At 56.4% G+C, this 228,321-nt stretch carries 210 protein-coding genes, 5 tRNA genes and 1 other RNA gene (2 of these 216 only partly in view); 101 read left to right on the forward strand and 115 right to left on the reverse strand.

The window, feature by feature from the left end; all coding sequences use genetic code 11:
* A protein-coding gene (locus AC2FLJ_RS00855; protein WP_496695462.1) for a DUF2059 domain-containing protein crosses the window boundary here: on the reverse strand, positions 1-65 show its 5' end (the start). 778 nt of this gene lie to the left of the window's left edge; only the first 65 of its 843 coding nucleotides appear in the window; its start codon is at positions 63-65; its stop codon lies beyond the left edge, outside the window.
* 123 nt (positions 66-188) lie between these two features.
* Here AC2FLJ_RS00855 and AC2FLJ_RS00860 point away from each other — a divergent pair.
* Positions 189-278, forward strand: a tRNA-Ser gene (locus AC2FLJ_RS00860).
* Positions 279-534: 256 nt separating this feature from the next.
* Here AC2FLJ_RS00860 and AC2FLJ_RS00865 read toward each other — a convergent pair.
* The 7 genes from AC2FLJ_RS00865 to AC2FLJ_RS00895 all read right to left on the reverse strand — a co-directional run bounded on the left by AC2FLJ_RS00865 (position 535) and on the right by AC2FLJ_RS00895 (position 8,311).
* Positions 535-1,614 (reverse strand): tyrosine-type recombinase/integrase, encoded by a 1,080-nt coding sequence (locus AC2FLJ_RS00865; RefSeq protein WP_496704227.1) that lies wholly within the window; start codon positions 1,612-1,614, stop codon positions 535-537.
* Between the two features lie 687 nt (positions 1,615-2,301).
* Positions 2,302-2,715 (reverse strand): hypothetical protein, encoded by a 414-nt coding sequence (locus AC2FLJ_RS00870; RefSeq protein WP_496704228.1) that lies wholly within the window; start codon positions 2,713-2,715, stop codon positions 2,302-2,304.
* Positions 2,716-2,725: 10 nt separating this feature from the next.
* The gene (locus AC2FLJ_RS00875; protein WP_496704229.1) at positions 2,726-3,100 is read right to left on the reverse strand and encodes a hypothetical protein; all 375 of its coding nucleotides are present in this window, start codon (positions 3,098-3,100) and stop codon (positions 2,726-2,728) included.
* A gap of 276 nt (positions 3,101-3,376) precedes the next feature.
* On the reverse strand, positions 3,377-5,041 hold the full coding sequence (locus AC2FLJ_RS00880; protein WP_496704230.1) for a hypothetical protein: 1,665 nt from the start codon (positions 5,039-5,041) through the stop codon (positions 3,377-3,379).
* A complete protein-coding gene (locus AC2FLJ_RS00885) occupies positions 5,038-7,038 on the reverse strand; it encodes a site-specific integrase (RefSeq protein WP_496704231.1) in 2,001 nt (666 codons plus the stop codon). Before AC2FLJ_RS00885 ends, AC2FLJ_RS00880 begins: the two co-directional genes overlap by 4 nt.
* Positions 7,031-7,438 (reverse strand): helix-turn-helix domain-containing protein, encoded by a 408-nt coding sequence (locus AC2FLJ_RS00890; RefSeq protein ID WP_496704232.1) that lies wholly within the window; start codon positions 7,436-7,438, stop codon positions 7,031-7,033. The genes AC2FLJ_RS00885 and AC2FLJ_RS00890 overlap by 8 nt, the downstream gene beginning before the upstream one ends.
* A gap of 81 nt (positions 7,439-7,519) precedes the next feature.
* Entirely contained in the window at positions 7,520-8,311 is a 792-nt protein-coding gene (locus tag AC2FLJ_RS00895; protein WP_496704233.1) for a hypothetical protein, read from the reverse strand.
* 379 nt (positions 8,312-8,690) lie between these two features.
* Between AC2FLJ_RS00895 and AC2FLJ_RS00900 the strand changes: the two genes are divergently transcribed.
* The 7 genes from AC2FLJ_RS00900 to AC2FLJ_RS00930 all read left to right on the forward strand — a co-directional run bounded on the left by AC2FLJ_RS00900 (position 8,691) and on the right by AC2FLJ_RS00930 (position 25,099).
* A complete protein-coding gene (locus AC2FLJ_RS00900) occupies positions 8,691-9,080 on the forward strand; it encodes a hypothetical protein (RefSeq protein WP_496704234.1) in 390 nt (129 codons plus the stop codon).
* Positions 9,081-9,514: 434 nt separating this feature from the next.
* Positions 9,515-15,127 carry a RecQ family ATP-dependent DNA helicase gene (locus AC2FLJ_RS00905; RefSeq protein ID WP_496704235.1) on the forward strand — a complete coding sequence of 1,871 codons (5,613 nt, stop codon included), beginning with the start codon at positions 9,515-9,517 and terminating at the stop codon, positions 15,125-15,127.
* Positions 15,128-15,916: 789 nt separating this feature from the next.
* Positions 15,917-18,973, forward strand: a complete 3,057-nt coding sequence (locus AC2FLJ_RS00910; protein ID WP_496704236.1) for a BPTD_3080 family restriction endonuclease — start codon at positions 15,917-15,919, stop codon at positions 18,971-18,973.
* A complete protein-coding gene (locus AC2FLJ_RS00915) occupies positions 18,970-19,887 on the forward strand; it encodes a hypothetical protein (protein ID WP_496704237.1) in 918 nt (305 codons plus the stop codon). Before AC2FLJ_RS00910 ends, AC2FLJ_RS00915 begins: the two co-directional genes overlap by 4 nt.
* Positions 19,884-22,742, forward strand: a complete 2,859-nt coding sequence (locus AC2FLJ_RS00920; RefSeq protein ID WP_496704238.1) for a site-specific DNA-methyltransferase — start codon at positions 19,884-19,886, stop codon at positions 22,740-22,742. The genes AC2FLJ_RS00915 and AC2FLJ_RS00920 overlap by 4 nt, the downstream gene beginning before the upstream one ends.
* A gap of 3 nt (positions 22,743-22,745) precedes the next feature.
* Positions 22,746-23,096 (forward strand): hypothetical protein, encoded by a 351-nt coding sequence (locus AC2FLJ_RS00925; RefSeq protein WP_496704239.1) that lies wholly within the window; start codon positions 22,746-22,748, stop codon positions 23,094-23,096.
* The gene (locus AC2FLJ_RS00930) at positions 23,093-25,099 is read left to right on the forward strand and encodes a 3'-5' exonuclease (protein WP_496704240.1); all 2,007 of its coding nucleotides are present in this window, start codon (positions 23,093-23,095) and stop codon (positions 25,097-25,099) included. Before AC2FLJ_RS00925 ends, AC2FLJ_RS00930 begins: the two co-directional genes overlap by 4 nt.
* A gap of 397 nt (positions 25,100-25,496) precedes the next feature.
* Here the strand turns inward: AC2FLJ_RS00930 and AC2FLJ_RS00935 are convergent, their stop codons facing one another.
* From AC2FLJ_RS00935 to AC2FLJ_RS00945, 3 genes are all read right to left on the reverse strand, one after another.
* Positions 25,497-26,297 (reverse strand): TIGR02391 family protein, encoded by an 801-nt coding sequence (locus AC2FLJ_RS00935; protein WP_496704241.1) that lies wholly within the window; start codon positions 26,295-26,297, stop codon positions 25,497-25,499.
* Between the two features lie 125 nt (positions 26,298-26,422).
* A complete protein-coding gene (locus tag AC2FLJ_RS00940; RefSeq protein ID WP_496704242.1) occupies positions 26,423-32,470 on the reverse strand; it encodes a DEAD/DEAH box helicase in 6,048 nt (2,015 codons plus the stop codon).
* A 21-nt stretch (positions 32,471-32,491) separates the two neighbouring features.
* Positions 32,492-35,764, reverse strand: coding sequence for an STY4851/ECs_5259 family protein (locus tag AC2FLJ_RS00945; RefSeq protein WP_496704243.1), 3,273 nt, complete (start codon positions 35,762-35,764; stop codon positions 32,492-32,494).
* A 515-nt stretch (positions 35,765-36,279) separates the two neighbouring features.
* Between AC2FLJ_RS00945 and AC2FLJ_RS00950 the strand changes: the two genes are divergently transcribed.
* The 16 genes from AC2FLJ_RS00950 to AC2FLJ_RS01025 all read left to right on the forward strand — a co-directional run bounded on the left by AC2FLJ_RS00950 (position 36,280) and on the right by AC2FLJ_RS01025 (position 55,010).
* Positions 36,280-36,372, forward strand: a tRNA-OTHER gene (locus AC2FLJ_RS00950).
* 604 nt (positions 36,373-36,976) lie between these two features.
* A complete protein-coding gene (locus tag AC2FLJ_RS00955; protein ID WP_496704244.1) occupies positions 36,977-38,164 on the forward strand; it encodes a hydroxymethylglutaryl-CoA reductase in 1,188 nt (395 codons plus the stop codon).
* A complete protein-coding gene (locus tag AC2FLJ_RS00960) occupies positions 38,161-39,072 on the forward strand; it encodes a UbiA family prenyltransferase (RefSeq protein WP_496704245.1) in 912 nt (303 codons plus the stop codon). The genes AC2FLJ_RS00955 and AC2FLJ_RS00960 overlap by 4 nt, the downstream gene beginning before the upstream one ends.
* Positions 39,069-41,525, forward strand: a complete 2,457-nt coding sequence (locus AC2FLJ_RS00965) for a PEP/pyruvate-binding domain-containing protein (RefSeq protein ID WP_496704246.1) — start codon at positions 39,069-39,071, stop codon at positions 41,523-41,525. Before AC2FLJ_RS00960 ends, AC2FLJ_RS00965 begins: the two co-directional genes overlap by 4 nt.
* On the forward strand, positions 41,518-42,618 hold the full coding sequence (locus AC2FLJ_RS00970; RefSeq protein ID WP_496704247.1) for a BtaA family protein: 1,101 nt from the start codon (positions 41,518-41,520) through the stop codon (positions 42,616-42,618). Before AC2FLJ_RS00965 ends, AC2FLJ_RS00970 begins: the two co-directional genes overlap by 8 nt.
* On the forward strand, positions 42,615-43,946 hold the full coding sequence (locus AC2FLJ_RS00975; protein WP_496695453.1) for a hypothetical protein: 1,332 nt from the start codon (positions 42,615-42,617) through the stop codon (positions 43,944-43,946). The genes AC2FLJ_RS00970 and AC2FLJ_RS00975 overlap by 4 nt, the downstream gene beginning before the upstream one ends.
* Positions 43,943-44,788, forward strand: a complete 846-nt coding sequence (locus AC2FLJ_RS00980; RefSeq protein WP_496695451.1) for a hypothetical protein — start codon at positions 43,943-43,945, stop codon at positions 44,786-44,788. The genes AC2FLJ_RS00975 and AC2FLJ_RS00980 overlap by 4 nt, the downstream gene beginning before the upstream one ends.
* Positions 44,781-46,202 (forward strand): AMP-binding protein, encoded by a 1,422-nt coding sequence (locus AC2FLJ_RS00985; protein ID WP_496704248.1) that lies wholly within the window; start codon positions 44,781-44,783, stop codon positions 46,200-46,202. The genes AC2FLJ_RS00980 and AC2FLJ_RS00985 overlap by 8 nt, the downstream gene beginning before the upstream one ends.
* A 435-nt stretch (positions 46,203-46,637) precedes the next feature.
* Entirely contained in the window at positions 46,638-47,132 is a 495-nt protein-coding gene (locus tag AC2FLJ_RS00990; protein ID WP_109311528.1) for a hypothetical protein, read from the forward strand.
* Between the two features lie 183 nt (positions 47,133-47,315).
* On the forward strand, positions 47,316-48,344 hold the full coding sequence (locus AC2FLJ_RS00995) for an alcohol dehydrogenase catalytic domain-containing protein (RefSeq protein ID WP_496704249.1): 1,029 nt from the start codon (positions 47,316-47,318) through the stop codon (positions 48,342-48,344).
* A 75-nt stretch (positions 48,345-48,419) separates the two neighbouring features.
* Positions 48,420-49,295 (forward strand): branched-chain amino acid ABC transporter permease, encoded by an 876-nt coding sequence (locus AC2FLJ_RS01000; protein WP_058277918.1) that lies wholly within the window; start codon positions 48,420-48,422, stop codon positions 49,293-49,295.
* 3 nt (positions 49,296-49,298) lie between these two features.
* Positions 49,299-50,396, forward strand: a complete 1,098-nt coding sequence (locus tag AC2FLJ_RS01005; protein ID WP_496704250.1) for a branched-chain amino acid ABC transporter permease — start codon at positions 49,299-49,301, stop codon at positions 50,394-50,396.
* Complete coding sequence (locus AC2FLJ_RS01010; protein ID WP_282151185.1) at positions 50,393-51,157, forward strand: ABC transporter ATP-binding protein; 765 nt, start codon at positions 50,393-50,395, stop codon at positions 51,155-51,157. The genes AC2FLJ_RS01005 and AC2FLJ_RS01010 overlap by 4 nt, the downstream gene beginning before the upstream one ends.
* The gene (locus tag AC2FLJ_RS01015; protein WP_496704251.1) at positions 51,154-51,927 is read left to right on the forward strand and encodes an ABC transporter ATP-binding protein; all 774 of its coding nucleotides are present in this window, start codon (positions 51,154-51,156) and stop codon (positions 51,925-51,927) included. Before AC2FLJ_RS01010 ends, AC2FLJ_RS01015 begins: the two co-directional genes overlap by 4 nt.
* Before the next feature lie 5 nt (positions 51,928-51,932).
* Positions 51,933-53,819, forward strand: coding sequence for an AMP-dependent synthetase/ligase (locus tag AC2FLJ_RS01020; RefSeq protein ID WP_496704252.1), 1,887 nt, complete (start codon positions 51,933-51,935; stop codon positions 53,817-53,819).
* A 30-nt stretch (positions 53,820-53,849) separates the two neighbouring features.
* A complete protein-coding gene (locus tag AC2FLJ_RS01025) occupies positions 53,850-55,010 on the forward strand; it encodes an ABC transporter substrate-binding protein (RefSeq protein ID WP_496704253.1) in 1,161 nt (386 codons plus the stop codon).
* A 74-nt stretch (positions 55,011-55,084) separates the two neighbouring features.
* Here AC2FLJ_RS01025 and rpsI read toward each other — a convergent pair whose 3' ends face one another.
* The gene (gene rpsI, locus AC2FLJ_RS01030; RefSeq protein WP_109311665.1) at positions 55,085-55,570 is read right to left on the reverse strand and encodes a 30S ribosomal protein S9; all 486 of its coding nucleotides are present in this window, start codon (positions 55,568-55,570) and stop codon (positions 55,085-55,087) included.
* Between the two features lie 5 nt (positions 55,571-55,575).
* The gene (rplM, locus tag AC2FLJ_RS01035) at positions 55,576-56,034 is read right to left on the reverse strand and encodes a 50S ribosomal protein L13 (RefSeq protein ID WP_058271592.1); all 459 of its coding nucleotides are present in this window, start codon (positions 56,032-56,034) and stop codon (positions 55,576-55,578) included.
* 243 nt (positions 56,035-56,277) lie between these two features.
* Here rplM and AC2FLJ_RS01040 point away from each other — a divergent pair, with 243 nt between their 5' ends.
* Positions 56,278-56,640 (forward strand): nuclear transport factor 2 family protein, encoded by a 363-nt coding sequence (locus AC2FLJ_RS01040; protein WP_058277912.1) that lies wholly within the window; start codon positions 56,278-56,280, stop codon positions 56,638-56,640.
* A 4-nt stretch (positions 56,641-56,644) separates the two neighbouring features.
* Here AC2FLJ_RS01040 and AC2FLJ_RS01045 read toward each other — a convergent pair whose 3' ends face one another.
* Positions 56,645-58,048, reverse strand: coding sequence for an aminotransferase-like domain-containing protein (locus AC2FLJ_RS01045; protein WP_496704254.1), 1,404 nt, complete (start codon positions 58,046-58,048; stop codon positions 56,645-56,647).
* A gap of 99 nt (positions 58,049-58,147) precedes the next feature.
* Between AC2FLJ_RS01045 and AC2FLJ_RS01050 the strand changes: the two genes are divergently transcribed.
* Positions 58,148-58,375 carry a DUF1127 domain-containing protein gene (locus tag AC2FLJ_RS01050; RefSeq protein WP_058271589.1) on the forward strand — a complete coding sequence of 76 codons (228 nt, stop codon included), beginning with the start codon at positions 58,148-58,150 and terminating at the stop codon, positions 58,373-58,375.
* A gap of 59 nt (positions 58,376-58,434) precedes the next feature.
* Here the strand turns inward: AC2FLJ_RS01050 and AC2FLJ_RS01055 are convergent, their stop codons facing one another.
* Positions 58,435-58,878, reverse strand: a complete 444-nt coding sequence (locus tag AC2FLJ_RS01055) for a PaaI family thioesterase (protein ID WP_496695438.1) — start codon at positions 58,876-58,878, stop codon at positions 58,435-58,437.
* Between the two features lie 58 nt (positions 58,879-58,936).
* Between AC2FLJ_RS01055 and AC2FLJ_RS01060 the strand changes: the two genes are divergently transcribed.
* The 4 genes from AC2FLJ_RS01060 to gluQRS all read left to right on the forward strand — a co-directional run bounded on the left by AC2FLJ_RS01060 (position 58,937) and on the right by gluQRS (position 62,872).
* Positions 58,937-59,722 (forward strand): enoyl-CoA hydratase, encoded by a 786-nt coding sequence (locus AC2FLJ_RS01060; protein WP_496695436.1) that lies wholly within the window; start codon positions 58,937-58,939, stop codon positions 59,720-59,722.
* Between the two features lie 264 nt (positions 59,723-59,986).
* Complete coding sequence (trmFO, locus tag AC2FLJ_RS01065) at positions 59,987-61,327, forward strand: methylenetetrahydrofolate--tRNA-(uracil(54)-C(5))-methyltransferase (FADH(2)-oxidizing) TrmFO (protein ID WP_496704255.1); 1,341 nt, start codon at positions 59,987-59,989, stop codon at positions 61,325-61,327.
* 37 nt (positions 61,328-61,364) lie between these two features.
* Complete coding sequence (locus AC2FLJ_RS01070) at positions 61,365-61,979, forward strand: class I SAM-dependent DNA methyltransferase (RefSeq protein ID WP_058271585.1); 615 nt, start codon at positions 61,365-61,367, stop codon at positions 61,977-61,979.
* Positions 61,976-62,872, forward strand: a complete 897-nt coding sequence (gene gluQRS / locus AC2FLJ_RS01075; protein ID WP_496704256.1) for a tRNA glutamyl-Q(34) synthetase GluQRS — start codon at positions 61,976-61,978, stop codon at positions 62,870-62,872. Before AC2FLJ_RS01070 ends, gluQRS begins: the two co-directional genes overlap by 4 nt.
* Before the next feature lie 6 nt (positions 62,873-62,878).
* Here the strand turns inward: gluQRS and hisI are convergent, their stop codons facing one another.
* A complete protein-coding gene (hisI, locus tag AC2FLJ_RS01080) occupies positions 62,879-63,268 on the reverse strand; it encodes a phosphoribosyl-AMP cyclohydrolase (RefSeq protein WP_496704257.1) in 390 nt (129 codons plus the stop codon).
* A gap of 48 nt (positions 63,269-63,316) precedes the next feature.
* On the opposite strand from hisI, the gene AC2FLJ_RS01085 reads away from it, so the two are divergent.
* Both AC2FLJ_RS01085 and AC2FLJ_RS01090 read left to right on the forward strand, forming a co-directional pair.
* Positions 63,317-63,769, forward strand: coding sequence for an iron-sulfur cluster assembly scaffold protein (locus tag AC2FLJ_RS01085; RefSeq protein WP_282118465.1), 453 nt, complete (start codon positions 63,317-63,319; stop codon positions 63,767-63,769).
* A gap of 59 nt (positions 63,770-63,828) precedes the next feature.
* Positions 63,829-64,467: a MarC family protein gene (locus AC2FLJ_RS01090; RefSeq protein ID WP_058277905.1), complete on the forward strand. Its 639-nt coding sequence runs from the start codon at positions 63,829-63,831 to the stop codon at positions 64,465-64,467.
* A gap of 186 nt (positions 64,468-64,653) precedes the next feature.
* On the opposite strand, the gene AC2FLJ_RS01095 is transcribed toward AC2FLJ_RS01090, so the two are convergent.
* The 5 genes from AC2FLJ_RS01095 to sciP all read right to left on the reverse strand — a co-directional run bounded on the left by AC2FLJ_RS01095 (position 64,654) and on the right by sciP (position 70,318).
* Positions 64,654-64,776 carry a hypothetical protein gene (locus AC2FLJ_RS01095; RefSeq protein WP_255414864.1) on the reverse strand — a complete coding sequence of 41 codons (123 nt, stop codon included), beginning with the start codon at positions 64,774-64,776 and terminating at the stop codon, positions 64,654-64,656.
* Positions 64,777-64,887: 111 nt separating this feature from the next.
* Positions 64,888-66,978: an ATP-dependent DNA helicase RecG gene (recG, locus tag AC2FLJ_RS01100; protein ID WP_496704485.1), complete on the reverse strand. Its 2,091-nt coding sequence runs from the start codon at positions 66,976-66,978 to the stop codon at positions 64,888-64,890.
* Positions 66,975-69,101, reverse strand: a complete 2,127-nt coding sequence (ligA, locus tag AC2FLJ_RS01105; RefSeq protein WP_496704258.1) for an NAD-dependent DNA ligase LigA — start codon at positions 69,099-69,101, stop codon at positions 66,975-66,977. Before ligA ends, recG begins: the two co-directional genes overlap by 4 nt.
* A gap of 124 nt (positions 69,102-69,225) precedes the next feature.
* The gene (ctrA, locus tag AC2FLJ_RS01110; protein ID WP_113790658.1) at positions 69,226-69,942 is read right to left on the reverse strand and encodes a response regulator transcription factor CtrA; all 717 of its coding nucleotides are present in this window, start codon (positions 69,940-69,942) and stop codon (positions 69,226-69,228) included.
* 82 nt (positions 69,943-70,024) lie between these two features.
* Positions 70,025-70,318, reverse strand: coding sequence for a CtrA inhibitor SciP (gene sciP, locus AC2FLJ_RS01115; protein ID WP_496695424.1), 294 nt, complete (start codon positions 70,316-70,318; stop codon positions 70,025-70,027).
* 129 nt (positions 70,319-70,447) lie between these two features.
* On the opposite strand from sciP, the gene mnmA reads away from it, so the two are divergent.
* Positions 70,448-71,593, forward strand: coding sequence for a tRNA 2-thiouridine(34) synthase MnmA (mnmA, locus tag AC2FLJ_RS01120; protein WP_496695423.1), 1,146 nt, complete (start codon positions 70,448-70,450; stop codon positions 71,591-71,593).
* Between the two features lie 10 nt (positions 71,594-71,603).
* Here the strand turns inward: mnmA and AC2FLJ_RS01125 are convergent, their stop codons facing one another.
* The 18 genes from AC2FLJ_RS01125 to AC2FLJ_RS01210 form a co-directional block, all read right to left on the reverse strand.
* Positions 71,604-72,179, reverse strand: coding sequence for a hypothetical protein (locus AC2FLJ_RS01125; protein ID WP_496704259.1), 576 nt, complete (start codon positions 72,177-72,179; stop codon positions 71,604-71,606).
* Positions 72,172-73,338, reverse strand: a complete 1,167-nt coding sequence (gene lpxB / locus AC2FLJ_RS01130; RefSeq protein WP_496704260.1) for a lipid-A-disaccharide synthase — start codon at positions 73,336-73,338, stop codon at positions 72,172-72,174. The genes AC2FLJ_RS01125 and lpxB overlap by 8 nt, the downstream gene beginning before the upstream one ends.
* Positions 73,338-74,132, reverse strand: coding sequence for an LpxI family protein (locus tag AC2FLJ_RS01135; RefSeq protein WP_496704261.1), 795 nt, complete (start codon positions 74,130-74,132; stop codon positions 73,338-73,340). The genes lpxB and AC2FLJ_RS01135 overlap by 1 nt, the downstream gene beginning before the upstream one ends.
* A 3-nt stretch (positions 74,133-74,135) precedes the next feature.
* A complete protein-coding gene (gene lpxA / locus AC2FLJ_RS01140; protein ID WP_496704262.1) occupies positions 74,136-74,921 on the reverse strand; it encodes an acyl-ACP--UDP-N-acetylglucosamine O-acyltransferase in 786 nt (261 codons plus the stop codon).
* The gene (fabZ, locus tag AC2FLJ_RS01145; protein WP_472723733.1) at positions 74,918-75,391 is read right to left on the reverse strand and encodes a 3-hydroxyacyl-ACP dehydratase FabZ; all 474 of its coding nucleotides are present in this window, start codon (positions 75,389-75,391) and stop codon (positions 74,918-74,920) included. Before fabZ ends, lpxA begins: the two co-directional genes overlap by 4 nt.
* A 72-nt stretch (positions 75,392-75,463) precedes the next feature.
* Positions 75,464-75,976 carry an OmpH family outer membrane protein gene (locus tag AC2FLJ_RS01150; protein WP_496704263.1) on the reverse strand — a complete coding sequence of 171 codons (513 nt, stop codon included), beginning with the start codon at positions 75,974-75,976 and terminating at the stop codon, positions 75,464-75,466.
* Positions 75,977-76,055: 79 nt separating this feature from the next.
* Positions 76,056-78,416 carry an outer membrane protein assembly factor BamA gene (bamA, locus tag AC2FLJ_RS01155; RefSeq protein ID WP_472723732.1) on the reverse strand — a complete coding sequence of 787 codons (2,361 nt, stop codon included), beginning with the start codon at positions 78,414-78,416 and terminating at the stop codon, positions 76,056-76,058.
* 126 nt (positions 78,417-78,542) lie between these two features.
* Positions 78,543-78,671 (reverse strand): hypothetical protein, encoded by a 129-nt coding sequence (locus AC2FLJ_RS01160; protein WP_282118476.1) that lies wholly within the window; start codon positions 78,669-78,671, stop codon positions 78,543-78,545.
* Between the two features lie 89 nt (positions 78,672-78,760).
* The gene (gene rseP, locus AC2FLJ_RS01165; RefSeq protein WP_282118477.1) at positions 78,761-80,113 is read right to left on the reverse strand and encodes an RIP metalloprotease RseP; all 1,353 of its coding nucleotides are present in this window, start codon (positions 80,111-80,113) and stop codon (positions 78,761-78,763) included.
* A 4-nt stretch (positions 80,114-80,117) separates the two neighbouring features.
* Positions 80,118-81,290, reverse strand: a complete 1,173-nt coding sequence (gene dxr / locus AC2FLJ_RS01170) for a 1-deoxy-D-xylulose-5-phosphate reductoisomerase (RefSeq protein ID WP_496704264.1) — start codon at positions 81,288-81,290, stop codon at positions 80,118-80,120.
* Between the two features lie 20 nt (positions 81,291-81,310).
* Entirely contained in the window at positions 81,311-82,093 is a 783-nt protein-coding gene (locus AC2FLJ_RS01175; RefSeq protein ID WP_282168350.1) for a phosphatidate cytidylyltransferase, read from the reverse strand.
* The gene (gene uppS, locus AC2FLJ_RS01180; RefSeq protein WP_282118480.1) at positions 82,090-82,821 is read right to left on the reverse strand and encodes an undecaprenyl pyrophosphate synthase; all 732 of its coding nucleotides are present in this window, start codon (positions 82,819-82,821) and stop codon (positions 82,090-82,092) included. The genes AC2FLJ_RS01175 and uppS overlap by 4 nt, the downstream gene beginning before the upstream one ends.
* 9 nt (positions 82,822-82,830) lie before the next feature.
* Complete coding sequence (frr, locus tag AC2FLJ_RS01185; protein WP_058271567.1) at positions 82,831-83,394, reverse strand: ribosome recycling factor; 564 nt, start codon at positions 83,392-83,394, stop codon at positions 82,831-82,833.
* 185 nt (positions 83,395-83,579) lie between these two features.
* Positions 83,580-84,575, reverse strand: a complete 996-nt coding sequence (gene acuI, locus AC2FLJ_RS01190) for an acryloyl-CoA reductase (protein ID WP_472723727.1) — start codon at positions 84,573-84,575, stop codon at positions 83,580-83,582.
* 57 nt (positions 84,576-84,632) lie between these two features.
* Complete coding sequence (locus AC2FLJ_RS01195; protein WP_496695404.1) at positions 84,633-85,736, reverse strand: dimethylsulfoniopropionate demethylase; 1,104 nt, start codon at positions 85,734-85,736, stop codon at positions 84,633-84,635.
* The gene (locus AC2FLJ_RS01200) at positions 85,737-86,243 is read right to left on the reverse strand and encodes a DinB family protein (protein WP_496704265.1); all 507 of its coding nucleotides are present in this window, start codon (positions 86,241-86,243) and stop codon (positions 85,737-85,739) included.
* Positions 86,243-86,947 carry a DUF1326 domain-containing protein gene (locus tag AC2FLJ_RS01205; protein ID WP_058271563.1) on the reverse strand — a complete coding sequence of 235 codons (705 nt, stop codon included), beginning with the start codon at positions 86,945-86,947 and terminating at the stop codon, positions 86,243-86,245. Before AC2FLJ_RS01205 ends, AC2FLJ_RS01200 begins: the two co-directional genes overlap by 1 nt.
* A gap of 4 nt (positions 86,948-86,951) precedes the next feature.
* Complete coding sequence (locus tag AC2FLJ_RS01210) at positions 86,952-87,743, reverse strand: DUF2182 domain-containing protein (protein ID WP_496704266.1); 792 nt, start codon at positions 87,741-87,743, stop codon at positions 86,952-86,954.
* Between the two features lie 86 nt (positions 87,744-87,829).
* Between AC2FLJ_RS01210 and AC2FLJ_RS01215 the strand changes: the two genes are divergently transcribed.
* The 7 genes from AC2FLJ_RS01215 to AC2FLJ_RS01245 all read left to right on the forward strand — a co-directional run bounded on the left by AC2FLJ_RS01215 (position 87,830) and on the right by AC2FLJ_RS01245 (position 92,574).
* Positions 87,830-88,561, forward strand: coding sequence for a FadR/GntR family transcriptional regulator (locus AC2FLJ_RS01215; RefSeq protein ID WP_496704267.1), 732 nt, complete (start codon positions 87,830-87,832; stop codon positions 88,559-88,561).
* Positions 88,562-88,571: 10 nt separating this feature from the next.
* Positions 88,572-88,934 (forward strand): DUF4345 family protein, encoded by a 363-nt coding sequence (locus AC2FLJ_RS01220; protein WP_496704268.1) that lies wholly within the window; start codon positions 88,572-88,574, stop codon positions 88,932-88,934.
* 36 nt (positions 88,935-88,970) lie between these two features.
* Positions 88,971-89,316: a transfer-messenger RNA gene (ssrA, locus tag AC2FLJ_RS01225) on the forward strand.
* A gap of 99 nt (positions 89,317-89,415) precedes the next feature.
* Positions 89,416-89,847, forward strand: a complete 432-nt coding sequence (locus AC2FLJ_RS01230; protein WP_282168355.1) for an ester cyclase — start codon at positions 89,416-89,418, stop codon at positions 89,845-89,847.
* A gap of 126 nt (positions 89,848-89,973) precedes the next feature.
* Positions 89,974-90,786 carry a chromate resistance protein ChrB domain-containing protein gene (locus AC2FLJ_RS01235; protein WP_496704269.1) on the forward strand — a complete coding sequence of 271 codons (813 nt, stop codon included), beginning with the start codon at positions 89,974-89,976 and terminating at the stop codon, positions 90,784-90,786.
* The gene (chrA, locus tag AC2FLJ_RS01240; RefSeq protein ID WP_109311561.1) at positions 90,783-92,036 is read left to right on the forward strand and encodes a chromate efflux transporter; all 1,254 of its coding nucleotides are present in this window, start codon (positions 90,783-90,785) and stop codon (positions 92,034-92,036) included. The genes AC2FLJ_RS01235 and chrA overlap by 4 nt, the downstream gene beginning before the upstream one ends.
* A 76-nt stretch (positions 92,037-92,112) precedes the next feature.
* A complete protein-coding gene (locus AC2FLJ_RS01245) occupies positions 92,113-92,574 on the forward strand; it encodes an SspB family protein (protein WP_282118491.1) in 462 nt (153 codons plus the stop codon).
* Positions 92,575-92,607: 33 nt separating this feature from the next.
* Here AC2FLJ_RS01245 and AC2FLJ_RS01250 read toward each other — a convergent pair whose 3' ends face one another.
* Positions 92,608-93,171, reverse strand: a complete 564-nt coding sequence (locus tag AC2FLJ_RS01250; protein ID WP_348774488.1) for a hypothetical protein — start codon at positions 93,169-93,171, stop codon at positions 92,608-92,610.
* Positions 93,172-93,377: 206 nt separating this feature from the next.
* Between AC2FLJ_RS01250 and fumC the strand changes: the two genes are divergently transcribed.
* From fumC to AC2FLJ_RS01275, 5 genes are all read left to right on the forward strand, one after another.
* Complete coding sequence (gene fumC / locus AC2FLJ_RS01255) at positions 93,378-94,769, forward strand: class II fumarate hydratase (RefSeq protein WP_058271555.1); 1,392 nt, start codon at positions 93,378-93,380, stop codon at positions 94,767-94,769.
* Complete coding sequence (aroQ, locus tag AC2FLJ_RS01260; RefSeq protein WP_282151149.1) at positions 94,766-95,290, forward strand: gamma subclass chorismate mutase AroQ; 525 nt, start codon at positions 94,766-94,768, stop codon at positions 95,288-95,290. Before fumC ends, aroQ begins: the two co-directional genes overlap by 4 nt.
* Complete coding sequence (locus tag AC2FLJ_RS01265) at positions 95,287-95,463, forward strand: DUF4169 family protein (RefSeq protein WP_282151148.1); 177 nt, start codon at positions 95,287-95,289, stop codon at positions 95,461-95,463. The genes aroQ and AC2FLJ_RS01265 overlap by 4 nt, the downstream gene beginning before the upstream one ends.
* Positions 95,460-95,678, forward strand: coding sequence for a ribbon-helix-helix domain-containing protein (locus AC2FLJ_RS01270; protein ID WP_058277874.1), 219 nt, complete (start codon positions 95,460-95,462; stop codon positions 95,676-95,678). The genes AC2FLJ_RS01265 and AC2FLJ_RS01270 overlap by 4 nt, the downstream gene beginning before the upstream one ends.
* Positions 95,679-95,742: 64 nt before the next feature.
* Positions 95,743-96,345 (forward strand): DNA-3-methyladenine glycosylase I, encoded by a 603-nt coding sequence (locus AC2FLJ_RS01275; RefSeq protein WP_282151147.1) that lies wholly within the window; start codon positions 95,743-95,745, stop codon positions 96,343-96,345.
* A gap of 3 nt (positions 96,346-96,348) precedes the next feature.
* On the opposite strand, the gene AC2FLJ_RS01280 is transcribed toward AC2FLJ_RS01275, so the two are convergent.
* From AC2FLJ_RS01280 to AC2FLJ_RS01295, 4 genes are all read right to left on the reverse strand, one after another.
* A complete protein-coding gene (locus AC2FLJ_RS01280; RefSeq protein ID WP_282151146.1) occupies positions 96,349-97,230 on the reverse strand; it encodes a fructose bisphosphate aldolase in 882 nt (293 codons plus the stop codon).
* 72 nt (positions 97,231-97,302) lie between these two features.
* A complete protein-coding gene (locus tag AC2FLJ_RS01285; protein WP_496704270.1) occupies positions 97,303-98,652 on the reverse strand; it encodes a cytochrome P450 in 1,350 nt (449 codons plus the stop codon).
* Complete coding sequence (locus tag AC2FLJ_RS01290) at positions 98,649-99,863, reverse strand: hypothetical protein (RefSeq protein WP_496695391.1); 1,215 nt, start codon at positions 99,861-99,863, stop codon at positions 98,649-98,651. Before AC2FLJ_RS01290 ends, AC2FLJ_RS01285 begins: the two co-directional genes overlap by 4 nt.
* Before the next feature lie 63 nt (positions 99,864-99,926).
* Positions 99,927-100,679 carry a cytochrome c biogenesis CcdA family protein gene (locus AC2FLJ_RS01295; RefSeq protein WP_058271899.1) on the reverse strand — a complete coding sequence of 251 codons (753 nt, stop codon included), beginning with the start codon at positions 100,677-100,679 and terminating at the stop codon, positions 99,927-99,929.
* A 105-nt stretch (positions 100,680-100,784) separates the two neighbouring features.
* Here AC2FLJ_RS01295 and AC2FLJ_RS01300 point away from each other — a divergent pair, with 105 nt between their 5' ends.
* Positions 100,785-101,018 (forward strand): sulfurtransferase TusA family protein, encoded by a 234-nt coding sequence (locus AC2FLJ_RS01300; RefSeq protein WP_282118499.1) that lies wholly within the window; start codon positions 100,785-100,787, stop codon positions 101,016-101,018.
* Between the two features lie 45 nt (positions 101,019-101,063).
* Here the strand turns inward: AC2FLJ_RS01300 and AC2FLJ_RS01305 are convergent, their stop codons facing one another.
* The 7 genes from AC2FLJ_RS01305 to purC all read right to left on the reverse strand — a co-directional run bounded on the left by AC2FLJ_RS01305 (position 101,064) and on the right by purC (position 110,166).
* A complete protein-coding gene (locus AC2FLJ_RS01305) occupies positions 101,064-103,892 on the reverse strand; it encodes an Rne/Rng family ribonuclease (protein ID WP_496695389.1) in 2,829 nt (942 codons plus the stop codon).
* A gap of 508 nt (positions 103,893-104,400) precedes the next feature.
* Positions 104,401-105,735: a sigma-54-dependent transcriptional regulator gene (locus AC2FLJ_RS01310; RefSeq protein ID WP_108858689.1), complete on the reverse strand. Its 1,335-nt coding sequence runs from the start codon at positions 105,733-105,735 to the stop codon at positions 104,401-104,403.
* A 12-nt stretch (positions 105,736-105,747) separates the two neighbouring features.
* Positions 105,748-107,526 (reverse strand): sensor histidine kinase, encoded by a 1,779-nt coding sequence (locus tag AC2FLJ_RS01315; RefSeq protein ID WP_109311570.1) that lies wholly within the window; start codon positions 107,524-107,526, stop codon positions 105,748-105,750.
* A 36-nt stretch (positions 107,527-107,562) separates the two neighbouring features.
* Positions 107,563-108,231: a phosphoribosylformylglycinamidine synthase subunit PurQ gene (gene purQ, locus AC2FLJ_RS01320; RefSeq protein WP_113790693.1), complete on the reverse strand. Its 669-nt coding sequence runs from the start codon at positions 108,229-108,231 to the stop codon at positions 107,563-107,565.
* A gap of 23 nt (positions 108,232-108,254) precedes the next feature.
* On the reverse strand, positions 108,255-108,485 hold the full coding sequence (gene purS / locus AC2FLJ_RS01325) for a phosphoribosylformylglycinamidine synthase subunit PurS (RefSeq protein WP_058271544.1): 231 nt from the start codon (positions 108,483-108,485) through the stop codon (positions 108,255-108,257).
* A gap of 118 nt (positions 108,486-108,603) precedes the next feature.
* On the reverse strand, positions 108,604-109,272 hold the full coding sequence (locus tag AC2FLJ_RS01330) for a MarC family protein (RefSeq protein ID WP_282168365.1): 669 nt from the start codon (positions 109,270-109,272) through the stop codon (positions 108,604-108,606).
* Positions 109,273-109,410: 138 nt separating this feature from the next.
* Positions 109,411-110,166 carry a phosphoribosylaminoimidazolesuccinocarboxamide synthase gene (gene purC, locus AC2FLJ_RS01335; protein ID WP_058271542.1) on the reverse strand — a complete coding sequence of 252 codons (756 nt, stop codon included), beginning with the start codon at positions 110,164-110,166 and terminating at the stop codon, positions 109,411-109,413.
* A 187-nt stretch (positions 110,167-110,353) separates the two neighbouring features.
* On the opposite strand from purC, the gene AC2FLJ_RS01340 reads away from it, so the two are divergent.
* The gene (locus AC2FLJ_RS01340; protein WP_058271541.1) at positions 110,354-110,671 is read left to right on the forward strand and encodes a DUF1476 domain-containing protein; all 318 of its coding nucleotides are present in this window, start codon (positions 110,354-110,356) and stop codon (positions 110,669-110,671) included.
* 117 nt (positions 110,672-110,788) lie between these two features.
* A complete protein-coding gene (gene bmt / locus AC2FLJ_RS01345; RefSeq protein WP_282118503.1) occupies positions 110,789-111,805 on the forward strand; it encodes a betaine--homocysteine S-methyltransferase in 1,017 nt (338 codons plus the stop codon).
* Between the two features lie 5 nt (positions 111,806-111,810).
* Here bmt and AC2FLJ_RS01350 read toward each other — a convergent pair whose 3' ends face one another.
* The 10 genes from AC2FLJ_RS01350 to AC2FLJ_RS01395 form a co-directional block, all read right to left on the reverse strand.
* Positions 111,811-112,587 carry an enoyl-CoA hydratase-related protein gene (locus AC2FLJ_RS01350; RefSeq protein ID WP_496695384.1) on the reverse strand — a complete coding sequence of 259 codons (777 nt, stop codon included), beginning with the start codon at positions 112,585-112,587 and terminating at the stop codon, positions 111,811-111,813.
* Between the two features lie 75 nt (positions 112,588-112,662).
* Positions 112,663-113,118 carry a cytochrome c-type biogenesis protein gene (locus AC2FLJ_RS01355; protein ID WP_058271538.1) on the reverse strand — a complete coding sequence of 152 codons (456 nt, stop codon included), beginning with the start codon at positions 113,116-113,118 and terminating at the stop codon, positions 112,663-112,665.
* Complete coding sequence (locus AC2FLJ_RS01360; RefSeq protein ID WP_496704271.1) at positions 113,115-115,079, reverse strand: heme lyase CcmF/NrfE family subunit; 1,965 nt, start codon at positions 115,077-115,079, stop codon at positions 113,115-113,117. The genes AC2FLJ_RS01355 and AC2FLJ_RS01360 overlap by 4 nt, the downstream gene beginning before the upstream one ends.
* Positions 115,076-115,732 carry a holin family protein gene (locus AC2FLJ_RS01365; protein WP_496704272.1) on the reverse strand — a complete coding sequence of 219 codons (657 nt, stop codon included), beginning with the start codon at positions 115,730-115,732 and terminating at the stop codon, positions 115,076-115,078. The genes AC2FLJ_RS01360 and AC2FLJ_RS01365 overlap by 4 nt, the downstream gene beginning before the upstream one ends.
* Positions 115,723-116,334, reverse strand: coding sequence for a holin-associated N-acetylmuramidase (locus tag AC2FLJ_RS01370; protein WP_496704273.1), 612 nt, complete (start codon positions 116,332-116,334; stop codon positions 115,723-115,725). The genes AC2FLJ_RS01365 and AC2FLJ_RS01370 overlap by 10 nt, the downstream gene beginning before the upstream one ends.
* A 124-nt stretch (positions 116,335-116,458) precedes the next feature.
* Positions 116,459-116,905 carry a cytochrome c maturation protein CcmE gene (ccmE, locus tag AC2FLJ_RS01375; RefSeq protein WP_108858699.1) on the reverse strand — a complete coding sequence of 149 codons (447 nt, stop codon included), beginning with the start codon at positions 116,903-116,905 and terminating at the stop codon, positions 116,459-116,461.
* 7 nt (positions 116,906-116,912) lie between these two features.
* On the reverse strand, positions 116,913-117,941 hold the full coding sequence (argC, locus tag AC2FLJ_RS01380; RefSeq protein WP_496704274.1) for an N-acetyl-gamma-glutamyl-phosphate reductase: 1,029 nt from the start codon (positions 117,939-117,941) through the stop codon (positions 116,913-116,915).
* A gap of 94 nt (positions 117,942-118,035) precedes the next feature.
* Positions 118,036-118,845: a glutamate racemase gene (gene murI / locus AC2FLJ_RS01385; protein WP_496704275.1), complete on the reverse strand. Its 810-nt coding sequence runs from the start codon at positions 118,843-118,845 to the stop codon at positions 118,036-118,038.
* A gap of 8 nt (positions 118,846-118,853) precedes the next feature.
* Positions 118,854-119,732 carry a lysophospholipid acyltransferase family protein gene (locus tag AC2FLJ_RS01390; protein ID WP_496695375.1) on the reverse strand — a complete coding sequence of 293 codons (879 nt, stop codon included), beginning with the start codon at positions 119,730-119,732 and terminating at the stop codon, positions 118,854-118,856.
* Positions 119,733-119,812: 80 nt separating this feature from the next.
* Positions 119,813-123,232: an indolepyruvate ferredoxin oxidoreductase family protein gene (locus tag AC2FLJ_RS01395; RefSeq protein WP_496695373.1), complete on the reverse strand. Its 3,420-nt coding sequence runs from the start codon at positions 123,230-123,232 to the stop codon at positions 119,813-119,815.
* Between the two features lie 171 nt (positions 123,233-123,403).
* Between AC2FLJ_RS01395 and AC2FLJ_RS01400 the strand changes: the two genes are divergently transcribed.
* The 6 genes from AC2FLJ_RS01400 (at position 123,404) to grxD (ending at position 130,448) form a co-directional block, all read left to right on the forward strand.
* Positions 123,404-124,309 (forward strand): LysR family transcriptional regulator, encoded by a 906-nt coding sequence (locus AC2FLJ_RS01400; RefSeq protein ID WP_058271530.1) that lies wholly within the window; start codon positions 123,404-123,406, stop codon positions 124,307-124,309.
* A gap of 277 nt (positions 124,310-124,586) precedes the next feature.
* Positions 124,587-126,836 carry a mechanosensitive ion channel family protein gene (locus AC2FLJ_RS01405; RefSeq protein WP_496704276.1) on the forward strand — a complete coding sequence of 750 codons (2,250 nt, stop codon included), beginning with the start codon at positions 124,587-124,589 and terminating at the stop codon, positions 126,834-126,836.
* A gap of 189 nt (positions 126,837-127,025) precedes the next feature.
* Complete coding sequence (gene purL, locus AC2FLJ_RS01410) at positions 127,026-129,185, forward strand: phosphoribosylformylglycinamidine synthase subunit PurL (protein ID WP_496704277.1); 2,160 nt, start codon at positions 127,026-127,028, stop codon at positions 129,183-129,185.
* Between the two features lie 136 nt (positions 129,186-129,321).
* Positions 129,322-129,558, forward strand: a complete 237-nt coding sequence (locus AC2FLJ_RS01415; protein ID WP_108858706.1) for a BolA/IbaG family iron-sulfur metabolism protein — start codon at positions 129,322-129,324, stop codon at positions 129,556-129,558.
* A 250-nt stretch (positions 129,559-129,808) separates the two neighbouring features.
* Entirely contained in the window at positions 129,809-130,099 is a 291-nt protein-coding gene (locus tag AC2FLJ_RS01420; protein ID WP_496695369.1) for a hypothetical protein, read from the forward strand.
* A complete protein-coding gene (gene grxD / locus AC2FLJ_RS01425) occupies positions 130,086-130,448 on the forward strand; it encodes a Grx4 family monothiol glutaredoxin (RefSeq protein WP_108858708.1) in 363 nt (120 codons plus the stop codon). The genes AC2FLJ_RS01420 and grxD overlap by 14 nt, the downstream gene beginning before the upstream one ends.
* Here grxD and AC2FLJ_RS01430 read toward each other — a convergent pair whose 3' ends face one another.
* From AC2FLJ_RS01430 to AC2FLJ_RS01440, 3 genes are read right to left on the reverse strand one after another with little or no spacing between them, the layout of a single operon-like run.
* Positions 130,449-130,799, reverse strand: coding sequence for an MliC family protein (locus AC2FLJ_RS01430; RefSeq protein ID WP_109311584.1), 351 nt, complete (start codon positions 130,797-130,799; stop codon positions 130,449-130,451).
* The gene (locus AC2FLJ_RS01435) at positions 130,796-131,191 is read right to left on the reverse strand and encodes a cell division protein ZapA (protein ID WP_058277846.1); all 396 of its coding nucleotides are present in this window, start codon (positions 131,189-131,191) and stop codon (positions 130,796-130,798) included. Before AC2FLJ_RS01435 ends, AC2FLJ_RS01430 begins: the two co-directional genes overlap by 4 nt.
* The gene (locus AC2FLJ_RS01440; RefSeq protein WP_496695367.1) at positions 131,191-131,988 is read right to left on the reverse strand and encodes a hypothetical protein; all 798 of its coding nucleotides are present in this window, start codon (positions 131,986-131,988) and stop codon (positions 131,191-131,193) included. The genes AC2FLJ_RS01435 and AC2FLJ_RS01440 overlap by 1 nt, the downstream gene beginning before the upstream one ends.
* A 234-nt stretch (positions 131,989-132,222) precedes the next feature.
* Here AC2FLJ_RS01440 and tkt point away from each other — a divergent pair, with 234 nt between their 5' ends.
* Positions 132,223-134,247 (forward strand): transketolase, encoded by a 2,025-nt coding sequence (gene tkt / locus AC2FLJ_RS01445; RefSeq protein WP_496695366.1) that lies wholly within the window; start codon positions 132,223-132,225, stop codon positions 134,245-134,247.
* Between the two features lie 52 nt (positions 134,248-134,299).
* Here tkt and AC2FLJ_RS01450 read toward each other — a convergent pair whose 3' ends face one another.
* Both AC2FLJ_RS01450 and AC2FLJ_RS01455 read right to left on the reverse strand, forming a co-directional pair.
* Positions 134,300-134,653 carry a hypothetical protein gene (locus AC2FLJ_RS01450; RefSeq protein ID WP_496704278.1) on the reverse strand — a complete coding sequence of 118 codons (354 nt, stop codon included), beginning with the start codon at positions 134,651-134,653 and terminating at the stop codon, positions 134,300-134,302.
* A gap of 75 nt (positions 134,654-134,728) precedes the next feature.
* Positions 134,729-135,700, reverse strand: a complete 972-nt coding sequence (locus tag AC2FLJ_RS01455) for a DUF808 domain-containing protein (protein WP_496695362.1) — start codon at positions 135,698-135,700, stop codon at positions 134,729-134,731.
* Positions 135,701-135,881: 181 nt separating this feature from the next.
* Between AC2FLJ_RS01455 and gap (AC2FLJ_RS01460) the strand changes: the two genes are divergently transcribed.
* The 3 genes from gap (AC2FLJ_RS01460) (at position 135,882) to gap (AC2FLJ_RS01470) (ending at position 138,185) form a co-directional block, all read left to right on the forward strand.
* A complete protein-coding gene (gene gap, locus AC2FLJ_RS01460; RefSeq protein WP_496704279.1) occupies positions 135,882-136,883 on the forward strand; it encodes a type I glyceraldehyde-3-phosphate dehydrogenase in 1,002 nt (333 codons plus the stop codon).
* A gap of 71 nt (positions 136,884-136,954) precedes the next feature.
* Positions 136,955-137,098, forward strand: coding sequence for a hypothetical protein (locus tag AC2FLJ_RS01465; protein WP_282118521.1), 144 nt, complete (start codon positions 136,955-136,957; stop codon positions 137,096-137,098).
* 82 nt (positions 137,099-137,180) lie between these two features.
* Positions 137,181-138,185 (forward strand): type I glyceraldehyde-3-phosphate dehydrogenase, encoded by a 1,005-nt coding sequence (gene gap / locus AC2FLJ_RS01470; RefSeq protein ID WP_496704280.1) that lies wholly within the window; start codon positions 137,181-137,183, stop codon positions 138,183-138,185.
* Here gap (AC2FLJ_RS01470) and coaD read toward each other — a convergent pair.
* From coaD to AC2FLJ_RS01485, 3 genes are all read right to left on the reverse strand, one after another.
* Complete coding sequence (gene coaD, locus AC2FLJ_RS01475) at positions 138,177-138,668, reverse strand: pantetheine-phosphate adenylyltransferase (RefSeq protein ID WP_058271515.1); 492 nt, start codon at positions 138,666-138,668, stop codon at positions 138,177-138,179. The genes gap (AC2FLJ_RS01470) and coaD overlap by 9 nt on opposite strands.
* A gap of 85 nt (positions 138,669-138,753) precedes the next feature.
* A complete protein-coding gene (locus tag AC2FLJ_RS01480; protein ID WP_058271514.1) occupies positions 138,754-139,191 on the reverse strand; it encodes a CBS domain-containing protein in 438 nt (145 codons plus the stop codon).
* Positions 139,192-139,251: 60 nt separating this feature from the next.
* Positions 139,252-140,154: a LysR family transcriptional regulator gene (locus tag AC2FLJ_RS01485; RefSeq protein WP_496695357.1), complete on the reverse strand. Its 903-nt coding sequence runs from the start codon at positions 140,152-140,154 to the stop codon at positions 139,252-139,254.
* A 104-nt stretch (positions 140,155-140,258) separates the two neighbouring features.
* Here AC2FLJ_RS01485 and AC2FLJ_RS01490 point away from each other — a divergent pair, with 104 nt between their 5' ends.
* Positions 140,259-141,758, forward strand: coding sequence for a CoA-acylating methylmalonate-semialdehyde dehydrogenase (locus tag AC2FLJ_RS01490; RefSeq protein ID WP_058271513.1), 1,500 nt, complete (start codon positions 140,259-140,261; stop codon positions 141,756-141,758).
* A gap of 66 nt (positions 141,759-141,824) precedes the next feature.
* Here AC2FLJ_RS01490 and AC2FLJ_RS01495 read toward each other — a convergent pair whose 3' ends face one another.
* A complete protein-coding gene (locus AC2FLJ_RS01495; protein WP_058271512.1) occupies positions 141,825-142,610 on the reverse strand; it encodes an EF-hand domain-containing protein in 786 nt (261 codons plus the stop codon).
* A 251-nt stretch (positions 142,611-142,861) separates the two neighbouring features.
* On the opposite strand from AC2FLJ_RS01495, the gene AC2FLJ_RS01500 reads away from it, so the two are divergent.
* Positions 142,862-143,461 (forward strand): L,D-transpeptidase, encoded by a 600-nt coding sequence (locus AC2FLJ_RS01500; RefSeq protein WP_108858717.1) that lies wholly within the window; start codon positions 142,862-142,864, stop codon positions 143,459-143,461.
* A 52-nt stretch (positions 143,462-143,513) separates the two neighbouring features.
* Here the strand turns inward: AC2FLJ_RS01500 and AC2FLJ_RS01505 are convergent, their stop codons facing one another.
* Both AC2FLJ_RS01505 and AC2FLJ_RS01510 read right to left on the reverse strand, forming a co-directional pair.
* Complete coding sequence (locus tag AC2FLJ_RS01505; RefSeq protein ID WP_108859083.1) at positions 143,514-143,990, reverse strand: fasciclin domain-containing protein; 477 nt, start codon at positions 143,988-143,990, stop codon at positions 143,514-143,516.
* Between the two features lie 71 nt (positions 143,991-144,061).
* Positions 144,062-144,913: a class I SAM-dependent methyltransferase gene (locus AC2FLJ_RS01510; protein WP_496704281.1), complete on the reverse strand. Its 852-nt coding sequence runs from the start codon at positions 144,911-144,913 to the stop codon at positions 144,062-144,064.
* A gap of 139 nt (positions 144,914-145,052) precedes the next feature.
* Between AC2FLJ_RS01510 and AC2FLJ_RS01515 the strand changes: the two genes are divergently transcribed.
* The 5 genes from AC2FLJ_RS01515 to AC2FLJ_RS01535 all read left to right on the forward strand — a co-directional run bounded on the left by AC2FLJ_RS01515 (position 145,053) and on the right by AC2FLJ_RS01535 (position 149,782).
* Positions 145,053-146,168, forward strand: a complete 1,116-nt coding sequence (locus tag AC2FLJ_RS01515; protein ID WP_496704282.1) for a carboxylate-amine ligase — start codon at positions 145,053-145,055, stop codon at positions 146,166-146,168.
* 117 nt (positions 146,169-146,285) lie between these two features.
* Positions 146,286-147,428, forward strand: a complete 1,143-nt coding sequence (locus AC2FLJ_RS01520) for an acyl-CoA dehydrogenase family protein (RefSeq protein ID WP_496695351.1) — start codon at positions 146,286-146,288, stop codon at positions 147,426-147,428.
* A gap of 7 nt (positions 147,429-147,435) precedes the next feature.
* The gene (locus AC2FLJ_RS01525) at positions 147,436-148,476 is read left to right on the forward strand and encodes an enoyl-CoA hydratase/isomerase family protein (protein ID WP_496695349.1); all 1,041 of its coding nucleotides are present in this window, start codon (positions 147,436-147,438) and stop codon (positions 148,474-148,476) included.
* Positions 148,477-148,479: 3 nt separating this feature from the next.
* Positions 148,480-149,352, forward strand: coding sequence for a 3-hydroxyisobutyrate dehydrogenase (mmsB, locus tag AC2FLJ_RS01530; RefSeq protein ID WP_282118529.1), 873 nt, complete (start codon positions 148,480-148,482; stop codon positions 149,350-149,352).
* A gap of 97 nt (positions 149,353-149,449) precedes the next feature.
* A complete protein-coding gene (locus tag AC2FLJ_RS01535) occupies positions 149,450-149,782 on the forward strand; it encodes a hypothetical protein (RefSeq protein WP_282118530.1) in 333 nt (110 codons plus the stop codon).
* A 9-nt stretch (positions 149,783-149,791) separates the two neighbouring features.
* Here the strand turns inward: AC2FLJ_RS01535 and uvrA are convergent, their stop codons facing one another.
* The 3 genes from uvrA to AC2FLJ_RS01550 all read right to left on the reverse strand — a co-directional run bounded on the left by uvrA (position 149,792) and on the right by AC2FLJ_RS01550 (position 153,026).
* Positions 149,792-152,650 (reverse strand): excinuclease ABC subunit UvrA, encoded by a 2,859-nt coding sequence (gene uvrA / locus AC2FLJ_RS01540; protein WP_496704283.1) that lies wholly within the window; start codon positions 152,648-152,650, stop codon positions 149,792-149,794.
* A 176-nt stretch (positions 152,651-152,826) separates the two neighbouring features.
* A tRNA-Asp gene (locus AC2FLJ_RS01545) sits at positions 152,827-152,903 on the reverse strand.
* A gap of 46 nt (positions 152,904-152,949) precedes the next feature.
* A tRNA-Asp gene (locus AC2FLJ_RS01550) sits at positions 152,950-153,026 on the reverse strand.
* A gap of 211 nt (positions 153,027-153,237) precedes the next feature.
* Here AC2FLJ_RS01550 and AC2FLJ_RS01555 point away from each other — a divergent pair.
* Together AC2FLJ_RS01555 and AC2FLJ_RS01560 are read left to right on the forward strand one after the other, a co-directional pair.
* A tRNA-Val gene (locus tag AC2FLJ_RS01555) sits at positions 153,238-153,312 on the forward strand.
* Positions 153,313-153,439: 127 nt separating this feature from the next.
* A complete protein-coding gene (locus AC2FLJ_RS01560) occupies positions 153,440-155,026 on the forward strand; it encodes an APC family permease (RefSeq protein ID WP_496704284.1) in 1,587 nt (528 codons plus the stop codon).
* A 51-nt stretch (positions 155,027-155,077) separates the two neighbouring features.
* Here AC2FLJ_RS01560 and lon read toward each other — a convergent pair whose 3' ends face one another.
* From lon to AC2FLJ_RS01575, 3 genes are all read right to left on the reverse strand, one after another.
* On the reverse strand, positions 155,078-157,486 hold the full coding sequence (gene lon, locus AC2FLJ_RS01565) for an endopeptidase La (protein WP_058271505.1): 2,409 nt from the start codon (positions 157,484-157,486) through the stop codon (positions 155,078-155,080).
* A 211-nt stretch (positions 157,487-157,697) separates the two neighbouring features.
* The gene (gene tgt / locus AC2FLJ_RS01570) at positions 157,698-158,828 is read right to left on the reverse strand and encodes a tRNA guanosine(34) transglycosylase Tgt (RefSeq protein ID WP_496704285.1); all 1,131 of its coding nucleotides are present in this window, start codon (positions 158,826-158,828) and stop codon (positions 157,698-157,700) included.
* 64 nt (positions 158,829-158,892) lie between these two features.
* Positions 158,893-159,804 carry a nucleoside hydrolase gene (locus tag AC2FLJ_RS01575; RefSeq protein WP_282118546.1) on the reverse strand — a complete coding sequence of 304 codons (912 nt, stop codon included), beginning with the start codon at positions 159,802-159,804 and terminating at the stop codon, positions 158,893-158,895.
* 177 nt (positions 159,805-159,981) lie between these two features.
* Between AC2FLJ_RS01575 and AC2FLJ_RS01580 the strand changes: the two genes are divergently transcribed.
* The 3 genes from AC2FLJ_RS01580 (at position 159,982) to AC2FLJ_RS01590 (ending at position 161,611) form a co-directional block, all read left to right on the forward strand.
* Positions 159,982-160,872 carry an SPFH domain-containing protein gene (locus AC2FLJ_RS01580; protein WP_058277825.1) on the forward strand — a complete coding sequence of 297 codons (891 nt, stop codon included), beginning with the start codon at positions 159,982-159,984 and terminating at the stop codon, positions 160,870-160,872.
* On the forward strand, positions 160,872-161,150 hold the full coding sequence (locus tag AC2FLJ_RS01585) for an NfeD family protein (RefSeq protein ID WP_108858729.1): 279 nt from the start codon (positions 160,872-160,874) through the stop codon (positions 161,148-161,150). Before AC2FLJ_RS01580 ends, AC2FLJ_RS01585 begins: the two co-directional genes overlap by 1 nt.
* 98 nt (positions 161,151-161,248) lie before the next feature.
* Positions 161,249-161,611, forward strand: coding sequence for an SUF system Fe-S cluster assembly protein (locus AC2FLJ_RS01590; RefSeq protein ID WP_058271500.1), 363 nt, complete (start codon positions 161,249-161,251; stop codon positions 161,609-161,611).
* 98 nt (positions 161,612-161,709) lie between these two features.
* Here the strand turns inward: AC2FLJ_RS01590 and AC2FLJ_RS01595 are convergent, their stop codons facing one another.
* A complete protein-coding gene (locus AC2FLJ_RS01595; RefSeq protein ID WP_234416530.1) occupies positions 161,710-162,006 on the reverse strand; it encodes a hypothetical protein in 297 nt (98 codons plus the stop codon).
* Positions 162,007-162,244: 238 nt separating this feature from the next.
* Between AC2FLJ_RS01595 and AC2FLJ_RS01600 the strand changes: the two genes are divergently transcribed.
* On the forward strand, positions 162,245-162,610 hold the full coding sequence (locus AC2FLJ_RS01600; protein WP_058277823.1) for a HesB/IscA family protein: 366 nt from the start codon (positions 162,245-162,247) through the stop codon (positions 162,608-162,610).
* Here the strand turns inward: AC2FLJ_RS01600 and AC2FLJ_RS01605 are convergent.
* Positions 162,607-163,518: an isopenicillin N synthase family dioxygenase gene (locus tag AC2FLJ_RS01605; protein WP_496704286.1), complete on the reverse strand. Its 912-nt coding sequence runs from the start codon at positions 163,516-163,518 to the stop codon at positions 162,607-162,609. The genes AC2FLJ_RS01600 and AC2FLJ_RS01605 overlap by 4 nt on opposite strands.
* Before the next feature lie 121 nt (positions 163,519-163,639).
* Between AC2FLJ_RS01605 and tpiA the strand changes: the two genes are divergently transcribed.
* Positions 163,640-164,389, forward strand: a complete 750-nt coding sequence (gene tpiA / locus AC2FLJ_RS01610) for a triose-phosphate isomerase (protein WP_472723682.1) — start codon at positions 163,640-163,642, stop codon at positions 164,387-164,389.
* Positions 164,390-164,391: 2 nt separating this feature from the next.
* Here tpiA and AC2FLJ_RS01615 read toward each other — a convergent pair whose 3' ends face one another.
* The 6 genes from AC2FLJ_RS01615 to AC2FLJ_RS01640 form a co-directional block, all read right to left on the reverse strand.
* Complete coding sequence (locus AC2FLJ_RS01615; protein WP_058277821.1) at positions 164,392-164,703, reverse strand: DMT family transporter; 312 nt, start codon at positions 164,701-164,703, stop codon at positions 164,392-164,394.
* 325 nt (positions 164,704-165,028) lie between these two features.
* On the reverse strand, positions 165,029-166,405 hold the full coding sequence (locus AC2FLJ_RS01620) for a TRAP transporter large permease (RefSeq protein ID WP_058271494.1): 1,377 nt from the start codon (positions 166,403-166,405) through the stop codon (positions 165,029-165,031).
* Entirely contained in the window at positions 166,405-167,082 is a 678-nt protein-coding gene (locus AC2FLJ_RS01625; RefSeq protein ID WP_058271493.1) for a TRAP transporter small permease, read from the reverse strand. The genes AC2FLJ_RS01620 and AC2FLJ_RS01625 overlap by 1 nt, the downstream gene beginning before the upstream one ends.
* Positions 167,083-167,197: 115 nt before the next feature.
* On the reverse strand, positions 167,198-168,199 hold the full coding sequence (locus AC2FLJ_RS01630) for a DctP family TRAP transporter solute-binding subunit (protein WP_058271492.1): 1,002 nt from the start codon (positions 168,197-168,199) through the stop codon (positions 167,198-167,200).
* Between the two features lie 371 nt (positions 168,200-168,570).
* Positions 168,571-169,800 carry a sigma-54-dependent transcriptional regulator gene (locus AC2FLJ_RS01635; protein ID WP_496695339.1) on the reverse strand — a complete coding sequence of 410 codons (1,230 nt, stop codon included), beginning with the start codon at positions 169,798-169,800 and terminating at the stop codon, positions 168,571-168,573.
* Positions 169,797-171,530: a sensor histidine kinase gene (locus AC2FLJ_RS01640; protein WP_496704287.1), complete on the reverse strand. Its 1,734-nt coding sequence runs from the start codon at positions 171,528-171,530 to the stop codon at positions 169,797-169,799. The genes AC2FLJ_RS01635 and AC2FLJ_RS01640 overlap by 4 nt, the downstream gene beginning before the upstream one ends.
* 47 nt (positions 171,531-171,577) lie before the next feature.
* Between AC2FLJ_RS01640 and AC2FLJ_RS01645 the strand changes: the two genes are divergently transcribed.
* Positions 171,578-172,759 (forward strand): cytochrome P450, encoded by a 1,182-nt coding sequence (locus AC2FLJ_RS01645; RefSeq protein ID WP_496704486.1) that lies wholly within the window; start codon positions 171,578-171,580, stop codon positions 172,757-172,759.
* Here AC2FLJ_RS01645 and AC2FLJ_RS01650 read toward each other — a convergent pair.
* A complete protein-coding gene (locus AC2FLJ_RS01650) occupies positions 172,756-173,235 on the reverse strand; it encodes an Lrp/AsnC family transcriptional regulator (RefSeq protein WP_058271489.1) in 480 nt (159 codons plus the stop codon). The two genes, AC2FLJ_RS01645 and AC2FLJ_RS01650, sit on opposite strands and share 4 nt — an antisense overlap.
* Before the next feature lie 143 nt (positions 173,236-173,378).
* On the opposite strand from AC2FLJ_RS01650, the gene cobA reads away from it, so the two are divergent.
* From cobA to infC, 7 genes are all read left to right on the forward strand, one after another.
* Positions 173,379-174,155: a uroporphyrinogen-III C-methyltransferase gene (cobA, locus tag AC2FLJ_RS01655; protein ID WP_496704288.1), complete on the forward strand. Its 777-nt coding sequence runs from the start codon at positions 173,379-173,381 to the stop codon at positions 174,153-174,155.
* Complete coding sequence (locus tag AC2FLJ_RS01660) at positions 174,155-174,469, forward strand: DUF2849 domain-containing protein (RefSeq protein ID WP_496704289.1); 315 nt, start codon at positions 174,155-174,157, stop codon at positions 174,467-174,469. Before cobA ends, AC2FLJ_RS01660 begins: the two co-directional genes overlap by 1 nt.
* 70 nt (positions 174,470-174,539) lie before the next feature.
* On the forward strand, positions 174,540-176,204 hold the full coding sequence (locus tag AC2FLJ_RS01665; RefSeq protein WP_282118554.1) for a nitrite/sulfite reductase: 1,665 nt from the start codon (positions 174,540-174,542) through the stop codon (positions 176,202-176,204).
* Positions 176,194-176,955: a phosphoadenylyl-sulfate reductase gene (locus AC2FLJ_RS01670; RefSeq protein ID WP_282118555.1), complete on the forward strand. Its 762-nt coding sequence runs from the start codon at positions 176,194-176,196 to the stop codon at positions 176,953-176,955. The genes AC2FLJ_RS01665 and AC2FLJ_RS01670 overlap by 11 nt, the downstream gene beginning before the upstream one ends.
* Positions 176,952-177,359 carry a DUF934 domain-containing protein gene (locus AC2FLJ_RS01675; protein ID WP_170557552.1) on the forward strand — a complete coding sequence of 136 codons (408 nt, stop codon included), beginning with the start codon at positions 176,952-176,954 and terminating at the stop codon, positions 177,357-177,359. The genes AC2FLJ_RS01670 and AC2FLJ_RS01675 overlap by 4 nt, the downstream gene beginning before the upstream one ends.
* 107 nt (positions 177,360-177,466) lie before the next feature.
* The gene (locus tag AC2FLJ_RS01680; RefSeq protein ID WP_058271890.1) at positions 177,467-178,300 is read left to right on the forward strand and encodes a ferredoxin--NADP reductase; all 834 of its coding nucleotides are present in this window, start codon (positions 177,467-177,469) and stop codon (positions 178,298-178,300) included.
* 127 nt (positions 178,301-178,427) lie between these two features.
* Positions 178,428-179,009 carry a translation initiation factor IF-3 gene (gene infC, locus AC2FLJ_RS01685; RefSeq protein ID WP_496695331.1) on the forward strand — a complete coding sequence of 194 codons (582 nt, stop codon included), beginning with the start codon at positions 178,428-178,430 and terminating at the stop codon, positions 179,007-179,009.
* Between the two features lie 87 nt (positions 179,010-179,096).
* Here infC and AC2FLJ_RS01690 read toward each other — a convergent pair whose 3' ends face one another.
* Positions 179,097-180,419 (reverse strand): aspartate aminotransferase family protein, encoded by a 1,323-nt coding sequence (locus AC2FLJ_RS01690; protein ID WP_496704290.1) that lies wholly within the window; start codon positions 180,417-180,419, stop codon positions 179,097-179,099.
* Entirely contained in the window at positions 180,416-181,186 is a 771-nt protein-coding gene (locus AC2FLJ_RS01695; RefSeq protein WP_496695327.1) for a beta-keto acid cleavage family enzyme, read from the reverse strand. Before AC2FLJ_RS01695 ends, AC2FLJ_RS01690 begins: the two co-directional genes overlap by 4 nt.
* 101 nt (positions 181,187-181,287) lie before the next feature.
* Here AC2FLJ_RS01695 and AC2FLJ_RS01700 point away from each other — a divergent pair, with 101 nt between their 5' ends.
* Entirely contained in the window at positions 181,288-182,175 is an 888-nt protein-coding gene (locus tag AC2FLJ_RS01700; RefSeq protein WP_496704291.1) for a MurR/RpiR family transcriptional regulator, read from the forward strand.
* Between the two features lie 47 nt (positions 182,176-182,222).
* On the opposite strand, the gene AC2FLJ_RS01705 is transcribed toward AC2FLJ_RS01700, so the two are convergent.
* The 5 genes from AC2FLJ_RS01705 to AC2FLJ_RS01725 all read right to left on the reverse strand — a co-directional run bounded on the left by AC2FLJ_RS01705 (position 182,223) and on the right by AC2FLJ_RS01725 (position 188,154).
* Positions 182,223-183,014, reverse strand: coding sequence for an FAD binding domain-containing protein (locus AC2FLJ_RS01705; RefSeq protein ID WP_496695323.1), 792 nt, complete (start codon positions 183,012-183,014; stop codon positions 182,223-182,225).
* A gap of 94 nt (positions 183,015-183,108) precedes the next feature.
* Positions 183,109-185,469: a xanthine dehydrogenase family protein molybdopterin-binding subunit gene (locus tag AC2FLJ_RS01710; protein ID WP_496695322.1), complete on the reverse strand. Its 2,361-nt coding sequence runs from the start codon at positions 185,467-185,469 to the stop codon at positions 183,109-183,111.
* Between the two features lie 79 nt (positions 185,470-185,548).
* Complete coding sequence (locus AC2FLJ_RS01715; RefSeq protein WP_109311614.1) at positions 185,549-186,034, reverse strand: (2Fe-2S)-binding protein; 486 nt, start codon at positions 186,032-186,034, stop codon at positions 185,549-185,551.
* Between the two features lie 153 nt (positions 186,035-186,187).
* Positions 186,188-187,189: a molybdopterin-binding protein gene (locus tag AC2FLJ_RS01720; RefSeq protein ID WP_496704292.1), complete on the reverse strand. Its 1,002-nt coding sequence runs from the start codon at positions 187,187-187,189 to the stop codon at positions 186,188-186,190.
* On the reverse strand, positions 187,186-188,154 hold the full coding sequence (locus AC2FLJ_RS01725; RefSeq protein ID WP_496704293.1) for an XdhC family protein: 969 nt from the start codon (positions 188,152-188,154) through the stop codon (positions 187,186-187,188). Before AC2FLJ_RS01725 ends, AC2FLJ_RS01720 begins: the two co-directional genes overlap by 4 nt.
* Before the next feature lie 242 nt (positions 188,155-188,396).
* On the opposite strand from AC2FLJ_RS01725, the gene AC2FLJ_RS01730 reads away from it, so the two are divergent.
* Positions 188,397-188,897: a hypothetical protein gene (locus AC2FLJ_RS01730; protein ID WP_082637106.1), complete on the forward strand. Its 501-nt coding sequence runs from the start codon at positions 188,397-188,399 to the stop codon at positions 188,895-188,897.
* A gap of 3 nt (positions 188,898-188,900) precedes the next feature.
* Here AC2FLJ_RS01730 and AC2FLJ_RS01735 read toward each other — a convergent pair whose 3' ends face one another.
* On the reverse strand, positions 188,901-190,157 hold the full coding sequence (locus AC2FLJ_RS01735) for a vWA domain-containing protein (RefSeq protein ID WP_496704294.1): 1,257 nt from the start codon (positions 190,155-190,157) through the stop codon (positions 188,901-188,903).
* On the reverse strand, positions 190,157-191,065 hold the full coding sequence (locus AC2FLJ_RS01740; protein WP_496704295.1) for an AAA family ATPase: 909 nt from the start codon (positions 191,063-191,065) through the stop codon (positions 190,157-190,159). Before AC2FLJ_RS01740 ends, AC2FLJ_RS01735 begins: the two co-directional genes overlap by 1 nt.
* 154 nt (positions 191,066-191,219) lie before the next feature.
* On the opposite strand from AC2FLJ_RS01740, the gene pyrC reads away from it, so the two are divergent.
* Positions 191,220-192,257 carry a dihydroorotase gene (gene pyrC / locus AC2FLJ_RS01745; RefSeq protein WP_496695316.1) on the forward strand — a complete coding sequence of 346 codons (1,038 nt, stop codon included), beginning with the start codon at positions 191,220-191,222 and terminating at the stop codon, positions 192,255-192,257.
* Here pyrC and AC2FLJ_RS01750 read toward each other — a convergent pair.
* Both AC2FLJ_RS01750 and AC2FLJ_RS01755 read right to left on the reverse strand, forming a co-directional pair.
* Positions 192,254-193,549, reverse strand: coding sequence for an MmgE/PrpD family protein (locus AC2FLJ_RS01750; RefSeq protein ID WP_496704296.1), 1,296 nt, complete (start codon positions 193,547-193,549; stop codon positions 192,254-192,256). The two genes, pyrC and AC2FLJ_RS01750, sit on opposite strands and share 4 nt — an antisense overlap.
* 37 nt (positions 193,550-193,586) lie before the next feature.
* The gene (locus AC2FLJ_RS01755) at positions 193,587-194,033 is read right to left on the reverse strand and encodes a type II toxin-antitoxin system RatA family toxin (protein WP_496704487.1); all 447 of its coding nucleotides are present in this window, start codon (positions 194,031-194,033) and stop codon (positions 193,587-193,589) included.
* A gap of 71 nt (positions 194,034-194,104) precedes the next feature.
* On the opposite strand from AC2FLJ_RS01755, the gene hpt reads away from it, so the two are divergent.
* Positions 194,105-194,647 carry a hypoxanthine phosphoribosyltransferase gene (gene hpt, locus AC2FLJ_RS01760; protein WP_058271886.1) on the forward strand — a complete coding sequence of 181 codons (543 nt, stop codon included), beginning with the start codon at positions 194,105-194,107 and terminating at the stop codon, positions 194,645-194,647.
* 131 nt (positions 194,648-194,778) lie between these two features.
* Positions 194,779-195,138, forward strand: coding sequence for a hypothetical protein (locus AC2FLJ_RS01765; RefSeq protein ID WP_496704297.1), 360 nt, complete (start codon positions 194,779-194,781; stop codon positions 195,136-195,138).
* A 4-nt stretch (positions 195,139-195,142) separates the two neighbouring features.
* Here AC2FLJ_RS01765 and AC2FLJ_RS01770 read toward each other — a convergent pair whose 3' ends face one another.
* Together AC2FLJ_RS01770 and lipA are read right to left on the reverse strand one after the other, a co-directional pair.
* On the reverse strand, positions 195,143-196,285 hold the full coding sequence (locus tag AC2FLJ_RS01770) for an amidohydrolase (protein WP_496704298.1): 1,143 nt from the start codon (positions 196,283-196,285) through the stop codon (positions 195,143-195,145).
* On the reverse strand, positions 196,282-197,232 hold the full coding sequence (gene lipA / locus AC2FLJ_RS01775; RefSeq protein ID WP_496695309.1) for a lipoyl synthase: 951 nt from the start codon (positions 197,230-197,232) through the stop codon (positions 196,282-196,284). Before lipA ends, AC2FLJ_RS01770 begins: the two co-directional genes overlap by 4 nt.
* 263 nt (positions 197,233-197,495) lie before the next feature.
* Between lipA and AC2FLJ_RS01780 the strand changes: the two genes are divergently transcribed.
* Positions 197,496-198,044, forward strand: a complete 549-nt coding sequence (locus tag AC2FLJ_RS01780) for a peroxiredoxin (protein WP_496695307.1) — start codon at positions 197,496-197,498, stop codon at positions 198,042-198,044.
* Between the two features lie 47 nt (positions 198,045-198,091).
* Here the strand turns inward: AC2FLJ_RS01780 and AC2FLJ_RS01785 are convergent, their stop codons facing one another.
* Both AC2FLJ_RS01785 and AC2FLJ_RS01790 read right to left on the reverse strand, forming a co-directional pair.
* On the reverse strand, positions 198,092-199,015 hold the full coding sequence (locus tag AC2FLJ_RS01785; RefSeq protein ID WP_282168414.1) for a hydrogen peroxide-inducible genes activator: 924 nt from the start codon (positions 199,013-199,015) through the stop codon (positions 198,092-198,094).
* Between the two features lie 52 nt (positions 199,016-199,067).
* Positions 199,068-200,177, reverse strand: coding sequence for a DUF6456 domain-containing protein (locus AC2FLJ_RS01790; protein WP_496695305.1), 1,110 nt, complete (start codon positions 200,175-200,177; stop codon positions 199,068-199,070).
* 240 nt (positions 200,178-200,417) lie between these two features.
* On the opposite strand from AC2FLJ_RS01790, the gene AC2FLJ_RS01795 reads away from it, so the two are divergent.
* Complete coding sequence (locus AC2FLJ_RS01795; protein ID WP_282168416.1) at positions 200,418-200,717, forward strand: DUF6477 family protein; 300 nt, start codon at positions 200,418-200,420, stop codon at positions 200,715-200,717.
* Here AC2FLJ_RS01795 and AC2FLJ_RS01800 read toward each other — a convergent pair whose 3' ends face one another.
* Complete coding sequence (locus AC2FLJ_RS01800) at positions 200,718-202,262, reverse strand: trimethylamine methyltransferase family protein (RefSeq protein WP_058271464.1); 1,545 nt, start codon at positions 202,260-202,262, stop codon at positions 200,718-200,720.
* Positions 202,263-202,395: 133 nt separating this feature from the next.
* Complete coding sequence (locus AC2FLJ_RS01805; RefSeq protein ID WP_282168417.1) at positions 202,396-202,836, reverse strand: GNAT family N-acetyltransferase; 441 nt, start codon at positions 202,834-202,836, stop codon at positions 202,396-202,398.
* 91 nt (positions 202,837-202,927) lie between these two features.
* On the opposite strand from AC2FLJ_RS01805, the gene guaA reads away from it, so the two are divergent.
* From guaA to AC2FLJ_RS01860, 11 genes are all read left to right on the forward strand, one after another.
* On the forward strand, positions 202,928-204,487 hold the full coding sequence (gene guaA / locus AC2FLJ_RS01810; RefSeq protein WP_496695301.1) for a glutamine-hydrolyzing GMP synthase: 1,560 nt from the start codon (positions 202,928-202,930) through the stop codon (positions 204,485-204,487).
* A 66-nt stretch (positions 204,488-204,553) separates the two neighbouring features.
* Complete coding sequence (locus AC2FLJ_RS01815; RefSeq protein WP_496704299.1) at positions 204,554-205,264, forward strand: hypothetical protein; 711 nt, start codon at positions 204,554-204,556, stop codon at positions 205,262-205,264.
* A 45-nt stretch (positions 205,265-205,309) separates the two neighbouring features.
* Positions 205,310-206,005, forward strand: coding sequence for an FkbM family methyltransferase (locus AC2FLJ_RS01820; protein WP_496704300.1), 696 nt, complete (start codon positions 205,310-205,312; stop codon positions 206,003-206,005).
* Positions 206,006-206,097: 92 nt separating this feature from the next.
* Entirely contained in the window at positions 206,098-207,003 is a 906-nt protein-coding gene (locus AC2FLJ_RS01825; RefSeq protein WP_496695295.1) for a DMT family transporter, read from the forward strand.
* A gap of 121 nt (positions 207,004-207,124) precedes the next feature.
* Positions 207,125-208,252 (forward strand): OmpP1/FadL family transporter, encoded by a 1,128-nt coding sequence (locus tag AC2FLJ_RS01830; protein ID WP_058277787.1) that lies wholly within the window; start codon positions 207,125-207,127, stop codon positions 208,250-208,252.
* Between the two features lie 104 nt (positions 208,253-208,356).
* Complete coding sequence (locus tag AC2FLJ_RS01835; protein ID WP_496695293.1) at positions 208,357-209,253, forward strand: DMT family transporter; 897 nt, start codon at positions 208,357-208,359, stop codon at positions 209,251-209,253.
* 49 nt (positions 209,254-209,302) lie between these two features.
* Positions 209,303-210,175 (forward strand): ATPase, encoded by an 873-nt coding sequence (locus AC2FLJ_RS01840; protein ID WP_496695291.1) that lies wholly within the window; start codon positions 209,303-209,305, stop codon positions 210,173-210,175.
* A 39-nt stretch (positions 210,176-210,214) separates the two neighbouring features.
* Positions 210,215-211,132, forward strand: a complete 918-nt coding sequence (gene metA, locus AC2FLJ_RS01845; RefSeq protein WP_496695289.1) for a homoserine O-acetyltransferase MetA — start codon at positions 210,215-210,217, stop codon at positions 211,130-211,132.
* Positions 211,083-212,075 (forward strand): alpha/beta fold hydrolase, encoded by a 993-nt coding sequence (locus AC2FLJ_RS01850; RefSeq protein ID WP_496695287.1) that lies wholly within the window; start codon positions 211,083-211,085, stop codon positions 212,073-212,075. The genes metA and AC2FLJ_RS01850 overlap by 50 nt, the downstream gene beginning before the upstream one ends.
* Positions 212,076-212,124: 49 nt before the next feature.
* Positions 212,125-212,994 (forward strand): polyphosphate kinase 2, encoded by an 870-nt coding sequence (gene ppk2 / locus AC2FLJ_RS01855; protein ID WP_058277783.1) that lies wholly within the window; start codon positions 212,125-212,127, stop codon positions 212,992-212,994.
* A 103-nt stretch (positions 212,995-213,097) separates the two neighbouring features.
* A complete protein-coding gene (locus AC2FLJ_RS01860; RefSeq protein ID WP_496704301.1) occupies positions 213,098-213,712 on the forward strand; it encodes a TetR/AcrR family transcriptional regulator in 615 nt (204 codons plus the stop codon).
* 8 nt (positions 213,713-213,720) lie between these two features.
* Here AC2FLJ_RS01860 and AC2FLJ_RS01865 read toward each other — a convergent pair whose 3' ends face one another.
* The 3 genes from AC2FLJ_RS01865 to AC2FLJ_RS01875 form a co-directional block, all read right to left on the reverse strand.
* Positions 213,721-214,779 (reverse strand): adenylate/guanylate cyclase domain-containing protein, encoded by a 1,059-nt coding sequence (locus AC2FLJ_RS01865; RefSeq protein WP_058271454.1) that lies wholly within the window; start codon positions 214,777-214,779, stop codon positions 213,721-213,723.
* Positions 214,776-215,144, reverse strand: a complete 369-nt coding sequence (locus tag AC2FLJ_RS01870; RefSeq protein ID WP_058271453.1) for a group I truncated hemoglobin — start codon at positions 215,142-215,144, stop codon at positions 214,776-214,778. The genes AC2FLJ_RS01865 and AC2FLJ_RS01870 overlap by 4 nt, the downstream gene beginning before the upstream one ends.
* A 126-nt stretch (positions 215,145-215,270) precedes the next feature.
* Entirely contained in the window at positions 215,271-216,113 is an 843-nt protein-coding gene (locus AC2FLJ_RS01875) for a glycosyltransferase family 25 protein (RefSeq protein ID WP_496704302.1), read from the reverse strand.
* A gap of 150 nt (positions 216,114-216,263) precedes the next feature.
* Between AC2FLJ_RS01875 and speB the strand changes: the two genes are divergently transcribed.
* A complete protein-coding gene (speB, locus tag AC2FLJ_RS01880; RefSeq protein WP_496704303.1) occupies positions 216,264-217,238 on the forward strand; it encodes an agmatinase in 975 nt (324 codons plus the stop codon).
* A 21-nt stretch (positions 217,239-217,259) separates the two neighbouring features.
* Here speB and AC2FLJ_RS01885 read toward each other — a convergent pair whose 3' ends face one another.
* From AC2FLJ_RS01885 to AC2FLJ_RS01915, 7 genes are all read right to left on the reverse strand, one after another.
* Complete coding sequence (locus tag AC2FLJ_RS01885; protein WP_496704304.1) at positions 217,260-218,480, reverse strand: aminopeptidase P family protein; 1,221 nt, start codon at positions 218,478-218,480, stop codon at positions 217,260-217,262.
* A gap of 161 nt (positions 218,481-218,641) precedes the next feature.
* Positions 218,642-219,853: an ABC transporter permease gene (locus AC2FLJ_RS01890; RefSeq protein WP_496704305.1), complete on the reverse strand. Its 1,212-nt coding sequence runs from the start codon at positions 219,851-219,853 to the stop codon at positions 218,642-218,644.
* 5 nt (positions 219,854-219,858) lie between these two features.
* Entirely contained in the window at positions 219,859-221,130 is a 1,272-nt protein-coding gene (locus AC2FLJ_RS01895) for an ABC transporter permease (RefSeq protein WP_282118587.1), read from the reverse strand.
* Between the two features lie 69 nt (positions 221,131-221,199).
* Positions 221,200-222,291, reverse strand: coding sequence for an extracellular solute-binding protein (locus AC2FLJ_RS01900; RefSeq protein WP_496704306.1), 1,092 nt, complete (start codon positions 222,289-222,291; stop codon positions 221,200-221,202).
* 111 nt (positions 222,292-222,402) lie between these two features.
* Positions 222,403-223,494: an ABC transporter ATP-binding protein gene (locus AC2FLJ_RS01905; protein ID WP_109311640.1), complete on the reverse strand. Its 1,092-nt coding sequence runs from the start codon at positions 223,492-223,494 to the stop codon at positions 222,403-222,405.
* Between the two features lie 149 nt (positions 223,495-223,643).
* Positions 223,644-224,351: a maleate cis-trans isomerase family protein gene (locus AC2FLJ_RS01910; protein WP_496704307.1), complete on the reverse strand. Its 708-nt coding sequence runs from the start codon at positions 224,349-224,351 to the stop codon at positions 223,644-223,646.
* Positions 224,348-225,493 carry a M24 family metallopeptidase gene (locus tag AC2FLJ_RS01915; RefSeq protein ID WP_496704308.1) on the reverse strand — a complete coding sequence of 382 codons (1,146 nt, stop codon included), beginning with the start codon at positions 225,491-225,493 and terminating at the stop codon, positions 224,348-224,350. Before AC2FLJ_RS01915 ends, AC2FLJ_RS01910 begins: the two co-directional genes overlap by 4 nt.
* Before the next feature lie 195 nt (positions 225,494-225,688).
* Between AC2FLJ_RS01915 and AC2FLJ_RS01920 the strand changes: the two genes are divergently transcribed.
* On the forward strand, positions 225,689-226,873 hold the full coding sequence (locus tag AC2FLJ_RS01920) for a M24 family metallopeptidase (RefSeq protein ID WP_282151068.1): 1,185 nt from the start codon (positions 225,689-225,691) through the stop codon (positions 226,871-226,873).
* Positions 226,870-228,027, forward strand: a complete 1,158-nt coding sequence (gene argE / locus AC2FLJ_RS01925) for an acetylornithine deacetylase (RefSeq protein WP_496704309.1) — start codon at positions 226,870-226,872, stop codon at positions 228,025-228,027. The genes AC2FLJ_RS01920 and argE overlap by 4 nt, the downstream gene beginning before the upstream one ends.
* Here the strand turns inward: argE and AC2FLJ_RS01930 are convergent.
* Positions 228,024-228,321, reverse strand: partial view of an urea carboxylase-associated family protein gene (locus AC2FLJ_RS01930; RefSeq protein ID WP_496704310.1) — the 3' end only. Its footprint extends 569 nt past the window's final position; the window shows 298 of its 867 coding nt (coding positions 570-867); its start codon lies off the right edge, out of view; the stop codon is at positions 228,024-228,026. The genes argE and AC2FLJ_RS01930 overlap by 4 nt on opposite strands.

The raw sequence follows: 228,321 nt of genomic DNA on the forward strand, positions 1-228,321 counted from the left end.
CCGGAAATCACGAACAGAACGGCGGCGAATAGCGGCAGGATAGTTTGGCGTAAAGGATATGTCATACCTATGAGCCTAGGGGAAATACCGCGTCAGGCAACGGAAAATCCCGCCTTTGTCATTTTCAGGAATTTTCTGCTTGCACCCCCGCGCGTTCCTCACTAAATCCCCCCCTCACAGACCCCCGCGGAGAGGTGCCGGAGTGGTCGAACGGGGCGGTCTCGAAAACCGTTGTGGGTGCAAGCCCACCCAGGGTTCGAATCCCTGTCTCTCCGCCACTATATCCCTGATAAGTAAGAATAGTTATCGCCGATGCGGCGACTCATCAGGTGCCCATGCCAGACCTCACAATCCCGAAACTTGACATACTATGTCACATTTCGAGCTCCGATTGCGCCGACTATGTCATCGGTCCAATCCAATTTTCACGGCAAATGCGTCGTTCAGACAGCCATTGCTTATCGCAGATCGACAATGGGAAACGGGCCCCGCAGATCTGCGAGGCCCGTCTTCAGGTCATGAGCCAGCTAAGACTTACCGGAAGCCGTTGTCCCCATCGGAACTCGCGGCATCTTGCTCTTCCTGGGTCAGATACCGGAAGTAATAGCGCTCGGTCGTCCTCACCGACACATGGCCGATGTAGCGGCTGACCCGGTAGATGCTCCAGCCCTCCTGCAGACGTTCGATCGCGAACTTGTGCCGGATATCATGCAGGCGTGAGCCAAATCCAGTTTCTTGCCCGTATTCCCAGAACAGGTTCGAGGCATCCTTATAGTAGCCGTGATCGCTCCGGTTCCAAAATAAATATGGGGACGAATTGGAGCGCGGAATGCGAAGGAGGATGTCGATCGCCGCTTGTCGCAATAATACGACCCGGATCTTGCCCCCCTTGGTTTTCCGATAGGTGACCTTAACGTTGCCTTCAGTCGGCTGCTCCAGTCCCTTTATGTCGGACCACTTGAGCATCGCAGTTTCGGTGACCCGCCCCCCGGTTTCGTTTAGGAACTCCGGAAAGAACGCCAGTGTTCCCGGTGCTCTGGCCCCCAATTTCCAGATTGCGTCATCCGTTGGAATTTCAATGTCTGGCAAATTCTCTTTCATTCCCTGTCGTTCATAGGACACGACTGGGTTCTCACTAACCCAACCTTGGTTTTTCATCTCAGCCATCAGGTGCCGGAACGCGGTCAGATCGCGGTTGATCGTAGACACAGTGACACCTTTGTCTTTCCTTCGCTCGACGAACTCGGATACCACGGCCGTTGTAATATCCGTTGCAAAGAGATCGCGAATATCACGGTCCTCATCTTCACAAAGCTCATCGAGGATGTTGAGTATTTGGCGCAGGCTTGTCTTGTAACGCTTGACGGTCTCGTCCGACCAAGCGGTGTCTCCCTGCCCCATTCCGTCGTAGAACTTGACGTAACCGACCTGAAACAACCAATCGTCTTCGCCCTTATCGGCTTTCGCCCGCAATTCCTTTATGCGGTCTTTCGCCTTCTTTTCCGCGACGCGCTTCGAAGTTGTTCGAAGCGACTCTCTGTGGCGGACTCCGTCGATCGTGACACGGAGATGCCAGTTTTTGCTGCCCGATTGCTTGTAGATGTTGCTCGACATTTTTTGTTTCCCTCATTGAGCCAGATGTGAATTGCGTGTTGGTCAAAAAGCCAGAGACCTTCACGTTTTGTGGCGCCAGGGATTTCCTGCTTGCTTGCGAGGTCAGTGATCTTCCTTTGGGAGAATCCGCTAAGGCGCGCGACGACTGCTGTCTTGATGGGAGGAGGCCGGTTGGCCAGCCCATCAATCAGCTCAAGGTTTTCGAATGAAGCAGGGTTTCGGACTGCTCGTTTAGCCATTGTTTTCATGTCCCATTATTGTTTTTCGGGGCCCTATCCTGTGCCGATGGTGGAAACTGAGAGGTTGAAGCCGCAGAGCTTGTGGCCAAGATGACCAACCTGGCGGAGCCGCTTCGATCACCTCGCGAACGCCCAATTACGATTCAGGCATCCCTGTCCCGAATTTTCTGGTGTTCTCTGGTGCACGAGTTTTCATTTTCTCCTCACAACTTCGTTTGGGTGTAAGGAGCAGTTAGGCGCGGCTACTCAAAGCTGGGAGATTGGTTTGAATCCCTATTTTGAGACCGAAACTGAAACGACTGGGTCAATTCCATCTCACGAAGATGGATTCGCGATGCCCGGGATCGTCGGTAAATTTCTGATTCAGCAGCCTGTGTGGAGCAATGGAGGTCGGTTGCCTGTTGGGATTTGCGAGCGGCGCAGTTGCACGGCGCCGCTCCGCATCTTGTCAGGACGATGCACCAATCAGCAATTGCGCCTTCACCCGCGCCCTCAGGCGATTTCGGAGAAACTGAAACTGACTCCATGCCAGAATTCGGAGACGCAGCCGCTCCAGTTCGCTGTCGATCAGAACATCTTCATCAGTGTCCATCTCGAGCACCTTGTTTCCGTAACCCGCGCACCGTGCATTTGCAGCGGAGACGAGATCCTTGCCGACCATTCCGATACACGCATCGTCCCGCTCATCGAGAACGTCGCCGCGTTCCAGCCGCTCCAGCATATGCGAAAAGCTGCGCCGCATCAGCCCGCGCGGAATTGGCCCATGCCGCGCGCAGTCGTCTGCAAAAGCGGCCGCTTGCGAGATCACGCAAGCACCCAGCTCCTCGAGCGTTTGTTCCCGGCGAATGTATTTGTAGCTCATTACGATCTCCTCACGCCGCCGCTTCAGTCTCAGCCACTACAGGCGTGAGCTTTGGTTCATCAATTCTGGCGATCAAAGCTTCCAGCTGGTCAGTCAACCCGCAGATGACCAGCACCGCCGGATCTTCCGGTGAAATCTCAGCGAAAAATCCGCTTTCAATACGGTCCGGATCACCGACGTGCTCCAGAGTGAGCAGGTCGCGCAGCCATTCCAGGCCACGGCGATGCTGGACCGTGTAGGCGTTGGCAGCTGCGACCGACGCGCGCAGTCGCTGCAGGCGCATCAGGGCTGCGGATCCACCGAGCAGCAACACTGCATGTTGAAGATCGAGATCAGCAGATTCGAGGAACACGCCGACCTGCGTCAGGATTTGGTTGTTATTCATTGGGAATTACCCTGTGTTTACGCCGCCCCCATCGGACGACAAGCGCGCAGGCGGGGGCGTTCTCCTTTCACCCTGCACGTAGTTTCTATTGATCTGAGCTCTGAGCTTTCTCTCATCTTGCTGCTCACAAAGACGTAGCAAGATGAGAGGAAGTCAGGGCCGGGATGCTTCACACCCTATTAGGCACGCGACCGATCGAAGTGAGGAGTCGCCGAGGGCTATTGAGTAGATTTTGCCGCCTATGCCGCACTTGTTATCAATCTGGGGCGCGGTGAATTACATCGCGATCATGTTTGTATTGTCTGGGTCTTTCCTTCTCGATTCAGCAATTTCCGCGAGGATGTCTTGCGCTTCCAATCGCCGGTAGCGATCTGCATTCAGCTCATAAAAGTGTCGGCTTGTCTCGTGGGCGTGACCGCAGAGCGCTTGCGCGACGCGTAGATCCAGATCGGGGTCCGCCACCACGGCATCATATGTGAGACTACGAGCGATATGTGGCCCGTGGCCAGTCAGTCGCCGCATGTTTTCCCATAGCCAATTGTCACCGAAAGGTTTCCAACCGCGAGCAGGATTGCCGAATAGTGCCGTTCCGACCCGCGCCTCATAGACGGTCCATAGATGCATTTCGCCGACTCCCATTAGTAGCGTCGCATCCAGATAAGGGATCAGACAATCTGCAAGTCGACCGTTGATGAATGTTCCGGTCTTGGACGTCTCGATCTCCACGCTCCAACCTTCACTATCTCTATGGAATTCCTTACCGATCCGCCCGGTCCGCAGGTCGAGAGAGCGCAATGGCAGTTTCGCCAGCAAAGCCATAGCGCCAGCAAGCGCGTAGTCACGGCGACGGGTACGGATATGATCCTGGTGAGGAGCCTGTTGAAGTCGCGCATGAGCAATTTCTGCGAGCTCAACGAGATTCAATGGGTTCTGTGCCAAAGCCACCTCCTTCCGTCGCAGATCAGACGAGGACTCCAGCTTCAATGCATTGTGCGTTTCCATTAGCGCCTCGCGAATTTCGCCGGGATAGTTGGCGTGTTTTGCAAAACCTGCGAGTGCATCGCAGTAATTTGCTTTGCTTCGCGTTGTGATGTCGCTGTCGAAGACGTCTTCGGCGAAGGCCTTCGCCGTCTCCATCGAAAGCTCCACTGGCATTTGCCTGTTACTGGTGATCCGTACCAAGCGTCGCAGAGCGCAGGACAACAATTCGATCCGGGCGCTGGACAGACCATCCGGCCTATAGAACCGTGCGGCGAGCCGAGACATTTCTGTGTGAAAGGGCTCGGGAAGATCATGAAACGGAGGTTTCTTTTGCGATGCTGGTTTCGCGCGTGTTGCCGTTCGACGTTTGCGCTGAATTTGCTGCAAAAAGATCGTGTCCGGATTTTCCGGGTCAATTGCCGACATCATCTCAGCGAGTAGACCCAAGCTTCCCGCATCCGCCTTGAAGCTTTGCATTGCGACATCATCAAGTCGAGGCACATATTGGCGCCACCGCATCCAGCGGTCGGCGAGGCGGATCAGAGAAGGCTCGCAGATCTCTTGCAACTCAGATTGGATTGCGAGAAATCGCGACCAGTGCGGTGCACGAAAGACGAGTTCGAGAGGGCGGCGATCAAATGCGCCGCTCTCGAGCGCCCAATCCATGCCCTCACCGGTTTCAAACGCGTATTTCCGAAGCAGTACTGCTTGGCTGATCAGGCTGTTTTCCTGCCACCCTTCCGTCCTCAGGCGATCAAAAAAAGCCATTCCAGTCTCCCGCGAGAGCTTTTCCGCATAACCTTGATTTCGCGCGGTCTCGACGAGACCGCGAAAAGCTGAGGAAAGAGCATGCCTGCTCGTGCGAAGACGTTTTGCATAATAGGCCCGTCCAGTATCGACGTCGGCGAGATATCGACGCATACGTGGCGGCAACTCCTGTTCTGTGATCAGGTACTTCATGTGTTTTTCCCTTTTGCGAGTGCGTTGTTGACGGCATCCAACCCATCCTGGCCACGTTCAATCGCTGCAGTTTGATCAAAGAATGCGTAAGTCTTCGAAACCGTGGCTGGAGAGTTGTTGAGAAGTGCGGCTATGACGTTCAGATCAGCGCCGGGCTGATTGATCAGGATCGAGGCGATGGCGTGACGCACCTGATGCAACTTCATGTATGAATCGGCCGATGCGGTGGCGTAACGCCAGGCATCAGCCGCGTTGCTGTAACGGGCTCCCCCAAGCAGCAGATGTGGATCCGGATTGTGAAGCCGCTTCATGAAGTATGGACGCGCTTCGTGCAGCCACCATTCCAGGATGCGACGAGGATCAACCTTACCGCGTTTCTTTATCGACGCTGTCAGAGCTTTCTTGTTTTTCATCATTTCCTTTGGAATGGCGAAGCTGACGGTTCGCGAACCACTCGGGAAGGAAACATTGGCCTTCTCGCCAGTGACAGACAGATTGACGAGTGTATCAACCCGAAACGGCATAAAGGTCAAAACACTGGCCATGGCAGCGGCAAGTGAAAGTCTCACGGCACGAGCCTGATCGCCCATCGACAGATCACGGTAATTCTGGATCAGCGGCGCAGCTTGACTATGAAAGTCGCCTGCGAGCGACAGAAACTTTTTGACACGCCGAGGTGACGTGACAAGGCGTCGACAGAACGCCTGGTTTGCCTCAGTCATTGTGTCCCAGTTTTGGAAATATTCGGTCTCGAAGAACTCCTTTTGAACTTTTGAGAGATCAGGGTGAAACTCTCGAGCGAAGCGAAAAGCTGCCCCCATATTCTTTTTGAGCGTTCTGGCACCGAGTGGCTTCCAATAGTACTCGCCACCCACTTCCGCATCGAAGGCTGCAAACAGATTATCGGCCGTGGTCAACTCCGCGATGGATTGGCCACCGTTCAGATCCAATCGACCAAGTTCAGAGAGGCAGGTGAAGTACCAGTTCAGATCATCCCCGGCAGATTTGACGGTCTGCGGAGAAAGTGGGGTGCGACGGCGTCCTGCCAGGAGCCCATCATAAGGTCGACCGAGGCTCATCGTCGCCTGGTATTCGCGAATAGCTGACGTGATTTCGGTCGGTAGAGCCGGCGTCACGCGATGGCATGTGGCCTTCGGAATTTTACCGATAGTTGCTGGCAACAGCGCAGGTTCGATTGTTTCCGGAAACTCATGCAGGCGATCCAGCAGACGCGCGGCTTTGCGAATTGCGTTCTTGCGACCCTGATCGTGACAGTCTTTCATCCAGAGGTGCAACATATCAACATTCAGCTGCGCCGGCTGGACGCCCTTGCTTCTTGCCAGGCTTGTCAGAACGGTCAGGGCAATAAGTTCAGGTGTTTGGATGTTATTGCCTTTTCGACGCGGTTGGATCAGCGCGGTCGCGGCTTTCTGGAGCTGTGACCAGTCGTCCGCCAGCCCGCGCAGACGCTTTTCCTCGGCGCGCAATCCTGACGCGTGTGCCATCAGGCTTTTTACGTTGCCGTGCCACGTTTCGAACTGCTTGAAAGTGTCGAATCCTTCGGGCGCATCCTTGTTGGCGATGTGACTTGACCATCGCTTGACGAAGGCATCGACATCGATCGGGATTATCGCCAGCGGACAATTATACGCTGGCAATTTCCTACATTTGTTTGCGGATCCCCGGATCTTTTTCGCGTTTGCATGCGAATATGGGTAATCTCCGGCGTCGAGTTTTTCGACGGCTTGCTCGAGGGTCATCTGCATTGGTGCCTCCATCATTGGTGTTGTTTTTGGCGTTAGTGACGCGGTTGTTCTTGGAAATTCGGGTGATCTTCTGAGATGCGTTTTGAGGTTCTTTTTTCGAATTTCGGCACTCTGGAAACGAAATGAGGAAAAGGGCTCCAAAACGTATTTAAATGAGGTTTTGTGGGCGTATTCCTCACTTTTTCCAGATCGGGCAAGGGTGCGAATTGCGGTGTTTTCGGCCTCACACAACATCAAAAAGCCCCTCAATCTGGTGTTTCCGGAACCGGATCGAGCCACCGATGCGGAGGCTTCGAATGATGTTGTCGCGGGCGTAATTGCGGATGGTTGCCGGAACGCAGCCGAATTCCTCAGCAAGGTCTTTTCCAGTCAGCAGTGGCTCAAGCAGCGCCGGATGTTGATCTTGATCCAGCATCTCGGCATGAGGCACGCCTTCGACCCGCCAGACATCCGTGATGGCATAGCGCGGGCGCTTCCATGGCCCGGGCGCGGGGCGAATACTCAATTCGCGCAGTACCCGGCGCACGGTGTCCGGATGCAATTGCCAGCGGTTCGATATCTGGGTTTGTGACAAGCTTGGCAAGCCGGTCAGCGCTGCGGAGTTGGTTCTGAGTGTTGATAGTCGCTTCATAAAGAGCAGATGGGTCCACAATCCCGATCTGGAAAAAAACAGCCGAAACTTGTTTTGCAGCCCCACGTAGACTACCGCCAATTAACAGTTGGAGCCTTTCGGGATCTTTACCAACTCGTCGCGGATGCAGACTTTGTAAAAACTGTTTTCGGACCACTTTGTTCTTGCGTGGCGAACACGAATGCGGACATCGGTGACGCCCGGACGTTCACCGTTTTGACAGATCACGGCAGCGTATTCATGAGACTTGAGAGCGCTCCACTTTCTCAGGAGCCGCTTCAGTTTAGGCTTGAATCCTCGCATGTCAGGTATGGGAGCGTCGCGAAAACCTTCCCAGCCACGATTATGGAGAACCGCTTTAAAGAGCGAGAACTCCGGCCAATCCATGTTTTCATGCAGTGTCAACAAGGTGATGAAACCGGGCTCTAAATCGGTGTTCATGCGGGCGATGTCTCTGGTGTGCATGAGTGCATAGGGTCTTCGCATGGTCATCAATGCGGCGGCATAAATCGAAAACTGCCAGACAAGGACTGTTGGTTTGCCCACCTGAACTTCCAACATGTCGAAGAGATCCGTCTTCATTCGCAGATCGTGGATCGCATTGTCGAGGAAACGAGCACTTTTGGACTTTGGCGCAAAACCCAATGTCCGAAATGTATTCAGCGTGTGGTAGTGCCGACAAAGGTACTTGTCTGAGTATTCATACCTGATCGGCTCCTTGTCGAGCACGACCTTCGGCCATTCATCCTCTTCAAGATGCTGCAGATATATCAGCGCAATCAGCAGCTTTTTTGAACTGGGTCCCAGCGGCGATAGTTTGATGTATTCAGCCATCGGACGAGAAATGATGAAGCGGCCATTGCATTCGGGCATGTCGTTCTCCGTGTTTCGTATGTCGAAAAATTCGTACCGACACGCTCGCTCCAAAGACGGTTTGACAGGTGTGTGAAAACACCGGATCGACGGCGCGCGAGACCCGGATCGTGATTTTGGTCACCCGGAGGATCGCTTCATCATCCCGGATCGATGCGACGAAAGGTTCTATAAACTACTGATGATAAACATATTTTATGACCGCGAAGTCTTGTAAGTGCCTGAAATCAGGAAATCAACAAATGGCCTGCGGCCCATTTGGATTTGGTTTTTCGGGACTGACAATCGTCGAGCAAAAAATATCCAAAGAATTACTTCTCGCTTTCAGTTCTGATCCCACTTCCTGTTTACGAGGCAAACCGCAATCAAAGAGAAACCTATGACTTTAAAAGAGTATCTGTCGAAATCTATGGTTAATACCATTGCCAACGGAGCATTGCTCCTGGATCAAGATGGCCGGACCATTCGGTTCACACTATCAATGAATGAGTGTTCCGTTTTGGGAGTGCTTTTTTTCCGCGGCGATTGGAGCGATGACTTCGACCGCCCTGGTCTGATGCCCGTGATTGAAAAAGTGAGCTTCGATGGAGTTGAAAACTTCTCGGTCGAACACTTCAAATTGCCTCCGGAGTTCATGCAAACCGTTTATGACGTTCTGCAACAACGTTTGGCACCCGAGAAACTCTATGTGCATGAGGAGGCAGGAGGCTGGATGTTAACATCCTTCAGTTCGAAGCCATTGGGCGGACTTGATGGAGCATTCGTTTAGCCCGCGGTTCTCCACTTCCGCCCTTTCAAACTTGGCACTATAGAAAGTGCAACTTGCCGAGGACACGATCGGCAAGTTGCTTTGTTTATTTGGATGTGACTGGCCCCAAGATTTTCACCCACCTGTTAAGCTCGACGAGCGATGCAATTGGCCTGAGGCCCAATCACCAAGACCTGCGTGGCCATCCCAAACCGACCGTTCAAAATAACCAGCATCACCGCTGCGCGGTTCCCGAAAACGGGTAAAGACTAAAAGCAAAAAAAATTGTCTGGTTTGTTGGAACCACCCCGGCAAGGCCGTATCCAGACTTTGATTGATCGCCATCATTTGTGGCTTTGCAACCAATAGGCTTAGTCATCACTTCCCGCCCGGGTTGTACATGGTCTCAAAAAGGTATTCTCTGACTGCAATCTTGGAACAGTTGCGCATCACAAATGAACGGTCGACATAACGAGTTTCTTTCCAAATGTCTGTCCATCGATCTGGAGGTGGATCCTAAAACCTCGAAGGTATTTGCCTTTGCCGCCGTCCGAAACGATGAGCAACCGGCTTTGAAATCGAAATCCAGCACGCTGGAGAAAGATCTCGACCGCCTGGAAGAGGCTATCGCAGGTGTCCCACATCCGATTGGTCACAATTTCCTGAACCACGATATGGAACACCTAATTGCTGCCAGACCACGTCTGACTCAGATCATGCGGGCACCAATTGATACACTGTGGCTGAACCCGCTGGCCTTCCCACGCAACCCGTACCACCATCTGGTCAAACACTATCAGGACGGGCGGCTGGCTGCGGGGCATATCAATGATCCAGAACTTGACGCTCGGCTTGTTTTTGAGGTGCTCGCTAATCAGTTCGATGCCTTTCAAAGCCTTGCCGACAGCGAACCAGATGCACTCGTAGCCTATCACTTCCTGACCACTCGAACGGAACAATCGGAAGGGTTCGATGCGGTTTTCAAGTACCTAAGAAAAGCCAGTTGCCCGCCGCAGGATGAAGCCGTTGCCGCCATTCGTCGGATGCTGGACGGTCGGGCTTGTAGTAAACGGGTCGAACAGGCTCTGGGAAGGCTTAGCAATCCCCGAAACGGATGGCCTATGGCCTATGCGCTATCCTGGATCACCGTAGCTGGTGGGGACTCGGTCATGCCGCCATGGGTTCGGGCGCAATTTCGCGAGGCATCTCTGATTGTCCGGCATCTCAGGGATACGTCTTGCAAAGATCCCGCCTGCCAGTGGTGTGCTGAACAGAATGACCCGGTCCGTGCGCTGAACAGGTGGTTCGGGTTCGACAGTTTCCGTCCACAGCCTGTGGATCCAGATGGTCGCCCTCTGCAGGAACGCATTGTCGGTGAGGCCATGTCCGGAACAAGCCTGCTCGGCATCCTACCAACAGGCACTGGAAAGTCCGTGTGTTATCAGGTGCCCGCTTTGTCGCGGTTCGACAAAATCGGGGCGTTGACTGTGGTCATTTCTCCGTTGGTCGCGCTGATGGCAGATCAGGTTCAGGGTATGGAGCGCGTAGGCATTTCCTGTTCCGTGACTGTTAATGGTCAGATGTCCATGCCCGAGCGGCAAGACGCCCTGGACAAAGTCCGCATGGGCGATGCGGGCATTTTGATAATCTCGCCCGAACAATTGCGCAGCACATCAATCCGGTCGGTACTGGCTCAGCGCGAAGTTGGCCTGTGGGCAATTGACGAGGCTCACTGCGTGTCGAAATGGGGTCATGATTTCAGGCCGGATTACAGATATCTGGGCAGGTTCATCAAAGAGTTCTCGGGCGATCAAGCCCCTGCCCCAATCCTATGTCTCACGGCCACCGCCAAACCAGAAGTCGTCGCCGATATCGTCGAGCATTTCCAGTCTCGCGCCGGGGTCGAGCTGCTCTCCCTTGATGGTGGAGCATCGCGGAAAAACCTGACATTTGATGTCAGGCCTACCACTAAGAACAGCAAACTAACCGATGTCCTGAACGTGATCGAAGAGCTGCTGCCCGCTGAGGGCCGATCTGGCGCCGTGATCTATTGCGCGACGCGTAAAGAGACCGAGCGCGTCGCTGAGTTTCTAAAATCACAAGGTATGGACGCGGCACATTTTCACGCTGGACTTGGGTCCGATGACAAACACGACGTCCAGGAACGGTTCCGGGTCGGAGACCTGCGGGTGATCGCAGCTACCAACGCGTTTGGCATGGGCATCGACAAACCCGACATCAGGCTGGTGGTGCACGCAGACATCCCAGGGTCCTTGGAAAACTACCTGCAGGAGGCTGGGCGCGCCGGACGCGACCGGGAAGTCGCCGATTGCGTGCTTCTGTACGCGGGGGATGATGTAGAACGACAGTTCAGGCTGTCCGCAGGTTCGCGTTTGGCACGGCATGAAATCGGAGCCATTCTCAAAGCCCTACGACGGATCGACGAGCGCACACGCAAAACTGGCAAGATCGTCGCCACTGCGGGTGAGATTGTCAGGTTCGAAAAAGATCAAGAATTTGAACGGGACAGTGCGACTGATGACACGCGCGTCAAGACGGCCGTATCTTGGCTTGAAGAAGCAACACTTGTTTCGCGAGAAGAGAACCGAGTTCGTATTTTCCCTTCGTCGCTAACAGTCCGCACACTGGACGAGGCGAAACAACGGCTTGCGGATGCGGAGATCACTCAAGCGCATCGCAAACAATTGCTGGCCATCGTGCAGCATCTGATTTTGGCCCCGGCGGATGAAGGGGTCTCAACCGATCAGCTCTGCGGCGTCAGCGGTTTGACACCCGGCGCACTGACCAAGGCGATGGCCAATCTCGAAAGCTTTGGCATCGCTCGAAACGACGTTGCGATGACGCTCTTCATCCATGTCGGTGTGGCGCAGTCTTCCTCCGGGCGCCTCACAGAGGCTGCAAATCTTGAACGGGATTTGATCGCCTCGATGCGAGAGCTGGCACCGGATGCGGACAAAGAGACTCCAATACCGCTGAACCTGCAGGAAACCTGCCAGCATCTGCGCGATCAGGACCACGCCGATGCCCGCCCCGATGTCATCGACAAACTGATCCGGGGCATAGCGCGGGACGGCAAGGGACAGGATGGTGGCACCGGTAATATCAGGTTGCGCAAAATCAGCCGAAATACCATGAACGTGACTCGGGTAAGGACGTGGGACGTCATTGCCCAAACCGCTGAGGTTCGGTGGCAAGCGGCCGGGATTCTTTTGAAGTTTCTGACGGGTCGACTCGACAAAGGCGCACGCGGCAAAGACCTGCAAGTTGAAACCACTGTGGGTGACCTTCTGGCGCAACTCACACAGGATGCTGTCTTAAAATCCAGCGGTCTGCGCGACATGACCAAGCTGTTAGAACGCTCCCTGCTGTGGATGCATGAACAGGGCGTGTTGACACTGGGCAAAGGGTTGACTGTATTCCGCCCCGCCATGACCGTATTCCTCAATCCCAAAGGTGGTCAGTTCACGCAATCGGACTTCCTTCCTCTGGAAGAGCATTACGCCGAACAGACGCTTCAGACCCATGTCATGGCAACTTACGCGGAAACCGGTCTCGAGAAGATCACAGACGCCGAACGCCTGTCTGAGGATTACTTCCTGCTCAACAAAGAGCAGTTCATGAAGCGTTGGATGCCGGGCATGGCACGTGAGGTCAAGCGACAGACAACAAGCAAGTCCTGGACCGCCATTGTCGAAGACCTGGGCAACAAGGTCCAACAGGACATTGTCGCGGACGATCGGGACCAGACCAATGTTTTGGTTCTGGCCGGCCCCGGATCTGGGAAGACCCGTGTTTTGGTGCACCGGATCGCATATCTATTGCGGATGAAGCGCGAAGACCCGCGCGGTATTCTGGTACTGGCTTATAATCGCCATGCCGCTGCCGAAATCCGCGTTCGTCTAAGGGCGCTGGTGGGCGATGATGCGGCGGGGGTTACGATCTCGACTTGCCATTCGCTTGCGATGAAGCTGGTTGGCGCCAGTTTTGCGGGGGTTCAGGCCGCGACAGAAGACTTCGACAATGTCATTATGGAGGCGGTGCGCCAGCTCAACCCCGAAGGCCTGGCAAAAGCCGAAGCAGAGGCGCAGCGCGAGAGTCTGATTCAGGGGTTTCGCTGGATATTGGTGGATGAATACCAGGACATTGGCCCAGAGGAATACGCGCTCATTTCCGCCGTGGCCGGTCGTTCTCTGGAAGATGCCGAGCTTAAACTGAGCCTGTTTGCCGTGGGCGACGACGACCAGAATATCTATGCTTTCAACGGGGCTTCTGTCGATTTCATCCGAAGATTTGAAGAGGACTATAAGGCCAGACCATCTTTTCTGATCGAAAACTACCGGTCGACAGCACATATTATCGAGGCCGCCAATCAGGTCATATCCAAAGCGCCTGAACGCATGAAAATTGATCACCAAATCAAGATCAATCAGGCGCGGCTCTCTCAACCCAGCGGCGGACGTCTGGAGGGTAAGGATTCCGTTGCCCATGGCCGAGTGCAGTTGCTGGACGTCCCAACTGGCGCTATGCAGCAAGCTGCAGCAGCAATCGACGAGCTGATACGCCTTTCTCGTCTGGACCCCAATTGGAACTGGTCCCGCGTTGCTGTGATTTCCCGAGACTGGAAATCACTGGATGCAGTTCGAACCTATGCCGAAGCGCAAGATCTGCGCGTGGATATGGCCAACGAAGACCTTCCAAATGTTTGGCGACTTAGGGAGACCCAACGTCTGGTGTCCGGGCTGCGTGAGAAACAAGGCGCACTTCTGGGTATTCAGGACATCCTCACGGTCCTGAATGTTCAGCCTCGCAACAAATGGGTGGATTTGCTGGCAGAAGGTGTGGCGGAACTGGCCCGGGAGTTGGGCACCAAAACTATGCCGGTACCTGACATCATTGAATGGATCGCGGACTGGTCTCGGGATACTCGCGGTGAACAACGTGGACTGCTGTTGCTGACGGCGCATAGGGCCAAAGGCCTTGAATTTGACCATGTCGCCATTCTAAATGGCGGTTGGTCTCGAGTGTCGAAAGAGGAGGATAACGAAGCCCCTCGTCGCCTATTCTATGTGGCAATGACCCGCGCACAGCAAAGCCTGACAGTGCTGACATCCGGAGCGCACCCCTTTCTGAAAACGGGTTCCGACTCAGTTCTGATCAGGCATGTGACGCCCGATCTCGACGAAACTTCGCTGCCTGCAACAAAATACCAGATGCCTGCGCTCGATATCGTAGATCTGTCGTTCGCCGGTCGCCAAAGGGATGCACATGAAGTGCACAACGCCGTACGCTCAGCCAACGTCGGGGACACTCTTTCCCTTGCGTTTCAACAACCTCATTGGGCTTTGTTGGACGCCCAAAAACGTGTTGTCGGACGTTTGGCCAAATCGTGGAAGCCACCCCGCGGGCATGTATTTGCGTCTGGCCAGATCGGGGCCATCATCAACTGGCGTAAGATCGATAGTGGCGAAGACTACGCCCACTACCATAAGCGCGATAGTTGGGAGACCATATTGCCAGAGTTGATCTTCCGACATGAGAATGCCGAAGCCTCGCATACTCAGCCGACACCAACAGCAGAAGAAGATGATCAGACGGGCCGTTTCAGAGACAATCCATATCGACAATCGGCCCACCCTTCCGCAAAGGCATTGGATAACTCGGTTCCAGAACCCCGGGAGATTGATCGTCCGCTGAAACTCGACCTCAAAGCATTCATCCGCAAGTCTATTGACGATACACGCTCCTGGGACGATCTTTCGGCAGCGTTGAAACAGAAAGATATAGCACTGGCGGCAAAGGGCGGCGGCCTTGTGGTCCAAAACGCCTCAACTGGCGAGGAGATCGGAAAGATTTCTGCGCTTGGTTTCAAATATATCGATCTGATCCGCCACTATAGCGAAGGTTTCCCTAATCACCCTGCTACATGGTTGGTCGAGAAAGCGTTAAACGACAATTACGTACCCAAAGGCCCAAGACGATCCAGGAAAGCAAAAAACCGTAAAAAAAAATCGGGCGATGGTGGCGATTTTTCTCTGATCGAAGACTGATCGACCTGACTAATGTTGGTATTTATGGTTTGCGACCTGACTATACCCGCTATTCACTATACCGAACATGCTCCAGTGCAGCTTTCCAAAAACGGCCGCAGGGTGAATCGCAGCATTCATGCAACCCCGATGTAATTTAACGAGACTTCGCGGTAGTAACCTTCTCTTGATAGCAAGCAGTGCGTTGTCCATCCACCTCAAGATAGCGTATCTCTAATTCGGGCGCCTTATGCACAACCCGAAATTATTCACAGGCCTCATCTCTGCCAGCCCATAACGGACACTCTGCGGCCCACTCGGATGCCGCGGTCGCCGCCCGCTTGCCTGCCATTCGATGGCGTTGCTTATTCAGAGACAGCACACAGTGCAGAACTTTTGCCCTCCGAGGCAATTAAGACTTCCCAAAATTACATTAAACAGCTTTCTCGCCGCACATATCGACATCTGCGTGAATGCGGCGGCTACAATGATGGCAGACAAACGGGGCGACCAGATTGGCGATGAAGACCGAGCCTCCCAAATCAAAGGCGACTTTCGTGTCGATTGTTCGCGAAATCGAGCGGCGAAAAAATTTTGCGTGCTTGGTTTCAATGTCCGCTTTCCATGGTGCTTCCATTTAATAACACGGCTACGACGTACTTCCGCTTACCGCACTTGGTCATTAAGCCTTGGCGAGATTGCTGGCCGGGTAATTCTCTTAATAATTGTCTGTTGTGCGAGTTGGATTCACTTGCAGTTATCAGCCTCTCCTGCTTTGTTGTCATAAAAATATCAACAGCGATTGCGGCTATGAGCTTTTTTGATCAACCCATTCTAAATTCACCATATTCTTTCCCGAACAAGCACTGGGAACTCGACGACGAAGGGCACCCCACGGACCGAGAAGTCTCCGCCAGGAGAAAGTCGGCCTTGTGGACGGCATTGCCGGGAGCGTCGTCAACATCCAGCCGAATGCAGACCAGCATGGATCTTGGTGGAGAGGGACTGTCCACTGACGCAACGGAGTTCAACCCCTCACCGATCGTAAATGATCTCCGAGCCGAATTGGATACATGGCGAAGTCTGCCTAATCCGTCGCAATGGAAAGTGACACCAATCACCCAGCGCCTCCTCCAGCACTGGCGCGCAATCCAGCAGGATGACAGCCAAACCATACGGCCCTTTTTCTGCCAGCTTGAAGCGGTGGAGGCTGCCATTTGGCTGGCCGAGGTGGCGCCGCAAATGGGCAAGCGCGGAAAGCGGTTTCTGAACTGGATCAACACGGCCAACAATTTTGCGGTCCAACCTGACGGCGCCGAGCCCTCGGAAACGAAACCCGACCTTACCCGGATCGCCTTCAAGCTGGCCACAGGCGCCGGCAAAACCACGGTAATGGCAATGCTCATAGCATGGCAGGCTCTCAATGCAGTTCGAGCGGCCAACAGCAGGCGGTTTTCCAAGGGATTTCTGATCGTTGCTCCTGGCATCACCATTCGAGACCGCCTGCGGGTGCTGCAACCCAGTGATCCTGAAAGCTATTTTAACCGGCTCAACCTTGTGCCACATGATCTAATTCCGGACCTGCACCGGGCCAAAATCGTCATCACGAATTATCACGCTTTCAAGCTGCGCGAGACGTTTGACGCTGCCACGGGCACCAGACGCGCTCTTGAGGGGCACGGGCCAGAACTCGTGACCACGGAAACCGAAGGCCAGATGATTCAACGCGTCATGGGCGACCTTATGGGGATGAAGAGTGTTGTCGTCATCAATGACGAGGCCCATCATTGTTACCGCGAACGCCCCGTATCCGAAGAATTGAAATTCACGGGTGATGAGAGAAAAGAAGCGGAGGCCAACAAGGAGGCTGCCCGGCTCTGGATATCAGGAATCGAGGCGCTGAACCGTCAGCAGGGTGTAAAAATAGTCTACGACCTCTCTGCGACACCTTTTTTTCTGTCGGGATCAAATTGGCCGGAAGGCACGCTGTTTCCGTGGGTCATGAGTGACTTTTCGCTCATGGATGCAATCGAATGCGGTATCGTTAAGCTGCCGCGGGTGCCCATCGCGGACAATCGGGCAGACGGAAAACAGGTTCTCTATCGCAATCTTTGGCCCGCGATCGGCAAACGAATGCCCAAGAAGCAGAAAGGCGAAACCAAGCCAGATCCTCAGAAACTTCCCATCGAGCTGAAGGTTGCTCTGGATGCCCTCTATGGCCACTACGAAAAAACCTTCCAGCTTTGGGAACAGGAAGGGGTTGGTGTTCCACCGGTCTTCATCGTCGTTTGCAACAACACGACCAATTCCGAAATGGTGCGGGATTACATCGCCGGCTACATACGCACCAATGAAAAGGATGAGGAAATCGTCGAACAGGGCGCATTGGACCTGTTTCGGAATTTTGATGACTACGACCAGAAGATGGAAAAACCCCGAACGATCCTGATCGACTCGGCCGCGCTCGAAAGCGGTGGTGAGGTCGACAAGGCTTTTCGGGATGCGCATGCTGATGAGATCGAAGCATTTCGCCGGGAGCGCGCCAAAAGAGGCGCCGGGGCAGATGAAATCACCGAGGCCGAAATCCTGCGCGAAGTCATGAACACCGTTGGGCGCAAGGGGCGCCTCGGCGAGCAGGTACGCTGCGTTGTGTCTGTATCGATGCTGACGGAAGGCTGGGATGCCAACAACGTCACCCATATTATGGGATTGCGCGCCTTCGGATCCCGCCTTATCTGCGAACAGGTCATCGGTCGGGCGCTGCGGCGTCTGTCCTACGATATCGACCCGGAAACCGGGCTCTTCCGAACCGAATACGCCGACATAATGGGGATCGACGGGCTAAATTTCGCGGATCAGGGCAAACCAGCTCCGCCACAACAACCACGCCCGATTGTTCATGTACACGCTGTCTCACCGGAACGCGATACCCTTGAGATTTCCTTTCCACGCGTCGAAGGCTATCGCGCGGACTTTCCCAAGGAACGGATTGATGTCGATCTGTCCAGGATGGAACCCTATGTCCTGACGACTGAGACGGTCAGTGCCACCAAAGTCCAAATGTCCGGTATCATTGGCGCACGCCACGAGATCAATCTCGAGTATCTCGATGACCGGCGCCTTTCGACCATCGCTTTCCACATCGCAAACTACTGGGTTTCTTCGAAACTACGGGATCCAAATGGAGAACCCAAGACCCACCTGTTCCCCCATGCCAAGCGGATCGTTCTGCAATGGCTGAAGTCAGACCGGCTGGTGTGCAAGGATGGCACCAAGCGTGCGCAGCTGCTCTATCGGCAACTGACAGACGAAGTCTGTGATCTCCTCATGGGAGCACTTGTTGACCAGCCCGATGGGAAGGCCATCATCCGGGCAACGCTTGATCCGTTCGCGCCCGAGGGTTCGACCTCTGATGTCAATTTCACCACGTCTAAAGACACTCGCCACAAACCCCGCTCTGATAGAAGCCACGTCAACTGGATCGTCACGGATTCTGAATGGGAGGCGAAACTCGCCCAGATTCTCGACGAACATCCCGATGTGCTCGCTTATACCAAGAACCACAACCTCGGGTTCGAGGTGCCCTACAACATGGAAGGCGAAGCGCGCCGCTACTTGCCGGACTTCCTGATCCGCCTGAAATCACAGGAAGACCAGCCTGCAACCCTGGTAATCGAGGTCAAAGGGTTCCGCGGCCATGACGCCATGCTCAAGGCAGAAACCATGCGCAACAAATGGATTCCGGCCGTGAACCGTCTTGAACGCTTCGGGCGCTGGGGCTTTGCTGAGCTTCGTTCGATCCACGATTTCAGGGAAGACCTGGACAGGGCAATCGCATCCTTTCTGAAACAAGAGGAGCCGGCATGACCGACATCCATTTCGGCAGGCTCCAGGAAATGCCGCTCCGTGAGGCCTGGAAACACGAAGCCTTGGAATTCACCCCATGGCTTGCGGATAACATCGGTCACCTATCCGAGACGATTGGCATTCCGCTCGAACTCACTGGAACCGAAGTCGCGGTCGAAACCTTCTCAGCCGATATTCTGGCGCGCAATCCGATGGACGGCACGGTCGTCCTGATCGAAAACCAGTTGGAGACCACTGACCACACCCACTTGGGTCAGATCATGACCTACCTTGCCGGTCTTGAAGCTCAATCCGTGGTCTGGATCGCTCCAACCTTTCGCGAACCTCACCTCTCCGCCATTCGATGGCTGAATGAACACACCGCCGATGGGTTTTCTTTCTTCGCCGTCCGCGCCCGCGTCGTCCGCATCGGCGACAGCCCCCATGCGCCCATCTTCGAGGTCGTTGAAAAACCCAATGATTGGGATCGCAAGCTGACGTCAAAACGCCGCGAAGCCAAAGGAGACAGCGAGCTTGGGAACATGCGCCACGCCTATTGGTCGGCCTATGCCAAGCGTCACCCGAATGTCGAAGACGTGGTGTCCCGCCTCACCTATTTCTCCTGCAGCCCTACCTCCATGCCCGAAGTCACGATCAGCATCTGGATCGGCCAGAAAGAGGGCGGCGTGTTTGTCCGCGGCCGGTATGGCGAGGATATCTCTGTCCTGACCAATCAACTGGCCCCGCATGCCGAGTGGCTCGAGCAAAAACTGGACGCAACATTCGGCTCTGGAAAATCACTGTTGGGAAAAAAGCGACCCGGCAGCGTTTCGGAACAATCTACCTGGCAAGAGCTCATCGACTGGCAGGAAAAAACACGGCAAGCATATCTCGCCGCCTTTGACGAATTGGCCACCAAGGAGGCCGCAGCATGACCACCACAGAAAAACCCATCGGCACCATCACCCATGACGAAACCCGCGCCAACATTCCGACGGCCGAGCTGGAAAGTGTCATGCACGCGGAAGACAAGGCTCCGATCAAGGTGGCTTACGAGCGGCGGAACCGGGATCTTGATCCGCAACTGATCTGGCGCGGTAAGGATATCGATCAGGAAGAGCTCACCGTCGACGCCCCGCCGATCTACATGCAAGAACAGGTGCATCCCAAGGCGCTGATCGACGATCTGCGTGCGGGCCGGGAAAAGGCCGACGATCTGTTCGGTCATTTCGGCTTGACGGACGAGGACCGCGAGGCGGAGGTTGAATTTTATCGCCACTCCCGCAAATGGTCGAACCGGATGATCCTGGGTGACGGGTTGCAGGTGATGTCGTCACTGTCCGAACGCGAAGGGCTGCGCGGTCAGGTGCAGGCAATCTATATCGACCCGCCCTACGGGATAAAATTCAACTCGAACTTCCAGTGGTCCACCACCTCGCGCGATGTGAAGGACGGCAAGAAAGAGCATCTGACCCGCGAGCCCGAACAGGTGAAGGCCTTCCGCGACACCTGGCGCGACGGCATCCATTCCTATCTGAGCTATCTGCGCGACCGTCTGGTTGTGGCGCGCGAACTGCTGACTGAAAGCGGCAGCTGCTTTGTTCAGATCGGGGACGAGAACGTCCATCGAGTGCGGGCGTTGATGGATGAGGTGTTTGGGGAAGAGAATTTTATCTCGGAAATTGCTTTCTCAAAAACAACAGGGCAAACGAGCGACCTGCTTCCGCCATCCTACGATATTTTGGTTTGGTTTGCTAAAAACAAGCAACAAATTAAGTATCGTCGGCTTCATAGAGAAAAGACAGTGGGAGGTGAAGGAGCGGTTGTTTACACTCAAATCGAGGACGAACAACTACAGCGCCGAAGGCTTTCAAAGGACGAAATCGCAGCTGGCAAATTTGACGGACGAGTTTTCGCAACATCTGACATTAGAAGCCAAAGTGGAGGTTCCACAACGAGCTTTCCGGTTCATTTTGAAGGGCGCTCATATATTCCGGGTAAAGGTTTTTGGAAAACGAGTGAAACTGGCTTCGGCAGGTTACTTGCTTGCAACAGAGTAACACAGGGTGGAACCACGATAAGGTATGTCAGATACTTCAATGACAACCCAGTCTACGGCTACACAAACTTCTGGAACGACACTGGAACAGGAAGCTTCACTGACGACAAAATGTATGTCGTTCAGACCGGGACCAAAACGATTGAACGATGTCTCTTGATGACAACCGACCCAGGGGATTTGGTGCTCGATCCCACTTGCGGCTCCGGCACCACTGCGGCTGTCGCAGAGCAATGGGGCCGCCGATGGATCACCATCGACACCTCCCGCGTGGCACTTGCACTCGCCCGCTCTCGGATAATGGGCGCGAAATACCCCTGGTATCTTCTGGCTGACAGCCCTGAAGGGCAAAAGAAAGAAGCTGAAGTGAAGCGCGAAGCGCCCTCGACCCACGGCACACATCATGACATCCGCCATGGGTTCGTTTACAACCGCGTTCCGCATATCACACTCAAGAGCATCGCCAACAACACCGAGATCGACACGATCTGGGAGCAGTTGCAGCCTGCCGTGGAAGAAGCCCGCGCGACGCTCAACGCCACTCTCTCCGATCACCCTGCCCCTTTCACGGTTGAAACCGGCGGTCGCAAGGGCGCAGAAATCGACTTCACCGCCTCAGGTGAAATAGAACTCCCCAGCGGAGAGATGGCTCCGGCGGGCGGCTTCATGGAATGGGAAATCCCCCGCGAAGCCCCTGATGCTTGGCCCACCTCGGCCAAAGAGGCCTTGAATACCTTCTGGCAGGCCCGTATCGCCCGGCAGAAAGAGATCGACGCCTCTATCGCCGCCAAGGCGGGGTTCGAATACCTCTATGACAAGCCCTATGAGGACAAGAAGCGCGTCCGCGTTGCCGGGCCCTTCACCGTCGAAAGCCTCTCGCCCCACCGCATGTCGCCTGTGGACGAGAATGGCGAGCTGATAGACGAGGCTGATGCCGCCCGCGGCAATCGTGGTGGGCAGGAGCAGGAAGCCGAGAATTACCGCAAAGCGATCATGGAGAACCTTGCCAAGGCAGGTGTGCAGCAGGTGGGCCGAGAGGACGCCATCAAGTTCGACACGCTCACCTCTTGGCCCGGCGACTGGATCGCTGCCGAAGGGCGTTACATGGAGGGCGAGACCGAGCGCCGCGCCGGCATCTTCATCGGCCCGGAATACGGCACCGTCAGCCGCGCCGATCTGGTCGACACCGCCCGCGAGGCCGCCGACGCCGGTTTCGACATCGTCATCGCCTGCGCCTTCAATTTCGAAGCCATGGCGCAAGAATTCCACAAACTCGGCCGCATCCCGATCCTGCATGCCCGGATGAACGCGGATCTGCACATGGCCGGCGACCTGAAAGCCGGCGGCGGCAACCTGTTCGTCGTCTTCGGCGAGCCGGATATCGACTTGCAGGAGGATGGCGACAAGCTGCAGGTGGAACTCTTGGGCGTTGACATCTTCAAACCATCGAGTGGTGAGGTCGTGAGCTCCGAGGCCGCAGACATCGCCTGTTGGTTCATCGATACGGATTATTCGGGCGAAAGCTTCTTCGTCCGCCAAGCCTATTTCCCCGGCGCCGATGTGCCCTACAAGGCGCTTCGGACAACCCTGAAGGGGGAGATCGACGAGGAGGCCTGGGACAGCCTGAAACGCACCGTCTCGCGACCCTTTGCGCGGCCGAAGTCAGGTAGGATCGCGGTGAAGGTGATCAACCACCTTGGCGATGAGGTGATGAAGGTGTTGGGGGTTTGAGCCATGGAAGTTGAAAAAGTCAACAATGCCTTGGCTGAAGCCACTCGGGCTGCGTTTGAGGCAGCATGGGCAAGATCAAGATCCTCTATTGAGATTTCAAAACCCTCGATTGAAGAAGAAGGAATTGAGTATTTAGCAGAGCTCTATGATCCTTTCTCGGGAACAGTTCGAGGAAGGTATATGTTTTGTTGGGAGGAGATTACCGACGTAATCCGTAATCCTTCAGATATTTCTTGTATTCATGAGTCTGTTTCCGAATGGGTTTCAGTCGAGGGAGAAACCGTAGGCGAGGGCGAACTCATGATGGACGATGACGGCAGAGTTCACTTTAGATCGGACCTGCTGGAAGAATGACCGTCCTCATCGCCAACAGTTTCACCAAATCCCTCGGCAAGTTGACCGGTCAGGAACAGTCCCAGGTCAAGATCACCGTATTCGACATTCAGACCAACCAGGAGAGTTCAGGTCTATCCATTCACCGAATAGACCGCTGTCGGGATCCAAATTTCTGGAGCGCAAGGGTGAACCGGGATATCCGGATCGTGCTTCACAAGAGCGACGGAAATACGCTGTTGTCCTATGTGGCCCATCATGATGATGCCTATGATTGGGCGACCCGACAACGGCTGATCCAGCACCCCAAGACGGGCGCTATGCAGTTTGTCGAGGTCCGGGAAACCGTCGAGGAAGTTGTCATCCAGCGCTATGTCGAAGAGGCGGTTCGGAAGCCCCGGCTTTTCAAGGCGGAAACCGACGACACCCTCTTGAGCTGGGGCGTGCCCGAGGAATGGCTGGAGACGGTTCGCCAGGCAACCGAAGACACTGTTCTGGACATCGCCGGTCACCTACCGGATGAAGCGGCGGAGGCGCTGGTTTCAGCCGCCGTTGGCGAACGCCCAACGGTTCGGATAGATATGGTGAAGGAAACCGGTTTTGCGCACCCAGACGCGCGGCGACGTTTCAAGCTCATCGGCGATCAGGCAGAGTTGGAAGCTGCCCTGGATGCCCCGTGGGACGACTGGGCGGTCTTCCTGCACCCGGCTCAGCGTGAATTTGTGGAGAGGGATTTCAACGGTCCGGCCCGGATCATAGGCTCTGCCGGCACCGGAAAGACCGTGGTCGCGCTACATCGGGCAATCCGGCTTGCTTCGGGCTCCAGCGACGCCCGGATCCTCCTGACGACATTTTCACCGGGGCTGGCCGAAGGGCTCTCGGAGAAACTGGACAGGCTGACCAGAGGGCATCCAGATCTTGCTGCTCGGATCACCGTAGGAACGCTGAGCGAAGTTTCTGAAGGGTTGGCGCGGGAGAGTTTTGGAGACCTGGTCGTTGCTGACGACATTGAAATTGCCACTCTCCTTGACACCGCGCGCTCTTCCGAGAACAGCCAGATCGATCCCGGATTCCTTTCAGATGAATGGCGGTTGGTTGTCGACGCATGGGATGTGCACGACGCCAAGACCTATCTGGAATTGCCACGCCTTGGCCGCAAGGTTCGCATGGCAGCGTCTCGTCGCGATGAGCTGTGGCGTATATTCTCGCGAGTGCGGTCTGCCCTCGAGGTTGCCGGCAAAGAAACCATCTCCAGCGTCATGCACCGCCTGGCGCGGGAGAGGCAGGACTTCCCGTTCTCCCATATCGTCGTTGACGAGGCACAGGACATTTCGGCACCGGAACTCGTTCTGCTTTCGAAAATGGCCGGCGACACCGCAAACGGGCTGTTCTTCGCCGGCGACATCGGCCAGCGCATATTCCGATCGCCATTTCCCTGGAAGTCCGCTGGTGTGGATATTCGGGGCCGGTCCCGAAGCCTCAAGGTCAATTACCGGACCTCTCACCAGATACGCGAGAAATCCGATCAACTCCTGCCGATCCGCCTAATTGAAGCCGATGGCGAGGAAGACCGACGCCTTGGAATTACATCCGTGTTTCACGGTCCTGTCCCAGGAATCCATGTTTTTGATACTCCAGAACAAGAAGCAGGTAGACTGGGTTCTTGGCTTCAAGAACGTTTACACGAAGGGTTTGAACACGAAAGTTTGGCGATCCTTGTTCGATCAGAGGAGCAATTCGATCGCGCCCATCTGGCTCTGCCGGAAGGCGCCGCAATCCCAATCCTGGCAATGCATGATGCGAAAGGCCGGGAATTTCGAGCGGTCGCAGTCATGGCTTGTGATGCGGATGTGATCCCAAGCGAGAACCGGTTACTCGGTGCAACGGACGAACCGTCGTTAAAAGAGGTTTTCGACACTGAACGACATCTTCTTTACGTGGCAGCAACACGTGCAAGAGAGCGGCTTTGGATATCAGCCTGTAATCCTCCATCCGAATTTCTTGAGGACCTGATTGAGGTTTAGTGTTCGAGACGGAAAAACCCAACCCGACGAAAAAGGATACGCGCCTGTTACCAAGGGCATTTCATTGAGAGCAAACCCAGCAGGCGAACTGTGTCTATCACAAGGCGCATTACATGGAGGGTCAATTGAGCATCATCGGCTTGAGGGTTTTACTGGCCCTCAAGTCGTCGTTTCAATGCTTTTATGAAGTAAGGCCAAGCTTTCAGGCTTCAGCCTTCAGGCCTCGAAAGATCAAGGTTGGTCTCCTCTGAGACATCCACGAGTGCATCGGTGACAAACAAATGGTCATGTCGAATCTGAGCCCTTATCAGATCAATGTGGATAAGCAGTTCTTCTCTGAGCTCGTCCTCGACATTTTTTCACCCGTCATCGATGGATATCTCCCTTATGGTCCATATCAATTACTCCCTGCCGGTCGACGGGCATCGACGATGCGCAGAAGGTGGCTGGCGAAAGTGACGATTTCGATTGCCTCGCCGGCATCCTCCATGGGGACGTTTCGGTGCGAGTGCGGATTTTTGTAGGAGCCCATGGCACCGATGAAGAGATGCATGAGTCCGTCCTCCTCCGCAGCATCGGCCTCGAAATCCCGGAGCGGACCGGCCTGACCAAAGGCAGCTTGCATGAGCTTTGTGCCGACCTGTTTCTGCGCAAAGCCTCCTGCCTCGCGCACAGCGACCTCCACCGCGCGCATCGAGGTGAAGACACCCTCTGCGAAATCGCCGCGCACGAATGCCAGCCAGACCTTCTCGGAGATTGCCGGGTGCAGAAGATCACGGTTCAGCCGCCGGGCCACCTCGAAATGTCGGAAATCTTCCTCCGTTTCAATCCGCTGTGCGCGCCGGCTTAGCATGCGACCTTCCGCGCGATATTCGCCTGGGAAGGGGATCAGCAACCCCTGTGCTTCCAGCCAAGAGAAAGCCTCTGTCAATGCGTAGGCAATTTGAACCCGATCGTCCCGTGGGTAACCCTCTCCTCCCTCTTCCGGAGTTGGTTCCGTCATCACCTCAGTAATGAAACTTGTCGGTTGGAGTCGATCAGGCTGTATTTCGAAGCGTTTTCGCATCAGAAACAAAAGTTTTGCTGCCAGTTCTTCAGGCTCGAGAGCAAGAATGGCGTCGGAGCTGGGGATGGCTGCGTGTAGTTCTTTCATGTTCTTTTCAATTAGCTCGTCTTGTCGGACATCAAAAAACACCATCGTGAGAGAGTGATTTCTTTTCGCGGCCCCTCTTTTGAAGGTGGATTTTCATCGCACCCCATACAGCCATAGCTTGGCAAACCATCACTTATGGCTAAATCTCTTTCAGATCGCGTCCGCCTGTCCTACCAACTCAGGATCAAAGGGGAAGGAAACTTTCCTTTCTCCTGGATTTCTATCTGCGTCGCTACTTTCTGAATCTCTGCGGCCTGGCGTATAGCCGATGTATCTCCATCAAAATCGTTGCGCCGCCCAGTTGCACGCCATGCACCAAACCCCTGATCTAAAGTAACTTTCAGCTTCTTCCCGCCTTCGAATTCCAGACGAAGCGATCTTGCATGAGGACACATGTGTCTCTGGCGGAGGTCGATCTTGGCGCCAGGAAACAACTCTCTCATGACTTCGGCGCGAATCCTCGGGTCCGGCCAGTTGTTGTGGAATGCCATGTACGAGTATGATGACGGATCGCTGACCTCAGATATGATCTGAATTTCACTGCTTGCATCCATACCGGGCGCCTTTCGCACGACCTCCCACAGCAACCGGAGGGTCAGTGGGTTCTTCAAATACCGATCTTCATAGGCCAAGCTGAGAATCTTGCTTCCCGGAGGAATTGCCTGTGGCCGAAGGCGTTTGATCTCCCTCCAGAACGCCGTCCCAAATTGGCCAATAGGACCGTCAAATTGGTGGATGATGTTTTCTTGGATTGAGTTTCCTTCTCCATGAATTGCGACTTTTTCGGCAGAAAGGCGTGGCGAAATGCGGACGGCGGAGATTTCACCACAAAGTGCTGGGCTTTCTCTCACTGAACCCCACTCCGGTCCTATTCTGGCGGCCCTGGGCGAGGATGTGGCGACGCCGACATGACGATCGGATAGCTGTAGTTGAGCCAACAACAAGCTTGAGCCCAGATCAGGTAGGTCTTCATGGAAATGCAGGCCGGAATCGCCACGAGACAGGACCCGAAGGAGATCCAGTTTTTGTGACAACTCCATTTCCAATATGGCTGACTTTGGAATAGCAAGATTTGTGGAAACGCCGGAGCGCGCTGCATTAGCCAGAAGTCGGCTACCTGCCCACTCGCTCAGATCCCATTCACCCACAGGTTCGCCAAGAAACAAGGTCATTTCTTTCAAATCATCTGCAAGGATCATGCGGTTCACGTAATCTTCTACGGGTTCTGTGATTGCGTGAGTTTCATCACCGAAAATCTTGAGATCATCAGGCAGAGCCAAATGAGCCAGGACATGCTCTTCCAGGATTGAGTAGCCACCGGGTCGATCCAGCTTTTCTCGGTCAAACTGAGTGTCCCGGCGCAAAATGCACTCAGGGCATCCGTGTGCACAGCTTGCCGGGCATTCGAGAATCTTTGTAGCGCGCTCGATCAGTCCTGGTAAGTCCTGGGCGGCAGCAACGGAAAAGCCCGACCCACCTGACGTCTTGTCGAAAAGAAAGAGCGAGTGTCGCCGTGACCCGTCGCTGCGTTGGCTCGGAGCAACAGCGAAACCCATGTTTTCCGCATCGACACCAAGACGGGTAGCAACGGCTTCTCGCAATGCAGCTGCTATTGCCAACGCGTGAGATCGCCCGTTCTCCGTCGCTAAGAGACAATCGAGTTGAAGTTCATATACGTCTGTTTCGCTCTCGGTTCCCAGTTTGACATGGCGCCGGATTTTCCTGGCACCTTCATCATTTCCAGGGCAACGACCATCATGCCTTGGATTTTCCCTAAGCTTCTGTAGAGGAAAATGGTGTTTTAACCCTGGAGGAAGTGGGGCATTGTCTTCCCCTGTCACTTCTGCTTCCGCTCTTCCGCAGGCAATACAGATAGCATACCCAAACCCGTTGCTTCCTGACGCTGTTGTAAGCAATCGCCCTTGCCGGCTTGTTCTATGTCGGCCAATCGCCGGGTTTGGGAGAGATACCCAAGGATCATTGTCTGCTGAAACTCTCGGAGCGTCAGGGGGAACATAATCGAGCTTTTCATAGGCGCTATGCGGTTGCTTTGTGCCGAGAAATCCCGCTGGACGAAGAAGCTCGCCGGACGAAATGATTTCACCACAGGAAGGGCATTCCTCAGGCGTGATCCTCGATGTGCCGAACGCGTTACAGGCACGACATGTCCAAAGTGTGCGAAGGTCCTCGATCGCACTTGGATCGTTTCGATTGCCCCAGCTTGGGCGGATGCCATCGCTTCGATGAACCAAACCGTCTATGACAACTTCGGCCCCAGGCGAATAATCTCGGATGGCAATATCCATAGGTCGGGAAGGACCTTCTTCACCTTTGTGTGCACCAACATGATCGAAGGTCACCACATCGACAGGAAAGCCATACGCTGGCGTAAAACCTCTGCGAGCCAGCTCCGTCATCATGAAATCTTCGCGCATTCTTCTCGCACGATTTCTGTAGAAATGATGGGCCGCGTCTGTATCAGGATAGGCGGTTTGCGCAGTCAGAATCTGTTCGTATTCCTGACGCCAGAGCCTTTGCATTCTTTCGAATGCTCGAAGCGTTCGTGTCGTCAACCCGAATGCATCCTGCAACGCCGTTCCCATGACCAAGACTTCCAATGCTTCCGCGAGAGCCTCCTGCTCGACCCATTCTCCCTGCAGAGCGAGGAGAAATCCTTCGGCAGGATTTCCGGACAACCAGGGAGCAGTGGGATCATCTGTCGCCCCAAAAAAGGATCCGATGGATGTTTTAACATTTACCCCCCCTTGCTCGCGCAAGTAAATGCCAAGAAGCAAGGCATTGACGTGCCTTTGAACAAGTGTTCCGCTGTCCATCTGCACTTGAGGGGCTTGAACTTCCGCTTGTAGCAAACTTGGCGGATTGCGGAAGATCATCCTATCAAGAGGCAATTCCTTACAGAAAGTAAATGCCATTGCCCAGGGTTCACCGCGGCGCCCTGCACGGCCTACCCGTTGACGGTAATTCGCTGGCGCGGGCGGAACATTTGTATTTACCACCATTCCAACGTCTGGGATGTCGACGCCCATTTCCATGGTTGTCGAGCAGTTCAGGATATTGATTTGCCCGGCCTTGAAGCTTTCTTCATAGCGCTGCAGACTTCCCCGGTCGATCTGCGCTGAATGTTCCTGCGATCGAAGGAAGGGACTGAATTCTGCAACGCGGTCGTGCAAATCGGTCCATAGACCACTTTCTCTTAGGGCTTTGACAGTTCCGTCGCTCTTCAGCCATTCCCTGATGAGATTTCGATCTTCTCGACTTGGCCCTGTTGGAAATGCCTTTGGAAGCGAAGGCATATCAATGGTGTCGACTCTTTGCTCGGTTTCGATCGCATTCATCGAAATTCCAGCGGGAGCAAATGGCAAAATCCTCTGGGTGACAGGGCATCGAAAAGCTCTCTCCATCCCGACTATTTCGGCCTTGGAAATATCCAAACGCCATGCATACGGTTCGCTGCGCTTGATGGTCCTTGATCGCTCCAGGTTGGCCCAGATTGCACTCAGAACCGTTTGACAACGTTCTTGGTCGATTTCAGTCTCCGGCGAGCCGCCAATCAGCCGATAAATGAGGCGCACAAGATTGCTCGTCGATTTCGCTGTCGGGAAGCGGGAAATTTTCTTTCTTTCGCCGACATGGTCTGGAGGGGTGTTCGCCTCCAACACAACCGAAAGCGCACTCTTAGGCGTTATCCAGTGGCGCATGTCCACGGGATCCGTGGGCAAATCGATGGCAAGATTGGCACGAAACACAATGTCCAACCCTGCGTGCATGAGGTCACTCCAGGCCTGTGCATCATGGCCTGCTTCTTTCAAAGGAGCTGGGACCTGCAGACCGGCCAGCTCGTCCAAACCAGAAAACACCAGGCGAGCGAGACCCAGTGTCTCAGCATTATTCTGCATTCGAGGTCTGCGAAAGAGTTCCCGCAACAGGAAAAGCTCTGCCAAGAGAACAGGATCGTCAGCCAGCTCGTCCCCTCCTCTCGGTCGGCCCCGCCACACCTCGCCTGCGAATTTTGACAGCTCGAAGTTTTTGGCGAGCAGCGATTTCATATCGCTCCATGAAACTCGACCAACTCCGGACTCAGCTGCCGACAGGTCGGAACGAAGCTTGTCCAAAGTTGGTTTGAGGTTTGGCGTGGTCTCTACCACAGTTTCCAAAGCCTGAACTTGCTTACGAAGGCTTTCTGCGGCTTCAGGGTCTCCTCCACCTGCCGCCTGGACCGCATGATAGATGGCCGCACGCGTCAAGGAGCGTTCGGCGTCCTGCTGAAGTTTCGCGGAAAACCGCGCCGTGCCTTGACGGCTATCGGTGAAGGATAGCAGTCTGCGCCCGCCACTCGGTCCATCAGGCGCTTCTTTGTTGATTGGCAAGGACTGAAGAAGCGCAGGCATTGCATTACCCATAAGGAATGGTGCGCCGAAACGTTGTGGAACCATGTTGGCAAGATGGGCTCGATCACAGCAGTTGCGATCCTTGATGGCCTCAATCAGCTGAATTGGCGCGCATTTCTGACCATCCGTAACACTGGACAGAATTTCTGCACGATCAAATCGAAGGAACATTTCTCCATCCGCAGGGCCAATCAACACTTCATCCGAGGGAGTGCTCACAGCGCTCTCATCGGTGTCATCCGGTTCTACTTCGAGAACATATTCATCCTCGTCGTCGGTTCGCTGCGCCTGACGCAGATACTCGTGAGGGCCTTGAAAAAAGCGACTGGCTTTCAACCACGGCGTCCCACACTCACCGCATCCCGCCACCTCGAAAACAGGCGCTCCGCAATCACAAGTTTCCCTTTCCTCAGTCCAAATCTGGCCGAACGGCCAATCTGATCCCTCGGCAGACAATTCCGGATCCTGATGCGTGCATTTATCATCGATGCACGCCCAATAACCGGGTTGAGCTCTGTGAAAGACGTGTAACCTCCAGGGTGCAAGCTGGAGTCCGCTGTCAGGGTCAACTGCTTGTGCGGCCGCCTCAAGAAGCCTCGTCGTTCGTTTGCGATCTTCCGAGCTCGTGGAATCCAAGCCAAAAATTCTTGCCGCTTCGGAAAGCGTCAATCCACCTTCTCGCATCCTCTGTCGCGCCGATTGAACTTGAGGCAGCACTGCCAGTTTGTACCACAGTTGATCCTTTTTTTCAGGAATGTCCTCAAGATCGAGTACAGTCTCCGAAGCTGCAGGTGGAAGAACGGGCTGTTCCTCCTCGCCTTCAATGATTTCAACTTGATCACTGGAAATACCGCCAAGGTCGGCAACAAATTTCCTGAGAGTCTCGCGAGTATCTTCACCCTCACCGATCGTTGCAGAGGTTGCCGCGATGCGGACATCCTCAGGTTTTACACCGAAGGCCTGACGAACTCGTCGCAAAAGCAAGGCCATTTCTGCGGCTTGTGCTCCCACATAGCTATGCGCCTCGTCCAAAACGATCCACTTGAGCGTGCCCTGCGACTTTTCAAGAATCGGTTGATCCTGCGCCCGCATAAGAAGGTATTCCAACATGGTCGTGTTTGTTACGAGAACCGAAGCTGGATCTTCTCTCAGACGCTTACGGTCAGGGACCTGCGCGCCACCCGGCCATTGATGACGCGGTAGTTCCTGCTTCATATGCCGATTGTAGAGCGCGTAACTCAGCCGCCCTGAAAAAGGCGCCATCCATTCCCCAAGTCGTTCCTTCTGGCTCTCGATCAGAGCATTCAGCGGATAAAGCACGATGGCCTGGATTCCATTGGCCTTGCGACCCCCAGATTGTTTCAGGAGGTCATTGAGCATGGGTACCATGAAGCACTCAGTCTTCCCGGATCCTGTGCCGCTGGTCACCATGTAGCTCTTTCCCTCTCGAGCAGCCTGCCAAGCCAGAACCTGATGATGATAGGGTGCAACATGCTGTGAAGTCTGACTGGGGCGCCGCGGCCATCCTTTGGTCGGAGCCTCATCAAGGGCGCTAACCAGTTCCTCCTCAAGAAAGCCCCCGGCCAGATCATCAAGCGTATTTTTGGATCTGCGCCAGACGCGTGCAGCCTCGAAAACAGGGTCGGCGATAAATGATTCACCCACCCCGGGTTCAACAGACAGTCTTCGGGACAAGGCCTTCCTCGCCGAAGATGACCGCAAACGGCCTTGCGAAATCACAGCAGATGCTGCTCGCTCAGAGACGAGAGCCAGAGATTCAGCAAATCCAGATGTAGAAACTTTAGTCATTCCACTATTTCCGTACTCTTTTCAGGCATCAATCTTCGCGCCTTGCATCATTTTCCATGCCATGGCGGCCGGCAGGGCTTGTTCGTAGATGCCACTGTCCAAGTAGCGCGCTTGCAGCAATTGAACCCTCTGACGAAGTGTTGGAGGGGGTCTTTGTCCGAACGCAATCTCCGCAACAAATAGAGGCGCCTCGATCAACCCTCGCAAGTCCTCATCAAAGCCGGAAAAACGCTGAGGAGACGACCGAACCAACAAATCAGGCAAAGTCATTCCGTATGTTCCGTGACGCCGGACGATTTCCGTGGCTAAATCATTCAACGCCTTTTCCGGGTTTCCGAAACTCGCCGGCAAGCTACCAAGCCAATCAGCGATTTCTCCAAAGCCGCACAGTCCGCCTCCCAGCAGGCCCAGCGCAACATGTCCGGCCAAATCAGGTCGCAGTCGCAGGATCTCTTTTAGTCGCATTGCCAGAGTTTCTCGCGCCTGAAAGTCCGCGCCTTCCGCCAAAGCAGGGATGGCGGCAAGCTGTTCAGAAACACTGGCAATATGAGCAACGAATGCAACTCCCCAATCTGCTGGGGATATGAAATCCCATCTCGGAGAACCATGAACTTCAAGCGACAGACGATCGAATAGGCTGTCAGATGCACATCGAAGTAGAAGCAAGACCGCCGATTGAGGCTGAGAATTCAACGCATGAATCGTATCAAGCACTGCCGGACTGATTCCCTGGCTCAGTAGCCAATCGATGGTAATCTCCAGAACCTGAAGATCCGCCTCAGCAGGTTTCACAAGCAGGGCTGAAAAGGCACCAATTCGATCTTCCCGCCTACGGCGTCCTGAAGCGGAAATCATTTCAGGAGACGCAAGCGGCCCGATGGTTTCGATTTCGGCACCATCTGCAGGACTCGAGAGCGGCGGCGGTGGGCGCAGGGGCACATTGCCAATTTTAGGAATGAGGAACCACCGCCCGGGACCCAATCTGGAAGACAGGTTCGAGTTTTCTGATGCAGTCAGCGCCTTCTGTCTTTTCGGCGCATCCAAATCAATGGCCGAAATCACAAGGTCTCCCTCAATCTCTTCGAGAGATCCGTCGTGCCTGACGAAAAGCCGATCTTTTTCCAGAGCTGTTTCCTGCAAGTATCTTCGAACAACCAGTCTTGGAGACTGCTCCACGCCACACAAGGCTCGAAGTCGCAATTCTGAATCTGGTGACCCAAGAGAAAGAAAACTTTCAACGGTATTGCGGAACCCGGATAACGGTGTCGTTGCCGGGACATCGAAAGCAATCCTTGCGCCTAAACCGGATGTGCTGCGGCCAAGAAAATTCATTCCAAGCGATGATCGCCCATTTCCGCTCGCAACAAACTTCCACTTTCGCAAAGTCTCGATCGTTATGGATTCGTTCTGATTCAGAATATCGCCATCGAGATTAGAAAAGTCCGAGCGCGCTCGCGGCAACACCAACCACCACTCGAGTGTTTCGCGCCGATCAGGTGAAGACAAAACAAGCCTAAGTCTTTCCTTTTGCCATGCCCCATCTGAAAGGGTGATTTTGGTTTCGCCAATATCGCGGATGCACACCGGATCACCCTCTTCGACCCTCAGAAGCCAGCCTGCCGGAAACTCAAAAAAAGAAACTGTGTTGTCACGCCCAACAGACACTCTACCAAGCTCCGGCACGATCCTGGCTGTGACCCGCGCACCTATTCCCCCATCTTCTTCAACAGCCACATCAAGAGTTCCCAAGAACGGCTGCGTCGGAACACGTCTTAGCCAGACGTGCGTTCCTCGAGGCCGGTATCTGACGGATCTTGGACTCGGAGCGTGGAACGAAAGGCCTGCCTTTCGGAACAAAAGGTTTGGCATCCCGCGATAAACAGGAAGACCACTATTGTCACGTATCATGGTGCTCAAAGGACCATAGGCAACCAACTCATCGCGATCGGTGTTGTCCGCCTTTGTCTCTATCGCAGCATTCCAGTCTCGACTGGAAATACGCCCTTTGCCTGAAACCCGCCAGAGCGTGCCCTCAAGAGCCCTGTCTTCCTCCACGGCTTCAATGCCTTCTCCATGGTTCAACGGGAGGCCATCGGGAACATGAACCCAAATGTGGTCATCCAGTGATTTGAGGTTCGCATTACCTGCATGCTCCAACCTGATGGGTATACCATCCTCACCGCTTTCGGCCATCAGCCAAAGACTCGGCATCTGATGCGTTTGTATCGCCGCGCCACCCGGCAATTCGACCTGATTGAGAAACTTCCCGTCAGCCATGGCTACAAACTCGAGCGGTGTATCCAATGGGTAGGAAAACTCAGCGCTTCGACGACCGCTGATCCGCTTGCAGGACCACTGTCGACGATCATCATCTGCCTCAACCGACAACATCAGATCTGGGCAGACCTCTGCCAGCTTTCCCATACCAGAAACGCGAAACCTTGTCTGGTTGGACGTTTCAAGCTGCAGCAGGTTAAGTGGCAGGCTCGAACTGTCAGCAATGGAAACATGACCAACCCAGCCACCTTGGCTCCCCTTCTTGAGCTGCCGAAGAATGGGTGCATTGACCCTACCGATCGAAATGCTTTGCGCCAGAGCTTGCGAAAGCAGGCTCCTGGCCGCGGTTTCGTCCAGCCTCAGAACGAGGTCGTTACGCCAGCCAGGGCGCGTGTTGTCCAGCCAATTCTCAATTCCATTCGTATCGAGACCATCGGGCGCCTGCTGACGCAGCCCTGAGATTTCTCGTGCAAACTCAACGAAAAGATCCAGAAACTCTTCGGTGCGATACCCCAAGGGCAGCTTCAAAGTGCGACGCGAAGCGAACGCCTTTGCCTCCTCGTGAGGACATCCCGCTCCAAAGCGGTCCAAATCTGAAACCAACCCAAGAAGTGCCTGGCGATACCCACCTTTCTGAGAGAGCAGATGAATAGGGATTCCTCCCTCGGCAGCCAGCGCCCTCAGGTATTGGATACCACCGCCGGTCTTGAAGGGAGGTGGACGGCGAAAATGCCGGAGGCCGACCTCAGTCATTCCCCGGAGTTCAGACTGATCGATCGAGACGCACAGGGCATCGGTCAGGAAATGCCAAGAAAACGCGCCGCCCTCGAACTCGCGCCTGTATTGTTCCGACGCCCAGAGAACAAATGAAGGAGCTGCACTTCTGTAGTGCCTGCCCCTCAAATCTCGCATCAAGGAAAGATGAAGCCGGTCAAACAGTGCTTCTGAAATCCGGTATCGATGCAGTGGGCGACCGTCAATTTCAATGTCTGCAAGCGCGGAAATACCAACATTCATTGCGAGATTTATACCTTAATAGGGGACAAAGCATTTCATCCCAAAATAGTCTTTACCACAAAGGAATACACGTTCAGAGAGCGTTTTCAATTAGAAAAACCTTTGTTTTTTCAGCGCTTGCGCGAGGAAATTGTCAAATGCCAAGAAGAAAAATCTGGGGTCAAAGATACATATTTTATGACGTGAGACACAACTCCATGTAAACCGGCCCCTCAGGGAAGCGAACGGCCACCTGGTCGGCTTCGGTTGCGCATCTTCCCCTCCTCTGAGAGGACCGCGTTCAAGCCCTTGGCATCGCCAGAAGTGAAGGGGCGGCAGACTTTTGGATCCAGCTCCTGCTCGACCTGATTGTCCAGAAACTCCGGGCTAAAACAGTAGACTTTTGGTATTCCGAGAAACGTGAAATCCCACCACCATTGAAAGGTTGCAGAACTATGCTGTTTTTCTATGCCAACCTATGCCGCGGACCATACCGATTTTGCTTTTGACAGAACCGCCCTGCCCCTTGTTTTACTGGAGTCAAACTCACTGACAATCTGGCAAAAACGGTCTCGAAAACCGTTGTGGGTGCAAGCCCACCCAGGGTTCGAATCCCTGTCTCTCCGCCACTGTCCCAAGACCGCCACATACCCTGGTCAACGGTGCGAAGCATCACTCACTATCGGTGTTCTTTTCGTCAAACAACAGAAGGGTCTGTGTTCAGAAATACCAAATCAGCTTTTTTCAGTTTCAGCAAATATATCTGCACAGGTGAGCGAGCTTCTTCCTGCAGCCTCTATTCGGCCACACCGGACATTCGATCATTCCTATATTACGCAGGGCGGCAGCAAATCCTAATTGTCTCTCTATCAACACTTCAAGCAGCTAAACTTTTGAATGGATTACATCCAAGTTTTGGGCTCTTGCTGATATGCTCGCAAGAGTGTTCGGCTCTCACGATCTGTGCTTGTTTTGGCAATAGATACGCTTATCGAACAGAAAGAACTATCAAACGCAACATATACGAGACCCTTTCGGATCAAATACTTGATAAAAGAAAATTTGGCTGGTCATTAGTCGATCTATTAGTAACTTGCATACGCATCAGATTGTGATTGTAATCGCTTATTGCGGAAAATCTATTGGAGTGCACTCTTGATAATTCCGTTTCATGTTCGGGAAATGCTTCAACGCATCAGGGCACGATTTGACGCTGATCAGATACCGAAACAGATGGCACCCAATAATGCCGAGTTTTCAACACTGCGCCCGTCCCGCAAGCCTACACAAGAGATGGTCGCGCGTTTTTGGGAGCAGCTGAAACCCACGGCCAGCGACGAGGATCAAGCGCAAATCGCTGATCCGGAAACGGTAGAAGCTGCCGAAACCTATGGCACCAATATTGAGAACTTTATCGGCACGGTTAAGCTTCCTGTCGGGGTCATTGGACCCTTACGCTTGAACGGAATGAACGCAAACGGCGATTTTCATATCCCCCTTGCAACTACCGAGGCAGCGCTGGTCGCGTCTTACGCCCGTGGCGCTTATGCCGCCACCCGGTCGGGCGGTGTCAGTACAGCTGTTTTGTACGAAGGTGTTCTGCGGACACCAGCGTTTGTTTTCGAGAGCCTTCTTAAGGCCGGGCAATTTGTGGATTGGGTTGTGACAAATGTCGACATACTCAAATCTGCGGCCGAAGCGACGACCCGTCATGGCAAGCTTGTATCGCTGGAGCCTTTCATTGATACAAACGTCGTTTTTTTGATTTGCCGCTACACCACAGGTGATGCAGCGGGTCAGAATATGGTGACCATCGCCACCGACGCCTTGTGCCACGCAATCGCGGATAGCTGCCCTGTCGCGATTGAGAACTGGTATGTCGAAGGTAATTTTTCGGGGGATAAAAAGGCTTCGGCGTTGGGGCTGGTGACGGGGCGCGGGCGTAAGGTCAGCGCCTCGGTCACGCTTCCGGCTGAGGTTGTCAAAAAGACGCTTGGAACGACGGTCGAGGCGATGCTTGACTATGGCCGGGTCGCCAATCTGGGGGCGCTTTTGTCCGGCCAATTTGGGGCGCAGGCGCACTATGCCAACGGGCTGGCGGCATTCTACATTGCAACCGGACAGGACGCGGCCTGCGTTGCCGAAAGCGCGATGGGAATCACGCGAATGGAACCAAGGGGCGACGATCTTTTCTGTTCGGTTACACTTCCGAACATCTTGGTTGGCTCGGTCGGCGGGGGCACTGGATTGCCCAGCCAGGCAGCAGCGCTGAACATACTCGGCCTACGGGGCAGCGGGTGTGGCACAGCTTTGGCTGAAGTGGCCGCGGCCACGTGCCTATGTGGTGAAATCTCCATCGTCGCCGCGATTGCTGCGGGCCATTTCACCCGCGCCCATGAAAGTCTGGCCCGCCACAGATGAGCATTCAGAACCGATTCTGGATTTATCAATCCGAGCGTTTTCCACTGAAGAAAACCGTCCCTCTGTTGCTGGTGTTTTCCTCGGCCAGTATCTGCGTGTCCGCCCGTCTGGCAGACCGCCCCCTGCCCGAATGGCCCGCCTTTGCCGCCGGCTTTGTGTTGGCCATGGCGTTGTTCTTCCAGATGCGGGTCTGTGACGAGTTTAAGGACGCTGAAGACGACCGGCGCTACCGGCCCGAAAGGCCGATCCCACGCGGATTAGTCTCAACCGGTGAAGTTCTAAGCCTGGGTTTACTGATCATTCCACTGGCATTTGCGGCTGCCTGGTTCTGGTACCCGTCGGTTTTGTGGCTGTTGGGCGCGGTTTGGATCTGGCTCGCGGCGATGACGGTCGAATTCGGTGTCCCGGCCTGGCTGAAGGCGCGGCCGGTTTTGTACCTGCTAAGCCATATGGCGATCATGCCCTTGATTGATCTGTTGCTGACCGGCCTCGAATGGCTGCCGGCAGGCGGGGCGGCGCCCTCTCTGTGGCTGTTCCTGGCGTTGTCCTTTGTGAATGGCTGCGTCCTTGAGATCGGGCGCAAACTGTGGGCTCCTGAAAACGAGATTACCGGTGTCGACACCTATTCCGCCCTATGGGGTCCGCGTCCGGCGGGGCGTATCTGGATCGGCTGCGTCCTGCTGTCCTACGCGCTTCTTGTCGCAACGGGCAGCGCCACAGGCGTTGGCTGGCCAAGTGCCCTGATCGGCGCGCTGGCGCTGGTTCCCTGCGGGGCTGCCGCAATCCGCTATAGTCAGTCACCAACTGAGAAAGCCCAGAACAGGATGGACACTGTTTCCGGCCTGTGGGTGTTCTTCTGCTATGCCACGGCTGGTTTCCTGCCCTTCTTGTTCGGAGCCGCTGTATGACTTTCATCGTCGCCCAAACGGATGCCAATGATGTCTCGGTTGTCGGAGGCAAAGCGGCGGCACTGTCGCATCTGACGCGGCACGGTTTTTCCCCGCCCAGGTTCTTTGTCATCACCAATTACGCATTTCGCATGGGGCAGTCCGGGCCCATCGGGAAAAAGGGCCTGCGATCGGCTGTGACCGCCGCGCTTAAAACGCTCGGGCCCGGGCCTTACGCGGTGCGCAGCTCTGGCCGGTCCGAAGATGGCGTGGACCACAGTCACGCGGGACAGTTCGAAACAGTCCTGAACGTTCCGGGCAAAAGTGTGATCGCGGCGGCCAAGCAGGTTTGGCAATCCGGTTTCTCGGCAACGGTCGAAACCTACCGGGCGGTCAAATCCGGCGGCCAAGCCGAGGCTCCTGCGATCATCGTACAATGCATGGTCGATGCAAAGACGGCCGGTGTCGCCTTTTCCGCCGATCCGGTCAGTGGTCGGCGCAATGTGGTCGTGATCTCGGCCATTGAAGGCCTTGCAGACCAGCTTGTGTCAGGTGAAGCGGACGGAGAGGACTGGATCATTGGCGCAGATGGCACACCGGAAAGCGCACCAAACACCCCAACACATTTGAACGTGAACGAGGCGCAATCCATCGCGGCCCTTGCCCAAAAGGCCGAAGCTCTGTTCGGATCACCTCAGGACATCGAATGGGCCATTGATGCGCAAGGGCTACATATTTTGCAGGCACGACCGATTACCACGGCCTTACGTCCTGAGCCGCTCGAAGACCAGACACTTACTATTTTCGACAACTCCAATATCGTAGAAAGCTATCCGGGCATCGTCAGCCCGCTGACCTATTCTTTTGCTCTGCATGTTTATTCTCAGGTGTATCGCGCTTTCGTCAGGTTGCTGGGCGTTTCCCGGCACACGGTTGCCCGGAACCCAACTGTTTTTGACAATTTGCTGGGGCGCGTGGATGGGCGTGCCTATTACAATCTGATCAACTGGTATCGCGCGCTGGCGCTGTTGCCAGGGTTTTCGATGAACCGCGACTATATGGAAACGATGATGGGCGTTTCTGAACCGATGCCGCGTGAGGTCACGGATGCTCTTGCTCCGCCCCCCACCACTGGTTGGACCAGGGTCGTGGAATACGCGAAACTCGCCAAGGTTGCGGGCGGTCTGATCTGGCAGGCTGTCCGGCTGCCGCAGACCCGGCGCAATTTTTATCATAGGCTGAACGACATATTGCTGGCGGGGCTCGATGTGAACACGTCCAACGCGACCGAACTGGCGGCCGAGTACAGGCGCATCGAAAGCACCTTGCTGGATCGCTGGGACGCCCCGCTGATCAACGATTTTCTATGCATGATTGCCTTTGGCGGCTCGCGCAACCTGCTACAAAAGTGGCTGGGTGAGGACGGGTTGACCCTGCACAATGACCTCATGATCGGGCAAGGCGATATCGTTTCAGCGGAACCCGCTCAGCGCATTGCCCAAATGGGAAAGTTGGTTAGGCAGGCAGGTCTTGCCGCAACTTTGAAAGCCAATGCAGAGCTGTCAGTTTTGTCCGGGCACCGGCAAATCGAAGCCGAGGTTGATGCGTATCTTGAGAAATTCGGCGACCGGTGCACCGAAGAGCTCAAGCTGGAAAGCGTTCCGCTGCGCGACGACCCAACCAGCCTTTTGCTGGCGATTGCAGCCAGCGCCGAGCGTCCCCCGTCTGGGCGTCAGGAAGGCGCTGAACCGGACTGGCAAGCTCTGTTTCCAGCAACCCCCCTCAAACGGCAGTCGGCCAAATGGATTCTTGGCTGGACCAAGGCGCGTGTGCGCGACCGCGAAAACCTGCGTTTTGAACGCACGCGAATCTTTGGTTATGCACGACGTGTGTTTTTGGGCATCGGCCGGGAATTCGCCGCCCACGATCTGCTTTCATCACCAAAGGATGTTTTTTTCCTGACAACACATGAGGTTCTCGGAGCAGTCGAAGGCTATAGCCTGTCACCTGATCTGAAAGGCATCGTTGCGCGGCGCAAACAAGAGGATGAAGCCTCATCCCGACGCCCCGACCCGCCGGAACGCATCGAAATCCGTGGTCCCGCCATCGCGCCTATCTGGTCCGACAACGCGGAACTCGAGGTGGACACGGCACGGGCGAAGCACGGCACGGGCTGTTCCGCAGGACAGATCAAAGCGCGTGCGCGTGTGATCCGTGATCCACGCACCGAGGCCCTGGACCCCGGAGATATACTGGTGGCGCGCCACACCGACCCGGGCTGGATCGCCGTATTCTCAAACGCATCGGCAATCGTCGTCGAACGGGGATCTCTGTTGTCACATTCGGCCATTGTGGCGCGTGAACTTGGTATCCCCTGCGTGGTTGGCCTGAAAGGCGCCACGCACTGGATCGAAGATGGCGAGATGATCTCGGTCGACGGGGCAAGCGGCGCGGTGGAGCGGTGCGATGGGTAGCAGTGAGATTGAGGATAAAGCGGATTTCGACTATGTCCGCTATGCCCAACTGTGGGAGGACGCAGATGTCCTGACTTCTGCACTAGGCGATTGTGCGGGCAAAACATTGGTGTCCATCTGCTCGGCCGGAGACAATGCGCTGGCTATGCTGACACTCGATCCCGTGCGCGTCGTGGTTCTGGACCTGTCACCGGCACAGATCGCCTGCCTCAAACTCAGAATCGCGGCCTATCAGCGGCTGACTCATTCCGAATTCATCGAACTTACTGGCTCGCGCCCAAGTACCCGACGGGATGCATTGCTGGGCCGGGTTTTGGATGCCACAGATGCCGACACGCGCGCCTTCTGGGAGGCTCTGACTCCGGAGGTCGAAAAATACGGTATTGGGGGCGTCGGCAAATTTGAACGCTATTTTCGCGTCTTTCGGACCCGGCTTTTGCCGCTGGTGCATTCACGCCGAACCATCGACGAAGTGTTCACTCCACGCAGCCCAGAAGCACGGAAAACCTTTTTCGACACGCGGTTCAACACATTCCGTTGGCGTCTTCTGCTGAACATCTTCTTTTCTCGCTTCGTCATGGGGCGCATGGGCCGGGACAGCGCATTTTTCGATCATGTCGAAGGCAGCCCGGCCCAACATGTCGCCCGCCGCATCCGTCATGGGGGGGTCGCCACCGATCCCTCGCAAAATCCCTATCTGCATTGGATACTCAAGGGCGACCACGGTGACGCGCTACCATTGGCATGGCGTCCCGAACATTATGAGACCATCCGATCCCGGCTGGATCGTTTGGACATCCGCCTCGGGTCGCTGGAGGCTTTTGTGTCGGCCGGTGAGAAAGCCAGCGGGTTCAACCTTTCCGACATTTTCGAGTACATGTCGCTCGAAACCTTCCGACAGGTTTACGGTGCCATCCTAACCGCCGCAGAGCCACACGCCCGACTGGTCTATTGGAACATGATGGCACCCCGGCGGGTTCCGCCGGAATACAGGGATCAGATAGACACCCTGACCGATATCGAAACGCAGCAGAAAGCCCGTGACATGGCATTCTTCTATTCGGATTTCGTCGTTGAAGAGGTGCAGCCGTGACCGTTCCTGGGCAGGTTCTGCTGGCGGCGGGGTCCGTATTGGCTCTTGTCGGAGTAATGATGGTCATCCGAAATCTGGCCAACACGGCGGGCTTGAGCGCCGAAGTGCAGCGCAAGCTGATGCATGTCAGTACGGGCCTCTTTGCGTTGCTACTGCCCTGGCTCTTTCCCGATCGCTGGCCGGTTTACATGCTGATCGCAGCCACAATGCTGGTGATGCTTGTGCTGCGCCTACCGCGTTTTTCATCGGGTCTTGGCGCGACCCTACACGGGGTGGAACGCACATCCTACGGAGACTTTCTACTCGCCTTATCCGTTGGGCTTTGCTTCTTGCTGGCGGGCGAAAACACGTTGTTCTACTTGCTGCCAATCGCAGTTCTGACACTCGCTGATGCCGCCGCGGCGCTTGCCGGGACCGCGTATGGAACCAAACGCTACGTGGTGGAAGATGGCGACAAGAGCTTAGAAGGGTCAGTGGTGTTTTTTGTCGTAACGCTATTGGTTGCGATCATCTGCTTCTTATTCTTGTCGAAACTCCCGCCATCTAACGTCATGATGTTGTGTCTTATGGTTGCGGCCTTTGGCACATTGGTCGAGGCGCAAAGTTGGCGGGGGTTTGATAACTTGTTCCTGCCGCTTGGCTTGCTAATTTTTCTGAACGGCCACTATCACAGCTCTTTGGCAGAGCTCGCCCTGTTGGCTGCCATGTTTTTTGCCGCCCTTGCCAGTTTCGGCGTGGTGGGAACCAAGCTGGGCCTGACCAAGCATACGACCCGTGTGTATGTTGTCGCGGTTTTTTTGCTGCTTGCGGCCGCTAAACTGCAGAACACAGTACTGCCGATTATGGTTCTTGCCGCACATGGCTGGGCGCGCACCGCTTCTCCTTGTGACAGTAAGTACCCCGATCTGGATATCGTAGCCGCCTTAGGGTTTTTGGGATTCGGTTGGCTTGCGGCAGGAAATGCAACGGGATGGGATGCGATTTCTTTTTTTGGGCTCAGTGCGATGGGGTTGGCTATGGGGCTCACTGCTGTGGCGCTGTGTGCCAATCCTATTGCGATACCGTTTGCTGCGGCTTTCCTGTTCATAATTCGGACTTGGGCTGTTTCCCAGAATTCTGAACAGTCGAACTGGGCTGAGCCGCTGACGGCTCTGACCCTGCTCTCACTGCTGTGCACAGTTGCGGTTCCATTGGCCCGGCCACACTGGTTCGGAAAAGACCGGGTTCTTAGGTTGACGCTGTTGGCCCTCGCCCTGCCCTTGCTCTCCTATGTTTGGGTCGTTGCTGGATCGCTTGGAGCGCGGTTCTTTGCCGGAGTGGTTTCATGACCAAAGAGACCATCAAAACGGCTGATGCTAAGCTGACCGTGTATCTGAACGGCCCAAACTGGGACGGCGTTCCCGCCGCAACCTTCGGTGATTTTTCCTGCAAAACCCCCGAGGCCGGCGCCGAAATCCTGCAAAAGGGGACGCTGCTGGTCATAGACGCGGGCCTCGACCGGATCATCGGGCCGATGTCTGGCGATACCTGGCACAGTTACCGGTTTGTCTCGCGCAGCGACGGGTCTGCTCCGTTCCTGATGGAACCCACCAACAAACCTCATGAGCCCAAGGTGTTCCGGTCGGCAGGATTTACAGAGATCAGCCGGTACTTCTCGGCCCGAGTCCCACTGCAGGCCGCCGCCCGGTCGGCACCGCCGGAAACCGAAGGGTTCGTGGTGGAAGAGTGGGATGGAGCAGATCCCGAGGCCCTGTTCCGCCAGGTATTCGAACTTTCAACCCGAGCATTCTCTAAGAACGCATTCTACAAGCCGATATCCGAGGCGGATTTTCTGGCCATGTATATGCCGGTTGTGCCAATGATGAAGCGCGAGTTGATCCTGTTTGCGCGCCGCCGCGACGGGTCATTAGCCGGGTTTCTGTTCGGCATTCCCAACTTTGCCGAAGGCCCCGATCCGACATCCGCAATCCTTAAGACCTATGCGAGTCTCGAACCCGGCGCCGGGCGGCATCTGGCACACAGGTTCCACAAGACGGCATTCAGCATGGGGTACGACACCGCCATTCATGCGCTGATCCATGATGACAACAGCTCGGCCGACCGCAGTGCCGCGGAAGGTTCAACGATTTTCCGGCGATATTCCCTGCTTGGGCGGAAGCTGAATGGCTGACCTGCTCGCCCATTTTTCGGCTGCGGTTGAACGGTTTCCGGACAGGACCGCAATAGTGGACGGCAAGGGCCGCCAGATTAGTTTTCAAACCCTGCACACGCGGGTTCAGCACTTGGCAGGTAGGTGGCAGGACAAGGGTATCCAAACAGGTGATCGTGTTCTTTTGGCCATGCCTGTCGATGCGGACCTTTATGCAAGTCTAGCCGCCCTATGGTCCCTTGGCGCCACTGTTGTCTTGCCGGAACCGGCCATGGGGTTGGCCGGTCTGCGTCATGCCGCCCGGACCACGAATCCAAAAGCGTTCTGTGCAGCGGGCGCGTATTCTTTGCTAAAATTTCTGATTCCGAACCTTTGGTCCCTACCTCTGCTGAAGCCGGGGGAAAGTCGCTGCGATCCGGTGGTCCATGAGGTTCGACCGGAGGATATCGCCCTTATTTCTTTCACCTCCGGGACGACGGGCCAGCCGAAAGCCATTCCCCGCTCGCATGCATTTCTGATGGCGCAGCACGATGCCATCGCGCCCCTCCTCGCCAGCAACAATGCCGAGCGCGATCTGGTGGCCTTTCCGGTGTTCACACTGATCAATCTGGTGGCTGGGCGCACAAGTGTTCTCCCGAACTGGAAGTTGAGCAAGCTGGACCGCTTGTCGCCGGAACAGTTGGACAGCTGGATCCATGTGCAGCAAATCACCCGAACCCTCATCCCGCCGTCGCTGTGTGAAAAACTTGCCCAATCCGGCGACACCGGTCCGTTGCACACGGTGTTCACGGGCGGTGGCCCGGTGTTTCCGGACCTGGTGGAGACGTTGAGAGACCGGTACAAGCTTTCGGTTGTTTGCGTCTACGGATCGACCGAGGCTGAACCGATTGCCCATCTCGACGTCAGGGACATCTCGGAGGAGGATTACCGTCGGATGTCCGGTGGCGATGGGCTTCTCGTCGGATATCCAGTGCCTGAGATCACGCTCCGTATTTGCGACAATGAAATTCAGGTCGCTGGGGCGCATGTGAACAACGGTTATCTTGATCCGGCCCAATCAGCGGATAACAAAATTAAAGAAGGTGGCGTCATTTGGCACCGAACCGGTGATGCTGGCACATTGGACGAACACGGACGATTGTGGTTGTGGGGGCGGATGGGGTCCGAAATTGAAGTGCACTCGGGTTCACTTTTTCCCTTCGCAATCGAAGTCGCGGCAAGGCAATGGTCGGGTGTAGAACACTGCGCACTAATAAATACGAATGAAGGCCCGGCTCTTTGCGTTCAAGGGTTACCTGGTCAAGTTGAGGCTTGGAGTAGTTGTGCGCTTGGCTTTGGTGTCCCCAAGGTGATTTCAATTGACAAAATCCCCATGGACAAGCGTCACGCCTCCAAAGTTGATCGCGCGAAACTTGAACGCATCTTGGGTTATTGATGAAAAATGGGCCGAAACCGCACCGTTTTTAGTTGGTCGGGAAATTCAAGCCTGAGTGTCCGCGCTCGCAATGCGAGAAATAGGGCTTAATTCGCGCGGTGAACGGCAGCTTCCCGCCCATTTTTGAAAATTTCACCGTTCCAAGCTTTCAATCGGCGCCATTAATCCACCCCACTATGTCACTTTACTTTGACACCACCGCTCGCCTTTTGTGCCGAATGTGTCTGCTTCCGGCCCAATTCCGCCTCGGATTTTGGCGAATAATCAAGCTCACCTGCCGTGCTGTCCGCATGACGGCGTGTTATTGCCACCTGGTTCCATCAGATCGGCGCAGGCTGGCTCAAACCCCCGAATTGAAATGAATTTCTGGGAATTCCCCTTTGATCACCGATAATTTACCCTCATCTAAGCGACACATATTTCAAGGAGAACCCCATGTCGCGTACTCTCATATTAGCTGTTATCGTCGCCGGACTTGGCGCCGGAGCTTACTATTACCTCAATCAACCCGAACCCACACCTGCCGAAAGCCTGCAATCTGCAGCGCAGGACGCAGGTGCGGCCGTAAATGATGCCGTGGATGCCGCCACCGAACAGGCGAGCGAAGCCGCATCTTCCATTGCAGACCAGGCCACTGAAGCGGCCGAACAAGCCGGACAGGCGGCCACCGATCTGGCCGACCAGGCCGGAGATCAGGTCGCGTCCCTGGCTAATCAGGGGCAAGACTTGCTGAATTCCTGGATCGAAGAAGGTACGCTTTCCGTCCAGAATTTTGATTATGACGCCATGGTAGCTTCGGTTCAGGATAGCCAGTTGTCACAGGACCTGAAAACAAAAGCTTTGGGTATCCTGGATGAAATCAAGGCATCCCCTCAGTTGATTGCTCAGAAGATCGAAGAGCTGCGCACGCTTCTGACTGGACAACAATAATTTCTGGGGGCCGTTCTATTTTGAGCGGCCCTTTTTCATTACCGGGCGCGCATTCCCGTTACGTCAGGCGCAACTCTGATTGACGTCTCAACACCCGTTTGATTGGCTGCCCCTAAATCCAACGCAACACCACTTGCAGCAGACCTGTTCTGTGCTGTGTCCGCACAGGAGATAGGAGACATAATGACCACCCTGCCCCCAAACATGTTCGCCGTCATTCAAACCCATGACGGCTATTCCGGATCGGCCACAGGTCCTTTTATCGAGGATGCCGCCGATTGGCTTGCCGAGGCCGAGCTTCCCGTGCCCGAACCTGGTCCCGGTCAGGTGTTGATCAAATTACGGACGGCGTCGGTGAATCCATCCGATCTCCACTTTATCAAGGGAGAATACGGGCAACCGCGTGTCAAAGGCGCGCCCGCCGGGTTCGAAGGTTGTGGCGACGTGGTGGCCACCGGCACCGGTGCCGAAGCGTTGCAGGGTCAACGGGTTGCCTTTGTGGCGGCTGGTTCCGGGGCGTGGGCGGAGTATGTCGTGACGCAGGCGCTGATGTGTATCCCACTGCGACCCGATATCTCAGACGAAGATGGTTCCGCCCAGGTCATCAATCCCATGACGGCGATGGCCATGGTGGACATCGCGCGGGGTGCGGGCGATGCTTTTGTCGTTTCCGCGGCCACCAGCCAGTTGGGCAAACTCATGTGCTCGCTTGGACGCGATTTGGGACTGAAACCAATCGCAATCGTGCGTCGGGCCGAGGCAGTTGAATCCTTGAAAGAACTTGGCGCTCATGAGGTCTTGGTCACGTCCGACCCGGACATGATACAGAAATTCGCAGCGCTCAGCATGGAACTGAAGCCATGTGTCTTTCTGGATGCCGTGACGGATCAGGTTTCCGAGCAGATTTTCTGTTCGATGCCCAACGGTGCGCGGTGGGTCATCTACGGCAAGCTCAGCCCCGAATTGCCAAAACTGACACAGACCGGTCAGTTGATCTTTATGGGCAAGCGGATCGAGGGGTTCTGGTTGACCAAGTGGATGATGTCAACGCCTCCGGCGGACCAGATGAGAGTTGTTGGTGAAGTACAGGCCCGGTTTGCTGACGGACGCTGGAAAACGGATGTTTCTGAACGGCTTGGCTTGCGCGATGTGGTGGCAAATCTGGCCAATGCTCTGAAAAAGAGTGACGGGAAGGTGATTATCACGCCATAGTAGAACAAAGCCCCGGACGAAGGAGGATGTCCGGGACGTAAGGAACGCCGGGCCAACCGGCATGGGAGGACAAACTTGGATAACGCACAGCTGCTGATCAGCGGGCTGGCGAATGGCTGTGTCTACGGCCTGATCGCGCTTGGCTTTGTGCTGATTTACAAGGCCACCGAGGCGGTGAATTTCGCGCAGGGCGACTTCATGATGTTGGGCGCCTTCGTGACGATCGGGCTTACGAATACGGAGTATATGGGGCTGCCCTTCTGGATGGCCTTGCCGATTTCATTGGGGATCATGGGCGCGTTGGGCTACTTGCTTGATCGCCTGATCATCCGGCGTTTGTTTGGGGAAAGCCAAACGGCAGTTGTTATCCTGACCATCGCTTTGGGTTTCGTAATCCGGTTCGCAGCCGGATTGATCTGGGGGCACGAGCCACAGACGCTTCAAAACCCGTTGGCCGGCAAGGAAGTCCGCTTTGGCGGACTGGTGCTGGGGATGGAGGACGTCGCGGTCATCGTCGTGACCATCTTGCTGACCTGGGGGCTGTATGTTTTCTTCAGTCGAACCAAGCTGGGTCTTGCGATGCAGGGCGCGTCGCAGAACCAGTTGGCAGCGTATTACATGGGAATACCGGTGAAGCGTGTGCAGGGCTTTATCTGGGCTCTGGCGGGGGTTGTCGCGGGGATTGCAGGCATCTTGTTCGCGGCCAAGGGGTCTGTCGATCCAACCACTGGTTTGCTCGGCATCAAGGCCTTCGCCGCAGCCGTAATCGGTGGCTTTGGAAGCCTGCCGGGGGCATTGGCTGGCGGGCTGATCGTCGGCGTGATTGAACCCTTTGCCAGCCGTTACATTGCAGCAGGGTACAGCCAGATTGCGCCCTATGCGCTGTTGCTTGCGGTGCTGATCTTTCGCCCGAATGGGCTGTTCAGCCAGGTTCGGGTCAAGAAGGTCTAAGTCATGCGGATTGTGTTCAAAACCAACTACATGCAGGATATCCGACCTTGGAAGGACGCGTATCAGCTTTGCCTGTACCTGATCTTGCTGACAGTTGTCGCCACCGCTCCGTGGTGGCTGGACGACTTCTACCTGGGTGAGCTGACAAACGTGCTGATCTGGGCCATCGCGGGCCTGGGGTTGATGATCCTGACGGGTCACACAGGGCAAGTCAGCCTAGGTCATGCCGCGTTTTTGGCCTTTGGTTGCTACGCCAACGTCATTCTTCTTGAAGCTGGCGTGCCGTTCCTTATTGCCTTTCCCTTGGCTGGTATTCTGACCGGATTGGCCGGAGTGACGGTTGCCATCCCTGCCCTGCGACTGCACGGGATATATCTCGCGATCTTCACAATGGCCCTGTCCATCCTGATGGATGACGTCATTGTTCTGGCCGAGCCGATCACAGGCGGGGTCGCGGGTAAATACCTAGGCGGCGTTGAGATTTTCGGGTTTCTGGTCGACCGCTGGGGCACTCCGGTTCAATTCTTCTGGCTGGTTCTTGGTGTGGCGGTGCTGGTGACGCTTGGCTACATCAACCTGTTGCGCGCGCCTTTGGGGCGTAGCTTTATCGCTGTTCGGGATTCTGAAGTGTCGGCACAGGCCATGGGCGTGGACATTGCCCGGACCAAGATGATCTCGTTCGCGCTGTCCTGCGCGGTCAGCGGATGGGCGGGCGCGTTGATGGGCATGTTCTCGGGTGCATTCAACAATGAGACGTTCAGCGTCCTGATCTCAATCCAGCTACTGATGATGATCGTGATCGGTGGTCTGGGGTCCATCCACGGCGCGTTCCTTGGAGCAATCGTGATCGGGTTCCTGCCCCAGTTCCTGTCGATATCAAAGGAGTACGTGGGCGCAGTGTTTGGTGGCAATACCGTCGCCATCCCGGGGTTGGAGTTCGGTATCTTCGGTATGATCCTGATCGCCTTCATCCTGTTTGAACCGATGGGCATGTATGGGCGCTGGCTGAAAATCCGCACGTGGTTCGAGTTGTTTCCCTTCTATCGCAAGGACATGTTCAAGCGGCAGAAATCCTACCTCAAGACGGAGCGCCTGAGATGAGCCTTCTTGAGTTCGAAAACGTCACCCTGAAGTTCGGTGGGTTGACTGCCGTCAATGATCTATCTTTCGAAGTCGAGGAAGGCGAGGTTTTCGCCATCGTTGGCCCTAATGGTGCAGGGAAGTCCACGGTCTTCAACCTGATCTCGCGTTTCTACGACCCCTACGCAGGCAAAATCCGTTACGACGGGCACGACTTGCTTAAGGCCAAACCGTCCGGCGTGGCTGCATATGGTGTGGCGCGGACATTTCAGAACATCGAACTCTTCGAGCATGCCACGGTCTTGCAGAACCTGCTTGTCGGACGGCACCGCCACCGCAAAACCAACATGCTGTCCGAGGTGTTGTTTCTGCCCTCCGCACGAAGACAGGAACTGGAGAACCGCGAAAAGGTCGAAGAGATTATCGACTTCCTCGACCTGCAGGCGTTCCGCGACAAAATGATTTCTGGCCTGCCCTATGGCGTGCGTAAGGTAGTCGAGGTGGCCCGCGCACTGGCCACCGATCCCAAGCTGCTATTGTTGGACGAACCGGCCTCGGGTCTGTCAGTCGAAGAAACAACCGACATGCGCTGGTGGATTGACGATATCCGGCGGCAGATGGGGATCACGGTACTGATGGTCGAGCATGATATGGGGCTGGTGTCTGGCGTTTCAGACCGCGTTCTTGCAATGGCGGACGGCGCGAAACTGGCGCTGGGAACACCTGCTGAGGTTCAGTCGCACCCGGCGGTGGTCGAGGCCTATTTGGGGAAAGCCTCATGAGCGAGCCGATCCTGACAATCCGCAACATCGAAAGTTTTTATGGTCCGATCATGGCGATCCGGGGTGTTTCTCTGGATGTTCATCAGGGCCAAATTGTCTCGATCCATGGCGCCAATGGCGCGGGCAAGACCACGCTGATGAAAACCGTTTCTGGCGTGATGGATCCGGAAAAGGGCAAGATCACGTTTGACGGCGACGAAATTCAGGGGTCCGAGCCACACAAGGTCGTGCAGCAAGGCATCGTTCATGTGCCCGAAGGGCGTGAAGTGTTTCCATTGCTGACGGTCGACGAGAACCTCAGCCTAGGGGCCTATACCCTGAAGGACAAGGGTCAGATCGATCACGATCGGGATCTGGTGTTCTCATACTTTCCGATCCTCAAGGAACGTCGCAACCAAGAGGCGGGAACATTATCTGGCGGGCAGCAACAGATGTTGGCAATCGGCCGTGGCTTGATGGCCAACCCAAAGATCATGCTGTTGGATGAACCCTCGCTTGGTCTGTCACCGCTGCTGGTTCAGGAAATTTTTGGCATCCTCAAGCGACTGAATGACGAACAGAGCATGACCATGATGCTGGTCGAACAGAACGCCAACGCCGCCCTGGAACTGGCCCACCATGGCTATGTGATGGAGGTCGGACGCATCGTCATGGACGGAGCAGCAGATGTTCTGATGCGGTCAGAGGACATCCAGAATTTCTATCTGGGCGTTCAGGAAGAAGGCGCGCGGGAAAACCGCCGTTGGAAGCGGAAAAAGACGTGGAGGTGAGACAGATGAATATCAGTACCCTGCCCCCTCAGATCACAGTCAACGGCGTTCGCCTGAACGCAAACCCCGGCCAGCGCCCGGTCTGTGTCGATGAGTGCACGACAATCTGCGAGCTGTTCAGGAAACGCTGCGCCGAGCTTGGCGATCGCACAGCGCACCGTGAAAAGGACCTCGGCATCTGGAGGTCGTATTCGTGGGCAGATTACTGGCAGCACGCAAAGTGGATTGGCCTTGCCCTGCGCAAACTGGGGATGCAGCGCGGCGAGATTGTATCGATCCTGTCAGAGGACCGCAAGGAATGGGCTTGGTTCGATATGGGCATTCAGGCCGTTGGTGGCATCGCGTCTGGTGTCTACACCACCGATTCTGCCAGCCAGTTGAAATATCTCATCAATGATAGTGACAGCCGATTTCTGATCGTCGAAAACGAAGAGCAACTGGACAAATTTCTGCAGGTCGAAGACGAGGTTCCCGGGCTGCTGAATGTCATCATTCTTGACGATGAGGGGCTGCACGATCTGGATCATGCGCGCTGCATGATGATCGACGCGCTGTATACGCTGGGCCAACAAGCCGAGGCTGAAGATCCCGATCGTTTCGAGGCTGAAATCGCGCTGGCGTCGCCGCAGGATACCGCGCTGTTGATCTACACCTCGGGCACCACGGGAATGCCGAAAGGCGCGATGCTGAGCCATGAGAACATCCTTGCGGCAATAGAATGTGGGGCACATGCGTTGCCTGCCTTAGAGACGGACGAACAGCTGTGCTTTCTACCGCTGTGCCATATTCTAGAGCGTGACGTATCCATCTACTTCCCACTTGCCGCCAAATGCATCGTAAATTTTGCCGAAAGCCCGGAGACCGTGTTTGCGAACTTGCAAGAGATCTCACCCTCGACCTTCACCGCTGTTCCGCGTGTTTGGGAGAAGATTTATTCCTACGTTCAGATCATGACGCAGGATGCGACGCCCACGGGCCGCGCAGCCTTTGGCATGGCCCTGAAGGCAGGGCTTGCTCGGGCCGAGTACATTCTAGCCGGCAAACCCGTCCCAGCCGGTGTCGCCGCGCAATTCTGGGTGTGGGACCGGCTGGTTCTGCGCAACCTGCGCCGCATGCTGGGTATGGACAAGATGCGGCGCGGAGGTTCAGGCGCGGCTCCGATTTCAACGGACTTGCTGAAATGGTACTGGGCAATTGGCGTGCCGTTGGTCGAGGGGTTCGGGATGACCGAGACCTCGGGTCTGGCGACGCTAAACACCATTGAAAGCAATAAGGTCGGAACCATCGGACGCGCTGTGCCCGGAAATGATATCCGTATCTCCGACGACGGTGAGATTCAGCTAAAGGGCCTTAATATTTTTCAGGGATATTGGCGTAACAACACCAAAACGGCCGAGACTTTCACCGCCGATGGCTGGCTGCGAACCGGCGATCTGGGGCATATCGATGATGACGGCTACGTCACCATTTCGGGGCGCATGAAAGACATCATCATCACTGCCGGTGGCAAGAATATCACCCCGGCCGAGATCGAAAGCCGAGTGAAATTCAGCCACTATATCGCGGATGCGGTGATCATCGGCGACAAGCGTAAGTATTTGACCGCGCTAATCATGATTGATCAGGAAAACGTTGAAAAATTCGCACAAGACCGGAAGATCCCGTTTTCGAATTTCGCGTCCTTATGTGCCGCCTCTGAAGTCAAAGATCAGATTCAGGCGGAAATCGATGCCGTGAACAGGGATTTCGCGCGGGTCGAACAGATCAAGGACTTTCGCCTGATTGATGTGCTTCTGACAGCAGATGATGATGAATTGACCGCAACGATGAAGTTGAAACGCAGTTTTGTCGAAAAGAAACACAGTCATCTTATTGAAGACATGTACGATTAGAAAAAGAGATAACCCAAAGGGAGGAGAAAGATGAAGAATGTGATCATGCGGCTGGCGGCGGCCACCGCCTTGACGGCTTCGGCGACCCTTGCCAATGCACAGACACAGGGTGTCACGGATGATGAGATCGTCATCGGTTCGGTCAATGACCTGAGCGGTATCTTCGCGGCCGTCGGTGTTCCGGCCACCAAAGGTGCGAATGTGGTGTTCGATCGCGTGAACGCCAATGGCGGCGTGCATGGGCGCACGATCCGCTATGTGGTCGAGGACAACGGATATCAGATGCCGCGTGCGATGCAGGGCTATAACAAGCTGCTGAACCGCGACAAGGTGTTCGCGATGCTACAGTCGCTGGGAACGCCGATGAATGTCGCGGGGTTCAAGTTGTTGGATCCAAAAGGTATTCCTAATGTCGCCCCACTGTCCGCCGCACGGCAAATGCTGCAGGAACCGATGGACAACAAGTTCACGGCCTTTTCGACCTACTTTGACCAAAGCCGTGTTGGCGTGAAGTATCTGGCGGGCGAGTTCGGCGGGCAGTCTGTATGTTCGATGTACTTGCCAACCGATTTTGGTGCCGAAATCGTCGAAGGTACCAAGGCCGGTGCCGAAGAAGCCGGGATCGCTTTCGTCGCCGAGACCACGCACAAACCCGATGAAACGGATTTCGTGGGCTCGCTGAGCAAGCTCAAGGAAGAGGGATGCGATATCGTCACAATCGCTTTGGGTGTGCGTCAGGCAATTACCGTTGTCGGCACGGCCAAAAAGATGGGCCTGACGGATATGAAGTTTCTCGGTACATCGGCCAGTTTCCTGACTGTTGTTGCGCAGGTGCCGGGCGGAGTGACCGACGGTTTTTATGCCGCTGCATCCTGGCAGGATCTATGGTCTCGTGCAGAAGACCCCGCGCCTGCCGCCTTTATCGAAGAATATAAAACGGCAACCGGTGAAGACCCTGTGGGATTTGCCATGCTGGGATATTCTGCGGCCGAAACGATGGTCAAAGCGCTTGAGGCTGCTGGCCCCGATCTGACGCATGAAAGCTTTATTGCCGCGATGGAAACGCTGGATTATCAGGATGAACTGGTGGGCAACCACATGACTTTTGGGCCTGATGATCACCAGGGGGCCGACTCGGTCTATGTGAATGTTGTGGAAAGCGGCGCCTGGAAGATGGTGTACGAAGAATAACGCCCAACACGCATCTCAAACGAAAAAGGGCTCGCACATGCGAGCCCTTTTGATTTTGTGTACTCGGTGGCGAATTAACGCTTCGAGAACTGGAACGAACGACGCGCTTTGCGCTTACCGTATTTCTTACGTTCAACAACACGGCTGTCGCGGGTCAGGAAGCCAGCGGCTTTCAGTGCGCCGCGCAGGGACGGATCGTACAGCTGCAGTGCTTTCGAGATGCCGTGCTTGACCGCGCCGGCCTGACCGGTCAGGCCACCGCCTTTGACGGTTGCAACAACGTCGAACTCACCTTCAACGCCAGCAACCTGGAACGGCTGGCGCAGGATCAGCTGCAGAACGGGGCGTGCGAAATACACGTCCTGATCCTTGCCGTTTACGGTGACCTTGCCGGAACCCGGCTTGATCCAAACGCGGGCAACAGCGTCTTTACGCTTGCCGGTGGCATAAGAGCGACCCAGTTCGTCACGTACGGGTTCGCGCACGATGACTTCTTCGGCCACAACCTCAACGCCTGCAACGGCGCTCAGCTCTTCGAGAGTATTGATCTGATCAGCCATGGTCATTAGCTCCGGGTGTTTTTCTTGTTCATGGATGCAACATCCAGAACTTCGGGCGACTGGGCTTCATGCGGGTGCTCAGCACCGGCATAAACACGCAGGTTGGTCATAACCTGACGCGACAGGCGGTTGCCAGGCAGCATGCGTTTGACAGCTTGGGTCACAACACGCTCGGGGTGTTTGCCTTCAAGGATCTGCTGCTTGGTGCGCGACTTGATGCCGCCCGGGTGGCCAGTGTGCCAGTAGAAGTTTTCTTCGCGCTTCTTGCCGGTCATCTGGATTTTGTCAGCGTTGATCACGATGACATTGTCGCCCATATCCATGTTCGGAGTGAACGACGCTTTGTGCTTGCCACGCAGACGCATGGCGACGATCGAAGCAAGACGGCCCAGAACAACGCCCTCGGCGTCGATCAGGATCCATTTCTTGTCGATGTCTGCAGGTGTTGCAGAAAAGGTTTTCATGGCAGGATAGTCCTGTTTGATGTGAAAGACCGCTCACATGCGGAGCGGCCCGAATTCGATGTTGCGTATTTAGATGTACCCTTGTGGCGCGTCAAGAACATGAAATCAAAAATAATCTAGCAATTACAGCATATTATGAAATCGGTATTATTTTACCCCATGAAATCGCCATCAATTTCCGCAAATATCCCCGCCCAGATATACTGTCGTAGACCAGCGATCAAAAAAGGGAGTGGCCAGAGAATGGATTGGCAGCAAACCATCGCCGATTACGGGGCGGCCTGGCAACAGGCGGACCAAGGTCAACGCCTTGACCTATTAACCAAGTGTTTCGCCACGGATGGCGTCTATGTGGACCCGACGGCAGAAGTAAACGGACGGTCAAACCTGTGCGATCATATCGGGGAAGTCCTCCAAAGCTCTGGCGGGCGGGTTGAGCTGACCAGTAACCCCAACAATCATCACGATGTCGTCCACTTTACTTGGCATATGGTTGACCCCGACGGCACCGTAATGGTGACCGGCCACGATTTCGTTCGATTGGATGAACAAGGCAAGATTTCACATCTGGCTGGGTTCTTTGGCGACCCCGCCCCATTGAGCTAGGGGCCTAGACGCTGATCTGTTCCGGCGGATTATCTAGAAGCGCCCGCAGGCGCTGCATTGCGGCCTCGAACCGCTCCAACGACACGTGCCCATTCATCGCAATGCGTACGGCGTTGGGGGCACGCCCGTCCCGCAGCGCGAACTCGTCGGCAGACCGTAACTGAATGCCTTCGCGTTCAGCAGCACGGCTGAATGCGGCGGCACGCCAACCCGACGGTAGGTTCAGCCAGACAAACGGCACGTCCGGCGCCCAGTTAAGATCAAAGCCGCCAAGCGCATTGACCGTCACCCGGACATAATCGCCCATCCGGGCGCGGACGTCCCTGGCGATTTGCCGTGTCCGTGGATCAGACAGCAACAGCCGGGTCAGCTCTGCAAGCGGTTGTGCCAAACCGAAATAGCCGTATTCGGCTGAGCGCCGAAGATCGACGCTGCGTTCGCGCGGGGCGATGGCGAACCCGACCCGCAGAGCTGGCGTCAGGATCTTTGAGATCGACGAAACATGCCAACCCCGTTCAGGTGCCAAGGCGCGATAGCTGGGCTCGCGTGCGTCCCCCATTCGATAGCAATCGTCTTCAATGATCTGCAAATCATGGCGGCGGGCGACTTCCACAACCTCTTTTCGACGTTCCAGCGGCGTATGTGTACCGGTTGGGTTTTGCACCTCGGGCGAGACGCAAACCGCTTGCGCCTGGGTCTGACGCAAAATGTGATCCATAGCCTGAGGGTCAATGCCCCACTTGTCCATTTTCACGCCGACAACCTCGGCTCGCATCAACTCACCTGCCCGACGGAAACCGGCATATGACAGATCTTCAACCAGAACGACCGGCTTGGGGCCGCGCAGGATCGTCTGAAACACAAGGCAAAGACCATTTTGCCCACCATGCGTCAGAACCACATCATCATGGGTCACTGCGCCAAGCGGCAGATCTGAGAGCCATTCAACGACCGCCTGCCGCATGGGTTGGTACGCATCGCGCGTCGGGTAATTCATCAGCAAACGCGGATCGGCTTGGGACACTTTCTTAAGACATTCCCTGATCAATGCCACCTGCCCCACGTCCGGTAATCTGGGGCTGAACAGGCTGACATCGGCGTTGTACTTGTCGTCGCGCAGGTGAAGTTGTCTTGCCCACACATCGTCCAGCAAAGGTGATTTTGGAGGGGCGACAAATGTACCACGTCCAACCTCGGCTTGTAGCAAGCCTTCTTCCGTCAGAATCGTATATGCCCGGGCAACCGTGCCGGGCGTTATTTGTAACCGATACGCAAGCTCCCGGACTGGAGGCAGTTTAGACCCTATCTCCAGCGCTTTGTTCTCAATCGCTTTTCGTATTGTGTCGGCGACCAGTGTGTACTTGGGACCTTTGGATTTTGGTAACGCCTCTGGCCAAATTGTATCCATTACAATTCTTCCTTTGCTTTTGACACAATCCCGAATGTATCACACACATGTACCGAACATTAGTACTTTGTGTCAATACAATTTGAAAGGATACCCAAGATGACACGCCATATGCACAACCCCGCCCTCATGCTGCTGAACGATAGCCCTCGGCTGCCGATGATCGCCGCGCTGGCCGTGCGGTTTGCGGCGACTGTCACACAGTGGGAACGACAGCGCCGTAGCAGAATTAACCTGTCCAAGCTGGATGATCGCATGCTTAAAGATGTCGGCCTGACCCGCCCCGCGGCCGACCGCGAGATCAAACGCTATTTCTGGCAGTATTAATTATCCCCAGTCCCTATAGGGACCTCTTCCTAGGCCGGGTTTCATACCCGGCCCTTTTTTTATCCAAACGACGCTGCTGCAGACCCTGCAGGTGGCAATGAATAGGTCATCGTAGCCCGCGCAACGGGTTTGACAGAGCCTTCCGAGAACATCAGAACATCGCCTACCGCAAGCGTCTTGCCCAGTTTCAGCAAGCTGCAGCGCGCGATCATATCGTTGGCCCCATCGGGTTTGCGCATGAAATCCATCGAACACCCCGTCGTCACCGCCAGCGACTGACGTCCTTTCAATGCAAGGATCATTGCATAGACGCTGACATCGGCCAGACCGAACATCGACGGGCCTGAAACTGTCCCCCCTGGCCGCAGATGCCTGTCCCCGACCTTCAGCCGCATGGTGATTGAGTTTTCATCCAGGCTGTCGATAACAAAGTCCTTCTCGACCTGTGGAAAAACCTCGACCAGATAATCTGACAGTTGTTCGCGGTTCAAAACCAACGACATACTTCCCCTCCTCGAATTGCCGCCCTAGAGTTGGCCTGACATCAGATCGGAGAGCAAGATGGGAATTCTGGAACGTAACGACATGAATGGCGTTGCCCGTTTAAAAATGAACGCGCCAGAGCGCCTGAATGCCCTGAGCGAAGAGATGCTGGCAGCACTTCAGGCTGAATTCGACGCCTTAAGTAACGACTCGAGCATTCGCGCCGTGATCCTGTCCGGCGAAGGCAACGCGTTTTGCGCAGGTCACGATCTGAAACAGATGACTGCCGGACGTCAGAGCGAGGATGGGGGAAAAGCCTACTTCCAGGACTTGTTCGCGCAGTGCGCCAAAATGATGCTGTCGATTCAATCCCTGCCGCAACCCGTGATCGCGCAAGTCCACGGCATCGCCACAGCCGCCGGCTGCCAACTGGTGGCCACTTGTGATCTTGCGATTGCAGCCGAAGGCACGCGCTTTGGTGTAAACGGGGTCAATATCGGGTTGTTTTGCTCGACCCCAATGGTGGCCCTCAGCCGGAATATCCCCCGGAAACAGGCATTTGAGATGTTGACGACAGGCGCGTTCATCTCCGCAGAACGCGCGACAGAGCTGGGCCTGGTCAATCGCGCAGTACCCGAAATGTTGTTGGAACATGAAACGATGGCGCTGGCCGAACAACTGGCGGACAAGCTTGGATCAGCGGTCAAAGTGGGCAAACAGGCCTATTACAAGCAATTGGATATGCCGATCGAACAGGCCTACGCCTATACCGGAGAGGTAATGGCGCAGAATATGATGCATCGGGATACCGAAGAAGGAATATCTGCATTTATCGAAAAAAGACCGCCAAATTGGGAGCAATAGTGAGATTATTTAAGGAAATTTTCGCGACTGTTCGCAATTTAGTCCTTTTCAAAAGGGCCACACTGTGGCAAAGCTGAGACATGGCTTAGGCCCAAATACGCTTTTGGGTCGCTGTAGGCGGAAGGTCCCTCCAAGCTGGTTTCTCTCACCGGCGCTGACATTCCCGCTGCGGCGACCCCAAGTACCCTCCTTAAATTACTGGCTAATCAACGCGAAATCTGGCGTGTGTTGCGTTGCGCGATGCTGTGCCCTATGTGGCACCTCATGACACAGAAATTGCATATAGTTGGCGGCGGCATGGCAGGGTCCGAGGCGGCCTGGCAAGCAGCGGAAATGGGTGTGGACGTTGTAATCCACGAAATGCGGCCCAAAGTGGGCACTTTTGCGCACCAGACCGGCAATCTGGCCGAGATGGTGTGTTCGAACTCCTTCCGCTCGGATGACGACGAACAGAATGCCGTCGGTCTGCTGCATTGGGAAATGCGCGAAGCCAACGGCATCATCATGGGCACCGCCGATACGCATCGCCTGCCCGCCGGTGGCGCATTGGCCGTGGATCGTGATCCGTTTGCCGAAGCAGTGACCGCCAAACTGCAGGCCCATCCACGGGTCGAGGTGACGGGCGAAGAAGTCACTGCCCTACCCGACGACGGCCACTGGATCATTGCGACGGGTCCGCTGACATCCTCGTCGCTGGGCGAGTCGATCAGGGCTCAGACAGGTTCTGAGGCTCTGGCGTTTTTCGACGCGATCGCGCCCATTGTCTATGCCGACAGCATCGATATGAGCCAGGCGTGGATGCAGTCACGTTATGACAAGGGCGAAACCGAAGAAGAGCGGACGGCCTATCTGAACTGTCCCATGGACCGCGATCAGTACGAGGCCTTCATTGACGCCCTGCTATCCGCTGACAAAACCGAATTTCACGAAGGTGAAACTGCCGGGTATTTTGACGGCTGCCTGCCCATCGAGGTTATGGCGGAACGGGGCCGCGAGACGCTGCGCCACGGTCCGATGAAACCGGTCGGCCTGACCAATCCGCATCAGCCTGACGTCAAACCTCATGCCGTTGTGCAACTGCGCCGAGACAACGCACTGGGTACGTTGTTCAACATCGTCGGCTTTCAGACCAAAATGAAATATGGTGCACAAACTGACGTATTCCGCATGATCCCCGGTCTTGAGAATGCCAGTTTCGCGCGCCTAGGCGGGATTCATCGCAACACGTTCATCAACTCTCCGACATTGCTGGACGCGCAGATGCGGCTGAAATCAAAGCCGAATATTCGGTTTGCCGGCCAGATCACCGGCGTCGAGGGTTATGTGGAAAGCGCTGCAATGGGCTTGTTGGCTGGGCGGCTGGCTGCTGCCGAGATCCTGGGGCGTTCCCTGCCCGAGATCCCGCAGGACAGTGCAATGGGCGCGTTGATACATCACATCACCGGCGGGGCCGAAGCCAAGACCTTTCAACCCATGAACGTCAACTTTGGTCTGTTTCGCCCGGTTGATGGCCTCAAAGGGGGGCGCCGGGGCCGTAAGGACCGGTACAAGGCCTACACCGACCGGGCCAAGACGGAATGGACAGACTGGCTGGCGCATTGCTGACTGGACGCATTGCACCCTACCGGCCTAACATACGGGTATGAGCGACAAATACCTCAAAGACGCCTACGGGCTTGATACGCCCGAGGCGACTCGTACGCATTATCAGAAATGGGCCTCGTCATACGACACCGAAGTTGGTTCACATGGCTACGCCACGCCTGGCCGCGTGGCCGAGGCGCTTTGGTCGCAGATGCCCGAACCGCAGACGCCTGTTCTGGATTACGGTTGTGGCACGGGTCTGTCCGGCAAAGCCCTGCACGATACGGGATTTCAGGTAATCGATGGTGTGGATCCCACGCCAAAGATGCTTGAAGGGGCAGCCGCCAAGGAGGTTTACAGAAACCTCACGACGTTTGAGATCACCGATCCGGAACCGCTGGAGCAAGATGCCTATAAGGCAATCACAGCGATTGGCGTGATCGGAACCGGCGCCGCACCGCCAGAAACATTCGACCTTTTGATGAAGGCACTACCCAAAGGTGGCTTGCTGGCCTTTTCCTTCAACGATCACACACTTGACGACCCGTCCTTCACTACCCGTTTGAACGATTGGCTGGACATGGGCGCTGCGCGGTTGTTGTTTCGGGAGTACGGGCCGCATCTTCCCGGGATGGACCTTAAATCTGACGTATATGTTGTTGAGAAGACGTGACATTCATTACCAGATTTGCCCCATCTCCTACGGGGCCGCTTCATCTTGGCCATGCCTATTCTGCACTTCTTGCCAGTGATATGGCCGCCGCTGAAGGCGGTCATTTTTTATTGCGGATCGAAGACATCGACCGCTCCCGCTGCCGGGCAAATTGGGAAGAGCAGATTTATGACGATTTGACTTGGCTTGGGTTGACCTGGCCAGAACCCGTGATGCGGCAATCGTCTCGTGTGTCGACTTATGAAAAGGCGCTGAAAACGTTGTGGTCACAAGGTCTGTTGTACCCGTGCACCTGCAACCGTCGGGACATTGCCGCCGCCGCCGGGGCACCGCAGGAAGGAGTTCCTCTGCATGGGCCGGATGGGATCATTTATCCGGGCACGTGTAGGCATGTTTCAGAGCGATCGGGGTCGATTCCACAAGATTTGCCCCTTCGATTGGACATTGAAATGGCTGCACGTGTAGTTCCAGATCTGTTTAGGACTGCCGCTCAACCGTTTGGAAAAACCGCGGTTTTCGAAGAAACAGGCGCGGGTCCGGAAGGGGAAACGGGGCCCGTCGCTTTCACTGCTGATGAGTTGCGGGACACAATCGGAGACGTGGTATTGTCCCGGCGCGATATGGGAACGTCCTACCATCTATCCGTCGTTCTGGATGATGCAGAACAAGGCGTTACCCACGTCGTACGCGGTCAGGACCTGTTCGAGGCGACGCGCATCCACGTCTTGCTGCAAGCCCTACTTGGCTTGCCAACACCTATCTATCATCATCACAAACTGATCCGAGATGACTTGGGCAAACGTCTGGCCAAGCGCGACGATGCGCGCGCCATCTCCAAGTATCGTGGTGATGGAGTTACCGCGGATCAAATTCGGGCCATGGTCGGGCTGTGACCGACCCTAGTCCATCGGACCCATCAGTTCGACCTCTTCACCATCCCGCACTGCGGTGTAGAAACAGGTGCGTCGGTTAGTGTGGCAGGCAGCGCCGGTCTGTCGCACCAGGACCAGCAGGCAGTCGCGATCACAATCGACGCGGAAATCGATCAGTTCCTGAACATGCCCCGAGGTTTCGCCCTTGATCCAGAACGACTGACGTGAACGCGACCAATACGTCACGCGGCGCGTTTCAAGAGTTTTTTCAACCGCTTCTGCGTTCATCCACGCCATCATCAACACCTCGCCAGAGGCTTCATCCTGTGCGATCGCCGGGATCAGACCGGCGTCGTTAAACTTCAGGCTAGACAGATCGAAAGTGACGGCCTCGGACATTGTAAAAACCTTTTGCATCCCGGTGGATGGCCACTATGTATGGGGAACACGCAACGAGGGAAAGCCATGTCTGGCGAGAACGACCTGATAAAGCTGTATTCCGGGCGCATTCTGGCCCTGGCTGCGGATATTCCGCATCTGGAACGACTGGAAAACCCTGATGCGACCGTCAAGAAACGGTCGCCATTGTGCGGATCGACCGTGACCGTGGACGTCAAGGTTGAGGACGGTCACGTGTCCGACTTTGGTCAGGACGTTAAGGCCTGCGCCCTGGGTCAGGCCTCGGCCTCGGTCGTTGGATCCGCTGTAATAGGAACCACGCGCGCGCAAATCGAAACCGCGCGGGATCAACTGTCGGCTATGCTGAAGAAAGACGGCCCTGCTCCGGACGCACCGTTTAACGGGCTGGAAGTTCTTATGCCTGCGCGTGATTACAAGAACCGGCACGCTTCGATTCTGCTGGCGTTGGATGCTACTGCTGAAGCTATGGAAAAAGCCGAACAGGCCAACTGCGCCTGAAGATGGTAATTCAATTCAAACCCATCTAACCTCCGCCAAAGTTTTGGGGAGAATTTGGTTTGAATAGTTTGCTGGAACATTTTGTTACCCTGTGGGTCGTTATTGATCCGATTGGAACAATTCCCGTATTTATCGCCGTTACAGCCGGGCTTGGGGCGGCGGCGCGTCGTAAAACAGCCCTGTTGGCGGCGTTCATAAGTGCCGGGGTTTTGCTGTTCTTCCTTGTCTTTGGACAACTGCTGATCGAGGCGCTGGATATCGGGTTGAACTCGTTCCAAGTGGCCGGAGGGATCATCCTGTTCCTGTTCGCCCTGACGATGATCTTTGGCGAAAGCAAACAAGAGGTTGAACAACGCGCAGCAGAAGACGATCAGGAAGACAAATTCCACAAGCCCAACCCCGCGATCTTTCCGCTGGCGGTACCCTCACTGGCGTCGCCGGGTGCAATGCTGGCCGTGGTTATACTGACCGACAACAACCGGTTCAGCGTGGCGGATCAAGGCATCACGGCATTGGTTATGTTGTCTGTCGTGGCTATCGCTTTTGTTTTGATGCTGCTGGCCGAGCCGATCATTCGACTGATTGGCCATTCCGGTGCCGCCATTATCAGCCGCATCATGGGGATGATCCTGGCATCGGTTGCAGTGAATTCCGTGCTGTCGGCCATGCTCGAAATCTTCAAAACCGGTCAGTTGTAAAAAAAACCGCCGCTCCTTCCGGGCGGAAAGGGCGGCGGCAGGCAATGCGTGTCTCGCGTGGGATCCGGATTTCCGCGCAGGGCCGAGGCATGGCCCTTTCAAGGGAATTGGGACAGGCAGGTCACCCTTGACAGAAATGGGGACGACGGCGCGGAGTTTTCGGCACGAGATCGCAGGCAGAAAGGGTCAGAACGCTCCGGGAAGGTGAAGGGCAACCACCAGCATCACCACCAATGACACCGCACCTGCCGCATCCTGCAATAGCGTGGAATGCGAACGGCTTATGGCGGTCTTGATCTGGGTCAGCATGGTCTCACCTCCGGTCGGGTTTTAATCCTTTGTTGACCTTTTGTTCTCATATTTTACCGAGTCGGTAAAGAACTTTTTGAGAACATTTGTGAACTTTGCAGAACTAATTTACTAACCCACTGAAATTAAACGGATTGCCTGATCCTGTTTCATAAGCCAAAGTAGAACACGCACCGTCTGCCCACGTTCCGTGGCCAGGGTCGGGTCTTTGCTAAGCAAATTGCGTGCGTCCGTCTGTGCTACAGCCATCAATCCGGCCTGGCGTTCCAGGTCCGCAATCCGGAATTTAGGCAACCCGGATTGGGCCGTACCGATCAGGTCACCTGCGCCGCGCATCTGCAGGTCAGTCTCTGATATCCGGAACCCGTCTTCGGTCTCACGCAGAACTTCCAGCCGTTTGCGCCCACCTTCACTGAGCGGGGGTTGATACATCAACAAGCAGGTCGAGTCCGCCTCACCCCGTCCCACGCGGCCGCGCAGCTGGTGTAGTTGAGCCAACCCGAATATCTCAGCCCGTTCGATCACCATGATCGAGGCGTTCGGAACATTCACGCCAACCTCGATTACAGTCGTGGCAACAAGTACTTTTGTTCGGCCCTCTTGAAACGCGGCCATTGCGGCATCCTTGTCGGACGCGGGCATCTGGCCATGGACCAGGCCGACAATACCCTCGCCCAGTATGGCACGCAGCCGTTTGAACCGCTCTTCCGCTGCCGTCAGGTCCGAGACTTCGGATTCATCGACCAGCGGACAGACCCAATAGCACTGACGTCCTTCATCGATAGCCCGACGCAAATGCGCCACGACGTCATCCATACGCTCGGTGCTGTTAATCGCCGTTTTGATCGGTTTCCGCCCCGGTGGTTTTTCATCCAGAACAGAGACGTCCATGTCCCCATATTGCGCCAAAGCCAGGCTGCGCGGAATCGGTGTCGCGGTCATCACCAGAACATCCGCGCCCTGCCCTTTTTCCGACAGCTCCATCCGTTGCCGCACCCCGAACCGGTGCTGTTCATCCACAATGGCCAGTCGCAGGGCATGAAATTCAACATCGCTTTGAAACACTGCATGGGTGCCGACAAGGATGTGAATGTCACCCTGTTTCAGCGCGGCCAGCTTTGCACGCCGTTCGGCGCCCTTGTCCCGCCCAGTCAGGATTTCCAGAACGACCCCGGCTTCTTCGGCAAGCGGGCGCAAGCCTTCCAGATGCTGCCTAGCGAGGATCTCAGTCGGGGCCATCATAACACCCTGCCCACCAGCCTCGACCGCGACCAGAAGTGCCATGAAGGCGACCAGAGTTTTCCCTGCTCCCACATCGCCTTGCAGCAATCGGTTCATCCGCGAGTCTGAACCCATGTCGGCAGTTATTTCCTTGATCGCACGTGTCTGGGCCCCCGTTGGTTTGTAAGGCAGATTAGCAAGAACTTTGGCCTGCAGAGCACCAGTGCCGACGCTCACGATGCCCCGAGCTTTACGCTCGCGTTGTCGCGCCAGAGCCAGCGTCACCTGATGGGCAAACAGTTCGTCATAGGCAAGGCGTTCCCGGGCTGGCGCGTGCGCAGCTACGTCATCTGCCCCCTGTGGAATGTGCGCCGCGTATACAGCCGTGGCCCAATCCGCCCAGCCCTGTTTTGACACTTGCGCAGGGTCAATCCATTCGGCCAGCTGTGGTGCGCGGGTCAATGCGCTACGTGCCGCCTTGTACGCCGTCTTTTGGGTGATGCCCTGCGTCAGGTGATAAACCGGCTCGAACTCAGGAATGTCATCCGCGCTTTCCACGGGCAGCATGTGATCTGGATGTACCATCTGCGCCATGCCGTCGAACAGTTCGAGCTTGCCAGAGATCACACGACGGCTGCCTTGTGGTAGAACTTTTTTCAAATAGTCGCCACGCGCGTGGAAAAAGACCAACTGAAACTCGGTCTGCGTGTCTTCGACGTGAACGCGGTAGGCCCCGCCTTTACTTCGCGACGGTCGGTGGGTACCGACCGTGACCTCAACCGTCAATATCGTTGGCAGATCAGCCCCCTGGATTGTATCGCGCCGCCTGCGGTCCACGACAGCGTAGGGCAACCCGAACAGCACATCACGCGGCGACTCGATCCCCGCCTGCACCATTGTCTGCGCAGTCTTGGGGCCAACGCCCTCCAGAGTCTCGAGCCCCGCGAAAAGGGGAAAAAGGATTTCAGGGCGGCCGCTCATGCGGTGCCGATCAGGTGCAGCCATTCATCTTCGTCCAGCGTCTCGATACCAAGTTCTGCTGCCTTCTTGGCCTTGGAGCCCGCACCCGGGCCTGCAACCAGCAAATCGGTCTTCTTGCTGACCGAACCAGAGACCTTGGCCCCCAGTGCCTCGGCCCGGGCTTTGGCTTCGGCGCGGGTCATCTTTTCAAGTGACCCTGTAAAGACAACCGTCTTGCCAGCCACCGGACTGCCCGATGTGTCGGGTCGTTTGGCGTCCTGCACGTCCAATTGCGCGACCAAAGCGTCGATGCTGTCGCGTTCTGCGTCCTGAGCAAATGCAGAAACCAACGCGCGCGCCATGACGTCACCTACGCCATCAATACCCAAAAGCTCGTCCCACTCAGGACCTTCGAAATCAGCGGCTGCGGTGACGGCGCGTTCAAATTCTGGCCAGGAGCCATAGTGGTTCGCGATCAGATTCGATGCGGCCTCTCCGACATGTCGAATGCCCAATGCAAAAAGAAGGCGTCCGAATGGGATTTGGCGTTTTTCATCAATTGCAGCCCAAAGGTTCCCGGCACTTTGCGCGCCCCAACCCTTACGGTTGGCGAGCTTGTTTAGATTGGCCGCATCTCTGTTCTGCAGTGTAAAGATGTCCACCGGGGTTTTGATTGGCAAGTCCGGGTCATCGTAGAACATTTCAATCTGCTTGGCGCCCAGCCCTTCGATATCGAACGCTTTCCGAGATACGAAATGTTTCAATTTTTCAACAGCCTGCGCCGGGCAAATAATCCCACCGGTGCAGCGTCTAACGGCATCGCCTTCTTCCCGAACCGCATCACTGCCGCATTCCGGACAGGTTGGTGGAAAATCATAAGGCTGCGCATCCTCAGGGCGTTTTGAAACATCCACATCCGCCACTTTGGGGATCACATCGCCCGCGCGATAAACCTGCACCCAATCACCGACCCTGATATCCTTGCCATCGCGGATCGTACCACCCTTTGCGTCACGACCAGCGATGTAGTCTTCGTTGTGCAGCGTAGCATTGGACACGACGACGCCACCAACAGTTACCGGGTGCAGCCGGGCAACCGGGCTGAGCGCACCCGTGCGACCCACCTGAATGTCGATGGCCTCAAGCCTTGTCCACGCCAATTCTGCTGGAAACTTATGTGCGATAGCCCATCTTGGCGTGGAGGACCTGAACCCCAATCGCGCCTGCAGCGCCAAGTCGTTCACCTTGTAGACAACGCCGTCGATGTCATAGCCGAGCGTTGCGCGTTGCGCTTCGATACTACGGTAGTGCTTGATCATGTGATCTGTCGTTTCGCACAACGCTGTCAGTGGGTTGGTTGAAAAACCGAATTCCGCCAACCGTTCGATGGCACCCATTTGTGTATCGGCCAAAGGGGCAGACAACTCACCCCAGGCATAAGCGAAAAACCGCAGCGGACGGGATCGTGTGATTTTCGCGTCAAGCTGCCTCAACGACCCTGCGGCAGCGTTTCGTGGATTTGAAAATACCTTTTCGCCCAGCTCTATCTGTCGCGCGTTCAGCTTATCGAAGTCTTCATGCGACATGTAAACTTCACCGCGCACCTCCAGAACCTCCGGAGCGTTTTTGACGCTGTGCGGAATGTCCGAGATCGTCCGCGCGTTCGCAGTCACGTTTTCACCAATCTCGCCATCGCCTCGGGTCGCCGCTTGCACGAGCTCACCCTGTTCGTACCTTAGCGATAGGGACAGACCGTCAATCTTGGGTTCAGCAGTAAAAGCCAACTCGGCCGAGTCGCCCAATCCCAGATATTTGCGGATTGACCTGTCAAAATCCGAAACGTCCTCGTCGTTGAACGCATTGCCCAGGGACATCATCCTGACGGCATGTTCGAGTTTTGAAAATCCCTCTGCCGGTTTTGCGCCCACTTGATCTGTGGGGCTGTCGAGCCGTTTCAACTTGGGGAAACGCGCCTCGATGTCCGCGTTTCGCCTCTTTAGCGCATCGTAGTCGGCGTCCGAGATCTCTGGGGCGTCCTCGGCGTGATACAGCGTGTTGGCCCGCGCAATCAATTCCGAAAGCCGTGCCAGCTCGGCACGTGCTTGATCTTCCGTCAGCTCTGTTACCGCAATCGAATCGCTCATGGCCTCGCCCTGTCACATAGTCTTTGAACCCAGTGATAGGGCGAGGCCATGGCTAGGTCCAGATGTGCTGTTCCATGAGTGAGGTGGTCGCCCTGAACCTACAGCGACCAGATTTCATTTTAAGTCAGGCTCCAACAGCGATCCGACGTTCGTCCAAGCTGTTGCTTTGGGGATCGCGCAACACGTAGCCCCTGCCCCAGACGGTTTCGATATAGTTTTCGCCGCCGGTCGCATTGCTGAGCTTTTTGCGCAGTTTGCAGATGAAAACGTCAATAATTTTCAACTCGGGCTCGTCCATACCGCCATAAAGATGGTTCAGGAACATCTCTTTGGTCAGCGTTGTGCCCTTCCGCAGGCTGAGCAGTTCGAGCATCTGGTATTCCTTGCCAGTCAGATGAACAGCCTTGCCTTCAACCTCAACGGTTTTGGCATCCAGATTCACCGCGACCCGACCTGTATGAATGATGGATTGGGAATGCCCCTTGGACCGACGAATGATTGCGTGGATGCGGGCAACCAGCTCCTCTCGGTGGAAGGGTTTGGTCATGTAATCGTCTGCGCCAAAACCAAAGCCCTTGATTTTGCTTTCGGTGTCATCAGCGCCCGATAGGATCAGGATGGGTGTTTCAACCCGCGCAATGCGCAGCTGCCGCAATACTTCGTGACCGTTCATGTCCGGCAGGTTCAGGTCCAGAAGGATCAAGTCATAGTCGTACAGTTTGGCAAGATCGATGCCTTCCTCGCCCAGATCCGTCGCATAGACGTTGAGGTTGGCGTGCGTCAGCATCAGCTCAATGCTTTTCGACGTGGTTGGATCATCCTCGACAAGAAGTATACGCATTTACTGCTCCAATTTGGGTCAATTTAACAATTCAAATTGAGACTGCTCAAAAATGGTTAACCTGACGTTACCGTTGAATCATTTATTCACTTTCATCTTTAGGTTGTCGATATTTTTTTAATGCCGTCACTTTCAGAGCATCCGCGCCGTGTTCAGCGACCGCAGAAACCCAAGAATTGAACTCTTCATCGCTTAGCCCATAACGTTTTTTGGCGTCCGACAACGAAATCAGCCCGTATAGAACGCCGCGCACCACAATGACCTTGCGCGAAGCGACCCATCTGGTCGTCTCTGCAGGTGGCAGATCGTTTCGCGATAAAACCGTTCCATCCGACAGGGTTACGGACCTTGGCCCTTCGACTTTGTGCAAATACATCTCTTGACCCTTTTTCAGCTGCGACAAAGCTGACAACAGCCTACTTAATGTCGCGTGAAACCGCCCCTTGAGAGTGTGTAGAATTTTCCTATATTCTGCCGGTCTTTCTTAACCCGCACTGGAATCGTCATGGCCCTCGATACCGAGACACCGCTGAACTCGCTTGGCTTTGCCAAACCCCCGTCAGAGACGCGGGTGGTTGTTGCCATGTCTGGCGGCGTCGACAGTTCAGTTGTTGCCGCTTATCTGGCCGATCAGGGCTATGACGTGGTTGGCGTGACGCTGCAGTTGTATGACCACGGCGCGGCCTTGGCCAAGAAAGGCGCCTGTTGCGCGGGGATTGATATCCATGACGCACGGCGTGTGGCCGAGGAGCGCGGCTTTCCGCATTACGTTCTGGATTACGAGAACATCTTCAAAGATGCTGTGATCGACGAATTCGCCGACAGCTATCTGGCCGGAGCGACTCCGGTCCCATGTATCCGGTGCAACGAGCGCGTGAAGTTCAAGGACCTCCTGGAAACCGCCAAGGACCTTGAAGCCGACTGCATGGCCACCGGTCACTATATCCAGCGAAAGATGGGCGCGAACGGGCCGGAACTGCACAGCGCCGAGGACGCGAACCGGGATCAATCCTATTTCCTGTTTTCCACTACGCCCGAGCAGTTGGACTTTCTACGTTTTCCTCTGGGCCACCTGCCCTCGAAGGACGCGACCCGAGAAATGGCCGCGCAATATGGCCTGTCAGTGGCGGACAAGCCCGACAGTCAGGACATCTGCTTTGTGCCCGATGGCAACTATGCCAGCGTGATCGAAAAGCTGCGCCCCGGTGCGGCGGAACCAGGTGAGATCGTACATTCCGACGGTCGGGTGCTGGCGCAGCATAATGGTGTCATCCACTACACCATCGGTCAGCGCCGCGGTCTGGGTATCGGCGGGCTGAGTGAGCCTTTGTATGTGGTGAAGCTGGACGTAGACAAAAAGCAGGTTGTGGTTGGCCCGAAAGAGTTGCTGGCGACCCGGACCGTTCCGGTGCGCGAGATCAACTGGCTGGGGGATGAACCTTTTACTTCGCGTGACGAATGGCACCTGTCGGTCAAGGTGCGGTCGACCCGCCCGCCGCGTGAGGCGATTATCCGACCTCTGTCTGAAACGACTGCCGAAGTCGAATTGCTGACTCCCGAGGAAGGCATTTCGCCCGGTCAGGCCTGTGTGTTCTACTCCAATGAAAGCAGCCGCATATACGGCGGCGGCTGGATCTGGCGCGGTTACTGAGGCACCCGGATTACAAGACGTCGGTTGGGCTGTTCACCAGAATATACAGTCCGACTGCTACCATGATGTAAGGTGCAATCCTGTCAAGGCGGGCAAAACGCGGACCTAAAACCTGAGCGCGTGGTGCGCCCCAACTTGCAATTCCGATCAGCGTTGCCAGTGCACACCCGGCCCCAATCAAGGCCGTCAACCGAAACGCTGGCGTCGAATCCGCGAACAGCGGAGTCATAGCCGCAAGCGTATCAATCGATAGCGTCAAAAACAGCGCGACGACCGAGGTGATGGCCCCAGTATCGGGCAGTTGACGCCCGCCCGACCCTTTCCGTTGCTGCCAAATGCCATAAAGGCCCAGAGACAACGGGATAATCCCAAGATAACCGACCCAATTCAGAAACCGGCTGTGATCCAGCCCGCTGGCAATCACAAGCGACAGGCTCAGAATTATCATTTGCGCCGCGGCAAAGCCAAAGACGGCTCGGCGTGTCTCCATGACCATGATCAGGCCAAACAGGATGACCAGATTGTCCAGGTTAGTTGATATGGTCACGATCGCAGCGGAAAATGCGAACAGGATGTGTTCAATCATGGCGATTGGGCAGCCTGTTCAAAACCGCTCGGGCGGCGCGCAGACCCGGTGCCTCACCACTGCGCCCCAGACGGTCCATGGTCACATCCATCGCGCTGCGCTGCGCATCCGGACTGGTGGCAACGTCCGACAATGCCGTGGCAATCTTATTCGGTTCGCAATCATCCAGCAGGCATTCGGGAACCGCGCGTGTTTCAGACACCAGATTGACAAGGGTCGCCGTGTCAAGATTAACCATGCGCTTTGCGATCAGAGTCGTCAGCCAGTTCAGATTGTAGGCTATCACCATTGGCGTGGCCTGTGCCGCCAGTTCCAATGAAACTGTCCCAGACGCCGCCAATGCAAGGTCGGCTGCAGCAAAAGCCGCCCTTTTCTGCGCCTGCGCCTGGTCCGAGGGCAAGTCCCGCGGATCAACTACGACGGGCGACCCTGGCCAGTCCTGAACATGCTCAGTGACCGCATCAACCATATGGGCCACGGCTGGTACGACCACGCGCGTGTCGGGGCGCTGTTTCACAAACTCGATTAACGCCTGACCAAAGACCGGAGCCAGACGATCCACCTCACCCCGCCGCGAACCGGGCAAGGCCAGAACAATGGGCGCTTGGCCTAGACCGTAGGCCTCGCGAAAAGCCTGAATGTCTTGTTCGGTCGCCGCTGGTTCGCTGACCACCGGGTGCCCGACAAAGTCACATTCCATCCCCGCGCGCTGCATATAAGGCGGCTCGAACGGCAACAGCGCCAACACATGATCGATGACCTTGGCCATCTTGTCCGCACGCCCGGGACGCCAGGCCCAGACGCTGGGGGCGACATAGTGAACCGTGCGGATAGTACTTTGCGCTTTGACCAGCTTGGCAACACGCAGCGAAAAATCCGGACTGTCGATGGTGATCAGAACATCTGGATTGCTATCCAGAACAGCCTGCGCTGTCTCAGAAATCCGACGTTTGAGGTGAAAAAACTTGGGAAGAACTTCAACCAAGCCCATGACCGACAGTTCGGACATAGGAAACAGGCTGTCCAACCCTTGTGCCTTCATCAGCGGGCCGCCAACGCCCTGAAATTCAACTCCGGGTACAAGTGCGCGCAGGCCTTCCATCAAAGCCCCGCCAAGCCGGTCCCCCGAAGGTTCACCGGCGACGACGAAAACCCGCATCAGTTCGTCCGCTCGCGGACATACAAAAACAGGCCCAGTCGGTCACATTCCGCAATCACGCGGTCTTTCTCAAGTACAAGGACGCCGCCCTTTTCGATCACAATTCCCGACAGCCCCGCCGCAACTGCGCCAGACACGGTATCGGGCCCAATCGCCGGCAGATCTGCACGAACGTCCTGATCCGGTTTCGGGGCTTTGAACAATACGCCGCCGCCCGCATCGGGGCGCTGAGTCAGAGACTGCAACATCCATGCAGTGCCGAAGATACCCTCAATCGCCAGCGCCTGCCGTTTTGAGACCACGCAGGCCTGCCCCACATCCGCAACCCCCATCGCCCGCACGATGCCCGAGGCGCGGTCGGCATCAGCCAGATCAGCTTCGGACGGTTGCGCCTGCGTCAGACACCCAAGTTTCGGAAGAAGGTTGGGCGCGATTTCGTGGGCTGCCTTAACCTCCAGACCTGCATCCTCAAAAATGCCGATGACCGCACGCAGCGCCGCATCATCGCCAGACATGATGGCTTGTTGCAGGATTGGGACCAAAGGCATTGTTGCCGCGTCGATCCTTGCAGGATCAATGGGCGGGCGACCCACCGCACCTGCCATACAGATTTGGGTCACACCCCGCGCCTTGATGTCGGCGATAAAGCTTCCAACCTGCTCCAATGGAAACTCGACGTCCGGGGTCAGAGTATCCGGGCCGAAGCCCTCCATCGCACAGATCACCGGGCGGTCGGGCAACTGCGCGACCACTTCACCCGGCAAAACGCCTGTTCCCGCAATCAACGCCAGCATGGTTTATTTCCCCGGTGTCAGGAAAGACCGATCCGAATGTCCGGTCACGAAATCGACGATCCGCTGAACGTATTCGCTTTCGTTATCCGCGCCGACCCGATGTGCCCGCTCCATGAACGTGCCATCGCCAGTAGACAGTTCGCGGAAGGCCGCCCGCAAAGCGGCAATATCGTCGCGTGAGACACCGCGGCGTTTGAGGCCGACGAGGTTCAGGCCGTCAAGTTCGCCACGCGGCGCCTGAACCAGGCCATATGGGATCACGTCATTCGGAACCATGGTCAACGCGCCGATGATCGCGCCACGCCCGACGCGGACCCACTGATGCAATCCAGAGATACCACCGACAATCACGTCATCCTCAATGATGCAATGACCCGCTGCGCCGGCATGGTTCACCATGATCACCCGATTGCCAATCTGGACATCGTGGGCCACATGCACGCCCGCCATCAGCAGACAATCATCCCCAATCCGCGTAACGCCGCCGCCGCCATCGGTCCCGGTATTCACTGTGACATGTTCGCGAATCCGGTTGCGTTTGCCGATCTCAAGGCGCGTATTCTCACCACCGAACTTCAAATCCTGTGGGATCTCTCCAATGACCGAAAAGTTGAAGATCACGGTCTCTTCACCAACCGAGGTATCGCCGGTCACCACAACATGCGATTTCAGCTCGACCCGATCCGCAAGCTTGACCTGAGAACCCACATAGCAAAACGGTCCTACGACGCAGCCTTCACCAATCTGCGCGCCGTCTTCGATGATTGCGCTTGGATGGATGCCGCTCATGTGGTCTTTTCCATATCCCAGTCGACATAGGCCGAAAACTCGGCCTCGGCCGCGACCTCTCCTTCGACCGTGGCGCGACCGGCAAATTTGAAGATCTTGCCGCCCTTTTTGCCGCGGACCGTTTCGACATGCATCTCAAGCACGTCACCCGGGATCACCTTGCGACGGAATTTGCATTTGTCGATGTTCATGAAATAGATCAGCAGCTCGCTGTCGATCACGTCCATGCCCACACCCAGCATGACGCCCGCGGTCTGTGCCATCGCCTCGACAATGGTCACGCCCGGCATGATCGGGGTTCCCGGAAAATGCCCTTGGAAATGCGGCTCGTTCATGGTGACGTTCTTGATGCCAACAGCCGATTGAAAACCCGAGATATCGACGACCTTGTCGACCAGCAGAAACGGATAGCGGTGAGGCAATATCCGCTGGATCAGCTGAATGTCAGCGCTTTTGGTTTCCGTTGTCATAGTGCAGTCGTCCCGTTCTGGATTTCTCTTTGACGCGTGGTTAGCAACACCGCGCCTTAAGGGCAAGCAAACCTATTCTTTGATTTCTTCTTCAAGTTGGCTGCCATCGCCAATCTGTTCATTGATCCGCGCAATCGCCGTGTCCGTCACATCGGTTCGGTCCGCGCTGAGAAAAACATTGGATCGTTCGATAACGACCGACGCCCCGGATTCGCGCAACAACTCGATCAGGATCGGTTGCACAAGAACCAGAAAAGTCTGCCGCGCTTCTTCGCTTTGGCGCGCAAGGGCGTCCAGTTTCGCGCGCTGACTTTCGCGATGTGTCTGAACCTTGTTGTCGAACGCCTCGGCCAGCGGGCGAAACTCTTCGGTTGGCAGTTCTGCGCGCTTTTCGGTCAGGTCTTTTTCTTCCCTGCTGAGCTCAGCGACAATTCGTTCATTCTCATCGGCCAGCAATGCACCTTCGGTTTCGATCTCGCGCAGGACGCGCCGACCGAATTGCGACTCGGAAAACAACCGGTCGCTGGACAGGGTCAGTACATTCGCCTGAGGAACGCCTAATTGCTGCGCCTGAGCTGTCGACATGCAGGCCAGCGCCAGAAAAACGCACAGGGCCCGAATTGGGCCCTGCACTTCATTACATATTCGGTTCAACATCTGGCGATCAGAACCGCGCCTGAACAGTCAGGTCAAAGTTCTGTTCCTTGTCGAAGTCTTCTTTCTTCAAAGCTTTGGAGAAGTTGAACCGCAGAGGCCCAAAAGGCGTTTCCCACAGAACCGACACACCGATCACATGGCGGACAGACCCGTCCGCACCCACGATGTCGGCACCAGCAGTGTTCACGTTGTTGATGTTGTAGACGTTACCAACATCGTAGAACACACCGCCGCGCAGACCCAGTTCTTCGGGCAGGCCAAGCGGGAAGTCTGATTCAAAGCGGGCAACCCAGTAGTAGTTACCACCGATCGCATCGTCCTGGCCGTTCGACAGGTCTCGCGGACCCAGGCCCGCAGGTTCAAAGCCACGGAACGTGTTCGGACCAATCAAGAAGCGGTCGAGCACGCGGCTGAAGTCGTCGCCCTGCCAATGCAGTGCACCTACTTCCATCGATGCCCGCAGAACAACTTCCTCGTTCAGGACACGTGTCTGCGCAATGCCGCGCGCTGTGGTCTTGTAGAACTCGTTGTCGCCGCCAAGACCGGCCGCATCAACGCCCACCTCAAACAAAACGCCCGCATTCGGGTTCAGACCACCGCGTCGGCTATCATAGAGGTAAGATACACCCAGCGTGCTCGATGTCCGTTTACCCTGCTCGATTTCCGAAGCGATAACAGCACCGTTTACTTCGTCATCCTGCTGCGTCATCTCGCTGCGGTTCCAACCATAGCGGAGACGGAGCGAAGACAATTCGCTGATAGCGTAGCTCAGCTGCGGCTCGAAGAAGACGCGCTTTGTATCGTAGCTTGCAAAGCTTGAATTCGTCGATGCCAGGCCAAGACCAAGATCGAACTGCAACCGGCGACCCAGCAAATATGGTTCGGTGAAGTTAATGATGTATTGCTCGGAATCCTGCGCCGTCGAAAGGGTCAAGCCAAGGTTTTGACCGCGACCCAGGAAGTTGGATTCATTCAGGCCAATTGCAATCCCGAAACCGTCGGAAATCGAGTAACTACCACCGAGGCTCAGCGAGCCGGTGGGCTGTTCTTCGACGTCCACATCCACAATCACCTGGCTGGGCGTGGACCCTTCGCGCGGCTCAACATCTGCCACGGCAAAGAACCCAAGGGCACGGATACGTTCAGCACTCTGGCGGATTTCGCGCGGGTTGAACGGATCACCTTCGACCGTATCGAACTGGCGACGGATCACGCGGTCCAATGTCGTTGTGTTGCCTTCGATGTCGATACGTTCAACAAAGATCCGCGGACCTCTGGTCAGAACAAACTGAACGTCCAGCGTCAGATCACGTGGGTTACGAGTGACCCGCGGTTCGACCCGCAGGAAATCAACACCCTGTTTCAAACCCAACCGTTCCTGACGAGCGATCGAGCTTTCGATCAGAGACGGGGAATAGGTCACGCCCGGGCGGATTTTCAACGCCGCTTGATATGCGGCAGGATCAACGCCCGGAATTTCACTGACGGTCGAAATCTTGCCGAACGAGAACTTCTGCCCCTCGGTGATATTCATCACCAGGAAGAAAGCGTCACGTTCGCGGGTGAATTCGACGTTTGCGCTGTTCACGCGGAAATCCACGTATCCGCGCGACAGATAGAAGTCGCGGATGACCTGTTTATCAAACTCGATCCTGTCAGCGATAAACGTGTCGCCGCGCAGGAACGTGCGCAGAATGTTGGCCTGCTTTGTCTCAAGAATCCGGCGCAAGCGGCGATCCGAGTATGCCCGATTGCCGACGAAACTGACACGCTCGACCTCGATCGTGGTGCCTTCGGCAATTTCAAAGACAAGATCGACGCGGTTGTCGCTACGGCGAATGATGCGTGGGATGACGGTCGCGGAAACGCGGCCCTGCGCTGAATAGATTTCAGCGATCTGATCCGCGTCCGCTTCGGCAAGCTGTGGTGTGAAAACCCGGCGGGGCTGAGAATTGATGGCCTCAAGCAGAAGATCGTCTTTTACGCGACGATTGCCTTCGATGCTGATCTGGTTGATCGTCGGATATTCTTCGACTTCAATCACCAGAGTGTTCCCGCGCGGCGTCAGCTCAACTGTCTCAAAAACACCACTGTCAAGCAAACGCTGAAACGCATCGTTCAACTGTCCGGCAGTCACAGTCTGGCCTGGCTGAATTCCAGTCCGGGCAATAATTGTCGAACTTTCGATCCGTCTGTTGCCCTCAACATCGAACGAATTGATGGTGTAGCTTTGCGCGCGCGCAACCTCCGGCAAGAAGGTAAAGCTAGCTATAATTACAAAGGAAAAAATACGTAGCGTCTGCCACAAAATCTTGTTTGTTGGCTTCTGCCCCCCGCAGGATGTGCCTGCGCCTCGCCTATCAGTCATTTTTTTCTCTACCCAGAATTTTAGGACTTTATTGTTGAGTAGCGAGATTAAGTTTCCTTGTCAAAAGACGAAAACACAAAGCGGCCCAGTGGGCCGCTGCAAGTTGTATTCAAATTGTGGCGAGAATCACATGCTGACTACGACAGCCCAGCCACCAATCGCCAGCGCCGTCGCGCCGAAAAACAACAGAAAGTCCCAGTTCAGCATGAACAGGAAACTAAAACTCTGAAAAGATTTCCGCAGCGTCTTTGTCATTTGAGCCTCTGACACAAAAATTTAGACGCAGTCAAACTAAGCGCGGATTGGGGCGAAATTGCGGCTTTTGTTGGCGCATATCACCACAATCAGCAGAACAGATCGTTGGACACGGAAAAGATCATCAGGCCAAGGATCAGCGATATCCCTACCCCCATCAGAACCTTCAGTACGCCATCGCTTGGTGGTTTACCTGCCACGGCCTCATAGGCGTAGAACACCAGATGCCCGCCATCCAGTGCCGGGATCGGAAACAGGTTCAACAGCCCGACAGCCGTAGACAACACAGCGATAAAGAAGATGAAGCTTTGCGCACCTTGGCTGGCCATCGCCCCCGAGGTTTCGGCAATACCGATCGGGCCGGACATGTTGCAGGTGCTGATGGCCCCCGTAACCATGTGCCAGATACCCGACAGCGACCCGTCTATGATGCGCAGGGTTTGACGCGCACCACCCGAAATGGATTCAAGAACTCCGGCCGCCTCGGTCGCGGGTTCCAGCATCATCCCGCCAACGATACCGATGCGCCAATGTGTAACAAAGCCGCCTTCTGACTGCGGTTCGTCCGTACGGCGCGGGGCAAGTGCGAACTCAAGATCTGCCCCGTCGCGCCAGACATTCAGCAACAGAACTTTCCCGTCGGAACCTTCGACATGCTCTTTCAACTGATCAAATGCAAAGATCGGGTCCCCATTGACCGACGTGATGACATCACCACGCTTAAGGTCGATATCCATGGCTGCACTACGAGGCGTAACCTGCTGAATCAGGGGCGGAAACAGCCAGGGACCGGTCACATCCATGGTCTGATCATCGCGGATGACCGTATAATCCAGCACCGGTTCCACCGGCAACGCGTCAACAAAGTCAGTCCACGCGCCCGCCTCGTCAAAATCGGGCACCGCGACGCCGCCAATGGCGACGATTTCGTCACCGTCCTGCAATTGCTGAACAGTGCCGGGTAAAGGGTGCAAGGTCCCGACGGTCAGTGGGTCCTTAGTCACACCCTGGGTCAGGAAAATCAGACCAAACACCAGGATTGACATGATGAAATTGAAAACCGGACCTGCTGCAACTGTGGCCGACCGGGCCCAAAGAGGTGCCCCATGCATAGTGCGGCGCAAATCCTCCGGGCTCTGCTCGGTAATTTCCTCCATCGCGGCTTCGTCTTTGCCCGACGCCGCATTCGCATCGCCCAGGAATTTGACATACCCACCAAAAGGCAGTGCGGCGATCTGCCATCGCGTGCCGCGTTTGTCGATGCGGCTCCAGAGAACCGGGCCAAACCCAACCGAGAACACCTCGGCATGGATACCGGACCAACGTCCAACGATGTAATGGCCGTACTCGTGCACCGCGACGATCACCGAAAGTGCGATGACAAAGGCAATGATCGTGTACAGCAAATTGCCAAACTGAGGGATCAGAGAAAGTACGTCCAAAATTTTATCCTGCTCGTTGGATGACGATGTCATCTACCCATGTACGTGCCAAATGGTCCGTTTGCAGCACGTTATCAAGAGTTAAAGGGGCATCAATAAGGCCACCTGCGGCCTCGAATCTGTCCAGAACGGCCTCGACTATGTCGGCCATCTGAAGGAAACCTATTTCGCGCGCGACGAACCGATCCAACGCCCGTTCTTTGGCGGCGTTGAACACAGCACCTGACAGGCCGCCGCGTTCCATCACGGCGCGCGCCAAGCGCAGCGCGGGATACCGCGCCTCATCGGGTTCACTGAACTTCAGTTGCCCAAGTTTGCCAAGGTTCAACCGTTCGACCGGCAAACCCTTCCGGTCGGGCCAGTGGAGAGCGTACCCGATGGCATGGCGCATATCCGGGGCGCCCATATGGGCCATGACAGCGCCGTCCTGGAACCCGACTAAGGCATGCACGATGGATTCCGGGTGCACCAGCACTTCGATCTGATCCGGAGACACGCCGAAGAATTCTTTGGTTTCAATCAGCTCCAGCGCTTTGTTGAACATTGACGCGCTGTCGATTGTGATCCGCTGCCCCATATCCCAGTTCGGATGGCTCGAGGCTTGCTCGACTGTTGCATGCGCTAGCTTGCTCAGTGGCCAATCGCGGAACGCGCCGCCACTTGCGGTGATAATGATACGCTCGACCGCAGACATATCCTCGCCGACAAGCGCCTGAAATACGGCTGAATGTTCGCTGTCGACCGGCAAAAGACGCGCATTGTTCGCTTTGGCCGTCTCAAGAACTAACGCACCGGCGCAGACAAGCGTTTCCTTATTGGCCAACGCCAACGTGCCGCCCTGCCTGAGCACTTCAAGGCCCGGTTCCAGACCGGCGGCGCCCACAATGGCCGACATAACCCAATCGGCAGGCCGTGCAGCAGCTTCCGTCAGCGCATTTTGACCAGCGGCCACTTTGACGCCCGAGCCCGCAAGGGCCGTGCGCAGATCATCCAACCGGTCTTCATAGGCCGTAACTGCCACATCGGCGTTCAAACGCCGGGCATCTTCCGCCAGCTTTTCGATATTCGCCCCGCCCGTCAGAGCGACGACGTCATAGGACGCGGGGTCGCGATCAATCAGATCAATCGTATTTTGCCCAATTGATCCGGTCGCGCCGAAGATTGAGATTTTGCGCATCACATCGCTCCGGGGGAATATCACATCGCTCCGGGGGAATAGAGAATCCCGGCTATCAAAACGAACAGGGCCGCGCCCATCATGCCGTCAAAGCGATCCAGAAACCCGCCATGACCTGGTATCAGGTTCGAGCTGTCTTTGACCGCAAATTTGCGCTTTGTTGCGCTTTCGACAATGTCCCCGGCCTGGCTGGCCATCGACGCAAGCACCGAAATTACCACAAACATGACGCCAAAGCCGGCATGAACGGCAAAGATCGTGCCAACCAAAGCTGCTGCTGCCCACCCGCCTGCGGTGCCCGACCATGTTTTCTTTGGGCTGACCTTAGGCCAGAACTTAGGGCCGCCAAAGGTTTTGCCAACAAAGTATCCTGCAACATCCGTTGCCACGACCACCGAGATAAGCCAGACCATCCAGCCGAACCCCATGTTTTCGCGGATTGAGATGAAGCCCAGACCCGATGCAGCAATCCAGAAAGCGAAAAGCGCGTAGATCCCCTTGGATCGACTGATCTGCCCTGCTCCGACCAAGGCCGGCGCAAACAGGAATGGCAGCGTATAAAGCGGCGGAAGATGATAGCTAAGAACGACAGCAACACCGGTGAGGATGCCCAACTGGATCGCCACACCATTGCGGTCCGGATCGATCATCCGCACCAGTTCCCAAGTCATCAATCCGCAGGCGATTGCGATAAAGGCTTCGAACCACAGGCCGCCCAGCCACACTTCGACCGAGCCGATGCACACAAGCACCGCAGCAGACAGAACACGGGCGGTTAGGTCAGACCATCGGCCCTCGCTCATGCCGGAACCGCTCCGAACCGCCGGTCACGGCTTCCAAAGTTTCGGCACAGCCGTTCCAGCTCGGCCGAGGTGAAGTCGGGCCAGAGCGTGTCGATGAATTCGTATTCCGAATAGGCCGATTGCCACAAAAGAAAGTTGGATATACGGGCTTCGCCACTGGTCCGGATCACCAAATCCGGATCGGGAAGAACATGTGTATCCAAATACTTGGGCAGGGTTTCCTCGTCCACATCTTCGGGGCGCAAGCGGCCTTCGGCGACGTCACGCGCCAACCGTTTGGTCGCCCGGGCAACTTCATCCCGCCCGCCATAATTTAACGCAATGGTCAGATGCACCAGATCGTTGTGTTGAGTTGCAGCCTCTAAAGTGTCCATCAGTTCGGTCAGCTTGGAATCCAGCCGAACCCGATCACCAATAAAGCGTACGCGCACACCGGCTTTGGTCAAGTTGCGTGCTTCTTTGATGATGTACCGTCGAAACAGGCTCATCAAGCCGGCGACTTCCACCTGGGTCCGTTTCCAATTCTCGGTCGAGAAGGCAAAGACGGTCAGATACTTGATGCCCAATTCCGGACAGGCCTCAACCACTTCTCGTACCCGCCGGGCACCGGCCTGATGCCCAAACAGCCTGGGCCGGTTGCGCGCCTGCGCCCAACGCCCGTTCCCATCCATTATGATGGCTACGTGGCGTGGCCCGATAGCGGGTGAGGGTTGAGTTGTGTCAGGCATAATGCGGGCTCAGACCTGCATGATCTCGGCCTGCTTGGTTTCAAGCGCGGCGTCTACGTTCTTGATCATCTGGTCGGTCAGGTCCTGGACTTCACTTTCCCAGAACTTCTGATCGTCTTCTGACATGCCGTCAGCCTTGGCTTTCTTGATCTGGTCCATGCCATCGCGACGGACGTTACGGATCGAAACACGGGCGTGCTCGGCATATTGCCCGGCAACCTTGCCCAGCTCGCGGCGGCGTTCTTCGTTCAATTCAGGGATCGGCAGCATGATGATGGTGCCGTTCAGCTGGGGGTTGATGCCCAGACCGCTTTCACGGATCGCTTTTTCAACCTTGCCCACCAGGCCTTTGTCCCAAACATTCACCGTCACCATACGCGGTTCGGGGACGTTTACGGTACCGACCTGATTGATTGGGGTCATCGACCCATAGGCATCAACCATAACTGGTTCCAGCATCGACGCCGACGCACGGCCTGTTCGTAGTGAAGCGAATTCAGTTCTAAGGTTGCCCATGGCGCCATCCATACGGCGCTTCAGATCGTCGGTGTCTAGTTCAAAATCGTCAGACATGCTGCTCACTCCCCGTCTTCAGGTGATGTTTGCAAGGCTCATAGTCCATCGCAATTGGGATGTATAGCAATGATGATCCGGAATTGAGCCAATGACCAGAGGTGTTTCTGGCATTTTCGGGTTCTTTCAATGGCAACTGAACCGGCCAACATTGATGTCAGCCGGTTCGATCATGTGCATAGGAATCAGGCGTTTACATCGACAACAACACGGCCTTTGACCTGCCCTTTTAAGATATCCGCACCCAATTGAGGCAGATCGCTCAGCGTCGCGGGATGAACCATTGCCTCAAGCTTGTCCATCGGCAGGTCGGTTGCGACGCGTTGCCAGGCGCGAACCCGGTTGTCATAGGGCTGCATCACACTATCGATGCCCAGCAGGTTGACACCGCGCAACAGGAACGGAATGACGCTTGCGGGCAGCCCTGCCCCTCCGGCCAGACCAACGGCTGCGACTGAGGCGCCATATTTCATCTGCCCCAGTACACGGGCCAACATCTCGCCCCCCACTGCGTCAATGCACCCGGCCCAGGACTCGCTTTCCAACGGGCGTTTTACGGTTTCATTGAGATCCTCGCGTGGGACAATCGTGGTGGCGCCGAGTGATTTCAGATATTCACCCGCCTCTGGTCGACCTGTCACGGCAGCCACCTCATAACCTAAATTGGCCAGAATGGCGGTCGCAACCGAACCAACACCGCCAGCGGCCCCGGTGACTAGCACTGGACCATGTCCCGGCTGCATGCCTTGATCCTCAAGTGCCATAACCGCCAACATCGCTGTGAAACCGGCCGTGCCCACTGCCATGGCCTGACGCGTGTCCAGACCTTCGGGCAAGGGAACCAGCCAGTCGGCCAGGGCGTTGGCTTTTTGGGAATATCCGCCCCAATGCGCTTCACCCACGCGCCAGCCGGTCAGAACGACCTTGTCGCCCGGCTTATAGCGATCGTCCGAGGACGCCTCGACCGTGCCGCTGTAATCAACGCCGGGCACGTGCGGATAGCTGCGCACCAGCCCGCCGCCCTTCGGCGACATACAAAGGCCGTCCTTGTAGTTCACGGTTGAATACTCAACAGCGATTGTCACTTCGCCATGAGGCAGATCCCCAACGGAAAGCTGTTTGACCGAAGCGCTTGCCAGTCCGCTGTCTTCGTCCTTATCCATTACCAACGCATTGAACATTTAACTTTCCTTTCTTTTCAATCAGTCACCAGCCAGTGCTGATCCGAGATATGTCGTTCAAATCCAGAATTTATCCCGCACGGTTGCGCCACGCATTCCGTCCGGTGTTTCAATTTCGATCCGTGTGCCGGGTTCCCAATGGCTCAGCTTGACCATTCCAATTGAAACATTGGTGTTGAAATCCGGGGACCAAGCGGCCGACGTAATCTGGCCAATCCGCTTGCCTGCAGCCACTACCGGCCAAGGGCGGTCGCATGGTGGTACAGCGTCGCCGTCGATTGCAATCGGACGGATTTGTTGCACCGGGCCCTCCTTGGCCACGCGCAGCAGAGCGTCTCGGCCAATACAACCGATTGCCGTATGGGTGTTACAGAACTTGCCCAAACCGCATTCGTGAGGGGTGTTGTCGTCGGTCATGTCGTTGCCGTATGACAGTAACCCACCCTCAATCCGTTCGATTAGATTGGGACAGCCCGCGCGGACGTGCAGGTCTTCGCCCGCCGCAAACAGCGCATTCCACAAGGGCATACCGATGTCCGAACCCTCGACATAGACTTCGAAACCACCTTGTTTGGAATAACCAGACCGTGCGATTGCGAGTTCACGCCCCTCGAACTCGAACTTGTCGAACTTGAAAAAGCGAATGTCACGCACACGGTCGCCAAAGACACGGGCCAGCAGGTCATCCGCCTTCGGCCCCTGTATCGCCAGCGGAGACACATCGGGTTCGTCGACCAGCACATCCAGACGGTATCCGTTGGCAATGCCCTTGACCCAAAGCAGCAAGTCACTGTCGGCAATCGAAATCCACCACCGATCTTCCGAGAGCTTCACCGCCACAGGATCATTCAGCATTCCCCCTGTTTCATCGACAATGGGAACGTAAAAGCACTGACCGGGCAGCATCCTCCGCAGATCCCGTGGCGTCAGCATTTGCATCAGCCGCGCGGCATCCGGCCCACGCAGTTCGACCTGCCGTTCACATGAGACATCCCAAACCTGCACATGGCTTTTCAAGTGCCGGTAGTCTGCTTCGACGGATTCGAAAACAGTGGGCAATAACATACGGTTATAGACCGTATATCCTTTAACCCCAGCAGCTTCGACACCATCCGAAAAAGGTGTTCGGCGCAGGCGACGCGAGAGTGAGATCTGAGCCACTTAAGCCTCCTCAGGCAGAAAAACCAGATCGCTCACCGGAGCGGCCGAACCCGTCTCAGTCAGCATCTGATGAAGCTGGCCCCGGTGATGTGTTTGGTGGTTGAAAAAATGAATGACGCATTGCGCATACGGTTTCGTGACATCGGCTTCTTTGGCGGCCGAGAACCATGTGAACGGGCCGCGCAGGTCCTCGTCATTCAAGGACGCGGCCCATTGGGTTGTCCGCTGGTCAATCTGATCGCGCAGCGGCAACCATTCTGCCAGATCGATGCACAGTGACGGGCTTTCCGGGATACCGCCGCCGGGACCTTGCCCCTTGTCAAACCGCGACATCCATTTCCAGTCCCCCCAAAGCAAATGATTTGCCGTGCCCAGTATCGAACCAAAAAACGCTCCGCGCTCGCGGGTCAGTTCCTCATTCGAAAGTGCGGCAAGAAACCCCTTCAACTGGCTGTTTTGCCAGTGATTATATCGGGCCATTTCTTGCGCATAGGCGGCGGTGATCATCACTTTGGCCCATGCCAGTCAATTGGGCAAATTTCGGCAGATTTACCGCCAAAGTCCCAGACACGGCCGTAGTCGCGTACCTTGGACTTGGTGCCGCGGGCCACGATGATGTCCGGACCCATCCAATATTTCGAATTTGACACCATGACCGGATGCTCGGGGTCCTTGCCGCCCAGCATCTCAATCTCACCCTGAATTTTGCGGCCGATCGCGATGCGACGTTTGGTGCCGTCGCGCTCAATCTGAACCGGAGCGCGCTCGGCCCCGATAATCTCGCTGACCAGCATGGTAAACAAACCGGTGGTCCCGCCCGCTTGACCGCTGAAGATTTGCAACAGCCCGTTGTAGGCCTTGCCGCTGGCACGCTCATCGACATAAGCGGCCACTTTCCACTGTCCTTCACCCATTCGGCCCGGAATATCGACCAGCAGCCCGACATTCAGTCCGGACAGGTCTTCGCCTTCATAGTGGCCCTCATCAACGATAATTCCCATCCACGCGTGGCAATGTCCCTCGGTCGGAGGATGCGCGCCCAATGATACCACGCAGGGGCAGAATACATCGCACGAGCAGTTCAGGATCAATTCGCCTTTGATTGCCCAATCTGTCGGGCTCATCTCGCGCCGCTTGGGATTGGGCATACGGCTATCAATGCGCTGACTTATCGGCAGCTTGTCGGCCTCGGGTTTTCTGTTCTTAGCCATAGGCTTATCCTCCGTAGCTTATTGGATAGACGAGCAGAACAAGACCGCCCGCAATCAATGCAAATCCCATCGGTCGGGTCACTGCGTGCCCGATCTGGGGTAGTTTCTCCAAAACCATGAACAGGGTCGCGAGACCCATCCACAACAGGCTCATGACACCGCCAACAAAACCAAGCGCCATGAAGCCCCAGCAGCAGCCCACACAGAATGCGCCCAGTCCCAGCCCCATGCGCAATCCTCCAGTGAACCCGGTTTTCCAGTTCCCCAGAAAATAGGTCATGGGGGCATGGCAGACGCCGTGGCAGACCTCTTTCGCGCGGGTGAACTGAAATGCGCCAACGGCGATCATCAAGCCGCCCGCGAAATATCCGGATCTGCCAATGCCCAGCATGTCCACGACACCACCAAACAACAGCGCCAACTGAACACAGGTGATCAAAGCTGCAAAGCCAACCCAGACGACCAGATACCCGGACAGAACACCCAACCAACCTGCGCGCGAGCCATTGGCGCTGCGGATCAGATCGTCATAACTGCGCAACGTCGGCACGAGCGTCGGCAGCATCATAGCCGCCATCATGATTGCCCACATCCAGAACAGCGGGCCAAACTCGGCCATGGGCATATACATGTCCATGCGCGGGTCCATGGCCGCCATGGCCTGACCCATTGGGCCGGGGCGACCGATCCAATCCAGATCCATGTCGCGGCTCATGGTGAACATGACCCACCACGCGGACAGGATCAGGGCATAAAACCCCAGCCAAAATGCAGTGCGTAGAACTGTGCGACTCACGCGCTCCTCCCGACTCAGTCCTTGCTTTTCAAATGTCAGACTTTTAAATGTCAGACAAATAAAAATTCACCGACGGTCCCCGGAATATGAAAATCGACCCAAAAAAACCTGCTGATCTGTCCGCGCAGATCGCTCAGGCCATTCGTGACGCAATCATCTCGGGCGAATTGATCGTGGATGAACGTTTGCCCTCCGAGGCGGAATTGTCCGAGCAATTCCAGGTGTCTCGCCCAACCGTGCGCGAGGCTTTGAAGCGTCTTGCGGCGCAATCCCTGATCCGCACGCAACGTGGTGCAAGCGGTGGTGCATTTGTGAACCGGTTAAGTTTCGAGGGCGCGTATTCCCAACAGATCACGACCTCGACCCTGCTACTGTCGATGAATGCAGTCAGTTTCGACACCGCCTGCGAAGCGCGCTTCGCTCTCGAACGCGCCTGCGCCGCCATGTCCGCACAGCGCCGTACAGCGGATCAGTTGGCCACCATGCGAGCCGAAGTTCACCGCCAATCCCAACCCGGCCTGACGGATGAGGCATTCTGCGCCTCGGACGTGGCGTTTCACCGGGCGCTGGTTGATGGTGCCGGCAATCCCGTACTGTCTTATCAACTGGCCGGCGCGGTCGAAGCCATGCAGCCGCTGATGAACATGATCACTTTCACAGCGCGGTCCCGGGAAGCAATTATTGCCTTCCACAATCAGATCGCCGACGCGCTGGAAGACCGCGACTCGACCAAAGTGGACGCGACGCTAGTTGAGCTTGAGAGCTACACAAGACAATTGGCGCAAGACGTGGCGCAGCAGCGACGTAATCCGGTGTAAGGAAAATGAAATGACCACCGCTTGGAACGTGATTGCAGCCCTCATGACCATTGGGTTCGGCCTATTCGGATTTCTGGCGCCCAGCTTTACCTTGGGCGCGCTGGATCTGAGCACCACCAACAGCAACATGGGGCTGAGCGAGATGCGTGCTTCGGTCGGCGGTCTTTTCGTCGTCACTGGCGTGGCTGTTTTGTTCCTCAACAACCCGATGGCCTACGCCATGCTGGGGGTTGTCTACGCGGGCGCAGCATTGGGCCGGTTTGTTTCGGTTTATCTGGACAACCCACCACTGGTCAAAGCGGCTACTTTTGGTGGAATCGAACTGGTTCTTGCACTTTGGCTGATACTGGCCAACATCAATAGGGCCGCCTAACCCACTGTAATTATTTCCAACGCCCGGCAAGATTCCCGGTTTGCATCCGGCCGCTGGCTCACCTATATAGGGTATGTCCTTCGGGACTATGGACATAAACGCGCTCGTAATAAGCGGATCGGACCCGGGGGCGGTACCCGGCGGCTCCACCAACATCCTTCATTTGGGGATCATGGGGCCGAAATAGGATCGACGAACGTCTAAAGGGGTTAGCTTTGTCTCGGCGGGGTGCCACCGTATCGGCCCGAAAAGTACAATTGCAAATGACAATCGTGCTCCGGTTGCAGTTGCTGCGTAAGCAGTAGCAAGACCGAAACTTAAGCCCTTGCGCCTAGCCGCGTAAGGCGGGGTTCGCAGGTACCTGGCAACAGAAACCTGCACCTTCCACTTAAAGTCTGAGTTTTTCGCTGAGCATGTTCATGTTCAGAGTTTTTTCACTATTTGGTCTCATGCTTACCCCAGCAGAATAAGGAGAGCTGGGATGTCGCACGCAGATCTACTCAGAGAGTGGTATTCCGAGGTTTGGGAAAACGGCAATACCGACGCGATTGACCAATATTTCGCCCCCGAAGCCATGGCTGAAGGGCTTATTCCGGAAATGCAGGTCGGTGCGGATGATTTCCGGGATCTGGTCATGGCCTTTCGCCATATCCTTGGGGACATTCAGGTCGATATGCCCAAAATCATCGAAAACGGCGATTGGGTATCCGCCATCATTCACCTGCGCACAACGCGCGCCGATAATGGTGCCCCGCTTCAAGCCACGGGCAGCGTCATGGGGCGGATAAAAAACGGGCGCATGGTTGAAGCGTATAACCAGTTCGATTTCATCTCACTCTTCGAACAGCTCGGCCAGTTCCCGCAGGACACATTGCCTGTGTGTATGACCGGTCAAAGGCTGGATTGGGCTTGACCATATAAGCAATCTTGACCCCCTCAGCGCTTACGCGGTAGCAAGTGCCATGGGGTAAGATTGCGAACACCCCGTGAGGCGTCAGCCCAAGTTTCGCATGTATCCGACAAAACCAGGAGACATGCTGTGCCCGCACCAAACTCGATCACCCCAAAGCAATTGTTAAGACTGATCGGCACGCCGCAATCCCCCATACTGATTGACATCTGTATGGATGCGGATTTTGAGGCTGACCCCTATCTTATCCCAGGCTCTATACGCCATCCTGCGAAGGATATCGAAGGGCTGGTCAACCTGATCGGTGACCGACCTGCAGTCGTAATTTGCCAGAAAGGCAAAAAGCTCAGCCAAGCCGTCGTTTCTTTGTTGCGGGGCGAAGGTGTGCAGGCCGAGTATCTGGAGGGCGGCATGTTTGCGTGGCGAGACATGCCGGACGCTCCGCGTGTGCCTGCGAAAGCGTTGTCGATGCAGCCCAAAGGTTCCCTTTGGGTGACCCGGCACCGACCAAAGATCGATCGCATCGCCTGCCCTTGGCTGATCCGGCGGTTTGTGGACCCAAAAGCCCGGTTCCTGTTTGTTGCCCCGTCGGAAGTCGACGCCACCGCTGCAATATTTGACGCGACCCCTTTTGACATCGAAGGCGCTCATTGGAGCCACCGGCAAGACAAATGCACCTTTGACACCATGCTGGACGAATTCGCACTGCACACGCCCGCGCTGGATCGGCTTGCAACGATCGTTAGGGCCGCAGACACCAATCGCCATGAACTCGCACCAGAAGCCGCCGGGTTGCTTGCTGTCTCTGTCGGGTTGTCCCGGCAATACCGTGACGATCACGAAAACCTTGATGCAGGAATGTATCTGTACGATGCGTTGTATCGCTGGGCGCGCGACGGGTTTGAAGAACAACACGACTGGCCAATGGATCGCAAATCATGACCCCGACCCTATCGGAGCTGGTCCGTATCTTTGGTCGCATCGGGCTTTTGTCCTTTGGGGGGCCTGCGGCGCAAATCTCACTGATGCATCAGGAATTGGTGGAAAAACGTCCGTGGCTGGACGAACAATCGTATCTGCGGGCGCTGTCTCTTTGCATGCTATTGCCTGGTCCCGAGGCCATGCAACTTGCCACATATGCCGGCTGGCGGCTGCGCGGCGTGACCGGAGGGTTGATCGCTGGCGGCCTGTTCGTCATCCCTGGCGCGCTGATCATCGCTGTATTGGTTGGGCTTTACGCAGCTTTCGGGGACCTGCCACTGGTTCAGGCCGCTTTTCTTGGGGTGAAGGCAACGGTCATTATCATTGTTCTTCAGGCGCTTAGAAACCTGTCACGCAAAGCCCTGACCGACGTGGAGCACCGGGCAATCGCCGGATTGGGCTTTGTCGCAATCTTTGCCTTTAACCTGCCTTTTCCCTTGATCATTCTGGCTGCAGCGCTTTGGGGGTATCTGAGCTTCAAGGGTGAGGCCAACACCGCCCAAACGCCCCCTGCCCCAAGTGCGACGCGCCCGCTGCGCACCTGTGCAATCTGGCTGACCCTATGGCTTGGCCCATTGGTGTTGCTGAGCGTTACTGGTCAGAAATTGCTGAGCGATCTCGGGTGGTTTTTCGCCCGCCTGGCAGTTGTTACGTTCGGCGGCGCCTATGCGGTTCTGGCATATATGACCCAAACCGTCGTGGACAAATATCAGTGGATCAGCACGGATCAGATGATTGATGCGCTGGGGCTGGCGGAGACGACACCCGGTCCTCTGATCCTGGTCACACAGTTTGTGGCCATGCTGACAGGGCAGATCTCAGGCGGGATCCCTTTAGCACTTGCCGCTGGTGCGGTGGCCCTTTGGGCCACGTTTGTTCCGTGTTTCCTGTGGATCTTCCTTGCCGCACCTTATCTGGACCAACTGGCCGCCCGTCCACGGCTGTCCGCAGCCCTGCACGGGATAACGGCGGCGGTTGTCGGTGTGATTCTCAACCTTTCCGTGTGGTTTGCTCTTAACGTTCTTTTCGGAACAATCCCGGAATTGGCATGGGGACCCCTAACCATCCCATGGCCCGAACTTGCAACATTGAACATAAAAGCGCTGCTTTTAACATTCATGGCCGGGGTGTTGATATTCAAGCTAAAATTCGGCATGGGAATGACCTTGGCCCTGATGGCCATGGCCGGAGTAGGATTTCATTTTCTTTGAACAATCCACCAACTCCCGGTCTTTCGTTTCCGAACGAATCCCCTATGCTTGAGATAACCACTTTTGAGGATGAAACATGTCGCAGGACATTGACTATGGAACCCTGATGCACACCGCCATGCGCGGCCTCATTCAGAAGGTTCTGACCAACGTTTCTGAAAACGGTCTGCCTGGGGCGCATCATTTCTTCATCACCTTCGACACACGGCAGGACGGAGTAGAACTGGCCGACTGGCTGCGCGAACGCTACCCCGAAGAAATGACGGTCGTCATGCAGCACTGGTTCGAAAACCTTGATGTCGGCGACAACGGTTTCGCGATCACGCTGAATTTCGGTGACGCTCCAGAACCGCTTTATATTCCGTATGATGCGATCAAAACCTTCGTGGATCCGTCGGTTGAATTCGGACTGCGTTTCGAAAGTCCGGAAGACGAAGAAGATGTTGCGACCCATATCGTCGAAGAATCGATTGAGGTTGAGGAAACGCCGGTCCAGCAAGACGCGGATGTCGTTTCACTGGACAGCTTCAGAAAGTAGGCTCAGACTTACAAACCCCGCCTCTCGCGGGGTTTACTGTTTTTCGAGGAACGTATCGACCGAGCGGGATTTAACCCCGTTACGGAACCGCGAAAAAGACAGGTTAAGCCCACCGTCGGCCAGCGTGCGATCGAACTGCTGCAATTCATAGCCACCGTTTTCATCAATGAACAACGAAAACACCGTCAGTGTCTCGCCCTCGATCCGGCCCCAGACGAACGGTTCACCCTGCATCGGGTCCAGGGGGACCTCGTGACCAAACACATTGCGCTTCATCGCCGCTGAATACACGTCGGACCTGTCAGATTGCTTGAAATCGATCGAGAAGGATTGATCTTTGACCCGGCCATCCGGCTTATAGGTCGTGGTCTTCCAACTGACGTTGAACCCTTCTTTGGTTTCATGGATCGAAACGCTCATATCGCGTGGGGTTTCGGTACCATCATCGTCAACTAAATTGGCTGAACCGACGTAATCCCCGATAAAGGGCGTGATGTCCCCGGCCTGGGCCTGAAGATTGGCAAAGACAAGCCAGAATACGGCACCCACCGCGAATGCGATAAGCCGCAGCGGATTAACCCGGTTAAATTGCAGCACCTGACCCTCCAGCGTTTTGATCTTGCTATTCTACCCCAGTCACAGGCGCACACAATGGTCCTAGTACCTGTGTATCAAAGAAAATGCGCCACCCCAACGCCTATACCTTTGGTCGGCTTACGCTTATGGTGCGCGCAACTGGCCGATTGCGCGATGACGCCGTCACGGGTAAACGGCATACGACTGCATACTAGACGGAGTGACCGATGTCCCAGACCCGCACCGAATCCGACAGCTTTGGCCCGTTGGAAGTTCCCGCCGACAAATATTGGGGTGCACAGACTCAACGCTCGATCATGAACTTTCCGATCGGCTGGGAAAAGCAGCCCGTCGCTATCGTGCGTGCGCTGGGCGTCATCAAAAAGGCCTGTGCGATGGAGAATAAGGCCATCGGCAAGCTGGATGCTGAGATCGCCGATGCCGTCATTCAGGCCGCAAGCGAGGTGATTGAAGGCAAGTTCGATGACAACTTCCCTCTGGTCGTTTGGCAAACCGGTTCTGGCACTCAGTCGAACATGAACTCGAATGAGGTCATCGCAAACCGCGCGATTGAAATCATGGGCGGTGTGATCGGCTCGAAAGAGCCTGTGCACCCGAACGATCACTGCAATATGGGTCAGTCGTCGAACGACACTTTCCCGACGGCAATGCACATCGCCACCGCCATGAGCGTGCGCGACGTATTGCTGCCCGGGCTTGAGAAATTTGCATCCGCGCTAGAAGCCAAAGCGAAAGAGTTCGCAGGTATCATCAAAATCGGCCGCACACACACTCAGGATGCGACTCCTTTGACCCTGGAACAGGAATTCGGCGGCTATGCACACCAGATCCGTCAGGGTATCGCCCGGGTCGAAGCCGCGATGCCCGGCATCTATGAACTGGCACAAGGCGGCACAGCTGTTGGCACCGGTCTGAACACGCATGATGGCTGGGATGAGGCCGTCGCAAAGAACATGGCTGACATCACCGGCCTGCCCTTCGTTACCGCACCCAACAAATTCGAAGCGCTTGCCGCCCATGATGCTATGGTCTTCCTGTCGGGCGCGCTGGCGACTATTGCTGGCTCTTGCTACAAAATCGCCAACGACATCCGGTTCCTGGGCTCTGGCCCGCGGTCTGGCTTGGGTGAGTTGATCCTGCCGGAAAATGAGCCAGGTTCGTCGATCATGCCCGGCAAGGTGAACCCAACACAGGCCGAAGCGCTGACTCAGGTGGCAGCGCATGTAATAGGCAACGATGCGGCGATGAAGTTCGCTGGCTCACAGGGTCATTTCCAGTTGAACGTCTACAATCCAATGATGTCGTACAATCTGCTGCAATCCATTCAGCTGCTGGGTGATGCCACCGACAGCTTTACCGAGCGTATGCTGCTGGGCATCAAGGCCAATGAACCACGCATCGATAAGCTGATGAAGGAATCCCTGATGCTGGTCACGGCGCTGGCCCCGACCATCGGTTACGACAACGCCACTACTGTCGCCAAAACGGCGCATAAGAACGGCACGACCCTCAAGGAAGAGGCCATTGCGCTGGGCTTTGTTGATGAGGAGACATTCGATGCGGTCGTGCGGCCCGAGCACATGATCGGCCCCAAGTGATCGGGTGGCGTCAGCCTGCCTGCCTGTGCCTGCTTATTGCGGGCACAGCGACCTCGGCTCACGCTGACCTGTTCGACCTGATCGACTCTCGGCTGGAATGGATGCAGGACGTTGCTGCGTTCAAACACGCCAATGACCGCCCGGTCGAAGACCTTGAGCGTGAAAAAGTCGTGATTGACAAAACCTTGGAACAAGCAGCGCTTGCGGGCGTTGACCCGGACAGCGCTCAGCTGTTTTTCGAAGCGCAGATCGAAGCCGCGAAAGAGATTCAATCCTGTTGGATTGAACGGTGGACCGAAGACCAAACCTCTGTTCCCGAAAACTATGCGGATCTGACGACCGAAATACGCCCCGCTCTGTTGGATTTGGGCGGGCAAATCCTTGACACATTGTCGGATCAACCAACGGTCTCAACTGCGTCGCAGGCTGATTTTCTGGACACCGTGAATGTCGAATGCCTTTCAGATGACAGCCGTGCGGAATTGTTCGATAGTCTGACCAAAGTGAGACATGCGCAATGACGGAACCGGTCAATCTGAACAAATTTCGAAAAGAAAAAGTGCGGACCGAAAACAAGGCCCGCGCTGATCAAAATGCCGTTGCTTTTGGCCGCACCAAGGCCGAAAAGGATCTGGCAAAAAAGCAGCAACACAAGCTGAACCAAGACCACGAAGGCCGTAAGTTGGACAAATGAGCGGACGCCCGGTCAAACGATCCCTGACGCTGAAAGGCCATCGGACATCCGTATCGCTGGAAGATGAATTCTGGCAGGCGTTCCGGACCATTGCCAAGGAAAAAAACCTACCGATCAACGCTCTGGCGGCCGAAATTGATGTCGAGCGTGACCCGGACATCGGACTTGCATCGGCCATACGGGTTTTCATTCTACACTGGTATCAATCCAAGTAGATCAGTCTTGCTCTGACATCCTGAAACCGCTTACAGTAATCAGGAACAAAAGGAGTACAGGCCGGTGGTTGATACAGTTCTAGGGCCAGACGGAAAACCACGCTGCGCGTGGTGTCAGGCGGCGCCCGAGTTCTTTGACTATCACGATCAGGAATGGGGGTATCCGGTTGGTGACGACCAGCGTCTGTTCGAAAAGCTATGCCTCGAAAGCTTTCAATCCGGTCTAAGCTGGCGCACTATCCTGTCCAAGCGCGAGAACTTTCGGAAAGCTTTCAAAGCTTTTGATATCAACACAGTAGCCGCGTTTGATGATGCAGATACAAAGCGCTTGTTACAAGATGCAGGAATTGTGCGACATCGTGGAAAGATCGAGGCCGTGATTAACAACGCACGCCGCGCGCAAGAGTTAGTCGCTGCCGAAGCGTCTCTGGCCGCATATGTGTGGCGGTACGAGGCGGATACACCGCCTACCCCGCAAACCGCTTCAACGTCGCCGGAATCTGTGGCGTTGTCGAAAGACCTGAAGAAACGGGGCTGGAAGTTTGTCGGGCCGACGACCGTGTTTGCCTTTATGCAGGCAATGGGGCTGGTGAATGATCACGCCGAAGGTTGCGTCATGCGTGAAAAAGCGGCGCAGTTGCGCCGCGAATTCACCAAACCCCAATAGTGTTTAGATTGACGCGCGGAAAATCTTGTCGATGTTTCCGCCCAAGGCCGCGTTGAACTCGGCATCTGATTGCTTTTTTGACAATCCTTCGGTCAACGCGCGCGAGAAGGACGCGATCATCTTACCGTTCTGGCCCAGCAGATCGCAGGCCTGTTCCGTCGAATAACCACCCGACAGCGCAACCACGCGCAGAACACGCGGATGATCGGCCAATTCGTCATAGAGGTTAGCTTGGTTAGGGATCGTCAACTTGAGCATGATGTCCTGTCCGTCAGCCAACTGATCAAGGTTTTTCAGGATTTCAGCCTTCAGAATGTCTTCGGCTTCGGCTTTGGTGGCGGAGTTGATGTTCACCTCAGGTTCAACAATCGGAACCATTCCGGAAGCCACGACTTCACGCGCAACGTCGAACTGCTGTGCAACAACCGCCGCGATGCCTTCGGCGTTTGCCTCATGAATGACCGAGCGCTCCTTGGTCCCGAAAACACCATCGGCTTTGGCCAATGTTGCGGCCAGACCCGGGATGGGTTTCATCATCTGAACGCCATTCGCTTCGTCTTCCAAGCCTTTGTCAATCTTGAGGAAAGGTACAATGCCTTTCACTGACCACAAATAGTCGGCGACCTTCTGACCATCAATTTGCTCGCCCAGAGTGCGTTCGAAAAGAATCGCGCCGATCACTTTGTCCTTGGTGAAATCATCCGCCAGAATGATCCGCGCGCGCATTTTCTGGATTTCACCGAACATCTCTTCGTCCGAGCTGTATTCAGATGCGTCCACGCCATAAAGCGCCAGCGCCTTGGGGGTCGAGCCACCGCTTTGATCCAATGCTGCGATGAATCCTGCGCCGTTGGACATTTGTGCGCGCTGTTCTGCTGATGACATAAGACTTTCCCGTTCAATATGATTCCGCGATTTCAAACCGCATACAGCAAGGCGTGAAAGGATGGTAGTTTGTTAGCGCTCAACCAAGCGCAACCAAATTCCGTCTTTCGATCGGACGGTCAAATGCGCGACCGGAATGGGCGTTTGTCCCGCGACCAACTCGAACCGGAAGTGTCGCAGCAGCATGGATAACAAAAGCGGCCCCTCGATCATGGCGAACCCGGCACCGGGACATACGCGGGATCCTGTCGAGAATGGAATGTACGCGTTGCGCTGACAGGTCTTTCCATTCTCAGTTCCCCACCGGGTCGGATCAAATTCGTCGGGACGTTCCCAGAGCCTTTCCTGCCGATGCAGATGCCACGGACTGATCACGATTTGCGACCCTTCGGGGACATCCCTGTCCCGGAAACGTTCAGGGCAAGCCGCCTCGCGTACCATCATCGGCACGGGCGGATAAAGCCGCAGCGCTTCGCGGAATACATCCCGGCTAAGCTTTAGCCGCGACATTACAGAAAAATCGGGCGTGTCGAGCGCCGCAGCTTCCTCGGCCAGGCTGTCCTGCCATTCGGGATACATGGCCATCAGGTACAACGTCCACGCCAGTGCGGACGCGCTGGTTTCGTGCCCGGCAAGAAAGAAAATCGCCACCTGATCGACCATTTCCTGCGTGCCAAACCCACGCCCGGTTTCGGGATCACGCGTGGTCATGATCTTGGTTGCCAGATCATCCGGTGCACCACCACGAGCGATCAGTTCAGCCCGACCCGCCGTAAGACGCCGGATTAGCGCCCTGATATCCTTTGCATTCTTTTTGGTGCGTCTTGAATGCAATCGCGGCAACCATTTTGGCAGAGGGAAAAAGGCCGCAATGTTCAGAATTGGTTGTTCACGCTGATAGTTGCGAAACTTGTCAAAAACCTGAGAGGCAATTTCGTGTTCGATGGGCACCGAAAACAAGGTGCGAAAGATGACATCCGCCGCGATATGGCTGGTGACCTCTTCAAACTCAACGACACCACCTGACTGCGGACGCAACCGATCCACCGCTGCTTGACCAGCCGCGTGCATCGCCGGAAAGGTATCTTTCAAACGGCCGCCTTCGAACGCGGGATCAATGATCCTGCGCTGCCTCTTCCAGGTGTTCCCATTGGTCAGGAAGACAGAGTCCCCCAGCAACGGACGCAGCCCCTCACTTATGCGGTTAGATTTGGGAAAGTCATCAGGGCGTTTTTTCAGAACTGTGTCGATCAATTCTGGCTGATTTACCAGGTATGATCGAAAGAACGGCGTGCGAAATTCGGCCATCCAGGCGCGGTACAGCCTTTGGGGCTGGGCTGACAGAATGTCCTTGCGAAACAACCTCAGATACCGCCAAAGCGATACTTTATCAGGGCGCGAAGATGGCTTGGGCGGCGTCATGCCTTCACCGAGATGTATTTTGAGACCGGCTTATCCATCCGCGATTTCGACGGTGCCCGCCCCTCAAACCTCTGACCTAAGGTTTGAGGCCCGGCAGTGATGCGAAAATAGTCATACCGATCGGGCTTGTCGAAGGCGCAGAGATACTGGAAATGCAGGCGGAAGAATTTCCATCGCAAGTTCTTCCAGCGTTCGGGGGACAGGGTCTGTGTAAAGGCCGCAGACAGAACCAGAGGCCATTTCTTTTCGGCGGTGGCGACACCGCTGACAGAAACCGGATCGCACAGCGCAAAAGAACAACCATCGCCGGGGGCCGAGACGTCGACCCAGGTCAGGCCTTCCTGCGTGGACAAGAATTGCAAATCCGCCCTCAAACCCTGCGCCTCGGGTAGAAATGACACCATGGGCACGACCTGCCCCAATGTCAGGAACGAAAACGCGGGGCCGTTATCACGTTGACTGTTGTCGCGGATAACATCGGCCAGAACGCTGACACCCAGATGGGCCCCTGAGCTATGCCCGACGACCAGCACCTCGTCTGCGTCTGAATTCAGCGCCTCTTGGATCAACGCACCGAATGCACGCAAGCGATTGCGTAATTCAACTGGCGTCGCCCCTTTGAGTTTTGCGGAATAGGCATAGTCATGCATCAGGTAATAGGCAAAAAGCTGGCCGTCTTGCTGGCGAAACCAGCGCATCAGAGCGTAAGCGGCCCCAACTGCCAGGACTACGCCCAGCCAATCGATAAACGGCATCAAAACCCATGTCATGGCCCCGGCCAGCAAGATCGCCAACAGCAGTTGAGCCACCAACATTCCAACCGGGTACAGTGCGGCAATCACCGGTCCTTTGCGCAGCTGCATCAGGCGCCACAGCGTTCCTGAGGACATATAGGTCCATGCGGTCTGCACCAATTGCAGATAGGTCGCCGGGATCGAGTTGGACATGCTGTCACGCACCAGATCCGACCAGACCAAAACACTCACATCGGCCTGAACTTCATCATCATCCTGCCGGGAAGCGACGTGCCATCCATATGGGCCATCGTCTGACTTGGCGGACACCGAAATCTCATAACCGGATATCTCCGCCTGCAGCGAGCCTTCGGTACGATAAAGCTCACGATACCGCCGCGGCGGTATCGGGTCATAGCCGGGAATATAGAATACCCGGCGTTTACACACCCGAGGTTGATTATTCTGACTGCTCATGGCCTTACCTTCTGCAGCGCAGGTTAACGCAGGCTAAGCGTCAAGGTAAGTCAGATCAGCAGATCATCCGAAATTCGCCAGCGCCGGGAATGTCTCTAACAGCCACCAGCTGAATTCAGTGAACAGCCCTGTGATCAGCATGATGCCCACGAAGAGCAACAAGCCCCCCATCACCTTTTCGATCGTGCCCATGTAAGGCTTGATCCGGTTCATCACCGACATAGACCGGTTCAGGAACATTGCAGCAAGCAGAAATGGAATACCCAAGCCCGCAGCATAGACGCCCAACAATAGGGTTCCCCGCGCGACCGAGGCCTCGGACGCGGCCAGCGACAGGATTGCGCCCAGCTGCGGCCCAATGCACGGTGTCCAGCCAAACGCAAAGGCCAGACCAAGGATATAAGCGCCAAACACTGATCCACCAGAATCACCAGTCTCAATCCGGGCCTCGCGGTCCAGAAACGGGATGCGGAAGACATTCAGAAAATGCAGGCCAAAGACAATGACCACTGCACCAGATATCTTTGCGAATAACACCTGGTTCTGCAGGACAAACACCCCGAAGGCAGAAGCGGTGAAGCCCAGCAACAAAAACACCGTAGACAAGCCCAGAACAAAGAACAGGGCGGCCAAGGTTGCCTTGCGGCGTGCTTTCGCCTCATCCTGCATTTCGTTGATCGTCACACCGCTCATATAAGCCAGGTACGGCGGAACGATGGGCAGAACGCAGGGCGACAGAAAGCTGATCAGCCCGCCCAGCATCGCGATGAACATGGCAGGCAGCAGGCCCGCGTCTATGATATCTATTCCGAACATGTTCAAGCACATATGGTATGAGGCGGCCAACGTCACGGGGCCAATCGGTCACATCCTCGTGGTTGCACGCTGGACACCCCGTCAAAGTGGAAATATCTGAACCTTATGTCAAATCCGTCAGAAACACTCGATGCGCTGGGTCTGTTGTGCCCTCTACCCGTCCTCAAAGCGCGCAAGCGTTTGAAATCCATGCCTGCGGGGGCCGTTTTGCGCGTGCTGGCAGATGATCCTGCCGCCATAATTGATGTCCCGCATTTCTGCTCTGAGAGTGGGCACCAATTGCTGTCGCAAGAAGACGCGGACGGTCATCAGATCTATTTGATCCAGAAATCTCACTAAGATCGGGCAAAAGAAAAAGGCGGGCACTTGGCCCGCCTCTTCTTATTACTGACCCAGTGACCACCAACCACGCCGCTTGGGTTTGGCCGGCTGCTCCGGTTCTTCGGCCACGACCTCCAGAACCGGCTCAGGGGCTTCTTCAACCATTATGTCCGCTGGTTCTTGCGGGTCTTCTGCGGCCACTTCGGCCACAGGTTCGGGTTGTTCGGCCTCTGCAGGTTCAACCTTTTCTTCAACGACGCTTTCCGCTTCGGGCGTGGGCAGCTCTGCCACCGCTTCGGCCTGTTCAACCTTCTCGGCGGTTTCAACAGGAGCTTCAACAGGTGCATCCGTCACACCAGTTTCCTCGGCCGGTGCGTCAGGGCTTGCGGCCTGGGCATCCTTGCTCACAACAGCTTCAGCAGCGACTTCTTCCGTAGCTTCAACAGGTTCCGCGTCCTTCTTCTTACGGCGCGGTGCACGGCGGCGCTTGGGCTTGGCTGCTTTTTCCTCTTCGGCAGGCTCAGATGCTTCACCCTCGGGTTTTGCGTCATCCGCCGCTTCGGTTTTGGCTTCATCCGATTCCTCGGACGCCGCCGCGTCACCCTCTTCAGCGTTCACCTCAGGAGTTTCGTCAGAACCATTGCTCTTTTTCCGACGGCGGCGACGACGCTTGCGCTTGGGCTTGGCATCCTCTTCGGCCTGAACGGTGGTTTCCTCTTCGACCGGCTCTTCCTCGCTGGCGTCGACAAGATCCATCAGGGACGCATCCACTGAAACAACGGGCGCGCTGGCTTCGGGAACGATCCGGCTTGCCGTCTTGAATTTCTCCATCGAGAAATCAGGGCTGACCAGATGTACGTCGCCTTCAACACGTACAGACAGGCCATAACGGGCCTCAATCTGTGCGATATGCTCGCGTTTCTGGTTCATCAGGAAGTTGGCGATGCTGACAGGGCAACGAACAAGCACCTCGCGCGAACGGCGGCGTGTACCCTCTTCCTCGATCTGCCGCAGGATCGACAGCGCCATGTTGTCGTCCGACCGGATCAGACCCGTTCCGTGGCAAGCCGGGCATGGCTGAGTCGTGGCCTCCAACATGCCGGGACGCAGACGCTGGCGGCTCATCTCCATAAGGCCAAAGCCCGAGATACGGCCAACCTGAATGCGCGCACGGTCTGTTTTCAGCCGTTCTTTCATACGCTTTTCGACGGCGAGATTGTTCTTGCGCTCGTCCATGTCGATAAAGTCTATGACGATCAGACCGGCCAGGTCGCGCAGACGCAGCTGGCGGGCCACCTCTTCTGCGGCCTCAAGGTTGGTCTTGAGTGCGGTTTCCTCGATCGAGCCCTCTTTGGTCGCCCGACCCGAGTTCACGTCAATCGCGACCAGCGCTTCGGTCACGCCGATCACAATGTAACCACCCGATTTCAGCTGAACGGTCGGGTTGAACATCCCCGCCAGATAGCTTTCGACCTGATAGCGTGCAAACAGCGGCAGCGCATCCTCGTACCGTTTCACGTTCTTCGCGTGTGACGGCATGATCATCTTCATGAAGTCTTTGGCGATGCGATAACCGCCTTCGCCTTCGACCAGAACCTCATCAATTTCGCGATTATAGAGATCACGGATCGACCGTTTGATCAGATCGCCTTCTTCATAGATTTTCGCCGGCGCAATCGATTTCAGCGTCAGTTCGCGAATCTGCTCCCACATGCGCTGCAGGTATTCATAGTCGCGCTTGATCTCAGATTTTGTCCGCTTGGCACCCGCTGTCCGAATAATCAGACCCGCACCGGTTGGAACGTCAATTTCCGCAGCAATTTCCTTGAGCTTTTTACGGTCAGGTGCGTTGGTGATTTTGCGGCTGATTCCACCGCCACGAGCCGTGTTCGGCATCAAAACGCAGTATCGACCTGCCAGAGACAAGTAGGTTGTCAGGGCAGCGCCTTTGTTGCCACGTTCTTCCTTGACGACTTGCACCAGCAAGACCTGGCGGACCTTGATAACCTCTTGAATCTTATAGCGACGTGGCCGCGGCTTGCGAACCGGGCGAATGTCTTCGCTGTCATCCTCGTCGGCGACGGATTCAATCGAATCGTCCTTCGCGGTGGCATCAGCTCGCGCTTCTTCTTCAGACTTGCCCTCGTTTTCTTCGGTCGCGTCCTCCGAAGCTTCGGGTGCATCTTGTGGTTGTGCTTCGTTAACCGCGTCATCGGACTTGTCGGCGGCTTCCTCATCTTTGGATTCTGTCGCCTCGATTGCAGGCGCATCAGAGCTATTCGCTGCCTCGCTACTGTCTTCCGACGACGCACCCTCTGCTGCACCATCAGCGTCGGTTTCAGACGCCGCCACATCATCACCAGGCTCTTCTACCGGTGTTTCAGCAACGCGATCTGCCGGGGATGTGCCCTCAAGGTCCGGGCCATCAGCGCCGTCTTCGCTTTCGTCCAGATCAATGGTTTCCATGCCGGTGGGTTCGTTCGATACTTCAATCGACTCAACCGCATCGTCAGACTTAACGTCCGCAGCCTTCGACCGCGACCGTGACCGGCGTTTCTTCGGCTTGGCCTCTTCGGCTTCGTCACGCGCTTTCATTGCCTCAGCATAGGCGCGCTCTTCTTCCATCAGCGCTTCGCGATCGGCCACGGGGATCTGATAGTAATCCGGATGGATTTCCGAAAACGCCAGGAACCCATGCCGGTTCCCGCCATAATCCACAAAGGCCGCCTGAAGTGACGGTTCGACCCGGGTTACTTTTGCAAGATAGATGTTGCCAGCAAGCTGGCGTTTGTTTTCGGATTCAAAATCGAATTCCTCGACCTTGTTTCCGTCAACCACCACGACGCGGGTTTCCTCCGCGTGGGTGGCATCGATAAGCATTTTCTTAGCCATGTGTCCTTGGTGCACCGCGCCAAACGCGTTGTCCTTACCCGTCCGGGGGGACAGGCGCTTTTGGGGTGGTGTCTTGTCAGGGCGATTTCGGACGGCGCGCGGCAGGGTCTGGCGCTGTGGCCCCCTGCCCGTATACTCAATCGTTGCGCGCGCGTCATCGCGGTTCTTCTCCGACAGGCGCAGATCTAACCGCCGCCTGCCCATTTATTCCTTTCGCCCGCTGATGCGGGCTCAGGCGTTCATCTGCCCCTATGGGGCATAATCGGTCTGCTTTGCCTTGCGGGATTGATCACCATCAACGGCAGAGCAGCGAAACTCAAAGATTCGGGACTTTTGGGCGCAAATTAGCCCTGCCCGTCCAGATACAATAAAAGCAGTCCTGTGGAAAACACAATGGGCAAACTGCGAGAAGAACAATACAAAGCCCCGGGATCACTTCATCTGGCCAGAAATTTCCCGGGGGTAATTTGAGCCGCAGGCTCAAGGGGGGGCTGCCCCCCTCTCTTTCTCACAAATAGTCCGAGCGCTGCAGCCCGTATTTCGCCATTTTCTCGTTCAAGGTCCGGCGTGGCAGGCAAAGTTCGTCCATCACAGACGCAATCGATCCCTTGTGCCGCCGCATTGTATTGTCGATCAACATCCGTTCGAACGCCTCAACATACTCCTTAAGCGGTTTGCCTTCGGTCGTCATGACCGGCTGCATTTCTTCGTGATCGGACATCAACAGCGACGCAATCGTCCCCGATCCACGTCGCGATTGAAGAACAGCCCGTTCCGCGATGTTGATCAACTGCCGTACATTTCCCGGCCATGGAGCTTGCAACAACTGAGCCGCCTCTTGAGCGCTCACCTGCGGCGCTTCGCAGCCGTATTCTTCAGAAAACTGCTCGCTCAATCGGGTGAACAGCGTCAGGATGTCCTCGCCACGCTGACGCAATGGCGGCATCGTTATCCGCAGCGCCGCCAGGCGATAGAACAGGTCCGGGCGCAGAACGTCTTCGCTGGTTTTTCCTGCTTCCTGAAGGTTGGAAATCGCTATGATCCGCGTTTCAGCCGGGGTGCCCTGATCATTCATCACGCTCAACAGGCGGGCCTGCAGCGTATCGCTCAGTGCTTCCACGTCTTCCAGCACAAGTGTACCACCCCGCGCCTCTTCGATCGCAGGCAACTGCGCGTCTTCCGGCATCATTGGGCCAAACAGGCGTTTCGACAGCGCCTCTTCCTCAAGCGCGGCACAGGACACCAGTACAAACTTCTTACCAGCACGGCTGCCGACCGCGTGCAGCGCATGGGCCACAAGTGTCTTACCGGTGCCGGTCTCACCATCGATCAGTACATGGCCATCGGCCTGGCCCAGATCGAGGATATCTTCGCGCAGACGCTCCATGACCGGGCTGGCCCCGATCAGTTTGTTCATGATCTGGGTTCCACCTGACAGTTCGCGCCGCAGGGCACGGTTGTCCAAGGTCAGTCGGCGCGCGTTGCTGGCGCGTTTGGCCAGTTCCGACATGCGATCAGGGTTAAAAGGCTTTTCAAGGAAATCAAACGCCCCTACGCGCATCGCTTCCACTGCCATTGGCACATCGCCATGGCCAGTGATCATGATGACCGGCAACGTGCTGTCAGCCCCCATCAGCTTTTTTAGGAGTTGAATGCCGTCCATGCCCGGCATTTTGATATCCGAGATCACGATACCCGGATATTCCGGTCCCAACACTTTCAGCGCGTCCTCGGCGCTGGCGAAGGTTTCCGTGTCATATCCCGACAGTGCCAGCCATTGGCTGATCGACTGGCGCATGTCCTGTTCGTCATCCACAATGGCGATCTTCATGGCCTGTGCCATAGTCATTCCTCGTTATTCCGCGGCCTCAAGGCCGTCGCTTCCCAGTATCGGCAACTGCATCTCGAACACGGCCCCGCCTTGCGGGCTGTTTCGTGCTGTCAGCCGTCCACCATGGTCGTTTACGATCCCGGATGAGATGGCAAGCCCCAGACCGACCCCGTCGCCAGGCTGTTTCGTAGTATAGAACGGTTCGAACAGGTTTTCGATGTTCTCGATTCCATAGCCGTTGTCGCGCACTGTCAGCACCGCCGTATCGCCCGCTGCCAGTATGATTTCGACATCCGGTTCGGATACTGATTTGGTGGCGTCCAGAGCATTGCGCAAGAGGTTCACCATCACCTGCTCGATCCGCATCCGGTCCCCCATCACAGACACCGGTTCATCGGGCAGTATCTGGGTGATCTTGACGTGACGCTGGCGCAGCTGCGGCTCCATCATGGAGAGGGACGCTGCCAGCGCTTCACTAAGGTTTACTGGGGAAAACGTATCCGCACCCTTCCGCGCATAGGATTTGAGCTGACGGGTAATCGCCCCCATCCTTTCGATCAAACCATCGATCCGACCAAAGCTTGCCAGCGCCTCTTCCGGCCGGTTCCGACGCAGCAAAAGACGTGCGCCAGCCAGGTAGGTTTTCATTGCAGCCAGAGGTTGATTTAGCTCATGGCTCACGGCCGCCGACATCTCGCCCAAAGCGGCCAGTTTCGAGCTTTGCGCCAGCGTCTGTTCGGCAACTTCCAGTGTTTTTTCAACCCGTTCCCGCTCAGCAATTTCCCGCTTTAGCCTTGAGTTCAATGCGCGAAGCTCTGCCGACTCGCGTTGGAACAACGCCATGCGGAACGTGGCTCGGCGGCTAAGCGCGTAGAAGGCCAAGGCCAGAAGAATCGCAAAACCCATGATCTCAAGCGCGATAACACTGTTCACTTTTTCCCGAATCGACTCGTAGGTGGTGAACGAGGTCATTTTCCAACCGCGAAACGGGATGCGCGTTTCCATCCGCATCACTGCCTCGCCCTGCAGGTAGGCGTCTGGCGGCAAGGCGGTCCAGTCGGTCGTGGCACGAATTGCACGCTGGATAGCACCTTGCGCCGGCTGGCGCAGCAATGCGGCGTTTTCTTCAAGCCCGCGCCATTGCGGTTCAGTAGACAGAATGATCGTCCCGGTGCTGTCCGTCACCATCACAGCGTCGGAAATACCTGCCCAGGCGCGCTCGAATTTCTGCAGGTCAACTTCGACCACGATAACGCCAAGAACCTCGGCGTTCGCCTCCATTCGTCTTGAATAGACAAAGCTGTAGCCGCCCGAATCTTTTTCAATTACCGTGAAAATTGTCGAATTCGCCCGCACCGCATCAATGAAATACGGCGAACTCCGGTGTGGCTCTCCCAAACGCGCGCGATCAGTGGCCGCAACAGTACGGCCATCACCGTCCAGCAACATCAGCGAGGCCGCGCCGATCTCTTCAACAAACGAGATCAAACGCTGGGTGGACAGCGAATAATCACTGGACTGCAGCGCGGAAATCAATGTGGGGTCGCGCGCTAAAAGCTGCGGAACAATTGCATTTCGGCGCAGTTCGCTCAGCAAGTTGCCTGAATACAGCGCCAGTCGCACTTCGGCCCGGTTTCGTGTGGATTCGGTAAACCGGTCCGTCAGTAGACGGTTGGTTACATAAACCGTGGTAACCGTTGCGATCAAAAGAAAGATAACCGCCAAGCGCAGCCGCCAACCCAATGGCGCACCACGAAACGGTTTTGTCAGAAAGGACCAGCCAGAGCGAACTTCGGAACTCATCCCGGAAAGTTACGCGGGCTGGATCGTAAGCTCAAGTCACGCCGGAGCAAGAACGCCAGACAATGCGCGGAACAATGCCGTTCCGTCCGTTCCGCCATGGCCGTCGTCTGCCGCACGTTCAGGGTGTGGCATCATTCCCAGCACCCGACGGTTTTCAGACAGGATACCGGCAATATCTCCGACCGAGCCGTTCGGATTCTCGGTATAGGTGAACGCGACCCGATCCTGATCCTGCAGTTTGGCCAGTGTGGCGTCATCCGCAAAATAGTTACCATCATGGTGCGCGATCGGAATACCGATCACATCGCCCGCATTGTAACCTTCGGTGAACGCGCTGTCGCTGGTTTCCACCTTCAGGCCAACCGTGCGGCAGATGTATTTCAGACCGGCATTTCGCAGCAACGCACCCGGCAGGATGCCGGTTTCTGTCAGGATCTGAAACCCATTGCAAACACCAACGGCATAACCGCCACGTTTGGTATGATCGACCACGGCCTTGCAGATCGGCGACTGTGCGGCGATGGCACCGCAGCGCAGGTAGTCGCCGTAGGAAAAGCCACCCGGAACACCGACGATATCCACACCTTCGGGCAGCGCGGCGTCCTTGTGCCAGACCATATCGACCTGAAAACCAGCCTGTTCGAAAGCGACGGCAAGATCCCGATCACAATTGGACCCTGGGAATACGATGACAGCTGCGCGCATGGCGGGGCCTCCGGGGATAAGGTTCAGACCAGTTCGACTTCGTAGCGTTCGATGACCGTGTTGGCCAACAGCTTTTCGCACATCTCGGTGATGTCCGCCTCGGTCGCGCCTTCGGCCAGCTCAAGGTCGATCACCTTGCCCTGCCGCACACCTTCGACCTGATCAAAGCCCATGGCACCCAATGCGTGACGCACCGCCTCACCCTGCGGGTCGAGGACCCCGTTCTTGAGCATTACATGCACACGTGCTTTCATTCGCGCAACTCCAGCTGAGGGCCGATGTTGTCGGCCCGTTCCGTTGCGCGGGGGATAACGCGCTGGAAGGCGTTCGACAACCCTTCTTGAGGTGGGCAGATGACCGCACTTACACCCGCTACCCGCCACCACCGGAATTCAAACCGGGATAGTGCGCGTCGATTGCATTGAACGTGCCTGTCAAAACCATCTCGATTGCGACCGCCACAAGTATGAGAGCCATGACCCGGGTGATGACATTAATCATCGTCATACCCAATAGGCGCGAGATCGGATCGGCGAACAACAAGCCAAGGCCAACGATCAAACAGGCGATCACGATTGCCGTTCCAAGGGTTACTACTTCGGCACCATCGCTAAGCGTATGAGAGTAAACGATTGTTATCGCAATAGTGCCAGGCCCGATAGTCAACGGAATAGCAAGCGGTACAACGGCGATGTTTTCTTTTTTCCTATGCCCATCCTCTACAGCTTGCTGATCCCCTTGTGACCTGTCCGAAGCGTTCAGCATCGACATACCAATTCCGAAGATGATTAGCCCCCCGGCAATACGGAACGAAGGTATGTCGATCCCGAACACAGCCAGGATCTCTTCTCCGATCACAACCGCTATCAGGCCGACTATGATCACTGTCCCCGTCACGATAAACGCTACCCGCCGGCGTTCGGGGGCCGAATATCCTTTCGTCATGCTAAGAAAAATCGGGATTCCGTAGAGCGGGTTGAAAATAGCCAGAAGGGCTGCAAGGAATTTTAGAAAAACTGCCTGATCAAACAATTCGGCCATGTATAGCGCCACCCTCGTTTTCGTATTTGCCCGACAATGCCGGACAACCGGTAACCCTGTCAAACCGCTAGATACAAAGAAAAAAGCACCGCTTTGGGTAAAGCGGTGCTTTTAACAATATGCGGTTCGCCTGTGTGATCAGTTGATCAGCGTAGGCTTAGCGACGTTACTTTTCGGCAAAACGCCCAGCCGGCGTGCGACTTCGGAATAGGCGTCCGTCAGACTGCCCAGATCGCGGCGGAATACGTCTTTGTCCAGTTTTTGACCGGTTTCGATATCCCACAGACGGCAACTGTCGGGGCTGATTTCATCGGCCACGATCAAACGCTGGAAATCCCCATCATAAACACGGCCAATCTCGATCTTGAAATCGACCAGACGAATGCCGACAGCCAGCATCATGCCGCTCATAAAATCATTGACGCGCAGCGCGAGGCTCAGGATATCGTCCATGTCCTGTTGGCTGGCCCAGCCAAAGGCAGCGATGTGTTCCTCAGTAACCAGCGGATCACCCAACGCGTCGTCTTTATAGCAATATTCGACAATTGGGCGCGGCAGTTGCGTACCTTCGGCAATGCCCAAACGTTTCGACATTGTTCCCGCGGCATAGTTGCGAACTATGATTTCAAGCGGAACAATCTCGCAATTGCGCACCAATTGCTCACGCATGTTCAGGCGACGGATGAAATGGGTCGGAACGCCAATCTGGTTGAGGCCGGTCATGAAGAACTCGCTCAGACGGTTGTTCAGCACGCCCTTACCGTCGATGACATCTTTCTTTTCCGCATTAAACGCGGTGGCATCATCCTTGAAGTACTGCACAATGGTGCCAGGCTCTGGGCCTTCATACAGAATTTTGGCCTTACCTTCGTAGATCTTTTTGCGACGCGCCATGAGCGACCTTTCCAGTCCGGGGCGAGGGAATGAGTCCCTTCGCGTTGGCGCCCTCATAGTCCAAGCCCCCCTTTCCCGCAAGTTCAGCGGACCGAGAGGCTTTGACGCAGCGCAATTCCCTTGCACAGGCGCTCAGCTATAGTCATATCATCAATTAAGAAGATGTAAGCTATGAGGTCCACAAACAATGACCACTTTTGACGAACGCGAAAACGCTTTTGAAGCAAAATTCGCTCATGACGAAGAAATGCAGTTCAAAGCACAGGCGCGCTGCAACAGATTGCTGGGCCTCTGGGCCGCAGAAAAGATGGGCAAGTCCGGCGAGGACGCCGAAGCCTATGCCAAAACCGTAGTAATCGCCGATTTCGAAGAGGCCGGGCACGAAGATGTCGTGCGCAAAGTCGCCGGTGATTTGGGCGCGCTGTCGTCCGATGAGGAAATCCGCGCAAAAATGGCCGAGCTTTTGCCCCAAGCCAAAGCGCAGGTCCTGAGCGAAACCGAATAAAAAAACACTCGGCTCATGATCTTCATGAGTTTTATGAATTTGATTTGATGCCCCGGTCATGAGACACGGGGCGTCTCTATTTTTAACGGCCCCATTCGGCTATTTGGGAATACCCCCATGACAAATGCGCTCAATAAACTTCTGGAAACAAATGATGCTTTGCTGGCCGATGGTGCCACGGGCACGAACTTGTTCAATATGGGCCTGCAATCAGGTGACGCGCCCGAGCTGTGGAATGTCGAAGCACCGGATAAAATCCGCGCTTTGTACCAAGGTTCGGTTGACGCCGGCAGCGACTTGTTTCTGACCAACACCTTCGGCGGCACATCCGCGCGCCTGAAATTGCACGACGCCCAGAACCGGGTTGGTGAGTTGAATCGGATCGGTGCCGAACTGGGCCGTGAAGTGGCGGACAAATCTGGTCGCACCGTTGTTGTCGCAGGCTCTGTTGGTCCGACCGGTGAGATCATGGAACCTATTGGCAGCCTGTCCCATGCCGGCGCTGTTGAGATGTTTCACGAGCAAGCCGAAGCGCTGAAAGAAGGTGGCGCGGACGTTCTATGGGTCGAAACCATCAGCGCACCCGAAGAATTCAGAGCGGCAGCAGAAGCTTTTGCGCTGGCCGACATGCCCTGGTGTGGCACCATGAGCTTTGACACTGCCGGACGTACTATGATGGGTGTGACCTCCGCAGATCTGGCTCAATTGGTCGAAACCCTGCCCAATCCGCCGATTGCATTCGGTGCCAACTGCGGCACGGGCGCGTCGGACATCCTGCGCACGGTTCTTGGATTTGCGGCTCAGGGAACCGAACGTCCGGTGATTTCCAAAGGCAACGCGGGTATCCCGAAATATGTCGATGGCCATATCCACTATGACGGCACGCCTGAATTAATGGGGCAGTACGCCGCGATGGCACGGGATGCGGGTGCCACGATCATCGGCGGGTGCTGTGGCACCATGCCAGATCACCTGCGCAAAATGCGCGAGGCACTGGATACAACCAGCCGCGGCACGCGCCCGACGCTGGATCAGATCACGGATGCTTTAGGCCCGTTCTCATCAGCTTCGGACGGTACCGGAGACGATGCGGCAGTGCCTGAACGGCGCAATCGCCGCCGCCGCCGCGCTTAAATCTTTCAGCGCCCCTCGAATTTCGGGGGGCGTTTTTCCATGAAGGCAACTACCCCTTCGGCAAAGTCGCGCGAACGGCCACAGTCGCCCTGCAAATGCGCCTCCATCTCCAGTTGCTGCGGCAGAGTGTTGTCGTAAGTTCCGCGGATTGCCTGTTTGATCGCGCCAAACGCGGTGGTCGGTCCGTTTGCCAGATAGGCAGCTCGCTTGCGCCAATGCGCGTCGAAATCGTCGTCAGCCACCGCTTCCCAGATCATTCCCCATTCGTCCGCCTGTCTGGCACTGACCTTGTCGGCAAACAGCGCAGCGCCCATGGCCTTGGCGAACCCCATCTGGCGTGGCAGGAACCACGTGCCGCCCGCATCCGGCATCAAGCCGATACGGGAAAACGCCTGCAGGAAATACGCGCTTTCAGTCGCAATCACCACATCGGCGCTGAGCGCAATGTTCGCCCCGGCCCCGGCAGCTGGTCCGTTGACGGCTGCGATGGTTGGGACCGGACAGTTGTAGATGGATTCCAGCATGGGATCGTATTCGTCGCGCAGTGTGCGTTCCAGATCAATCCGGCCTGTGCTGGAAGAATCGCCGAGGTCCTGACCCGAGCAGAAGGCGCCCCCTGCCCCTGTCAGCACGATTGCCCGCGCATGCCGGGCCGCATGTGTCATCGCATGGGTGACCTCGGCCCGCATCTGTGCGGTCAGCGCGTTCATCTTGTCGGGCCGGTTCAGGGTTACCACTGCCAGATTGTCAGTGATATCCAGCAGTATAGCCTCATAGTCCATGTAGTCCTCTCCCCATGCTCACGGCATTAGGGAACCCTGACTCAATTCAAGACGAAGGGAAAGAAATACGGTGGGTCAGTCGTCAAGAATCTGGCGCAGGCGTTCTTTCTCAGCTTCGCTGAGGCCATCCTTGACTTCAGTGCCCACCGCCTGAGATCGGTTGCGTAAAAAACTCCAGCCTATCACGGCGGCGATCAACAGCATGATCGGACCGGCCAGCCAAAGCATCAGGTTCGCCCCCGTAACCGTAGGCTTTAACAGAACGTATTCACCGTAACGATCCACTATAAAATCGACCGCTTCCTCATCGGTATCGCCCGCGACCAGCCGTTCGCGCAGCAACAAACGTAGATCGCGGGCAAGTTCGGCATTGCTTTCGTCGATGCTTTCGTTGCGGCAGACAAGGCAGCGCAGGCCGGTGCTCAGGTCACGCGCGCGTTGCTCCAGGACCGGGTCCTCCAGTACCTCGTCTGGCTGCACCGCAAACAAGGGCGATGCGATCAGGGCGAAAATCAGGATCAGACGCTTCATTCCGCCGGTACTCCACCCGAGGGTGCTTTGCGCGCCCCCGCTGCCACCCGGAACCTGCGGTCAGTCAAGCTCAGAAGCCCGCCCAATGCCATCAGGATACATCCGCCCCAGATCCAGTTGGCCAGAGGTTTGATGTAAGTCCGCATGACCCAACCACCATCGGCTTGCTGGTCCCCTATCACGACATACAGGTCGCCCCAAAAGCGATAGTCGATCGCCGCCTCGGTAGTAGGCATCCGGGCAACGGGGTAATTGCGTTTCTCGGGATGCAGCGTGCCCATAGACCGACCGCTCTTTTCAACCTGAACATCCGCAGTGGTTGAGAAATAGTTCGGTCCCTTAACTTCGCGGACGTTTCCAAGCGTCAGTGTGAACTGCCCAACTTCAAACGGCTGACCGGGCTGCGCAACGCGGATATCTTCAACCTCCCACGCGGTCAGACCGGCAATGGCAAAGATGGTCACGCCAAGCCCGGTATGAGCCACAGCTTTACCCCAGTCCGCGCCCGGCAAGCGGAACAGACGTTGGATGCTGCCTTTGCGACCGGTACGACTCCACAAGTCAACGGCCGCACCTAAAGTAATCCAGGCCCCCAGAAACAGTCCGATTGGCCCAAGGGCGCTGCGTTCGGTCTGCATAACCCATACCAACAGGGCCAGAGCGACAGACAAGATGAATACATAGCGCAGGGAATAGGCCGTCTTACCCAGTCTTCCCCGCTTCCACGGCAACATGGACCCGATCGGCAATGCGATACCCAAGGCCACCATGAAGGGCGTGAAGGCCGCGTTGAAGAAGGGCGCCCCGACCGAAAGCTTACGGTCGAACGCCATCTCGGCAACCATCGGCCACATCGTTCCGAAGAATACCACGAAACAGCTGACTGCCAGCAGGATGTTATTTAGAATCAACGCGCTTTCGCGGCTGACAACGCTGAACACACCCTTTGCCTCCATCGCTTGTGCGCGGGTCGCGAACAGGGTCAGTGCGCCACCGATGAAGAGCACCAGAATGATCAAGATAAAGACGCCGCGTTCCGGGTCATTTGCAAAGGCATGCACAGAAGTCAGCAAGCCCGACCGTACGATGAATGTCCCGATCAGCGAAAAGCCGAATGCGATGATGGCCAAAAGGATGGTCCAACTTTTCAACGCTTCGCGTTTTTCCACGACGATGGCGGAATGCAACAGGGCAGCGGCCAAAAGCCATGGCATGAACGAGGCGTTTTCCACCGGGTCCCAGAACCAGAAACCACCCCACCCCAGCTCGTAATAGGCCCACCATGATCCCAGAGCGATGCCAATGGTCAGGAATATCCACGCGGCCAGGGTCCACGGACGCACCCAGCGGCCCCATGCGGCATCAACACGCCCTTCGATCAGGGCGGCCACAGCAAAACTGAATGCCATGCTAAGCCCCACATAGCCCAGATACAGGAACGGCGGATGAAAGGCCAAGCCGGGATCCTGCAACAACGGGTTCAGGTCGCGACCGTCAAACGGGGCGACGATCAGCCGATCAAAGGGGTTCGAGGTGAACAGGATGAACGCAAAAAACGCCACCGCAATCATCGATTGAACCGACAGAACCCGCGCTTTCAATGTCGGTGGCAAGCCACCTCCGAAAAACGCAGCCATCGCTCCGAACAATGACACGATAAGAACCCACAACAGCATCGAGCCCTCGTGGTTTCCCCACGTCCCGCTGATCTTGTACAGCATCGGCTTGGCCGAATGGCTGTTCTCGACGACCACACGCAGGGAAAAGTCCGAAGTCACGAACGCCCAGACCAAGGCTCCGAACGAGAAAGAAACCAGCAAGAACTGGACGATTGCCGCGGGTTCCGCGACCCCCATCCAGCCGACCCAGCGTTTGGCTGCGCCGATCAAGGGAACGATCGACTGCACGATTGCGACGAGGAAGGCGAGGATCAGCGCGAAATGGCCAAGTTCTGTAATCATGCCCCGGATATAATCCTGTTGCGTGACAAGCACCAATCACTTTCGCCCTCTTGCCGCGAACATAGTGTCGCGGGTCGGCCGGCCCTTTTGCGCCGCCATGTCTCTAACGCAGGGTTTTCGTCGGATTTTATTGTGTCTGCTGTCAGTGCCGCGTCCGGGCCGGGCTTGGCAACACCCACACCGTCGCTACGCATCGCCGCCAGCGCCTTTATGTTCCCAAGTACCTGCGGAGTGCGCATCATTGTGGCGGAAATTTCGCGTTGCAATTCTTGCACCTTGGCCTGATGCCGCGCGCCGAAATAAAAGGACACAATCACCCCCAGCAACCACCACAACGGCTCGGGCACCAGGGCGATCCCCTGCATGCGCGCCGAAAACCAGATCGGATCGACCATGGCCGCAACAAAAAGGCCAAGCGTTCCCAGTGCCATCGCGGGCCTCGGCAGGCGGTTAAGCCCGTCGACAAACCGATCAAACGGAGCTTTTCCAGCGCCATGGAATTCTGCCGCGAACTGGCTGACGGCCTGCTGTCGAACCTGCAAACCCCTCTCGGCGCCGCTTTCGGCATTTTCCCGAAAGACTTCGACAGTTTCGCGTATGATGTTGCGCTCGTTTCCAAACAGAAAAGCCAAAATACCCGAGATCAATCCCATCGTGAAATCCTTTTTTGAAACTCTGTGTCCGTCAGATGATAGGAGGGCGAAACAAACTCTTCCGCTCGTCGGATCCAGCCCCCTTTACCGCCCGCCCTGCTACGCGCGTATTTGCGGGACGCGGGCCTTCGGTCCGCAAGACGGAAATAATAGTTGCGGCGCGCGACCCCATAGGCATCTGCGAACGTTACCGGGTCGGACTTGGCCGCGCTTTGGCATGCCCGTGCTGTCTGTGGCCCGACAACACCGTCAACGACTACGTCGAATCCCATTTCGCGCAACAATTGCTGCAGAATGCGGACTGCCTGCGCACCTGCATTGACGTACATGTCAAACACCGAGGGTTGGACCATCTTGGGCAACAGCCTCAGGCGTGGAAGCTCAAAATAATGTCGGACGAAAATATCAACGGCCTGCGCTTTGCTGAGCCTTCGCACATCCGTTTGGTCCACCACCCCATCACTAGACAAATCCAGACCCAGACGCCGCATGGTATGAACGGTCACACCATAGTTCGTTGCGCCGCCCGGATCATCCGGGTCATCTACGAACCCGCCCTCTCGCCCCACGATCTCAGTCGCAATTTGCCGAACCGTCTGCATCGCACCCTCCGCCTGTGATTGCGCAAAGGCTCGGGTAAATTCGTTAACACGTGGCAATTAAAAAGGGCGCTGAGTGTCATGTGCACGCAACGCCCTTGTTTTCAAACTAGAATTCGGTCCTGGATCAGCCTCCGTCGACCTCCTTATAGACACCCTGTTCCTTCAAGGCATCTACGACCTCTTTCGGCATGTAGGTTTCATCGTGTTTGGCAAGAATTTCAGTGGCTTCGAAAACGCCATTTACGTAAGATCCGGTGCCGATCATTCCCTGATTTTCTGTGAACAGGTCCGGCAGAACGCCGGTAAAGGCTACGGGAACACTATCGCCGCCATCGGTCACGACGAAGCGTACCGTCTTGCCCTGCCCCCGCACGATCGAGCCTTCTTCGACCAGTCCGCCAATCCGAAATACTTCGGTCGGCTTGGGGGGCTCGGCGATCACCTGGCTGGGTGAACGGAAGAAATTGATGCCGTCCCGCATGGCATACCCAATCAACGCCGTCGACAGCGCCAAAGCGACAGCTGCCAGCACAATAACCTGAATTCGACGACGTTTCTTGAGCGTTTTCATACCGTCCTCACGGGAACAAGGGGGCCATCATCAGGCCCCGGGTTTCATCCTCACCTAACATCAGGTTAGCGTTCTGCAAGGCTTGCCCACTGCTACCTTTTGTCAGGTTATCCAACGCGCCAATCACAATGGCCCGGCGTTCTATCCGATCTGCCACCACACCGACATGGCAGAAGTTCGATCCCCGCACATGGTGGGTCGAAGGTGCCTCGCCAAAGGGCAGCATCTGGATAAAGGGTTCGTCTACGTAAGCCTTTGCCAGCGCCTCATATACGCTGCTCGGATCACCCTTGACATAAGTCGTTGCCAGAATACCCCGGTTGGCCGGGATCAGGTGTGGTGTGAATTGCACATGAACGGTCCGCCCGGCCAGAGCCGAGAATTCCTGATCAAACTCACCCAGATGTCGATGCGTGCCACCAACCGCATAGGCGTTGTAACCTTCGCTAAGCTCTGCATGCAGCAGGTTTTCCTTCAGCGACCGCCCTGCCCCGGACACAGCGCATTTCAGATCCAACACAATATCGTCCAGATCAATGACGCCGGCCGAAATCAGCGGGCGCAGCACGTACTGACCAGTCGCCGCATTGCAGCCGGTTCCGGCCACAAGGCGCGCATTGCGGATTTCATCCCGATAGAACTCGGTCAGGCCATAGACCGCCTCTTCCTGCTGCTCCATTGCCACGTGCGGGTTTCCGTACCACTTCTCGTACTCTTCGGGGTCGCGCAGCCTGAAATCCGCAGACAGATCGACGATCTTCAGGGTCTTAGGCAAGTCCCGAATGACCTCTTGGCTGGTTTTATGCGGCAGCGCGCAAAAACACAGGTCGACTTGCGAAAAGTCGATCTCGGAGATTTTGCACAGATCCGGCAAGTCCATGTGCCGCAGATGCGGAAAGACCTGCGCCATCGACTGACCAGCCTTACGCTCGGCTGCCAGCGCGACGATGTCCATATTCGGGTGCTCAGCGATCAGCCGCACCAGTTCAGCGCCGGTATAACCAGATGCGCCCAAAATTGCGATTCTATGGGGCATGTGAGACCTCTTGTTTCAGTGTGTCACAGGATACGATCGCCGGTGTGACGGTCGTTGAACTACGGGATCAAACAGGCTGCGTCCTTGACCTAAGTCAGGCAGCCTCGAAGGTGATTTGTCGTCGGAGGAATTGCGTCGCCCTGTCACTGACAAACGCGGGCTTGCCGGTGGTTAAAAATCCACCCTCGCCGTTTCCTTGCATTTTCGGGTGCCGTTGCAGGTAGTCCGCAAGGCTTTCGGCCACCAGATCACCCTGACTGTAAACCTGTACATTCGACCCCAGCGCCTTTTGGAAGGTCTCAGCCATCAACGGGTAGTGGGTACAGCCTAGAATCGCGGCTTGCGGTTCCGGCATCTTGCGCCTTAGCGCGTCCACATGGGACCGAACCAGCGCTTCTGCCAGGATCATGTCGCCGTCTTCAATCGCGTCTACGACGCCTCCACAGGCCTGCGCTTCAACATCCACGCCGATGGCCCGAAACGCCAGTTCCCGCTGAAAGGCCCGACTGGACACTGTGGCAGGCGTTGCAAACAGGGCCACGTGCTTGACCGCAACCTCGCGTGGCGGGCTATTGTCGCCCCACTGCCGTTCCGTCAGTGCTTCGATCAGCGGCACAAAGACGCCGAGCACGCGTTTGCCTTCTGGCACCCCCTCTTCCTGCATCCGGCGTAACGCCGCAGCACTAGCAGTATTGCAGGCGAGAATCACAAGATCACAGCCCCGGTTCCACAGATCGTTTACCGCCCTGCGTGTCAGGTCGTAAATGTTTTCAGCGTCCCGCACGCCGTAGGGCGCGTGTTCGCTGTCCGCGAAATACAGAAAATCCACGTCCGGCAGACGTTTCTGCGCGGCGTTCAGGACGGTCAAGCCGCCCAACCCGGAATCAAAGATGCCTACTGCCATTTGCCCCTTCAGGCGCGATGCCGTTCCTCAAATTCATAGCCATAGTCATAAGACTTCAGCGGCTTCGGGGACAGCTCATACGTGGCTTTGCGCAAGAAATCCATCATCTTGCGTTTGTCAGTGGATAACGGGTCCAAAACGTCGCGGGAAATCGGCTCTCCGATGACCACTTTAACCGGCGTATCGACGCGTTTCTTGAACTCTTTGATCAGCAATCCCATGCGCAAAGTGTTGTGCAGATGGCTGGCAACCTGGAACAAGCGCGAGGTGTGACCGTCAAAGAAAACGGGCACGACAGTCGCGTTAGATTTGGCCACCATTCTTGCGGTAAACCCGCGCCACCCCGGATCCATTGGATGTGAGAACGGCTTTAAGCCCGTGCTGACCGTGCCACCCGGGAAAATCCCTATGGCACCGCCATTACCAAGATAGTTCAGCGCGGTTTTCCGGGTTTCAATATTCTGCTTCATCGCCTCTTTCGTTTCATCAAACGATATCGGCAGGATAATGTTGTCTAAGTCTTCGGCTTTCCGAAACACGTGGTTCGCCAGAATGCGAAAATCGCCGCGCGCTTCGGACAAGATATGCCCCATCATCATCCCGTCCAGAATGCCATATGGATGGTTGGCAATAAGGATCAGTGGCCCGGTTTTGGGAATGTTGGACAAAGAACCGCCAACCACATCCAGCGAAAGCCCGTACCTCTCGACCATGACCGACCAGAAATCACGCCCGTCGGCCACTTGTTTTTCATACCCGTCTGCACGCTTAATCAGGCGCAAGCGACCCGTTGTGTTTTCCATCAACTTAATAACCATACGCCCACCTTTGGTTTCGGCGGAATAGGCATAAGAGATGTCACGAGCAACGTGGCGGCGCGAGGGCATTTCGGACTCCGATACTTGGCACCTGCTAGATAGTGCCAAGTAACAATTTTGCCTAGCTATCGTGACAGGCTTGTGACGGATTATTCAGCGGCGGCTTGCATTTCAGGACCGCCATTTCGAATGGTCGCCAACAGTTCTTCGCGCCTTTTTGCGGCCTTAGCCTCGTTTTCAAGTAGAACCGGGCCAAAGCCCTTAATCTCAAGCGGCAGCTTGGCCAAAGCGACAACCGCATCGTGAGTTTGTGGTATAACTAAGGGCGTTATCTCTTTGATATCGTGTTCATATTGCCGGATCAAGGCGCGCTCCATCCTTCGCTCGGTGCTGTAGCCAAAGATGTCCAATGGAGTACCACGCAGGCCTTTCAACCTGGAAAGCAGCTTCAACGGACCCAACATCCACTCTCCGAATGTCCGCTTGCGTGGCCGACCCTCTGCGTCCTTGCCACCCAAAATCGGTGGCGCAAGGTGCAGGGTCATTTTGAAGTCGCCGTCAAACTCGGCCGCAGCCTGTTCGCGACTACGCAGCAACAGACGCGCAACTTCGTATTCGTCCTTGTAGGACAACAGCTTATGATACCCTCTTGCGACGGCCTCTTTGACGGATTCATCCTCGAAGCTATCGACAAGCTTACGATAACGTTTTGCCAGACGGGCGCCTTGGTAGTCGGTCAGGTGCTGCGCACGGAAATCAATCAGCTGTTCTAAAGTTTTTGGCAGCTCAGTCACCTGAGGGCTCAAAATCGCGGTGACGTCCTGCGGATGCAGAACGGCCCAACGGCCGATATCAAAGGCGCGTTTGTTGCGCTCAACCGCGGTCCCGTTCAACTCGATCGCCTGTAACATCGCTTCATGGCTGATCGGTAGCAGACCACGTTGCCAGGCGGCACCCAGGACCATCATGTTCGAATAGATCGAGTCGCCCATAACCGCGCGCGCCAGATCAGTGGCGTCAAATAGCGACAGGCCCTCTTTCAGCCGTGCTTGCAGCGCAAGCTCTAGTCGATCACCGGGGATCTGAAAGTTTGTGTCGCGGGTAAAGTCGCCCGTGACGGTTTCATGGCTGTTAACCACGGCACCGGTTTGACCCGTGCGGGTCAGACCCAGGGTTTTGGCCCCAGCGGACACAACAAGGTCGCCCCCGATCAGCGCATGCGCCTCGCCGGTAGCCACACGAATGGCGCTGATATCTTCGGGTCGGTTGGCCAGACGGCAGTGGATGTGCACTGCGCCACCTTTTTGGGCCAGACCCGCCATCTCCATCATCCCGGCGCCCTTGCCGTCGATCTGAGCCGCTTGCGCCATCACAGCGCCCAGAGTGACCACTCCGGTCCCGCCAATACCGGTAATGACCACGTTATGTGTACCGTTGATCGTCGGCAGAACGGGCATCGGCAAGTCCGGCAAATCGATCTCGGTCGTGGCTTCTTTGCGGATCTTTGCCCCTTCCAACGTCACGAAAGACGGGCAAAACCCTTTTAGACAAGAGAAATCCTTGTTGCAGCTGGATTGATCAATAGCGCGCTTACGCCCAAGTTCAGTCTCCTTCGGAACGATCGAGACGCAGTTCGACTGAACCCCGCAATCACCGCATCCTTCGCAGATGTCCGAGTTGATGAACGCGCGCTTGTCCGGGTCGGGGAACGTACCCCGCTTGCGTCGGCGACGCTTTTCTGCCGCACAGGTCTGAACGTAGACGATGACCGAAACGCCTTCGATCTCGCGGAATTTCTTCTGCACGTTCATCAGTTCGGCGCGCTCAAAGGTTTCCACGCCGGACGGCATCGCCTTGAAGTTCACGTCTTCTTTTTCATCGTACACCACCGCCACATGCTGAACGCCCATGGCCTTGACCTCGGCCACGATCCGCTCTGCGCTTAGGTCTCCTTCGTTATCCTGCCCGCCGGTCATGGCGACGGCATCATTGAACAGGATTTTGAAGGTGATGTTGGTGCCTGCCGACAGCGCCGCTCGGATCGATTGAACGCCCGAGTGGTTGTATGTCCCGTCGCCCAGGTTCTGAAACACGTGATCGGTCGTCGAGAACGGCGCTTCGCCGATCCAGTTCGCACCCTCTCCGCCCATCTGGGTGAACCCGGTGGTTTCCCGATCCATCCACTGCACCATGTAGTGACAGCCGATCCCCGCATAGGCCCGGCTGCCGTCGGGCAGTTTGGTCGAACTGTTATGTGGGCAGCCTGAACAGAAATACGGCAAACGCGTTGCAATCTCTTCTGCATTATCCGCCCGGCGCGCCTCGGAAAGCTTGGCCATCCCAGCGCGCACCCCGTCTGTATCGCGCCCTTCCTCGATCAGGATATCGCCCAGTTTTTCGGCGATCATGATCGGGTCCAGTGCGCCGCGTGTCGGGAACAGTTCTTCACGATGCAAGGTACCGGCCCCGCCCTTGTACCAGCCGTAGACGCGACGCCCGCGGCGGTCGTCAAAGATGGCCTCTTTGACCTGAACCTCAATCAGTTTTCGTTTTTCTTCAACGATTACAATCAGGTCCAAACCCTCGGCCCAGTCATGGAAGCCTGCCATATCCAGCGGGAATGTCTGACCAATCTTGTAAGTCGTAATGCCCAGGCGCTCGGCCTCGGCCTCATTGATATTCAGCAGTGACATGGCGTGCGTCAGGTCCAGCCAGTTCTTGCCGGCCGCTACAAACCCGATTTTCGCACCCGGCTTGCCCCAGACACGCTTGTCCATCTTGTTCGCACGCGAGAACGTCTCGGCCGCGAACCGCTTATAGTCGATGACCCGCGCTTCCTGTAGGTGCGGTGTATCACCCAACCGAATGTTCAAACCACCTTCAGGCATGTCGAATTCGGGAACCACCACATTCATGCGATCCGGGCTGCCATCCACAACCGAAGTAACCTCGATCGTGTCTTTCATCGTCTTCAGGCCTACCCAGACGCCTGCAAACCGGCTGAGTGCGAACCCATAGATGCCATAGTCCAAGATTTCCTGCACACCAGCGGGGCTAACCACAGGCATGTACATATCGACCAAAGACCATTCGGATTGATGCAAAACGGTCGAGCTTTCGCCGGTATGGTCGTCGCCCATCGCCATCAGCACGCCGCCATGTTTGGCGGTTCCGGCCATGTTCGCGTGACGCATCACGTCGCCAGATCGGTCCACGCCCGGCCCCTTGCCGTACCAAAGACCAAAAACGCCGTCGAACTTGCCGTCGCCGCGTAGGCCGGCCTGCTGACTGCCCCACAATGCCGTGGCCGCCAGATCTTCGTTCAGCCCGAACTGAAAGGTCACATCGCTTTCAGCCAGATGTTTCTGGGCTCGCATCATCTGTTGATCTACAGCCCCAAGGGGCGAGCCGCGGTATCCGGTCACAAGACCCGCGGTATTCAGACCCGCCTCATTGTCCCGTGCCTTCTGCATCAGCATAAGACGCACCAGCGCCTGTGTGCCGTTCAAAAGAACGGGGTTTTTATCAAGATCGAACCGGTCGTTTAGCGATATTTGTGGCTGACTCATCGGACGCCTCCCCTCGTCAGATCAGTGTGCTTCATTCATACGCATTTTAGGTCAAAAAAGCTGACCTGTATAGGACCTACCAGTCTGTTATTGTAACGTTTCAACAGTTTGAATGTAGAACTTGTTACCTATTTCATATAGGGCTTCGGAAGGATAACGAAAGTTGCGGCGATGGATTGGGACAAGTTAAGGATATTTCACGCGGTTGCGGATGCCGGCAGCCTGACACATGCGGGGGACAAGCTGAATCTGTCTCAATCCGCGGTCAGCCGGCAGATCCGTGCGCTTGAAGAGTCGCTTGATTCGACGCTCTTTCACCGCCACGCCCGCGGCCTGATTCTAACCGAACAGGGTGAGTTGCTGTTTGACGCGACATCAGCCATGTCGAAACGTCTGGACGCCGCCGCTGCCCGCATTCGCGACAGCGAAGAAGAAGTGTTCGGAGTTTTGCGCGTCACCACCACGTTTGGCTTCGGTACACTGTGGCTGGCGCCGCGCCTACCAAAACTGTACGAGCAATACCCCGATCTGAACATCGACTTGATGCTGGAGGAGCGTGTTCTCGACCTGCCGATGCGCGAGGCTGATGTTGCCATCCGCATGAAAGAGCCCAGCCAGGCCGATCTGGTGCGAAAACGCCTGATGACCGTGCAAATGCAGCTTTACGCTACGCCGGAATACCTGGAAGAACGCGGCAGCCCGGAAAGTCCCGAAGACATCTCGAAACACAGGTTGATCTGCCAGACACCCTCGGCCCCGCAGGTCGGCGCAAGCGCAATGATGGTCCGGCACCTGATGACCTACAATCCGACCTCTCTGTTGACGGTAAACAACTATTTCGGCGTTTTGCAGGGTGTTTTACACAACCTCGGCATCGGCGTGTTGCCGGATTACGTGACCCATGACTTTCCGCATCTGCAGTCGATCCTGTCGGATATCGAAACCGCCGATGTCCCGGTTTATCTCGCCTACCCCGAGGAACTGCGCCATTCCAAACGCGTCGCGGCATTCCGCGATTTTGTTCAGGATGAGATCATTGCGCAGCGCAAGCAGTTGAAGCAGATGGGAAAACTGTAGCTATGCACCAGTGGCATAGCGGCAATGATCTGCGATCAGTCTATAAAACCTTGATAGTGCACAAACCGCCCCCTAAATGAGCAATCGAAGGCGGTGATGCTGTAACGCTCATCATCTTCACCTCCCTGTTGGACTACGGCCGAGCTTAGTGCTCGGCCTTTTTTTTGCCCGCAACACTAAATTCATATCTGAAATGGGTGAAACATCTGGGAAAATCCTGCACTTAAGCCTATGATCACGAAAAAATCATCAAGACTTATGGTCGAGGACAGATTCGATGTTTCACCTCACTCGCCTGTTAATGGCGTTCTTCTCCATTGCGCTATTATCTGGGCCAGCACTTGCCCAGGTCACTAGTACCTCTAGTGCACCGGCTACCGTCACAATCCCCGAGGATCTGACGCCCGAACAAGTCGATGACATGGTGGCACGAATGTCCGACGACCAGGTCCGCGCGATCTTGTTGGAGCGTCTGGACGCAGTTGCGGAAAAAAACGCCGCCGAAGCGGAAGAGCGCGAAGACCCAATCACGGAAATCAATGAGATCTGGGCCGAAATGGTGGCGTCGTGGACTCAGGTTATCGTCACGGTCCCGAACATCTTCAGTGCGCAAGCCGACGCTTTCAAAAACTTTTCGGCAACCTTTGGTACGACCGGCGCGTTTACCCTGCTGGGCCTGATCCTCAGTGTACTTGTCGTCGGCTTCCTCGCGGAAAAGCTGTTCGAATTCCTTACTCGCCGGTGGCACGAACATGCTGAAGTTGGGGATGAAAATGACCTTTGGGGCGCCGTCAGGTACCTGTTTCGCCGTTTTTGCCGCGAGATCGCAGGATTGGTCGTGTTCTATGTCGTCATCCGCGCGGTCGGGCGTGGGCTTCTGACTCCGGAACAAATCACCTACGCGGCACCCTTCGTTTTTTACCTGATCTGGATTCCGCGCTTGGGCGCAGCGGCCTCGCGGTTCGTACTTGCACCAAGCAAACCACACTACCGGCTGGTAAACATTGATGATCACTGGGCGAAATACCTACACCGCAACCTGATCGGTCTGCTTATTTTGGTCGGTTTCACGCTGTTCCTGCTTCATTTCAACAGGCTGAACGGCATTACCGGCGGCGAAACACGCATTGGTTTCTGGCTGAACGCAGCGATCCATATCTATATCGGCGTCATCGCCTGGACCGCGCGCGAAGGCCTGTCTCAGATGATGTTGGGTACCGACCCTGATCACTCCAAATTTGATGAGGAAGTCGCCCACTACTACCCCTACTTCGCAATCGGCGTGTCGGCGGTAATCTGGCTGCTGGTCGAGTTTATCGTAGCGCAACGCAATCCTTCGTCCTTGGCGCTGCTGGTCAAGGGGGCGCATTTCACCACCATGGCATGGCTGCTGATCGCACCTGCGTTGGATACGCTGATACGTGGGCTGGTTCGCCATCTGCAACCGCCGATGCTCGGCGAAGGACCGGTGGCCGAGCGCGCATACAAGTCCACTAAACGCAGCTATATCCGGATTGGTCGGGTTTTGGCCGGCATTCTTGTCATCCTGATGATTGCCCGGGCATGGGATCTCGACCTCAGTGAAATCGCGGGTGGTGGGGATGAATCCGGTAGCAAGGTCATCCAGTTCTTCATCATCATTGCTGTTGGCTACATCCTGAACGAGGTCGTTTCGCTTTGGATCAACCGTCGCCTTGCGAAAGAGCAAACTGCGGTTGAACAAAGTGCTGATCAAGAAGCGGGCGAAGGCGGCGGTTCTGGTGGATCACGTCTGGCGACGGTTCTGCCACTGCTGCGTGTGACCGCTCAGGTCGCGATTGCGGTTATCTTTGCCCTGCTCGCGCTTGGCGCGCTGGGGTTGGATATCACGCCGCTGCTTGCTGGTGCCGGTATTCTTGGCCTGGCCATCGGCTTTGGTGCGCAAAAGCTTGTTTCGGACATTGTCGGCGGGATCTTCTTCCTGATCGACGATGCGTTCCGGGTTGGTGAATATGTCGATATCGGCGGCACCATGGGTACGGTCGAAAAGATCTCGATCCGCTCCATGCAACTGCGCCACCACCGCGGTCTGGTTCACACCATCCCCTATGGTGAGATTCAGAAGATCACCAACTTCAGCCGCGACTGGGTCATCATGAAGCTGAAATTCACGGTGCCCTTCGATACCGATCCAAACAAGGTGAAGAAAATCTTCAAGAAGATTGGCGCCGAGATGATGGAAGATGAAGTTCACAAGGACGGCTTCCTGCAGCCCTTCAAATCTCAGGGTGTGTTCGACTTTGACGATGTCGGCATGATCATCCGCGGTAAGTTCATGGCAAAACCAGGCAAGCAGTTCACCCTGCGAAAAGAGATCTTCAACCGGGTCAAAGCCGCCTTCAAGGAAAACGGCATCGACTTTGCCCGTCGCGAAGTTCGTGTCGCCATCCCGGGACTGGACGAAGCTGAAAACCTGACTGAAGAACAAAAAGCAGCAGTTGGCGCTGCGGCTGCGGATGCGTCCAGAAAGGCGCAGAACCCAGCTTAACGATAACGGATCATCCGCTGATACGTCAGCGGATGACACCCGCACGTTCCAAACAACAGACGGAACCGGCCCAATTGCCGGTTCCGTTTTTTACTTTCACAATTGGCCTGCGCTGACTTGACCCTTTCCACAGACGGCACCTTGCCCTAAAAGGCCCGCAATCCCGGCCAACCTGGACAAGGACAAACGATGCAAGAGCCCGCCATCACCCCGGATCTGATTGCCGCACACGGGCTGAAGCCCGACGAATATGATATGATCCTCGGGATCATCGGGCGCGAGCCGACTTTTACCGAACTCGGCATCTTTTCGGCCATGTGGAACGAACATTGTTCCTACAAATCGTCCAAGAAATGGCTGCGCACCCTGCCCACCTCTGGACCTCAGGTGATCTGCGGGCCAGGTGAAAACGCCGGCGTTGTGGATATCGGCGACGGTCAGGCGGTGGTGTTCAAGATGGAAAGCCACAACCATCCCTCTAATATCGAACCCTATCAAGGTGCAGCCACAGGTGTTGGCGGCATTCTACGCGACGTCTTCACCATGGGTGCGCGCCCCATCGCATCGATGAACGCGCTGTCATTTGGCGAGCCCGGCCACCACAAGACCCGCCAGCTGGTCAACGGTGTGGTCGAAGGCATTGGCGGTTACGGCAACTGCTTTGGTGTCCCTTGCGTGGGTGGCGAAGTTCGGTTCCATCCCGCCTACAACGGCAACTGCCTTGTGAACGCCTTTGCTGCAGGTCTGGCCGACAGCGACAAGATTTTCTATTCGGCGGCCTCTGGCGTCGGTATGCCCGTTGTGTATCTGGGTGCAAAAACCGGACGTGACGGCGTTGGCGGCGCAACCATGGCCTCGGCCGAGTTCGACGACACCATCGAAGAAAAGCGCCCCACTGTTCAGGTCGGTGACCCGTTCACCGAAAAGCGCCTGATGGAAGCCACGCTGGAGCTGATGCAGACCGGTGCCGTGATCTCGATCCAGGATATGGGTGCGGCCGGTCTGACCTGTTCTGCCGTTGAGATGGGCGACAAGGGTGGTCTGGGTGTGCGTCTGGATCTGGAAAACGTTCCTCAGCGCGAAGAAGATATGACAGCCTATGAGATGATGCTGTCTGAATCACAAGAACGCATGCTGATGGTCCTCAAGCCCGAGCTTGAAGCCGAAGCCCGCGCCGTCTTCGAAAAATGGGACCTGGACTTCGCCATCGTCGGCGAAACCATCGCCGAAGACCGCTTCCTGATCCTTCACAACGGCCAAGTCAAAGCCGATCTGGTCCTGTCCAAGCTGTCCTCGACGGCACCGGAATACGACCGCCCATGGGAAGCCACGCCAGAAGCCGAAGAGCTGGCTGAAGTCCCGCAAATCGACCCGATCGACGGTCTGCGCGCCTTGCTTGCTTCGCCGAACTATGGAGGCAAGCAGTGGGTTTATGAGCAGTACGACACCATGGTCATGGCCGACACCGCCCGCACGCCGGGTCTGGGCGCAGGCATGGTCCGCGTGCACGGCACTGACAAGGCACTTGCCTTCACCAGCGACGTAACCCCACGCTATGTCCGCGCCAACCCTGTTGAGGGCGGCAAGCAGGCTGTGGCCGAGGCCTACCGCAACCTGACCGCCGTTGGAGCCAATCCATTGGCGACCACCGATAACCTGAACTTCGGCAACCCCGAAAAGCCCGAGATCATGGGCCAGTTCGTCGGCGCGATCCAGGGCATCGGCGAAGCCGTAGCCGCGCTGGATATGCCTATCGTATCGGGCAACGTCTCGTTGTATAACGAAACCGATGGACAGGCGATCCTGCCGACCCCGACCATTGGCGCCGTAGGCTTGCTAAACCACACGGACGACATTATCGGCAATGAGGTTCGCGAAGGTCATGTGGCACTGGTAATCGGCGAAACCAACGGCCACCTTGGCCAATCCGCCCTTCTGGCCGAAGTGTTCAACCGCGAAGACGGCGACGCGCCGCATGTCGATCTGGACGCAGAAAAACGCAATGGCGAGTTCATCCGCGCCAACCGTGAGATGATCAAGGCCTGCACCGATCTGGGTGACGGTGGTCTGGCGCTGGCAGCCTTTGAGCTGGCGGAATCCGCAGGCGTCGGTGTTCACCTCGATGAAGCCACGACCGAGTTCCTGTTCGGCGAAGATCAGGCCCGTTATCTGGTTGCGTGCAACTTTGATCAGGCCGAAGCACTGATGATCGCTGCTGGTCAGGCAGGTGTCCCTCTGGTGTCCGTTGGCCGGTTTACTGGCGACAGCATTCGGGTTGGCAACTCTGAGGCCGCGTTAGAGGATCTGGCTACCACGTTCCGCACCAGCTTTGCTGAAGCCGTCGCCTAACACCGAAGCAAACTTTGCAACATGAAACCTGCGCCTGTCCTGGCGCAGGTTTTGTCGTTTCAGGGCCCCTATCCTCCCCTTGCACGCCCCGTCTGGGCGCTCTACATCTTGAGAAAGACCTTCAGGAGAAACCTACATGCCGATGAGCGCCCACGAAATCGAAGCCCTACTGCGCGAAACCTTTCCGGATGCGGAAATTCAGGTTGGCGGAAGCGATGGCGTGCATATGTCCGCAATGGTCGTGGACGAAAGCTTTCGCGGGAAAAACCGGGTGCAACAGCAGCGCGCAGTCTATTCGGCCCTGAAGGGCAAGATGGACGGCGCGGACGGAGAGTTACACGCTCTGGCGCTGACCACGAAAGTGCCTGAGTGAGCACGGCTTTTTGGGCATATTCGCTTTGGGGCGCCGTGTTTGTCGGCATCGTCGGTATTTATGTCGTCGCCATTGTCAGGCGTAGCCGCTCTGCACGAAGACCCATCACGCGTGGACGCAAAGGGGCGACCCCCAGTCAGAATGCCAGCGTGGTCGCCTCAACGATGGACGGAGGCAGGGGGGGCGCGGTGAGTGCGATAGTTGTTCCGCGTGATCCGCAGCAATACGCAAAGACAATGGCTCCCCAAAAATGAACGGCTGGCTCTTCTGGATAGGCATCATTGCAGCATTGATAGTTGCCGCGGCACTTATCGAAGCCTATGTGAAGCGCAACAGAAAGCGTAAGCTGGCCGACATGCGCCCGGACCCGGACAAGATCAGCAAGGTCGGCGGCATTGAAAGATACGGGCTGGATCCGCTGGCCCTGGCACAGGCCGAGCATCGGCGACTAGAAGAAGAAGGATGGGTCCCGGACCCGCCAAAGGATGAAACGACCGCCCCCGACGCGGGTGAAAAGGACAAGCAAGATGACCGACGTTAAGACTCAGATCAACGAAACCGTCAAAGCCAACGATGTGGTGCTCTACATGAAAGGCACCAAAGAGATGCCCCAATGTGGGTTCTCGTCCCGCGTGGCCGGCGTGCTGAACTACATGGGCGTTGAATATGCCGATGTTAATGTTCTGGCCGACGAAGAGGTTCGTCAGGGCATCAAGGATTATTCTGACTGGCCGACCGTGCCACAGCTGTACGTCAAAGGTGAATTCGTCGGCGGTTGCGACATCATCACCGAGATGACCCTGTCGGGCGAATTGGACACGCTGTTTGACGAAAATGGTGTCGAATTCAACAAAGAAGCAGCTGACAAAATTCGCGAAGCAAACGCCTGATCAGCGACTGCTGCAATTCTCCAGAACAACCTGCTCACTGGTGGCCCCACTGGCCGCCAGAAAGCTGACGGTCGCATCCCACCCTTTTGACCGAAGGATATACGACCCGGTCTCTCCTTTGGATTCATAGCGAATACCTGATCCGCTGGGCACTTGCTGCAAGGCAACCAATTGGTTGTCTACCATCATCGCCGCCGCACCGGAGCCGTCGGACGCATTGAAATACGCAACCTGCAACTCAATGCCATTCTGGCAGGTGAAGCTAACCGGCAGGATATCCATGTCCGCCCAGGCCAAGCCCCCTGGTAGACCGAACAATCCGGCCAACGCTACCGTTTTCAACGCATTCATTTCGCCGTATTCTCCTCAACCACCGAGGCCAAGGCCTCAGCGCGTGCGGCCAGTTCGGCCAGTGTGTCCGTGACCGAAGGCGGGACGACCGCCACTTCAATCCTTTCAGGCTCGGGCTCGGGCCGGTTGCGCAGGCTTTGCAATTCGGCTTCAACTTCGGCCAGCTTGGCCTCTGCCCGTTTGAGCTTGTCATCTGTCGCGGCGGTCTTGTCGGCCAGCATCAGCCCAGCCATCAACAGCATGCGTGCTTCGGGCATCCGACCGATCTGATCAGACAAAACCTGCGCTTCGTCATCCAGCATTTTCGCCGCAGATTGCAGAAATGGCTCTTCACCGTCCTGGCAGGAAACGTCAAAACCACGGCCACCGATATGAATGGTCAATTCGGGCATTACTCTACCTCTCCCTCAGCCAGCTTTGCCTGCGACAGCAACGGCTCCAGCCGGGCCAGTACAGCCTGAGCTTCGGCAGCGTCGGTTGCCTGTGCAGCCTTTGTCGCCTCAAGTTCGGCCACAGTCGCGCGGTTCAACAGCTCGGCATCGGCCAGACCGTCCTTGCTGGCCGCCCGCAATTCATCCACCGAGTTGCGCAGTTGTTCGTTCGCCTTGCGCATACGTTGAAGATCATCATCCAAACGCGACATGGCCGCGCCGTGGCTGGCACGTTCCGCACGCAACATCTCAAGCTCTGCGCTTAACTCCGCAACACGCTCGCTGTCGGCCAATTCGGACCGCAACTTTTTATTCTCATCTTCAAGCGACTGCGTTTTGCTCACAACCGCTTTAAGTTCATCGTTTTCTGTCTTGAGAACAACCAGTTCGTCCTGGTTTTCCAATGCAGCTTTAGCCTCTGCCAACTCGGCCCTGGCCGCTTCGACCGCCGCCAATTTGGCGGTGGCCTCTGTAAGCTGCTGACGCAACGCGCCGTTTTCAGGATCTTCGGCTGTCGTTGCTTTCAGCGCATCCATGTCGGCGCGCATCGCGTCGACTTCCTTCTCGTGCCGTTCCTTGAGGGATTTCAGCCGCTCTTCCAACTGCGCATTGGCGACGCGCTCGTCTTCCAATGCCGTGTGCAAAGCGGTGTCATCACCGCCACTTGCGGGCACCGTGTCACGCAGGGCGTCGACACCGGTTCCAATCCTCTCCATCGCGGCAACGATACGGCGCTGTAATTCTTCGATCTGGCTCATGCCCCTGCCACCTCTTTACCAAGGTTCACTTTTTCGCGGCCCGTCCGAATCAATACAGGCCGGGTATTGGCCTAGTCTAACCGAATGAAACGGAAAATACCCACTGTTTGCTTTCAATCACTTGGACAGCATTCTTGAACCACGAACGCGACGCAACCCCCGGTTCCACTTGCACTTTGGGGGGTGGATGGTATTGAGCGCCTCATCTGCCTGTAATCCAAAGGAACAACGCCCGTGGACCTGACTGCGCTGCGCAATGCCAATCCTGAACACTGGAACAAGGCTGCGGCTATCCGCACCCTGACCCTTGACGCCGTCGCTGCCGCCAATTCCGGCCATTCCGGTATGCCAATGGGCATGGCCGACGTTGCGACCGTGCTGTTTGAAAAGCACCTGAAATTTGACGCCTCGGCCCCGAACTGGCCTGATCGTGACCGGTTCATCCTGTCTGCTGGTCACGGTTCGATGTTGGTCTATTCTCTGTTGTATCTCACTGGTCATGCGGATGTGACACTGGATGAGATCAAGAACTTCCGCCAGCTGGGTGCAAAAACTGCGGGTCACCCGGAAAACTTCCTGGTGAACGGTATCGAAACCACCACCGGGCCACTGGGTCAGGGCATTTCCAACGCAGTTGGTTTCGCCATGGCCGAAGAAATCCAGCGTGCGCATTACGGCAAAAAGGTCGTCGATCACTATACTTATGTGATTGCGGGCGACGGTTGCCTGATGGAAGGCGTCAGCCAAGAGGCCATCACACTGGCTGGCCGTCATGAGCTGAGCAAGCTGATTGTTTTCTGGGACAACAACAACATCACCATCGACGGCACCGTGGATATTGCTGATCGCACCGATCAGGTGCGCCGCTTCAAGGCCTCGGGCTGGAACGTGATTGAAATCGATGGCCATGATCCGATCGCGATTGATGCGGCCATTGTGCAAGCCAAATCGTCCAACAAACCATCCATGATCGCCTGCGAAAGCCACATCGCGCTGGGTCACGCCGCACAGGATACTTCCAAAGGTCACGGCGCATTGACCGATCAGGATCAGCTGAAAGCCGCCAAAAACGGCTATGGTTGGCCCCATGATGCCTTTGTGGTCCCTACTGACGTCAAATCGGCTTGGGAGGCCATCGGTGCCCGTGGCGCGGCTGAACGCGCCGAATGGGAAGAGCGTTTCGCGCAGATTTCCGAACGCAAACAGGCCGAATTCAACCGCGCCTATGCGTTTGATGCACCTAAGAAACTGGCCGGTTCCATCCGTGCGTTCAAAAAGCAGATGTCGGAAGATCAGCCGAAACTCGCCACCCGCGCGTCTTCGGAAAAGGTTCTGAACGTAGTGAACCCGATCATGCCCGAGACCGTTGGCGGTTCCGCCGACCTGACCGGGTCGAACAACACCAAATCTGCGGATATGGGCGTGTTCCTGCCGGAAAACCGCAAGGGTCGCTATATCCACTATGGAATCCGCGAACACGGCATGGCCGCAGCGATGAACGGTATGGCGTTGCACGGCGGTATCCGCCCCTATGGCGGCACGTTCATGGCGTTCACCGACTATGCCCGCCCCTCGATGCGTTTGGCCGCCTTGATGAAGGTGCCTACGGTCTTCGTGATGACCCACGACTCAATCGGTCTGGGCGAAGACGGCCCAACCCACCAGCCGGTTGAGCATCTGGCCATCTCGCGCGCGACGCCGAACACTTATGTGTTCCGTCCCGCCGATGTGGTTGAGACGGCTGAGGCATGGGAACTGGCGCTGACGTTCAAGGACAGCCCTTCGGTTCTGTCGCTGACCCGTCAGGGCGTGCCGACGGTGCGTAAAGAACACAAGGCCAAGAACCTGACCGCGCAAGGCGCATATGTTCTGGCCGATGCCGAGGGCAAGCGTCAGGCCATTCTGATCGCCACCGGGTCCGAAGTGTCGCTGGCGATGGAAGCCAAAGCGATGCTCGAGGCTGAAGGCATCGGCACCCGCGTCGTCTCCATGCCGTCGATGGAGCTGTTTGCGCAGCAGGATGAAGCCTATCGCAAGCGCGTCCTGCCGGGCGGCCCTGTCCGTGTCGGTATCGAGGCCGCCGTTCGCGCCGGTGGCTGGGATCGCTGGTTGCTGGGTGAACGTGGTCGCGAAGCCAAAGCCGGTTTCATCGGCATGTCCAGCTTCGGTGCGTCGGCCCCAGCCGGTGAACTGTACAAGCATTTCGGCATCACCGCCGAGGCGACAGTGGCCAAGGTCAAGGAACTTCTGGGTCAGTAAACACTCTGCTCATCAGCCAGATACAAAAAAGGGCGGCTTTGGCCGCCCTTTCCTATTTTGGCTGCATTAGCTCGGCCTTCAACGCCGTATAGGCCCGTTTCGCATAATCCAATCGCAACTCATACCGTTCTGCTGGCACAATCCCATCGGGCACGTTCTGCCCTGCAGCAGACAAAACCTGCCTAACATGCGTTCCATATAGCGGAATGAATTGCGCCGACTGGCCGCTGAGCAGGTTAAACAATCGCCCCCCTGCCCACTTGGCGCGTCGGGCCGCAGTCTCCGCCGTGTCGATCCGGAAATGCAGTACCTGGTAAAGCCTGAGCGGTTCAAACGGCATTTGTTCCGCGCCAAGGTTCATGGCCGACAAGGCCGCCGTTTTGCGTTTGGCTGCGCGCCCCTTCAATTGTATGCGGACCCAACTCTGAACCGGTCGATAAGCCGGCAAATGGCTCAGGTCACTCCTTTCAGGATTCTCAATTCAATGCGCATCAGTCTTCTTTGAAAACATCCCGATCATCGGCCCGACCACCTTTGTCGCCACCGGGATCAGAACAAACCCCCAGGCCAGACCGAACACACCGTCCATCGTCGCCTTGGATACCCATTCAACAACACCGGTCCACTGCTCAGACACCGAATGACCAATGGCATAGGCCCAGTCGTGGATGTGGTGTCCCAGCCACCCAAAGCCCAGAACCTCCATCCCGTGAATGATGATGGAACCGCCGACCCACAACATCGCGGCTGTGCCGACTATGGACAGGATTTTCATGACAACCGGCATGGCTTTGACCAACCCGCGCCCAAGCCCTCGCCCAATCGGTGTCGGTGCGTTTTGCGCGAGGTACAGCCCGACATCGTCCATCTTCACGATCAGGGCAACTGACCCGTAGACCGCCACGGTGACACCGATCCCCACAACCGCCAAGGTCGCGGCCTGCATCCACAGGTTTGGGGCCTCAATCGCGGCCAGCGCAATCGTCATGATTTCAGCCGAAAGGATAAAATCCGTCTTGATCGCGCCTTTGACCTTTTGCTCTTCCAGATGGCCGGGGTCGCGAATGGCCATGTCTTCCTCGATAACGTGACTGCCATGAGGGAATAGGACATGAAATATCTTCTCGGCCCCCTCGAAACACAAGTAAGAACCGCCGATCATCAGCAAAGGCGTGATCAACCACGGAGCAAAATTCGCCAGTAGCAAAGCAACCGGCAGCAGCAGGATAATCTTGTTGAATATGGAACCACGCGCGATGCGCCAAATGATGGGCAACTCGCGCGCCGGGGCGAATCCCTGAACGTATTTCGGGGTTACGGCGGCATCGTCGATGATCACACCAGCGGTCTTTGCGCCCGCCTTTCCGGCCGCCGCGACCACATCGTCCACGGACGAGGCCGCAACCTTTGCAATACCTGCTACGTCATCCAACAGGGCCAACAGACCGCTCATGGTGTTTCCTTTCACTTCACCTGCCGCAACCGGAGCCTACCCGATCCGACGGCTAGCGCAAGCGTTAGCGCAACCGGCGCAGGTTTGCGCTAACACGTTAAAAATATGTCACTTTTGGTCTTTTGAGAAAGCGCTTTGACAGCTATATGGCGTCCAACGCAAGCGCATTTGGAGACAGCACATGACCATCAAGGTCGGTATCAATGGTTTTGGCCGCATTGGCCGCTGCACGTTGTCGCATATCGCGGCATCCGCCCGCAACGACATCGAAGTGATCAAGGTCAACGCAACCGGCCCGCTGGAAACCACAGCGCACCTGCTAAAGTATGACAGTGTCCACGGACGTTTCCCCCGCGATGTCGCAATCGATGGCAAAACCATGGATCTGGGCCGCGGCCCGATGGAGATGTTCTCGACCTATGACATGAACGAACTGGACTGGGATGGCTGCGATGTCGTTCTGGAATGCACCGGTAAATTCAATGACGGCCTGAAAGCCAAAACACACCTGGATCGCGGTGCACAAAGGGTCCTGCTGTCTGCCCCGGGCAAAAACATCGATAAGACCATCGTCTATGGTGTAAACCACAACAGCCTTGTGGCCGATGACAAAATGGTCTCGAACGGCTCGTGCACCACGAACTGCCTTGCTCCGCTTGCCAAGGTACTGGACGAGGGCATCGGCATCGAGAACGGCATCATGACCACGATCCATGCTTATACCGGCGACCAGCCGACCCTGGACCGCCGTCACAGCGATTTGTACCGCGCCCGTGCTGCAGCGATGTCGATGATTCCGACATCGACAGGTGCCGCGAAAGCCTTGGGTGAGGTTCTGCCCAATCTGAAAGGTCGCCTGGATGGTTCGGCCATCCGTGTCCCGACCCCGAATGTTTCTGCGGTTGACCTGACATTCCGCGCTGCTCGTGATGTAACGGTAGAAGAAGTGAACGCTATCGTACGCGAAGCCTCACTGGGTTCGATGCAGCGTGTTCTAGGCTATGAACCCGCACCGCTTGTTTCGACCGATTTCAACAACACCGAGGAAAGCTCGATCTTCGCACCCGACCAAACCCGCGTTGTCGGCGACCGCATGGTTCGCGTTCTGGCTTGGTACGACAACGAATGGGCGTTCTCGGTCCGCATGGCAGACGTCGCAGTTGCCATGGGTCGCCTTAACTAAGGTTGCTTTGAAATCTTGAACCTTTTCGCCCGCTCAGGTTAACTGGGCGGGCGTTTTCGTCCGGGGCAAGCATGACAAATCAAATCGCCATCTGGCTTGCCCTGCTCATTCTGAGCTTGTTCGTTATCAGCTATGCCCTCTTTGGAACCGAACAATTCGTGTTCCTTGGCAAGAAACTCTACACCTTTCTGGACTGGCTCGCCTTCTGGCGGTGACAGAGGTTTTGCTTGACTTTTCCTCTGAACTGGCTTTGTTAGCGCTAACTTCAAATTAGCCGCATTTCGGACGGAGCAGGACATGACACTCAAGCTGGCAATCAACGGATTTGGACGGATCGGACGCGGCGTGCTGCGGGCGGTCATGGAATCCGGGCGCACTGACGTTGAAATCGTTGCGATAAACGACTTGGCGAAGCCGGAAATGAACGCGCATCTGTTCGAATTCGACAGCGTCCATGGCCGGTACGGCAAACCTGTCACTTTAACCGAGGCAGGCCTGGACGTTGGAAACGGCCCAATCCGCCTGAGCAGCGAGCGTGAGCCGGAAAAACTGGATTGGTCCGATGTGGACGTCGTTCTGGAATGCACTGGCGTATTCCGCACACGCGAAGCTGCATCCCGCCATTTCACGAACGGATCGAAGAAGGTATTGATCTCGGCCCCCGCCCGCGGCGATGGCGCTGTGAAAACGATCGTGTTTGGCGTTAACGATCACGAGCTTACGGCCGAAGATAACGTGGTGTCCAATGCGTCTTGTACCACCAACTGCCTGTCACCGGTGGCCGCAGCGCTGGACGCAGGGCTAGGCATTGTCCACGGCAACATGACCACGGTTCACGCCTACACAGCCAGCCAACCGGTTCACGACACTGCCGGCAAAGACCCTTACCTGTCACGCGCGGCGGCATTGTCGATGATCCCAACCACTACGGGCGCGGCGTCTGCCGTTGGCCTCGTCCTGCCGCAACTGGCCGGCAAGCTGACAGGTCAGGCCATTCGTGTCCCAACACCGAACGTGTCCGTGGTTGATCTGGTCGCCGAAGTCTCACGCCCGACAACCGAGGACGAAGTCAACGCGCTGTTTACCGAAGCCGCAGCCAGAATCCCCAGGGTTCTGGCGGCAGAGAACCGCCCGCTGATCTCGGTGGATTTCAACCACGACCCACACAGCTCGACCGTGTCGCTGCCGGAAACCAAGGTGACCGACGGCACACTGGTGCGTGTGCTGGCATGGTATGACAACGAGTGGGGTTTCTCGAACCGGATGCTGGACACCGCCGCAGCGATGGGTGCCCTAGCCTAAACGATCACGTAGCGCGGCATTAACGCGGGGCGTGACGAATTTCGACACGTCCCCGTCCAACCGGGCTATTTCCTTAACCAATTTGGAGGCAATGGCCTGATGCCGCGCCTCGGCCATCAGGAAGACCGTCTCGACCGTGTCGTCCAACGCCCGGTTCATCCCGACCATCTGGAATTCATATTCAAAATCCGCAACAGCCCGCAGCCCGCGGACAATGATCTGCGCCCCAACATCACGGGCGCAGTCGATCAGCAGGTTTTCAAAGGGATGCGCAACGATTTCGGTTCCCGTTTGCTCGGTCAGATGAGCACATTCCGCCTCGATCATCGCAACGCGTTCCTCGAGCGAGAACAAAGGCCCCTTATCGCGGTTGATCGCAACGCCAATGACGAGTTTGTCCACCAAAGCAGCCGCACGGCGAATGATATCGATATGACCCAAGGTGATTGGATCGAATGTTCCGGGATATAATCCAACCCTCATCGCGGCCTCCTGCGCAACAAAATTTCTGCGCAAGCAAACATAACTTCGCCGCAGGTGCAAGGGCCAGCTTTGGGGTTCAAGGGCCTCAATGCCCCATGATCATGCCTTGCAGCGCGTCTTTTTCCATAGCCAGTTCTGCCAGCTGCGCCTTTACCACGTCGCCCAGTGTGACGATCCCCACCAGCTTGCCATCTTCGACAACGGGCATGTGGCGAAAGCGCCCTTCGGTCATGCGGGTCATGATATCCTGAACCGTGTCCTGCTGAGTGGCTGTCACAAGGTTACGGGTCATATAGGCGCTGACTGGCTGCGCCAGGCAACCACTGCCGCTTGCGGCCAGCTCCCTTACGATGTCCCGCTCGGAAAGGATGCCTGATGCCGTTTCGCCGCCATCTTCTGATACAACAACCGTCCCGATCCGTTTTTCGGCCAGGATTTTCGAGGCGTCAGCCACAGTGATTGTCGGGCTGACTGTCTCGACCCCTCCGGTGGCCTTGGATTTCAGAATGGCCTGAACGAGCATAAGCGTAACCTCCGAAATAATGTCCTGTTTTCCAAAGCGTTGCCGGAATGCTTAAACCTGTCAAGGTGACACTTGAGCCTCAAGCCGCTCAACCTCTTCCCGAATACCCTGCGTCAAGGCCTGCGCAAACCGGTTCAATCTTTCATTCCGCTGATCGCCCTGATGTCGCACCAGGTGAAAACTCCGGGTCAAACTCACCTGATCCGTCAGGATTTTCTGCAGGTTGGGATGAAACGGCAAGGTGAAATCATGCGCAACACAAACCCCCGTTCCAAGCGTGGCCTGCCGCAGCTGAACCGACACCGAATTCGATGCAAGCGCGACACGGTCAACACCGATATCCCCTAGATAATCCAGCTCGCGGTCAAAGATCATATCCGGAATGTAGCCAATCATGCGATGGCCACTCAGGTCCTGGATCGAACGGATTGCCGGGTAAGAGGCCAGATAGTCGCGCGTCGCAACAAGGTGCAGTTTGTAATCGGTGATTTTCTGGACCAGAAGGCTTCCAGCTGTTGGTGCACTGACGGTCACCGCCATATCAGCCTCGCGCCGGGACAGGTTGATCACGCGCGGCAGGGCTAGGATCTGAATATCCAGATCGGGGTTTGCATCGCTGATTTTCGCGCAGACCTGCGGCAAAAGATAGTTGGCCGACCCATCCGGCGCGCCAATCCGTATTTGTCCGCTGAGCGTTTTCGAAGTGCCCGCCATCGCACCCGCCGCCGCGCGCATCGCCTCTTCGGCTTTCAGCCCGTGTTCCATCAGGCGTTCGCCCGCAGCGGTCAAAAGGTAGCCTTGTTGCGACTTGGTAAACAGGGGGGCTTCCAATGAGGCTTCCAACCGAGCAATCCGCCGCCCGACGGTGGCTGGGTCGATCTTCAGCTGACGCCCGGCAGCCGAAAGGCTTTCTTCGCGCGCGACGGCCAGAAAGACCCGCATATCATCCCAGTTTGGTGTCACGCCCCGCCCTTTGCATTTTTGCAAAACATCTTTGGGACATTGCCTCTGTTCAAGCAATTTATGCAAGCCTATTGTGCGCACAAACGCATCGGAGGAGATCTGCAATGACCGAGCTGTCCCATTTCATCAACGGCGAGAATGTCGCCGGAACCTCAGGACGATTTGACGACGTCTTTAACCCCGCCACTGGCGAGGTTCAGTACAAGTGCCCGATGGCAAGTGCTGCCGAAACCACGGCGGCAATCGAAAGCGCGGCCGCCGCGCAGCTTGCCTGGGGTGCAACCAATCCACAGAAACGCGCACGTGTCATGATGGCCATGGTTCACCTGATGAACCGCGACATGGACAAACTGGCCGAGGCGCTCAGCCGCGAGCATGGCAAAACCATCCCAGACGCCAAGGGCGACTTGCAGCGCGGTCTGGAAGTGATCGAATACTGCATCGCCGCACCGCAGATGCTGAAGGGTGAGTTCACCGACAGCGCAGGCCCTGGCATCGACATGTATTCCATGCGGCAGCCGCTGGGTGTTGTTGCATCCATCATGCCGTTCAACTTCCCAGCCATGATGCCGCTTTGGCACGTAGGCCCTGCCCTGGCCTGCGGCAACGCAGTGGTTCTGAAACCGTCCGAGCGTGATCCATCTGTGCCGCTGATGCTAGCAGAGCTGTTTGTCGAAGCCGGCCTGCCCAAGGGCGTCTTCCAGGTCGTCAACGGCGACAAAGAGGCCGTGGACACTCTGCTGGACAGCGATACCATCCAGGGCGTGTCCTTCGTTGGGTCGACCCCGATCGCGCAATACATCTATTCCCGCGCAACCGCGAACGGTAAGCGCGCGCAGTGTTTTGGCGGCGCCAAAAACCACATGATCGTCATGCCTGACGCGGATCTGGACCAGGCGGCCGACGCTCTGGTCGGTGCCGGTTTCGGCGCGGCGGGCGAGCGCTGCATGGCGATCTCCGTTGCAGTCCCCGTTGGCGAGGAAACCGCCGACGCTCTGATCGAAAAGCTGATCCCGCGTGTTGAAAAACTGAAGGTCGGCCCCTACACCGCCGGCGATGACGTCGACATGGGCCCAGTTGTAACCGGTGCTGCCAAAGAGCGTATTCTTGGTCTGATCAACTCGGGCGTAGAACAAGGCGCGAAGCTGGTTGTTGATAACCGCGACTTCAGCTTGCAGGGCTATGAGGACGGCTTCTTTGTCGGCCCACACCTGTTCGATAACGTTACGCCTGAGATGGACATCTACAAGCAAGAGATCTTTGGCCCGGTTCTGTCGACCGTGCGCGCAGGCTCTTATGAAGAAGCGCTGAAACTGGCGATGGATCACGAGTACGGCAACGGCACTGCAATCTTCACTCGCGATGGTGACACCGCCCGCGACTTTGCCAGCCGTGTGAATATCGGCATGGTCGGGATCAACGTTCCGATCCCTGTTCCGCTGGCCTACCACACCTTTGGCGGCTGGAAAAAATCTATGTTTGGTGACCTGAACCAGCACGGTCCGGACAGCTTCAAGTTCTACACCCGCACGAAAACCGTCACAGCGCGCTGGCCGTCGGGCATCAAAGAAGGTGGCGAATTCAACTTCAAAGCGATGGACTGATTTCCCGCCCAAACAAATTCAAAAGGCCGCCCCGTTGGGCGGCCTTTTTCGTTGCGCGGCGAGGGGTCAGTTCTGTAGAAATTCGCGCAATGTGACTCTGCCATCAAAATCCGCGTCAAACTCGGCCATGACCATCCGAAGCTCATGCGCGGGGATACAAGCTTTGGCGATGCCTTCGATCTTGTCGCTTTCAACCATGGTCAGGCATTCGGCCGACAGCGGCTCATCCATTTCCGGATCGGGGAACTCGATGAGATCCCGCACTTCCATGGCCACAAATTCATCCGGGGACACCACGCCATTTTCGTCGGCATCATATTCGAGAAACTCCACCGCCCGCTCTGCCAGATAGAAGATTTCGAATTCAGAATATTCGACGTGACCGTCTGCGTTGGAATCCGCCCGATTGATCTCCTCTGCTGCAATTGCCTCTGGTGTGCAGGATTCTTCTGTCACATCACAATCATCCCCGACGATGAGGCCCTCTTCTTCCGTCAGGAATTGGTACAATTCCGGTTCAGTAATCACCCCGTCCCCGTCGCGATCCAACTCGGCAAAGAAGATCCGCGCCATCGGCGTTGCTTGTGCAGGTGTTTGGGCAGACCCCCAATAAAGACCAGCCAGTAACAAGACCGGCAGCAGATAGAGCGTCTTAGGGGCAAAACGGCTGAGCGTTCGAATGGGCATTTCATCTTCTCCAACTGTGTCTGGTGAAGGCCCTGCCAGCTCGCGGTCGATCACACCACGCACGAGTTCGCTCATCGACGATCCGCGCTGTTCGCTTAGATCTGCCAACTTGCTTTTCAACTCATAAGATACGCGAATTTCCAAGGTTTCCGATTTCTTGGTCATATCGTGCGGTCTCCGAACATCTGTGGGCCTGTCCCCTGGAATTGGAGCAGACATGCCCGAAAAAATACCCCAAGCCGTGTCCCGCAAACAGCAAAAACCTGTCCGGACACCGAGTATTCCCCCGTCCGGACAGGCAATAAACTGCGTCAAATGTGTAAATCTCACGGAAAATTTAAGCCAAGCATCTGGCCCTGAGGGAAAGCAGTTACTAAATTGCCCGAAACCATAGAGCATTCCTTCAGGAGGCATCCGTGTCCAGTTCCCGTATTAATCGTCGTACCGCCTTGCTGGGTGCTGCGTCCGTCCTAGCGACGCCGACGCTTCTGCGCGCCCAAAGCTCAGATGCTTTCCCAACAACAGAAGAGGCGATCAGCACGCAACTGCCGGTGCGCCGCAATGTCTCGTCCTTCTCGCAACAGAACTGGCAGGACCATTTTGACCAGCTGGGCGCTGGGGCTTTGCTGGCCGATATCACAAGCCGCGCGGTGCACTATTGGGGGCCCGATGGCACCTACAAGCTGTACCCTAGTTCGGTACCGATGAGCGAAGAGCTGACGAAGCGCGGTTATACCAAGGTTGTGCGCAAAGCGGAGAACCCAAGCTGGACACCGACCGCGTCAATGCGCGAGCGTGATCCGCTGTTGCCAGTGCGTATGGAAGGTGGTGAACCAGGCAACCCGTTGGGCACCCGTGCAATGTATCTGGGCTGGCCAGCCTATCTTGTACACGGCACCCACGATACGCGGAAAATCGGGCGCCAAAGCTCGTCCGGGTGCATCGGCCTGTACAATCAACACGTCGAGGAATTGTTTCCTCTTGTTCAGGTCGGAACCCAGGTCAGACTGGTCTGACGACAAAGCCCCGGCCACAAGGACCGGGGCTTTTTCATGAAATCAAAATATCTTATTCCGGCAGGATCACAGCGTCGACAACGTGGATCACGCCATTGCTGGTCTCAATATCGGCCTGAATGACTTCGGCACCGTTAACTTTCACGCCGTTCTTTGCATTTACGCTCAGGCGATCGCCTTGCACGGTCAGAACCTTGGCGCGCTTGCCAGCGATGTCACCGGACATCACCTTGGCGGGAACCACGTGATAGGTCAGAATTTCGACCAGTTGGTCTTTGTTCTCCGGCAACAGCAGTGTTTCCACCGTACCTTCGGGCAGTGCCGCAAAAGCGTCATCAGTCGGTGCGAACACTGTGAACGGTCCGTCACTTTTCAACGTGTCGACAAGCCCCGCAGCCTGAACAGCGGCGACCAATGTGTTGAAGGAACCGGCTGATACTGCGGTATCCACGATATCTGCAGCCTGTGCTTTTACAGGCAGTGTCAGTGCAATTGCGGCGGCGGCGCCCATAAACGTACGACGAAACATGGCTGTCATCTCCTCTCCAGCTAGTTATGGAAAGGGGTACGGGCGCTTAGTCGCGCCGGATCACTAACAGATCAATTTTCTTTGACCTGAACCCATATGCTTTGGGCGCGACCGTCTTTCAAAAATGGCAAGGATTCGACCGCATCGGGGCGATCCTGTTGAAGGTAGTACCCAGGCCAAAGCATTGAATATGCTCCAGATTGCAGCAGTGCATGCAGCATGTACTGCTCACCCCAGCCCGGGCAATCATAGAAGAACCGTTTGGGATATTCGTAGGGCAGAAAAACATCGTGCACATGAATGACCACACCGGGTTTGAGCGCCGGAATGATGCGGCAGAACAGGTGCGCGACGTCATTGCTCATGCGAACAACGTGACTGGAATCGATGAACAGCACGTCACCGGATTCGAGTTGCTGGAACACTGCCGGATCGACTTCTTCCAGACGTTTTTGTTCGAACTCATCCACCACATGCGCGATATCTGCCCGTGGATACGGATCGATTGCGGTGACCTTGGTCTGCAATCCACCGTCAATTATCGCCTGCCGGGTCACACGGGTTGAGTTGCCGCAACCCACCTCGATCACGCGTTTTGGTTTGAACCTGCGTATCATCAGATACAGCGCATCCGCATCCGGGCTGTCGTAGTACCCATTGTTGATACGATAACCGGTCTTGTTGTGTGCCGGGTCCTTCAATGCTTCCAGAGAAGCAGAGTGTTCTTGGTATTCCGACACCAATTGAGTGATATCGAACCCATCCATCCCCGGAGACATAGCATAGGCAGGTCGGGTCAGACCCCCTGCCCGTTCAAACGCCTCAAGGCGCGCGCGCTCATCTCGTTCGGTCACTTTGTCGATCAGTTTTACACCAAACCGGTCAAGCACGGCGTTCAGCCGGGGGAATTTCCTTGGTTTCACGGGGGGCTCCGGGTTTGGTGATAATCTGAACGCTTCCTTACCTGTGCGTATGGGGGCTTCGCAAGAACCCAGCTGGCAAACACTTGGCAAAAAGACAAATTCCGTATTCACTGGTCAGAACACAGTTGCGAGGGCCGGAATGCAGCAGGAATTTACGCTGGGCATCGAAGAAGAGTATCTGCTGGTTGATCGAGACAGTCTGGAACTCGCCGAAGCGCCTTCCGCCTTGATGGAAGCCTGCCAGGCCGATTTTGAAGGACAGGTCAGCCCCGAATTCCTGCAATGTCAGATCGAGGTTGGTACGCGGCCGCATGTGACCATCAGTTCTGCGCGCGAGGATCTGAAACGCTTGCGGTCCTGTGTCTCGAAACGCGCCGCCGAGCACAACCTTGCCCCAATCGCTGTATCCTGCCACCCTTTTGCCGACTGGAAAAAGCAGCAACATACGCGCAAAGACCGATATGACGCCCTCCAACACGCGTTGGGCGGAGTGGCTCGGCGTATGCTGATCTGTGGCATGCATGTCCATATCGGGGTGGCCGATTCAGCCTTGCGCGCCGACCTGATTCCGCAGCTGTCCTACTTTCTGCCGCATCTCTTGGCCTTGTCGACGTCATCGCCCTATTGGAACGGAGAAGACACAGGTCTGTCTTCGTACAGGTTAACGGTATTTGACAACTTGCCCCGGACCGGTCTGCCCCCGATCTTTTCCGGCTGGTCCGAATATGAACGCACCACGGGCGTTCTGGTCGAACTGGGCGTGATCGAAGACACCACGAAAATTTGGTGGGATCTACGACCGTCGCACCAATATCCAACGCTGGAAACCCGGATCATGGACGTGCAGCCCCGCATGGAGCATGCACTTTCACTAGCCGCAATGGTGCAGGCGTTAACGCGCATGTTGTGCCGCCTGAAAGACAGAAACCTCAGGTGGCGGCAATATGATCGGTTCTTGATTGGCGAAAATCGCTGGCGCGCGCAACGCTATGGCGTGGGCGAAGGCATGATCGACTTCGGAGATCGCTCGATCAAACCTATGCCGGAACTCATGGGCGAACTGATGGGCTTACTCGCCGAAGATGCAGAAGCCTTGGGCACCATGACCGAGTTGGCGAAGCTGCAGCAAATTGCCCAGAACGGCACCTCGGCCACCCGCCAGCGCCGCGTATATGCCGAGGCAGCGGCAAAAGGCGATGACCCTGGCAAGGCTGTTGTTCAGCACTTGATTGACGAATTCCATCAAGACCTCTGAACCTTGGCATGTTTTCCCGCACAAGAATGTGCCCGTGATTGATGGCCGTGCAAAATTTCTGTAAGGATTGGGAAATAAACACTCGTTCAATTCATCGGGCAGCATGGGAGGCAAGCCATGGATTTCGCAACGACCGAAGAGCAGAATGCGATCTTCGACATGGCCCATGATTTCGGGCAGGAAAACATCGCTCCATATGCCCGCCAGTGGGAGGCTGAAGGCACCATCCCCAAAGACCTTTGGCCGCGCATTGGTGAGCTGGGTTTCGGCGGCCTTTATGTTTCTGAGGACAGCGGCGGTTCTGGCCTGTCTCGTCTGGACGCTACGCTTGTGTTCGAAGCGTTGTCGATGGCCTGCCCCTCTGTCGCGGCCTTTCTGTCGATCCACAACATGTGCGCCAAGATGCTGGACAGCTTTGGGAGTGACGAGCTGAAATCCCGCATCATGCCCAATGTTCTAAGCTTGAACACCGTGCTCAGCTATTGCCTGACCGAGCCCGGCTCAGGTTCTGACGCAGCCGCTTTGAAAACCCGTGCTGAACGCACGAACGAAGGCTATACCCTGAACGGCACCAAGGCTTTCATCTCGGGTGGCGGGTATTCGGATGCCTATGTCTGCATGGTGCGCACCGGTCAGGATGGGCCCAAGGGCATTTCGACAGTTTATGTCGAAGATGGCACCTCCGGCCTTAGCTTTGGCGCGCTTGAACAAAAGATGGGGTGGAAAAGCCAGCCTACAGCTCAGGTACAGTTCGACGATTGCAAGATCCCCTCCGACAACCTTGTCGGTGTCGAGGGCGACGGTTTCAAATACGCGATGAAGGGGTTGGATGGCGGGCGTCTGAACATCGCGTCCTGTTCTCTAGGTGCCGCACAAACGGGGTTGAACATGACACTGCAATACATGTCCGAGCGGAAGGCTTTCGGGCAGTCCATCGACCAGTTTCAGGCCCTTCAGTTCCGTCTGGCAGATATGGAGATCGAATTGCAGGCCGCCCGGACATTCCTGCGTCAGGCGGCGTGGAAGTTGGATCAGGGCGCGCCCGATGCAACAAAGTTCTGCGCTATGGCCAAGAAATTCGTGACCGAAACGGGATCGAAAGTGGTAGATCAATGCCTGCAATTGCACGGCGGCTATGGTTATCTGGCCGACTATGGCATCGAAAAGCTTGTGCGCGACCTCCGCGTGCATCAGATTTTGGAAGGCACGAACGAGATCATGAGGGTCATCGTTGCCCGCCAGATGCTCTCTCAGCGCTGAGGACTTTATGTCAGACATCTATATTCGCACAGCAGGCCGTGCCGGTCGTATCACCCTGACCCGGACCAAGGCGCTGAATGCGCTCAGCTATGATATGTGCCTGGCCATCGACACCGCCCTGCGCAACTGGCGTGAGGATGATGCGATCGATCTGGTTGTTCTTGATGCCGAAGGCGACAAGGCCTTTTGTGCTGGTGGTGACATTGCCGAGCTTTATGAGACCGGAACCAAGGGCGACTTTGAGTACGGCCGAAAGTTCTGGCGCGATGAGTACCGCTTGAATGCTCTGATCTTCGAATACCCAAAACCGGTAGTCAGCTTCCTACAGGGTTTCACCATGGGTGGAGGCGTCGGCATCGGGTGCCATGGCAGCCATCGCATCGTGGGTGAAACGTCGCAAATCGCCCTGCCCGAATGCTCGATCGGTTTAGTTCCGGATGTCGGCAGCACGCTGATGCTGGCACTCGCACCCGGACGGTTAGGTGAATATCTCGGCACAACCGGTCATCGTATGGGTCCAGCAGATGCCATTCTGGCCGGTTTCGCAGATCATCACATTCCGATCCAGCAATGGCCGGATCTGATCGACATGCTTGAAGCATCCGGCGACGCCAGCATTCTTGAAAGCCATTCCGACACGCCGCCCGAAGGCTCGTTGGTCAAAATGCAAGATGCGATTGAGACGGATTTCGGCGGCGAAACGCTTGGAGATATCCAGAACAACCTGCGCAACTCGAACAATGACGCCGCCGCTGGTGCGCTGAAGTTGATCGGGCGCAATTCGCCTCTCTCCATGGCCTGCACGGTCGAGATGCTGCACCGTCTCCGCACTCCAAACCTGACCATGCGCAAGGCATTGGAACTGGAGTATCGCTTCACCTATCGCGCGATGGAACACGGAGACTTTCTGGAGGGTATCCGGGCGCAGATCATCGACAAGGATCGCAACCCGAGCTGGCGCCATCAGAACCAGGACATACCGGCTGTCGCTGTTTCAAAGATGCTACAACCTTTGGGCGCGGACACGCTGACTTTTGAGGAGGATTAAGGAATGAAAATCGGGTTTATCGGTCTGGGCAACATGGGCAATCCGATGGCGGCCAACCTTGCCAAAGCAGGGCATGATGTCAGCGGCTTTGATATGGCGGATGTCACCGTGCCGGGTGTCACTATGGCCAGCTCCGGCCCTGAGGCCGCGACCGATGCCGACATCGTCGTGACGATGCTGCCTAATGGACAGATCCTGCGGGCGGTGGCAAATGAGATCATTCCCGCCATGGCGCCCGGAGCGGTCTGGATCGACTGTTCAACGGTCGATGTCGACAGCGCCCGCGCCGTCGCTGAGCAGGCCAAGGAAGCGGACGTACTCGCAGTAGACGCCCCGGTGTCGGGTGGCATCGGCGGTGCGGCAGCGGGTACGCTGACCTTCATGGCTGGCGGTAGCGACGCGGCGTTTGAAAAGGCATCGCCGCTGTTCGACATTATGGGTCAGAAAGCCGTGCATTGCGGCGAATCCGGTGCTGGTCAAGCGGCCAAGATTTGCAACAACATGATCCTGGGCGTAACCATGATCGCCACCTGCGAAGCCTTTGCGCTGGCCGACAAGCTTGGGTTGGACCGGCAAAAGATGTTCGATGTGGTCAGCACGTCTTCGGGCTATAGCTGGACGATGAACGCCTATTGCCCTGCCCCGGGTGTCGGCCCTGCAAGTCCCGCGGACAACGACTATCAGCCCGGTTTCGCGGCTGAACTGATGCTGAAAGATCTTCGCCTCAGCCAGCAAGCTGCTGAAAGTTCGGACGCAGACACGCCCATGGGACAGGTTGCAACGGCGCTTTATGAGAAATTCGTCGAATCCGAAGACGGGCTGGGCAAGGATTTTTCCGCCATGCTGCCACGTTTTGAAAACCGTACCAGGGGCTAGTCGCCACAGGGTGGCGACTTCCTGCCCATCGGGTTGACCGGCAGACAAACAGCGGCCATCTGTTTCCTAACCGCGCTTTAACGCGAAAGGAAACATGATGTCGCGAATTCTGTCTGTTACTTTGACCATTGTCGCGCTTTCATTGAGTCCGGCTACAGCAATTGCAGGGAACGGAAAGAGTAAGGCGGGTCATTGCCCGCCAGGCTTGGCAAAAAAAGCAGTGCCCTGTGTTCCGCCGGGTCAGGTAAAAAACCAGTACAAAAAGGGCGACTATATCACGCGCGACTACCGCTGGATCAATGATCCCTACCGTTATGGTCTGAATCGCGGCGGATCCTACATTCGCGCGGGCGATTACGTTTATCGTGTCGACCCCGAAACGCAAAAGGTGCTGAACCTGATCGGCGCAGTGGCTGATATTCTTTACTAAAGAACTGCACTATTCCGCAGCAACGCGCGCACCGTCCAACATCGGTTTGAGATACCTGCCGGTATGGCTGCGGTCGACCTCGGCCACATTCTCGGGCGTCCCGGTTGCCACGATTTCGCCACCGCCATCGCCGCCTTCCGGGCCGATATCAATGATGTGGTCGGCGGTTTTGACGACATCCAGATTGTGTTCAATCACAACGACAGTATTGCCCTGATCGACCAGTTCATGCAGCACTTCCAACAACTTGCGCACGTCTTCGAAATGTAGGCCAGTGGTTGGTTCATCCAGAATATACAGAGTCCGCCCGGTCGAGCGTTTGGACAATTCTTTTGAAAGCTTCACGCGCTGCGCCTCGCCACCCGAAAGTGTGGTCGCCTGCTGCCCAACCTTAATATAACCAAGCCCGACCCGCGCCAGTGCGTCCATTTTATCGCGGATCGACGGCACGGCCTTAAAGAACTCCTGCGCGTCTTCGACGGTCATATCAAGGACATCGGCGATAGACTTGCCTTTGAACTTGATCTCCAGCGTTTCGCGATTGTACCGCGCGCCTTTACAGGTTTCGCAGGTGACGTAAACATCGGGCAGGAAATGCATCTCAATCTTGATGACACCGTCACCCTGACAGGCCTCGCAACGACCACCCTTGACGTTAAAGCTGAACCGTCCGGGCTTATAGCCGCGCGCCTTTGCCTCGGGCAGACCGGCAAACCAATCGCGGATCGGCGTGAAGGCCCCGGTGTAAGTCGCTGGATTCGAACGCGGAGTTCGCCCGATGGGGCGCTGGTCAATGTCGATGACCTTGTCCAGATGCTCCAACCCTTTGATGGTTTCGCAGGGCGCCGGCGTTTGCCGTGCGCCGTTCAAACGCGTGGAGGCAGTTTTAAATAGCGTCTCAATCGTAAGCGTCGATTTTCCGCCTCCGGAAACGCCGGTGACGCAGACAAACTTGCCGAGCGGAAACTCCGCCGTCACGTTCTTCAGATTGTTCCCGGTCGCTTTGACAACCGTCACCTTCTTTTTGTTCCCTTTGCGTCGCTCAGCCGGGACCGAGATCTCGCGGGTTCCCGACAAGTATTGCCCGGTCATCGAGGCCGCATCAGCCGCGATTTGATCAGGTGTGCCTTTGCTGACAACCTGACCACCATGCACTCCAGCCCCCGGCCCGATGTCAAATACATAATCCGCCTCGCGGATTGCTTCCTCGTCATGCTCGACGACAATCACTGTGTTACCCTGGTCACGCAGGTTCTTTAGCGTCCCAAGCAAGCGATCATTGTCCCGCTGGTGCAGACCAATGGACGGTTCATCCAGAACGTACAAAACTCCTGTCAAACCAGATCCGATCTGGCTGGCCAGACGAATGCGCTGGCTTTCACCACCAGACAAGGTACCACTTGAGCGGGACAGCGTAAGGTATTCCAAACCAACGTTATTCAGAAATCCCAGCCGCTCGCGGATTTCCTTGAGAATGGCGCGTGCGATTTCGTTCTTCTGGACACTTAGATGGTTCGGTGCATCTTCGATCCAGGCCAAAGCCTCGCGGATCGACATCTGCACGACCTGCCCAACATGCATGCCTGCGATCTTTACCGCCAGCGCCTCGGGACGTAGGCGATAGCCTTCACAGGCACCACAGGGTCGGTTGTTCTGATACCGCTCAAACTCTTCACGGATCCATGCGCTGTCGGTCTCGCGATAGCGGCGCTGCATATTCGGGATCACGCCCTCAAAGCTGCGGGTGACCTGATAGACCCGCCCGCCTTCATCATAGCGGAATTGGATTTCTTCGTCGCCGGAACCGCGCAGAAACACTTGCTGCACCTTTGGCGGCAGGTCCTTCCACGGCGTGTTCTTGTCGAACTCATAGTGTCGGGCAATCGCTTCAATGGTCTGCAGGAAGTACGGCGACTTTCCCTTGCGCCAGGGCGCCAACGCCCCGTCGTACAGTTTCAGGGTCTGGTCCGGCACCACAAGGCGTTCGTCAAAGAACAGCTCGACACCCAGACCATCACAATCCGGGCACGCCCCGAACGGAGCGTTGAACGAAAACAAACGGGGTTCGATTTCAGAAATGGTGAAGCCGCTGACCGGGCAAGCAAAGTTCTCGCTAAACGTGATCCGTTCCGGATCGCCCTCACGCGGCGCGGTTTCGAGAACGGCGATACCGTCGGCCAAGTCCAAAGCAGTACGCAAACTGTCGGCCAGCCGGGTCTCCAGCCCTTCGCGCACGACCAACCGGTCGACGACGACATCAATGTCATGGCGATATTTCTTGTCCAGCGTGGGCGGTTCATCCAGTTCGTAGAATTCTCCGTCGACCTTAACGCGCTGAAAACCCTGCTTGCGCAGTTCAAGGAATTCTTTTTTGTATTCGCCTTTGCGGTCGCGCACGATGGGGGCGAGCAGGTATCCTCGCGTCCCCTCCTCCATCGTCATGATGCGGTCGACCATGTCCTGAACCTGCTGCGCCTCAATCGGCTGCCCAGTGGCCGGGCTGTACGGCGTTCCGGACCGGGCGAATAACAAGCGCATATAGTCATAGATCTCGGTGACCGTTCCGACGGTCGAACGCGGGTTTTTGGATGTAGTCTTCTGTTCAATCGAGATGGCCGGTGAAAGGCCGCTGATGTGGTCCACATCCGGCTTTTCCATCATGTCCAGAAACTGGCGCGCATAGGCTGACAGGCTTTCAACGTAACGCCGCTGGCCCTCGGCATAGATCGTGTCGAAAGCCAAAGACGACTTACCAGACCCCGACAGCCCGGTGATCACCACAAGCTGATCACGTGGGATGTCCACGTCGATACCTTTGAGGTTATGTTCGCGCGCTCCGCGCACTTCGATATTCTTCAGCTCAGCCATTTTTGGCCCCCAACACACAAGTGTCTTAGAAATAGGTGAACGACGCTGGAACTCCAACAGAAAAGTTAGAACAAAGCAAGAACCGTCATCTATTCGCCGATCCGACAAAGCAGCATCGCATTTGACACGCAGAAGCGTGGCACAAATTACGAATTTACCGCTGACTTTGTGGAAAATGGCGCGGTTGACGGGGCTCGAACCCGCGACCCCCGGCGTGACAGGCCGGTACTCTAACCAACTGAGCTACAACCGCGCATCTATTTTCGTGATCCCTTAACCCGGATCCAGGCTGACAGCAGTGGCGCGGTTGACGGGGCTCGAACCCGCGACCCCCGGCGTGACAGGCCGGTACTCTAACCATCTGAGCTACAACCGCCCGCTGTCTGTTCATCGCTGAACGTTTGGGTGTATTATGGCTACGCCCCGACATCGTCAAGCGGCGTTTTGAAGTTTTTTCGAAGAACCTGATTTTTTCCGATTGAGCCACCCACCCCCGAGGCCGGAAAACCAGCATTTCATGAGCTGGATCGAATTCACCACCGGCCATCTTGCCAACCAATCCGAGTCGCTGTAACAGCAGCGCCTATGGGTGATTAGCTCAGTGGTAGAGCGCTTCGTTCACATCGAAGATGTCAGGAGTTCAAATCTCTTATCACCCACCATTCCACTTCCTCAGAATCAACGCCTTCTAAGGCCTTGAAATTACAATACTTGCCAGCTTGCATTTCAGCTGCGTATCGTTCCTGCATCTGCCGTGTGATCAACCGGCGCTGAGGCATGGGGTTTCGCATGGCCAAATTGAAACGGGATATTGGCCTTGTCGGCCTGACCTTCATTTCGGTCGGTGGAATTATCGGTTCCGGCTGGTTGTTCGGCCCCCTCCTCGCAGTTCAACACGCAGGTCCTGCCGCTATCCTTTCGTGGATCATTGGCGCGATGGCCATGTTCGTTCTTGCGGTAACCTTCGCCGAGATCTCGGCCATGCTGCCCATTCCCGGAGGGATCGCCCGCGTCCCCCAGTTTTCGCACGGGAACATCGTTTCGATGGCAATGGGGTGGACCGCCTGGATTGGGTACAACACCACCGCCCCGATTGAGGTCGAGGCGATGCTTAAATACCTCGGCCCTTATACTCCCTGGCTGCACACAGCCGATACGGGCGATTTGACCGGCGCAGGTATCGCCGTGGCGTTGTTTTTCATGTTGTTGTTCGTTGTCATTAATGCGCTGGGGGTAAAATTCTTTACGCAAGTGAACGCGACGCTGACATGGGCCAAAATTGCCATTCCGATCGTTCTGTCGATTCTGCTGATCGCAAGTCGATTTGACACTGGAAACTTCACCCAACCGGGTGGTTTTGCGCCGTACGGCTTGCAGGGCATCATGGCGGCTGTTTCAACCGGAGGCGTCATCTTTTCCTTCATCGGTTTCCGCCATGTGGTCGATATGGCTGGTGAGGTTCGAAACCCCAAAGTGGCGATTCCTGCGGCGTTGGTGCTGTCCATCATTCTGTGTGCGGCCATCTATGTCGGATTACAGATCGCGTTTATCGGCGCACTTGACCCGGAGATGCTGAAGAACGGTTGGGCAAGCCTGAATTTTAGCGGTCAGGGGCCATTGGACGGGGTCATCCTATCGGTTGGGATCGTCTGGTTCCTGAGCGTTTTGAATATCGGCTCGGTCATTGGACCCTTTGGCAACGGTTTGGTGTCCACCGGCTCGAACGCGCGTATCGCGATGGCCTTGTCACAGAACGGGTTCCTGCCAAAGCGTTTGCAAATACTGTCCTCATTTGGGGTGCCCTTGTGGGCCTTGGCGCTGAACTTTCTGATTGGAATTCTGTTCCTTCTTACGGTCCCGTTCACCACCGTTATTGCCCTGAATGGCGCGGCCATAGTCGTATCTTTTGCGGTTGGGCCAATCGCCGTTGTGTGCTTGCGACGCCTGATGCCGGACCACCTGCGGTCCATTCGCATTCCCTTTGTCAAAGTGGTGGCCATCACAGCCTTCGCTGTCGCCACGCTCATCGTCTATTGGAGCGGATGGGACACCGTTTGGCGGCTTGGCATCGCGTTGATCGTCGGGTTTGTTCTTCTTCTGGCACGGTTTCATAATCGGCTGGACGAAATGGACGTGACCGAGGCCCTGTGGCTGGTTCCCTATTTCGGAGGGATCGGCCTGATCTCGTTCCTGGGACAGTTCGGGGAAGGTGCGCTTAAGCAAATCCCCTTCGGTTGGGATATTTTGCTGTGCGTCCTGTTTTCAGTCATCATTTTTGGTCTAGCGGTCCGATCCTCCCTGTCCGCCAAAAAGTTTCAGACTTACATTGCCGAGGAAGAGGTTCTGGACCCGAAGAAACCTGTTATCGGCTTCTGAAAAAGAAAAGGCGGGGAAAACCCCGCCTTTTCTTTGTCTATCGCCTATCGCTTAGTGCGTCGTGGCAGACGGGCTTGCGCTTTCAGTGGCCTTCGCAGCGGCTGCGGCAGCCTCTTCGGCGGCCTCATCCCACTCAATCGCTTCCGGCTCACGTACCAGTGCCAGTTTGAGAACTTCGGACACGTGCTCTACCGGAATGATCTTCAGACCTTCTTTCACGTTGTCCGGGATCTCGGCCAGGTCCTTTTCGTTCTCTTCCGGGATCAGAACAGTCTTGATGCCACCGCGCAGGGCCGCCAGCAGTTTCTCTTTCAAACCACCAATCGGCATCGCGTTGCCACGCAACGAAACCTCACCCGTCATCGCGATGTCCTTACGAACCGGAATACCGGTCAGCACGGATACGATCGAGGTCACCATGGCCAGACCAGCCGAAGGCCCGTCTTTCGGAGTCGCACCATCCGGCACGTGCACGTGGATGTCTATCTTGTCGAACTTGGGTGGCTTCACCCCAATCTGAGGCGAAATTGACCGCACATAAGACGACGCCGCATCGATGGATTCCTTCATCACATCGCCCAGCTTGCCGGTGGTCTTCATCCGACCCTTGCCCGGCAGTTTCAGCGCCTCGATATGCAACAGATCACCACCGACCGATGTCCACGCCAGACCGGTGACAACACCAACCTGATCGTCCTGTTCGGCCAGGCCATAGCGGAACTTGGGAACGCCTAGGAACTCATCAAGATTTTCTGGCGTCACCGTTACTGATTCCGCCTCTTTTTTGATGATCTTGGTCAGCGACTTCCGGGCCACCTTGGCGATTTCACGTTCTAGGTTCCGAACGCCAGCTTCCCGCGTGTAAGTGCGGATGATCGAATGCAGCGCGTCATCGGTCAGTTCGAACTCTTTGGCCTTCAGGCCATGGTTCTTCACCTGCTTGCTGATCAGATGCTGCTTGGCGATCTCGCTTTTTTCGTCCTCGGTGTAACCGGCCAGCGGAATGATCTCCATCCGGTCCAGCAAAGGCCCAGGCATGTTGTAGCTGTTGGATGTGGTCAGGAACATCACGTTGGACAGGTCGTATTCGACCTCAAGGTAGTGGTCCATGAATGTGCTGTTCTGCTCCGGGTCCAACACCTCGAGCATCGCCGAAGCCGGGTCACCACGGAAGTCCTGCCCCATCTTGTCGATCTCGTCGAGCAGGATGAGCGGGTTTGTGGTCTTCGCCTTTTTCAGCGCCTGGATGATCTTACCAGGCATCGAACCGATATAGGTTCGACGGTGGCCTCGAATCTCGGATTCGTCGCGTACACCACCCAGCGAGATGCGAATGAACTCGCGCCCCGTCGCACGTGCAACCGACTTACCAAGTGAGGTTTTACCCACACCCGGAGGGCCAACAAGGCACATGATCGGCCCCTTCAGCTTCTTCGACCGCTGCTGAACAGCCAGATATTCGACGATCCGTTCCTTGACCTTCTCAAGGCCATAGTGGTCGGCATCCAGAATGTCCTGCGCGCGGCCCAGATCCTTTTTGACGCGGGATTTCGTGCCCCACGGCAAGGCCAGAATCCAGTCCAGATAGTTGCGTACGACGGTGGCCTCAGCCGACATCGGGCTCATGTTCCGCAGCTTTTTCAGCTCGCCTTCGGCCTTTTCACGGGCCTCTTTGGACAGCTTGGTCTCTTCGATTTTAGCTTCCAGTTCGGCAACTTCATTGCTGCCGTCTTCGCCATCGCCAAGTTCCTTCTGAATGGCCTTCATCTGCTCATTCAGATAGTACTCGCGCTGCGTCTTCTCCATCTGGGTTTTGACGCGGGTCTTGATCTTTTTCTCGACCTGCAGAACCGACATTTCGCCCTGCATCAGGCCATAGACCTTCTCAAGTCGCTCGCTGACGCTTAGGGTTTCCAGCAGGTCTTGCTTTTGTTCGACTTCAATCCCCAAATGACCCGACACAAGGTCAGCCAGCTTTGCCGGTTCGGTGGATTCTCCAACTGCGGTCAACGCTTCTTCGGGGATGTTTTTGCGCACTTTCGCGTAACGCTCGAATTCATCCGCAACAGTGCGCTGAAGTGCTTCGGTTGTCGTAACGTCGCCAGGAATCTCGGTCAGATACTCGGCGCGGGCCTCAAAAAACTCTTCGTTTTCAAGGAATTCCGTGATCATCACACGGGCTTGGCCCTCGACCAGCACCTTCACGGTGCCGTCCGGCAATTTCAGCAATTGCAGTACATTGGCCAGCACACCGGACCGGTAGATGCCGTCCTCGGTTGGGTCATCGTCGCTCGGGTCGATCTGGCTGGACAACAGAATCTGCTTGTCGTCCTGCATCACTTCTTCCAGCGCCCGGACGGATTTTTCCCGACCGACGAACAGCGGCACGATCATATGCGGGAAAACCACGATATCGCGCAGCGGCAGCACTGGGTATGAGGAGTTCAGGGGCTCTTGCATGCTCTATCCTTATCATTGGCAAGACGGCTCTGGTCCCTCATCGAGGCAACGCCCGGCCGTCTCCTGTCTTGGACGATAAAGGTGGGGCAGTTACCGCCCTATTTCAACCTTACCGCCATCTCTCATGGTGAGAATGACCTGAGGTGTTCGGGACTGCAAGGCACCTGATGGACTATTCGGTGATTTTGATCACCAAAACGCCAAGCGCCTATCAAACAGGCTCAATATCGCCTTGCGCGCGCTGCGCATGGAACTCGACCTGCCACGCATCGAATGTTCCGGCAGCGATGGCGTCACGCATCCCCTGCATGATCTCTTGGAAATAATGCAGGTTGTGCCAGGTCAGCAGCATGCCAGAAATCATTTCATTCGAACGGAACACGTGGTGCAGATAAGCGCGGGAGTAGTTTGTACAGGCAGGACACGTGCAGTGTTCATCCAACGGGCGCGGGTCATCTGAATGGCGGGCATTCTTGATGTTCACCACGCCATAGCGCGTAAATACCTGCCCTGTGCGCCCCGAACGGGACGGCAGCACACAATCCATCATGTCAATGCCACGCGCAACGGCACCGACGATATCATCCGGTTTTCCAACGCCCATCAGATAACGAGGTTTGTCGACCGGCAGCATATCCGGCGCAAAGTCCAGCACGTCGAACATCGCCTCCTGGCCTTCACCCACGGCAAGTCCACCGACGGCGTAGCCCTCAAAACCGATCTCTTTCAGCGCCTCGGCCGATTCCTCGCGGAAATCCTGCTCTAGTCCGCCCTGCTGAATGCCGAACAAGGCATGACCCGGGCGATCCCCGAAAGCGTCACGCGACCGCTCAGCCCACCGCATCGACAGGCGCATCGATTCGGCAATGCGATCCCGGTCAGCGGGCAACGCTGGGCATTCGTCGAAACACATAACGATGTCGGACCCCAACAGGCGCTGAATCTCCATCGACCGTTCAGGCGTCAATTCGTGGCGCGAGCCATCGATATGCGATTTGAAGGTCACGCCTTTTTCGGTCAGCTTGCGCAACCCGGCCAGCGACATGACTTGGAACCCACCGGAATCCGTCAGGATCGGCCGTTCCCAATTCATGAACTTGTGCAACCCGCCCATACGGTCGATCCGTTCAGCGGTCGGGCGCAGCATCAGGTGATAGGTGTTGCCCAGCAGGATGTCCGCCCCTGTGGCGCGTACGCTTTCCGGCATCATCGCTTTGACCGTTGCCGCGGTGCCAACCGGCATAAAGGCCGGCGTGCGCACCTCACCGCGTGGAGTATGGATTACCCCGGTGCGTGCTTTGCCATCCGTGGCTTTCAGGTCAAATGAGAAACGGTCTGTCATGTGAATGCCTCAGGGTCGCTGAACCGGGCAGCAATTGCCCGATCTCCGCTGGTATTGCAAGCCGTCAGGGCAATGACGCAACGCGGTCAGTGAACAGGCTGACAACCCCTGCCCCATCCACATCCCGGCATACGCGCACCATTGGTCTGTTGGCATCCGGTCGGGTTGCCCCGATTTGCGGACCATCTACCTCAACCTGAAGCCCGGTTTCGACTATCTCGAACATGGGTTCGTGGGTGCAGGCAATCACAGCCGTCGAGTCGTGCAGGCCGCACCCCTCCAATCCGCCGATATCCTTGTAGAATTTCAGATAAAATTTCGAGATGTCGCGCAGGAAACCGCCCATGTCAGCGGAACGCGCCGCCAATGCATCAAAATCCGCAGTCTCGTACAGAGTTTTTAGCGTGACATCCAAGCCGACCAGAACGGTATCTGGCGGAGACGCGAACACTGCATCCGCGGCCTGCGCATCGTGATAGATGTTGGCCTCGGCATGCTCTGTGATGTTCCCGGGGCAAAACACGGCACCGCCCATGATCACCAGTCGCTTGATGTTGCCTGCAAACTCTGGGTCCAACCGCATGGCATCGGCGACATTGGTCAACGGACCAATGGCGCAGACGACCAGCTCACCCTTGTGTTCCCGCGCCTGCTCGACAAGGAATTCGGCCGCCGTCAGGGGGTGATTTTCCCCAATCTGCGGGATGTCAGTCAAATCACCGAATCCTTCGGGGCCGTGCACGTGCTCGGACGGGTCGTATGTGGTCGCACCAACTGGAAGCGGCGCCCCCTCAGCCACTGGCGCGTCCAGTCCCAGTTTATGGAGCAAGAACCGCGCGTTGCGGCTGGATTGGTGCACATGCGTGTTGCCGAAAACCGTGGTCAGGCCGATCAGGTCTATTTCTGGTGCAGCGGCGGCATAGGCAATGGCCATCGCATCGTCGATGCCCGGATCTGTGTCAATTATCAGTTTCATCCCCGCCCGATAGCGCAATCACAACCGGATGCAAAGCAGCCACATTCAAAATATTCCACGCTACATTGTGGTTTTCAGAGATTTGCATCTATCCCCATTCCCGCCATACCAGAGTTGAAAATGGGCGAGTCAATCCCCAAGTGTATACCATAGTACACAATAATACAGAGGACAGATATGACCGAAGAACAGATCATTGGGTTGCTAACATCGAACATCATTTACCTGCTTGCGGCAGTTCTGATTGTCGTCGTTATTTTCAAAGGCATCAAAATTGTGCCTCAGTCCGAAAAATACGTGGTTGAACGCTTTGGCCGCCTGCACTCGGTGCTTGGCCCCGGAATCAACTTTATCGTTCCTTTTCTTGATGTTGCGCGTCACAAGATATCCATTCTTGAACGCCAGCTACCGAATGCGACGCAGGACGCGATCACCAAGGACAACGTTCTGGTTCAGATCGATACCTCGGTGTTCTACCGCATTCTTGAACCGGAAAAGACCGTGTACCGTATCCGTGACGTCGACGGAGCGATTGCAACAACCGTTGCAGGTATCGTCCGTGCCGAAATCGGTAAAATGGATCTGGATGAGGTGCAGTCCAATCGCGCGCAACTGATTGAACGCATTCAGGAAAGCGTCGAAACTGCCGTTGACGACTGGGGGATCGAAGTCACCCGCGCCGAGATACTGGACGTAAACCTGGATCAGGCCACACGGGATGCGATGCTACAACAGTTGAACGCGGAACGTGCCCGCCGAGCGCAGGTGACCGAGGCTGAAGGTCAAAAACGTTCGGTCGAATTGAATGCGGACGCGGAACTTTATGCGGCCGAGCAGACCGCAAAAGCCCGCCGTATCCAGGCAGAGGCCGAAGCTTATGCAACCGGCGTGGTCGCCAAGGCCATTCAGGACAATGGTATCGAGGCTGCCCAGTATCAGGTTGCGTTGAAGCAGGTCGAATCCCTGAACGCGCTGGGTAACGGCACCGGGTCGCAGACCATCGTGGTTCCCGCCAATGCGCTTGAGGCCTTTGGCGATGCCTTCAAGATGTTGAAAGGAGGAAAGTAATGGCTGATCCCTTCTGGCTAACATGGTGGCTCTGGCTGGCCGGAGCGCTAGCTCTGGGCATACTTGAGATCGTCTTGCCGGGGTTCATCTTTCTTGGCTTTGCGATTGGAGCGGCGGTCACAGGGCTTTTGCTTGTGATCCCCGGTTTTGCCCCGAGCCTGGCGGTCTTGCTTTTGATCTTTGCGGGTCTTTCGCTTGTGGCCTGGCTGATCCTGCGGCGCATGTTCGCCCTGCCCCATGGCCAGGTGAAAACCTTCCGCCACGATATCAACGATTGATCCAAATCGACGCAGCGTCCCGGGGGCCACACGGCACCACTGGACGCTGCCCCAGCCTTTCCCTATATAATTTCTCAGGTAACAGCCCCGAGGCACGAATGACCCATCCAAGTGAACAGTTCGAAGGTACGCCGCTGATCGCGCCTTCGACAATCGATCATCCACTCTACGATTCCGTGGTCGAGGCTTGCAGATCCGTCTTCGATCCCGAGATTCCGGTGAATATCTACGATCTGGGTCTGATCTACACGATCGACATCACCAAGGAAAACGCGGTGAAAGTCATCATGACACTGACCGCACCCGGATGCCCGGTCGCCGGTGAAATGCCGGGCTGGATTGTCGAGGCCATCGAACCAGTCGCTGGCGTCAAAGAGGTTGACGTCGAGCTGACATGGGAGCCCCCCTGGGGCATGGAGATGATGTCAGACGAAGCACGTCTTGAACTGGGATTCATGTAGAATTTCGCTCAGCTTTACCGAGTAAAGCATTGAAGGATAACAAAAAGGGCTGCCCATGAACCGAGGCAGCCCTTTTTACATTATAGGACCCGAGCGGCCTATTCCACGCCGCAGGTCGATTTTATCTCGGCCGCGCGTTGATCCAGCTCTTTGACGTAATCGCCATTCAACATGCTGAGCCTTTTTTGCTCGGTTCCCGTGACCAGTCCCAGCAATGCACCGGCAGGAGTGATCGCAATGATACTTTCTGCCTGCTGGTCTTCTGCGTGCTTCTTTTCTGCTGCGATGGCCCGAAGATCCCCCTCGGCGGTAGCGCAATTTACCGGATGCCGTGCGCCATCCGTTGCTGCATGCCCCAAACCTGCGGTCAGAAAGACTGTGGCTACAGCTTGCATCGTTATGATTTTTCTGCGGAAATGCCTGATCTTCACCATCTTCATTCGCCCTTCGCTCAAATATCTTGTTACAACCGTCAGGCTAAGGCGAAGACCGTGAGGGACGCAAGTTTGCTGTGGCAATTGGTCGTTTGGCAGCGTCACTGCCGGTAAAACTTAGGTCAGCAGGTCTGCTATGTCTTGAGCCTGACGCCTCTCGGCCCTAGATTAGGGATAACGTAGCGCAACGGAGACCACCATGTTTGGCATTCCCGGCAAACAGGCCGTGACAATGACGACCAAAGCGGCCGAGCAGATCGCACGCCTGATGGCGTCCGGCGGTCATGCAGGGTTGCGCATTGGCGTCAAGAAAGGCGGCTGCGCTGGCATGGAATACACCATGGACTACGTGGATGAAGCCGATACCAACGACGAAGTGGTCGAACAGGACGGTGCCCGCATCATGATCGCGCCAATGGCGCAGATGTTCTTGTTCGGAACTGAAATCGACTATGAGGTCTCGCTTCTGGAAGCCGGGTTCAAGTTCCGCAACCCGAATGTTGTGGACGCTTGCGGTTGCGGCGAATCCATCAAATTTGACGAGACGCTTTCCACACAAAACTAAGTCGCCTGCAGGTGCAGATAGGTTTCGTTGTAGCGCCGTGTAAGATGGTCACCTGCGCTGATCGTTTTGCCTGAGCTTGGCGGAGCAACGTTGGTGTCGTAGGACGGGTTAAAGAACAGTGGGACCGAAATGCGTTCCTGCGTCCCGCCTATGACGCGATGCTCGGTGGCTTTGACTTTTCCGGCGGTCCAGAATTCCAGCATCTCTCCAAAGTTGATGATGAATGTACCAGGCGCCGCAGAGACAGGTTGCCAGCGATCATCCGGCATGCGGACCTCAAGCCCTGAGACCCCGTCCGTGGCCAGCAATGTCAGACACCCATAGTCAGTGTGCGCCCCGATGCCAAAATCCAGATCACCTGCCCACACCGGGCGTTCTGGATAGTAGTTCCCGCGCAATAGAGCCATAGGCGTGTCAAAGGCGCGATCAAAACTGAGTGTTTCCCGGCCCAAAGCGACCGCAATGGCCCGAAGAACGCGCATCGCCACATTGCAAGCGTCAATGTAGTAAGCTCTGATAATACCTTGAAATTCTACAGGATTATTCGGCCACAGGTTCGGAGCATACACACTGAGCCCTTTTCCGGCATAAGAATTTCCCGCAGGCAATTCGAAACCACAGTCGAACACTTCCTTGAAATCCGGATTGGCCTTGGGGTCGACCTGTTCTGATCGCGGCGCGCCCCACCCTCGGTTTGAACCCGTCATCGCCATATCAACGGTTTTTTTCTGGACGTCCGGCAAATGGAAGAAGTCGCGATACGCCTCGATCACGTTTCGGACTTGATCGGGGTTCAACCCGGTGTTCGATACCGTTAAAAACCCAACTTCACCAATGGCATGCTGCAGCATTGCCATCTCTGAAGCCTCGCGTTCATCCAGCTTTCTCAGATCCAGATCGTCGATCATGCCGCCCTCCACAATAACGCGGAACCTGCCGTTGTGGTCGGACCTTTGCAACCGGAATTGTCAGGCTCGGCTGGTGGTGCTATCCGATGAGCAAACAACGACTTATTTGGGGGTACGCGTTATGCGGCGCAAGCTGGCAGCTGGAAACTGGAAAATGAACGGAACCGCGGCTGCATTGCCTGAGCTTCAGTCGCTGGCTACATCGTTTCCTGATGCATCCGTGGACGTCCTGATTTGCCCACCGGCAACCCTACTGCATCGCGCGGCAGAGGCGGTGAAAGACACCGGAATTGATGTCGGCGGTCAGGATTGCCATGCAGCCGAATCCGGCGCACATACCGGCGATGTCAGTGCTCAGATGCTGGTTGATACAGGGGCAAGAGCCGTCATTCTTGGGCATTCAGAGCGGCGCGAAGATCACGACGAGCAGAATGAGGATGTGCGCGCCAAAGCACGTTCCGCGATGGACGCGGGCCTGAAAGCCATCATTTGCGTCGGCGAAAGCCTGGAGCAGCGTGAGGCCGCGAACACGCTGGACATAATCGGCGGACAGTTGTCCGGTTCGATCCCAGACCAGTCAACCGGCGAAAACCTGATCGTCGCTTATGAGCCAATCTGGGCTATTGGCACCGGCAAGGTTCCCACCCTGGACGAGATCGGAGAAGTGCACGACTTCATCCGCGCCCGGCTGGAGCGTCGATTTGGCGAAGGTGTCGGCCGCTCGGTCCGTTTGCTCTATGGTGGTTCGGTCAAACCGGGAAATGCAGCCGAAATCTTTGCAGTCTCTAATGTGGACGGGGCTTTGGTGGGCGGCGCAAGCCTGAAAGCCCAGGACTTTTCCGGCATTATCGACGCCCTGCAAAAGGCCTGAAGTCAAGCCAATTTCATCGTCACCAGCCCGGCCACAATCAGGGCCGCCGCGACTAGGCGGGGCGCAGTCAGCGCCTCACCCAGAAACATTACGCCGACCATAAAGGCCCCGACTGCACCGATTCCGGTCCAGATCGTATAGGCCGTGCCCAAAGGCAGATCGCGCATCGCAAGGGCAAGCAATCCGAACGATCCGATCATCGACACGCCCATCAGGGCCGTAGGCCATAGGCGTGTGAAACCGGCAGATTGCTTCATGGCGACGGCCCAGACAATTTCCAGAAGGCCAGCGAATAGCAATAATATCCAGGGCATTTGGACACCTCATATCTCTTCGGGTCGTCCCGAATGATCAGCCAACAAGGCGAGGTCGTCCTCGGCTGAAAGATATACCCACTGTACCCGGGTTCAAGAGGTCGGACACTTAATTGAGCACCTAAGGACACCCGGGCGGGCAAACGATCGTCGCCTGATTGACGAGATGAAACTCTAAATTCGGCAATTCAACCGGTGATACGAAACTGATGGATTCGCGTTTAGGGTGGTATCGAATGGGTTTCCGATTATCTGGATCGATTCCGCACGCAAAAAAGGCCGGGTCTGACGAAAGACCCGGCCCTCTGTTCTGTCAAAGAAACCGCTAGTTCGTAATGATCTCAGGCCCCATGAACGTGTTGGGCAGGAAGGTCGATATCCACGGTATGTACGTCACCATGATCAGGAAGACGAACAGGACAGCCAGGAACGGCAGCGCCGCCTTCACAACGCTCATCATCGGCATACCGGCCACGCCCGAGGTCACGAACAGGTTCAAACCAACCGGGGGCGTAATCATCCCAATCTCCATGTTCACCACCATGATGATGCCCAGATGGATTGGGTCGATGCCCAACTCGATGGCGATCGGGAACACCAGAGGTGCCACGATAACCAACAGTCCCGAAGGTTCCATGAACTGGCCACCGATCAGCAGGATCACGTTGACCACGATCAGGAAGGTGACTGGTCCCAATCCCGCCGATAACATTGCACTTGCGATGTGCTGAGGCACCTGTTCATCGGTCAGCACGTGCTTGAGGATCAGCGCGTTGGCGATGACGAACAGCAACGTCACCGTCAACTTACCGGCCTCAAACAGCGTGTGCTTGGTGTCGGGGTGAAAGAACGCCGTGACCAAAGCATAAGGCTTTTTCAACAGCGGAATGTTCTGCCCATCCCCATTGGTGCTAAGCGGACCCATGTCCTTGTAGACAAAGCTGGCAATAAAGAAGGCATAGACGGCAGCGACAGCAGCGGCTTCGGTCGGTGTGAAGATACCGCCATAAATACCACCCAGAATGATGACGATCAGGAACAGACCCCAACCGGCTTCGCGGGCCGAGATAAAGATCTCGCCCCAACCTTTCCATTCACCCTTGGGCAGGTTCTTGACTTTGGCCATCACATAGATCGTAACCATCAGCATCAGACCCGCCATCAGGCCCGGAATGACGCCCGCAAGGAACATCCGCCCGACCGAGACCTCAACGGCGGCGGCATAGACCACCATTACAATGGATGGCGGGATCAGAATGCCCAGCGTACCCGCGTTACAGATCACACCCGCAGCGAATTCCTTAGAATAGCCAACCTGCCGCATACCGGCGATGACGATAGAACCGATGGCTACAACAGTTGCCGGAGACGACCCCGACAGCGCGGCAAACAGCATACAGGCAAAGACACCCGCAATCGCCAGACCGCCAGGCAAGTGTCCGACACAGGCGATGGAAAAACGGATGATCCGACGCGCCACTCCACCGGTCGTCATAAAGGACGAAGCAAGAATGAAGAACGGGATCGCCAACAGGGTAAAGTGGCCTTCAAAGGCTTCGAACAGGGTTCCCGCGACCGAAGCCAACGAACTGTCGGAATAAATCAGCAGAAACAGGGTCGAGCTGAGACCCAAGGCCACCGCAATCGGCACACCGATCAGCAACAGGCCGATGACCATAGAGAATAGAAGTACGACGTCCATTAGTCATGCTCTCCTTGCTGAGCCCGGACTTCTTCGATCTCGTCCTCGACTTCGTGACTGGCAACAAGACGGTCGGTCTCACCACGCCAGATTTGTACTGCGACCTGAGCGAAGCGGATCACTAGAAGCAGCATCGACACCGGCAACACCAGATACGGCACCACCTTGGGCAATTTTTCATACCCCTCGCCGTAGTTGATCAGATCCTCGAGGAAGCGCAGTGGCGCGACCATCGGTATATCGTCCACTTCATAGAAACTCTGGCTGCGTGCGTCGAAATTGAACCCGGTCGGGAACCAGCGGCCCGATGTTGGCGGCAGGTCCGCAAACACGGCCCAGTAGTCATACGACCCTTTCAGAAGCAGAAGCGAGAACACTAGACAGCACGCCACTGATATCAGCGCCAGAATGCGGCGTGGCGCCGGGGCCAGCATGTTCAGGATTGCATCAACACCCAGATGCGCGTGTTTCTTGACCGCATAAGAGGCCCCCAGCAACACCAGCCAGCCAAAGGTGAAAACCGTCAGCTCAAGCGCCCATAGGATATTGGAGTTAAACACAAAACGCGCGATCACGTTGGCGAAGGTTACGACCGTCATCACGCCCAACAGAGCGGCAATCATGGTCTCTTCGATATGGTCGACCAGCCCGCCTTGGCCGGGTTTCGAACCAGACATTTTTCTGTCCCCACATTATTGGTGATGAGAGTTAGGTGTGGCGGGCCAAATTACGGCCCGCCCAGCCTGCGTGTCCGCCACTCCCCAGTCTTTGGACACGCGGCCTCAACCGGGATCAGAACCCGGCGTTGATGGCCTGAGCGGCGTCGATCTTATCCTGACCTACGTCGTCGGAAAACTGGTCCCAAACGGGCTTCATCGCATCGACCCAGGCCTGGCGCTGTTCGGGGTTCAGTTCGCGGATGATGCCGCCGGCATCAGTGATCGAGGCCTTGGCTGCTTCGTTCACCGAGAAGGCTTCCTTGTTCCGTGTCTCAGTCACTTCGCTTAGAATGGTCAGGAACTGATCGCGCACCTCGGGATCAAGGCTGTCCAACCAATCAACCGATGTCACGACCAGATAGTCGATGATGCCATGGTTGGTCTCGGTGATGCCGTCCTGCACTTCGAAGAACTTCTTGCCATAGATGTTCGACCAGGTGTTTTCTTGGCCATCCACAACGCCTTGTTGCAGCGCGCCGTAAACTTCCGAGAACGCCATCTTCTGCGGGCTGCCGCCAATGGCTTCCATTTGGGCAACCAGAACGTCCGAGGATTGAACACGGAATTTCAGGCCCTCGGCATCCGACGGAGCCTCAAGCGGTTTATTAGCCGACATCTGCTTCATGCCATTGTGCCAGAACGCCAGCCCTTGCAGGCCGCGGCGCTGCATGCTGTCTTTCATCGCCTGACCATCAGCCGAAGCTTGGAATGCATCAACTGCGTCGATGTTCTTGAACATGAACGGCAGGTCGAACAGACGGAACTGTTTGGTAAACTTCTCGAACTTCGACAACGACGGCGCGGCCAGCTGGACGTCGCCTTGAAGCATTGCTTCAAGCACCTTGTCATCATTATAGAGCGTCGAGTTCGGATAGACCTCAACGCACATCACGCCATTCATCTCGTCATTGACGCGCTGCTCCAGCAGCGATGCCGCGATGCCCTTGGGGTGTTTGTCCGTGTTCGTCACATGCGCGAACTTGACGACAATCTCGCCGTCATCACACGCGGCCATACCGGCGGTTGCTGTAACACTCAACGCCAGCGCGGTCGCGGCAGTTGTCAGGAATTTCATCTGTCTTTTCCTCCCAGACTTCCATGAAACCTTTAGTCAACGCCAGATCGGCGTCTCATGTGGCGCAGTGAAGCGAATCAAGGGGCGCCGCTCAACTTTTTGTTCGAAATTCGGAAGGTTCAAATATTTTTGTTTCACTTCATAGTTTTAGAAGGCACTTCCCCGCCATTAAAAGGCAGTGACACTACCCGCTGTGCGAAAATCCGCACATTTATTCCCCCGGCTGTGCGGATTTCCGCACGCACTTCGAATCAGATCGAACGACTCACCTCCTGATTCTCTGGTGACTACCCGCAGCCTGCGAATGCAGGCTGCCCGGCCCAACGGCTTTAAATGCATGATAATGCGGCCAAAGGCGGCGGGTGCCCCCGTTAGCGCCGATAGTCTTCTGGGCGAATCTGATAGCGCGCCAGTTTGTCGTAAAAAGTCTTGCGCGGCAGTTTCAACGCACTTGCCGCATCCGAGGCTTTGCCATTGTGCCGACCCAGTGCCGCAATCAACAACGACCGCTCTACGCGTGCCATTTGCTCGTTCAGGCCCAGATCAGCGGCACGTGCAACCTCTTCCGGCATCCCCAACACGAACCGCATCGCCGCCGACATCAGTGATCTGGCGTTACCCGGCCAGTCGCTGGCCATCAATGACGCAAGTTGCTCCGAGGTGATCTCGGGCTCGGCAATGCCCGCCTGTTCTGACGCTTGCGCGACGTAATGGCGAAAGATCACTGGTATATCTTCCGGCCGTTCCGCCAGCGACGGGATGCGTACACGCATGACATCCAGGCGATAAAACAGGTCGGCATTGAATTGGCCCTGCTCTGACAGCGCCGCCAGATCTGCGGTCGTTCCCGCGACGATCCGTGAACCGGTGCCCTGCTCTATCATTTCAAGCGCGGCGTATTGCGTGGCGTCTGGCATGGCCGAAACCTCATCCAGGAACAACGACCCACCGGCCGCATCTTCGCACACGCGCACCAACCCCTCGGGCGTCAGCCCTGAGGCCGGGCGTTTGACGAACGGCCCCTGCCCGACCGGCGACATCAGATGAACGACTTCGGCCACTTTCGATATCCCGCTGCCCGGTGGCCCGGTTACCAGAACTTCTGCCCCGGTGGGGGCGACGGATCGGACCCGTTCACGCAGGGCCTCGGCCTGTGCGGACAGGCCGAACAAAAGCCGCGCTGCGGGGTCGCCGCGCTCAAGCTCTGATTTGAGGGCACGCTGTTCGATCACCTGCGCGCGCGCGTCAAAGGCTCGTTCCAACACGGGCAGCAGGTCCGCCGCCGCACATGGCTTTTCCAGAAAATCAAAAGCTCCCTGTCCCATGGCCTGCACCGCCATCGGGATGTCGCCCTCACCGGTCAACAGAACAACGGGCAAATCTGGATCTACCTCACGCGCGTAGTTCAGCAGATGAAAACCATCCCGGCCCGGCATACGGATGTCCGAAACGATCACACCCAGAAAGTCGGCGCGAATATGGTCTTTAGCTGCCACAAAGGATCCCGCCGTAACCGGATCATAATCTGCCAGCTCAAGCGTTTGAGCCAAAGCTTCGCGGACGGCAGCGTCGTCATCAACCAGTAGAATTTTCCGCGTCATGCGACCTCGTGCTCCGTGAAAGGCTCAAGCTCGACCGTAAACAATGCCCCGGTGTCCAGATTTGCGCCCCGGATATTACCTCCAAAGCTTTGCACCAGACCATACGAAATCGAAAGCCCAAGCCCCATCCCCTCAGAGGATCCGACAGCCTTGGTCGTATAGAACGGTTCGAACAGTTTTTCCGAGTTTTCGATGCCCGGGCCGATATCGCGGACAGTCACGGCCAGCTTGTCGCCGCGGTCGATCGCAATGCGGATGAGGCGGTCGTTTTGCCCACTCATCGCGTCGGCGGCATTGTTAATCAGGTTGACGAACACCTGAACCAACCGCACCTCGCCGCCCCATGCGTAAACCGGGTTATTGGGCGGGGCCCAATCCATACGGACATCCTCGGTCCGCAACCGCGCCTCGGTCAACTCGACCGCCGTATCGATCACCTGAACCAGGTTAACCTTGCCCATCGGTTCACTTTCATTGCGCGAAAAGGCACGCAGGTTCTTGATGATACGCGCCATGCGCGCCGCCATAGCAGAGATACGCGTCAGGTTCTCCGACGCTTTCTCATCCCGGCCCCGGGATAGAAAAGCCGCGCCATTATCTGCGAATTGCTGAATTGCCATCAGCGGTTGGTTCAGTTCGTGACTGATACCCGCCGACATCTGACCCAACGCGCTGAGTTTACCGGCCTGGATCAGCTCTTCCTGAGCGTGTTTCAGCGCCGCTTCTGCGTCTTCACGTTCACGCACTTCGTGGCGCAGTGCCGTGTTTGCAGCTGTCAACGCATGCGTCCGTTGCGCGACCCGGCTTTCCAGAATCGTGTTGGCCTCGGCCAATGTGCGCCTGCGTTCGGTCGCCAGATACAACAGCGCGCCGAAGGCCAGACAGATTGCAGCAACGGTCGCCGCCTGCAACCCCGCCAAACGCTGCGCGGGGGCCACATCGACCAGAACCTCAGCCGTCATGTCGATCACCGGCAAGTCCAGCATCAGGTGTAAAGCGCGGCTAGGCAGATACCGCCCCCAATTCAGTTCCCAGACCTCGTGCGGACCGACCAGAACCGAGGCAAAATCGACCACCCCGCCGTCTGGGGGTGTAAGGCCCAACTGTCCTTCGTCCCGGTGCCAAAACAACAAATCCGATCGGTTTGAGATAAACACGACGCCGTCCCCGTCGGTGAAGAACACCGCCTCGGTACTGCCGCGCCAGGTCTGTTCCACATCTTGCACATCGGCCACAACGATCAATACACCTTCAACCTGACCAGCATCGCCAAAGGCTGGGGCGGCGTAGGAATAGGTGCGATCTCCGCTGCTTTCCACTACCCCATGCGCGCTGCCCATTGCGCCCTGCAATGCGCGCCGAAACGCGGGATGGTCCGCCATGTTTGGCCACACAACCGGCTGCGCCGAGGCCAGCACCTGACCGCTTCGATCAAGATACATCATGTTGACGGCCGAGGTTTTGTCGGCGACGTCCAGCAATATCGCGCGCGCCGCCCGTTGTTGCACTGGTGTCTCTAGGGCGCGCAGGACCGGATGCGTGGCCATCAGCACGGCCAGTTCCTGATAGACCTGCATCTGAGTGCTGAGCCGGTCAGCAGCCAGTTCAAGGTCAGCCTCGGCCTTTTCGCTGAGCTGCGACAGCGCTTGACGGTAGCCATAGGACCAGACACCAGCGGCCAACAGGCCGACAGCAAACAAAAATCCCAGAATTACCCAAACGCGTTGCATGATATAGGGTCTTGCATTCGGCGCGCCGCATGGCAAGTCTGCGCCGCATGAAGACGGTATTTCAATCTCCGGTCGATCCGGAATTCGTGCAAAACCCCTACCCGCTCTATGATAAGGCCCGCGCGAGCGGTGATCTGGTCTATTGGGAGGACTATGGGAAAGTTGCGGCTGTATCACACCGGGCGGTCTCGGCCCTTCTGAAAGACCGCCGCTTTGGTCGGGAAGTGCCCGAAGAAATGCGAACCCCAGGTCCGGCGCATCTTGCCCCTTGGCTGGCGGTCGAGGCGCATTCGTTGCTGGAAGCCGAACCGCCAAGACACACACGCTTGCGCGCGTTGGTGATGCGGGCATTCACGTCGCGTGCCATATCGGCGCTGGAACCTTCGATTCACGACCTAACCCATTCTTTGATTGACGCATTTCCCGACCAGCCGTTCGATTTGCTCTCTACCTTTTGCACCCAAGTTCCGGTCATCACAATCTGCCGCCTTCTGGGCGTGCCCGAGGATATGTCACCCAGCCTACTCCGCTGGTCACATGATATGGTGGCAATGTATCAAGCCAGCCGTACGCCCGAGACTGAGACCGCTGCCGCAGCCTCATCCCAAGCATTCACCGACTTTCTGATTGACTACATCGAGCAGCGCCGCAGCGATCCGCAGGACGATCTGATCACACGGTTGATCGTGGCCGAGGAAGATGGCGAAAAGCTCTCACGCGAAGAACTGGTCGCCACCTGCATCCTGCTTTTGAATGCCGGGCATGAAGCAACCGTGCATTCACTTGGAAACGGCGTGAAGACCGTTTTGCAAAATGGCATCGGACCGCAATACTTTGCGCCGGACAGCATCGACCGCACGGTAGAAGAGATATTACGCTATGACCCGCCGCTGCACATGTTCACCCGCTATGCTTATGAAAACATCGACGCATTTGGGCACAGTTTCAAACGTGGTGATGAGGTCGCATTACTGCTAGGCGCTGCGAACCGGGATCCAGCAATCTGGAGCGACCCGGGCAGGTTTGATCCCACCCGCGCCATCGTCACGAACACCAGTTTCGGTGGCGGCCTGCACTTTTGCGTTGGTGCCCCGCTGGCACGGATGGAAATGCGCATCGCACTGTCCACGCTTTTTGACAGATATCCGAACCTGCGCCTGAGCGCAGAGCCCGAGTATTCGAACACTTACCATTTCCACGGGCTGACCAAATTGATGGTGCAGATCTAGCTTTCGATCAGCGCTTTCAGAGGCAGCATGGTGGTGGACTTGATCTCTTCCATCGACAGCAAGGCGGTCACGTTGTGAACGCGCACTTCTGAAATCAGCGCCTGATAGAATTCGTCATAGGCACGGGCGTTCTTGACCCGCACTTTCAGGATATAGTCGATGTCTCCGGCCAGCCGATGCGCCTCTTGCACTTCGGGCCTGTCCCGCAGGGCTTTCAGGAATTTATGCTGCCAGTCAGCCTCATGTTCCGACGTTCGGATCAGAACAAAAAACGTGGCTTCAAATCCCAGCGCTTCGGCGTCCAGCAAAACGGTCTGCTGCCCGATCACACCGGCCCCTTTCAGCTTGCGTATCCGATTCCAGACCGGGGTCTTGGAACTGCCGACACGAGCGGCTATTTCGTCCAGCGATTGACTGGCGTCCCGCTGCAGCTCGACCAAAATTTTCCGATCCGTATCATCAATCCGCACCGACATTCCAAATTTCCCTTCGTTTCGAAACCAATGTCCCGTTTTGCCGTGGGCGTGGAACATTTGTCCTTATTTGTTCGCCTATATGGCGTATTGGTGGGAATATTTCCTATATTGCAACACAAGTCAAACCACACTCGGGACACGAAATGCAGCTTACGCAATCATATGATGGCACAGGACATGTCGACTTTGTCGGCGCGGGTCCGGGCGATCCTGAATTGCTGACGCTCAAGGCGCTGAAAGCCTTCGAGCGCGCGGATGTTGTTCTGCATGACCGCCTCATCAGTGATGCGGTCCTGGCATTGGCCGCAAAGACCGCTGTTCTGGTCGATGTTGGCAAGGCCGGTTTCGGCCCGTCTTGGAAACAGGAAGACATTGACGCCCTGCTGGTCGAGCACGCCCTGAAAGGTCAGCGCGTCGTGCGCCTGAAATCCGGCGATCCAACCGTATTTGGCCGTCTTGATGAAGAGATTGAAGCGGTTGAGGCTGCTGGTATCTCGTGGCGGATCGTACCGGGCATCACAGCTGCATCGGCGGCGGTTGCCGGAATTGGTCAAAGCCTGACACGGCGTGGGCGCAATTCTTCGGTCCGTTTTCTGACCGGCCACGACATGAAGGGCTTTGCCGATCACGACTGGACCGCTCTGGCACGCGCTGGCTCGGTTGCAGCGATCTACATGGGCAAAAAGTCCGCTCGTTTCATTCAGGGCCGCCTGATCATGCACGGTGCGGATCGCCAAACACCGGTGACGCTGATCGAAAACGCCACGCGCCCCGATCAGCGCATTCTGGAAACAACGCTGGACCAGTTGCCCACCGATTTGAACGCCGCCGATATGGACGGCCCCACCCTGACCTTTTATGGCCTCGCCCCGCGCCAAGCGACCGCGGCCCTGACCGAATTTAAGAAGGAGCACGCCTGATGGCCCGCGCTTTTACCCCCAAAGTGGTGACCGCCAACGACCTGTTGGAAGGTGACGTCATCTATCTGACCGAAGACGATCGGTGGTCGCGCGAGCTGACCGAGGCGGAGTTGATCACCGACGAAGCCCACGCGCAGGTGCGTCTTCTGGATGCCTCGCGCCAGGCCAACAAAATCGTCGGGGCATATCTGGCCGACGCCATTGCCGGCGAAGATGGCCCCGAGCCCACCCATTTCCGGGAAGACTTCCGCCGCACTGGTCCGTCCAACTATGCCCACGGCAAACAGGAATCCTCCCCGCAGCCCCGGGCCTGACCTCTGGCCCGTCTCTCTCTCCTCTTCTCAAGGCCCCAAGGTTCGGGGCTGCAACTAAGGACAGCTAATCATGTATCGCTACTCCGAGTTCGACACAGCATTTTTGGCAGAACGTAACGCGCAGTTCCGCGCGCAGGTTGAGCGCCGCATTGACGGCTCGCTGACCGAGGATGAATTCAAACCCCTGCGCCTGATGAACGGCCTGTATCTGCAGCTGCACGCCTATATGCTGCGGGTTGCCATTCCATATGGAACGCTCTCTAGCGCTCAGATGCGTCAGCTAGCCCTGCTGGCCGAGAAGTGGGACAAAGGTTATGGCCACTTCACGACCCGTCAGAACATTCAGTATAACTGGCCGAAACTGAACGACGTGCCCGATATGCTGGACGCGCTGGCTGAGGTTGGCATGCACGCTATCCAGACCTCGGGCAACACCATCCGCAACGTGACCGCCGACCATTTCGCTGGTGCCGCCGCGGATGAGGTCGCAGACCCGCGCCCCTATGCCGAACTGTTGCGCCAGTGGTCGACCGACCACCCAGAATTCCAGTTCATGCCGCGTAAGTTTAAGATCGCCATCACCGGATCGGAAAACGACCGCGCCGTGATCAAGGCGCATGACATCGGCCTGCAACTGGTTGAGCGTGACGGCGTTCTGGGTGCCCGCGTTATCGTGGGTGGTGGCCTGGGCCGTACGCCGATGATCGGTAAAGAACTGTCCGAATTCGTCGCTTTTGACGACCTGCTGGCCTATCTTGAAGCCACCGTTTCGGTCTGGAACCAAATCGGGCGCCGTGACAACAAGTACAAAGCCCGCATCAAGATCACCGTGCATGAGCATGGCATCGACGCAATCCGCGCCAAGGTCAACGAGCGTTTCCTGCAGGTCCGCCCGCAGTTCAAAGGCGCGGACATGAACCTGCTGGAAGAGATCAAGGGCCACTTTGCCCCGCCAACCTTCCGAGAAGCCTCGGTCGCGTCGTTCGAAAGCGCCTACACCAACGATCCGGTCTTCCGGTCGTGGGTCGACACCAACATCGCGCCGCACAAGAACGCGGACCATGCAATCGTCACGATCTCGATCAAAAAGCACGGCCAGACACCGGGTGATGCGACTGCTGAGCAGATGCGCGTGATGGCCGATCTGGCCGAAGAGTTCGCTTATGACGAGCTGCGTATCAGCCACGAGCAGAACGTGATCCTGCCGCATGTCCACAAGTCGGACCTGCCCGCGATCCACGCTCGTCTGAAAGAGCATGAGTTGGCCACCGCCAATATCGGCCTGATCAGCGACATCATCGCCTGCCCCGGCATGGATTACTGCGCGCTGGCGACAGCCCGTTCGATCCCGGTAGCACAGGAAATCGCGACCCGTTTCGATGATCTGAAGCTTGAGCATGATATCGGTCACCTGAAGATCAAGATCTCGGGCTGCATCAACGCATGTGGTCACCACCACGTGGGACACATCGGCATCCTGGGTCTGGATCGCGCAGGCGTCGAGAACTACCAGATCACTCTGGGTGGTGACGCGACCGAAACAGCCGCCGTTGGCGACCGCACCGGACCGGGCTTTGCCTATGATGAGATCGTGCCAGCCGTTGAGCGCATCGTAGACACTTATCTGGAACAGCGTGACAGCGCCGAAGAAACGTTCCTGGAAACCTATCGCCGCGTCGGCATGGCACCGTTTAAAGCGGCGCTTTACCCCGAGGCGCAGGCCAATGCCGCTTGACCTGATCCAGACGGAACTGGGGGCCGACCGCGCTGAGCTGACCGAAAAGGTCGAAGAGCTGAACACCCAGTTCCGCCACCACAGTGCCCATGACGTCATGCATGGCGCGTTGGAGGCAATCGAAGAGCTTGCTTTGGTCTCCAGCTTTGGGGCGGAATCGGTGGTGTTGTTGCACATGGCAGCCGTGGTCGACAAAGCCACGCCGGTCCTGTTTGTGGACACGCAGATGCTGTTCACCGAAACGCTGGAATATCAGCAGGACGTTTCAGATCGGCTTGGCCTGAAGAACGTTCACATCATCCGCGCAGATGATGAGGATGTTCAGCGCGAAGACCCATACGGTGCCTTGCGCCTGAGCGACACGGATGCCTGCTGCAACCTGCGCAAAACCTTCCCGCTGCAGCGTGCTTTGGCGGGCTATGACGGCTGGATCTCGGGTCGGAAGCGGTTTCAGTCTGGCACACGCGCCGCGCTTGACTTCTTTGAGGTCGAAGACGGCACCGGTCGGATCAAGGTAAACCCGCTGGCCCATTGGGCGCCCGAAGACGTGCGCGCCTATATGGATGAAAACAACCTGCCCCGGCATCCGCTGGTGGCCAAAGGTTACCCCTCGATCGGTTGTGCGCCCTGCACCTCGCCGGTCAAAGAAGGCGAAGACCCCCGTGCCGGACGCTGGCGCGATCAGAACAAAGAAGAATGCGGCATCCATTTTGTCGACGGCAAGATGGTGCGCGCTGGAGAGAAAACATGAACGTAATCGTAACGGATGAGGGGTTCGCCCCCGACGACTGGACAGATGGCTTTGTCACGCTTGAGGACGCAGCCAATGATGTGGTTGCGCTCGACGTGGCGTCGGATACTGACCCCGATGAGCTTGTCGACCGCCTGGGCAGCGCCCGGATGGTCCGTGTGGACTTCCCGTCTTCGGCGGATGGTCGCGGCTTTACCATCGCCCGCGTGTTGCGCCTAAAAGGCTACACCGGTCGTTTGCGGGCCAGAGGCCATGTTCTGGCTGACCAATATGCCATGGCGCGCCGCAGCGGATTCGATGAGGTCGAAATCGACGACGCGCTTGCCAACCGCCAGCCCGAAGATCAGTGGCTGGCCCGCGCCGATTGGAAAGACCACAACTATCAGGCCCGCCTGCGCGGCTAAGATAGCCAATCGCCAGCTTGTGACTTCAAAGGGGCATTTAGCCCCTTTTCCTGACTTGGATCAAAGATTAAACGGAGATGTCGGTTTACCCAGCCGATAGTGAAACGATGACAGAGATGAAACCCGTGACCGAAGTAACCGCCGTCAAGGCCCCCGTCCTTCCGGACGCACAGACCGTAACAGACGTCAAACATTGGACCGACAGCCTGTTTTCCTTCAAGGTGTCGCGTCCCGCCTCGCTGCGGTTCCGTTCGGGCGAGTTCGTGATGATCGGCCTGCTGGGCGACAACGGCAAGCCGTTGCTGCGCGCGTATTCCATCGCCTCGCCTTCGTGGGACGAAGAGTTGGAGTTCTACTCGATCAAGGTGCAGGACGGTCCGCTGACCTCGAAGCTGCAGCACATCAAACCGGGCGATCAGATCATCCTGCGCCCCAAGCCTGTTGGTACGCTGGTGCATGACGCGCTGCTGCCAGGTAAGCGCCTGTGGTTCTTTGCCACTGGAACAGGTTTTGCGCCCTTCGCGTCCTTGCTGCGCGAACCGCAGACCTATGAGGATTACGACGAGGTCATCATCACCCATACCTGCCGCGAAGTGGGTGAATTGGAATATGGCCGTCAGCTGATCGAAAGCATCCGCCAGGATGAGATGCTGGCCGAGCTGATGGGCGAAGGCTTTGCCGACAAAATCCGCTATTATCCAACCACCACACGGGAAGAGAGCCCCAAGATGGGCCGCATCACCGAATTGCTGAAAGACGGCACGGTTTTTGCTGATCTGGGCATCGAAGGCGGTATCAAACCGGAAACCGACCGTGCGATGGTCTGCGGGTCTTTGGCCTTCAACCTGGACATCAAAAAGATTCTGGAAGAGTTCGACCTGCGCGAAGGTGCCAATTCCGAACCCAAAGAATTTGTCATCGAAAAAGCCTTTGTTGGTTAACCCGATGCACCGGATCCGGGGCATTTGGCCCCGGACTGGCGAAAAACCTCTGACAAACCCCGATTTTTCGGGCTGGCCTGCACTTATGCCGCTTGAATCGGCGTGCAGGCCAGTCTAAATTCCGGCCTTGAATTTCTGCAATCATCAAAGGAATGAACCCATAGCCCGCAGACCTCACAACGCGCCGCCGCAAAGAGACACCGGCCCCCGCGTCAATGATAAGATCCGTGCCCCCGAAATCCGTCTGATTGGCGCTGAAGGTGAAAATGTCGGGGTGGTTCATCCCGCCAAAGCCATGCAGATGGCAGTTGATGCCGGTCTTGATCTGGTCGAAATTTCGCCCAACGCAAACCCGCCGGTCTGCAAAATCATGGACTTCGGTAAGTTCAAATACGAGACGCAGAAACGCGAAGCCGAAGCCCGCAAAAAACAGAAGATCATTGAGATCAAAGAGGTCAAATTCCGACCCAACACTGACACTCATGATTACGACGTGAAAATGCGGAATGTGTTCAAGTTTCTTGAAAATGGGGACAAGGTCAAAGTGACCCTGCGTTTCCGCGGCCGTGAAATGGCGCACCAAAATCTGGGTCGTGAACTGTTGGAACGTGTTGCGGCCGACACCAAAGAGGTCGGCAAGGTTGAAAACATGCCAAAGATGGAAGGCCGTCAGATGATCATGCTGATCGGTCCGCTGCCACAGAAATAAATCCCTGTGCATATCGAATTTGAAACCCTGTCAGATCAGCTCTGACAGGGTTTTTTGTTGGTTCTATCGTACAGGCCAAGCGGCGCTTCAGCCGGGGATCGCGGTCGAGATCGCCCGACTAAGTTTGCCCACAAGCTCGTCTATCTGCGCGTCTTCAATGATGAACGGCGGGGCCAGCAGGATATGATCCCCAACCCGACCATCCCGCGTACCGGACATGGGATAGCAGATCAGCCCCTCGGCCAAGGCGGCTTTCTTGATTTTACCCGCAACGCCGTGAGCCGGATCAAACGGCGTTTTTGTTTCGCGGTCAGCCACCAACTCCAGCCCGCGGAAAAGGCCCCTGCCGCGGATATCGCCGACATTTGGATGCTGACCGAATTCGGCCTGCAATGCCTCTTGCAGCTTATCGCCCATCACGCTGGCGCGCGCGGGCAACGCGCGCGCGGTCAGTTCGGTGACAACAGCCAGGGCCGCTGCTGTCGCAACCGGGTGACCAATATAGGTGTGACCATGCTGAAAGAACCCGGACCCGTCGCGGATTGCATCATAGATCTTCCCGGTGCACATCATCGCACCAATCGGTTGGTATCCAGCACCCAACCCTTTGGCGATGCACAGAATGTCCGGCGAAATCCCATCATGATCGCAGGCAAACAAATGCCCGGTCCGCCCCATGCCACACATGACTTCATCAAGAATCAACAAAACGCCATATTGGTCACAGATCTGGCGAATACGCTGGAAATACCCCTCAACGGCAGGAACCGCGCCCAGCGTTGCGCCCACAACGGGTTCCGCCATGAAAGCCATAACCGTTTCAGGACCCAAGCGAAGGATCTCGGCCTCCAACTCATTCGCGACGCGCTGGCCGTAGTCAAAACTGCTCTCGGCATCCGGCTTTTCAGCGTATTCGAAACAGGGCGCGATATGTGTCATCTCGATCAGCATCGGAGCAAACTGCGCGCGCCGCCATTCGTTACCTCCAGCCGACAACGCGCCCAAAGTGTTCCCGTGATAGCTCTGCCGCCGCGCGATCACCCGGCGACGCTCGGGCTGGCCAATTTCAAGAAAGTACTGCCGCGCGAGTTTCATCGCCGCCTCGGTCGCCTCGGATCCGCCTGAGACGAAATACACACGGTCCAGACCATCAGGAGCATGTTCCACCAACAGATCGGCCAGTGCTTCGGCAGGTTCGGATGTCATGAAACCGGTATGTGCAAAAGCGATCTGTTCGACCTGCCGCTGCACGGCTTCGACAACCGCCGGGTTCGAATGCCCGAGGCACGACACCGCAGCGTCACCACAATCCAGATAGCGCTGCCCCTGATCGTCGATCAGGTAACACCCGTCGCCACCAACGGCGACCGGCAGGTTCGATTTGGTATGACGAGGAAAAACGTGGCTCATTGCTGAGGTCCTTTCAAAACCGCGACCAGCGCCGAAACCGACGCTGCGTTGTTCGCCCAGGCACTTCCGTCCTGGTCGGTCAAACTGTTTTCAAATCCAACCCGCACATCCCCGCCACGGTCCGCAGCCGTTTTTAGGCAAGCATGTTCCTGCTTTCCGAATGCACAGACCATCCAACCGGAGTGGGTTTGCCGAAAGTGATCAAGGTCTTCCGGTGCAGATTCCTGCCCCGTGGTGTAACGCCCCAGAACCAACAGCCGATCAGTTTGCCCGTCGCGGACGATCCCGCGGGCCTGCCAGTCTGCCAGAAACGCAGCATCTGCATCGTCATAGAGAATATGCTGAACGCGCGTTCCCTGCTCGGCACACAGACCGTAAACATTATCCGCGAGGTCCGGCGCGCGCGCGATTTCCCGGACCGAGATCGAAGCCCATTTTGGCTTTACGTGCTGCAAACAGTGCAATTGGGCCGGGACATCAAAGATACCCGCCGCCTCGGTAGTAATCTGAATGTCCATTTCAGGCACGGCACGACGCAACTCGGACATCGTCTCAAGATAACGCCCGGCATCCAGAGAATGCTGCCCCTGTTCATCGCGCACATGCAGGTGAATCCCATCTGCACCGGCCCGAAAACAGCTTTGTGCAGTCGATACGATCTCCTGCACCGACACCGGAAGCTGAACGTGATCCGCATGCCCCCTCCGGGCACCGTTCGGCGCCACCAGAACATAGGGCGAATGCGATTGCGGCAGTGTTTTGGACATAAGAGCACCCTTTTCAACTTTTAACCCAGTTAAGGACCTTAGGCGCGTTTTCAATTTACATCTTTCATAACATTTGTTTTCTTTCGCGGATGACCAAGTCTTTGAGCCAGCTTACCGAAGCTCTGCGACAGCAGATTGACCAGTTGCCTCCCGGATTGCAGATGGCGGCAAAATACATCCTCGACCATCCCGGAGATTTCGGGCTGGACTCAATTCGAGAAACCGCAGCAAAAATCGGCGTGAGCTCGAACGTTCTAGTCCGGCTGGCGGATCGGATGGAATATGACCGCTTCGACGGCCTGCGCGCTCCGTTCCGCGATGCGTTGGTCACAGATGGTGAGGATCATCTGAGCCAAAGTTGGCTTGCCGACATGCAAGACGGTGATTCATTCAGCGCTGCCCAGGCAAAATTTGCCCAGAATGCACAGAACGTCGTCATGCGATCCCTGCGGTTAATGAACCCTGAACGCGTCAAGCGCGCCGTTGAAATTATGACGTCTTCTGACAGGTGCTTTGTCACCGCCACCCGTGCCAGCTATGCCCTGTCATACTATTTTTCTTATGCCGGACGCATGGCACACCCCGGTCTGCAACTTGTTCCGCGCCACATGGGGTCCGCGGCAGATGATCTGTTGGACGCAAGCCCCAACGATTGCCTGATTGCAATCACCGTCCATCCCTATTCCGCCGACACCATCCAATCAATGCGATTGGCGCGACGCATGAATGTGCCGCTCATCCTGATTGCCGACAGCGAAGTGATCGCACCCGGGATCGAGCCTGACGTGGTTTTCCCCATCAGCACGCGATCTCTGCACCACTTCTCAAACTATGCCGGGGCCATGGTGGTTCTGGAATGCCTACTGGGTCACCTGTTTCAATCGGGCGGAGACGTCGCGCGCGATCGCGTGGACAATTACCAAAAGTCCCGAGAAGACACAGGCGCATACTGGCAACCATCCCAGCCGCCCAGAATAAGGCGGACATAGAAAAAGCCCCGGCCATAAGGTCCGGGGCTTTTTTGATAGTTTTGAGCTTACATGCAGGCTTCAATGGCCCGCTTGGTCATGACACTGACCAGATGCGCGCGGTACGCCTTGCTGCCGTGCAAATCGGCAATCATGTTCGCGGGATTGATGCTCAGCCCGGTCAATGCATCCTGCCGAAACTCCTTGTTCAGGGCTTCCTCTGCCTCGGACCAGCGGAACACACCATCCTCACTGGCCCCTGTTACCGAAACGCGAACACCGTCGGCGAAACGTGCCAGATACACTCCGACCAGCGCAAAGCGCGATGCGGGTTGCAGGAACTTCTGATAGCTGGCCGCTTGTGGCACCGGGAAATTGACCGTGGTGATGATCTCACCTTCCTCCAAGGCTGTACTGAACAAACCCTCGAAGAAATCATCCGCTGCGATTTGGCGCGTATTGGTGATGATCGTCGCACCTGATCCCAAAGCGCCCGCCGGATAGCACGCTGCCGGATCATTGTTGGCCAGTGAGCCACCGATTGTTCCTCGATTGCGCACCGCTGGATCGCCGATCTGCCCAGCCAGTGCGGCCAGCGCCGGATAGCTGCCGGCGGCCTCTGACGCCACCGTTGCGTGGGTTGTTGCGCCACCAATGGCGACCGACCCGTCATCCTCGATGCAGACCCCCTGCATGTCGGGAATCCCACCCAGCGACACCAGCGTAGACGGCGCTGCCAATCGCTGTTTCAGCGTTGGGATCAGCGTCTGGCCGCCCCCCAACGCCTGTGCATCCTCGCCACCCAGCGCCGAAACGGCGTCAGCAACGGTCGAGGGCTTTTCAAACTCGAAATTGTACATTTCGCTTTCCTTTCCGAAAGGCGCGGATCCGCCCTTCATCTGGCTAAAAATATCCCGAGGGTCTGGGGGCAGAGCCCCCAGGCCACCCGACCAATCAGCTGTTCATCGCCGCCCAGACACGTGACGGGCTCACCGGCATATCGATGTGATCGACCGCCTTGCCGCCCGAGTTCAGCGCATCCAGCACCGCATTGACCACCGCCGGCGGCGAGCCAATTGCACCGGCTTCACCGCAGCCCTTCACACCCAACGGGTTATGCGTACAGGGCGTCTGGCTGGAATGATCGACACCATAGAAAGGCACGTCATCCGCGCGCGGCATCGCATAATCCATGAAAGACGCGCTCAGCAACTGACCGTTTTCATCATAGGCACAATTCTCCAGCAAAGCCTGCCCTATGCCCTGACCAATGCCGCCATGGACCTGACCGTCGACAATCATAGGATTGACGATGTTGCCAAAGTCATCTGCGGCGTTGAAAGCCTCGACGGTCACCTGACCGGTCTCTGGGTCAACCTCGACCTCGCACGCGTATGCACCGGCCGGGTAAGTGAAATTGGCCGGGTCGTAAAACGCGGTCTCCTCCAACCCGGGTTCAACTTCCAGCGGATAATTGTGCGGTACGTAAGCCGTCAGGGTTACATCGCCCCAGGCTACCGACTTGTCGGTGCCCGCGACGCTAAACTGACCGTCTTTCAGTTCAATATCCGCCTCTGAAGCTTCCAGCAGGTGGGCGGCGATCTTCTTGGCCTTCTCGATTACCTTCTCGGTCGCTTTGACCATGGCCGAACCACAAACGGCCAACGAGCGCGAGCCATAGGTGCCCATGCCAAACGGGATCTTTGAGGTGTCGCCATGCACGATCTCGACCATCGACTCGTCGATACCGATCATATCGGCCACAACCTGCGGGAAGGCTGTCTCATGCCCCTGCCCGTGGCTGTGTGCGCCCACCATGACGCTTATCGAACCGGTGGCGTTCACCCGAACAGTTGCGGCATCATAAAGACCCGCGCGGGCCCCCAACATGCCGACGATGTTCGAAGGCGCGATACCGCAGGCCTCGATATAGCAATTGATGCCCAGACCACGCAGCTTGCCGTTAGCTTCGCTTTCGGCCCGACGCGCGGCGAAACCCGCCAGATCGGCAGCGACCTCAAGCTTGTCCATCGTCCCGTTGTAATCCCCGGTGTCATAGGTCAGTGCGACCGGAGTGTCATAGGGGAACTGAGTGATAAAGTTCTGACGGCGCAGGGCAATCGGATCAACACCCAACTCGCGTGCAGCTTTATCCACGACACGTTCCAGCTGATAAGTCGCCTCGGGACGGCCAGCGCCACGATAGGCGTCCACCGGAACCGTGTTGGTGAACATCGCCTTCACATTCACCTGAATGACCGGTGTCTTGTAGTTACCTGCCATCAAGGTACCGTGCAGCCAGGTCGGAACCGAGCTGGAGAAGGTCGACAGATACGCACCCAGATTGGCGTATGTGTTCGTGCGCAGACCGATGAAGTTGTTGTCTGCATCCAGCGCCAGTTCGATCTTGCTGACATGGTCGCGGCCATGGGCATCGGACATGAACGCCTCGGACCTGCTTGAGGTCCACTTGACCGGGCGATTGCAGGCCTTGGCGGCAAAGGTGCAGAACGCTTCTTCCGCATAGTGGAAAATCTTGGTTCCAAAACCACCACCCACATCCGGGGCCACCACGCGCACTTTATGTTCGGGCAGGCCCAGAACAAAAGCACACATCAGCAGACGGATCACATGCGGGTTTTGCGACGTGGTGAAGAGCGTGTATTCGTCCGTACCACGCTTGTACTCACCCACCGCCACGCGCGGCTCCATCGGGTTGGCGACGAGACGGTTGTTGACCAGATCCAGCGTCGTTACGTGGGCTGCATTGGCAAAGACCTCATCGACCTTGGCGTCGTCCGTCTCACCCAATTGCCAATCATAGCAGATGTTGTTCTTCAGATCGTCGTGAACCAGCGTCGACCCATCCTGAGCAGCAGCTTTCATGTTCATGACAGCCGGCAGTTCTTCGATGTCCAGATCGATCGCCTCGGCCGCATCACGGGCCTGTTCGAGGCTGTCTGCCACAACGGCCGCAATCGGGTCGCCCACATGGCGCACCTTGCCTTGTGCCAAAATGGGGTGCGGCGGCTCCTGCATCGGCGCGCCATGCTTGTCGGTCACTTCCCAACCGCAGGGCATCCCGCCCACGCCTTCGAAATCCTTGCCGGTGAAGACCTTGACCACGCCCGGCATAGCTTCGGCCGCCGAAGTGTCCAGGGATTTGATCCGTCCATGCGCGATGTCGGACCGTAGGAAATGTACATAGGCCTGGCCATGTACGTTGATGTCGTCGGTATAATTGCCCGCTCCCGTCAGAAAGCGTACGTCTTCACGCCGCTTGGAACTGGCTCCGATGCCACTGTCTTTGGGCATTGCTTGTTCTCCTCCCATAAACGGATGCTGTGCATCCTATGTCTTCCCACGGGCGCTTCATCGGACGCCCGCAGCGGCATCATTCGGCAGCGATGCTGCTGACGTCCTGACCAGATGCGGCCATGATCGCCTTGACAATGTTGTGGTAGCCGGTGCAACGGCACAGGTTGCCTTCCAGATACTTGCGCACCTCGGCCTCGGTCGGGCGCGGGTTTTCTTTCAGCAGTGCTGCAGCACTCATGACCATTCCCGGTGTGCAGAAACCGCATTGCAGGCCGTGATGGTCCTGAAATGCCTGCTGAATCACGTTCAGCGAGCCATCTTGGTTAGCCTGGCCTTCGATCGTGCCCACATCAGCCCCGTCTGCCTCAAGCGCCAGCATATTGCAGGACTTCACGGCCTCGCCGTTCACATGAACAACACACGCGCCGCATTGCGCTGTATCGCAACCCACATGAGTGCCAGTGAGATTGAGATTCTCGCGTAGAAAACCGGACAACAACGTCCGCCCTTCCACCTCACCGCTCACGGTCTTACCGTTCACGGTCATTGAGACCTTGGTCATAAGATCCTCCCCTATTGGCTTTTATCGCTGTCGCCGAGTTAAACACGGGAAAATTTGTTTGAGAACAAAAATATTTAGCGCCAATATCCGACGTTCGTAGGGGTCGTCTTTTCTATCTCAGCCGCCTAAGAAGAAAAGCTAAAATCTGCCACATCACCTTTTGCGCGACGCGCGTGGTTGCGGCCGCGTCGGGATTTCTTTCAACAGCCCGCCAACCCCCATCCCAGCAATGTCCGCGCCGGTTGTTTCGATGCCGCAAGCAACCCGCGACAAGACCCAATCCGCACCGTTCAATGCAGGCGAACGGGCGCATCCGGGCAATCCGATTACTGGCCTTGGGCCGAGTGTTCCAAGAAACAGCAGATTACCGGGATCGACTGGCATGCCGAACCTATCAACCTGACCGCCAGCCGCCCGCACGGCCTGAGGTGCAACATCAAAAACATCAGATGTGGCAGAGCCGGTCAGGATCATCACAATGTCACCGGCAGCCTCTGAAATAGCCTGCGACAGCGGTTCGGCTTTGTGTGGAACGATCCGTACATCGCTGAGGTCCATGCCAAGAGTTTCCACTCGGCCGCGAATGGCTGCGATCCCCTTTTCGTTGGGGGGACCGCCCGGAATATCCGTTACGATCAGCCCTGCCGTTTTATGTACCGGTGCCACCAGACGAATCGAGGCCCTAGCCAGACCAGCGGCCTGCACGACGTCATCCTTTGGAACGGCGTAGGATATCACCTTGATCGTGGCGACCATCCCACCCGGGCCCATCTGTTGATATTGCGGCACCGTCGCTACTGTGATCATAGGATTAACGCAGTTGAACTTCTGCAGGGCCGCAACGTCCAATTCGACAACACCCGGCCCGTCGGCCAGCAGGTTCACGCGCCCGGTGAACGGCTGCGTTACCCGTAATCCGGCGGCATCTGGATCAGGCGCAAGTGCAGCGGCCAACATTTCAGCGGCCTCGTCCTCGTGGCAATCGCCGGGCTCAAGCTGCGCAACCGTGACCTCATCATATCCAGCTGCACCCAGATGAGCCGCATGTTCGGCAGTCAGCAGCAATCCTTTGCGCAACTTGGCATCCTGAACCTGGACGGAGTGTGCAAGGATCGCGCCGGTGGCCTCGGCGACAGGAACGGGACCGAATTTCACGCCTTGCCCCGCAGCACGGCCGTCATCTGGGCGAGGATGGCCACCGCGATCTCGGAGGGATCCGCCGCGCCGATGTCCAATCCAATCGGTCCGTGGATCTGGGCAATCTGTTCGTCCGTAAAACCCGCTTCTTTCATGCGAGCAACCCGCTTGGCATGGGTACGCGTGGACCCCAGAGCCCCGATATAAAACACGCCCGCCTTCATGGCGGATTCCAAAGCCGGGTCGTCCAATTTGGGGTCATGCGTCAGCAAGACAACAGCGGTTCGCGTGTCCATGCCCAGCTTGGCGACCGCCTCGTCCGGCCAATCAGTCAGGATGGTTTCGCCCGGGAAACGGGCACCAGAGGCAAAGGCATCGCGCGGGTCGATGATGGCCGGATCATATCCGGCGATCCGGGCCATCGGAACCAGCGCCTGCGCAATGTGCACTGCTCCCACAATTATCAATCGCAGCGGAGGGTTGTGGACCGCAACAAATGTCTGTCCGTCCTCCTCAAAACCTGATCGGTCCATGCGCATTCGGTTTGAATAGGCTTTGCGGCGTAAAGCCCGATGACCGGTCTCGGTATTAACTTCATAGGCCACCGGTTCCCGCTGTGCGCGGGCTTTGACCAGATCACGCAACATGGAATCTGGCAGGACCGAACCGATAGGTTCTACTAAAACGCGGATCGTTCCTCCGCAGGCCAAACCCACAGCAAATGCATCCTCGTCACTGACACCAAATTCCAACAGACGTGCCTCACCTTCGTCCATCGCTTCAAGCGCTTCGACGATGACCGCGCCTTCGACACAGCCGCCGGATACCGACCCTTCGATGCGACCATCTGCGGCAATCACCAACTGTGCGCCGACGCGGCGCGGCGCGCTGCCCCAGGTTTCAACCACCGTGGCCAGAGCGGTTGGGTTACCCTCGGAATGCCATTTCAGGGCCGTCTCTGGGCTGTTGTCGAATCTGTCCATTGCACCCTCCCGGCGTGTTCTGAACCAACATAGGCAGGTTTGGCGCAATGAAAAGTAAGCCTTAAGGCGAATACCGGATGTTCGACCTGTCTGTTAAACTCAGAATTGCATCGGCGTATACAAGCCCAGATTGCCAAGCAGCCCACAAATCATTGATTGCACCCGGCCCAGAATCTAGCCTACATGCGTAGCTGCTGCATTCCAGTATGCGCATATTAATTTTTGACAATGGAGACAGAGAGTTGAAACGCATTTTTACACTCGGAATGGCACTTGGCCTGTTCACCGCAAGCGTTGCATCCGCAGACACGTTCCTGCGTTATGGCGAGGTTGAAGGTTGGAAAGTATTTATTGACGAGGACAAGAAATCCTGCCTGATCGAAGCTGTTGATGACGCTGAAAACGTCGTTCAGATGGGCCTGACCGAAGATCGTGGTGTTGGCTATGTTGGCGTGTTCACCAAAGCCAAGACCGATATCAAGCGTGGCGAGAAAGAAGCCGTGGCGGTCCTGCTGGGCGACAATATCTATGTCGGCGAAGCGACCGGAATGAAGGGTAACATCACCAAGGGTTACTCTGGTGGGTACGTCCTGTCTGACGATCCCCAATTCGCCGATGACCTCGCCAAGCAAAAGGTTATGGTTGTGTTCCCGGAAAAGGAATTTGCCTTCACCGTTGATCTGACCGGTACTTACAAAGCCATGGAAATGGCCCGCAAGTGTAACGAAGAACAGCTGAGCTGATACTCAGTCGGAAAGCGCGGACAACAACCGCGCTTTCTCACCCACGTCATCGGGTTTTGAGATGACATTGGCCAGATCTTCCAACGACGCGATCGAGTGACCAGCACGGAAGCTGTCCACATGCGGCAACATGGCTGCGACGCCTTGCGCTTTGGGCGCGAACCCATCCCACCGCAGCAATGGATTCAACCAGATCAGACGGCGCGCGGACAGGTGCAGACGCTCCACCTCTTTACCCAACGCCTCGGGGTCTCCGCGATCCAGCCCGTCCGAGATCAATAGGACCACAGCACCCTGCCCCATGACCCGCCGCGACCAATCGCGGTTGAACGCATGCAGACACTCGCCAATCCGCGTCCCCCCTTCCCAATCCTGCGCCTCGGCCCCGGCGGCGGCCAGCGCGGCATCTACGTCGCGCTGCTGAAGATGGCGAGTGATGTTGGTCAGGCGCGTCCCGAACGTAAACGCATGAACCTTGGCCCAGCCCGCCCCTTTGGCATTCGAAACGGCATGAAGGAAATGCAGAACGACCCGACTGTATTGGCTCATTGACCCCGAAATATCGCAGAGTACAACAAGGTTGGGCCATCGCGGCTTGGGCTTGAGCTTGGCAATGTCGCGCAACTCTCCCCCCTGCCGCATCGCCGCGCGCAGCGTTCGCGCCCGATCGATACGATGGCCCAAATGGCTGGACTGACCACGTCTGGATTCTATCGGCTTTACCGGCAGAGCAAGCCGCGACAGCATGCGCTTGGCTTGCGCGATCTCGGCGGTGCTCATCTGCTCAAAGTCCAGACTGCGCAGGCGTTCCTCGGAGGACGCCGTTTGCGAGGCGTCGATCTCTAACTCAGTCTCCTCTTCCTGCTCAGCCACCTCGGGCAGATCACGTTCGACCCCGTCCAACAACGCCTCGGCCGCGCGCTTTTCGGCCGCGTCAGCCTTGCGTTCTTCCTGTACGCCACGGATGGCCGGCAGCATCATCGACATCATGTGTTCAAGATATCGGGGGTCACGCCAATAGAGGCGAAAGACCTGCGCAAATACAGTGCGGTGTTCCGGGCGGTTCACAAAACAGGCGTGCAGTGTCCAATAGAAATCCTGTTTTTCCGTGAACCCCGCCGCTTGTACCGCGCGAATGGCGTCAACAACGCGCCCAGTTCCGATCGGCAACCCGGCTTTACGCAACGCCCGCGCAAAATGAGTGATGTTCTGCGCCAGCTTGGGGTTGTCAGGAATGTCGATCGGAAGCTGTTCAGCCATCAGGCTGGTTCCAGCGACGCTTTGGCTTGATCCAGTATTCGTTTGGCCTCGGACCCCTGCAATTTCTGGATGTCGTCCTGATATTTCAAGATCGCACCCAAGGTATCACCGATGACTTCGGGGCTAAGGTTGATGACGTCCAGCGCAAGCAGGCATTTGGCCCAATCTATCGTCTCAGCCACACCCGGTTTCTTGAACAAGTCTTCGGTGCGTAGATGCTGAACAAAGGCCACGACCTCACGACTAAGCGCTTCGGCAGCTTCCGGCGCGCGCGCGTGCAGGATTTCGATCTCTCGGTCGAAATCGGGGTAGTCGACCCAATGATAGAGGCAGCGTCGTTTTAGTGCATCATGCACTTCGCGTGTGCGGTTCGAGGTGACGATCACGATGGGCGGCTCCGGTGCTTTGACCGTGCCCAGTTCAGGAATCGTGACCTGAAAATCGCTGAGCGCCTCAAGCAAGAAGGCCTCGAACGGTTCGTCCGTGCGATCAAGTTCGTCGATCAGCAGGACCGGCGCACCATGTTCGTCCGGGCGCATTGCCTGCAGCAGCGGGCGTTCAATCAGGTACTCGTCCGAGAATAGCTCGGTCTGCAATGTGCCCCGATCCGCCCCGCCCGAGGCTTCGGCCGTGCGGATCGCCACCATCTGCGCCGGAAAATTCCATTCGTAAACAGCGGAAGAGGCATCCAGACCTTCGTAGCATTGCAACCTGATCAGGCGACGATTCAGTCCGGCGGCAAGGGCCTTGGCGATCTCAGTCTTGCCCACCCCGGCCTCACCTTCCAGAAACAGTGGTCGGCCCAGTTTCAGGGACAGAAACACCACCGTCGCCAGCGCGCGCCCGCAGACATAGCCCTGTGAACCCAACATGGATTGAACGGCGTCGATGGAATCTGGCTGTGTCATGTTTCGATCTCTCCCTTGGCACAACAGGTCATGGGCGCTCGCGCGCGTCAAGGCCGTGTTCTTTCCGGGACTTACGACGATCGGACTGATTGACAAGGTCTGGGACCGAATTGAAGGTCTTTCACCGCCGGGTCCGCTGTGCTAGCGGAAGGCCATGACCGATACCCTCACGATCCGCCGCCCCGACGACTGGCATCTGCACCTGCGCGATGGCGCGATGTTGCAGGCCGTCCTGCCCGAAACCACGCGTCATTTCGCCCGCGCGATCATCATGCCGAACCTTGTGCCGCCCGTCGTGCGCGGCGATCAGGCCGCCGCCTATCGCGACCGCATATTGGCCGCGCTGCCTGAAGGCATGACGTTCGAGCCGTTGATGACCCTGTACCTGACCGAGGATACGGACCCCGATGATATGGCAGCAGCCAATGCCAGCGGTCTGGTCAAAGCGGTCAAACTGTACCCGGCGGGCGCAACGACCAACTCTGCCTCAGGCGTGCAGGATTTCGACAAAGTGCGTCCGGTGCTGGAGAAGATGGCCGAGATTGGCCTGCCCTTGTGCGTACATGGTGAGGTCACCGACGCCGAGATCGACATTTTTGACCGCGAAGCTGTATTCATCGACCGTGTTCTGGATCCGATCCGCAAGGCCACTCCCGGACTGCGTGTGGTGATGGAGCACATCACGACCGCGAACGGTGTCGATTACGTCAAATCCAATAACAAGGATCTGGGTGCAACGATCACGGCACACCACCTGATTATCAACCGCAACCATATCCTCGTTGGTGGAATCAAGCCGCATTACTATTGCCTGCCTGTCGCCAAGCGTGAAGAACATCGACTGGCTCTGCTGGCGGCTGCAACCTCGGGCGATGCGCGGTATTTCCTGGGTACTGACAGCGCACCCCACACCGACGCCAACAAGGAAATGGCCTGCGGGTGTGCGGGATGTTTCACGGCGACCAATACAATGTCACTTGTGGCCGAGATGTTTGACCGCGAGGGCGCTTTGGATAAGCTGGAAGGCTTTGTGTCTCTGAACGGCCCGGCCTTCTATCGCCTTCCGGTGAATGAGGAAACCATCACCCTGACCAAAGGCGAACCGGTGGAATACCCGGACAAGATCGACTGCGAAGATGGTCCGGTCACAGTGTTTGAACCGGGTTTCCCGCTACACTGGCGCGTGACTTAACCCGCCAGCAAAGCAGACAAATCGCGGACGCGGCCTCCGGTGCGAAGCATCGACCAGATCGCGTCCGCGTCCTCTGCTCCAATCAGCTTGTTGGCTTTGCCGCGCACGCGGTCCTCACGGTCCGACAGGGTCATCGGGGCCAACAGGTCATGCGTGGCCTCGCGCCTTGCCCCATCCCGGCGCAACAAGGTCAGCTGCGCCTGCGTTTCTGACAAACTGTCATCCTCTTCGACAGAGACTCGGTCCCGCAAGGATACCAGTCGCGGGTCGGCGCATGTCTTGTCCGAATAGCTGCCCGGCAGGGCCGTATCATAGCCAAGAGCCTGCATCGCAAGCACCGTCCGATATGAGAACTTGGCACCAAGGCCAGTTGTCGGGGAAGTCTGGTTGCAGACACTCATCCACCTTGGATGCGTCTTGATCTTGATCTCGGCGACTTCCGGTTCGGCGATATCCAGGTCGCGTGCAGCCTCAAGCGCGGCGTGCAATCCGTGGCAACAGGCATGAAACTTGTGACTGACGCTTTCAAAAAGCCATTCCGCACCCAGCCCATCCAATGAGGCTGCAATGTCTGATTGTCCTTTATGTGTCGCGCCAAATCCATAAGACCCTTCCAGCGCGTCTGAATTGGGATCGAATCCCGATGCCACCAACAAAGCTGCCTCAACCCCGGCAGAGGCCGCCAGACCCGCGTTATAAGGCTTACCCATCGTTCCGAATTGCGCCTTTAGACCGGCCGCCCGAGTCGCCGTCAGGCCCAGAACTTTTCGCATCTGTTCGACGTCAAACCCCAGTATGCGCCCTGCAGCGACAGCCGCACCAAATGCGCCAGACGTTGCTGTCTGGTGAAAGCCTGCCTGATAGTGATCGCGCCCCAACCAGAGGCCGATCCGAATGGACGTCTCCATCCCAACCAGCGCGGCCTCAAGGAAATCGACCAGAATACGGTCGTCCCATTCGCTTATGGCCAGCGCCGCCGGAAGGACGGCAACCGATGGGTGGCCAATATGGGCGAAATGCGTATCATCATAATCTAGAGCATGCGACACGGTTCCGTTTACCAATGCAGCACCGCGCAGGGGTGCCCCACCTCCACCAAAAAGGCGCGCTTGTTCCGCACCCTCTTCGCCAAGCACAAGGTCGCGCACTGTCCGGGAAACAGGCTCATCAACTCCGGCACGCCCGACAGCAATCCAGTCCAAAACAGAAAGAGACGTAACGACCCGCGTCTGCAAAGTCGTCTTAATTGGCCCCGCCGCGAAGGCTGCCAGTGATGTGGTAAAATCGGTCATGGGCGCAGTCTAGCGACCGACAACCCGGGGTAAAGACCTAGCTGTACAAGTCCTTCGCGCGGGTCTCAAAGGCTTGAACGATCCGATGCATGGCCTCGTTAAAGACCACGCCGATAATCCCTTGCAGGATCGCGTTCTTGAATTCGAAATCCACGTGGAACGCGATGTTGCATCCGCCATCGTCGGCGTCGGCGAACTGCCAGTCGGATTTCATGTATTTGAATGGGCCGTCCAGATATTCGGTGTCGATTCTTTTCTGATCGGCAAACAATGTCACTCGGCTGCCGAACCGTTCGCGAAACACTTTGAACGAGATCACCAAGTCTGCCTCCATGACCTGCGCCTCACCCGCCGCATAGGTCCGACGAATGCGGGCGGCTGCGCACCACGGCAGAAACTCGGGATACTTTGTCACGTCCGCGACCAGCTCGTACATCTGCTGAGCAGTGTAAGGAAGGTGACGTGTTTCCGAATGAGTAGGCATGGCGTCCGGTTTTTCAGGTGACAATGGCGCGTCATGTCGTATGTTGCGCGCCAAAGATCAAGGGGGCAGCGATGAGCGACCGCGCATATGTGATAGATACGATGATCTCGGCCAAGGCGATTGCAGCCCGAATCGAGGAATTATGCCGCGAAATCACCGCGGAATTCGGAGATACCGACAAGCTGATCGTGGTCGGCCTGCTGCGCGGCAGTTTCGTCTTCATCGCGGATTTGGTGCGCGAGCTGGACCTGCCGATCGAAGTCGATTTCCTCGAAGTATCCTCGTATGGAGACGCGATGGAAAGCAGCCGAGAAGTACGCATTCTCAAGGACTTGCGCGGTGCGATTGAAGGGCGCGATGTTTTAGCGGTCGAGGATATCGTCGACACGGGCCACACGCTGAACCACGTTACAAAACTCTTGCGCAGCCGCAAGCCAAGCCGACTTAAGTCCATTGCCTTGCTGGACAAACCCAGCCGGCGCGAGGTCGATTTCCGTTCCGATTGGATCGGCTTTGAAATTCCGGACGAATTTGTTGTGGGTTACGGGATCGACTACGCGCAGCGCAATCGCAACCTGCCGTTTATTGGTAAGGTTCGTTTTGTCGAAGACTGAGAGGGGCAAAAACAAACCCAGATTCCAATAGTCAAAGTAGCTGCGCACCCTTGCATTCACTTAATTGAATACCATTGGACAACGCCCTCAACAACAGATTACCCTCCGACCATCTTGGGAGGATTCTGCTTATGAAAGTAATGTCTATTGGGCTTCTGGCGACTTGCGCAGTCGCCGCAACGGTTGGTCTTGCGGACGCAAAAGACAACAAGGGCAAAGGGAAAGGCCCAGACAAGTCGAAAATCGAAAAGTCGATAAAGACCAATAATGGCGTTGGTGTACCGCCCGGACAGATCAAGCGTTATACGCGAGGTCAGAAACTCCCTAACGATCTGAATTTTGATTATCTTGATGACCTGGGCGGCTGGAAGTTGAAGCCTTTACCCGCCGGTCAGCGATATATCCGCGTGGATGACGAAATCCTGTCAATATCAGATGACACTAAGACAGTCATTGATGCCGTTGGAATAGTGAGCGATCTCGTAAACTGAAGTTTCAGCCATTAAGTGATCGAATTGCGGCAACAAATACGTCTACTCCTACCGGGATAAGTGCGTCTGGGAAATCATAGTCAGGGTTATGCAATTGCGGATGATCCTGCCCCGACCCAAGCCAAAACATGGCCGTTTTCGCGCCTTTCCCAAATTGCCCAAAATCTTCCGAGAATTTTTGCGGCGTCTCTGTTGAATGGCACGCTACTCCACGCTCGGCGCAGGCTGTTGCGATGATGCTCACCGCGTCGCTGTGATTGACGCAGGCCTCGAAGACATCATCATAGGTGATCTCAAACTCCAGACTGTCGGCGGATGCGGCGCGGCGCGCCAGCGCCTCGGCCTCGGTCATCAGCGTCCGCATCCGGGCATCTGAAACGGTGCGCAAGGTTACCCAGATCTCGGCCTGCCCCGGAGCGACGCCGAAAGTCGGCTCTCCCAAACGAGCATGCGTCACAGTTGTCAGCGCAAAATCGGCATCCAACGCGCCGCCCGCGCCCAAACCTGCCAGTTGCAACATCAATTCAGACATTGCCCGAGCCGGGGAATTCCCATCCTGAGGCGCAGCCGCATGGGATGTCTTGCCGGTCAGGATGATCTTCATCCCGCGCGAGGCGCAGTTAGCCGAACCCTGGCATAACTCAACGGCGCCAAGTTCCAATCCCGGCAGATTGTGCAGAGAGAACACGTAGTCCGGCGCGATCTGCGCGAATTGGGGGTCCGTGCGAAAGGCGATGGCGCCCTGCCCGGTTTCCTCAGCCGGTTGAAAGATCAGAACCACCCGACCCTTATTAGGTCGCTGTCGCGCCAAGTCTTCGGCAACGCCAAGCACCATCGTCATGTGCCCATCATGGCCGCACAAATGCCCTTTGCCCGGAACCTTCGACACATAGGGGTGCGTGCCAAGTTCTTGAATCGGCAGTCCGTCCAACTCGCACCGGATACCCACGGTCGGCCCAGCTTGCCCACTGTCAAAAACCGCGGCAACACCGTGCCCCCCCAGTCCGGTAAGCACATGGTCCGCACCGAATCCCTGCAACAGCTCTGTCATGCGGGCAGCGGTATCGTGCTCCTGCCCGGAAAGTTCGGGATATTGGTGCAGGTTGTGGCGCAGGCGTGTCAGCCGCGCGTGCGCTTCGGGTGTCACCCCTGTTCCAGCTTTTTCTGGCGAGCCTCACGCAACCGGGCAAAGTCATCGCCCGCGTGATAGGATGACCGGGTCAGTGGTGTCGCGGACACCATCAGGAACCCTTTGCCATAAGCTGCCTTTTCATAGGATGCGAACTCTTCCGGCGTCACGAACCGATCCACACCATGGTGCTTGGGCGTGGGCTGCAGATACTGGCCGATGGTTAGAAAGTCGATATCGGCGGCGCGCATGTCATCCATGACCTGCCGGACTTCTTGCTCATTCTCACCCAAGCCGACCATGATTCCTGATTTAGTAAAGATCGACGGGTCCAGCTCTTTGACGCGCTGCAACAGCCGCAGCGAGTGGAAATAACGCGCACCGGGACGCACTTCGAGGTACAGACCGGGTACGGTTTCCAGATTGTGGTTGAACACGTCCGGCTTGGCCTCGACGACAGTTTCAAGAACGGAAGAGTCACATTTCAGGAAATCAGGTGTCAGGATTTCAATGGTCGTCTTCGGCGACCGGTGCCGCACCGCGCGTATTGTCTGTGCGAAATGATCGGCACCGCCGTCCTTCAGATCATCGCGGTCAACAGATGTGATCACGACGTGGTTCAAACCCAGCTTTTCAACCGCATACGCCACGCGCCCCGGTTCAAACGCATCCAACGAGTCCGGACGTCCTGTCGCAATGTTACAGAAGGTACAGCCGCGCGTGCAGATCTCGCCCATGATCATCATGGTGGCGTGGCCCTGGCTCCAGCATTCGCCAACATTTGGGCATCCGGCCTCTTCACAGACAGTGACCAGATTATTTTCACGCATGATCTTGTGCGTCTCGGCATAACCCTTTCCGCCGGGGGCCTTGACGCGTATCCACTTGGGCTTCTTAGGCTGCGCATTGTCTGGACGATGCGCTTTTTCGGGATGACGTTGTTCTGGGATCTTCAGATCACGCACGGCTGGCTTTCCTGACTTTGGGTCAATTTGCTTTGCCCTAACATAATACGCCCGCGCAGACTATGCCACCCGGGCATACCCGCCATGCATAGCAGGTTTGCAACCGAAGAAGCCGCGCCGCGCTTCAAACATAGTAGCAGGATTTATCTTATGTTTACTGTTACTTAAAGTTATATCGCAAATGCAGCATTTCTGGCGTTGAAGGCGGTTTAGAACTGTTTTAAGTCACCATTAATTCTAATGTGAATCACAGGAGCCCGTAGATGAAAACCGGCGCAAAACTGCCTTCCGTTACCTTCCACACCCGTGTCCGCGACGAAGCAATCGAAGGATCCAACCCGTTCCGTTGGGAAGACAAAACAACCGCGGATTACTTCGCAGGCAAGCGCGTCATCCTGTTTTCCCTGCCCGGTGCTTTCACACCCACATGCTCTACCTTTCAACTGCCCGGTTTCGAAAACGGGTATGCCGATTTCGCTGCCAAGGGCATCGATGAAATCTACTGCATGTCCGTGAATGACAGCTTTGTCATGAACAAATGGGCACAGGATCAGGGCCTTAAAAACGTCAAAGTCATCCCTGACGGTTCGGGCGAATTTACCCGCAAAATGGGCATGCTGGTCGACAAGGAAAACTTGGGCTTTGGCATGCGTTCGTGGCGCTACGCTGCCATCGTAAAGGATGGTGTGGTCGAAGCTTGGTTCGAAGAGCCCGGACTGATGGACAACTGCCCAGAAGACCCCTATGGAGTTTCGTCCCCAGAAACCCTGATGAAGCACCTGGAAGAAGCCAAAGAACCGGCACTGGCATAACAATTGTCAGGCTGACGTATCAAAGGCTCGCCTCAGGCGGGCCTTTTTTAATGGCGGGTCGCGGTTACGATATCATCGCCAACACGCCGGATGACTTCCGCAAGACTGTCGAACCAGTCTTCATGTCCCGTCGAAAGGCGCCGGACCAACCCCACCGTCCGCGCAGGCTGCGGTGCCCCGAACCGCATGAGCTTGAGCCCCGGAACAGCTTCGGTCTCCGAGCGGGCCGCGAGTTCAGGCATGAGTGTCAGACCAAACCCTTCCGCAACCAGTCGCGACAGGGTAGCCAATGAGGACGCCCCCATATTGATCAAACCGCTGCTTCTGTCTTGACCACAGACCTCAAGAGCCTGATCCGTCAGGCAATGTCCGTCATCCAGCAACATCAACTGCGCGGTCTGCAGATCCACCGGGCGCAAGGCATCCGGGTCTGAGTGTACTGTCCCAAGCCGCCCCGCGCTTCCGGCAAGCAGAAAGCGATCCTCGAAAAGCGGCAATTCGAACAATTCGCTGCCACCGGCCGGCAAGGCCATCACACCGGCATCGATTTCCCCGGCCCGCAGCATGGCCAGCAAGCGCTCGGTCCGTGCCTCGCGGATCTGCACTCGCAAGGAGACATCGGCTGTGCGCAGCCCGGCAAGCACTCCAGGCAAAAGATAAGGCGCAATTGTCGGGATGATTCCAATCGCCAAAGACCGATGCCCAACGGAATGATCCTTTGCGAACTGGTCCAGCCTGTCTGCCGCGCCTAGCACCTGACGGGCGTAGTCCAGCACGTCGCGCCCCAACGGCGTCAGCAGTATGTCGCGGGCCTGACGTTCGAACAGCGGCCCGCCCAAGGTCTCTTCCAACGCTTTGATTTGAACCGACAGCGCGGGTTGTGAGACATGGCAGACCTGCGCCGCACGACCAAAATTGCGCTGATCTGCCACCGCATTGAAATACTGAAGCTGCCTGAGGGTAAAATTCATAGGCAATTCCTATCACTACCCCCTGAAACCTCAACTGCGAATTATGGAATTTCTACCCAATCAGGCGAGTTTTCTCTGCTTGATCTTCGTAATGGCGCTTTAGACGTTGCAAGGCGATGCGCAACACGATCTTCCCGGAACGCGCCGACCACCCCATGCGTTTTTCGGCTAATTCGAGCCCCTCAAGGTAACAGCAGCACCGCAGTGCCACGTCGCTTAACCCCGGTCCCAGATCCGACAGGGCACGTTCAACCCGAGCGCGCGCGTCTGAGGACCCCTGCCCAGCATACGTTCCATTTGCGAAACTTCCCCGCCCCCCGGCCGTTAGAAAGTGATCCCAGTTTTGGGCAACCTGCGGACCGATCTGCGACAGTTCAAAGTCTTCGCGCAGCCGTTCGCCAGCGCCGACCAGAGTTTCGTCGAGAAAGGGCTTTCCGTCCTTGTCCCGCCTGCGCGCCAACGCGATCAGCGGGCTTTCGGCGGCACTGTAGCGAATACGTCTGGCACCGTGCGGCAACATTTCCTGTCTTTGTTCTCCATGCGGCTGAAACGGCGATTGCGCCTCGGCCATGCCGAACTCGTTTCTGGCGCGAGCTTTGTTCTCGGCCTCGGCGATCAGTTGGCTTAAGGCCGACCGCCCAGCGGAAGAGATGCGATACCGTGAAATACGTCCGGGATTATCGCAGGATATCCAATCATTCAGAGCCAGCGCTTGCGCAATCGTGCAATCGACGACCGCAGTTCTTGCGGTCCCGCTGTCGCCGGTGTTCCGAACGACCACAGCCTTGTCCATCTCTTCCGCCACAGCCAGAACCGCGCCGGTTTCGCAAAGGCGGCGCAGTATTCGAAGAGCTTCGCGGTTAAACTCATCGTCCTTGCTTGCTGCATCGTTGGCCTGAATACCCAAAGCCTCGTTCAGGGACCCAGTACGCCCCTGTTGATCCGTGAAATGGTCCTCTGCCAGCGCTTGCAGAGCAGCATCCACCAATGGATCGTCCCGGCGCATTTCAATACGTCGGATCTGTCTGAGTATGGTTGACGCATGGCACCCCACGGATCGCGCGATGTCGCGGATCGATTGACCGGTTTCGGTATGCGCCAGGTATCTCTGCGCCCCTTCAGGCACCCACGCCGGAATGGTGAAAGCCATGTTTTCTTGCATAGTTACTTGCCCTCGTCGACAAAACAATCGGTTCTCAATCGCCCCCGGTGAATGTGTTAACCAATTCTAACTAGAGCCGCTTTCGTTACTCGTTCGTTAACCGGGACAGACAACAACCAGATTTGATTCAAAATCATAAACACTCATGAAGTCAGAGTTCGGAGGGAACCCACACAAGGCAACACTCGCTTAAGCTGTGTGACAAATGGCTATCTTCTGTTCAACCAAGGGATCAACGAAATGCAGGACCTGATGACCATGATTACAACGCTCCGCCGCCCACGCCTGTTGGCTCGGGCCGCAAAAATTGGGGCGCAGGAGTATGATCGGGACCGGCATCTTCAACGTGTTCTGGGATACGGATCACTGCCCGGCACAGGGTCTGCATTGGTTCGTCTGTTGGAATTGGAACGAGAGGTAAACGCCCAAAGACTGGCCGAAGACGCCGCCTATTCGCTGGTCCGCCATCTGGACCTGCTGATTGCGCTATTGGGCGAGGCGCAACTGTTCAAAGCCAGTCGCGCCACGCAGTATCAATGATCAGGTGAAGGCATCCGGCATGGATGCTTTCTTTTCCGCCACGTATGCGTTCAATGCTTCGTTGACGGCGGGGTCGAGTTGCGGTTGTTGGTAGTTGGCCAGCAGATGCTCGACCCGCGACGTGGCCAGTTGACGTGTGTCGCGCCCGCCTTCGTCTTCCCAAGTCTCAAAGGGTTTGTAATCCAGAACCTCGGACTTCCAGAACGCTTCTTTAAAATTCGCCTGCGTATGGGCACAGCCCAGATAGTGACCGCCCGGGCCAACTTCGCGGATCGCATCCATCGCCTGCGCGTTTTCATCATAGGCCACGCCCTTGGCCAGACCGTGCAGAACGCCCAACTGGTCGGCATCCATGACGAACTTTTCGAAGTCTGCAACAAGACCGCCTTCAAGCCAGCCGCACGAGTGCAGCATGAAGTTCACGCCAGCCATCAGCCCCATATTCAGTGAGTTTGCGGTCTCATAGGCCGCCTGTGCATCAGGCAGTTTCGAGCCGCAGAACGACCCGGCCGAGCGGAACGGCAGGTTCAGACGTCGCGCCAGCTGGCCCGCACCGTAGGTAACCATCGATGCCTCGGGCGTACCAAATGTCGGCGCGCCAGAGTTCATATCGATCGATGACACAAAGGCACCGAAAATCGCAGGCGCGCCCGGACGGATGATCTGACTATACGCCACGCCAGCCAGAACTTCGGCCAAAACCTGCGTCAGTGTCCCGGCAATCGAAACAGGCGCCATCGCACCACCCACGATAAAGGGCGAGATGATGCAGGCCTGATTGTTCTTCGCATAAACTTCCAGCGCGCCCATCATCACGTCGTCGAAGGTCATCGGCGAGTTGATGTTGGTCAGCGAGGTCATCACTGTGTTTTCCTGAACGAACTCTTTGCCGAACAGAATCTCACACATCTCAACCGAATCCTGCGCACGGCTGGGATCGGTGACCGAGCCCATGAACGGCTTGTCCGACAAGGTCATGTGCGCCATCAGCATGTCAAGGTGACGCTTGTTCACCGGAATATCTGTCGGTTCGCACACGGTCCCGCCCGAATGGTGCAACCACTTGGACATATACGCCAGTTTAACGAACTTGTTGAAATCTTCCATGTTCGCATAGCGACGGCCACCTTGGGCGTCCCGCACAAAGGGTGGGCCGTACACCGGGGCCAGAACCAGATTGCGGCCACCGATGACAACCGATTTCTCGGGGTTACGGGCATGCTGCGTGAATTCGCTGGGCGCTGTTTTGATCAGCTGACGCGCCAAACCGCGCGGAATGCGGACGCGTTCACCATCGACATCGGCGCCAACATCTTTCCAGCGCTGCAACGCGGCTGGGTTGTCGACAAAGTTCACGCCGACTTCGGCCAGAATGGTTTCCGCATTGGTTTCGATGATCTCCAACGCTTCTTCGTTGAGAACCTCGAAGTTCGGAATATTCCGTTCGATGTATTTCGCCGTTTCGATGCGAACCGCGGTACGTTCGGCCCGGCGGGCGGCGCCACCGCCACCTCTTGCCCGACGCCGGGTGTTTGCCTCTGCCATGAGAAGATCCCGTCTATTGGTTGGTTTGATCAGTTTGTTACAGCAAGCATTTGGGGCAATGCATCTAATTTACGGCGCTATAGGGGGAAAAGCGACATCCGCAGGAACCAAAACCGTCAGGCACTTGCTCTAATCACTCAAGTTCCTTCTCCATAAGGATGGTCTTGCCGCTCACCTCTTTCTCGTGCCAGCCCAAGTAGAGGTACATGGAGACTGTCGCTTGCATCAATTTATGCGTTCGCAACCTGAGCTTAGCGGTGCCCGTTCCCTTGGCTTCTTGTTCAGCTATTCCGATCAACCGCCTCGCCAACCCTGCCCCTTGTGCCTTTGGCGATACGGCAAGGTTAAAGATCATCACCGCAGAATCGACCTGGTCAAAAACAATAAACCCGACGATGTCTTCATCCTGCGTGGCAACCCAGGCCTGATGCGCGACGATGTCGTCGCCAACGCCGTCCGTGACATCGGGCAGATCAGGAATATCGCGAAGTGCATCCGCATAGGCCGCTGCAATACAGGTTGTGACGGCTTCGGTATCAGCGGCACTTGCGCGGCGTAGTTTGATCTCGGGCATCTCGCGCTCTTTCTGTATTATCCTGAGGCTCAATTGCACAAATGACGTCATAGCGCTTGCACATGCAAGCCTTGCGACCTAATAGCCAACCATGACCCAAGACACCCATGACCGCCTTCTGATCATCGACTTCGGCAGCCAGGTTACGCAGCTTATTGCGCGCCGCCTGCGCGAGCTGAATGTCTATTGCGAAATCCACCCCTATCAAAAAGTCACGATGGACTTTGTGCGGGAAATGGCCCCCAAGGCCGTGATATTCTCGGGCGGTCCTGACAGTGTGACACGTGAGGGTTCGCCCCGTGTACCGCAGGAGATCTTTGATTACGGCGTTCCAATCCTTGGCATCTGCTACGGCCAGCAGGTGATGATGCACCAGCTGGGCGGTAAGGTTGAAAGCGGACACGGCACGGCCGAGTTTGGGCGTGCGTTTGTGACCCCCAACCAAAAGCTGGATATTCTGGACGGCTGGTTCACCGATGGCGATGAACAAGTCTGGATGAGCCACGGCGACCATGTCAGCGAAATCGCGCCCGGTTTCACCGTTTACGGCACCTCCCCCAACGCACCTTTCGCGATTACAGCGGACAGCAACCGTCACTTCTATGCGGTTCAGTTCCACCCCGAAGTGCACCACACACCCAAGGGTGCAAAACTGTATGAGAATTTCGTCAAACTTGCCGGGTTCAAGGGCGATTGGACCATGGGTGCCTATCGCGAACAAATGATCGAAAAGATCCGCGAGCAGGTCGGCGACAAAAAGGTCATTTGCGGTCTGTCCGGTGGTGTCGACAGCTCGGTCGCGGCGATCCTGATCCACGAGGCAATCGGCGATCAGCTGACCTGTGTATTCGTGGACCATGGCTTGCTTCGCAAGAACGAGGCCGAAGAAGTCGTCGGCATGTTCCGCGATAATTACAACATCCAGCTGATCCACGCGAACGAAAGCGATCTGTTCCTTGGTGAACTCGAAGGTCAAAGCGACCCCGAGACCAAGCGCAAGATTATCGGCAAGCTGTTCATCGACGTGTTCCAGAAACACGCTGACACCATCGATGGTGCAGAGTTTCTGGCGCAAGGCACGCTGTATCCGGACGTCATTGAATCGGTGTCCTTCTCGGGCGGCCCCTCGGTCACGATCAAATCGCACCACAACGTTGGCGGACTGCCAGAGAAAATGGGCCTGAAACTGGTCGAACCATTGCGCGAGCTGTTCAAGGACGAGGTTCGCGCCCTAGGCCGCGAACTGGGCCTGCCGCAGAGCTTTATTGGTCGTCACCCTTTCCCCGGTCCCGGTCTGGCGATTCGCTGCCCCGGTGAGATCACCCGCGAAAAGCTGGACATCCTGCGCGAAGCGGATGCGGTCTATATCGACCAGATTCGCAAGCACGGCCTTTATGACGAAATCTGGCAAGCCTTTGTCGCGATTCTACCGGTTCGCACCGTTGGCGTCATGGGCGACGGGCGCACTTATGACTACGCTTGCGCCCTGCGTGCGGTGACATCGGTGGATGGTATGACGGCTGACTATTATCCATTCAGCCACGAATTCCTAGGCGAAACGGCTACGCGGATCATCAACGAAGTCAAGGGCATCAATCGCTGTACCTATGACATCACCTCGAAACCTCCGGGCACGATTGAGTGGGAATAGACGCCAGTTTGTGTCAATTGTGCGCGTTGAGAACATTTAATCCACTTTCATCAGCGAGGGGCCTTCATGACGAACACCCATTTCTGGATATTGCGAAAGGTCCTGAAACGTGCGTCGAAAGCGTCACTGGAACAGGTCAAAACCTACCGGATTCTGGGTGAAACTTATGGCCAATACAATTCCATAGAAAACTGGGACTGCCGCGATGGTGAGGGCCGTGAAATCCCGTGGTACACATATCCGGCCATCGAATACCTGGACAGCTTCGATCTGAACGGCGTTCGCGTTCTGGAATATGGCAGCGGGAACTCTTCGATCTACTATCTGAATGCAGGTGCAGAGGTAACGTCGGTCGAAAACGACAAAGGCTGGTTTGACAAGATTTCTGCTTCTCTCGCCGACAAACCGCATTTCACCTATTTCTTCGAGCGGGAAAAAGCGCAATATGTTGAACGCGATGAAATACGAAATGCCGATATCGTCGTCATCGATGGGCGCTATCGCAACGCCTGCGCCAGATTTGTTCGGGAACAGTTCCAGCAGAAACGGATAGATCCGACAATGATTGTGTTCGACAATTCGGACAGGCACCCGGACTGCATCGCCTTGCTGGACGAGGCCACAGGCTGGAACAGATGCGATTTCAACGGCTTCGGCCCGATAAATTCCTATACATGGACCACATCGGCCTATCTCAATCCATCGCGGCAACTGCCGAGAAAGAAACCTTTGGCCCCTATAGGTGGGCTGGGCATTCTGAGCGCCGACGACAGCTAGGACGCTGCGGATGCGATGCCGCCGACACACGATAGGATGGGCGTTGTGAAAATACTCAACAAGATCAGAAATTCGGTTTCAAAGCGTCTCAACCCACAAAATACCAGATATTATGGGCTGAACACTCTGGATCAGAAGCTTGAGCCCTATCTGGATTTCGACAACGGTTCCTTTGTGGAACTCGGGGCCAATGACGGCGTCACGCAATCCAACACCTACTATTTCGAGAAAGAGCGGGGATGGCAGGGTGTCCTGATCGAACCGGCACCGCATAACTTCCTTAAATGTTTCTCTCTACGTGGAAGTCGGAGCAAGGTTTTTTGCAATGCCTGCGTCGAATTCGGATTTCCCGATCGTCTGATCGAGATGGTTTACGCAAACCTGATGAGCGTCAGTGTCGGACAGGAATTAGACCTTGCGGATCGAAGCGAGCATTTAAAGAATGCCCAGCTACATATGAAAGAAACCGAGGTCAGTTTCTCTTTCGGCGCGGTCGCGCGCCCGCTCAACGAAATTCTCATCGAGGCTGAAGCCCCCAGCAGAATAAACCTGCTGTCTCTGGATGTCGAAGGGGCGGAACTGAATGTTCTGAAGGGGATTGATCATGACCGGTTTCGCTTTGATTTTATGTTGATCGAGTGCCGGGACCTGGATCGACTGCAGGGATTTCTGGGCACCGTTGGCTACAAATTGGAAACCGCCCTGAACCAGCAGGACTATCTTTTCCGCAACAACCGATAGGCTCAATCCATGCTCTTACGTCTAACGCGGAATTTGCCCGACCGGAGCCGGCGTCTGGCCATCACGCCCGGTTGTGTTCAGGTATTACCGTTTTGACGCGCTCACCGAGTCATCTAGTCAAAGCCGCACTTTGGATGACAGGGGCAATTGCCTCATTTTCAGCTATGGCAATCGCTGGCCGTGAACTGAGCGTGACCCATGACACGTTCGAGATCATGTTCTACCGCAGCCTCGTCGGAATTTGCGTGGTCGCCCTGATTCTGACCCTGACACGCAAATGGCATCAAGTCTCGACCGAACGGATCGGATTGCATGGGGTTCGCAACGTGCTGCATTTCACCGGGCAGAACCTGTGGTTCTACGCAGTCGGTGTCATTCCTCTGGCACAGGTTTTTGCGCTGGAATTCACGCAACCCATTTGGGTCATCCTGCTGTCTCCGCTTTTGTTGAAAGAACGTCTGACGGCGGTGCGCATGATGTCGGCGTTGATCGGATTTGCGGGAATTCTTCTGGTCGCCCGGCCGGGCTCCGTGCCTCTCAGTGCAGGTGTGATGACCGCTGCTATGTCCGCTATTTTCTTTGCCTTAACAACGATATCAACAAAGTCCCTCACTCGTTTTGCCAGCATCGGATGCATCATGTTCTGGCTGACAGTAATGCAAGCCGTGCTGGGGCTGATCGCATCGGGTATCGACGGACAAATCACCCTGCCCTCGGCAAGCACAGCTCCGTTTTTGTTGCTGGTGGGACTGGCCGGGCTGCTGGCGCATTACTGCATCACAAATGCGCTGGCGATTGCCCCGGCAACCGTTGTGGTGCCGTTTGACTTTGCACGCCTGCCCACAATCGCGGTCATAGGTATGGTTCTGTATCACGAACCGCTGGATCACTGGACCCTATTAGGCGCTGCGGTAATTTTCGTAGGTATTTTCCTGAACGTTCACGCCGAGAATCGTAACAGTTTGGCAACACCTCTTCGCGACACTCAACACAAGTAACGCACGGTCACCAGTTGACGATAAGGTAAAGCTCAAGAAAATAACGAGCACCACAATGCAGGTCAGTCCGCACCACATATCAACAGGCGCTGACCTCCAGGAGACCTAGAGGGAGGAACTAATGAAAAAAGCGCTTCTACAGGCGTGTGCGGTATGCGTTGGCGCAACCGGTGCTTACGCAGGCGGTCTTGATCGCAGCGGCCAGGGCGTCAACATTCTGTTTGAGGAAGGTTCTGTTGTTCAGTTCCGTTTGGGTTACGCAAACCCCGACGTGAGCGGTGAGCAGAACGGTGTTGATTCCGGAAACATCGCCAAAAGCTTCTGGACACCACACCTGGCATACAAGCATTCGTTTACCGATCAGTTGGACTTTGCTCTCATTTATGATGAACCGTACGGTGCCGATGTCGAGTACCCGTCGAACTATCCTTTGTCGCAGAACCCCTTGGCCGCTTTTGGTGGTCGCACCGACGTTTTGCGCGCTAAAGCGGATGTTGATGCGATTACTGCCCTGGTGCGTTACAAGTTCGATGGCGGCTTCAGCGCAATCGGCGGTATTCGCGCACAGCGAGCCAAGGCAACGGTTGCTGTCCCGGTTGTTGCCGGTTACGAATTTGAATCCGGCTCTGAGGTTGACTTCGGTTACGTCGTAGGCGTCGCATGGGAACGTCCCGAAATCGCGGCACGTGTCGCACTGACCTACAACTCTAAAATCACGCACGATTTCGACTCGACGGAGTCCATCAACCGAAGACCACCGCCCGTCCCCGCACCGCTTGTGACCGCACAGACCGAAACCGAAGTTGTGACGCCTCAATCGGTAAATCTGGACTTCCAGACCGGTGTGGCACCTAAAACGCTGCTGTTCGGCTCGATCCGCTGGGTTGACTGGCCGCAGACAGTTCTGGCACCGCCGGTTTATACTGCCGCTGCGCAACAGAACCTGGTTGATTACGCGGACGACACCTTCACCTACACACTGGGTCTTGGCTACAAGTTCACCGAAGAGTTTTCTGGCGCGATCTCTGCGGGCTATGAAACGTCCTCGGGTTCTGCTGTTTCGAACCTCGGCCCCACCGACGGTTTCTGGAGCCTTGGCGTAGGTGGTACATACTCCTTCGAGCAGGCTCAGATTTCTGGCGGCATCCGCTATACCGACATCGGAGACGCGACCACCACAACAGGTGGCGAATTCTCGGGCAACTCGGCATGGAGCGTCGGCCTTCAGCTCACTTACACGCTGAACTGATCCCGCCTACCGAACCAACTACAAAAACCCCGCCACTTTCGGCGGGGTTTTTCTTTGCGCAAGTTTCGGGTCGAACATCGCCTTGGGGAATGCGAGAACGGGCTATGGAACCTCAAAAACACCTGTCTCCAAGGGCTTGGGCCGAACTGTTGCTTCTGGGCGTGATCTGGGGCGCATCCTTTATCTCGATCCGCGTCGCATTGGACACGATCCCCGTCATGACCTCGGTTCTGCACCGCGTATTCTGGGCGATGCTGGCGTTGTGGATCGTTGTCTGGGTTAAAAAGCTGAGTGTTCCCACCAGTCCGCGCATCTGGGGCGCATTCCTGATGATGGGGTTGTTGAACAATGCCATCCCATTCTCGCTTATGGCTTGGGGGCAGCTTTACATCGAAACTGGCCTGACCTCGATCCTGAATGCAGCAACCGCCGTCTTCGGCGTCCTGATCGCCGCTATGTTTTTCAAGGACGAGAGGTTGACCCTTGCTCGTGGTGTGGGCGTCGGTCTGGGGTTTCTGGGTGTAGCAATTGCAATTGGCCTCAAGAATTTCGCGACTTTCAACCTTCAAAGCGTTGCCCAACTGGCAATCATCGCAGGAACAGTTTCTTACGCGTTGGCCAGTGCCTGGGCCAGAATCAAGTTGTCTGGCTTGTCTCCCATAGTTGCCGCAGCTGGCATGCTGACCGGCTCAACCATTCTGATTTTGCCTGTTTCCCTCGTGGTCGACGGGCTTCCCGTTTTGAACTTGCCGGCGATCGCGTGGGCGGCCATTGCCTATTACGCCCTGATCGCAACAGCCGGAGCGTACTTGCTGTACTACCGCGTTCTTGCCATGGCCGGGGCCGGAAACCTGATGTTAGTAACGCTTGTCATACCGCCAGTCGCCATCGTTTTAGGCACACTGGTGCGCGACGAAACCTTACCGCCGCAGGCCTTTTTGGGCTTTGCCGTGTTGGCGATCGGGTTGTTGATTCTGAACTGGTCCCGCTCACGTGATTGACGCCGCCCCCTGCCCGTTTTAGCTAGGTCAGAAAAAGGGACAGCGGACAATGATCTACAGCTCAGCAAAGGACTGGCGCGAAGCGGCCCGGAAAAAAGTGCTGTTCTTCGGCATGTCGGGGCTGGGCAAGACCTATGTGTCGAACGTGCTGCGCGATTCCGGGGACTGGTTCCACTACTCGATCGACTACCGCATCGGTACCCGGTACATGGGCGAATACATCATCGACAACGCCAAAGCCGAGGCGATGAAAGTTCCATTCCTGCGCGACCTGTTGCTGTCGGATTCGATCTATATCGGCTCGAATATCTCGTTCGAAAACCTGACACCGGTTGCGACCTATCTGGGCAAACCGGGCAACCCGGCGCACGGCGGGCTTGAGCTTACTGAATATCGTCGTAGGCAGGAACAGTTCCGCCTTGCTGAGATCCACGCCCTGTTGGACACCGAGTATTTCATCGATCGCGCCAAGCGTTTGTATCAATACCCGAACTTCATCTGCGATACCGGCGGGTCAATCTGCGAATGGGTCGATCCCGAAGACCCGGCAGATCACGTCCTGTCCGAGCTGTCCCGCCGAACCCTGATGATCTGGATCAAGGGCGATGAAGATCACACCGCAGAACTGATCCGCCGTTTCGATAAGGCCCCTAAGCCGATGTCCTATCAGGCAGAGTTTCTGACCCGTGTCTGGGACGAATACCTCACCGAACATGGTTACGCACCCGAGGACGTCGACCCGGACGCCTTTATTCGCTGGACCTATGCCCGCGCACTGGCGCACCGCCAACCGCGCTATCAGGCCATGGCGGACAATTGGGGTGTCACAGTCACCGCTGATGACATGCACAAGGTCCGCGATGCGGGTGATTTCGATGAGTTGATCGAACGCACCCTTGAGACCCGGACAAACCGGGCTTAATTACCGCCTCTACACAATAACTCCAAAGGCTTGCACCTGATGCCGATCAAGATCCCTTCCGACCTGCCCGCTTACGACGTTCTCACCAAAGAGGGCGTCATGGTCATGGCCGCGGATCAGGCAATGCGTCAGGACATCCGTCCCTTGCGGATCGGATTGCTGAATCTGATGCCCAAGAAAATTCAGACAGAAAACCAGTTCGCGCGTCTGATCGGAGCGACTCCGCTGCAGATCGACCTGTCGCTGATCCGCATGACCGAACATCGCACCAGGAACACCGCCGCCGATCACATGGCCGAGTTCTATCAACCGTTCCAAGAGGTAAAGGATCAGAAATTCGACGGCCTGATCATCACGGGCGCGCCGATCGAGCATCTGGAGTTCGATGACGTCACCTATTGGGACGAGATGACCGAGGTTTTTGAGTGGACTCAGAAAAACGTCCATTCCACCTTTGGCGTTTGCTGGGGTGGTATGGCGATGATCAACCATTTCCACGGCATCGACAAACAGGCGCTCGATGCCAAGGCGTTTGGTTGCTATCGGCACCAGAATCTGGCTCCTTCTTCCCCGTTTTTGCGTGGGTTTTCTGATGATTGCGTGATCCCTGTCAGCCGCTGGACCACAATGAACCAATCTGAGATCAACAGCGCGCCTGGCCTGACGACATTGTTGGGAAGCGATGAGGTCGGCCCCTGTCTGGTCGAGGACCCCTCGCATCGTGCGATCTATATCTTCAACCATTTCGAATACGACAGCGATACGTTGAAGCAGGAATATGATCGCGATGTCTCGAACGGGACACCGATCAATGTGCCGATGAACTACTATCCAGACGACGATCCATCACAACCTCCGCAAAACAGATGGCGCAGCCATGCGCATCTGCTGTACGGCAACTGGATCAATGAGATTTACCAGTCCACCCCGTTCAACATGGAAGACGTTGGTCATTAAAGTTCTGATATTCCTTGGCCTCGTTCTATCGGGTCTGATCCTGCTGACCGTCTGGCGCGCAGCACAGAACGAAGCTGCGGCTGAGGCTCGTTTCCCTCCTGAGGGTGAAATGGTGATGGTCGACGGTATCGCCGTCCATGCGGTGGTCATGGGCGACGGCCCCGATGTGGTTTTGATCCACGGGTCCAGCGGTAACACCCGTGACATGAGTTTTGCTCTTGCACCGATCCTGGCCGAGAACTTCCGTGTGATCGTGTTCGACCGACCCGGTCTGGGCTATAGCGACAGCTTCAATTCGAACGGAGAAACCATTGAGGAGCAAGCGTTAATCTTGCAAAAGGCCGCTGCCAAGTTGGGCGCGGAAAAACCCATTGTTGCAGGGCAAAGCTATGGCGGGTCCGTATCGCTGGCTTGGGCGGTCACCCGGCCCGACAACATTTCTGCCCTTGTTTTGATCGCACCGGCTGCGATCCCGTGGGAGACGCCACTGGACGGTTTCAACAAGCTGGCGTCGACTGAGGCGGGCAATACGCTGGCCCTGCCCCTGATCACCGCATTTGTCCCTGAATGGTACGTGGAAAAAGCGCTGGACAAGGTCTTTGCCCCGCAGACGGCACCCGAAGGGTATGCTCAGCATTTCGGCCCCGGCCTAACGATGCGACGCGCCTCGATGCATGCGAATGCCAAGCAACGGGCCAACCTGCTGGACGAAGTTCGCGCCCTGCAACCCCGCTATGGGGAAATTTCCGTACCGACCGAAGTTGTTCACGGAACGGCTGACACCACTGTCAAGTTTGCCTGGCATGCAGAACAACTGGTCGACCAAATCCCCGACGCGGAACTGATCGAGCTTCCGGGTATTGGTCACATGCCGCAGGTTGTGGCCGCCCCCGAGGTTGCCTCAGCAATCGACCGCGCGGCCGAGCGAGCGGGTTTGCGTTAAACCGCCAGCTAATCCATAGTAGGATATGGATTTTATGGCGAGGTAGCTAATGGCCCGTTCGGAAAAAGGTTCCATTGAAAAGTATTTCCGCAAGGACGCCCCGAAAGAGGTGCGATCAGCCATTGAAAACGCAAAGAAAGACGACATCCTGAACCCGACATATCCTTACGAAGAAAGAATGAAGCGTAAGGATTACGAGAAAGAAATGGATCTGCTGCAGATCGAGCTGGTCAAAATGCAATCCTGGGTAAGGGAAACAGACAATCGCGTTGCTATCATTTTCGAAGGCCGCGATGCCGCCGGAAAAGGTGGTACGATCAAACGCTTTCGTGAGAACCTAAATCCGCGCGGCGCCCGCAACGTGGCGCTGAGCAAACCCTCCGACACCGAACGCAGCCAATGGTACTTCCAACGTTACGTTCAACATCTGCCTGCGGCAGGCGAAATCGTGTTCTTTGACCGCAGCTGGTACAATCGCGGTGTGGTCGAAAACGTCTTTGGTTTTTGCGAACCCGAAGAACGCGAACGTTTTTTCAGGCAAGTTCTGCCGCTTGAAACCGGACTGGTGAATGACGGGATCAAACTGTTCAAATTCTGGCTTAACGTCGGGCGCGCGGAGCAACTGAACCGCTTTCTGGCACGTGAGACAGATCCGCTAAAGCAATGGAAACTTAGCCCAATCGACATTGCGGGGCTTGGTAAGTGGGACGAGTACACGCAATCGATCTCGGAAACTCTGACCCGCAGTCACTCAGACCTTTGCCCTTGGACCATCATTCGCTCAGACGACAAAAAACGCGCCCGCATCGCGGCAATACGAACTGTTTTGCACGCGCTGGAATATGATGAAAAAGACAAGAAGGCTATTGGCAAGATCGATCCACTGATTTGCGGCGGACCCGAGGTGTTGGACGCGTGATGACATTTTCGCGCTCCATTGCTGGCAAGGGTTGGACGAACCGGCAGGCGTGGATTATGTCTTGGTTCCCCGGAACTTAAACAAAAAGGCTCGTGACACAGGCATGGCGAAACGCGGGTATCACCACGGCAATCTCAAGCAAGCCCTGATCGAGGCCGCTCTTTCGCTGATCGAAGAAAAAGGTCCGACAGGCTTTACCCTTTCTGAGGCCGCAAAGACCGCGGGTGTAACGCCTGCAGCTGTATACAGGCACTTTCAGGGGCGCGAGGACCTGATTGCGGAAGCCGCCCGTCAGGGCTTTGAAATGTTCGCCGACTTGATGCAGTACGCCTACGACACGGGCCAACCCTCGGCCCTTGCTGCGTTTGAGGCAACCGGTCGGGCCTATCTGGCTTTTGCCCGCAAGCACCCTGGTCACTACATCGCCATGTTCGAAAGCGGGATTTCCGTTAACCGAACGCCTGAATTGGCGCTGGCCGCCAACCGGGCCAAGAGCGTGCTGGAAAAAGCAGCCGCAGACCTTTCGCAGCATATCCCCCCCGGAAAACGGCCACCTGCGTCGATGTTCAGTGCTCATATCTGGGCCATGAGCCATGGCGTTGTTGAGCTTTATGCCCGAAACACAGGTGCCAGCTCTCCATTCCCGCCAGAGGATCTGTTGGAAAGTGGCATTGGAATTTATTTGCGGGGTTTAGGTCTGGTTCCGCAGGACGATTGAGGTTCGAGCTAGAACCTGGGCCTTGGTGCCGGAACACTAAGGCCCGAGGTGACGTTAATCAGATCCATCTGCCCCATGCCCTTGATATCCACCGGCCCAATATCCGAGACCTGGAACTCGTCAATCAACGCGTATTTCATCTCTTCCGGGGCGACAATATTCATTGGGTTTGCAAAGACTTGCAGGCGTGAAGCAATGTTCACGGCCGGACCAAACACGTCGTAGACGTATTTCTGAATACCCACGACCGAGCCGACAGCCGGCCCCATTCCCAGACCGATCCGAGCCTGCCATTTATGCGGATGGCTTTCGTTGCGCCGTTCGAGGTAACGCAGGAACCGGACTGCGCAATGGGCCACGGCCGTCGCATGATCTGGCGTTGCGTCCGGCATACCCGAGACCGCCAGATAAGCGTCTCCGATGGTTTTGATCCGTTCGCAGCCATATTGTTCGACGATCCTGTCAAAGGCCGTGAAGACATCGTTCAACTCGCTGAGTGTCACAGTCGGGTCGGTTTTTGCCGCAAAATCCGTAAAGCCCACAAAATCTAGCATCACGACCGAGACCTGATCGTAGAGCTGCGGCGTAACGACACCAAAGGTCTTGAACTCTTCGTACACAGCGCGGGGCATGAGGTTCAACAGCAACCGTTCGACCCGCTCTTTCTCGCGTTCCAATTCGCGCGTGTTACGTTCGACCATGGTCGAATAACTGTCGATCATGCTCTCAAGCTCGCGAATGCGGGTGATGTTCTGAAATTCGACCACCAGCACCTGTTCGGAAAGGCCGTTGGCCAAGGACACCGCGACCGCAAATATCAGCGTCCGGCGCTTGGGTTTGACCTGCAGCTCGGCCGAATAGCGGAGGCCGGATTGTTTAACGTCCTCAAGCTCTTTTGGATCAAGGTCGGGAAAATAATCCAACAGGGTCTGACCTTCGGCCGGTGCCCCAAACCACTCGGTAAATGGACCGTTGTGAAACACGAAACCCAAATCCGAAGCCCGCACAACAGCGACGCCAACACCGATCGCGCGGAGCAGCTGTTCATTTATGGCCAGAATACTCATGCGGCGTCGCGAGCCACGATGATGGCCCGTTTTGACTCGATGGCATCAAGGGCAACTTTTATATGCGCGTCTTCCATTCCATGCATCGACAGGGCCTCGCTGAAAAGCGCGGCCATCTCGTCAAAATCTGCGTGAGAGATGTTCAGGTGACGATGAACCGCCTCGATCCTGTCATCGCTAAAGGATGCAGGTCCACCAACCAAGGACGAAACAAACTTGGTCTGATGATCAATCAACCGGGGCATATCAATGTCTTCGAAATGACCGCCGATCTGATCGGACTCCAACGCCATTTCGTAAAAGGTCATCACGATCCGCGAGATCGTTTTGAAGCCACCGTATCTTTCGTAAATTGTCTGCCCCACAACACATAACCCAAACGTTATTCACCACTAACGTCACGAGGTTATATCATATTGACAGTTTTGTTAACGCTTATGAAGCGGATGCACTGCGGGGCGACCATTTAGGTGGCGTGTTGAGACATGAATTCACACGCTCAGATCGTCGGCGCAGGGGATGAACCCGACGTATCCCCCCTGTTCCAGCAATCGCGTCTGGCCTCCCACGCGCCAATACAACTTACGTCGCGCCGCGACCAATTCCCGCCGAAGGCGGAACCAAAGCGGCCCCTTATCCAGCCCGCTGTTGGTTTTCTGGTCTAGGGATCGTTCGCTGACCTTCACCTCTTCGACCGTGTGATTTTGCTGTTTCGACCAGATCATCTGCACCCCAACAGCCGGAAAGCACTGATACATCCGCCAATCCGACCGTGGGATGGAGACGAAATCATCCAGGTGATCCGAATACTTTTCGGACCAATTCAGCAGTTTCTGGCAAGCCCGCTGAGAAAGCACATAGGCGGCCGCACTCGGGGCCATTTCCAGCATGGGCCGGACGGTGACGCCTGCGATACGGGTCTCTGGCCCAAAACGAAGAGATTTGGGGGAATAGTCCAGCTTCACCATGTCAAAGGCATCTGGGTCCGCCATCAGTGCTGAAATCACAGATCCTGCCTGGATGGACATTTCGACGTCATCTTCAAAAATGGCCACCGCTTGCAGGTTTTGATCCACGACCGCCTGCCATACCGCGCGATGGCTTTCAAAACAGGCGATTTCGCTTTGCGTCAAACCCCAGCGACTGCCCGTTCCAGCAACATAGCCACTGGCGTCCACAACTCCGGGTTTCTGGGCATCCCTCGCGCCAAACCGGGTGGCACCCACCAAGCCTGCATGATTGAACTGCGCTTCCATGAAGTCACGGCGCACTGGGACCCGATCTAGATTGATAAAAAAGGCACCCGTCTCTGGTGGCAGTTCGTGACGTCCCACGGTGTTTCCTTTCAAGCGGTTACGCCAGATACACACTGGCAAGGCGGACAATCAAGTCTGCGCTTGAGCAATATGTATCCGGTTTCGCCTATCCTGATTTAGAAGTCCCGATTAAGCTGCGCTGGGAAAACAATAAACAGGATTCTTGCAATGACGTCTCATGGATATTCCGGCGGTCGCCTGAACCTGCCGTTTGTGGGCATATCGACCTTTGGCAAAGCTCCGTACGTCGAGGATTGGGATCAAATCGATGCTGACGTCGCCGTCATGGGTGCGCCTTTTGATTTCGGAACTCAGTGGCGATCCGGCGCTCGGTTTGGACCGCGTGCGGTGCGCGAAGCGTCAACTCTGTTCAGCTTCGGCCATGCCGGCGCATATGACCACGAGGATGATGCCACTTACTTGGATGGCTCGGTCCGGATGGTCGATATCGGCGACGCGGATATCATCCACACCAAAACCGAGGAAAGCCACGCCAACATCCAGTTCGGTGTTGAAAAGATGCTGAACGCAGGCGCCCTGCCCGTCACCATCGGCGGCGATCACTCGGTCAATATTCCCTGCATCAACGCCTTCGAAAACGATAGCGAGAAAAACGGGCCTATCCACGTCGTGCAAATTGATGCGCATCTGGATTTCGTGGACGAACGGCATGGCGTGACCGCCGGACACGGCAACCCCATGCGGCGTGCAATTGAAAAACCGTATGTTTCGGGCATGACGCAACTGGGCATCCGGAACGTGTCGTCAACCGCCAAAGAAGGATATGAGGACGCCCGCGCCCGCGGGTCGGACATTTTGTCCGTACGGCAGGTGCGCGAGCTTGGTACAGATGGCGTGTTGGCGCGCATCCCGGAAGGCGTCCGGTATTATGTCACGATTGATATCGACGCATTCTGCCCGTCCATCGCCTCTGGCACTGGCACGCCCAGCCACGGCGGGTTCCAGTACTATGATGTCTTGGAGATAATTCAGGGGCTTGCAAAACGCGGAGACGTAGTCGGGATCGACCTTGTCGAAGTGGCTCCGAATTACGACCCGACCGAAAGCACGCAGATATTGGCGGCTCAGGTTCTGCTGAACTTCATCGGGTTCATCTTTCACGAACGTGGCAAGAAGGGCTGATCGCCCTTCCTGCCAAATCAATTAAGCACTGATCGTGTTGTGTTCAGGGCCATAGGGGAAGCCGGTAATGTTTTCGGCACCGGTTTCCTCGACCACCAGAATGTCGTGTTCCCGGTATCCGCCTGCACCCTTCTGACCTTCTGGAATCCACAGCATCGGCTCAATTGAAACGACCATGCCCGGTTCCAGAACCGTATCGATATCCTCGCGCAGTTCCAGCCCCGCCTCGCGCCCATAGTAATGGCTAAGGATACCGAAAGAGTGCCCGTACCCGAAGGACCGGTACTGCAGCAGGCCTTCGTCAGCGAAGAAGCGGTTGATTTCTTCGCAGATCCCCGAGCAGGTCGCGCCGGGTTTAATCAGGCTCAGACCCAGTTCGTGCGCGGCAACGTTCGCTTTCCAGATGCGCAGACTTTCGGCGTCGGGTTCGCCCAGGAACAGAGTGCGCTCCAGCGCTGTGTAATAACCTGAAATCATCGGGAAAGTGTTCAGGGATAGGATATCGCCCTTTTCCAACGCACGCTTGGTGACCGGGTTATGTGCACCATCCGTGTTCAGGCCTGACTGAAACCAAACCCATGTGTCGCGGTATTCGGCATCCGGATAGGCGCGGGCAATCTCAGCCTCCATCGCGTCACGTCCGGCCATGGCGATCTCGATCTCGGTCGCGCCTTCACGGATCGCGGCGTGGATAGCCGCGCCACCAACATCCGCAGTACGCGCGCCGCCTTTGATCAATTCGATCTCTTCGGCTGACTTCACCATCCGTGCAGCCATCGTATCAGGCGCGATATCGACCAGTTCCGGCCCACCCAACATGTCCAGCGCAGTGTCGCGCATTGCCAGTGTCATGTGGTCACCCTCGATACCGACCCGGCGGGCGGAGCCGATCAGGCTGGCTACAGCGCGCCAGTAATTGTTCCGCTTCCAATCGGTGTAGATCACGTTCTCTTCGACCGACCGGCGCCAGGGCTGCCCGGCGTCGATATTGGCCGAAACCGTAGTACAAGCATCCTGCGTTACAACACAGCCATAGGGGCGGCCAAACGAGCAGTACAGGAAGCCCGAGTAGTAAGCGATGTTCTGCATCGACGTCAGCAGAACTGCGGGAATGTCCCTTGCCGCCATGGTCGCGCGCAGGCTGGCAAGGCGACGGTCGTATTCAGCCCGGCTGAATGGCAACGGCGCTTTGTCACCGTTGTGGCAGGTGAAAAACTCGGGGCGGTTGTTCATATCTTTCATCTTTGACTCTCCTCAACGCCGGACTGGCATCGCCCGGCCACAAGTCCCGGCGTTCAGGACGAGCGGCCTCGGGATCCGAGAGCCATGCACCCCGCGTTCTGTCACGACGCCATCGTGACCGGGGTGCATGGTGAAATCGCTAAATCAGCTTTTGAGTCGCGTCAAGCCGGGCTGAGCCCCCGCAGACGTTCAGATCGCCGCCGCAGCAGTTCGACCGTGGTCAGCAGCGCGATCGAGATCACGACAAGGATGGTCGCAACGGCCAGAATGGTCGGGCTGATCTGTTCACGCAGGCCGGTGAACATCTGCCAAGGCAATGTCTTTTGGCTGGCTGATCCGACAAAGAGAACCACCACAACTTCGTCAAACGAAGTGATGAAGGCAAACAATCCGCCCGAGATTACACCCGGCAAAATCAGCGGCATCTGGATCTTGAAGAACGTCCGCACCGGACCTGCACCCATATTCGCAGCAGCCCGCGTCAGGGATTGGTCAAACCCGACCAGCGTTGCGGTCACCGTGATGATGACGAAGGGAATCCCCAGAACTGCGTGGGCCAGCACGACTTTCACATAGCCGACGAAGTTCTTGTTCATGCCCAGCGTACCTTCCAAAAAACGGCCGATGTCGCTGTAGAAAAAGAACATACCCGTGGCCGAGATGATCAGCGGAACGATCATTGGCGAGATCAGAATGCCCATGATGGCCCGACGCCCCGGAACATGCGACTGGCTGAGGCCTATCGCCGCCAGAGTGCCCAGCGATACCGAAATGATGGTCGCAATTGGTGCGATGATCAGCGAGTTCTTGAAGCTACGCTGCCATTCATTGTTGGTGAAAAAGTCGCGGTAGTGCTTCAGCGAATACCCTTCAGGGTCCAGACGCAGCATTTCGGGCGTAAAGGTGAAAAAGTCCTGCGCATTGAAAGACAGCGGCAGTACCACAAGGATCGGCGTGATCAGGAACACGAAGATTGCCCCGCAGATCACCCGGAAAGTAAAATGCCACAACACCTGACCAGCCGTCATGTAAGGCAGCAATTTTTGCCGATAGCGCCCCTCGTAGAGCCAGAAGATGAAGAAGGCAAAGAACCACCCCGCCAGCAGCCCGACGATCAAGCCCGTAATGCCTGCGAAGAAAAATCCAATTGCAGCAAGACCCAGTATCGTAATCCAGCGCGCAACGCGTTCGTTGTCCAGCACGTTGATATACAGCCATGCCAGCCCTGCCATCAAAGCAGCGCCGATCAGAATGCCCAGCAGAACGTTGTCCTGCCCGGCTCCGACGAACATGCCCAGAAATCCTCCGGCGATTGCGACAGCCGGCAGAACCACGGACAACGGTTTGCGGGATATTGGTGTAAGTGCAGCCATATTCTTTATCCCAGCTTGACGTTATCAATGCCGACGATCTTGTCGTAGCACCAGTAGAGTAGAAGAACGACCGCCAGCAGGATCGTCCCCAGCGCCGCAGCCAGTCCCCAGTTCAGAGAGGATGAGATGTGGTACGCAATCCGGTTCGAAATGAAGACACCTTTGGTGCCGCCAACGATCTCGGGCGTGATGTAGTACCCGATGGCAAGAATGAACACGAGGATCGAACCCGCACCGATACCCGGTATCGATTGCGGAAAGTAAATCCGCCAAAAGGTCGTCCAGTTTGTGGCGCCCATGGATTTGGCCGCGCGGGTATAGTAAGGCGGAATCGTCTGCATGACCGAATACATCGGCAGGATCATGAACGGCAGCAGGATATGCGTCATCGCAATGATCGTGCCGAATTGATTGTTGATGATCACCAGCCTCGCATCATCGGCAACAAAGCCCAGCCAGACCAGCGTTTCGTTGATCACACCCTGCTGCTGCAACATCACTTTCCAGGCGGAGGTGCGCACAAGCAGCGAGGTCCAGAATGGCAACAGCACCAAAATCATCAGCATGTTTGAAGCCCGCATCGGCAGATTGGCGAGCAGGTAAGAAACTGGATAGGCCAGCAGAATACAGGCCCCGGTAATGATCAGCGACATGAACAATGTCCGGCCGAACAGCTTGATGAGGATGCGCTTATCTTCGGGTTGCGCTTGCGCCCCTTCGGGTGTGCGCTGCATATCAATAGCGTTCAGAAAGTATCCATTGGTGATCGGCACCGCGTGCGTCTTGATCACGCGCCACGTGTCCACGTCCCCCCAGCCATCGTGAATTTCGATCAATTTTTCCTTGAACGGGGCGTCAGCTTCCGGATCCAACCGCTTGATTTGGCGTCCAGATTTTCGGAACATCGACGACATTCCCGTCTGTTCGTAATTCAAGCGGGTACCTAGTCTTGTGTGTTGCTTGGCGTCAACGGCAACAACCATGTCGCGAATAAATGCTTCATACAAAGCTTCGTCCGGCAATTCCCCGCTCTCGGCGTCCCATTGCTGTAACTCAACGACTGTCAAAGGAAGTGTCTCTGAGACAATCCCGTTTTCGACCGATCGGAATAGCATGGAAATGATAGGTATGACGAATGATAGCAGTACAAATAGCAAAAGTGGCGCAACCAGAGCCAACGCCCGCAATTTACGCCGACGCAATGAACGCGCCAGTGATTTCTTCAGCGGCGTACCATCTGCCGCCAACATCGGACCTGATTGAGTTGCGTCGCTCATCTGCGTTCCCTGATTTTTTGACGCCGGGGCCTAACTTGGCCCCGGCTGGTTTTTTGGTTCAATCAGCGATTACTTCGCCAGCCAAGCCTGGAACTTTGCTTCGATATCATCACGATAGTCAGCCCAGAACTCGTAGTTGTACAGGAACGTGTTCTTGGCGTTCTCGGGATCGGTCGGCATGTGAGGTGCCATGTCGATGCCCAGGTCCGCGTGCTGACCCACCAGCGGCGCCGAAGATGCACGTGCCGGACCGTACGAGATGTACTTGGCCTGATCCGCCAGGCGCTGCGTATCGGTTGCGAACATGATGTAGTCCAGCGCGCGCTTCTGACGCTCTTCGCTCAGACCAGCAGGAATAATCCAGCCGTCCAGATCAAATATCTGAGCATCCCACAGCATTGCAACGGGTTGCTTCTGCTCTTCGATCACGCTGAACAGGCGACCGTTATAGGTCGAACCCATGATGATCTCGCCGTCCGCCAGCAACTGCGGCGTGTCCGCGCCTGCAGACCACCAGACAACGTTGTCTTTGATGGTGCCTAGCTTGGCCAGGGCCTGATCCTGCCCTTCCGGAGTCGCCAGCACGTCATAGACGTCGTCTTTTGCCACGCCGTCACAAATCAGAGCCCATTCCATGTTGTTGATGGCACGCTTTTCAAGTGAACGCTTGCCTGGATAGGCTTCCAGATCGAAGACTGCGCAAACATCCGACGGCGGTGTGTCACCCACCAGATCCGTACGATACCCGAATGTAGTCGAGTAAACGATTTGCGGAATGAAACACTCGCTGACAAGCAAGTCACCGAAATCATCAGCAGCCGAGGTTCCGTCGGGTGCCGGTGCCAACATGGTGTCCGGATCGATTTCCAGCGCCAGGCCTTCGTCACACAGACGAATTGCGTCTGCCGCCACAACGTCGACCACGTCCCAGGTGATGTTGCCTGCTTCGTTCATCGCACGCAGTTTAGCAACCGCCTCAGCCGAGCTGTCGTCGTTCAGGATCGTGACGCCGCTCTTCTCGGAATAGGGCTCATGATATGCTTTCAGCTGCGACTTGGAGTAAGCTCCGCCCCAAGAGACAATAGTCATTTCCTCTGCGGATGCAGCGCCGGCAACTGCCACGATAGCACCTGCCATAAGAGTGGTTTTTGTTACTTTCATCGTTAACTCCCTGTTATTCCCGTTAATTTTGATCTTTTTGGTTGGGCCACGGGGTAACCCACCCATGCCTTTCCCCGCGCACTTTGGTGTCGTGAACGGGTTGTTCCCTGATCAGGCGTCCAACGCCCGACAGTCACGCGCAAGCCAGCCGATTTCGACTTCCTGGCCCGGCGACAGTCTGATAGCGTCCGGGGCGTTTCGCGTCTTGATGATGAAGTCGTCATTCCCGGCAACCGACAGACGGAAGCGGAAGACATCGCCCATGTAGATGAACTCTTTCACCGTTGCTTTCAGAGTGTGCGCATCGGCGTGCAGGCGATCCTTGTTGAATTCCACCCGCTCAGGCCGGATTGACACTTTTGTCCGATCACCTGCCGCATGGACATTGACCGGCTTGGCGTCAATTTCAGATCCGTCATCCAGCGCCACAACACATTCGTCGCCGTTGATTGACTTAATAACGCCTTCCAATGTGTTGTTTTCACCAATGAACTGGGCAACAAAACTGTTTTCAGGCTCTTCGTACAGCAGATCTGGCGGCGCAAGCTGTTGAATGCGTCCATCGTCGAATACCGCAACGCGATCTGACATTGTCAGCGCTTCGGTCTGGTCGTGGGTCACATAGACGGTCGTAATCCCAAGTTCATGGGCCAGACGCGTGATTTCAAACTGCATATGCTCGCGCAGCTGTTTGTCGAGCGCGCCCAGCGGTTCATCCATCAGAACCAGCTCGGGCTCGAACACCAGCGCGCGTGCAAGGGCGATCCGCTGCTGCTGGCCCCCGGACAATTGCGCCGGTCGACGGCTGCCAAAGGCCCCCATCTGGACCATATCAAGCGCCCGCCGGACCTTTTCTTCCCTTGCGTCCTTGCCAATTTTCCGCACTTCCAGAGGGAACGACAGATTTTCTGCCACCGTCATATGCGGAAAAAGAGCGTAATTTTGGAAAACCATGCCAATACCGCGCTTATGCGGTGGGATGTTGTTGATCGGTCGCCCGTCCAACATAATCTCGCCATGAGTGGCTGTTTCAAACCCCGCCAGCATCATCAGGCAAGTTGTCTTGCCAGAACCCGAGGGCCCAAGCATTGTAAGAAACTCACCTTTCGGCATGGAAAGGTTAAGGTCTTTTACAACAAGGATCTCGCCATCATAAGATTTTTGGACATGCTGAAACTCGACGAACGCTGCGTCATTAGACATTTACCGATTAGTCTCCCCTGTGCAGTCCTTGCCTGCCCGGTTCATCCGGATCTCAAAGACTTGTCGAGGCCATTTAAGGACATGCAGGGTGCGGCACGCAACCAAAATATGACACGTGGGTAACGATTAAAAAAGAAGCAGCAGAGTTTTCAGGCAGAATTCAACTTGCGCATGTGCCACGCAAGGCTTTGATTGCTGGAAAGCACCGGTTTCATCAGGTGTTCCTGTACAATCGGAATAACATCAAAAGTTCTTAGATTCGTGCAGCTTAGAAAAACAGCTTCAACTGAATCATCCTGCCCAAGACTCACTGCAGCCTCAATCAGAGACTTCCGTGAAATCCGCGCGACTTTGGCCTCTTCGGCTTCGCCGAATGTGCCAAAAACATCCATCGAAATGCCATTTTGCGCAAATGCACTGCGTAAGGGATCGTTCACTTCTTCGATATATGGCGACAAAAGTGCGAACTTTGCTACACCAAGTTCGTGGGCGCAGGCCGAGGCCGCGCGCAATGGGTTTGTAACGACCTCTGCCTCGCAAGTTTTTTGAACCATTTGTTCGACCTGATCCGAGCCGATAACCGAGCTGGCAGAGGTGCAGCCATAACCAACCACACGATATGGTCGGGTCTTGGGCAACAGATCAGCAGCGGCAGGTAACGCGGTTTCCATTTCCGCCAGAGTATCTGTCGTCACCTCTTTGCCGCTGGGAATTCTAGAGACGTAAATGGGGCAGCTACGGTCGGAAAAATACGCGTTGAACTCTGGCTCAAGGGTCTCGTCTGTCTGCAAGACGATCAGACCCATTGGGAGCGTGGCGGGATCATCTGCATCAACGGTATAAGGTAAACGGGTCATATCTCGGGCAACTCCATACCAGCGCGCGGGCTAAGAAAGCGGGGCTCGTCTTCGGTTATGACGATGTTCTCTTCGTGAACAAGGATCTTTCCGCCCACGGCAATGCCCGGCTCAAGCGTCATGACCATGCCTGGTTTCAAAACTGTGTGGTCGGTTGGAATGAGAGATGGCCATTCCGTCAGAGACATACCCAAACCATGCCCCAAACGCCCTGCCCCCGTATCGGCATCGTGGCGCGACAGCACAGAGTTCATCGCCTGAAATAAGTTAGCCGCCGTGGCGCCCGGGCGCGCAATCTCAAATGCCGCATCCGACGCTTCAATCAATGCACTATAGGCTGACTTAACCTGTGCGTTCGCGGACCCTATCGACCAGTTGCGGTCGTAATCACTGAAATACCCATCCCAAACCAGGCCGGTGTCCAGCATCAGGACATCGCCTTGCTGCAGCAGCGTATCAGATGCCGGGGAAATCACGTCAGTGTAACCGCTCTGTTCGGCACCGCCCGCGAGGTATGGAACCCAATCGGCCCCCTCGTCCAGGCACAGCATTTGAAACCCGCGGAACACAGCATCCAGCGCCACGCCTTCTTTGGCGATTTCGGGCACCCGCTGAAAGGCACGCCCAGCGATGGCGCATGCCGTTTCAATCTTTGCAATCTCCGCTGATGATTTCACCATCCGCAGCGCGCGTACGATCCCTTCATCGCCGCAAAGGTCTCGCTGACCGACTGTCTGTTGCAGACGTCGAAGGTCTGCCAACGGCATCCTGACATGCGTTTCATGCCCATCTGGTAGTCCGATCTTTGCGTCGTCGGGCGTCACCTCGCGAAGTGTATCAGCCAAAAGGCTAATGCCATCGTCGGCCAGATCCGGCGCAGCCCAGGTTCGGATATCGTCGAGCCATGTCTCGGCCATAAGCGCGGCCCCGATCGAAGGGATCACCGCAATCGGCTTGCCACTGGCAGGTACAATCAGAAACCAGGGCCGTGTTGGGCTTTCCCAAAACCGCGTCAGGTAGCCGGTAAAATATCGGACCTCAGGTTCCGTCGTCAGCAACAGGGCCGACAGACCAGAGGCTTGCATCTTGTTTTGCGCGCGTTCCGTTCGTGCTGCGAACTCAGATGTGTCAAACCCCCTCATTCCGTGACCTCAGAGAAAAAGCGGATAACCTGCGCGCCTGCGTCAATTCTCAAGCAAGTGCCATTGATCAGCTTTTGGCCGCCGCGATGGGGGGTAGGTGAGATTCTCAATTTGGTGTCTTTCCCGTGATGCCCATTGACGTGATCGCATTCGTCAAGTTCTGTCAACAAAACTCGCCCAAGGCAGGAGCCTAAAATGCCCCATTCAGATCCGGCCTTCAGCCGCGCCGAGTACGACCGCAGATTGGCAAAGACCCGCGCCGCCATGGCAGCCGCCGGGTTGGATGCTTTGTTTGTCGAAGATCCTTCAAACATGGCATGGCTGACGGGCTATGAGGGCTGGTCGTTCTATGTGCATCAAGGGGTACTTGTGCTTCAGGATGCCGACCCGATCTGGTGGGGCCGAAATCAGGATGCCAACGGCGCGCGTAAAACTGTTTGGATGTCCAATGACCGGATCCACGGCTATGCGGACGAATACGTACAATCCACCGTGCGTCACCCCATGCAGGATCTGGCAGCGCTGATTGCGGATACTGGTATCGCGAAGGGGCGGATCGGTGTCGAGTTGGACAATTATTATTATTCAGCCAAAGCGCACCTGACTTTGCTGGCGGAGTTGCCCGACGCAGAGCTGGTCGACGCAAACACATTGGTGAACTGGCAGCGTGCCGTGAAATCCGATGAGGAAATTGCGCTAATGCGAAAAGCTGCCCGGATATCCGAGCATGTGACCGACGGCGTATTGGAGCGCATCGAACCGGGTATGCGCAAGAACGACCTCGTCGCGCAAATCTACCATGACGCAGTCACCGGAGTTGGCGAGGATTGGGGCGATTACGCAGCCATTGTGCCGCTGCTCCCGTCCGGCCCGGATGCCGCTGCACCGCACCTGACTTGGGATGGTGAACCATTCAAATCCGGAGAGTGTACATTTTTCGAACTGTCAGGCTGCTATCGCCGTTACCACGCGCCCTTCTGCCGCTCGGTCTTTTTGGGTAAGCCACCCGACTATTTGCTTCGTGCTGAAGCCGCGCTGGTAGAAGGGCTTGAAGCGGGACTAAAGGCCGCGCGGGCTGGCAATCAGGCGCGTGATATCGCGTTGGCTCTGGCTGCCCCGCTGGAACGGGCGGGTATCGAGCGCGGCGCGCGATGCGGGTATCCGATTGGCCTCAGCTATCCACCCGATTGGGGCGAACGCACGATCTCTCTCCGCCCCGAGGATGAGACCGTATTGGAACCTGGCATGACCTTTCACTTCATGCCCGGCCTCTGGATGGATGATTGGGGGTTGGAGATCACTGAGCCGATCCTCATCACAGATTCCGGACCTGCCGAATGTTTCTGCGACCGCCCCAGAAAGCTGTTTGTGAAGCCATGACTTTACCCAGAACCATGGAAATACTAGCCGACCTGATCGCTTTTGAGACGGTGTCAGCGGACACGAATCTGGAAATGATCAGCTATCTGACCGAACGGCTCGAGGCATTGGGTGCACGGTGTATCGAGACGCGGGACAAGACCGGTGCAAAGGCGAACGTGTTTGCCACCGTCGGGCCGGATCAACCCGGCGGCATCCTTTTGTCCGGCCATACGGACGTGGTACCGGTGGCCGATCAGGACTGGACGACCGATCCGTTTAAGTTGGCGGAAAGTGACGGCAAACTCTATGGTCGCGGCACGTGCGACATGAAGGGCTTTATCGCTGCGGCGGTGGCTTTCGGCGAAACGCTGGATGTCGGGAAGCTGACCCAGCCGCTGCACTTTGCCTTTACCTACGACGAGGAAGTCGGCTGCCTTGGTGCGCAAACGCTAGTCGACGACCTGTCTGAACGTGGCATCGTTCCGGACATCGCGATTATCGGCGAACCGACTGAGATGCGCGTGATTGAGGGGCACAAGGGCTGCTTTGAATATACGACCCGTTTTACCGGGTTAGAGGGACACAGCTCTGCCCCCGATGACGGGGTAAATGCTGCGGAGTATGCCGCGCGATACATCAGCAAACTGCTGGAGCTGCGCCATATCCTCAAGTCCCGCGCACCCGCCGACAGCCGGTTCGAGCCGCCTTGGACGACGGTCAATATCGGCCAAATTTCAGGCGGCATTGCCCATAACGTCATAGCCAGCAAGGCCGAGGTCTTGTGGGAGATGCGACCCGTTCAAGCAAGTGACGCCGACCTCGTCAAAAAGACCCTTGCGGACTACGTGGGGCATTCTTTGCTGCCGGAGATGCAAGCGGTCCACAGCGACTCGAGCATCACGCAAGAGGCTATCGCCGAAGTCGAAGGCCTTGAACCCATGGAAGAAAACGCGGCCCGTGATTTGGTGGCTGAACTAACGGGCGCGAACGGCACTGGTGTTGTCGCCTTTGCGACCGAGGCCGGGTTGTTCCAGAAACTGGGCGTTCACGCAATCGTCTGCGGGCCGGGTTCGATAGCTCAGGCCCACAAGGCGGACGAGTTTCTTGAAATCGAACAGTTGGACATGTGCTGCAGAATGTTAACCCGTTTGGGTCAGCGCCTGACTCGTTAACCGGTTCCGTGCGTGCGGTCATATTTTGATCGATCCGGTTGCACATGCGCCGCACGCGCTTTCTCGCCGGGGTCATAGACCTCCATCACCAACGGATGGCAGGCAGCGGTATCCGAAGAATGTTCCGACGAACAATCCCCGCCGGGGCACGCAGACAGGCCGACGATCAGGTCAATCTCGGCATAAAACTCAAGATAGTCGCCCGGACGCACCGGGCTGGCTTTCATAAAATATTGGCCGGTATCGCGGGTAAATCCAGTGCACATGAACACGTTCAACACGTCATGCACCAGC

It is taken from the genome of Ruegeria sp. CDSA034 (assembly GCF_059612275.1).

Excerpts from the sequence above, each read along its gene's own strand:
- AC2FLJ_RS00865 (WP_496704227.1), bottom strand. The coding sequence starts at position 1,614 with ATGTCGAGCAACATCTACAAGCAATCGGGCAGCAAAAACTGGCATCTC.
- AC2FLJ_RS00870 (WP_496704228.1), bottom strand. The coding sequence starts at position 2,715 with ATGAGCTACAAATACATTCGCCGGGAACAAACGCTCGAGGAGCTGGGT.
- AC2FLJ_RS00875 (WP_496704229.1), bottom strand. The coding sequence starts at position 3,100 with ATGAATAACAACCAAATCCTGACGCAGGTCGGCGTGTTCCTCGAATCT.
- AC2FLJ_RS00880 (WP_496704230.1), bottom strand. The coding sequence starts at position 5,041 with ATGAAGTACCTGATCACAGAACAGGAGTTGCCGCCACGTATGCGTCGA.
- AC2FLJ_RS00890 (WP_496704232.1), bottom strand. The coding sequence starts at position 7,438 with ATGAAGCGACTATCAACACTCAGAACCAACTCCGCAGCGCTGACCGGC.
- AC2FLJ_RS00895 (WP_496704233.1), bottom strand. The coding sequence starts at position 8,311 with ATGCCCGAATGCAATGGCCGCTTCATCATTTCTCGTCCGATGGCTGAA.
- AC2FLJ_RS00900 (WP_496704234.1), top strand. The coding sequence starts at position 8,691 with ATGACTTTAAAAGAGTATCTGTCGAAATCTATGGTTAATACCATTGCC.
- AC2FLJ_RS00905 (WP_496704235.1), top strand. The coding sequence starts at position 9,515 with ATGAACGGTCGACATAACGAGTTTCTTTCCAAATGTCTGTCCATCGAT.
- AC2FLJ_RS00910 (WP_496704236.1), top strand. The coding sequence starts at position 15,917 with ATGAGCTTTTTTGATCAACCCATTCTAAATTCACCATATTCTTTCCCG.
- AC2FLJ_RS00915 (WP_496704237.1), top strand. The coding sequence starts at position 18,970 with ATGACCGACATCCATTTCGGCAGGCTCCAGGAAATGCCGCTCCGTGAG.
- AC2FLJ_RS00920 (WP_496704238.1), top strand. The coding sequence starts at position 19,884 with ATGACCACCACAGAAAAACCCATCGGCACCATCACCCATGACGAAACC.
- AC2FLJ_RS00925 (WP_496704239.1), top strand. The coding sequence starts at position 22,746 with ATGGAAGTTGAAAAAGTCAACAATGCCTTGGCTGAAGCCACTCGGGCT.
- AC2FLJ_RS00930 (WP_496704240.1), top strand. The coding sequence starts at position 23,093 with ATGACCGTCCTCATCGCCAACAGTTTCACCAAATCCCTCGGCAAGTTG.
- AC2FLJ_RS00935 (WP_496704241.1), bottom strand. The coding sequence starts at position 26,297 with ATGGTGTTTTTTGATGTCCGACAAGACGAGCTAATTGAAAAGAACATG.
- AC2FLJ_RS00940 (WP_496704242.1), bottom strand. The coding sequence starts at position 32,470 with ATGACTAAAGTTTCTACATCTGGATTTGCTGAATCTCTGGCTCTCGTC.
- AC2FLJ_RS00945 (WP_496704243.1), bottom strand. The coding sequence starts at position 35,764 with ATGAATGTTGGTATTTCCGCGCTTGCAGACATTGAAATTGACGGTCGC.
- AC2FLJ_RS00955 (WP_496704244.1), top strand. The coding sequence starts at position 36,977 with ATGGCACCCAATAATGCCGAGTTTTCAACACTGCGCCCGTCCCGCAAG.
- AC2FLJ_RS00960 (WP_496704245.1), top strand. The coding sequence starts at position 38,161 with ATGAGCATTCAGAACCGATTCTGGATTTATCAATCCGAGCGTTTTCCA.
- AC2FLJ_RS00965 (WP_496704246.1), top strand. The coding sequence starts at position 39,069 with ATGACTTTCATCGTCGCCCAAACGGATGCCAATGATGTCTCGGTTGTC.
- AC2FLJ_RS00970 (WP_496704247.1), top strand. The coding sequence starts at position 41,518 with ATGGGTAGCAGTGAGATTGAGGATAAAGCGGATTTCGACTATGTCCGC.
- AC2FLJ_RS00980 (WP_496695451.1), top strand. The coding sequence starts at position 43,943 with ATGACCAAAGAGACCATCAAAACGGCTGATGCTAAGCTGACCGTGTAT.
- AC2FLJ_RS00985 (WP_496704248.1), top strand. The coding sequence starts at position 44,781 with ATGGCTGACCTGCTCGCCCATTTTTCGGCTGCGGTTGAACGGTTTCCG.
- AC2FLJ_RS00990 (WP_109311528.1), top strand. The coding sequence starts at position 46,638 with ATGTCGCGTACTCTCATATTAGCTGTTATCGTCGCCGGACTTGGCGCC.
- AC2FLJ_RS00995 (WP_496704249.1), top strand. The coding sequence starts at position 47,316 with ATGACCACCCTGCCCCCAAACATGTTCGCCGTCATTCAAACCCATGAC.
- AC2FLJ_RS01005 (WP_496704250.1), top strand. The coding sequence starts at position 49,299 with ATGCGGATTGTGTTCAAAACCAACTACATGCAGGATATCCGACCTTGG.
- AC2FLJ_RS01010 (WP_282151185.1), top strand. The coding sequence starts at position 50,393 with ATGAGCCTTCTTGAGTTCGAAAACGTCACCCTGAAGTTCGGTGGGTTG.
- AC2FLJ_RS01015 (WP_496704251.1), top strand. The coding sequence starts at position 51,154 with ATGAGCGAGCCGATCCTGACAATCCGCAACATCGAAAGTTTTTATGGT.
- AC2FLJ_RS01020 (WP_496704252.1), top strand. The coding sequence starts at position 51,933 with ATGAATATCAGTACCCTGCCCCCTCAGATCACAGTCAACGGCGTTCGC.
- AC2FLJ_RS01025 (WP_496704253.1), top strand. The coding sequence starts at position 53,850 with ATGAAGAATGTGATCATGCGGCTGGCGGCGGCCACCGCCTTGACGGCT.
- rpsI (WP_109311665.1), bottom strand. The coding sequence starts at position 55,570 with ATGGCTGATCAGATCAATACTCTCGAAGAGCTGAGCGCCGTTGCAGGC.
- rplM (WP_058271592.1), bottom strand. The coding sequence starts at position 56,034 with ATGAAAACCTTTTCTGCAACACCTGCAGACATCGACAAGAAATGGATC.
- AC2FLJ_RS01040 (WP_058277912.1), top strand. The coding sequence starts at position 56,278 with ATGGATTGGCAGCAAACCATCGCCGATTACGGGGCGGCCTGGCAACAG.
- AC2FLJ_RS01045 (WP_496704254.1), bottom strand. The coding sequence starts at position 58,048 with ATGGATACAATTTGGCCAGAGGCGTTACCAAAATCCAAAGGTCCCAAG.
- AC2FLJ_RS01050 (WP_058271589.1), top strand. The coding sequence starts at position 58,148 with ATGACACGCCATATGCACAACCCCGCCCTCATGCTGCTGAACGATAGC.
- AC2FLJ_RS01055 (WP_496695438.1), bottom strand. The coding sequence starts at position 58,878 with ATGTCGTTGGTTTTGAACCGCGAACAACTGTCAGATTATCTGGTCGAG.
- AC2FLJ_RS01060 (WP_496695436.1), top strand. The coding sequence starts at position 58,937 with ATGGGAATTCTGGAACGTAACGACATGAATGGCGTTGCCCGTTTAAAA.
- trmFO (WP_496704255.1), top strand. The coding sequence starts at position 59,987 with ATGACACAGAAATTGCATATAGTTGGCGGCGGCATGGCAGGGTCCGAG.
- AC2FLJ_RS01070 (WP_058271585.1), top strand. The coding sequence starts at position 61,365 with ATGAGCGACAAATACCTCAAAGACGCCTACGGGCTTGATACGCCCGAG.
- hisI (WP_496704257.1), bottom strand. The coding sequence starts at position 63,268 with ATGCAAAAGGTTTTTACAATGTCCGAGGCCGTCACTTTCGATCTGTCT.
- AC2FLJ_RS01085 (WP_282118465.1), top strand. The coding sequence starts at position 63,317 with ATGTCTGGCGAGAACGACCTGATAAAGCTGTATTCCGGGCGCATTCTG.
- AC2FLJ_RS01095 (WP_255414864.1), bottom strand. The coding sequence starts at position 64,776 with ATGCTGACCCAGATCAAGACCGCCATAAGCCGTTCGCATTCCACGCTA.
- recG (WP_496704485.1), bottom strand. The coding sequence starts at position 66,978 with ATGAGCGGCCGCCCTGAAATCCTTTTTCCCCTTTTCGCGGGGCTCGAG.
- ligA (WP_496704258.1), bottom strand. The coding sequence starts at position 69,101 with ATGAGCGATTCGATTGCGGTAACAGAGCTGACGGAAGATCAAGCACGT.
- ctrA (WP_113790658.1), bottom strand. The coding sequence starts at position 69,942 with ATGCGTATACTTCTTGTCGAGGATGATCCAACCACGTCGAAAAGCATT.
- sciP (WP_496695424.1), bottom strand. The coding sequence starts at position 70,318 with ATGTATTTGCACAAAGTCGAAGGGCCAAGGTCCGTAACCCTGTCGGAT.
- mnmA (WP_496695423.1), top strand. The coding sequence starts at position 70,448 with ATGGCCCTCGATACCGAGACACCGCTGAACTCGCTTGGCTTTGCCAAA.
- AC2FLJ_RS01125 (WP_496704259.1), bottom strand. The coding sequence starts at position 72,179 with ATGATTGAACACATCCTGTTCGCATTTTCCGCTGCGATCGTGACCATA.
- lpxB (WP_496704260.1), bottom strand. The coding sequence starts at position 73,338 with ATGCGGGTTTTCGTCGTCGCCGGTGAACCTTCGGGGGACCGGCTTGGC.
- AC2FLJ_RS01135 (WP_496704261.1), bottom strand. The coding sequence starts at position 74,132 with ATGCTGGCGTTGATTGCGGGAACAGGCGTTTTGCCGGGTGAAGTGGTC.
- lpxA (WP_496704262.1), bottom strand. The coding sequence starts at position 74,921 with ATGAGCGGCATCCATCCAAGCGCAATCATCGAAGACGGCGCGCAGATT.
- fabZ (WP_472723733.1), bottom strand. The coding sequence starts at position 75,391 with ATGACAACGGAAACCAAAAGCGCTGACATTCAGCTGATCCAGCGGATA.
- AC2FLJ_RS01150 (WP_496704263.1), bottom strand. The coding sequence starts at position 75,976 with ATGTCGACAGCTCAGGCGCAGCAATTAGGCGTTCCTCAGGCGAATGTA.
- bamA (WP_472723732.1), bottom strand. The coding sequence starts at position 78,416 with ATGACTGATAGGCGAGGCGCAGGCACATCCTGCGGGGGGCAGAAGCCA.
- AC2FLJ_RS01160 (WP_282118476.1), bottom strand. The coding sequence starts at position 78,671 with ATGACAAAGACGCTGCGGAAATCTTTTCAGAGTTTTAGTTTCCTGTTC.
- dxr (WP_496704264.1), bottom strand. The coding sequence starts at position 81,290 with ATGCGCAAAATCTCAATCTTCGGCGCGACCGGATCAATTGGGCAAAAT.
- AC2FLJ_RS01175 (WP_282168350.1), bottom strand. The coding sequence starts at position 82,093 with ATGAGCGAGGGCCGATGGTCTGACCTAACCGCCCGTGTTCTGTCTGCT.
- uppS (WP_282118480.1), bottom strand. The coding sequence starts at position 82,821 with ATGCCTGACACAACTCAACCCTCACCCGCTATCGGGCCACGCCACGTA.
- frr (WP_058271567.1), bottom strand. The coding sequence starts at position 83,394 with ATGTCTGACGATTTTGAACTAGACACCGACGATCTGAAGCGCCGTATG.
- acuI (WP_472723727.1), bottom strand. The coding sequence starts at position 84,575 with ATGTTCAATGCGTTGGTAATGGATAAGGACGAAGACAGCGGACTGGCA.
- AC2FLJ_RS01200 (WP_496704265.1), bottom strand. The coding sequence starts at position 86,243 with ATGATCACCGCCGCCTATGCGCAAGAAATGGCCCGATATAATCACTGG.
- AC2FLJ_RS01205 (WP_058271563.1), bottom strand. The coding sequence starts at position 86,947 with ATGGCTAAGAACAGAAAACCCGAGGCCGACAAGCTGCCGATAAGTCAG.
- AC2FLJ_RS01215 (WP_496704267.1), top strand. The coding sequence starts at position 87,830 with ATGAAAATCGACCCAAAAAAACCTGCTGATCTGTCCGCGCAGATCGCT.
- AC2FLJ_RS01220 (WP_496704268.1), top strand. The coding sequence starts at position 88,572 with ATGACCACCGCTTGGAACGTGATTGCAGCCCTCATGACCATTGGGTTC.
- AC2FLJ_RS01230 (WP_282168355.1), top strand. The coding sequence starts at position 89,416 with ATGTCGCACGCAGATCTACTCAGAGAGTGGTATTCCGAGGTTTGGGAA.
- chrA (WP_109311561.1), top strand. The coding sequence starts at position 90,783 with ATGACCCCGACCCTATCGGAGCTGGTCCGTATCTTTGGTCGCATCGGG.
- AC2FLJ_RS01245 (WP_282118491.1), top strand. The coding sequence starts at position 92,113 with ATGTCGCAGGACATTGACTATGGAACCCTGATGCACACCGCCATGCGC.
- fumC (WP_058271555.1), top strand. The coding sequence starts at position 93,378 with ATGTCCCAGACCCGCACCGAATCCGACAGCTTTGGCCCGTTGGAAGTT.
- AC2FLJ_RS01265 (WP_282151148.1), top strand. The coding sequence starts at position 95,287 with ATGACGGAACCGGTCAATCTGAACAAATTTCGAAAAGAAAAAGTGCGG.
- AC2FLJ_RS01270 (WP_058277874.1), top strand. The coding sequence starts at position 95,460 with ATGAGCGGACGCCCGGTCAAACGATCCCTGACGCTGAAAGGCCATCGG.
- AC2FLJ_RS01280 (WP_282151146.1), bottom strand. The coding sequence starts at position 97,230 with ATGTCATCAGCAGAACAGCGCGCACAAATGTCCAACGGCGCAGGATTC.
- AC2FLJ_RS01285 (WP_496704270.1), bottom strand. The coding sequence starts at position 98,652 with ATGACGCCGCCCAAGCCATCTTCGCGCCCTGATAAAGTATCGCTTTGG.
- AC2FLJ_RS01290 (WP_496695391.1), bottom strand. The coding sequence starts at position 99,863 with ATGAGCAGTCAGAATAATCAACCTCGGGTGTGTAAACGCCGGGTATTC.
- AC2FLJ_RS01295 (WP_058271899.1), bottom strand. The coding sequence starts at position 100,679 with ATGTTCGGAATAGATATCATAGACGCGGGCCTGCTGCCTGCCATGTTC.
- AC2FLJ_RS01300 (WP_282118499.1), top strand. The coding sequence starts at position 100,785 with ATGTCAAATCCGTCAGAAACACTCGATGCGCTGGGTCTGTTGTGCCCT.
- AC2FLJ_RS01305 (WP_496695389.1), bottom strand. The coding sequence starts at position 103,892 with ATGGCTAAGAAAATGCTTATCGATGCCACCCACGCGGAGGAAACCCGC.
- AC2FLJ_RS01310 (WP_108858689.1), bottom strand. The coding sequence starts at position 105,735 with ATGGCACAGGCCATGAAGATCGCCATTGTGGATGACGAACAGGACATG.
- AC2FLJ_RS01315 (WP_109311570.1), bottom strand. The coding sequence starts at position 107,526 with ATGAGTTCCGAAGTTCGCTCTGGCTGGTCCTTTCTGACAAAACCGTTT.
- purQ (WP_113790693.1), bottom strand. The coding sequence starts at position 108,231 with ATGCGCGCAGCTGTCATCGTATTCCCAGGGTCCAATTGTGATCGGGAT.
- purS (WP_058271544.1), bottom strand. The coding sequence starts at position 108,485 with ATGAAAGCACGTGTGCATGTAATGCTCAAGAACGGGGTCCTCGACCCG.
- AC2FLJ_RS01330 (WP_282168365.1), bottom strand. The coding sequence starts at position 109,272 with ATGGCCGAATTGTTTGATCAGGCAGTTTTTCTAAAATTCCTTGCAGCC.
- purC (WP_058271542.1), bottom strand. The coding sequence starts at position 110,166 with ATGGCGCGTCGCAAAAAGATCTACGAAGGTAAGGCCAAAATTCTGTAT.
- AC2FLJ_RS01340 (WP_058271541.1), top strand. The coding sequence starts at position 110,354 with ATGACCACTTTTGACGAACGCGAAAACGCTTTTGAAGCAAAATTCGCT.
- bmt (WP_282118503.1), top strand. The coding sequence starts at position 110,789 with ATGACAAATGCGCTCAATAAACTTCTGGAAACAAATGATGCTTTGCTG.
- AC2FLJ_RS01350 (WP_496695384.1), bottom strand. The coding sequence starts at position 112,587 with ATGGACTATGAGGCTATACTGCTGGATATCACTGACAATCTGGCAGTG.
- AC2FLJ_RS01355 (WP_058271538.1), bottom strand. The coding sequence starts at position 113,118 with ATGAAGCGTCTGATCCTGATTTTCGCCCTGATCGCATCGCCCTTGTTT.
- AC2FLJ_RS01360 (WP_496704271.1), bottom strand. The coding sequence starts at position 115,079 with ATGATTACAGAACTTGGCCATTTCGCGCTGATCCTCGCCTTCCTCGTC.
- AC2FLJ_RS01365 (WP_496704272.1), bottom strand. The coding sequence starts at position 115,732 with ATGGGATTGATCTCGGGTATTTTGGCTTTTCTGTTTGGAAACGAGCGC.
- AC2FLJ_RS01370 (WP_496704273.1), bottom strand. The coding sequence starts at position 116,334 with ATGCAGACGGTTCGGCAAATTGCGACTGAGATCGTGGGGCGAGAGGGC.
- ccmE (WP_108858699.1), bottom strand. The coding sequence starts at position 116,905 with ATGAAAACGCTCAAGAAACGTCGTCGAATTCAGGTTATTGTGCTGGCA.
- argC (WP_496704274.1), bottom strand. The coding sequence starts at position 117,941 with ATGCCCCATAGAATCGCAATTTTGGGCGCATCTGGTTATACCGGCGCT.
- murI (WP_496704275.1), bottom strand. The coding sequence starts at position 118,845 with ATGGCAGTAGGCATCTTTGATTCCGGGTTGGGCGGCTTGACCGTCCTG.
- AC2FLJ_RS01390 (WP_496695375.1), bottom strand. The coding sequence starts at position 119,732 with ATGCCCTCGCGCCGCCACGTTGCTCGTGACATCTCTTATGCCTATTCC.
- AC2FLJ_RS01395 (WP_496695373.1), bottom strand. The coding sequence starts at position 123,232 with ATGAGTCAGCCACAAATATCGCTAAACGACCGGTTCGATCTTGATAAA.
- AC2FLJ_RS01400 (WP_058271530.1), top strand. The coding sequence starts at position 123,404 with ATGGATTGGGACAAGTTAAGGATATTTCACGCGGTTGCGGATGCCGGC.
- AC2FLJ_RS01405 (WP_496704276.1), top strand. The coding sequence starts at position 124,587 with ATGTTTCACCTCACTCGCCTGTTAATGGCGTTCTTCTCCATTGCGCTA.
- purL (WP_496704277.1), top strand. The coding sequence starts at position 127,026 with ATGCAAGAGCCCGCCATCACCCCGGATCTGATTGCCGCACACGGGCTG.
- AC2FLJ_RS01415 (WP_108858706.1), top strand. The coding sequence starts at position 129,322 with ATGCCGATGAGCGCCCACGAAATCGAAGCCCTACTGCGCGAAACCTTT.
- AC2FLJ_RS01420 (WP_496695369.1), top strand. The coding sequence starts at position 129,809 with ATGAACGGCTGGCTCTTCTGGATAGGCATCATTGCAGCATTGATAGTT.
- grxD (WP_108858708.1), top strand. The coding sequence starts at position 130,086 with ATGACCGACGTTAAGACTCAGATCAACGAAACCGTCAAAGCCAACGAT.
- AC2FLJ_RS01430 (WP_109311584.1), bottom strand. The coding sequence starts at position 130,799 with ATGAATGCGTTGAAAACGGTAGCGTTGGCCGGATTGTTCGGTCTACCA.
- AC2FLJ_RS01435 (WP_058277846.1), bottom strand. The coding sequence starts at position 131,191 with ATGCCCGAATTGACCATTCATATCGGTGGCCGTGGTTTTGACGTTTCC.
- AC2FLJ_RS01440 (WP_496695367.1), bottom strand. The coding sequence starts at position 131,988 with ATGAGCCAGATCGAAGAATTACAGCGCCGTATCGTTGCCGCGATGGAG.
- AC2FLJ_RS01455 (WP_496695362.1), bottom strand. The coding sequence starts at position 135,700 with ATGAGCGGTCTGTTGGCCCTGTTGGATGACGTAGCAGGTATTGCAAAG.
- gap (WP_496704279.1), top strand. The coding sequence starts at position 135,882 with ATGACCATCAAGGTCGGTATCAATGGTTTTGGCCGCATTGGCCGCTGC.
- AC2FLJ_RS01465 (WP_282118521.1), top strand. The coding sequence starts at position 136,955 with ATGACAAATCAAATCGCCATCTGGCTTGCCCTGCTCATTCTGAGCTTG.
- gap (WP_496704280.1), top strand. The coding sequence starts at position 137,181 with ATGACACTCAAGCTGGCAATCAACGGATTTGGACGGATCGGACGCGGC.
- coaD (WP_058271515.1), bottom strand. The coding sequence starts at position 138,668 with ATGAGGGTTGGATTATATCCCGGAACATTCGATCCAATCACCTTGGGT.
- AC2FLJ_RS01480 (WP_058271514.1), bottom strand. The coding sequence starts at position 139,191 with ATGCTCGTTCAGGCCATTCTGAAATCCAAGGCCACCGGAGGGGTCGAG.
- AC2FLJ_RS01490 (WP_058271513.1), top strand. The coding sequence starts at position 140,259 with ATGACCGAGCTGTCCCATTTCATCAACGGCGAGAATGTCGCCGGAACC.
- AC2FLJ_RS01495 (WP_058271512.1), bottom strand. The coding sequence starts at position 142,610 with ATGACCAAGAAATCGGAAACCTTGGAAATTCGCGTATCTTATGAGTTG.
- AC2FLJ_RS01505 (WP_108859083.1), bottom strand. The coding sequence starts at position 143,990 with ATGTTTCGTCGTACGTTTATGGGCGCCGCCGCCGCAATTGCACTGACA.
- AC2FLJ_RS01515 (WP_496704282.1), top strand. The coding sequence starts at position 145,053 with ATGCAGCAGGAATTTACGCTGGGCATCGAAGAAGAGTATCTGCTGGTT.
- AC2FLJ_RS01520 (WP_496695351.1), top strand. The coding sequence starts at position 146,286 with ATGGATTTCGCAACGACCGAAGAGCAGAATGCGATCTTCGACATGGCC.
- AC2FLJ_RS01525 (WP_496695349.1), top strand. The coding sequence starts at position 147,436 with ATGTCAGACATCTATATTCGCACAGCAGGCCGTGCCGGTCGTATCACC.
- mmsB (WP_282118529.1), top strand. The coding sequence starts at position 148,480 with ATGAAAATCGGGTTTATCGGTCTGGGCAACATGGGCAATCCGATGGCG.
- AC2FLJ_RS01535 (WP_282118530.1), top strand. The coding sequence starts at position 149,450 with ATGTCGCGAATTCTGTCTGTTACTTTGACCATTGTCGCGCTTTCATTG.
- uvrA (WP_496704283.1), bottom strand. The coding sequence starts at position 152,650 with ATGGCTGAGCTGAAGAATATCGAAGTGCGCGGAGCGCGCGAACATAAC.
- AC2FLJ_RS01560 (WP_496704284.1), top strand. The coding sequence starts at position 153,440 with ATGGCCAAATTGAAACGGGATATTGGCCTTGTCGGCCTGACCTTCATT.
- lon (WP_058271505.1), bottom strand. The coding sequence starts at position 157,486 with ATGCAAGAGCCCCTGAACTCCTCATACCCAGTGCTGCCGCTGCGCGAT.
- tgt (WP_496704285.1), bottom strand. The coding sequence starts at position 158,828 with ATGACAGACCGTTTCTCATTTGACCTGAAAGCCACGGATGGCAAAGCA.
- AC2FLJ_RS01575 (WP_282118546.1), bottom strand. The coding sequence starts at position 159,804 with ATGAAACTGATAATTGACACAGATCCGGGCATCGACGATGCGATGGCC.
- AC2FLJ_RS01580 (WP_058277825.1), top strand. The coding sequence starts at position 159,982 with ATGACCGAAGAACAGATCATTGGGTTGCTAACATCGAACATCATTTAC.
- AC2FLJ_RS01585 (WP_108858729.1), top strand. The coding sequence starts at position 160,872 with ATGGCTGATCCCTTCTGGCTAACATGGTGGCTCTGGCTGGCCGGAGCG.
- AC2FLJ_RS01590 (WP_058271500.1), top strand. The coding sequence starts at position 161,249 with ATGACCCATCCAAGTGAACAGTTCGAAGGTACGCCGCTGATCGCGCCT.
- AC2FLJ_RS01595 (WP_234416530.1), bottom strand. The coding sequence starts at position 162,006 with ATGCAAGCTGTAGCCACAGTCTTTCTGACCGCAGGTTTGGGGCATGCA.
- AC2FLJ_RS01600 (WP_058277823.1), top strand. The coding sequence starts at position 162,245 with ATGTTTGGCATTCCCGGCAAACAGGCCGTGACAATGACGACCAAAGCG.
- AC2FLJ_RS01605 (WP_496704286.1), bottom strand. The coding sequence starts at position 163,518 with ATGATCGACGATCTGGATCTGAGAAAGCTGGATGAACGCGAGGCTTCA.
- tpiA (WP_472723682.1), top strand. The coding sequence starts at position 163,640 with ATGCGGCGCAAGCTGGCAGCTGGAAACTGGAAAATGAACGGAACCGCG.
- AC2FLJ_RS01615 (WP_058277821.1), bottom strand. The coding sequence starts at position 164,703 with ATGCCCTGGATATTATTGCTATTCGCTGGCCTTCTGGAAATTGTCTGG.
- AC2FLJ_RS01620 (WP_058271494.1), bottom strand. The coding sequence starts at position 166,405 with ATGGACGTCGTACTTCTATTCTCTATGGTCATCGGCCTGTTGCTGATC.
- AC2FLJ_RS01625 (WP_058271493.1), bottom strand. The coding sequence starts at position 167,082 with ATGTCTGGTTCGAAACCCGGCCAAGGCGGGCTGGTCGACCATATCGAA.
- AC2FLJ_RS01630 (WP_058271492.1), bottom strand. The coding sequence starts at position 168,199 with ATGAAATTCCTGACAACTGCCGCGACCGCGCTGGCGTTGAGTGTTACA.
- AC2FLJ_RS01635 (WP_496695339.1), bottom strand. The coding sequence starts at position 169,800 with ATGACGCGGAAAATTCTACTGGTTGATGACGACGCTGCCGTCCGCGAA.
- AC2FLJ_RS01640 (WP_496704287.1), bottom strand. The coding sequence starts at position 171,530 with ATGCAACGCGTTTGGGTAATTCTGGGATTTTTGTTTGCTGTCGGCCTG.
- AC2FLJ_RS01645 (WP_496704486.1), top strand. The coding sequence starts at position 171,578 with ATGAAGACGGTATTTCAATCTCCGGTCGATCCGGAATTCGTGCAAAAC.
- AC2FLJ_RS01650 (WP_058271489.1), bottom strand. The coding sequence starts at position 173,235 with ATGTCGGTGCGGATTGATGATACGGATCGGAAAATTTTGGTCGAGCTG.
- cobA (WP_496704288.1), top strand. The coding sequence starts at position 173,379 with ATGCAGCTTACGCAATCATATGATGGCACAGGACATGTCGACTTTGTC.
- AC2FLJ_RS01660 (WP_496704289.1), top strand. The coding sequence starts at position 174,155 with ATGGCCCGCGCTTTTACCCCCAAAGTGGTGACCGCCAACGACCTGTTG.
- AC2FLJ_RS01665 (WP_282118554.1), top strand. The coding sequence starts at position 174,540 with ATGTATCGCTACTCCGAGTTCGACACAGCATTTTTGGCAGAACGTAAC.
- AC2FLJ_RS01670 (WP_282118555.1), top strand. The coding sequence starts at position 176,194 with ATGCCGCTTGACCTGATCCAGACGGAACTGGGGGCCGACCGCGCTGAG.
- AC2FLJ_RS01675 (WP_170557552.1), top strand. The coding sequence starts at position 176,952 with ATGAACGTAATCGTAACGGATGAGGGGTTCGCCCCCGACGACTGGACA.
- AC2FLJ_RS01680 (WP_058271890.1), top strand. The coding sequence starts at position 177,467 with ATGACAGAGATGAAACCCGTGACCGAAGTAACCGCCGTCAAGGCCCCC.
- AC2FLJ_RS01690 (WP_496704290.1), bottom strand. The coding sequence starts at position 180,419 with ATGAGCCACGTTTTTCCTCGTCATACCAAATCGAACCTGCCGGTCGCC.
- AC2FLJ_RS01695 (WP_496695327.1), bottom strand. The coding sequence starts at position 181,186 with ATGTCCAAAACACTGCCGCAATCGCATTCGCCCTATGTTCTGGTGGCG.
- AC2FLJ_RS01705 (WP_496695323.1), bottom strand. The coding sequence starts at position 183,014 with ATGTACAATTTCGAGTTTGAAAAGCCCTCGACCGTTGCTGACGCCGTT.
- AC2FLJ_RS01710 (WP_496695322.1), bottom strand. The coding sequence starts at position 185,469 with ATGCCCAAAGACAGTGGCATCGGAGCCAGTTCCAAGCGGCGTGAAGAC.
- AC2FLJ_RS01715 (WP_109311614.1), bottom strand. The coding sequence starts at position 186,034 with ATGACCAAGGTCTCAATGACCGTGAACGGTAAGACCGTGAGCGGTGAG.
- AC2FLJ_RS01725 (WP_496704293.1), bottom strand. The coding sequence starts at position 188,154 with ATGGACAGATTCGACAACAGCCCAGAGACGGCCCTGAAATGGCATTCC.
- AC2FLJ_RS01735 (WP_496704294.1), bottom strand. The coding sequence starts at position 190,157 with ATGGCTGAACAGCTTCCGATCGACATTCCTGACAACCCCAAGCTGGCG.
- AC2FLJ_RS01740 (WP_496704295.1), bottom strand. The coding sequence starts at position 191,065 with ATGACACAGCCAGATTCCATCGACGCCGTTCAATCCATGTTGGGTTCA.
- pyrC (WP_496695316.1), top strand. The coding sequence starts at position 191,220 with ATGACCGATACCCTCACGATCCGCCGCCCCGACGACTGGCATCTGCAC.
- AC2FLJ_RS01750 (WP_496704296.1), bottom strand. The coding sequence starts at position 193,549 with ATGACCGATTTTACCACATCACTGGCAGCCTTCGCGGCGGGGCCAATT.
- AC2FLJ_RS01755 (WP_496704487.1), bottom strand. The coding sequence starts at position 194,033 with ATGCCTACTCATTCGGAAACACGTCACCTTCCTTACACTGCTCAGCAG.
- hpt (WP_058271886.1), top strand. The coding sequence starts at position 194,105 with ATGAGCGACCGCGCATATGTGATAGATACGATGATCTCGGCCAAGGCG.
- AC2FLJ_RS01765 (WP_496704297.1), top strand. The coding sequence starts at position 194,779 with ATGAAAGTAATGTCTATTGGGCTTCTGGCGACTTGCGCAGTCGCCGCA.
- AC2FLJ_RS01780 (WP_496695307.1), top strand. The coding sequence starts at position 197,496 with ATGAAAACCGGCGCAAAACTGCCTTCCGTTACCTTCCACACCCGTGTC.
- AC2FLJ_RS01785 (WP_282168414.1), bottom strand. The coding sequence starts at position 199,015 with ATGAATTTTACCCTCAGGCAGCTTCAGTATTTCAATGCGGTGGCAGAT.
- AC2FLJ_RS01790 (WP_496695305.1), bottom strand. The coding sequence starts at position 200,177 with ATGCAAGAAAACATGGCTTTCACCATTCCGGCGTGGGTGCCTGAAGGG.
- AC2FLJ_RS01795 (WP_282168416.1), top strand. The coding sequence starts at position 200,418 with ATGCAGGACCTGATGACCATGATTACAACGCTCCGCCGCCCACGCCTG.
- AC2FLJ_RS01800 (WP_058271464.1), bottom strand. The coding sequence starts at position 202,262 with ATGGCAGAGGCAAACACCCGGCGTCGGGCAAGAGGTGGCGGTGGCGCC.
- AC2FLJ_RS01805 (WP_282168417.1), bottom strand. The coding sequence starts at position 202,836 with ATGCCCGAGATCAAACTACGCCGCGCAAGTGCCGCTGATACCGAAGCC.
- guaA (WP_496695301.1), top strand. The coding sequence starts at position 202,928 with ATGACCCAAGACACCCATGACCGCCTTCTGATCATCGACTTCGGCAGC.
- AC2FLJ_RS01815 (WP_496704299.1), top strand. The coding sequence starts at position 204,554 with ATGACGAACACCCATTTCTGGATATTGCGAAAGGTCCTGAAACGTGCG.
- AC2FLJ_RS01830 (WP_058277787.1), top strand. The coding sequence starts at position 207,125 with ATGAAAAAAGCGCTTCTACAGGCGTGTGCGGTATGCGTTGGCGCAACC.
- AC2FLJ_RS01835 (WP_496695293.1), top strand. The coding sequence starts at position 208,357 with ATGGAACCTCAAAAACACCTGTCTCCAAGGGCTTGGGCCGAACTGTTG.
- AC2FLJ_RS01840 (WP_496695291.1), top strand. The coding sequence starts at position 209,303 with ATGATCTACAGCTCAGCAAAGGACTGGCGCGAAGCGGCCCGGAAAAAA.
- metA (WP_496695289.1), top strand. The coding sequence starts at position 210,215 with ATGCCGATCAAGATCCCTTCCGACCTGCCCGCTTACGACGTTCTCACC.
- AC2FLJ_RS01850 (WP_496695287.1), top strand. The coding sequence starts at position 211,083 with ATGAGATTTACCAGTCCACCCCGTTCAACATGGAAGACGTTGGTCATT.
- ppk2 (WP_058277783.1), top strand. The coding sequence starts at position 212,125 with ATGGCCCGTTCGGAAAAAGGTTCCATTGAAAAGTATTTCCGCAAGGAC.
- AC2FLJ_RS01860 (WP_496704301.1), top strand. The coding sequence starts at position 213,098 with ATGGCGAAACGCGGGTATCACCACGGCAATCTCAAGCAAGCCCTGATC.
- AC2FLJ_RS01865 (WP_058271454.1), bottom strand. The coding sequence starts at position 214,779 with ATGAGTATTCTGGCCATAAATGAACAGCTGCTCCGCGCGATCGGTGTT.
- speB (WP_496704303.1), top strand. The coding sequence starts at position 216,264 with ATGACGTCTCATGGATATTCCGGCGGTCGCCTGAACCTGCCGTTTGTG.
- AC2FLJ_RS01885 (WP_496704304.1), bottom strand. The coding sequence starts at position 218,480 with ATGAAAGATATGAACAACCGCCCCGAGTTTTTCACCTGCCACAACGGT.
- AC2FLJ_RS01890 (WP_496704305.1), bottom strand. The coding sequence starts at position 219,853 with ATGGCTGCACTTACACCAATATCCCGCAAACCGTTGTCCGTGGTTCTG.
- AC2FLJ_RS01895 (WP_282118587.1), bottom strand. The coding sequence starts at position 221,130 with ATGAGCGACGCAACTCAATCAGGTCCGATGTTGGCGGCAGATGGTACG.
- AC2FLJ_RS01900 (WP_496704306.1), bottom strand. The coding sequence starts at position 222,291 with ATGAAAGTAACAAAAACCACTCTTATGGCAGGTGCTATCGTGGCAGTT.
- AC2FLJ_RS01905 (WP_109311640.1), bottom strand. The coding sequence starts at position 223,494 with ATGTCTAATGACGCAGCGTTCGTCGAGTTTCAGCATGTCCAAAAATCT.
- AC2FLJ_RS01910 (WP_496704307.1), bottom strand. The coding sequence starts at position 224,351 with ATGACCCGTTTACCTTATACCGTTGATGCAGATGATCCCGCCACGCTC.
- AC2FLJ_RS01915 (WP_496704308.1), bottom strand. The coding sequence starts at position 225,493 with ATGAGGGGGTTTGACACATCTGAGTTCGCAGCACGAACGGAACGCGCG.
- AC2FLJ_RS01920 (WP_282151068.1), top strand. The coding sequence starts at position 225,689 with ATGCCCCATTCAGATCCGGCCTTCAGCCGCGCCGAGTACGACCGCAGA.
- argE (WP_496704309.1), top strand. The coding sequence starts at position 226,870 with ATGACTTTACCCAGAACCATGGAAATACTAGCCGACCTGATCGCTTTT.